The sequence below is a fragment of the Rheinheimera sp. KL1 genome (assembly GCF_001275035.1).
In the GTDB taxonomy this organism is placed as follows: domain Bacteria; phylum Pseudomonadota; class Gammaproteobacteria; order Enterobacterales; family Alteromonadaceae; genus Pararheinheimera; species Pararheinheimera tangshanensis.
In genome coordinates, this window is the sequence record NZ_LAMX01000026.1 from 1 (window position 1) to 229,183 (window position 229,183).

General features: G+C 46.9%; 225 protein-coding genes, 2 other RNA genes and 4 pseudogenes (1 of these 231 cut by a window edge). 134 read left to right on the plus strand and 97 right to left on the minus strand.

Annotated features, from left to right (window positions below; translation table 11 throughout):
* Positions 1–54 precede the first annotated feature (54 nt).
* The gene (locus tag WH43_RS20735) at positions 55–372 is read right to left on the minus strand and encodes a DUF3299 domain-containing protein (RefSeq protein ID WP_286049768.1); all 318 of its coding nucleotides are present in this window, start codon (positions 370–372) and stop codon (positions 55–57) included.
* Entirely contained in the window at positions 372–611 is a 240-nt protein-coding gene (locus tag WH43_RS20740) for a hypothetical protein (protein ID WP_286049769.1), read from the minus strand. Before WH43_RS20740 ends, WH43_RS20735 begins: the two co-directional genes overlap by 1 nt.
* 67 nt (positions 612–678) lie before the next feature.
* On the opposite strand from WH43_RS20740, the pseudogene WH43_RS14195 reads away from it, so the two are divergent.
* The 4 genes and pseudogenes from WH43_RS14195 to WH43_RS14205 form a co-directional block, all read left to right on the plus strand.
* Positions 679–1,148, plus strand: a pseudogene (locus tag WH43_RS14195) (ATP-binding cassette domain-containing protein); the annotation flags it as partial.
* The gene (locus tag WH43_RS21110) at positions 1,146–1,373 is read left to right on the plus strand and encodes an AAA family ATPase (protein WP_353504805.1); all 228 of its coding nucleotides are present in this window, start codon (positions 1,146–1,148) and stop codon (positions 1,371–1,373) included. The pseudogene WH43_RS14195 and the gene WH43_RS21110, both read left to right, overlap by 3 nt.
* Positions 1,367–2,626: an ABC transporter permease gene (locus tag WH43_RS14200; RefSeq protein WP_053425260.1), complete on the plus strand. Its 1,260-nt coding sequence runs from the start codon at positions 1,367–1,369 to the stop codon at positions 2,624–2,626. The genes WH43_RS21110 and WH43_RS14200 overlap by 7 nt, the downstream gene beginning before the upstream one ends.
* A gap of 158 nt (positions 2,627–2,784) precedes the next feature.
* Positions 2,785–4,440, plus strand: coding sequence for a diguanylate cyclase (locus WH43_RS14205; RefSeq protein WP_053425261.1), 1,656 nt, complete (start codon positions 2,785–2,787; stop codon positions 4,438–4,440).
* Positions 4,441–4,483: 43 nt separating this feature from the next.
* Here the strand turns inward: WH43_RS14205 and WH43_RS14210 are convergent, their stop codons facing one another.
* Complete coding sequence (locus WH43_RS14210) at positions 4,484–8,338, minus strand: PAS domain S-box protein (protein ID WP_053425262.1); 3,855 nt, start codon at positions 8,336–8,338, stop codon at positions 4,484–4,486.
* A gap of 253 nt (positions 8,339–8,591) precedes the next feature.
* Here WH43_RS14210 and WH43_RS14215 point away from each other — a divergent pair, with 253 nt between their 5' ends.
* Complete coding sequence (locus WH43_RS14215) at positions 8,592–9,488, plus strand: carboxylesterase family protein (RefSeq protein WP_286049771.1); 897 nt, start codon at positions 8,592–8,594, stop codon at positions 9,486–9,488.
* A gap of 64 nt (positions 9,489–9,552) precedes the next feature.
* Here WH43_RS14215 and vapC read toward each other — a convergent pair whose 3' ends face one another.
* The 5 genes from vapC to WH43_RS14240 all read right to left on the minus strand — a co-directional run bounded on the left by vapC (position 9,553) and on the right by WH43_RS14240 (position 13,028).
* The gene (gene vapC, locus WH43_RS14220; RefSeq protein ID WP_502694048.1) at positions 9,553–9,957 is read right to left on the minus strand and encodes a type II toxin-antitoxin system tRNA(fMet)-specific endonuclease VapC; all 405 of its coding nucleotides are present in this window, start codon (positions 9,955–9,957) and stop codon (positions 9,553–9,555) included.
* 2 nt (positions 9,958–9,959) lie between these two features.
* Positions 9,960–10,196 (minus strand): type II toxin-antitoxin system VapB family antitoxin, encoded by a 237-nt coding sequence (gene vapB / locus WH43_RS14225; RefSeq protein WP_286049772.1) that lies wholly within the window; start codon positions 10,194–10,196, stop codon positions 9,960–9,962.
* A 242-nt stretch (positions 10,197–10,438) separates the two neighbouring features.
* Positions 10,439–10,741, minus strand: coding sequence for a hypothetical protein (locus tag WH43_RS14230; protein WP_053425264.1), 303 nt, complete (start codon positions 10,739–10,741; stop codon positions 10,439–10,441).
* 37 nt (positions 10,742–10,778) lie between these two features.
* On the minus strand, positions 10,779–11,600 hold the full coding sequence (locus WH43_RS14235; protein WP_152342864.1) for an HNH endonuclease: 822 nt from the start codon (positions 11,598–11,600) through the stop codon (positions 10,779–10,781).
* Positions 11,601–12,380: 780 nt separating this feature from the next.
* Positions 12,381–13,028 (minus strand): helix-turn-helix domain-containing protein, encoded by a 648-nt coding sequence (locus tag WH43_RS14240; protein WP_152342865.1) that lies wholly within the window; start codon positions 13,026–13,028, stop codon positions 12,381–12,383.
* A 181-nt stretch (positions 13,029–13,209) separates the two neighbouring features.
* On the opposite strand from WH43_RS14240, the gene WH43_RS14245 reads away from it, so the two are divergent.
* The 43 genes and pseudogenes from WH43_RS14245 to WH43_RS14445 all read left to right on the plus strand — a co-directional run bounded on the left by WH43_RS14245 (position 13,210) and on the right by WH43_RS14445 (position 47,723).
* Positions 13,210–13,434, plus strand: coding sequence for a helix-turn-helix domain-containing protein (locus tag WH43_RS14245; RefSeq protein WP_053425266.1), 225 nt, complete (start codon positions 13,210–13,212; stop codon positions 13,432–13,434).
* Entirely contained in the window at positions 13,427–15,667 is a 2,241-nt protein-coding gene (locus WH43_RS14250; protein WP_053425267.1) for a DNA-binding protein, read from the plus strand. Before WH43_RS14245 ends, WH43_RS14250 begins: the two co-directional genes overlap by 8 nt.
* Positions 15,668–15,740: 73 nt before the next feature.
* Complete coding sequence (locus WH43_RS14255; protein WP_053425268.1) at positions 15,741–16,466, plus strand: AAA family ATPase; 726 nt, start codon at positions 15,741–15,743, stop codon at positions 16,464–16,466.
* Between the two features lie 15 nt (positions 16,467–16,481).
* Positions 16,482–17,063, plus strand: coding sequence for a hypothetical protein (locus WH43_RS14260; protein ID WP_152342866.1), 582 nt, complete (start codon positions 16,482–16,484; stop codon positions 17,061–17,063).
* Entirely contained in the window at positions 17,060–17,554 is a 495-nt protein-coding gene (locus WH43_RS20745; protein WP_053425270.1) for a hypothetical protein, read from the plus strand. Before WH43_RS14260 ends, WH43_RS20745 begins: the two co-directional genes overlap by 4 nt.
* A 7-nt stretch (positions 17,555–17,561) precedes the next feature.
* Entirely contained in the window at positions 17,562–17,834 is a 273-nt protein-coding gene (locus WH43_RS14270) for a Kil protein family (RefSeq protein ID WP_053425271.1), read from the plus strand.
* 34 nt (positions 17,835–17,868) lie between these two features.
* The gene (locus WH43_RS14275) at positions 17,869–18,516 is read left to right on the plus strand and encodes a DUF3164 family protein (RefSeq protein ID WP_053425272.1); all 648 of its coding nucleotides are present in this window, start codon (positions 17,869–17,871) and stop codon (positions 18,514–18,516) included.
* The gene (locus tag WH43_RS14280) at positions 18,513–18,704 is read left to right on the plus strand and encodes a hypothetical protein (protein ID WP_053425273.1); all 192 of its coding nucleotides are present in this window, start codon (positions 18,513–18,515) and stop codon (positions 18,702–18,704) included. Before WH43_RS14275 ends, WH43_RS14280 begins: the two co-directional genes overlap by 4 nt.
* Positions 18,701–18,964 (plus strand): hypothetical protein, encoded by a 264-nt coding sequence (locus WH43_RS14285; RefSeq protein ID WP_053425274.1) that lies wholly within the window; start codon positions 18,701–18,703, stop codon positions 18,962–18,964. The genes WH43_RS14280 and WH43_RS14285 overlap by 4 nt, the downstream gene beginning before the upstream one ends.
* Positions 18,963–19,030, plus strand: an RNA gene (locus tag WH43_RS19865) — hammerhead ribozyme type II. Before WH43_RS14285 ends, WH43_RS19865 begins: the two co-directional genes overlap by 2 nt.
* A 7-nt stretch (positions 19,031–19,037) precedes the next feature.
* Positions 19,038–19,622: a gp16 family protein gene (locus WH43_RS14290; RefSeq protein WP_053425275.1), complete on the plus strand. Its 585-nt coding sequence runs from the start codon at positions 19,038–19,040 to the stop codon at positions 19,620–19,622.
* Positions 19,619–19,939 carry an HI_1489 N-terminal domain-containing protein gene (locus tag WH43_RS14295; protein ID WP_053425276.1) on the plus strand — a complete coding sequence of 107 codons (321 nt, stop codon included), beginning with the start codon at positions 19,619–19,621 and terminating at the stop codon, positions 19,937–19,939. The genes WH43_RS14290 and WH43_RS14295 overlap by 4 nt, the downstream gene beginning before the upstream one ends.
* 157 nt (positions 19,940–20,096) lie before the next feature.
* A complete protein-coding gene (locus WH43_RS14300; protein WP_053425277.1) occupies positions 20,097–20,522 on the plus strand; it encodes a Mor transcription activator family protein in 426 nt (141 codons plus the stop codon).
* A gap of 71 nt (positions 20,523–20,593) precedes the next feature.
* The gene (locus WH43_RS14305) at positions 20,594–22,063 is read left to right on the plus strand and encodes a hypothetical protein (RefSeq protein ID WP_053425278.1); all 1,470 of its coding nucleotides are present in this window, start codon (positions 20,594–20,596) and stop codon (positions 22,061–22,063) included.
* A gap of 1 nt (position 22,064) precedes the next feature.
* Complete coding sequence (locus tag WH43_RS14310) at positions 22,065–22,919, plus strand: DNA adenine methylase (protein WP_053425279.1); 855 nt, start codon at positions 22,065–22,067, stop codon at positions 22,917–22,919.
* An 84-nt stretch (positions 22,920–23,003) separates the two neighbouring features.
* Positions 23,004–23,438 (plus strand): DUF5675 family protein, encoded by a 435-nt coding sequence (locus WH43_RS14315; RefSeq protein ID WP_053425280.1) that lies wholly within the window; start codon positions 23,004–23,006, stop codon positions 23,436–23,438.
* A 2-nt stretch (positions 23,439–23,440) separates the two neighbouring features.
* Positions 23,441–23,698 (plus strand): hypothetical protein, encoded by a 258-nt coding sequence (locus tag WH43_RS14320; RefSeq protein WP_053425281.1) that lies wholly within the window; start codon positions 23,441–23,443, stop codon positions 23,696–23,698.
* Positions 23,699–23,700: 2 nt separating this feature from the next.
* Complete coding sequence (locus WH43_RS14325) at positions 23,701–24,291, plus strand: hypothetical protein (RefSeq protein ID WP_053425282.1); 591 nt, start codon at positions 23,701–23,703, stop codon at positions 24,289–24,291.
* Positions 24,288–24,530 carry a TraR/DksA family transcriptional regulator gene (locus WH43_RS20075; RefSeq protein ID WP_053425283.1) on the plus strand — a complete coding sequence of 81 codons (243 nt, stop codon included), beginning with the start codon at positions 24,288–24,290 and terminating at the stop codon, positions 24,528–24,530. The genes WH43_RS14325 and WH43_RS20075 overlap by 4 nt, the downstream gene beginning before the upstream one ends.
* Positions 24,515–24,862, plus strand: coding sequence for a DUF2730 family protein (locus WH43_RS14335; RefSeq protein ID WP_152342867.1), 348 nt, complete (start codon positions 24,515–24,517; stop codon positions 24,860–24,862). Before WH43_RS20075 ends, WH43_RS14335 begins: the two co-directional genes overlap by 16 nt.
* Positions 24,852–25,142: a VpaChn25_0724 family phage protein gene (locus tag WH43_RS14340; RefSeq protein WP_053425285.1), complete on the plus strand. Its 291-nt coding sequence runs from the start codon at positions 24,852–24,854 to the stop codon at positions 25,140–25,142. The genes WH43_RS14335 and WH43_RS14340 overlap by 11 nt, the downstream gene beginning before the upstream one ends.
* 10 nt (positions 25,143–25,152) lie before the next feature.
* Positions 25,153–25,734 carry a DUF3486 family protein gene (locus WH43_RS14345; RefSeq protein WP_053425286.1) on the plus strand — a complete coding sequence of 194 codons (582 nt, stop codon included), beginning with the start codon at positions 25,153–25,155 and terminating at the stop codon, positions 25,732–25,734.
* Positions 25,731–27,353: a terminase large subunit domain-containing protein gene (locus WH43_RS14350; RefSeq protein ID WP_286049775.1), complete on the plus strand. Its 1,623-nt coding sequence runs from the start codon at positions 25,731–25,733 to the stop codon at positions 27,351–27,353. Before WH43_RS14345 ends, WH43_RS14350 begins: the two co-directional genes overlap by 4 nt.
* Complete coding sequence (locus WH43_RS14355) at positions 27,353–28,951, plus strand: DUF935 domain-containing protein (protein WP_053425287.1); 1,599 nt, start codon at positions 27,353–27,355, stop codon at positions 28,949–28,951. The genes WH43_RS14350 and WH43_RS14355 overlap by 1 nt, the downstream gene beginning before the upstream one ends.
* The gene (locus WH43_RS14360; RefSeq protein WP_053425288.1) at positions 28,951–30,372 is read left to right on the plus strand and encodes a phage minor head protein; all 1,422 of its coding nucleotides are present in this window, start codon (positions 28,951–28,953) and stop codon (positions 30,370–30,372) included. The genes WH43_RS14355 and WH43_RS14360 overlap by 1 nt, the downstream gene beginning before the upstream one ends.
* The gene (locus WH43_RS14365; protein WP_053425289.1) at positions 30,373–30,636 is read left to right on the plus strand and encodes a hypothetical protein; all 264 of its coding nucleotides are present in this window, start codon (positions 30,373–30,375) and stop codon (positions 30,634–30,636) included. It begins immediately after the preceding gene.
* Entirely contained in the window at positions 30,636–31,082 is a 447-nt protein-coding gene (locus WH43_RS14370) for a phage virion morphogenesis protein (RefSeq protein WP_053425290.1), read from the plus strand. Before WH43_RS14365 ends, WH43_RS14370 begins: the two co-directional genes overlap by 1 nt.
* A 126-nt stretch (positions 31,083–31,208) precedes the next feature.
* Positions 31,209–32,012, plus strand: coding sequence for a hypothetical protein (locus WH43_RS14375; RefSeq protein WP_053425291.1), 804 nt, complete (start codon positions 31,209–31,211; stop codon positions 32,010–32,012).
* A 169-nt stretch (positions 32,013–32,181) separates the two neighbouring features.
* Positions 32,182–33,231, plus strand: a complete 1,050-nt coding sequence (locus WH43_RS14380) for a phage protease (RefSeq protein WP_286049838.1) — start codon at positions 32,182–32,184, stop codon at positions 33,229–33,231.
* A pseudogene (locus WH43_RS14385) lies at positions 33,231–34,159 on the plus strand (Mu-like prophage major head subunit gpT family protein). The gene WH43_RS14380 and the pseudogene WH43_RS14385 overlap by 1 nt, the downstream one beginning before the upstream one ends.
* A gap of 44 nt (positions 34,160–34,203) precedes the next feature.
* Positions 34,204–34,644, plus strand: coding sequence for an HI1506-related protein (locus tag WH43_RS14390; RefSeq protein ID WP_053425293.1), 441 nt, complete (start codon positions 34,204–34,206; stop codon positions 34,642–34,644).
* Between the two features lie 15 nt (positions 34,645–34,659).
* A complete protein-coding gene (locus tag WH43_RS14395) occupies positions 34,660–35,079 on the plus strand; it encodes a gp436 family protein (RefSeq protein ID WP_053425294.1) in 420 nt (139 codons plus the stop codon).
* Complete coding sequence (locus WH43_RS14400; RefSeq protein ID WP_053425295.1) at positions 35,079–35,516, plus strand: phage tail terminator protein; 438 nt, start codon at positions 35,079–35,081, stop codon at positions 35,514–35,516. The genes WH43_RS14395 and WH43_RS14400 overlap by 1 nt, the downstream gene beginning before the upstream one ends.
* Positions 35,517–35,519: 3 nt before the next feature.
* On the plus strand, positions 35,520–35,669 hold the full coding sequence (locus WH43_RS20750; protein WP_286049776.1) for a hypothetical protein: 150 nt from the start codon (positions 35,520–35,522) through the stop codon (positions 35,667–35,669).
* On the plus strand, positions 35,669–36,619 hold the full coding sequence (locus WH43_RS14405) for a hypothetical protein (RefSeq protein WP_053425296.1): 951 nt from the start codon (positions 35,669–35,671) through the stop codon (positions 36,617–36,619). The genes WH43_RS20750 and WH43_RS14405 overlap by 1 nt, the downstream gene beginning before the upstream one ends.
* A 77-nt stretch (positions 36,620–36,696) precedes the next feature.
* Complete coding sequence (locus tag WH43_RS14410; protein ID WP_053425297.1) at positions 36,697–37,128, plus strand: hypothetical protein; 432 nt, start codon at positions 36,697–36,699, stop codon at positions 37,126–37,128.
* 89 nt (positions 37,129–37,217) lie between these two features.
* Positions 37,218–37,496 carry a DUF1799 domain-containing protein gene (locus tag WH43_RS14415; protein WP_053425298.1) on the plus strand — a complete coding sequence of 93 codons (279 nt, stop codon included), beginning with the start codon at positions 37,218–37,220 and terminating at the stop codon, positions 37,494–37,496.
* 104 nt (positions 37,497–37,600) lie between these two features.
* Positions 37,601–43,492 (plus strand): tape measure protein, encoded by a 5,892-nt coding sequence (locus tag WH43_RS14420; protein ID WP_053425299.1) that lies wholly within the window; start codon positions 37,601–37,603, stop codon positions 43,490–43,492.
* Positions 43,492–44,919, plus strand: a complete 1,428-nt coding sequence (locus tag WH43_RS14425; RefSeq protein WP_053425300.1) for a hypothetical protein — start codon at positions 43,492–43,494, stop codon at positions 44,917–44,919. The genes WH43_RS14420 and WH43_RS14425 overlap by 1 nt, the downstream gene beginning before the upstream one ends.
* The gene (locus WH43_RS14430; protein WP_053425301.1) at positions 44,916–45,479 is read left to right on the plus strand and encodes a hypothetical protein; all 564 of its coding nucleotides are present in this window, start codon (positions 44,916–44,918) and stop codon (positions 45,477–45,479) included. The genes WH43_RS14425 and WH43_RS14430 overlap by 4 nt, the downstream gene beginning before the upstream one ends.
* Before the next feature lie 274 nt (positions 45,480–45,753).
* Positions 45,754–47,079, plus strand: a complete 1,326-nt coding sequence (locus WH43_RS14435) for a hypothetical protein (RefSeq protein WP_053425302.1) — start codon at positions 45,754–45,756, stop codon at positions 47,077–47,079.
* A gap of 3 nt (positions 47,080–47,082) precedes the next feature.
* Positions 47,083–47,427, plus strand: coding sequence for a hypothetical protein (locus WH43_RS14440; RefSeq protein WP_053425303.1), 345 nt, complete (start codon positions 47,083–47,085; stop codon positions 47,425–47,427).
* Positions 47,428–47,429: 2 nt separating this feature from the next.
* Positions 47,430–47,723, plus strand: a complete 294-nt coding sequence (locus WH43_RS14445) for a hypothetical protein (protein ID WP_053425304.1) — start codon at positions 47,430–47,432, stop codon at positions 47,721–47,723.
* A 329-nt stretch (positions 47,724–48,052) separates the two neighbouring features.
* Here the strand turns inward: WH43_RS14445 and ssrA are convergent.
* Together ssrA and smpB are read right to left on the minus strand one after the other, a co-directional pair.
* Positions 48,053–48,411: a transfer-messenger RNA gene (gene ssrA / locus WH43_RS19870) on the minus strand.
* 155 nt (positions 48,412–48,566) lie between these two features.
* Positions 48,567–49,049 carry an SsrA-binding protein SmpB gene (gene smpB, locus WH43_RS14450; protein WP_053425305.1) on the minus strand — a complete coding sequence of 161 codons (483 nt, stop codon included), beginning with the start codon at positions 49,047–49,049 and terminating at the stop codon, positions 48,567–48,569.
* Between the two features lie 118 nt (positions 49,050–49,167).
* Here smpB and WH43_RS14455 point away from each other — a divergent pair, with 118 nt between their 5' ends.
* Both WH43_RS14455 and WH43_RS14460 read left to right on the plus strand, forming a co-directional pair.
* Positions 49,168–49,617 carry an SRPBCC family protein gene (locus WH43_RS14455; protein WP_053425306.1) on the plus strand — a complete coding sequence of 150 codons (450 nt, stop codon included), beginning with the start codon at positions 49,168–49,170 and terminating at the stop codon, positions 49,615–49,617.
* On the plus strand, positions 49,604–49,966 hold the full coding sequence (locus WH43_RS14460; RefSeq protein WP_053425307.1) for an RnfH family protein: 363 nt from the start codon (positions 49,604–49,606) through the stop codon (positions 49,964–49,966). Before WH43_RS14455 ends, WH43_RS14460 begins: the two co-directional genes overlap by 14 nt.
* Before the next feature lie 71 nt (positions 49,967–50,037).
* Here the strand turns inward: WH43_RS14460 and WH43_RS14465 are convergent, their stop codons facing one another.
* The 3 genes from WH43_RS14465 to nadK all read right to left on the minus strand — a co-directional run bounded on the left by WH43_RS14465 (position 50,038) and on the right by nadK (position 53,157).
* Positions 50,038–50,388: an outer membrane protein assembly factor BamE gene (locus tag WH43_RS14465; protein WP_053425308.1), complete on the minus strand. Its 351-nt coding sequence runs from the start codon at positions 50,386–50,388 to the stop codon at positions 50,038–50,040.
* 127 nt (positions 50,389–50,515) lie between these two features.
* Entirely contained in the window at positions 50,516–52,183 is a 1,668-nt protein-coding gene (gene recN / locus WH43_RS14470; protein ID WP_053425309.1) for a DNA repair protein RecN, read from the minus strand.
* An 80-nt stretch (positions 52,184–52,263) separates the two neighbouring features.
* Entirely contained in the window at positions 52,264–53,157 is an 894-nt protein-coding gene (nadK, locus tag WH43_RS14475; protein WP_053425310.1) for an NAD(+) kinase, read from the minus strand.
* Between the two features lie 191 nt (positions 53,158–53,348).
* Between nadK and hrcA the strand changes: the two genes are divergently transcribed.
* From hrcA to WH43_RS14500, 5 genes are all read left to right on the plus strand, one after another.
* The gene (gene hrcA, locus WH43_RS14480; protein ID WP_053425311.1) at positions 53,349–54,374 is read left to right on the plus strand and encodes a heat-inducible transcriptional repressor HrcA; all 1,026 of its coding nucleotides are present in this window, start codon (positions 53,349–53,351) and stop codon (positions 54,372–54,374) included.
* A gap of 29 nt (positions 54,375–54,403) precedes the next feature.
* Positions 54,404–54,973, plus strand: a complete 570-nt coding sequence (grpE, locus tag WH43_RS14485; protein ID WP_053425312.1) for a nucleotide exchange factor GrpE — start codon at positions 54,404–54,406, stop codon at positions 54,971–54,973.
* Between the two features lie 142 nt (positions 54,974–55,115).
* On the plus strand, positions 55,116–56,396 hold the full coding sequence (locus WH43_RS14490) for a PqiA/YebS family transporter subunit (RefSeq protein ID WP_082335804.1): 1,281 nt from the start codon (positions 55,116–55,118) through the stop codon (positions 56,394–56,396).
* Complete coding sequence (pqiB, locus tag WH43_RS14495) at positions 56,389–58,143, plus strand: intermembrane transport protein PqiB (protein ID WP_053425314.1); 1,755 nt, start codon at positions 56,389–56,391, stop codon at positions 58,141–58,143. The genes WH43_RS14490 and pqiB overlap by 8 nt, the downstream gene beginning before the upstream one ends.
* Positions 58,143–58,697: an ABC-type transport auxiliary lipoprotein family protein gene (locus WH43_RS14500; protein ID WP_053425315.1), complete on the plus strand. Its 555-nt coding sequence runs from the start codon at positions 58,143–58,145 to the stop codon at positions 58,695–58,697. Before pqiB ends, WH43_RS14500 begins: the two co-directional genes overlap by 1 nt.
* 15 nt (positions 58,698–58,712) lie before the next feature.
* On the opposite strand, the gene WH43_RS14505 is transcribed toward WH43_RS14500, so the two are convergent.
* Positions 58,713–59,822, minus strand: coding sequence for an anhydro-N-acetylmuramic acid kinase (locus WH43_RS14505; RefSeq protein ID WP_053425316.1), 1,110 nt, complete (start codon positions 59,820–59,822; stop codon positions 58,713–58,715).
* Positions 59,822–61,129 (minus strand): peptidoglycan DD-metalloendopeptidase family protein, encoded by a 1,308-nt coding sequence (locus WH43_RS14510; RefSeq protein WP_053425317.1) that lies wholly within the window; start codon positions 61,127–61,129, stop codon positions 59,822–59,824. Before WH43_RS14510 ends, WH43_RS14505 begins: the two co-directional genes overlap by 1 nt.
* A 162-nt stretch (positions 61,130–61,291) precedes the next feature.
* Here WH43_RS14510 and tyrS point away from each other — a divergent pair, with 162 nt between their 5' ends.
* Positions 61,292–62,494: a tyrosine--tRNA ligase gene (gene tyrS / locus WH43_RS14515; protein ID WP_053425318.1), complete on the plus strand. Its 1,203-nt coding sequence runs from the start codon at positions 61,292–61,294 to the stop codon at positions 62,492–62,494.
* Between the two features lie 53 nt (positions 62,495–62,547).
* Here tyrS and WH43_RS14520 read toward each other — a convergent pair whose 3' ends face one another.
* A complete protein-coding gene (locus WH43_RS14520; protein WP_082335820.1) occupies positions 62,548–63,096 on the minus strand; it encodes a MerR family transcriptional regulator in 549 nt (182 codons plus the stop codon).
* Between the two features lie 167 nt (positions 63,097–63,263).
* Here WH43_RS14520 and WH43_RS14525 point away from each other — a divergent pair, with 167 nt between their 5' ends.
* Together WH43_RS14525 and WH43_RS14530 are read left to right on the plus strand one after the other, a co-directional pair.
* Positions 63,264–64,115 carry an SPFH domain-containing protein gene (locus WH43_RS14525; protein ID WP_053425320.1) on the plus strand — a complete coding sequence of 284 codons (852 nt, stop codon included), beginning with the start codon at positions 63,264–63,266 and terminating at the stop codon, positions 64,113–64,115.
* 12 nt (positions 64,116–64,127) lie between these two features.
* Positions 64,128–64,310 (plus strand): type II toxin-antitoxin system antitoxin, encoded by a 183-nt coding sequence (locus WH43_RS14530; protein ID WP_053425321.1) that lies wholly within the window; start codon positions 64,128–64,130, stop codon positions 64,308–64,310.
* Here the strand turns inward: WH43_RS14530 and WH43_RS14535 are convergent.
* Positions 64,307–64,882: a TetR/AcrR family transcriptional regulator gene (locus tag WH43_RS14535; RefSeq protein WP_053425322.1), complete on the minus strand. Its 576-nt coding sequence runs from the start codon at positions 64,880–64,882 to the stop codon at positions 64,307–64,309. The genes WH43_RS14530 and WH43_RS14535 overlap by 4 nt on opposite strands.
* A gap of 104 nt (positions 64,883–64,986) precedes the next feature.
* Between WH43_RS14535 and WH43_RS14540 the strand changes: the two genes are divergently transcribed.
* Positions 64,987–65,487 carry an HPP family protein gene (locus WH43_RS14540; RefSeq protein ID WP_286049780.1) on the plus strand — a complete coding sequence of 167 codons (501 nt, stop codon included), beginning with the start codon at positions 64,987–64,989 and terminating at the stop codon, positions 65,485–65,487.
* Here WH43_RS14540 and WH43_RS14545 read toward each other — a convergent pair.
* Entirely contained in the window at positions 65,444–66,355 is a 912-nt protein-coding gene (locus WH43_RS14545) for an AEC family transporter (protein ID WP_053425323.1), read from the minus strand. The two genes, WH43_RS14540 and WH43_RS14545, sit on opposite strands and share 44 nt — an antisense overlap.
* Before the next feature lie 266 nt (positions 66,356–66,621).
* Positions 66,622–66,981: a GIY-YIG nuclease family protein gene (locus WH43_RS14550; RefSeq protein ID WP_286049781.1), complete on the minus strand. Its 360-nt coding sequence runs from the start codon at positions 66,979–66,981 to the stop codon at positions 66,622–66,624.
* A gap of 200 nt (positions 66,982–67,181) precedes the next feature.
* Here WH43_RS14550 and WH43_RS14555 point away from each other — a divergent pair, with 200 nt between their 5' ends.
* Positions 67,182–68,444 (plus strand): DEAD/DEAH box helicase, encoded by a 1,263-nt coding sequence (locus tag WH43_RS14555; RefSeq protein ID WP_053425324.1) that lies wholly within the window; start codon positions 67,182–67,184, stop codon positions 68,442–68,444.
* Between the two features lie 12 nt (positions 68,445–68,456).
* On the opposite strand, the gene WH43_RS14560 is transcribed toward WH43_RS14555, so the two are convergent.
* From WH43_RS14560 to WH43_RS14595, 7 genes are all read right to left on the minus strand, one after another.
* The gene (locus tag WH43_RS14560; protein WP_053425325.1) at positions 68,457–68,978 is read right to left on the minus strand and encodes a GNAT family N-acetyltransferase; all 522 of its coding nucleotides are present in this window, start codon (positions 68,976–68,978) and stop codon (positions 68,457–68,459) included.
* 24 nt (positions 68,979–69,002) lie between these two features.
* Positions 69,003–69,281: a peptidylprolyl isomerase gene (locus WH43_RS14565; RefSeq protein ID WP_053425326.1), complete on the minus strand. Its 279-nt coding sequence runs from the start codon at positions 69,279–69,281 to the stop codon at positions 69,003–69,005.
* A gap of 136 nt (positions 69,282–69,417) precedes the next feature.
* On the minus strand, positions 69,418–69,969 hold the full coding sequence (locus tag WH43_RS14570) for a serine protease external chaperone (protein ID WP_053425327.1): 552 nt from the start codon (positions 69,967–69,969) through the stop codon (positions 69,418–69,420).
* Between the two features lie 18 nt (positions 69,970–69,987).
* Complete coding sequence (locus tag WH43_RS14575; RefSeq protein ID WP_053425328.1) at positions 69,988–72,282, minus strand: S8 family serine peptidase; 2,295 nt, start codon at positions 72,280–72,282, stop codon at positions 69,988–69,990.
* A 260-nt stretch (positions 72,283–72,542) separates the two neighbouring features.
* Positions 72,543–73,649 carry an agmatine deiminase gene (gene aguA, locus WH43_RS14580; protein ID WP_053425329.1) on the minus strand — a complete coding sequence of 369 codons (1,107 nt, stop codon included), beginning with the start codon at positions 73,647–73,649 and terminating at the stop codon, positions 72,543–72,545.
* 1 nt (position 73,650) lies between these two features.
* Positions 73,651–74,541, minus strand: a complete 891-nt coding sequence (gene aguB / locus WH43_RS14585; protein ID WP_053425330.1) for an N-carbamoylputrescine amidase — start codon at positions 74,539–74,541, stop codon at positions 73,651–73,653.
* A gap of 263 nt (positions 74,542–74,804) precedes the next feature.
* Positions 74,805–75,446 carry a peroxiredoxin-like family protein gene (locus tag WH43_RS14595; RefSeq protein WP_053425332.1) on the minus strand — a complete coding sequence of 214 codons (642 nt, stop codon included), beginning with the start codon at positions 75,444–75,446 and terminating at the stop codon, positions 74,805–74,807.
* A gap of 154 nt (positions 75,447–75,600) precedes the next feature.
* Between WH43_RS14595 and WH43_RS14600 the strand changes: the two genes are divergently transcribed.
* On the plus strand, positions 75,601–76,761 hold the full coding sequence (locus WH43_RS14600) for an FAD-dependent oxidoreductase (protein WP_152342868.1): 1,161 nt from the start codon (positions 75,601–75,603) through the stop codon (positions 76,759–76,761).
* 1 nt (position 76,762) lies between these two features.
* Here WH43_RS14600 and WH43_RS14605 read toward each other — a convergent pair whose 3' ends face one another.
* The 3 genes from WH43_RS14605 to WH43_RS14615 are packed head-to-tail and all read right to left on the minus strand — an operon-like array spanning position 76,763 to position 81,500.
* Positions 76,763–79,090, minus strand: coding sequence for a beta-L-arabinofuranosidase domain-containing protein (locus WH43_RS14605; protein ID WP_053425333.1), 2,328 nt, complete (start codon positions 79,088–79,090; stop codon positions 76,763–76,765).
* 43 nt (positions 79,091–79,133) lie between these two features.
* A complete protein-coding gene (locus WH43_RS14610) occupies positions 79,134–80,081 on the minus strand; it encodes a glycoside hydrolase family 43 protein (RefSeq protein WP_053425334.1) in 948 nt (315 codons plus the stop codon).
* A 33-nt stretch (positions 80,082–80,114) separates the two neighbouring features.
* On the minus strand, positions 80,115–81,500 hold the full coding sequence (locus WH43_RS14615) for an MFS transporter (RefSeq protein ID WP_053425335.1): 1,386 nt from the start codon (positions 81,498–81,500) through the stop codon (positions 80,115–80,117).
* A 323-nt stretch (positions 81,501–81,823) separates the two neighbouring features.
* On the opposite strand from WH43_RS14615, the gene WH43_RS14620 reads away from it, so the two are divergent.
* From WH43_RS14620 to WH43_RS20085, 3 genes are all read left to right on the plus strand, one after another.
* Entirely contained in the window at positions 81,824–82,858 is a 1,035-nt protein-coding gene (locus WH43_RS14620) for an arabinan endo-1,5-alpha-L-arabinosidase (protein ID WP_053425336.1), read from the plus strand.
* A 117-nt stretch (positions 82,859–82,975) separates the two neighbouring features.
* The gene (locus tag WH43_RS20080; RefSeq protein ID WP_053425337.1) at positions 82,976–84,079 is read left to right on the plus strand and encodes a glycoside hydrolase family 43 protein; all 1,104 of its coding nucleotides are present in this window, start codon (positions 82,976–82,978) and stop codon (positions 84,077–84,079) included.
* Entirely contained in the window at positions 84,007–84,855 is an 849-nt protein-coding gene (locus WH43_RS20085; protein ID WP_152342869.1) for an RICIN domain-containing protein, read from the plus strand. The genes WH43_RS20080 and WH43_RS20085 overlap by 73 nt, the downstream gene beginning before the upstream one ends.
* A 61-nt stretch (positions 84,856–84,916) precedes the next feature.
* Here the strand turns inward: WH43_RS20085 and WH43_RS14635 are convergent, their stop codons facing one another.
* The 9 genes from WH43_RS14635 to WH43_RS14675 form a co-directional block, all read right to left on the minus strand.
* Positions 84,917–86,530, minus strand: a complete 1,614-nt coding sequence (locus tag WH43_RS14635) for a methyl-accepting chemotaxis protein (protein WP_053425339.1) — start codon at positions 86,528–86,530, stop codon at positions 84,917–84,919.
* A gap of 63 nt (positions 86,531–86,593) precedes the next feature.
* Positions 86,594–87,007 (minus strand): type 2 periplasmic-binding domain-containing protein, encoded by a 414-nt coding sequence (locus WH43_RS14640; protein WP_053425340.1) that lies wholly within the window; start codon positions 87,005–87,007, stop codon positions 86,594–86,596.
* Between the two features lie 11 nt (positions 87,008–87,018).
* Positions 87,019–88,155, minus strand: a complete 1,137-nt coding sequence (locus tag WH43_RS14645; RefSeq protein ID WP_053425341.1) for a hypothetical protein — start codon at positions 88,153–88,155, stop codon at positions 87,019–87,021.
* 340 nt (positions 88,156–88,495) lie between these two features.
* Positions 88,496–90,130, minus strand: a complete 1,635-nt coding sequence (gene cydC, locus WH43_RS14650; RefSeq protein ID WP_053425342.1) for a thiol reductant ABC exporter subunit CydC — start codon at positions 90,128–90,130, stop codon at positions 88,496–88,498.
* Positions 90,127–91,164 carry an ATP-binding cassette domain-containing protein gene (locus WH43_RS14655; protein ID WP_053425343.1) on the minus strand — a complete coding sequence of 346 codons (1,038 nt, stop codon included), beginning with the start codon at positions 91,162–91,164 and terminating at the stop codon, positions 90,127–90,129. Before WH43_RS14655 ends, cydC begins: the two co-directional genes overlap by 4 nt.
* A 32-nt stretch (positions 91,165–91,196) precedes the next feature.
* Complete coding sequence (locus WH43_RS14660; protein ID WP_053425344.1) at positions 91,197–91,844, minus strand: ABC transporter transmembrane domain-containing protein; 648 nt, start codon at positions 91,842–91,844, stop codon at positions 91,197–91,199.
* A 17-nt stretch (positions 91,845–91,861) separates the two neighbouring features.
* A complete protein-coding gene (gene cydX / locus WH43_RS14665; protein WP_053425345.1) occupies positions 91,862–91,978 on the minus strand; it encodes a cytochrome bd-I oxidase subunit CydX in 117 nt (38 codons plus the stop codon).
* Positions 91,979–91,988: 10 nt separating this feature from the next.
* Positions 91,989–93,125, minus strand: a complete 1,137-nt coding sequence (gene cydB, locus WH43_RS14670; RefSeq protein WP_053425346.1) for a cytochrome d ubiquinol oxidase subunit II — start codon at positions 93,123–93,125, stop codon at positions 91,989–91,991.
* A 1-nt stretch (position 93,126) separates the two neighbouring features.
* Positions 93,127–94,677 carry a cytochrome ubiquinol oxidase subunit I gene (locus WH43_RS14675; RefSeq protein WP_053425347.1) on the minus strand — a complete coding sequence of 517 codons (1,551 nt, stop codon included), beginning with the start codon at positions 94,675–94,677 and terminating at the stop codon, positions 93,127–93,129.
* A gap of 244 nt (positions 94,678–94,921) precedes the next feature.
* On the opposite strand from WH43_RS14675, the gene WH43_RS14680 reads away from it, so the two are divergent.
* Complete coding sequence (locus WH43_RS14680; RefSeq protein WP_053425348.1) at positions 94,922–95,731, plus strand: NAD-dependent epimerase/dehydratase family protein; 810 nt, start codon at positions 94,922–94,924, stop codon at positions 95,729–95,731.
* A gap of 8 nt (positions 95,732–95,739) precedes the next feature.
* Here the strand turns inward: WH43_RS14680 and WH43_RS14685 are convergent, their stop codons facing one another.
* Positions 95,740–95,940 carry a heavy-metal-associated domain-containing protein gene (locus tag WH43_RS14685; RefSeq protein ID WP_053425349.1) on the minus strand — a complete coding sequence of 67 codons (201 nt, stop codon included), beginning with the start codon at positions 95,938–95,940 and terminating at the stop codon, positions 95,740–95,742.
* 162 nt (positions 95,941–96,102) lie between these two features.
* Between WH43_RS14685 and WH43_RS14690 the strand changes: the two genes are divergently transcribed.
* Positions 96,103–98,280 (plus strand): heavy metal translocating P-type ATPase, encoded by a 2,178-nt coding sequence (locus tag WH43_RS14690; RefSeq protein WP_053425350.1) that lies wholly within the window; start codon positions 96,103–96,105, stop codon positions 98,278–98,280.
* A gap of 1 nt (position 98,281) precedes the next feature.
* Positions 98,282–98,683, plus strand: coding sequence for a Cu(I)-responsive transcriptional regulator (gene cueR / locus WH43_RS14695; RefSeq protein ID WP_286049785.1), 402 nt, complete (start codon positions 98,282–98,284; stop codon positions 98,681–98,683).
* Positions 98,684–98,748: 65 nt separating this feature from the next.
* Here cueR and WH43_RS20755 read toward each other — a convergent pair whose 3' ends face one another.
* From WH43_RS20755 to WH43_RS20090, 6 genes are all read right to left on the minus strand, one after another.
* Positions 98,749–99,537 carry a S8 family serine peptidase gene (locus WH43_RS20755; RefSeq protein ID WP_286049839.1) on the minus strand — a complete coding sequence of 263 codons (789 nt, stop codon included), beginning with the start codon at positions 99,535–99,537 and terminating at the stop codon, positions 98,749–98,751.
* Between the two features lie 38 nt (positions 99,538–99,575).
* Positions 99,576–100,523 carry a S8 family serine peptidase gene (locus WH43_RS20760; RefSeq protein ID WP_286049786.1) on the minus strand — a complete coding sequence of 316 codons (948 nt, stop codon included), beginning with the start codon at positions 100,521–100,523 and terminating at the stop codon, positions 99,576–99,578.
* Positions 100,524–100,916: 393 nt separating this feature from the next.
* A complete protein-coding gene (locus WH43_RS14705; RefSeq protein WP_053425351.1) occupies positions 100,917–102,302 on the minus strand; it encodes a multicopper oxidase family protein in 1,386 nt (461 codons plus the stop codon).
* A 12-nt stretch (positions 102,303–102,314) separates the two neighbouring features.
* Entirely contained in the window at positions 102,315–103,706 is a 1,392-nt protein-coding gene (locus WH43_RS14710) for a TolC family protein (RefSeq protein ID WP_053425352.1), read from the minus strand.
* Positions 103,690–104,052: a hypothetical protein gene (locus WH43_RS20765; protein ID WP_053425353.1), complete on the minus strand. Its 363-nt coding sequence runs from the start codon at positions 104,050–104,052 to the stop codon at positions 103,690–103,692. Before WH43_RS20765 ends, WH43_RS14710 begins: the two co-directional genes overlap by 17 nt.
* A 74-nt stretch (positions 104,053–104,126) precedes the next feature.
* Positions 104,127–104,555, minus strand: coding sequence for a hypothetical protein (locus WH43_RS20090; protein ID WP_152342871.1), 429 nt, complete (start codon positions 104,553–104,555; stop codon positions 104,127–104,129).
* A gap of 166 nt (positions 104,556–104,721) precedes the next feature.
* Here WH43_RS20090 and WH43_RS14725 point away from each other — a divergent pair, with 166 nt between their 5' ends.
* A complete protein-coding gene (locus WH43_RS14725; protein ID WP_053425355.1) occupies positions 104,722–105,081 on the plus strand; it encodes a DUF3703 domain-containing protein in 360 nt (119 codons plus the stop codon).
* A gap of 67 nt (positions 105,082–105,148) precedes the next feature.
* A complete protein-coding gene (locus WH43_RS14730) occupies positions 105,149–106,726 on the plus strand; it encodes an ATP-binding protein (protein WP_053425356.1) in 1,578 nt (525 codons plus the stop codon).
* On the opposite strand, the gene WH43_RS14735 is transcribed toward WH43_RS14730, so the two are convergent.
* On the minus strand, positions 106,723–107,025 hold the full coding sequence (locus WH43_RS14735) for a DUF1330 domain-containing protein (RefSeq protein ID WP_053425357.1): 303 nt from the start codon (positions 107,023–107,025) through the stop codon (positions 106,723–106,725). The two genes, WH43_RS14730 and WH43_RS14735, sit on opposite strands and share 4 nt — an antisense overlap.
* A gap of 76 nt (positions 107,026–107,101) precedes the next feature.
* Positions 107,102–107,425: a DUF4144 family protein gene (locus tag WH43_RS14740; protein ID WP_053425358.1), complete on the minus strand. Its 324-nt coding sequence runs from the start codon at positions 107,423–107,425 to the stop codon at positions 107,102–107,104.
* Positions 107,426–107,859: 434 nt separating this feature from the next.
* Here WH43_RS14740 and nhaR point away from each other — a divergent pair, with 434 nt between their 5' ends.
* Positions 107,860–108,771, plus strand: coding sequence for a transcriptional activator NhaR (gene nhaR / locus WH43_RS14745; RefSeq protein WP_053425359.1), 912 nt, complete (start codon positions 107,860–107,862; stop codon positions 108,769–108,771).
* Here the strand turns inward: nhaR and WH43_RS14750 are convergent.
* Positions 108,768–109,982, minus strand: coding sequence for a methyl-accepting chemotaxis protein (locus WH43_RS14750; protein WP_053425360.1), 1,215 nt, complete (start codon positions 109,980–109,982; stop codon positions 108,768–108,770). The genes nhaR and WH43_RS14750 overlap by 4 nt on opposite strands.
* Positions 109,983–110,157: 175 nt before the next feature.
* On the opposite strand from WH43_RS14750, the gene WH43_RS14755 reads away from it, so the two are divergent.
* From WH43_RS14755 to WH43_RS14770, 4 genes are all read left to right on the plus strand, one after another.
* Entirely contained in the window at positions 110,158–110,388 is a 231-nt protein-coding gene (locus WH43_RS14755) for a ParD-like family protein (protein WP_053425361.1), read from the plus strand.
* Entirely contained in the window at positions 110,357–111,151 is a 795-nt protein-coding gene (gene map, locus WH43_RS14760; RefSeq protein ID WP_053425362.1) for a type I methionyl aminopeptidase, read from the plus strand. Before WH43_RS14755 ends, map begins: the two co-directional genes overlap by 32 nt.
* A complete protein-coding gene (locus WH43_RS14765; protein WP_053425363.1) occupies positions 111,148–111,969 on the plus strand; it encodes an SDR family oxidoreductase in 822 nt (273 codons plus the stop codon). The genes map and WH43_RS14765 overlap by 4 nt, the downstream gene beginning before the upstream one ends.
* Before the next feature lie 138 nt (positions 111,970–112,107).
* The gene (locus WH43_RS14770; RefSeq protein WP_053425557.1) at positions 112,108–112,308 is read left to right on the plus strand and encodes a hypothetical protein; all 201 of its coding nucleotides are present in this window, start codon (positions 112,108–112,110) and stop codon (positions 112,306–112,308) included.
* Positions 112,309–112,362: 54 nt separating this feature from the next.
* On the opposite strand, the gene WH43_RS14775 is transcribed toward WH43_RS14770, so the two are convergent.
* From WH43_RS14775 to ppnP, 5 genes are all read right to left on the minus strand, one after another.
* Positions 112,363–113,691: a hemolysin family protein gene (locus tag WH43_RS14775; protein WP_053425364.1), complete on the minus strand. Its 1,329-nt coding sequence runs from the start codon at positions 113,689–113,691 to the stop codon at positions 112,363–112,365.
* Between the two features lie 158 nt (positions 113,692–113,849).
* Entirely contained in the window at positions 113,850–114,923 is a 1,074-nt protein-coding gene (locus WH43_RS14780; RefSeq protein WP_053425365.1) for a calcium/sodium antiporter, read from the minus strand.
* A 220-nt stretch (positions 114,924–115,143) separates the two neighbouring features.
* Complete coding sequence (locus WH43_RS14785) at positions 115,144–116,580, minus strand: DUF4397 domain-containing protein (protein WP_053425366.1); 1,437 nt, start codon at positions 116,578–116,580, stop codon at positions 115,144–115,146.
* A gap of 31 nt (positions 116,581–116,611) precedes the next feature.
* On the minus strand, positions 116,612–118,423 hold the full coding sequence (locus tag WH43_RS14790) for an ABCB family ABC transporter ATP-binding protein/permease (protein ID WP_053425367.1): 1,812 nt from the start codon (positions 118,421–118,423) through the stop codon (positions 116,612–116,614).
* 39 nt (positions 118,424–118,462) lie between these two features.
* Complete coding sequence (gene ppnP, locus WH43_RS14795) at positions 118,463–118,744, minus strand: pyrimidine/purine nucleoside phosphorylase (RefSeq protein ID WP_053425368.1); 282 nt, start codon at positions 118,742–118,744, stop codon at positions 118,463–118,465.
* A 214-nt stretch (positions 118,745–118,958) separates the two neighbouring features.
* Between ppnP and WH43_RS14800 the strand changes: the two genes are divergently transcribed.
* The 6 genes from WH43_RS14800 to WH43_RS14820 all read left to right on the plus strand — a co-directional run bounded on the left by WH43_RS14800 (position 118,959) and on the right by WH43_RS14820 (position 124,229).
* On the plus strand, positions 118,959–119,651 hold the full coding sequence (locus WH43_RS14800; RefSeq protein ID WP_053425369.1) for a TorF family putative porin: 693 nt from the start codon (positions 118,959–118,961) through the stop codon (positions 119,649–119,651).
* Positions 119,652–119,660: 9 nt separating this feature from the next.
* Positions 119,661–121,775 carry a methyl-accepting chemotaxis protein gene (locus tag WH43_RS14805; protein WP_053425370.1) on the plus strand — a complete coding sequence of 705 codons (2,115 nt, stop codon included), beginning with the start codon at positions 119,661–119,663 and terminating at the stop codon, positions 121,773–121,775.
* Positions 121,776–121,790: 15 nt separating this feature from the next.
* Complete coding sequence (locus WH43_RS14810; RefSeq protein ID WP_152342872.1) at positions 121,791–122,516, plus strand: substrate-binding periplasmic protein; 726 nt, start codon at positions 121,791–121,793, stop codon at positions 122,514–122,516.
* 235 nt (positions 122,517–122,751) lie between these two features.
* Positions 122,752–122,913 carry a hypothetical protein gene (locus WH43_RS20770; protein WP_286049789.1) on the plus strand — a complete coding sequence of 54 codons (162 nt, stop codon included), beginning with the start codon at positions 122,752–122,754 and terminating at the stop codon, positions 122,911–122,913.
* A gap of 20 nt (positions 122,914–122,933) precedes the next feature.
* Positions 122,934–123,176: a hypothetical protein gene (locus tag WH43_RS14815; RefSeq protein ID WP_053425372.1), complete on the plus strand. Its 243-nt coding sequence runs from the start codon at positions 122,934–122,936 to the stop codon at positions 123,174–123,176.
* A 219-nt stretch (positions 123,177–123,395) separates the two neighbouring features.
* Entirely contained in the window at positions 123,396–124,229 is an 834-nt protein-coding gene (locus tag WH43_RS14820) for a hypothetical protein (RefSeq protein WP_053425373.1), read from the plus strand.
* A gap of 96 nt (positions 124,230–124,325) precedes the next feature.
* Here the strand turns inward: WH43_RS14820 and WH43_RS14825 are convergent, their stop codons facing one another.
* Together WH43_RS14825 and WH43_RS14830 are read right to left on the minus strand one after the other, a co-directional pair.
* A complete protein-coding gene (locus WH43_RS14825) occupies positions 124,326–126,248 on the minus strand; it encodes an alpha-amylase family protein (RefSeq protein WP_053425374.1) in 1,923 nt (640 codons plus the stop codon).
* 105 nt (positions 126,249–126,353) lie between these two features.
* Positions 126,354–126,620 (minus strand): DUF3081 family protein, encoded by a 267-nt coding sequence (locus tag WH43_RS14830; RefSeq protein WP_053425375.1) that lies wholly within the window; start codon positions 126,618–126,620, stop codon positions 126,354–126,356.
* Between the two features lie 82 nt (positions 126,621–126,702).
* Between WH43_RS14830 and WH43_RS14835 the strand changes: the two genes are divergently transcribed.
* The 3 genes from WH43_RS14835 to WH43_RS14845 all read left to right on the plus strand — a co-directional run bounded on the left by WH43_RS14835 (position 126,703) and on the right by WH43_RS14845 (position 131,087).
* Positions 126,703–127,314, plus strand: a complete 612-nt coding sequence (locus WH43_RS14835; RefSeq protein ID WP_053425376.1) for a hypothetical protein — start codon at positions 126,703–126,705, stop codon at positions 127,312–127,314.
* A 255-nt stretch (positions 127,315–127,569) separates the two neighbouring features.
* Positions 127,570–129,273, plus strand: a complete 1,704-nt coding sequence (locus WH43_RS14840; RefSeq protein ID WP_053425377.1) for a M28 family metallopeptidase — start codon at positions 127,570–127,572, stop codon at positions 129,271–129,273.
* 185 nt (positions 129,274–129,458) lie between these two features.
* Positions 129,459–131,087 (plus strand): M28 family metallopeptidase, encoded by a 1,629-nt coding sequence (locus WH43_RS14845; RefSeq protein WP_053425378.1) that lies wholly within the window; start codon positions 129,459–129,461, stop codon positions 131,085–131,087.
* 54 nt (positions 131,088–131,141) lie between these two features.
* Here the strand turns inward: WH43_RS14845 and WH43_RS14850 are convergent, their stop codons facing one another.
* From WH43_RS14850 to WH43_RS14860, 3 genes are read right to left on the minus strand one after another with little or no spacing between them, the layout of a single operon-like run.
* Positions 131,142–131,414 (minus strand): RebB family R body protein, encoded by a 273-nt coding sequence (locus tag WH43_RS14850; protein WP_053425379.1) that lies wholly within the window; start codon positions 131,412–131,414, stop codon positions 131,142–131,144.
* A 56-nt stretch (positions 131,415–131,470) separates the two neighbouring features.
* The gene (locus WH43_RS14855) at positions 131,471–131,836 is read right to left on the minus strand and encodes a hypothetical protein (RefSeq protein ID WP_053425380.1); all 366 of its coding nucleotides are present in this window, start codon (positions 131,834–131,836) and stop codon (positions 131,471–131,473) included.
* Positions 131,837–131,851: 15 nt separating this feature from the next.
* A complete protein-coding gene (locus tag WH43_RS14860) occupies positions 131,852–132,064 on the minus strand; it encodes a RebB family R body protein (protein ID WP_053425381.1) in 213 nt (70 codons plus the stop codon).
* A gap of 329 nt (positions 132,065–132,393) precedes the next feature.
* On the opposite strand from WH43_RS14860, the gene WH43_RS14865 reads away from it, so the two are divergent.
* Positions 132,394–135,222 carry a TonB-dependent receptor gene (locus tag WH43_RS14865; RefSeq protein ID WP_053425382.1) on the plus strand — a complete coding sequence of 943 codons (2,829 nt, stop codon included), beginning with the start codon at positions 132,394–132,396 and terminating at the stop codon, positions 135,220–135,222.
* Positions 135,223–135,478: 256 nt separating this feature from the next.
* Positions 135,479–137,347: a putative bifunctional diguanylate cyclase/phosphodiesterase gene (locus tag WH43_RS14870; protein WP_053425383.1), complete on the plus strand. Its 1,869-nt coding sequence runs from the start codon at positions 135,479–135,481 to the stop codon at positions 137,345–137,347.
* Positions 137,348–137,416: 69 nt separating this feature from the next.
* Here WH43_RS14870 and WH43_RS14875 read toward each other — a convergent pair whose 3' ends face one another.
* The 3 genes from WH43_RS14875 to WH43_RS14885 form a co-directional block, all read right to left on the minus strand.
* Entirely contained in the window at positions 137,417–140,515 is a 3,099-nt protein-coding gene (locus tag WH43_RS14875) for an efflux RND transporter permease subunit (RefSeq protein ID WP_053425384.1), read from the minus strand.
* A gap of 41 nt (positions 140,516–140,556) precedes the next feature.
* Positions 140,557–141,621, minus strand: coding sequence for an efflux RND transporter periplasmic adaptor subunit (locus WH43_RS14880; protein WP_152342881.1), 1,065 nt, complete (start codon positions 141,619–141,621; stop codon positions 140,557–140,559).
* 518 nt (positions 141,622–142,139) lie between these two features.
* Entirely contained in the window at positions 142,140–144,980 is a 2,841-nt protein-coding gene (locus WH43_RS14885; protein WP_053425385.1) for a M16 family metallopeptidase, read from the minus strand.
* Positions 144,981–145,323: 343 nt separating this feature from the next.
* Between WH43_RS14885 and WH43_RS14890 the strand changes: the two genes are divergently transcribed.
* The 3 genes from WH43_RS14890 to WH43_RS14900 are packed head-to-tail and all read left to right on the plus strand — an operon-like array spanning position 145,324 to position 147,784.
* Positions 145,324–147,183 carry an intermembrane phospholipid transport YdbH family protein gene (locus WH43_RS14890; RefSeq protein ID WP_152342874.1) on the plus strand — a complete coding sequence of 620 codons (1,860 nt, stop codon included), beginning with the start codon at positions 145,324–145,326 and terminating at the stop codon, positions 147,181–147,183.
* 2 nt (positions 147,184–147,185) lie between these two features.
* The gene (locus WH43_RS14895; RefSeq protein WP_053425387.1) at positions 147,186–147,431 is read left to right on the plus strand and encodes a YnbE family lipoprotein; all 246 of its coding nucleotides are present in this window, start codon (positions 147,186–147,188) and stop codon (positions 147,429–147,431) included.
* 11 nt (positions 147,432–147,442) lie between these two features.
* Positions 147,443–147,784 carry a YdbL family probable chaperone protein gene (locus WH43_RS14900; protein WP_053425388.1) on the plus strand — a complete coding sequence of 114 codons (342 nt, stop codon included), beginning with the start codon at positions 147,443–147,445 and terminating at the stop codon, positions 147,782–147,784.
* A gap of 1 nt (position 147,785) precedes the next feature.
* Here WH43_RS14900 and WH43_RS14905 read toward each other — a convergent pair whose 3' ends face one another.
* Positions 147,786–148,082, minus strand: coding sequence for a YciI-like protein (locus tag WH43_RS14905; protein ID WP_053425389.1), 297 nt, complete (start codon positions 148,080–148,082; stop codon positions 147,786–147,788).
* A 186-nt stretch (positions 148,083–148,268) separates the two neighbouring features.
* On the opposite strand from WH43_RS14905, the gene WH43_RS14910 reads away from it, so the two are divergent.
* The 14 genes from WH43_RS14910 (at position 148,269) to WH43_RS14975 (ending at position 163,526) form a co-directional block, all read left to right on the plus strand.
* Positions 148,269–149,537 carry an efflux RND transporter periplasmic adaptor subunit gene (locus WH43_RS14910; RefSeq protein ID WP_053425390.1) on the plus strand — a complete coding sequence of 423 codons (1,269 nt, stop codon included), beginning with the start codon at positions 148,269–148,271 and terminating at the stop codon, positions 149,535–149,537.
* 44 nt (positions 149,538–149,581) lie between these two features.
* Positions 149,582–150,295 (plus strand): ABC transporter ATP-binding protein, encoded by a 714-nt coding sequence (locus WH43_RS14915; RefSeq protein ID WP_053425391.1) that lies wholly within the window; start codon positions 149,582–149,584, stop codon positions 150,293–150,295.
* A gap of 1 nt (position 150,296) precedes the next feature.
* Complete coding sequence (locus WH43_RS14920; protein WP_053425392.1) at positions 150,297–151,613, plus strand: ABC transporter permease; 1,317 nt, start codon at positions 150,297–150,299, stop codon at positions 151,611–151,613.
* A 10-nt stretch (positions 151,614–151,623) separates the two neighbouring features.
* Positions 151,624–152,805 (plus strand): FtsX-like permease family protein, encoded by a 1,182-nt coding sequence (locus tag WH43_RS14925; RefSeq protein WP_053425393.1) that lies wholly within the window; start codon positions 151,624–151,626, stop codon positions 152,803–152,805.
* Between the two features lie 13 nt (positions 152,806–152,818).
* A complete protein-coding gene (locus WH43_RS14930) occupies positions 152,819–154,153 on the plus strand; it encodes a sigma-54-dependent transcriptional regulator (RefSeq protein WP_053425394.1) in 1,335 nt (444 codons plus the stop codon).
* Positions 154,154–154,215: 62 nt separating this feature from the next.
* Entirely contained in the window at positions 154,216–155,460 is a 1,245-nt protein-coding gene (locus WH43_RS14935) for a sensor histidine kinase (RefSeq protein ID WP_286049791.1), read from the plus strand.
* Positions 155,461–155,486: 26 nt separating this feature from the next.
* Entirely contained in the window at positions 155,487–156,539 is a 1,053-nt protein-coding gene (locus tag WH43_RS14940; protein WP_053425559.1) for a LacI family DNA-binding transcriptional regulator, read from the plus strand.
* A gap of 41 nt (positions 156,540–156,580) precedes the next feature.
* The gene (locus WH43_RS14945) at positions 156,581–157,420 is read left to right on the plus strand and encodes an endonuclease/exonuclease/phosphatase family protein (protein ID WP_053425395.1); all 840 of its coding nucleotides are present in this window, start codon (positions 156,581–156,583) and stop codon (positions 157,418–157,420) included.
* A gap of 25 nt (positions 157,421–157,445) precedes the next feature.
* Positions 157,446–158,528, plus strand: coding sequence for an alpha/beta hydrolase family protein (locus tag WH43_RS14950; protein ID WP_053425396.1), 1,083 nt, complete (start codon positions 157,446–157,448; stop codon positions 158,526–158,528).
* Between the two features lie 85 nt (positions 158,529–158,613).
* A complete protein-coding gene (locus WH43_RS14955; RefSeq protein WP_053425397.1) occupies positions 158,614–159,429 on the plus strand; it encodes a c-type cytochrome in 816 nt (271 codons plus the stop codon).
* A 32-nt stretch (positions 159,430–159,461) separates the two neighbouring features.
* Positions 159,462–160,205, plus strand: coding sequence for a hypothetical protein (locus tag WH43_RS14960; protein WP_053425398.1), 744 nt, complete (start codon positions 159,462–159,464; stop codon positions 160,203–160,205).
* A 223-nt stretch (positions 160,206–160,428) separates the two neighbouring features.
* Positions 160,429–161,517 carry an alpha/beta hydrolase gene (locus WH43_RS14965; RefSeq protein ID WP_082335810.1) on the plus strand — a complete coding sequence of 363 codons (1,089 nt, stop codon included), beginning with the start codon at positions 160,429–160,431 and terminating at the stop codon, positions 161,515–161,517.
* 138 nt (positions 161,518–161,655) lie between these two features.
* Positions 161,656–162,537 carry a DMT family transporter gene (locus tag WH43_RS14970; RefSeq protein WP_053425399.1) on the plus strand — a complete coding sequence of 294 codons (882 nt, stop codon included), beginning with the start codon at positions 161,656–161,658 and terminating at the stop codon, positions 162,535–162,537.
* Between the two features lie 263 nt (positions 162,538–162,800).
* Positions 162,801–163,526 carry a 3-keto-alpha-glucoside-1,2-lyase-like domain-containing protein gene (locus WH43_RS14975; RefSeq protein WP_286049793.1) on the plus strand — a complete coding sequence of 242 codons (726 nt, stop codon included), beginning with the start codon at positions 162,801–162,803 and terminating at the stop codon, positions 163,524–163,526.
* 59 nt (positions 163,527–163,585) lie between these two features.
* Here the strand turns inward: WH43_RS14975 and WH43_RS14980 are convergent, their stop codons facing one another.
* Together WH43_RS14980 and WH43_RS14985 are read right to left on the minus strand one after the other, a co-directional pair.
* Entirely contained in the window at positions 163,586–163,813 is a 228-nt protein-coding gene (locus WH43_RS14980; RefSeq protein ID WP_053425400.1) for a helix-turn-helix domain-containing protein, read from the minus strand.
* Positions 163,814–163,826: 13 nt separating this feature from the next.
* Complete coding sequence (locus WH43_RS14985; RefSeq protein ID WP_053425401.1) at positions 163,827–164,348, minus strand: DUF2975 domain-containing protein; 522 nt, start codon at positions 164,346–164,348, stop codon at positions 163,827–163,829.
* 133 nt (positions 164,349–164,481) lie between these two features.
* Here WH43_RS14985 and WH43_RS14990 point away from each other — a divergent pair, with 133 nt between their 5' ends.
* Positions 164,482–165,306, plus strand: a complete 825-nt coding sequence (locus tag WH43_RS14990) for a MipA/OmpV family protein (RefSeq protein ID WP_053425402.1) — start codon at positions 164,482–164,484, stop codon at positions 165,304–165,306.
* Between the two features lie 53 nt (positions 165,307–165,359).
* Here WH43_RS14990 and WH43_RS14995 read toward each other — a convergent pair whose 3' ends face one another.
* Genes WH43_RS14995 through WH43_RS15005 form a run of 3 tightly spaced genes read right to left on the minus strand, consistent with a single transcriptional unit; the run spans position 165,360 to position 167,005 of the window.
* Positions 165,360–165,968, minus strand: a complete 609-nt coding sequence (locus WH43_RS14995; RefSeq protein ID WP_053425403.1) for an alpha/beta hydrolase family protein — start codon at positions 165,966–165,968, stop codon at positions 165,360–165,362.
* Positions 165,965–166,210 carry a putative antibiotic biosynthesis monooxygenase gene (locus tag WH43_RS15000; protein ID WP_053425404.1) on the minus strand — a complete coding sequence of 82 codons (246 nt, stop codon included), beginning with the start codon at positions 166,208–166,210 and terminating at the stop codon, positions 165,965–165,967. Before WH43_RS15000 ends, WH43_RS14995 begins: the two co-directional genes overlap by 4 nt.
* A gap of 3 nt (positions 166,211–166,213) precedes the next feature.
* On the minus strand, positions 166,214–167,005 hold the full coding sequence (locus tag WH43_RS15005) for a DODA-type extradiol aromatic ring-opening family dioxygenase (RefSeq protein WP_053425405.1): 792 nt from the start codon (positions 167,003–167,005) through the stop codon (positions 166,214–166,216).
* Between the two features lie 104 nt (positions 167,006–167,109).
* Here WH43_RS15005 and WH43_RS20775 point away from each other — a divergent pair, with 104 nt between their 5' ends.
* Both WH43_RS20775 and WH43_RS15010 read left to right on the plus strand, forming a co-directional pair.
* Positions 167,110–167,340 (plus strand): LysR family transcriptional regulator, encoded by a 231-nt coding sequence (locus WH43_RS20775; protein ID WP_286049795.1) that lies wholly within the window; start codon positions 167,110–167,112, stop codon positions 167,338–167,340.
* Positions 167,341–167,376: 36 nt separating this feature from the next.
* The gene (locus tag WH43_RS15010) at positions 167,377–167,997 is read left to right on the plus strand and encodes a substrate binding domain-containing protein (RefSeq protein WP_286049841.1); all 621 of its coding nucleotides are present in this window, start codon (positions 167,377–167,379) and stop codon (positions 167,995–167,997) included.
* Positions 167,998–168,048: 51 nt separating this feature from the next.
* Here WH43_RS15010 and WH43_RS15015 read toward each other — a convergent pair whose 3' ends face one another.
* From WH43_RS15015 to WH43_RS15030, 4 genes are all read right to left on the minus strand, one after another.
* The gene (locus tag WH43_RS15015) at positions 168,049–168,423 is read right to left on the minus strand and encodes a putative quinol monooxygenase (protein WP_053425406.1); all 375 of its coding nucleotides are present in this window, start codon (positions 168,421–168,423) and stop codon (positions 168,049–168,051) included.
* Positions 168,416–168,628 (minus strand): tautomerase family protein, encoded by a 213-nt coding sequence (locus WH43_RS15020; protein WP_053425407.1) that lies wholly within the window; start codon positions 168,626–168,628, stop codon positions 168,416–168,418. The genes WH43_RS15015 and WH43_RS15020 overlap by 8 nt, the downstream gene beginning before the upstream one ends.
* A 140-nt stretch (positions 168,629–168,768) precedes the next feature.
* Entirely contained in the window at positions 168,769–169,689 is a 921-nt protein-coding gene (locus tag WH43_RS15025) for a LysR family transcriptional regulator (RefSeq protein WP_053425408.1), read from the minus strand.
* A gap of 78 nt (positions 169,690–169,767) precedes the next feature.
* A complete protein-coding gene (locus WH43_RS15030) occupies positions 169,768–170,661 on the minus strand; it encodes a LysR family transcriptional regulator (protein WP_053425409.1) in 894 nt (297 codons plus the stop codon).
* A gap of 99 nt (positions 170,662–170,760) precedes the next feature.
* Here WH43_RS15030 and WH43_RS15035 point away from each other — a divergent pair, with 99 nt between their 5' ends.
* The 5 genes from WH43_RS15035 to WH43_RS20785 all read left to right on the plus strand — a co-directional run bounded on the left by WH43_RS15035 (position 170,761) and on the right by WH43_RS20785 (position 175,189).
* Positions 170,761–171,384: an NADPH-dependent F420 reductase gene (locus tag WH43_RS15035; protein WP_053425410.1), complete on the plus strand. Its 624-nt coding sequence runs from the start codon at positions 170,761–170,763 to the stop codon at positions 171,382–171,384.
* A 56-nt stretch (positions 171,385–171,440) separates the two neighbouring features.
* Positions 171,441–172,436 (plus strand): alpha/beta fold hydrolase, encoded by a 996-nt coding sequence (locus WH43_RS15040; RefSeq protein ID WP_053425411.1) that lies wholly within the window; start codon positions 171,441–171,443, stop codon positions 172,434–172,436.
* A 126-nt stretch (positions 172,437–172,562) separates the two neighbouring features.
* Positions 172,563–173,612 carry a PA0069 family radical SAM protein gene (locus tag WH43_RS15045; RefSeq protein ID WP_286049796.1) on the plus strand — a complete coding sequence of 350 codons (1,050 nt, stop codon included), beginning with the start codon at positions 172,563–172,565 and terminating at the stop codon, positions 173,610–173,612.
* 330 nt (positions 173,613–173,942) lie between these two features.
* Complete coding sequence (locus tag WH43_RS20780; RefSeq protein ID WP_286049797.1) at positions 173,943–174,398, plus strand: MFS transporter; 456 nt, start codon at positions 173,943–173,945, stop codon at positions 174,396–174,398.
* A complete protein-coding gene (locus tag WH43_RS20785) occupies positions 174,398–175,189 on the plus strand; it encodes an MFS transporter (protein ID WP_286049798.1) in 792 nt (263 codons plus the stop codon). Before WH43_RS20780 ends, WH43_RS20785 begins: the two co-directional genes overlap by 1 nt.
* A 56-nt stretch (positions 175,190–175,245) precedes the next feature.
* On the opposite strand, the pseudogene WH43_RS21115 reads toward WH43_RS20785, so the two are convergent.
* The 5 genes and pseudogenes from WH43_RS21115 to WH43_RS15075 all read right to left on the minus strand — a co-directional run bounded on the left by WH43_RS21115 (position 175,246) and on the right by WH43_RS15075 (position 183,082).
* Positions 175,246–176,756: pseudogene (locus WH43_RS21115) on the minus strand (tryptophan halogenase family protein).
* The gene (locus WH43_RS15060; protein WP_053425413.1) at positions 176,753–178,249 is read right to left on the minus strand and encodes a 2OG-Fe(II) oxygenase family protein; all 1,497 of its coding nucleotides are present in this window, start codon (positions 178,247–178,249) and stop codon (positions 176,753–176,755) included. The pseudogene WH43_RS21115 and the gene WH43_RS15060 overlap by 4 nt, the downstream one beginning before the upstream one ends.
* 104 nt (positions 178,250–178,353) lie before the next feature.
* Positions 178,354–180,840 (minus strand): TonB-dependent receptor domain-containing protein, encoded by a 2,487-nt coding sequence (locus WH43_RS15065; RefSeq protein ID WP_053425414.1) that lies wholly within the window; start codon positions 180,838–180,840, stop codon positions 178,354–178,356.
* 279 nt (positions 180,841–181,119) lie between these two features.
* Positions 181,120–182,037 carry a sugar phosphate isomerase/epimerase family protein gene (locus WH43_RS15070; RefSeq protein WP_053425415.1) on the minus strand — a complete coding sequence of 306 codons (918 nt, stop codon included), beginning with the start codon at positions 182,035–182,037 and terminating at the stop codon, positions 181,120–181,122.
* 31 nt (positions 182,038–182,068) lie between these two features.
* A complete protein-coding gene (locus WH43_RS15075) occupies positions 182,069–183,082 on the minus strand; it encodes a LacI family DNA-binding transcriptional regulator (RefSeq protein WP_053425416.1) in 1,014 nt (337 codons plus the stop codon).
* 354 nt (positions 183,083–183,436) lie between these two features.
* Here WH43_RS15075 and WH43_RS15080 point away from each other — a divergent pair, with 354 nt between their 5' ends.
* From WH43_RS15080 to WH43_RS15110, 7 genes and pseudogenes are all read left to right on the plus strand, one after another.
* The gene (locus tag WH43_RS15080; protein ID WP_053425417.1) at positions 183,437–184,603 is read left to right on the plus strand and encodes a Gfo/Idh/MocA family protein; all 1,167 of its coding nucleotides are present in this window, start codon (positions 183,437–183,439) and stop codon (positions 184,601–184,603) included.
* Positions 184,604–184,656: 53 nt separating this feature from the next.
* Positions 184,657–185,715 (plus strand): sugar phosphate isomerase/epimerase family protein, encoded by a 1,059-nt coding sequence (locus tag WH43_RS15085; RefSeq protein ID WP_053425418.1) that lies wholly within the window; start codon positions 184,657–184,659, stop codon positions 185,713–185,715.
* 137 nt (positions 185,716–185,852) lie between these two features.
* Positions 185,853–187,051 (plus strand): annotated as a pseudogene (locus tag WH43_RS15090) (nucleoside permease).
* Positions 187,048–187,950, plus strand: a complete 903-nt coding sequence (locus WH43_RS15095) for a hydroxypyruvate isomerase family protein (protein WP_053425419.1) — start codon at positions 187,048–187,050, stop codon at positions 187,948–187,950. The pseudogene WH43_RS15090 and the gene WH43_RS15095 overlap by 4 nt, the downstream one beginning before the upstream one ends.
* A gap of 110 nt (positions 187,951–188,060) precedes the next feature.
* The gene (locus tag WH43_RS15100; RefSeq protein WP_053425420.1) at positions 188,061–189,752 is read left to right on the plus strand and encodes a GMC oxidoreductase; all 1,692 of its coding nucleotides are present in this window, start codon (positions 188,061–188,063) and stop codon (positions 189,750–189,752) included.
* A 1-nt stretch (position 189,753) separates the two neighbouring features.
* Positions 189,754–190,356 (plus strand): gluconate 2-dehydrogenase subunit 3 family protein, encoded by a 603-nt coding sequence (locus WH43_RS15105; RefSeq protein ID WP_053425421.1) that lies wholly within the window; start codon positions 189,754–189,756, stop codon positions 190,354–190,356.
* A gap of 54 nt (positions 190,357–190,410) precedes the next feature.
* Positions 190,411–191,169, plus strand: coding sequence for a 3-keto-disaccharide hydrolase (locus tag WH43_RS15110; protein WP_053425422.1), 759 nt, complete (start codon positions 190,411–190,413; stop codon positions 191,167–191,169).
* A gap of 58 nt (positions 191,170–191,227) precedes the next feature.
* Here the strand turns inward: WH43_RS15110 and WH43_RS15115 are convergent, their stop codons facing one another.
* Both WH43_RS15115 and WH43_RS15120 read right to left on the minus strand, forming a co-directional pair.
* Positions 191,228–191,986, minus strand: a complete 759-nt coding sequence (locus tag WH43_RS15115; protein WP_286049843.1) for a sugar phosphate isomerase/epimerase family protein — start codon at positions 191,984–191,986, stop codon at positions 191,228–191,230.
* A 352-nt stretch (positions 191,987–192,338) separates the two neighbouring features.
* Positions 192,339–194,264 (minus strand): alpha-amylase family protein, encoded by a 1,926-nt coding sequence (locus WH43_RS15120; RefSeq protein WP_082335812.1) that lies wholly within the window; start codon positions 194,262–194,264, stop codon positions 192,339–192,341.
* A 194-nt stretch (positions 194,265–194,458) separates the two neighbouring features.
* Here WH43_RS15120 and WH43_RS15125 point away from each other — a divergent pair, with 194 nt between their 5' ends.
* Positions 194,459–195,409, plus strand: a complete 951-nt coding sequence (locus tag WH43_RS15125) for a carbohydrate kinase family protein (RefSeq protein WP_053425424.1) — start codon at positions 194,459–194,461, stop codon at positions 195,407–195,409.
* A 52-nt stretch (positions 195,410–195,461) separates the two neighbouring features.
* Here WH43_RS15125 and WH43_RS15130 read toward each other — a convergent pair whose 3' ends face one another.
* Together WH43_RS15130 and WH43_RS15135 are read right to left on the minus strand one after the other, a co-directional pair.
* On the minus strand, positions 195,462–195,662 hold the full coding sequence (locus tag WH43_RS15130; protein WP_053425425.1) for a hypothetical protein: 201 nt from the start codon (positions 195,660–195,662) through the stop codon (positions 195,462–195,464).
* Between the two features lie 202 nt (positions 195,663–195,864).
* Positions 195,865–196,506, minus strand: coding sequence for a DUF2726 domain-containing protein (locus WH43_RS15135; protein WP_053425426.1), 642 nt, complete (start codon positions 196,504–196,506; stop codon positions 195,865–195,867).
* 220 nt (positions 196,507–196,726) lie between these two features.
* On the opposite strand from WH43_RS15135, the gene aceB reads away from it, so the two are divergent.
* Positions 196,727–198,331: a malate synthase A gene (gene aceB, locus WH43_RS15140; RefSeq protein WP_053425427.1), complete on the plus strand. Its 1,605-nt coding sequence runs from the start codon at positions 196,727–196,729 to the stop codon at positions 198,329–198,331.
* Positions 198,332–198,376: 45 nt separating this feature from the next.
* Here aceB and WH43_RS15145 read toward each other — a convergent pair whose 3' ends face one another.
* Entirely contained in the window at positions 198,377–199,318 is a 942-nt protein-coding gene (locus WH43_RS15145) for a LysR family transcriptional regulator (RefSeq protein WP_053425428.1), read from the minus strand.
* Between the two features lie 181 nt (positions 199,319–199,499).
* Between WH43_RS15145 and WH43_RS15150 the strand changes: the two genes are divergently transcribed.
* On the plus strand, positions 199,500–201,098 hold the full coding sequence (locus WH43_RS15150; protein ID WP_053425429.1) for an isocitrate lyase: 1,599 nt from the start codon (positions 199,500–199,502) through the stop codon (positions 201,096–201,098).
* A 242-nt stretch (positions 201,099–201,340) separates the two neighbouring features.
* Entirely contained in the window at positions 201,341–201,613 is a 273-nt protein-coding gene (locus WH43_RS19880; RefSeq protein ID WP_286049800.1) for a hypothetical protein, read from the plus strand.
* Positions 201,614–201,854: 241 nt separating this feature from the next.
* Here the strand turns inward: WH43_RS19880 and WH43_RS15155 are convergent, their stop codons facing one another.
* The 4 genes from WH43_RS15155 to WH43_RS15170 all read right to left on the minus strand — a co-directional run bounded on the left by WH43_RS15155 (position 201,855) and on the right by WH43_RS15170 (position 205,243).
* Positions 201,855–202,235 (minus strand): DUF3718 domain-containing protein, encoded by a 381-nt coding sequence (locus WH43_RS15155; RefSeq protein WP_286049801.1) that lies wholly within the window; start codon positions 202,233–202,235, stop codon positions 201,855–201,857.
* A gap of 149 nt (positions 202,236–202,384) precedes the next feature.
* Complete coding sequence (locus WH43_RS15160; RefSeq protein ID WP_053425430.1) at positions 202,385–203,116, minus strand: LytR/AlgR family response regulator transcription factor; 732 nt, start codon at positions 203,114–203,116, stop codon at positions 202,385–202,387.
* The gene (locus WH43_RS15165) at positions 203,103–204,188 is read right to left on the minus strand and encodes a sensor histidine kinase (RefSeq protein ID WP_053425431.1); all 1,086 of its coding nucleotides are present in this window, start codon (positions 204,186–204,188) and stop codon (positions 203,103–203,105) included. Before WH43_RS15165 ends, WH43_RS15160 begins: the two co-directional genes overlap by 14 nt.
* The gene (locus tag WH43_RS15170) at positions 204,185–205,243 is read right to left on the minus strand and encodes a sensor histidine kinase (protein WP_053425432.1); all 1,059 of its coding nucleotides are present in this window, start codon (positions 205,241–205,243) and stop codon (positions 204,185–204,187) included. The genes WH43_RS15165 and WH43_RS15170 overlap by 4 nt, the downstream gene beginning before the upstream one ends.
* 345 nt (positions 205,244–205,588) lie before the next feature.
* On the opposite strand from WH43_RS15170, the gene WH43_RS15175 reads away from it, so the two are divergent.
* The gene (locus WH43_RS15175; protein WP_053425433.1) at positions 205,589–207,106 is read left to right on the plus strand and encodes an alanine/glycine:cation symporter family protein; all 1,518 of its coding nucleotides are present in this window, start codon (positions 205,589–205,591) and stop codon (positions 207,104–207,106) included.
* Between the two features lie 66 nt (positions 207,107–207,172).
* On the plus strand, positions 207,173–207,685 hold the full coding sequence (locus WH43_RS15180; protein WP_053425434.1) for a GNAT family N-acetyltransferase: 513 nt from the start codon (positions 207,173–207,175) through the stop codon (positions 207,683–207,685).
* A 12-nt stretch (positions 207,686–207,697) separates the two neighbouring features.
* Here the strand turns inward: WH43_RS15180 and WH43_RS15185 are convergent, their stop codons facing one another.
* Positions 207,698–207,919, minus strand: coding sequence for a hypothetical protein (locus tag WH43_RS15185; RefSeq protein ID WP_053425435.1), 222 nt, complete (start codon positions 207,917–207,919; stop codon positions 207,698–207,700).
* 172 nt (positions 207,920–208,091) lie between these two features.
* Here WH43_RS15185 and WH43_RS15190 point away from each other — a divergent pair, with 172 nt between their 5' ends.
* Together WH43_RS15190 and WH43_RS15195 are read left to right on the plus strand one after the other, a co-directional pair.
* Positions 208,092–209,105 (plus strand): DUF2817 domain-containing protein, encoded by a 1,014-nt coding sequence (locus WH43_RS15190; protein WP_053425436.1) that lies wholly within the window; start codon positions 208,092–208,094, stop codon positions 209,103–209,105.
* A complete protein-coding gene (locus tag WH43_RS15195) occupies positions 209,096–209,881 on the plus strand; it encodes an alpha/beta fold hydrolase (protein ID WP_053425437.1) in 786 nt (261 codons plus the stop codon). Before WH43_RS15190 ends, WH43_RS15195 begins: the two co-directional genes overlap by 10 nt.
* On the opposite strand, the gene WH43_RS15200 is transcribed toward WH43_RS15195, so the two are convergent.
* Both WH43_RS15200 and aceK read right to left on the minus strand, forming a co-directional pair.
* The gene (locus tag WH43_RS15200) at positions 209,832–210,509 is read right to left on the minus strand and encodes a tRNA-uridine aminocarboxypropyltransferase (RefSeq protein WP_286049804.1); all 678 of its coding nucleotides are present in this window, start codon (positions 210,507–210,509) and stop codon (positions 209,832–209,834) included. The genes WH43_RS15195 and WH43_RS15200 overlap by 50 nt on opposite strands.
* Positions 210,510–210,536: 27 nt before the next feature.
* Complete coding sequence (aceK, locus tag WH43_RS15205) at positions 210,537–212,318, minus strand: bifunctional isocitrate dehydrogenase kinase/phosphatase (protein WP_053425439.1); 1,782 nt, start codon at positions 212,316–212,318, stop codon at positions 210,537–210,539.
* Between the two features lie 189 nt (positions 212,319–212,507).
* Here aceK and WH43_RS20800 point away from each other — a divergent pair, with 189 nt between their 5' ends.
* Positions 212,508–214,565: a hypothetical protein gene (locus WH43_RS20800; RefSeq protein ID WP_286049805.1), complete on the plus strand. Its 2,058-nt coding sequence runs from the start codon at positions 212,508–212,510 to the stop codon at positions 214,563–214,565.
* Positions 214,562–215,056 carry a hypothetical protein gene (locus WH43_RS15215; RefSeq protein ID WP_053425440.1) on the plus strand — a complete coding sequence of 165 codons (495 nt, stop codon included), beginning with the start codon at positions 214,562–214,564 and terminating at the stop codon, positions 215,054–215,056. The genes WH43_RS20800 and WH43_RS15215 overlap by 4 nt, the downstream gene beginning before the upstream one ends.
* 233 nt (positions 215,057–215,289) lie before the next feature.
* Here WH43_RS15215 and WH43_RS15220 read toward each other — a convergent pair whose 3' ends face one another.
* From WH43_RS15220 to WH43_RS15225, 3 genes are all read right to left on the minus strand, one after another.
* The gene (locus WH43_RS15220) at positions 215,290–215,901 is read right to left on the minus strand and encodes an integrase core domain-containing protein (protein WP_286049807.1); all 612 of its coding nucleotides are present in this window, start codon (positions 215,899–215,901) and stop codon (positions 215,290–215,292) included.
* Between the two features lie 139 nt (positions 215,902–216,040).
* Positions 216,041–216,271: a hypothetical protein gene (locus WH43_RS20805; protein WP_286049808.1), complete on the minus strand. Its 231-nt coding sequence runs from the start codon at positions 216,269–216,271 to the stop codon at positions 216,041–216,043.
* Between the two features lie 76 nt (positions 216,272–216,347).
* Positions 216,348–217,049, minus strand: a complete 702-nt coding sequence (locus WH43_RS15225) for a DUF3800 domain-containing protein (RefSeq protein ID WP_082335813.1) — start codon at positions 217,047–217,049, stop codon at positions 216,348–216,350.
* 245 nt (positions 217,050–217,294) lie between these two features.
* Between WH43_RS15225 and WH43_RS15230 the strand changes: the two genes are divergently transcribed.
* Entirely contained in the window at positions 217,295–217,963 is a 669-nt protein-coding gene (locus tag WH43_RS15230) for a hypothetical protein (protein WP_053425442.1), read from the plus strand.
* Here WH43_RS15230 and WH43_RS20095 read toward each other — a convergent pair.
* Positions 217,887–218,246 (minus strand): hypothetical protein, encoded by a 360-nt coding sequence (locus WH43_RS20095; RefSeq protein WP_152342875.1) that lies wholly within the window; start codon positions 218,244–218,246, stop codon positions 217,887–217,889. The genes WH43_RS15230 and WH43_RS20095 overlap by 77 nt on opposite strands.
* Positions 218,247–218,359: 113 nt before the next feature.
* On the opposite strand from WH43_RS20095, the gene WH43_RS15235 reads away from it, so the two are divergent.
* Both WH43_RS15235 and WH43_RS20810 read left to right on the plus strand, forming a co-directional pair.
* Positions 218,360–218,689, plus strand: coding sequence for a hypothetical protein (locus WH43_RS15235; RefSeq protein ID WP_053425443.1), 330 nt, complete (start codon positions 218,360–218,362; stop codon positions 218,687–218,689).
* A gap of 775 nt (positions 218,690–219,464) precedes the next feature.
* Positions 219,465–219,614, plus strand: coding sequence for a hypothetical protein (locus WH43_RS20810; RefSeq protein WP_286049809.1), 150 nt, complete (start codon positions 219,465–219,467; stop codon positions 219,612–219,614).
* Positions 219,615–219,792: 178 nt separating this feature from the next.
* On the opposite strand, the gene WH43_RS15245 is transcribed toward WH43_RS20810, so the two are convergent.
* Complete coding sequence (locus tag WH43_RS15245; protein WP_053425444.1) at positions 219,793–220,809, minus strand: IS110 family RNA-guided transposase; 1,017 nt, start codon at positions 220,807–220,809, stop codon at positions 219,793–219,795.
* Positions 220,810–220,909: 100 nt separating this feature from the next.
* Here WH43_RS15245 and ltrA point away from each other — a divergent pair, with 100 nt between their 5' ends.
* The 3 genes from ltrA to WH43_RS15260 all read left to right on the plus strand — a co-directional run bounded on the left by ltrA (position 220,910) and on the right by WH43_RS15260 (position 223,796).
* A complete protein-coding gene (ltrA, locus tag WH43_RS15250) occupies positions 220,910–222,109 on the plus strand; it encodes a group II intron reverse transcriptase/maturase (RefSeq protein ID WP_053425445.1) in 1,200 nt (399 codons plus the stop codon).
* A 238-nt stretch (positions 222,110–222,347) separates the two neighbouring features.
* Entirely contained in the window at positions 222,348–223,286 is a 939-nt protein-coding gene (locus WH43_RS15255; protein ID WP_053425446.1) for an SPFH domain-containing protein, read from the plus strand.
* A gap of 9 nt (positions 223,287–223,295) precedes the next feature.
* A complete protein-coding gene (locus WH43_RS15260; RefSeq protein WP_053425447.1) occupies positions 223,296–223,796 on the plus strand; it encodes an NfeD family protein in 501 nt (166 codons plus the stop codon).
* Here the strand turns inward: WH43_RS15260 and WH43_RS15265 are convergent.
* Positions 223,783–226,326: an EAL domain-containing protein gene (locus WH43_RS15265; RefSeq protein WP_053425448.1), complete on the minus strand. Its 2,544-nt coding sequence runs from the start codon at positions 226,324–226,326 to the stop codon at positions 223,783–223,785. The genes WH43_RS15260 and WH43_RS15265 overlap by 14 nt on opposite strands.
* 404 nt (positions 226,327–226,730) lie before the next feature.
* On the opposite strand from WH43_RS15265, the gene WH43_RS15270 reads away from it, so the two are divergent.
* A complete protein-coding gene (locus tag WH43_RS15270) occupies positions 226,731–227,792 on the plus strand; it encodes an alpha/beta hydrolase family protein (protein ID WP_053425449.1) in 1,062 nt (353 codons plus the stop codon).
* Here WH43_RS15270 and WH43_RS15275 read toward each other — a convergent pair.
* The 3 genes from WH43_RS15275 to WH43_RS15285 form a co-directional block, all read right to left on the minus strand.
* Positions 227,789–228,478 (minus strand): cupin domain-containing protein, encoded by a 690-nt coding sequence (locus WH43_RS15275; protein ID WP_502694045.1) that lies wholly within the window; start codon positions 228,476–228,478, stop codon positions 227,789–227,791. The two genes, WH43_RS15270 and WH43_RS15275, sit on opposite strands and share 4 nt — an antisense overlap.
* Before the next feature lie 61 nt (positions 228,479–228,539).
* On the minus strand, positions 228,540–228,791 hold the full coding sequence (locus WH43_RS15280) for a TIGR03643 family protein (RefSeq protein ID WP_286049810.1): 252 nt from the start codon (positions 228,789–228,791) through the stop codon (positions 228,540–228,542).
* A gap of 68 nt (positions 228,792–228,859) precedes the next feature.
* Positions 228,860–229,183, minus strand: partial view of a DUF2804 domain-containing protein gene (locus tag WH43_RS15285; RefSeq protein ID WP_082335814.1) — the 3' portion only. It continues 717 nt past the right edge of the window; only the last 324 of its 1,041 coding nucleotides appear in the window; its start codon lies beyond the right edge, outside the window — the gene reads right to left on this strand; the stop codon is at positions 228,860–228,862.

Here is a 229,183-nt window from a genome sequence, read left to right on the forward strand (position 1 = left end):
TCACAAATCGAACCCGACCAACGACGACGCAGTGTTTAGGGGTAAGGACCAAACCTACTCGTAAGTATATTCTTCGATTTTATCAGCTTTCATTGAATAAGCTGATTTGGCTAAATCATGGCTCATCGTCTCTGTAGTCAAAGTACCACTGATCCAAAACGGTGAGTAAATCATGTCGCCTTTGATTTTTTGTTTGTTGGTGACAAAAATAATCTGGTTTGGTGGTGGTGGTGGAACGTGAATACAGGCTCCGAAATAAGGCACCAGAAAAAATGCGGTTACATTCTGATCAGCATCGTATTCCACTGGCACAATAAAACCCGGTACTTTCACTTTTTGGTTATTCAGTTCGGCTTTTACATTGGCGGACATCAATACTTCGTTCCATGCCGCTGCTGCGGGGTCCTGATTGCCAAAGGTTGATTTAAAGCACCACCGGCAGGAGCTTCACCTCCTTCGTGGCTGATTTCCGGCAATTGTTCCATCTTTTTCAAGTCTTCTTCAGGCAATAAATCTGTCCATTCCAATGCCTTATAGTCTTCCGCTTTGACTGGTAACGCAGTAAATGCGACCAAAGTCAGAATTAATGCCATGTATAACGATTTAACCATTGGAGCCTCAGCCTCTGCATATGTTATAAGGTCACAAAAGAAGCCGTATCATAACATGAGCCTTGTAATGTCAGAGCACACAGACCTGAAAATTCCGGCACTTGAACTCAAATCTTTAGTGTTCAGTTGGCCGGACCAAGCCCCTTTGTTCAACATTCCGCAACTGAAGTTAGCGCAGGGGCAGCATTTATTCATCTATGGTTCGTCCGGTTCAGGGAAAACCACCTTACTGAATTTACTCGCAGGTATTTACCCTTGCCAGCATGGCGATGTTGTCATTGCAGGCCAGTCGATGGCTGCCTTATCCGCCGCAAAAAGGGATCAATTGCGGGCGTCTTCTATAGGTGTCGTCTTTCAGCAGCTGAACTTAATACCGTATTTGACTGTGTTACAAAACGTTTGTTGGTCAGTGCCTTCGCCAAAAGAATTCCGCAGGCGCAGCAACGTGCCCGGTATTTATTGCAAAAACTAGGTTTAGACCAGCAGTTGTGGCAAGCACCTGCGAATCAGTTAAGTGTTGGCCAACAACAGCGGGTGGCGATAGCCCGTGCTTTATTAACGCAACCTGCTTTGCTGATTGCCGATGAACCTACTTCAGCTTTAGACCATAAACACAGAGACAGTTTTATGCAGTTGATGCTCAGTGAGGCTGAACTTTGTGGCACTACGGTGATTTTCGTCAGTCATGATCCAGCTTTACGCTCGTATTTTCACTTCGAGCTGGATATGGAGCAATTACATCAGGGAGTTCAGCCATGTTAATGCAGTTGGCCAGAGCCAGTTTATGGAACCGCAAAGGCACAGTACTGATGACGGTGATTTCACTGACCATCAGTATCGCTTTGTTATTAGGTATTGATCATATCCGCCACGAGGCGAAAAGCAGTTTTACCAGTACAGTGTCCGGTACGGATTTGATTGTAGGTGCCCGTTCCAGTCAGTTAAATTTATTATTGTATTCGGTATTTCGTATTGGTAACGCCACCAATAATATCAGCTGGCAAAATTATCAGACGGTCAAAACTCATCCACAAGTGGCCTGGAGTATTCCTATAGCGCTGGGCGATTCGCACCGTGGTTATAGAGTGATAGGGACCAACGAAGATTATTTTAAGTATTATCAGTATGGCGAAAAGCAGCCTTTGAAGCTGGCGCAGGGTGAAGTGTTCGCTGGAGTCTACCAGGCGGTGATTGGCTCAGTAGTAGCGCAAAAACTGGGTTATCAATTAGGCGAAAAGATCACCCTATCGCATGGTGTTGGCAGTGTCAGCTTTACTCAGCATAAAGATAAACCCTTTGAAGTGGTGGGCATTCTGGCGCCAACAGGGACTCCGGTGGATCAAAGTGTACATATTCCATTGCAGGGCATTGAAGCTATCCATTTGGGCTGGCAAAGCGGTGGTATGCCAGCACCAGGTAAAAGCATTAGTGTTGAACAAAGCCTGAGTATGGATTTAGAACCTAAAGTTATCACCGCTTATATGCTGGGTTTAAAAGCCAAAATGGCGACTTTTGCGGTACAGCGTCAGCTGAACGAATTTAAAGGGGAACCATTATCCGCCATTCTGCCTGGTGTGGCTTTAGCTGAGCTTTGGCAAATGCTCAGTATGGTGGAGAATATGCTGCTTCTGATCACAGCTTTAGTCATAGTGGCCACTTTGGTCGGGATAGTCACGACCTTACTGGCAGGATTAAAAGAACGGCAGCGTGAAATGGCAATTTTAAGAGCAGTGGGTGCACCGGCCTCTACTGTTTTTTTACTGATTGAGCTGGAGTTGCTACTGATGGCGTTGTTGTCTATCGCGGCAGCCGTGCTGGTTTTAGTGGCGGGGCTCTGGGGATTTCGTGAGTTACTGGCCAGTCAATATGGACTTTTTATCAGCATTAATCCCTGGCATGATCAGACGGTCTGGTTGCTCAGCGCTGTGCTCGGATTGACTTTGGTCTTAGGAGCTATTCCGGCCTTTTTAGCTTACCGCAGAGCATTGGCTTCAGGCTTGATGGTACGCCTTTAAGCAACCAATGGGCAAAGCCGTAATGGTCTTTGCCCAATTTCTGTTGTTTTTTTAAGCACATAGCGTGAAGTTTTTTCTGGCAAATTTGTATTTGTAGCTGGGATTTGTTTAATCCTTTGTTATAGTAGAACAGCATTTACAATCAATTATGACTGAGCATGACCGCAGATCAATCTAAATTAGAACAACAACTAGCCAAGCTTCATCAGCAATATATGGAGCGACTGCAAACCGATATTCCCGTACTCGCTGCTCAGGTGAGTTCCTTAGTAACCTTGTCGGGTCAGCCTGACTGGCGTTCAACGATTCTGCCGCTTAAGCATAAATTCCATACTTTGGCTGGCTCTGCTGGTACCTTTGGTTTACCTCAATTGGGTAAGCTGGCTAAAAATCTTGAGTTACAGCTCAAAGATTGGATGGCTGCAGATGTTGCACCTGATCTGACTGCCATCAATAACTTTATGAGTGTTTTTCAGCAGGTGCAATATGCGCATCAAAGCGGGCATCAGGTAATGAACCTTGCCTCAGCCAGGCTTGATGCGTTAAATGAACAAAAGGCTTTAATCTATGTGCTGGAAGATGATGAAGAAACCGCAAATCATCTGACTCTGACACTCGCCACTTTTGGTTATCAGGTTCAAAGTTACAGACGTCTGGTCGAACTTGATCAGGCCCTGAAAACAAAGTTACCTGATGCGCTGATCCTGGATATTTCCTTACCGGGTGAGGAACAAACCGGTTTGGAATATATCAATGCTTTTCAGCAGAGCTTGGCTGAAGCGCTGCCTGTGCTGGTGATCACCAGTCATAACAGTTTTGAGCATCACTTGCAGGCCGTTCGAATAGGGGCTCGCGGTTATTTTGTAAAACCTGTCAATACCACCGCACTTGAAGCGCGTTTACAGCGCTTGTTGGCCGTGCGTCAACGTGAAGCTTTTCGGGTTTTGATTGTCGATGATGATCAACTACTTGCTGAACATTATGCGCTGGTGCTGCAAGGTGCAGGATTACGGGCTGAGATTTTGTTAGAACCTTCGCAAATTTATGAGGGAATGAATCGCTTTCGCCCCGATGTCATATTACTGGATGTTCTGATGCCGGGCTGCTCAGGCCCTGAATTAGCACAATTAATCCGCCTACAGGATGAATGGCTAAGTGTACCTATTATTTATTTGTCCTCTGAAACAGACAGTGAGCGTCAGTTAGCGGCGCTGGTCAAAGGGGGGGACGACTTTCTGACTAAGCCTATTACAGACACTGCACTGATTGTAGCTGTGTTTGCCAGAGCACAGCGTGCCAGACAGCTGGCTGAGATGATGACTAAAGATAGCCTGACTGGCTTGTTGCAACATGCCAGAGTGAAAGAGCGATTAGATCATGAATTGCAGCGCAGTGGGCGCACAGGTGAGCCATTAAGTGTAGTGATGCTGGATATCGATCACTTCAAAAAGGTCAATGACAACTATGGCCATCTGATCGGCGATCAGGTGATCAGCAGTTTAGCCAATCTGTTAAAACAGCAACTTCGTAAGACCGACATCATAGGCCGTTACGGTGGTGAAGAGTTTTTGCTGATTTTACCCGATTGTAATCAGCAACAAGCTTTTGCTCTGGTGGAGCAGCTGCGTCAATCCTTTGCCAGTTTGCCTTTTAGTTTTGACTATTATAATTTCCACTGTACCTTCAGTGCTGGTATCAGTCAGGCCAAAGCAACAGATGACACCGATCAGTTGATAGACCAAGCTGATAAAGCCTTATACAGCTCGAAACATGCGGGCAGAAACCAAACTCAATTTTACCAACAACAGTCTTAGCAGCAGTACTGACTCAAGGCTCTGCATACGGAGCCTTGAGTGATCAAAGCCCTTGTGGTAGCAAGCTTTTTAGTTGCTCTAACAAAGTTGGTAAATCGATCCGGCTTTTAGCCAGTACCAGATCGACCTGGTGTTTTTGTTTTTGATTTAGTTCCTGAGCCGACCAAATCACTACGGGTGTGTGTGGCTGACGTAACGCTAGCTCAGGTAATAACTCCAGTCCTGAACCATCGGGCAAACCAATATCCAGAATGACTAAATCAAAACATTGACTGTTTAGCAGTTGCATAGCTGATTTGACGCTAGTGGCTTGTACAGAAGACGCGAAATCAGCCAGGTGTACAGCTAACACTTGCCCTAAATGCAGATCATCTTCGACATGAAGAATTCTGATACCCTGATTTTTCCTGGTTCTTAATAACAGATCCAGCTTTTCCAACAGAGATGAAGGGGATACAGGCTTATCCAGCCAATCCAGAGTATGGATCCCACCAAACAACTGAGTATGATTGTCTTTCGATTCTGAACTGATGATCAAAACCGGGGTGCTCAGATAGCGTTCACGATGTCGTAGTTCAGCAAACAGAGCTGAACCATGACCATCAGGTAAATTCAGATCCAAAGTCACGCCTTGATAGCTATCCAGGTCTAACGCAGCAACAGCATCAGCCAGAGTAGCCGCGTTGTGGCTTTGGTAGCCTTGAGTGTGCAACAGCTGCATGATAAATGCTGCAACCTGAGGATCATCCTCCACCACAAGTATTTTTGGTTGATTCAGGTTGGCTTGTTGCGCTTGAGGAAAGTTCAGATAAAAACAACTGCCCTTAGGGGACAGATTATAAAAACCTACCTGACCAGCCATGTGCTCGGTCAGTTCTTTCACTATCGACAGACCTAAGCCAGTACCTTCGCTTTGTCTGCTATCGGCGCCATCGGCCTGTGAAAATTTCTCAAAGATATGAGCTTTAAACTCAGTGGGTATGCCAGGTCCTTCGTCTTCTACTTCGATTCTGATCTGACCATCTTTTAACAAAGAACGTATTTTCACCACTGAACCTGCAGGCGAAAACTTGGCTGCGTTGGACAATAAATTAGCCATAATTTGCTGAAACCTCATGGCATCAGCCATCACCAAGGCTTCCTGTTGTTCCGTCAGTTGTAGCTGGACGCCGTACTTATCGGCATATGGCTGGTTACTTTGTACTGATTTTTTCAGCAGATCCGTGACCAGACACAAACTCAGATCAAAATGCATTTTGCCTGCAACCAGTTTATCTATATCCAACAGATCATTAATCAACTGACTCAGTCTGGTGCTGTTATCTTTGGCTATCTCCAGCATAGGGACCATAGCCGCAGGTACAGCTCCTAAAACTCCCCCCGTGATTAATGCCAAGGAGCCTGAAATAGACGTCAGTGGGGTACGTAGCTCATGACTTACCATAGAAACAAATTGATTTTTCATCTGTTCTATACGACGGCGTTCAGTAATGTCCTGAATAATGGACCAGATTTGTTGTTCGCCCTCGTGATTTTGAATCAATACCCCTGTTACTGACACGGGCACCAGATGACCATCCTGATGGCGAAGCTCCTGCTCCAGCGGACCGTAGCGGCCATTGTGTTGCAGTTGCACCATGGTATCCTGTGCCAGCATGGCGTAGTCACCTTCAAAAGACGCCTCAACACCAACAGGAGGGTGTTGATAACCCAACATGCAATAAAACTCAGGGTTAGCTTCGATAAAAGCACCATCAGTAAAACGGTTCAGCGCTATGGCAAGCGGTGCCATTTTGTAGAGTGAGGATAATTTTTGCTCGCTTGCAGTTAAAGCCAGCTGTGCTTCATGTTGCAGCGTCACGTCCCAGATAAAACCGTCTATGTATAACAACTCGCCTTTTTCGTCGTACACACCCTGACCTAACTCCTGCACCCAACGTAAGCTACCATCTTTGTGCCTCAGCCTGTATTCAACATTAAAGTGTTGGCGATTAGATAAAGCATGCTGCACTACGGTATTAGCATGCTGCATGTCCTCCGGGTGATTTAACTGTGCAAAGCTGATTTCCTTGCTGCGGATCAGTTGTTGCGCCTGATAACCGGTCAGCGCAAAAACCTCATCACTGATAAACAGCATGGTCCAGCATTCATCGTTACGGCATCGGTACACTACACCCGGCAAGTTATCCAACATAGAGCGATAACGCTGTTCACTCATCAGCAAGGCGTGATTTAAATGTTCCAGCTGAGTAATATCGATGGCAACGCCCAGAAAGCCGCGAATGGCGTTGTGTTCATCCCTCATTGCCGACACACTCAAACGAACTTGTTTACGATCGCCATTTTTGCAAATATAGGTCCATTGGCGGGTTTCGTTTTGACCTTGTCGGGCCTGATGCACAAAGGTGTCAAAGCCCTGGATCGGTTGACCGTACTTTTTGCTCAGTAGCTGCCCCTGAGACTTAACTTCTGACGGCTCATGAAATAAAGCGGGGCTATGCTGGCCGACCAGCTCGTCCGCGCTGTAGCCGAGCATGCGTTCTGCTCCGGTATTAAATAACCTGATGATGCCCTGAGGGTCGGTTGAGATCAAAGCGACCTCAGTGGAAGAATCGATCATAGCTTGCAGCCAGGAACGGGTTTCCAGGATCTCCGCTGCTTTCTCTACGGCTTCAGTCACGTCGGAATGAATACCAAACATCAATAAGGGCTGACCATCGGCGGTCCAGTTCATCACCTTACCTATGGCATGGATCCATACCCAGTGGCCGTTCTGATGCTTCATCCTGAATTTAGTATCGTAATAGGCGGTCGCTTTTGAGAAATGCTGCGCCAGTATGTGTTTTGATTGAATCAGATCATCCGGATGCAGCAGGCTGGCCCACAAATCGATCGAGGTGGTCGCTTGTTGCGACATCCCTAAAAGTTCAAACCAGCGTGCATTGTAGATGGTGGTACCTGTCTGTATGTTCCATTCCCAGGTGCCGAGGTTAGAGCCGTTAATAATGGCGTCCATCCGATCATGTTCTTGTTTTAATTGTATTTGTTGTTGGTGAACTTCGGTGACATTTGCTGCAATAATGATGATACTTTCTACCTTACCCTGACGATTTTTTTGAGGCACGAAGTTCACATCGAAGATTTGACCGTTGGCAGGTTTGGCCTGAAAAGTGACAGTCTCTCCTGTCAGGCAGAGTTCTAAAGAGGGTTTGGCATTGAGAAAAGCTTCTTCACCAAAAACTTCGACAATAGTTTTACCTACGGCTACTTGAGATGCTATGCCAAACCACTCTGCATACTTGTGGTTACAAAAGATATAACGAAAATGAGTGTCGATTTGTCCTAACAACACAGGTGCATGATTGATCACGGTTTCTAACGTGCGTTGTTGCTTGTAATGCTGTTCTGCTTTTTGCCGAGCTTCCAATAATTGCACCGCCTGCAACCCCAACAAGGCCAGACTTTGTTGTTGCTCTGCGGTCAGTTCTCGCACTTTGCTGTCCACTACACATAATGTGCCCAGCACAACACCATTGCTTAAGGTCAGGGGGGCACCGGCATACATCCGTATACCATCTGGTTTAGTGACATCAGGGTTGTCTGAAAAACGTGGATCCTGCGTAGCATCCGGCACATAAGTGAGTGTATTAGGCTGCAAAATACTATGGGCACAAAAGGAGATATCGCGGTGTGTTTGATGGTGATCAAAGCCGATTTTTGTTTTAAACCATTGCCTGTCTTTGTCTATCAGCGTCAGCACAGCGCAAGGAGTCTGGCATATATAACTAGCCAGTTGTACCAGCGCGTCAAAAGCTGCTTCAGGCGCAGTATCGAGGATATTCAACGCATGCAATGTCGCTAAACGTTCTGTTTCATTGGGAGGTAAAGCTGCCCGCATAACACATTCCAGACAATGACTGTGGATAGAGTGTAACTGTTAATTTAAAAGCTTTTAAAGAAAAAGCCGAAACAAAGCAGGTATTTAATGTTTTCAGGTGGATTGGGCGGACGTAAGTGAACTATCAAAAACTCTGACCAGAACTACTGTCTGAGCTGCCGATTCATTTTAGTAGTTGGTGAAAGTATGGGTGACAAAGGAGTTAAAGTCGGCGAGCATAAGATTTGAGTTATTGGATCAGACAGGAGTGATTATGTTATTCAGAATTCTATGTGTGTGTGCAGCCTTATTTATCGCAGCTGCAACCGCTTCAGAAGCGCAGCTACTCAGAGCGGATTATCAAAGCTCTGTCGACGGTTTAAAACGGCAGTATTTTATCTATTTGCCGCAAGGTTATGACCAAAAAGCAGCACAAAAATGGCCGGTTCTGCTGTTTTTGCATGGCAATGGTGAGCGGGGTAATGGCCTGGACGAGCTGGATTACACTCTAATCCACGGTCCTTTATACGAAGCCTGGATACAAAAACGCGACCTGCCTTTTATTATGATAGTGCCGCAATTGCATATGTTTGATATGGGTAAGCTGCCTTATATAGCCAACCGCAGCAAAGCGGATATTCCAAAACGCTTAGCGGATGGGGTACCGCCACGGCCTGTGATGTTTCCGTCGGATAAAGCCATAGCGCCAGCCAAGGCTGTAGCAGATATGTCGCAAGTGCCCGTGTTATTGCCAAATGGCTGGGAGAAGGCTGAACAGGACTTGCTGGCCATGCTGGCGGCGGTAGATAAAAACTACAATACGGATACCAAAAGACGTTATATCTCGGGCATCAGTTACGGTGGTTTTGGCACCTGGTATATGGCCAGCAAACACCCGGAGTTCTTCGCTGCCGCCGCCCCTGTAGTGGCTTGGGGTCATCCGGATCTGATGCCAGCTATAGCTGCAGCTAAATTACCTTTATGGGTTATTGCTGCAGGCCGGGATTCAGCGATCAATAAAGATAATATCTACCCAGGCATAGAGAAGCTGCGCCAGTTAGGCCACACCAATGTGCGCTTTAGTATGCTGGAACAAGCCGAACACGACGCCTGGCGCCAAGTGTACGAAGGCTGGGATATTTATGGCTGGCTGCTGGGGCAGGGGAAGTAGGGGGTTGAGCGTTTTGGTTACTGGGTGAAGCAGAAGGCCATCGATAGGTGGCCGAATTTTAGTATCAAGATCCAGTCAGCCAGTTTTCAGTTCTTAAACCTGCAACCCGTTCAAATTCTTTGAGATTATTAGTCACCATGACTAAACCTTCGCTTCTGGCATGAGCTGCAATATGCAAATCGTTGACGCCTATAGTCTTACCTTGTCGCTCAAGTGTTGCTCTGATGTCACCATAATGGGCAGCAGCTTTATCTCCATAAGAGAGAATTTCCAATCGCGAGACAAAATCCTCAACCTGACGACGGTTATGCTCAGGTAACGTGCTTTTTTCCACGCCATGACACAGCTCTGCAAAAGTCACTGAACTGATGCATAGAGTTCCTGCGAACTTATTAAAAGTGTCCAGCACTTCCATCGGTCGACGTTTAATTACATAAATACAAATATTGGTATCCAGCATGTATTTCAGCATTAAAACGCTTCCCGCTCTGGTTGTTCCTGAGTGGCACGTTCTGTCATAAAGTCATCTGAGACCGTCTGGGCTTGCATAAAGAATGAGTCCCAGCTGTTGCTTACCGGGGTCAGGATCCGGTCTTGCCCAACTACACGTACTATGACTTTTTTTACTGTTTCAGGAAAACGAGCTTCAACGGGTAAGCGTACAGCCTGAGTGCTGTTATTTTTAAATACAGTACCTGTTTCCATCATTCTTCCTCCATTCGTTAATAGATAAAGCATATACTTAAGTGAGTAGATACTCAAGGTATCTACCTATTTGTGGGGCGGGGGGAGGTTAAGCCGATCTGCCTAGGAGGCCTTTGTACACCGTAAATGAATGCTGTTAGCGGTTCAAGAGTCTCCAAATAAAGGTTTCAGATAGTACAAATTTATAAAGTTACACAGCTCCCGGATTGGGAGTTGGTATCATTTACCTGAACCACAGAGCGCGTTTAATCTTCCCACGAAACAAAGTGTGCATCTACTTGTTGGCCGTTTCGTTCAAGGTGCATTTCAATTTTGTTCATATCCGGCAGCATTTGGAATGGGCCAGATTGATCATACGATCTCAAAGTGCCTTTTATACTTTCTCCCAAATTATTTACTAAGGTGTATTGGTATCGAATCGTAAATGTGGAACCTATGTCAGTTTCAATACAACCGAGTGCTTTAGCTGCATTTCGAAAGTAACTGATGTCCATCATGTCAGCTGCAGAATTCATTTCTTGTTTAATTTGATTAAATAAATTTTCCATATGCTGCCCTGCGAGTTAATGTAGTTGTGAAATGTTACTACTTTGAATTTGAAAGAATTGCCTTTAATTCAGGAATTGACAGTGGAGGGATCTGCCTGTGAACAATAGAGTGGCAGTTAGCGCAAAGCGGAATTAAATCTCTAATTGGATCAATCTTGTACTCTCCGCCTTGTTCAGATATTGGCACAATATGATGAACATGGATAAATCCATTCCCGATTTTCTCGTAGACAGATTCGAAATTAAAGCCGCAAGCATTGCAAGAGTAACCATAGTGTTTCAAACACGCTTCCCTAGCCAGCCCGCTGCGTTCATATTTAGTTAACGTGATTTCTGACTGTTCACCTTCAAACAGGTTTAGCTCTGTTGAAGCGCTTTGGATGTTGTAATAACCAGATTCATAAAATGAAAAATTTCCGTCTGTCGAGCGTGATTCAACACGCCAGGCACCATACTCGCCCATCATTAATATCGATTTTGGTGGGCCGGAGTCTAACTGCCGTGTTGTGTAAGTACCCTCACCGGCATAGCTCATCATTTGTACACTTTGTTTTTGTTCGTGCAAGTAACACACAGGCCACTCGCCAATCTGCGTAGCCCATGATTCCCCTAAGACATAGAATTTTTTTGCTATTTCTAATGCTTGTAATTTCGTCGGTATTTTTATGTCAATATGGAAAGGAGGTTTGCCAAGTTCAGAGGGCGGTTTAAGGTATGCGTAATTCTTTGACTTTTTAAAAAGTGTCCAACCGCGTCTTGGCAAGAGAACGCTTAATGTCATCGGAGCGGAAAATCGGTAAACGCCTTCGCCATAGTGTTTAGGTGCTTTGCCTGAAGGTCTAATTGTAAGCCTTACCAATGGTCATTCTTTATCGCTGAAATCCAATGTTACCCTCGACTGTCTTTTTAAATCAGCCAAACAATATGCTTAGACAAACATGTTTCGGCCAAATTTACAATCATACGGCTCCTTAGAATAAGGTGCCTTAAAAATCCCTCGCACACCTAAAAGATCGGGATTCGTGCAAAACGGTGACATGTCTTGTCCTTTGCCCCTGTTTTTGTACTTGGTTTGTAGTGGTGGTAACTCAATGTCTTGCTGTGACTGAAGGCAAAGGCCAGCTTGCGGTGGCTAGGTCGTTGGGGGGATTTATTCGCGGCTTTGCCGCTCACCTCTCGTTTGGCAACGAGAGGCCGCCCTTTGGGCGTTGTTGTAACCAACCACTAAGTATGAGAAAAAGACCAAAAAAGTGGGATTGGCTGAAATTAAACGGGAATAGCTGGGAAAACTCAGTATTGGTAAGGGTTTAAACGGCGTTAAAGGAAATTAAAAAGGGCTTTAAACAAAATTAGAATCGGATCCGCCATTTCACCAGATTGATAAAAAGCTACGCTTAGAAAGCCTGCCTGCCTCACTAACTTTGATAAATACTAAAAACATTGAAAAGTCTACGAAAGCCTCGAAAATACAGCGAATTCACTTAATAAGGCGTTAGGGGTGATGGCGAATCAGATCCGATTGATGCAGATCCGATTCGGGGTAAATCGGATCACATGATCCGATTCGTTGAATGCCCTTATTTGACGGGGCTTGATAGACATATAAACGAAATAGAAAAAATCTGAATCGGATCCGACTTTAATCCCCAATATCCTTAGAAATATTCACAACCTGGCCAACGATCTCAAAGTTTGATTGCTCTTCATGTTTGATTTCGATAGGCGGATAAAGCGCATTATCACTAATAAGAACCCAGCTATTAGCTCTGATTTGTACCCGCTTCACCCATAAAGACTCTTCAAACCGGATAACAAAAATCTGACCATCTAACGGCTTCTTTCTGCTGGTATTGATCACCAAAGTATCGTTGTTGTGAATCGTTGGTTCCATGCTGTCGCCTTTGGCCCATACGATAACCAGGTCTTTTTCACCAAACCCTCTGTACTTCAACCACTTCTTTCGATAAGCCAAAAAGCGCGATGGTTCCATTCCTTCCATAGCTGTTGAACCATGCCCGGCTGACACCTGCACTGAGTAACCAGGGATCAACACGAACTCATTCATAAACTGGTTTATTTCTGAATTATCTGCTGTGTACTTCAACTGGGGTTCTTCTGTTCCATGAAAAAACGGAACCAGATACTCAACACCTGGACCGCGAACACCTTCATGTTTCCTGCTAGGCCAGTTTTCCTTCTTGGCCTTTTTATGCACGCCCTGTATGGAAGTAGGCATGCCCTGCAGCTTAGTGATCTCTTTTGGCGTCAGCCAATTGTCGTTACTCACACAAAACCTCTGAATAATAAACTGGTTTACGAAAAATATTTCTTTATAAAACAGTGGTTTGAGTGATTTCTCAACTTATTTATAAATAAACCAATTGATAAACTGGTGTTTATATATAAACTAATAATCAACTCTGTTTAACAGAACTATTAAAGATTAATAGAAATCACGGGGAATTGGAATGGAAAGAGAAGACTGGCATAGGGCAGATGTGATCGCCGGGCTGAAAAAGCGCGGTTGGTCAATGGCATCTCTGTCCAGAAAGCATGGATTGCAGAGTGGAACTCTCTATAACGCCTTGGTTGCTCCATGGCCAAAAGGTGAACGGCTTATTGCTGAGGCTATTGGTGTGAAACCAGAAGATATTTGGCCAAGTCGTTACAAAGAGGACGTTCAGCATGGCTAAGGTGTGGTACTCAGCAGTTGAGTTAGCTGGCTTGCCTGGCATGCCAAAAACAGAACGTGCTGTATTACTGCGCGGTCGTAAGCTGGACTGGACTAATCAGCCCAAAACAAAAGGCAAAGGTATTGAATTCAATATCAATTCATTGCCTGCCGAAACTATTCAGCACCTTATTGGAGCGTCAATTGAAAGCAACACAGCCATTGAAAATGTTGCTGCGCAAATCATCGCTCAAACAGTAAGAGACGAAACAAGAGAAGCTAAAAAGAAACTGCTGAAGTCTGAGGAAATTCTGTCTCAGTTAAGCAGTCTGGACGAGCAAAAACGTAACCTGGTACAAGCCAAGGTCAAAGTTATTGCGGCTAAAAACTTGTTTATAGCGCCATTCGTCAAAGAGCGTAAAGCGACTATCGGTGAAAAAGCCTTTAGCGAGAAGTACAACGCTGGCGAACTTCCTATTGAAAGCTGGATTAAAGCCTTGATCCCATCTGTGAGCCCAATGTCTATACGTCGCTGGCAGGATGCTATTGAGAATGAAGGGGCTGCAGCCTTGGCTGGCCGCTACAAGGCCAAGCAAACCAACAAAATTGAAGCTGAGCCAGAGCTTAAAGAATTTGTCACAGCGATTATTACGGCCAAACCTCACTTTGCGGATAAACCAAAAGAAGTGGCCAACCTGATCGAAGTGAAAAAGGCCGATGGCTTTGATCACTGGCCTTCAGTATCGCCTAGTTCTGTCGCTCGATTTTTGAAAAAGATTAAAGCACAACTGGTTACAGAATTAGCCTACGCAACAAATCCCCGAGTATTCAACAACTCACATCGGCCCCTATTTTCAGGCATGTACCCTTGGTTAACAGGTCCGAATCAGGTGTGGGAACTTGATTCAACACCCACAGATGTGCAGCTTAACGTCGATGGTAAAGCAAGACGTTACAGCATTATTGGTTCTATCGACGTTTACACCCGTCGTTTGATGTTAGTGCTTATGCCTACATCAAGCAGTGAAGGTATTTGTTTGTTGATGCGCAAATGCTTGCTTACCTGGGGTATTCCTGAACCAGACAGCCTTATCCGTACCGATAACGGCAGTGATTACGTCAGCAAAAAAACTGCTGGTCTATTTGAAATGCTGCAACTGAATCAAAGCAAAGCTACAGCATTCAGTGGGTGGGAAAAGCCATTTATTGAACGAGCTTTTAAAACTATCAGCCACGGCTTAATGGAAAAACTACCTGCTTATGTTGGTCATAACGTGGCGGATAAAAAGCGCCTGCAGGATATGCAAAGTTTTGCCGAAAGCATCGGTGCAGAGCGTAAGAGTCGTGATGCCAAACTATTAGAACTGTCTTTAACTCCTGCTGAGTTGCAAGAGATTTTAGACGATTACCTTACTTTTGATTATCACCACAAAGCTCATGAGGGTTTAAACGGTAAGACACCGTTTCAGGTGTATGCCGAGTCCGGTTACCGCCCACGATTACCGGAAAATCCACACAGCTTGGACTTGCTCCTGAACTTTGCAGGCAACGCCACAGTTGTGCGCGGCAGCGTGTCAGTAATGGGTATTAAGTTCACTGCACCAGAGCTAATGGAAGCTGCCTGGAATCGCAAAGAGGTTCGCGTATTTCTTGATCCTACTGATGTTGGCAGAGCGACCTTATACCCAGCCACGGATTGGGGAGCTGGCTATGTTGAAGCTGTGAATATGGATCTGGTTGGTCGTGATATTGACCCCGCTGCTTTCCGCGAAAAGCGCAAGGAGGCCATGAAAGGTCTGCGCGAATTCAAACGCACCGCAGAAAATCTACAGGAAAAGTTCGGCATAAACGAGCTTGCCGCTGTGGAGTTAGCGCAGAAGAAATTAGCTAACCAAGCCCTGACCGGATTCAACCCAACTGAAATTGATACCCATAACGCTGCGCTTAGTGCCTTAAGCCGCAGTGCTACCAGCCTGTTCGCCAGCAAAGGTGAAAGTCATTACTCAGAGCAAGAGTTAGCGGCAATTACGGCAAGGCGAGAAGAATTAGAACGCAGGCGTGAAACGCTGCAGGAACAATCCAGCAAAGTACTGCGCACTGAGCATGATCAGGCTGAATGGTTAACAAGGGAAAGCTTGCATAGAGCACTGACAGAACGAGAAGCAGATTGGTTGAAGCAATTCCGCCTCACTCATGTGATGACCAAAAAGCGTTTAGACAAAATTTTAGAAGAGGGGAAACGCGCCAACGGTTAACAAAAGGTGCGTTCCCCAAGCAATCGGCCGCGCTGTACCAGAGCAAGGCCACTTACAACACGGAGTATAACTGATGAAACATAAAACGGTAGAAGTAAAAAACGTATTACGAACTCAAGAAATGTTCGAAAACCTGCAGTCCAGAAGCATGATCACTCCTGGTATTGGGCTTATTCACGGCCCATCAGGTTTCGGTAAAACCACAACAGTTACCTACATGTTTAATGAGCTGACATTAGCCGGACACCAACCTTTATACGTGCGCTGCTATGCCACGGATACAGCCAGTAGCCTGCTTGCCCGCATCATGAACGAAATGGGTGCAGACCCAATGTTTCCGCTGCGTCGCATGGTGGATCACATCATCCGCAATATGAATGAAAAGGGCTTAGCCCTGTTTGTTGACGAAGCCGATCACATTGTTGGTCAGGCTAAAACAATGGAAACCATCCGTGACCTTTATGACAGTACTGAGCAGCCTGTAGTGCTGATCGGTATGGAAGAAATTGCCCGTCGTATTTCGCACCGCAAACAACTGTTTAACCGCATCAGTGAATGGGTTGAATTCAAGGCTGCAGACATTGAAGACGTTTACCTATTCGCTACAGAACTGTTGGATGAGCGTGTACGTGTAGGTGAGGACTTGCTTGAGTTTATCCGATCCAAATCAGCTGGTGAGGTGCGCCGCATCCTTATCGCACTTGAAAAAATTGAAAGAGCAGCACTGGCTAGCGACGAAAGCTTTATCGACCTTGCCAGTTGGGGTGATCGTCCACTGTTCCTGAGTCATCGTCGTTAAGTCGGAGCCATCCATATGAACAAACACGAATTGGCATGGAACTACATGAAGCAAAAGGAAAGCTTTGAAGTGACAGAAGTTGCTAATGCAGTGGATATGGATATCGAAACGTTCCGTAAGTCGGTTAAGCGGCTTGAGGCAAAAGGCTTTGTAACTGTTGTCAGCGGCCCAGGTGTGGCTGGGCGTCCTTTCATCTACAAGGTAAACGCTAGCAACGATGCCGAGCCACAGTTTGGCAAAGGGGGCACAAAAGGAAGCAGACGCATTGAGCGCAAAGGCAAAACCGGACAGCAGCTGATCTGGAACAGTTTACGGATTAACCGAGTAGCCACCATCAGCATGATCGTAGCTGTAACTCAAGTATCCGCCAGAACTGTGCAGCGTTATCTGCACTCTTTGGAGAAAGCAGCCTATGTAACCTGCCGCCGTCCAGAGCGAAAAAACAGAAGTAATGAAGATCGGGTAGGTGACGAAGGTGCATGGGTGCTTAAGCGTGAAACTGGCCCTAAAGCTCCAATTCTTAGAAGAGGAGAGGGGTTTTGGGATCAGAACCAGCAAAAGCTTTATCCATTTATTGAAGCGGACGGTAACAAATGAAGTGGCTGAATGTGTTACGCCAGCAGGTAGAACTAAACGGTCAACGTCCTGTTGCTGAAAAACTGGGTGTCAGTAATGCCGTTGTAAGCCAGGTGGTTAACGAAAAATATCCTGGTGACATGAACCGCATTCAAGCATTGGTTGAAAGCGTCTATATGAGCAAAACAGTGCTTTGTCCTGTGCTTGGCGAAATAGCCTGGCACGCCTGCCATCAGCATCAAAAAAACGAGTTCACCAGCAACCCACAGAAGCTGCGGATTTACAGAGCTTGCCGCAGTGGTTGCGACAATTCAGACCTGCCAGTTACACAAAATGTGCAGCTTGATGCGTTAGCGAATCGCGGCAATACCAGCGCGAAATATGACGCCAGTGCCGTTATCAATCGCCTTAGCCGTCAGGCGGAAAACGAAGGTGGTCGGCATCGTTTGATTGATTTACTGCAAGACGAGTTACACAGCCTTGCAGCCCGTTTCAACAAGTTAGTGAAGTGAGGCAAATATGAAAACAACAAATGAAGTTAAAGCCGCTTTATATGGCGCTACAGCCGCTGTCGATGCACTTGCTGCCATCGGATGCAACGTCACTGACGTGTGTTTAGGCAACAAGCATCCAGTGATCACTATCGAGACACCATCGGAAGAAATAACCCCGAAAGGTGCTGAAGTGATCAGCGTGCGCAGCCAAGGTTGTGATCCTGTGCGTATTCAGGCCGCCCGCTTTAAAGGCTGTCTGGTTACTTGGAAAGCTGCCCCTGCAGCGTTAACTAATTAATCCCCCCAACTATCATCGCTAGAGGAACCCCCACATGAATTTACCCAAACAGCCACAGCAAATTGATTCATTGATCCCAGCTGGCTACTGGAAAGATGCGAAAGGTGCACTGATACCTGAAAGCAAAGTCAAAGAAATCGACAAGGCTCGCGATCAGTTAGTGAAAGAACTGATTGAGAAATCAATCAAGCTTAGTGCTCAAATGGCAGAGTTTAAACGTCAATCCTTTGCGGATATTGCCGCTTTTGTGGAGTTATCTGCTGAGCAATACGGTGCCAACCTTGGCGGTAAGAAAGGTAATTTATCGCTGTATTCCTATGATGGCCGTTTCAAAATTGTCCGCGCTATCTCAGACAGCATAGTTTTTGATGAGCGCATCCAAGCGGCTAAAGCTCTCATTGATGCTTGTGTCAAAGACTGGATTAAAAACGCCTCAGACGAAATTAAAGCCATTGTGGATAACGCCTTTGCTACCGACAAGCAAGGCAATATCAATACAGGCCGAGTTCTGCAGTTACGACGCTTAGAGATCAAAGACGAACGCTGGTTAAAGGCTATGGACGCTATCAGTGATTCATTGCAAGTAGTAGGTAGTAAGTCCTATATCCGTGTCTATGAACGCATAGGCGACACCGACCAGTACAAACCTATCCCTCTGGACTTAGCTGCGGTGCACTTATGAAGCGCCCTGATGATGAACTGATCCAGCAAGAAATTGCTGTAGAGCTAAGCCTGAAAGAACAGTTCGGTACTAACCAACCTCATCGCACTTATGAAGATGGCGTCATTGACGCCCTTCTGTGGGTGTTGGGTAACCAACAGCGCCCACAGAGTGCTGACATGGTTTTGATGAAGGCTCTTAACCAATGAGACCACATGACTTAGCTGCCGATACTCGTGCGCTTGTCTCAGCGTTACAGGACAGTCAGTACGAAAACGATTTGCTGAATCGTATAGCCAGCGAATCACCAACCTTCGTAGCTCTAGTGTTGGATTCTATGAAATCAATGGAAGAGTTTGGTGATGACCACGTGGCGACCTGGTTAGGTAGTTTTACTGATGGTCGGCCAAAAACACAGGTTCAGCTTGTTGTTACCCATAACCATGATTTCACGATTGACGAGGATTAAGCGAAACGCCCTACAGTTTAGGGCGTCTGCCAGTGGTGGTTCACTGGCACTGATGAGCAGCCAAGAGGTAGCAATGAATCAAGCAAACAAGATGAATGGCCAGTACAGCAAGCAATCGCTGATACGCCTAATTCATGTTGCCAAAACCAAGCTAAACATGGACGAAGAAAGCTACAGAGCGCATCTGGCGTTTTATGGCAACAACAAAAGCAGTAGTGCTCAAATGAGTATTCCAGAGTTAATTGCTGTGTATGAAGCCTTTAAAAAGTTGGGTTTTAAACCTGTTTTAAAAGCCGATAAAACAGCAGATAAAAAGCGTTTAAGCCCAAGCTCAGAGGATGGCCCGAAGGATGAACGCAGCGCTATCCGTGCTATTTGGATTTTTATGGCCAAACATGGATTTATCCAGGATGGCACTGAAACAGCGTTGAATATGTGGGTGCAACGTATGACGGCCCAGCATAATGGTGGCGAAGGTATTGCAGAGGTGCAATGGGTTCGCAATGAAGATGCAGTCAAGCTGCTCAACAGCATCAAGTTTTGGTGCCGTCGCTGCATGTTTCTGGCTCTGGAAAAGCAAGGGCACAGCATACATCGCCAGGCCAGCTATACGCAGGTACTGGAACGGTTTGAAAAGCACCTGGGGAAAACAGCATGAGGTTAGGCCGTTGCCCCGTATGCCATAGCCATATTCACCTAGAACAATTGGTTCAGGATGAAGCAGGCCGCCAGCTGTTGGGGTTAGTGTCAAAGCTGGGCTATCAATTGGGGCCAGCTTTGGTGGCTTACCTTGGCCTGTTTCGTCCTGAAAAGCGTGATTTAACCAATGACAGAGCACTTAGCCTGGCACAAGAAACTTTAGCACTTACTGCTAACCAACCTTTATTGGCTGAGTCATTGAGGGAAACCGTTACCGGCATTCAAAACAACCGGATCCGTGGCGACAAAAAAGCCTGGCCAATCACAACTACTTAAAACGAGTGATGGAAGCCAAAGCTGGAGCTGAGCCAGTAAAACCTGTGAAATCATCTATTGAGCTAAAGCAGGACACCCAAATTAGTGCCGAGGAGAACAACAGGTTATTTCAAGAACGAATGAAGCAGTTAGGCGGCAGAGATATAAGAGGTGCCACATGAATACTGAACAACAACTGGATGCCTTTGCATCCGATGCAGATTTGCAACATCTGCTGCAGGAGCTGGAGAACCTACCACCAGAGCAGCGTTGTGATGTAGTGAAGCGCGTTCCTGCCATGCTGCAAAGCATGATTGCTCTGTTTGAAGCCGAGTTAAAATGCCGGAATGTGAAGAATCCAGAGGATGTTGCTCAGCGCTTGATTGTGGCGCTGGCTCATTACTTTGGTGGTTTGCAAACCTACATCCCGCGCAACGAGAAACTGGCGAAAGAGCTGCGAAATATCCGCATATTCAAAGCTCATAAAGGCTCGAACATCGACCAACTTGCGCGGGAGTTTGGACTTACCCCAATGCAAATTTACAGCATTGTCGCTGAACAGTTGGCCGCGGAAAAAGCGCGTCGCCAATACAGATTGTTTTGAATTGTCTCTTCTATTGAGACGCTAACATCTTTTAGACTATAGTGTTGAAAAAGTTAAAAAGGATGTTAGTGATGATCAAACACGATTCTGTGCAGCTTGAAAAAATACTGATTAATACTGAAAACCCTAGATTTCCTGAACCTCAGGATGGTGAAAGATCAGCAATCAATAAAATGATTGAGTTACAAGGTGACAGGATCGTGCAACTTGCCCGTGATATATGTGAGTATGGTTTAGATCCAACCGAAAAAATCATAGTGATCCCTCATATTTCTGAGAAGGAGCACTTTACCGTGCTCGAAGGTAACCGCAGAATTACGGTTTTGAAGACGCTAAAAGAACCGAATCTAATAAACGATGATTTAGGTAAATTCAAAGATGTTTTTGCCAAACTTAGCAAGACTATTAATTCAATACCTAGTGCTCTTGAAGTTGTAATTGTTGATGAGCTGTCAGAGGCTGAACATTGGATTCGTCTAAAGCATACTGGACAAAATCAGGGAAGAAGCAGAGTTCAGTGGGAAACAATGGAACAAGACAGATTTCTCAATTCTCAAGGAGAGCAGTCGTTTTTAAGCCAGTTCTTGAAGTACTTGGAGAATGAACCACTATATAGTAGTTCTGTCGCATCAATTAAAGCTTCACTCAAAGCTACTAACTTAACTCGATTACTATCTGATCCCTCGGTAAGAGCTGCACTAAACCTTGAGGTCATTGACCGAAATTTATACTGCAATGTGACACCAAATGAATTCTTTCAGAAAAGTTCAGTTTTGCTTAGAGAAATCGAAGGAAAAGGTCAGTATCCGAACTTCACTGTAGAAAATATTTACTATAAAACAGACCGTTTAGATTTTTTAGCACGTGTTGGAATTTTAAAGACTATTCAGATACTGGATAAACCTTGGCAGTTAATGAAACCAAGCTCTTATACCCCTGTGTTTAAATCTAGCGAGGACTTGAATCATAAGCCGTCTAGTCATAACGAAAACCAGACTGATAAGGAGGGAGCTGCTAGCCAGAACAAAGGGCAAGCTGCAACTGAATTCAACACTAACGATGCAGCGACAAAAACTATCAAGCCACCACCATCACCTGAACGTGATAGGCTTATCCCCTCTGACGCAAAGTTAAATATCACAAACCAAAAGTGCAACGAGATTTTCAAGGAAATGAAAACAAAGATGCACCCAACCAATAACTATAAATACAGTTTAAGTGTTATGCTTCGCGTGTTCATTGAGATGAGCCTGTTAGAGTATATCGAAAACAAAATGCCTGCAGGCACAAAAAACCAAATGGAGCAGAACAATAAAGACGGTTTACATGACAAAGTTGTTGCGGTAAGTAACCATTTAAAGTTGTCTGGTGCATTATCGAGTTCTTTAGCTCAAGCGATTCAGACCTACTCTGGTTCAGAGTTCAAATCAAAAGGTCAATTACAACAATTTATCCACAATCCTAACATGCATCCAGAAAAACATAAGCTCAACGTTATGTGGGACTCATGCTACCCATTGATACATGCAATTTGGAAATAAGATGAAGTTTCATACACCGCTTCGATATCCCGGAGGAAAAGGGAAGCTTTCGTATTTTATTAAAGCTCTGTTAGAAAAAAATAGCTTAGTTGACGGGCATTACGTGGAGCCGTTTGCTGGTGGTGCGGGTATTGCGTTAGAACTTCTGCAACAGGAATATGTGAGCCACATACACATCAACGACATAGACAAAGCTGTTTTCTCATTTTGGTTTTCTATTCTTAATTATACAGAGGAATTTTGCAGATTGATTTATGACACGGACGTGAACATGGATGAATGGCACAAGCAAAGACAAATTTTGAAAAATGGTCAGGAGCCACTGGAACTTGGATTTGCAGCTTTTTTTCTCAATAGAACTAATAGGTCTGGAATCTTAAACGCCGGAGTTATAGGTGGATTAGCACAAGCAGGGAAATGGAAATTAGATGCTCGTTTTAACAAAATCGACCTGATTAAACGTATTGAAACTATAGCACTAAGAAGTGAACGAATTCATATCCATAACGAAGATGCTATCAGTTTTTTGTCTTCAATAAGAAAACGACTGCCTAAACGTTCACTGGTTTATCTAGATCCTCCCTATTATGTAAAGGGACAGGGCTTGTATAGAAATTTTTATGAGCATAAAGACCATGAGAATATTAGGGATTTTGTATCTCAAATGGACGAGATTCCTTGGTTGGTGTCCTATGATAATTGTGAACAGATAAAATCAATTTATTCGTCCTTTGAAACCTTTGAATACTCGTTGCAGTACACTGCTCAAGATAAAAAAGTCGGTTCTGAGTTGATGGTGCTTTCAAAACGTTTACTTATGCCAGATGTTCAACTAGGTAAATCAGTTGCAGCTTAGGTTAATTAGCAAAACCCTTTAATCCGTACCTAAATCAAATGCTCGCTAATCTGTGGTTAACCAACGTTAACCCGGATTGGCGAGATGTCAGAAGCCCTTTGTCTATACCTTAAAACCCATAGTTTTTCCCACGGCACCTTTGGTGAGTTGTTCAACGCAACCACTGGGGAACGTATTTGCGTCACTGTCGAATGCCCTTGGCTAAACAACGTGCCAGGCAAAAGCTGCTTACCTGCTGGTGACTACATTGTCGAAGCCCACGTCAGCCCTCGCTTTGGCCCGTGCTTAATCATCACAGCCCCAACTCTTGGCGTTACCAAAGAAGGCCCGTCTCTTCGCACTCATTGCCTATTTCATTCAGCCAATCTGCCCAGCCAATTACAAGGCTGTGTTGCGCCAGGCAAAGCCTTTGGTGTGGTCAGTGGTGAATGGGCAGTACTGGATTCAAAAGGTGCTCTGCAAAAGCTGCTAGTTCTGGTCGGTAGCGACAAAGTACCACTGCGTATAGAGCGCAACTAGCTATGGGTAAAAACTGGGAATGGAGCAGCCAGCAAGGCAAAGAAAAGCGCCTTGAGGCTGAGAAGCTATCGCATGAAAGCGGTGCACCAGTTCCGGCAAAACCACCTCTGCATAGCCGTGACGGAACCATGCAGGACTTATTCGAAAAAGGCTGGTTCGGCGTGACTCCTGTCGAAATCCAGCGCCATATCAAACCACCCGCACCACTTGGTTCTGTACTTACAGAGAATAAGCGGCTGCGGGAATTATTAGGAATCTAGCCATGTCCATTGCCATTGCTACAGGCATTGCCTCGTTAGCCGTTGAATACGGCCCCAGTGTGATCCGCAGTATCAGCAGCTTGTTTGGTGGCAATAAAACCGCTGACAAGGTAGCCGACATTGTAGAAAGCGTGGGCCAGTTGACGTTAAAACCACAAGATAAAGTCGCCGCCGTGGCACAGCAAATTGCTGCGTTACCACCCGCAGAGTTTGTGGAGCTGGAGCGTATTAAGCTTGAGCTGGAGAAAGAACAAACCCGCCGCCAGGAGTTGGAGAACCAACGCTATAGCGCTCAACTGACTGACCAGCAAGCCAGTCACGCCGAAACCCAAGCCACTATCCGTGCTGGTGATGGTGCCACTGATGAATACGTCCGCCGCACCCGCCCTTTGATGGCCCGCCAGTCCTTTTATGCAGGCACAGCTTATGTGCTCTTGATGGCCATGCTGGAGGCTTTTGGTAAAGGCTCAGGCCCAGATTGGTACATCGCCATGACGGTCTACACCCCAGCGTTGGGTTACCTGGGGCTGCGCACTATTGACGGCTTTGCGCCATTCGGAAAATCAAGCAAGGACAAGCCGACAAAACCATGAGCGACTTATTAGACAGAGCCAGCGAACTGGAGCAGCAACAACGCGACCAGGCATTAAAAGCGGCCTTAACCAAACCCAAAGAAGCGCAGGACATCGACGCCGAAGGCAACCACTACTGCGTGGACTGCGGCGAACAAATCCCGGCACAACGCCTTGTCGCTTTACCCCATGCGGTCTGCTGCATCGACTGCCAGAGCGTCCGTGAACATGAAAGGAAAAAGCTGTGTTCGAAGATATGAATTACTCCGGCGCCAAGTTCTGGCTAGACGCTGGCCAGCTTTTATTCACAACCATCATTGGCCTGTACGTCTGGCTTAGCAAGGGCCCGAAAGAAAACAAAAAGGATTTGGACGCCTTAAAAGTTCAGGTGGATGAGCAGCAAACCCAGATAGAAAAGATTGAGCTGAAGCTGGAGTACATCCCAACCAAAGACGAATTCCACGCCCTGGACAATAAGGTCACGGGACTGGTTGGTCAGGTGGATAGCGTGCATGGCCGTATGCGTTCTATTGAGGGCAAGCTGGATTTGCTGATTGAAAACGAATTAAGGGGAAACACCAATGCTCGGTAATTTAATGAAAGAACATCAGCGCTTAGTGGTGCTGCGGCTACTAGCCGAAGATACGGGCTATGACCTGAACGAGTCGATTTTGCATGACGGTATTAATGCTGTTGGCCTGAGTATCAGCCGTGATGGTTTGCGTGTCGAATTGGCCTGGTTAGAAGAGCAAGGCTTAATTGAGTTGAGCAAAGTGGGCTCTATTCAAATTGCCAAACTGACCCAGCGCGGTTTAGATGCTGCGGAAGGTCGCGTCAAAATTCCAGGCATCAAGCGCCCAAGCCCAAACTAAAAGGTGTGCCATGACGGATAAAGTAACCCGTGGCCGCCGCAGTAAAGTAGACCTGCTTCCTGAAGCAATTCGCCAGGAACTAGATTCAAAACTGCGTGATGGCCGTCTTACCCAACAAGACGTTCTCGATTATATCAACGACCTGATAGACCAAAGCCAGCTACCACCTGAAGACAAAGAAGAGTTAAAGCTGTCCCGCTCCGGGCTTAATCGCTATGCCAGCCACTTAGAAACCATAGGCAAAGACTTGCGTGAAATTCGTGAGGTCAGCAATGCGTTGGTGGCTCAGTTAGGCGATAAGCCAACGGGGGACGTCAGCCGAATGATTTTAGAGATAGGCCGCACTCAGTTGTTCAAAGCCATGATGACCAATTCCAGCAAAGAGGAAATGGACATCGGCATGATTAAAGACGCCATGCTGGCCGCTCAGCGCTTGGAGGCCGCCGCTATGCACAGCCACAAGCGCGAAAAAGAGATCCGCCAGTTGTTCGCTGCTGAAGTTGCTGCGGCCACTGAAAAAGTCGCTAAGTCTGCAGGCTTAACAGCGGATGGTGTTGCACTTCTGAAACGTGAAATTTTGGGGATCGCATGAAGTTAAAGCAGGTGGCTCAGGCAGCGGTTGCAGCCGCAACTATTGCGATGACGCCGGTGGCACAGGCTATCCATGATTCTGTTCAGCACCATGTCAGTACCCTGATTCAGTTCAACCCGTCTGAGGTGCTGCTGGGTTACCAGAAGCGCTGGATAGCCGATGAAAGCCCGTTAAAAATTGCTGAGAAAAGCCGTCGTACCGGCTTAACCTGGGCAGAAGCCGCAGATGCTGTTTTATGCGCTTCTACAGCTCGCAGCCACGGTGGCTGCAACCACTTCTATGTTGGCTCCAACAAAGAAATGGCGCGGGAGTTTATCGAAGCGGCGGCTATGTGGGCCAAAGCCTTTGATAAGGCGGCAGGCGAAGTATCCGAAGAAGTTTTCGTGGACGAGGGGCAAGAAGGTAAAGAAATTCTAACCTTCGTTGTGCACTTCGCCAGTGGCTTTAAAATTCAGGCTCTAAGCTCTAACCCGTCCAATCTGCGCGGTATGCAAGGCAATGTGACTATTGACGAAGCCGCATTCCATGACCGCTTAGCTGAAGTCCTAAAAGCCGCCTTGGCGCTTACCATGTGGGGCAGCAAGGTACGTTTAATCAGCACCCACAATGGCACCGACAACCTGTTTAATCAGTTGATCCAAGACAGTCGGGCTGGCAAAAAACGTTACTCCGTCCATACCATCACCCTGGATGATGCGTGCCGTGAGGGCTTGTATCAGCGGATTTGTCAGATCCGCAAACAGCCCTGGTCCATAGATAAAGAAGAAGAATGGAAAAATGGCTTACTCAAAGACACGGCCACTGAAGAGGACGCGTTAGAAGAATACTTCTGCGTGCCTAAAGCGGGCTCTGGTGTGTATGTAAAACGGATTCTGATTGAGCGCGCAATGGTCAAAGACCATAGCATTCCGATAGTGCGCTTTACCGCACCCAAGGATTTTGAGCTTCAGACAGACACAGAACGCCAACGCATCGTCACTGAATGGCTGGAGAACAATCTTCAGTTCTTACTTGAACAGTTGCCTAAAGATTGCCGCCATGTGTTTGGCGAAGACTTTGCCCGCAAAGGCGACTTATCAGTTTTTGTGCCTCTCACTATCAAGCCGGACTTAACTAAACGAGTGCCTTTTGTGGTGGAGCTATCAAACGCCACCTATGAAGCGCAGCGCCAAATCCTAATGTTTATCCTGGATAGATTACCGCGCTTTACCGCCGCAGCATTTGATAGCACCGGCAACGGTGGCTATTTAGCTGAAACAGCACGTCTCAAGTTCGGCACAGAAATGGTGGACTGCGTGATGCTGAGCCAAGCCTGGTATCGCGAGTGGATGCCAAAACTTAAAGCAGAGTTTGACGACGGCTTTATCGAAATACCGCGCCACCAGGACATCATCGACGACCTTTGCAAAATCCAAATGAAAAATGGTGTGCCGCAAATTGAGAAAGGATCCGGCAAGGGAGCCGATGGCCAACAGCGTCACGGCGACTTTGCTGTCGCTCTGGCAATGGCTATTCGTGCAAGTTGGATGGAAGGCGGCGCTATCGACTTTACCCCAGTTACAGCACTTCACCAGGGCGATGACCCCTCTGAAATTTCCTACTCATCAGGATGTTATTAATGCACCAGGATAAAAATGGCACTCTGTACCGAGTGCGCGAAAAAGAACTAGCCACAAAGCAAACCGATAACAGCCCGCGCATTATTCAACTGCGCCGGGAGTTTGCAGAGCACCCAAGCCGTGGCTTAAACCCTGCCACCTTGGCGGTAATTCTAACGGATGCAGAACAAGGCAACCTGTTAGGGCAGTGTTATCTGGCGGAAGACATTGAAGAAAAAGACGGCCATATCCATGCCGAACTCTTTAAACGACGCATGGCATTAACCAGCGTACCTTTTAGTATAGAGCCGCCTCGCAATGCTTCTGCACAGGAAAAGAAAGACGCTGCCAATTACGCTGACATATTTGCCGACATCCCGGATTTTGAAGATGTGATCTTCAATATGTCGGATGCCATTTTGAAGGGCTTTAGCAATATCGAATACTGTTGGGAAAGTTATAACAACTTTCGGATCCCGTCCGCCTTCGAGCATCGCTTAGCCACATGGTTTCAGTTGTCACAGCACGATCAAAACAAATTGGTGCTGCGTAATGGCTCCGCCGAAGGCGAAGAGCTGCAGTCGTTTAACTGGATCCAGCACCGTCATGCCAGTAGGAGTGGCTATGTAGCCCGAACTGGTTTAGTTCGTCAGTTAGCCTGGCCTTTTATCTTTAAAAACTATTCGGTGCGTGATCTGGCTGAATTTTTAGAGATTTACGGTATTCCAATTCGTATTGGTAAATATCCATCTGGCGCAACACAGGACGAGAAAAACAAGCTGTTACAGGCGGTATGGAGCGTAGGCCACAACAGCGCTGGCATTATGCCAAAAGGCATGGAAATGGAGTTTATTGAAGCAGCCAAAGGCGGCGGTGAGCCCTTCATGACTATGATGAATTGGTGTGAGCGGATCCAATCTAAAGTTATCCTGGGGCAGACATTAACAGCGCAGGTGGACAGCTCCGGCAGTCAGGCGCTGGGTAATGTCCATAATGAAGTCCGGTTAGATATTCGTGATCATGATTTACGCCAAATCGCCAGTACCTTAAACAGCCATGTGTTATGGCCAATGCATATGCTCAATGGCAAGTCATACAACGGTGATCCTCGTCGCATGCCACGCCTGGTATTTGATACTCAGACACCAGAAGATATTAAAACCTTCTCAGAAGCCTTGCCGAAGCTGGTTGGCGTGGGTATGAAAATTCCTGAAAGTTGGGCGCATACCAAGTTAATGATCCCACAGGCTGAGAACAATGAACCAGTATTAGGTGTTCCAACGGCAGCACCTATCCACTCAGTGACACCTGAAACCAAAGACAAAACTGCCTCTTTGCGCCTGGCATTGGCCTCACTTAAAGCCACCAATTCAGTCGAAGAGCCTGATACCGCTGATTTACTGGCTAAGCAGCTTAGGAGTAAAGCCGCTCCGGTGATGGCCAAGCTAATGAAACCTATTGAAGAACTGGTGCAAAACGCTTCCAGCCTGGAAGAGCTGATGCAGCAACTGCTGGATTTGGAAGGGAAGCTGAATGACACAGAATTGCAGGAACTGCTGCAGTTAGCCTTAGCTGCTGCTGAGCTGGCTGGCCGTTACGACGTTGAGCAAGGTGACTGATGGCCATCGGCAAAACTCAGTATGGTTCGCTGCCATTTAAAGAGGCCATCGCGTTTTTCAGGGCCAAGCTTAATTTGCCCGGTGAACGCTGGACCGATGTATGGAAGGAACAGCACGACACAGCATTCACTGTAGCAGGAGCTATGACCACCAGTTTACTGGCGGATTTACGCAAAGCCGTGGACTCTGCGATAGCCGAAGGCAAGAGTTTAAAGTGGTTTAAACGCGAGTTTAAAAACATCGTTAAACGCACTGGCTGGGAGCATACCGGTGATGCAGCTTGGCGCGCAGGTATCATTTACGACACCAACATGCGTCAAAATTATAATGGTGGTCGTTACAAGCAACTGCAAAACTTTGAGTTCTGGCGCTACGTGCATGGCGATAGCCGCTCACCACGACCTGCACATTTGGCTAATCATAATAAAATACTACCCCGCACCAGTCCATGGTGGGATGTCTGGTTTCCTCAAAATGGTTGGGGCTGTAAGTGCCGTGTGGTTGGTGAAACCAAGCAAAGTCTGGCTCGGAAGAAACTGCAGGTATCTCCAGAGCCAGTAATTGAAATGCGGGAGTGGACAGATAAAAAAACTGGCGAAGTGCACTGGGTAGCCAAAGGCATTGATCCGGGTTTCGATTACGCACCAGGGAAAGTAAGCAGCAGTGAAATAGCTAAGCAGCAAGTGGCAGAGCAACCGCCTTTATCAGAGCGTTTACCAGAGCGCCTGGTGCCGTCAGCATTTAGCACAGTGCCTGGTGTGAACGTGCACCGGCTGAATGAAAAGCTGCAAGAGTTAATGCAGACAAGTGCAGCACCAGAAGTAACCCAGCTCAGTGCTTTCATTAAAAAACATGATGTGAAAACACTGTTTATCAAGCAGGCCGAAATGAACCCTAAAGCGGTTGCAGCAACAAAGATAGTGGCTGATGTACAGAGTTATGTAGGTAAGCAGCCTGGTTATCATCCTATGTCGCTAATGACCACCAAAGGCTATTTAAACGCTGATGGTTTTACATCCAGAGTCTTTAACCATGTGGTGATCAAAACAAACACCGACATGGTTTTAAGCCGCGCTGTGATTAATGAAATGCGCCGTAGCGTGGATGCAGTTGTTCTTTTAAAACAAAGCGGCCAGCCTGCATTTACTCTGTCAGACTTTATCAAACGCTTTAATACGAATGGGCAAGATGCCGCTATTCTGACAAACTGGCTGCATGAAATCGGCCATCAGGTGCACTACAAAGCGGGATTGCCTTATAGCCGGTTATACGACTGGCTTACCACCTACGGCCAAACCAATAGTAAAGAATGGCATGCAGAGTTGTTTGTGATGTGGGTTTTAAATCGCAAAGCGTTAGAGTCTTGGAACAAAGACATTGCGCTATACTTCGATAACTTAATGAAACAGGTACTGCAGTAAATGGATATTTTAGACAAAGTTCAGCAGATGCTGGCCGATGGCACGTACCCTAAGCCGGAGCCAACGCCTTACAGTGATCAAGCATTTGATGTGCTAAAGGCTGATTTGCCCTTTGAGGAAAAGCTTAACCAAATTCGTGAGCTACAGAAGTTGGCTAATGCCGCAGGTGGTGAAGACGCCAACCGCTTCGGCTGGGTCTTCGAGTCTGTTTATGCTGATGCCACTGAAGAACAAATCAAATTGATGTACCAGGACGCCGAGTAATGGCTGGCGCATTTATCCAGGTAAAGCTAAAAGGTCATACCGAGCTGGTGACCACGTTAAACCAGCTAATAAAAAACGGTGCCGACCTAACACCGGCGCTATCCCAAATTGGTGAATACCTGCTGGAATCACACCATGCCCGCTTTCAACTGGAAGTTGCACCAGATGGCACTCCTTGGGAACCGTTGGCCCCTGAAACGTTAAAGCGTAAAAAAGGAGAAGATAGGATCCTGCAGGACAAAGGTTATCTGCGTGATCTGCTAAGTTATGAAGCGTCAATCAACCAATTGCTGTTTGGCTCTAATCTGGAATATGCCGCCACTCACCAGTTTGGCCGTGAAGAGGACGGCATAGTGCAACGCGAGTTCTTGGGTTTAACCTCTGGCCCTTGGAACGATGGCGACGAAATACTGGCGATTCTGCAAGACCACCTTCAGGTGAGTTAAGGCTTCTAAAACGCATTTTAAGCGCTTGAGCGGGTTTTACTGCGATGGGTGTATGGGGTAATCTGCTTTAAACGCTTCTGAGACGATTTAAACGGGTATTTAACGAATGAGAAAGGATGCTTAACCATGATTGAGACCTGTGCAGACTTTTTTTATGCTTTTTTTGCATTGATAGATATATCCGAAATCTTTTTTAAATTGATCATTCCGCTTTTTGCAGCATACTTCGGTGCTTTTCTAGCCTACAGAAATATAGAAAAGAAACATGCTTTTGATGATGAGGTACAAAAGCTTAAAGAGACAAATAAACTAATCTTATTGATTTCCCGATGTTTTATAACTTTGGCTAAAAGAAGAGAACTATACACAACAAAGCTGGAAGGAAAGGACGGTGCCGATAGAGGGTTTTATATCGAGCCAGCGAAATTATCCTTCGAAAAAATTGATTTCGATTTGGCGAATGTTTCTTTTTTGATTCGGACCGAAAAGAAACTTAAGAAGAGGGAAGCAGAGTCGTTTTTCAATATAAACTTATTGGACACCTCTATCGAGAATTATAATGGCCTTTTGGAATTGTGGAGAACAAGAGACGAATGGATGATCGATTTAAAGACTCAGTTGGCTTTGTCTAAATCGGGAGAGGACTCTTTAGAAAGTATTATCAAATGCTATGGGCGTGAAAAAGCGCATAAGTTACTAGTTAACACAGAATCTTTAATACAGCTTAATGAGTCTGTGCTGGCCAATTTTGTACCGTTTATAGATTCCATTAAAATGGTTGCGAAAAGCAGAATAAATATGAAGTTGCTTGAAAAAAAAGGGTATTACCTGCTGGGGATCGGGACTGAGCAAGAAAGATATCTTTCCGACAATGAGCATAGTTTTATCAGCACTTACTCTAAAAGTGACTTGGCGGCTCTGTTTGAATGAGATAATTATTAGCAAAACCCTTTAATCCACAAGTCTAAGTCCCATCCCCCAAAATCAGCCCAGTGAGTTTTTAACCCTGGGCTTTTATGTTTTCTAAATCTGCTGTTGCCATTGCTGTTTAAGTGCCACTACCGCTGGCGAGTTAGGCTTTGCTGTTTTAACTGGCGAGCTGAAAGGCTCTGACGGTTGGGCGCAATTACTACCTGATGACGAGTTCAGCGCTATTGATGGCCGTCCACATGATGTACCTGGTGGCAAATGGAAAATGAACGCAGAGATAGCGGCCAGAGTAATTGCCAAAGCTAAGTTGCGCAAAACCGATTTTGTCATTGACTACGAACACCAAACCTTGAGTACAAAAGAGGGCATCAAAGCCCCCGCCAGCGGCTGGTGGAAAGGTATGGATATGGAGTATCGCCCAGGGCAAGGTTTGTTTATCCGTCCAAGTTGGACCGCTACTGCTCAGGCACATATTGACGCCAAAGAATACCGCTATTTATCCGCCGTGTTTCCTTATGACAAAGCTACAGGCGAAGTCATGGAAATCAATATGGCGGCCCTTACGAATTATCCAGGCGCTGACGGAATGGAGGCGCTGGCCTCTTTAGCTGCTCGGCATTACTCAACCACCAACCAAACCAACCAGGGAGTAACCCCTATGTCCGAAGCAATGAAAAAGCTGCTTGGGCTGCTTGGCATTACCGTCGCAGATGGCAGTGAACCCAGTGCAGAACAAACAGCCGCTGCCACCGCAGCACTCACGGCCTTACTAACCAAAGCCGCCAGTGCAGATGGTCTTCAGCAAGAGGTCGCCGCATTAAAAGCCGACACAGGCAATGTCGATTTAAGCAAGTTTGTGCCTGCCTCTAACTACAACCAGGTATTAGCCGAGCTGGCAGCCTTAAAGGCAAGCAACGAGCAAATGACTGTTGGGCAACTTATCGAAAAGGCTGAGCAGGACGGCAAGATGATCATTGCCAGCGAAAAAGACTATCTGACCTCGTTAGGCAACCAAAGTATGGCTGCTTTAAAAGCAGTGTTAGACAGCCGTCCAGTGGTTGCAGCCTTAAAGGGCAAACAAACGACCACAACCATTAAATCACCGGATGCCGACGACAAGACAGCAGTTGCTGCTCTGACGGCTGATCAGAAAAAAATAGCCGACCAGATGGGCATGAGCCACGACGAGCTGGCTAAAGAACTGGGAGTAAAAGCGTAATGGCAATTATCAATTCGGCAACGCTAAATGCGCTGCGTGTGACATTCAATAAGGCATTCCAGGATGGCAAGGCAAGAGCACAACCGCAATACAAGCAAGTTGCTACTGTGGTCCCTTCCAGTTCAAAAAGTAATACCTATGGCTGGTTAGGCCAATGGCCTGGTTTTCGTGAGTGGATTGGTGATCGTGTCCTGAAATCAATGAAGGAATACGCATACAACGTATTAAACAAGCCTTTTGAAAGCACAGTTGCTATTGACCGTGAAGAGATCGAAGACGACACAGTCGGAACGTATGGCGCGTTATTCGATGAAATGGGTTACGCATCTGAAGTATTCCCTGATGAGTTGATCTTCCCAATGCTGAAGGCTGGTTTTACAAGCCTCTGCTATGACGGCCAGTACTTCTTTGATACTGATCATCCCGTGAATCTACAAGTCGATGGTTCCGGTGCTGATGTATCTGTATCTAACGTGATTATTGATGGCGCTTATACAGGTCAGCCCTGGTTCCTGCTGGATGTGAGCCGCTCCTTAAAACCTCTGATTTATCAGGAGCGCAAAAACCGCAGTTTGTGGCGATGGATAATCCGAATGATGAACAGGTGTTCACAGCCAAAAAGTTTCGTTACGGCGTAGACCTTCGTGCGAATGGTGGCTATGGCCTGTGGCAGATGGCCATCGGTGTGAAGAAGACGTTGGCATATCAAACTGTCTGGGATGCCATCGGCATGATGAAGGACTTTAAAGCTGACGGGGGCCGTCCACTGGGTCTGGGTAAAACCAAACTACTGCTAGTTGTACCTTCTAGCATGGAGCAATTAGCTCTGCAACTGAAAGAGCGTGAATTCATTAACGACGGCACTGGCGCGACAGTCAGCAATGAGCTGCGCAACAAGTTCGACGTTCTGGTCGCCGACTTCCTGTAACCCTTAACCGCCAGGCAAATGTTTTGCCTGGCGAGGAGAACCCCATGACACAAGTTTTAAAAGTCTTACTGGTGACAGCGGTGGCGGAAAGTTTTCGTCGCGCTGGATTTGGATTTACCAACAAAGGCACCGCCCTGCTGCGCCAACAGTTTACTGATGAACAGTACAAACAAATCATCAATGAGCCACGTTTGTCCATACGTGAAATTACTGAGGACCAGATACCTGCAGGCGCTCACATTGCGTACTCGGCTGCACTGGCAGCCTCGAAACAGGCGCAAGGTGATGGCCAGCAAGGCGAAGACTGCCTGACCGTAGGCACCTTGGCTGAAGCTTTTGCACTGTTGGACCCGAGTAACGCCGACCATTTCACTTCTGGTGGCAAACCTCAGTTGGAGCCACTGAGCAAACTAGTCGGTCGTCCTGTCAGCGGTGCGGAGCGTGATGCTGCGTTCGCTGAGTTCAAAGCTCAAGCCTCTCAATAAACGGAGCTTACAGTAATGAGCTATTGCGACCTGGCACAACTTAAAACGCGCTTTGGTGCTGACGAAATCAATCAACTGATTGACCCCGATGGTATTGGCGCGAATGAGTCGATTGCTCTGGCAGAACTGGATTCAGCCAGTGCATTGATAGACAGCTATCTGGCAGGTCGCTACCCGTTACCTCTGGCTATCGTGCCTGTGGTGCTGAATGGGGTTTGTGCCGACATTACCCGTTACAACCTTTATCGCAATGCGGTTCCTGAGCTGGTGAAGGATAAACACCAGGCAGCACTCAAGTACTTGCGTGACGTGGCGGACGGTAAGGCAACGCTGGGACTGAGTAGTGAACAGCAAGCCCCTGATACGGAAGCTGCTATCGAAATTAAAAGTGGCGGCAACGTTTGGCATCGCGATGCCAGCAAAGGATTTATCTGATGCTGTTGCCCATTGAGCAGTTGTTAAAGGCATATCAGGAAGAGGGTAAAGCAGCGTTTCCAGTCGTTGGCAGTGCCTTCAGTGTCGCTCTGGCCATGAAAGACGGTTTAAGCAAACCGCGCCAGGCATACGTGGTGCCTTTACCATCCAGCTTTCAGCCGGGCACCAAAGATTTGGGGCCTTTACTGCAAACAGGCCAGTTTGAGTTTGGTGTAGTGGTTGGAGCCAAGTTGATAGACGACCCCAGAGGTGAAAAAGGTAACAAGGTCATGGACGAGCTGAGTAAATCAGTTATTTCCGCGCTGATGGGCAAGCAACCTTCAGAGTATGCAGAACGCATAGAACTGAGCCGGATTGACCCGATTGGTATCAAGGAAAACGCGATTTGGATTTTATACCGCTTTAAAACAATGGTGCGCGTGCACCAGGGAGCTTAAGCAATGAGTACAAAAAAACATACGGGTGGCAGCAGTTTCGTGATTGATGGCAAAGAAGTCACCAAAGATGAATACCTGGCAGCGAAAGCGAAGGCCAAAGCAGCGAAGCCTGCGGCAAAAACACCTGCCCCAGAAAAAGGGAGTAATGGCTAATGTCATTATCAGATAAAGAAGAGTTTATTTTATTCCAGCTCAATCCTGGTGCTTATGGCTCAGCGCATGCTTTAACCGCTGTGCATGCTATTCCGGCAGCTGACTTAAATTACTCGCCAGAATTACAAACTGAGCAAACCAACGAATCCAAAGGTTTTGATGGTGCATCAGTGTCTAAAATCGTCGGCGGCTATCAGCAAATCACCTTTAAGTGTTATCTGCGTGGTTCACCGGATGGTGAGCCTGATACGCCGCCAGTGTATGGACCTCTGTTAAGAGCGGCAGGCCATCGGGAAGACATCACCTTGACTGAAGTGACGTACTCACCAGTCAGTGAAAACTTAGAGCATGCCACCTTATGGTACTACGTGGGCGGTGCCAATGGTGTGCTGCACAAACTGACCGGTGTTCGTATGTCCTGCAAGTTTGTTGCTAAGGTTGGCGCTTTGGCCTATTGGGAATTCACTGCAATGGGCCTGGACAACGAACCAGTGCCTGCAGGTGCTTACCCCGAAGTGGATTGGTCCGGTTTAACTATTCCTCTGCACACTGCCGCAAACAATGTGGAAACCATGACCCTATTCGGTGCGCCTGTTGGTATGTCCACAATGACTATTACGCCGGGTTTTACTGTTGGCCACATGCATGTGACCAATCAGGAAGAAATCGTTAAAACCGACGTGGTTGGTAGCGTGGATATTTCAATAGTGGAACCAGATCCAACGACGATCAACTACTGGAGCAAAGCCAAAAAAGGCGATCAAGGCCCACTTGCGTTCCAGCAGGGCAAGCCTGGTTCAGTGGGTGAGATTTTCTCAGTCAATATTCCAAACCTGCAACTGGCCACGGCACCAAGTCGCCAAAAACGGGATGGTCGTTTATATCTCGATTTAAAGCTGGACATTGTCCCTTTGACCAAAAACAGTGGCCACACCTTTGTGACCAAGTAAGACGTTTATCTGAATAACCGGACACGGACGTCCACCCCTTTAAAAGACTTTTAAACCCATTTTAAACAGAGGTAACTATGAGTATTCAAATTAAGGTATCTGCATTAAAAGACCGCCGTTTCAAGGCTCCTGTCACTGTCTTATTCGCAAGTGATGAGGTTAAGGCTGATGGTTCATTAAAGAGAGACGAACTGAAGTTCGTCGGTTTATTCCGTAGTGTGCCAGAACAGGAAATTCACGCCCATATCGCGAAGATTGAATCCCTGCGTAAAAACCCAAATACCACAGCAGAGATGGTGATGAATGAAAGTCGCGAACATATCAAAAGTTACTTTGTTGGTGTCGAGAAACTCCCATCCTGTGATTATCCGTTTTTAGGTGATGATGGCCAACCAAAAGAGAGTTCGCCTGAACTGATCCACGATCTGCTGTCCATCAAAGAAATTCGTGATGCGGTAGAGAGCACCTACAAAAATGCCCGTGACAGCGATGTATTAGCAAAAAACTAGAAGACGTAGCCACCTGGTGGGCTGGGGGCTGCGTTAGCAAAACTGAGCTTGTGGTTGAACGCTTGAAGAGCCACAACGTTCCCCAGCACATGATAGACAAAATAGCCGGACAAAAAAGTGATGCACCTGACATACAGCCGGGTAATGAAATCACAGTACGGCTTTTTTTCTCGGTGGCTACGCAATGGCTTTGGGTGAATTCAGGCTTTAGCAGTACCAGAGTCGGTCTCAATTATCCGGCGGTGGACGTCAGAGCCAAGACAAAACCAGATTACCTGGCATTACAACCAGAGCAGCAGGAATGGGTGTGGGATGGAATACAGCGCATGGAAGCTGCAGCGCTGAAAGTGTGGAACAGCAAGGACTAACGTTTAAACAGCCATACCAGGAAGGCGGCCACACACAACGCAATCACTACACCCACTGCAATTAACAAATTCATATCAGTACCATAATCGGGATTTTTTCCAGTATGAACGACCTGACTTTAGCGATCAAGTTAACAACCGAAGGCGGCCAGGTGGTCGTCAAAGACTTATCGACTATTGTTCAAAGCAGCAACAAAGCGGCTGATGCTCTTGGCGGCATAGGCACCGCAGGCACTGCTGCAGGGCGTGGTTTGGAGAACACTTCAGACAGCAGCGAAGTACTGGAAAAGAACCTGAAAGACCAGAACCAGGCACTGCAAAAAGTATTGGCTGATTTGCAACGTACCGCTGCAGCCAGTCTTGGTGCTGGCCGTGGCTTTGATACCGCCGCACTTGGCAGCAAATCCTTATCTAACTCCCTTAAACAGAACGATGCTGATTTAAGTCATGTCAGAAACAATATGCTGACCCTAGTTGGCGTGAGTGCGGCTTTATATGCGGGCATGGCGGCCTTTAGCCAGGTGCGTGGTTTAGCTCAGCAAGCAGATGACTTTAACGTCCTGCAACAACGTATCAAAACCGCAACGAAAGATACCGGCGATTACAACCTGGTCAGCGCTGAAATGTATGCTATTGCCCAGGAGAACGGCGCGGCCTTGGCTCCAACGGTTGAACTGTTTCAGCGCTTAAGCTCCAGTCGTAAAGATTTAAAAGCCACCAATGAGCAAATGCTGGACTTTACCGATACCGTACAAAAGTTAGGTGTCATTGGTGGCTCAAGCACTCAGGCGATGGAAAACGGCCTGATGCAATTGAGTCAGGGTTTATCTGGCGGTGTGTTACGCGCCGAAGAGTTTAACTCCATCTTAGAAAATATCCCGGAGCTGGCAGTTCGTATTGGTAAAGGGATGGATGATATTGGCAAATCAGACAACGAGCTGGGCCTTGGCGACCTTCGAAAATTAGTGCTTGAAGGCAAGCTACTTTCTGACGATGTGTTGAAATCCATCCTGTCTCAGTTGCCTGAAATAGCCAAAGAATTTGCAGATATGCCAGTCAGTATGGGGCGTGCCAGTGTGATGGTAGATAATGCTATTTCAGCCGCTTTGGCGAGACTGGATCAAGCATCGGGAATTACCACAGTTTGGGCTGGCACATTGGTCAGCATCAGCGAAACATTAGATAGCATGAACGCCACGGAATTAAATGATTCTGTAGCAGCGTTACTGGCAATCGCTGGTGGTGGTGCCGCCCTGATGATCCTGAGCAAATACGGTGTAGGTTTAGCGAGTGTCGGTGCCGGTTATAAAGCCTTAACTGGCTGGGTGAGTAGTTACCGAACCGTGCAAATCGCAACGACAGCAACAGTCTATAACGCGGCTACCATGACCAACTTAACCGTGGCATCCAATATGGCTGCTGCACGGTCTTTCAACATCATGGCTGCCAGTGCCGGTGCTGCTCGCGGTGCATTGGCTTTAATTGGTGGCCCTGTTGGTTTAGCCGCTCTGGCCGCCTGGGGAATTTACGAGTTTGCCAACAGTTCTACAGAGGCAGAAGAGAAAGCGGCATTAATGGCCAAAGCCTTGGGGGATGTAGGCACTGGTTTTGATGAAGTAAGTAAAAAGAATGCAGCCGCAAAAATCACAGAGAATCTGGCTCAACTATCTACCGTAAACTCAGACCTGTCTAACTTAGAAAATAAGTTGGCTGCAGCTAAACGCCAGATGGATGCTTTAGGTACTCCGCGCTCTGAGACTCAGTGGCGTCAATATGATTTAGCTGTTCAAAAGCTTAGTACTTTAGAGAGTAAAATTAAGGCTACTCAGCAGCAGCAAAAAATACTGATAGATGCCAACAACCAGTTAGAGCTGGTTGTAAATCCGATCACTCCAAATGGTGACGATGGAAAGGCAAAAGCTGACGCTCTAAATGAATCGCTGCTAAAACTCTACAACACGCAGATGCTGAACGCTCAGGCCATTGATGCCCAGGGCCGTGCCTTAAACGGTGTTGATTTAGAGCTGTTTAAAGCCAAATTTACTGAGGCTACAAAGCTACCAGCAGACGCAGAGGCGTCAATTCGTTCCTGGATGAAATCTGCCGAAGCTGCGGCTCAACTTGCTACGAATGACAAATACTTAATTGGCCTGAATGAAGAAGTCCGTCTGCAGCAAATTCGCCTGCAGCTGGGTGAACAAGAGTACGAGCTTGCCAAAGCCATATCCAGCCAAAAAATTACCGATCCAAAACAGTTGGCCACTTTAAAACAGCAGTTGGCACTGCAACAACAAATTAGCCAGGTGAAAACTGAGGACGATGCCTTAAAGGCTTTGGAGCAAGAAAACGACTTGTTGCAAATTCGCCTGGATAAAGGTGAAGCAGAATACGAACTACAGAAAATGGTCCGCCAGTTAAAAGTCACGGATCCGGCGATGATTGCCCTGCTGGATTTGGAAATAGACCGCCAGCGCCAATTAAACGAGCAGCTGGATGTGCGCAAGTATTTAACCGATGGCACTTATGATGATGTACTGGATGGCCTGACTAAAATCGGTGATGTGGGCGGCGCGGCAGGCAATGCCCTGGTAGATGCGTTTGGCTCGGTGGCAGACCAGTTCGCCAATATGGCTGAGCAGCAGGACGAATTTACCAAGAAGTTTTTAACCCTAAATGAAGCCCGGAAAAAAGCAGAAAAAGAAACTAATCCAGCACTGCGCACAAAAGCCCTGGAAAAAGCAGACGCCGTAGAACGTTCGCTAATGGAAGACCAATTGCGGATGCAGATAGGTGGTTATGCAACCTTAACCGGCGCAGCCAGCAAAATGTTTAGCGAAAACAGCAAAGGCCGTCAGGTGTTGCACCGGATGGAAACCACCTTTGCTGCTATCGAAACAGCCCTTGCCCTCAAAAAAGCTGCCGCGAATGCGTTAACCGCTATTACCAATCAGGGCGGAGGTGATCCTTATTCTGCATTTGGCCGGATTGCAGCGATGGCAGCCTTAATGGCCGGTCTTGGCGTATTCAGTGGCAGTGCTTCAAGTGGTACAAGTGCTACAAGTCGCCAGGAATCCCAAGGTACAGGCACTGTACTTGGCGACAGCTCAGCTAAATCAAACTCTATTGCCAACAGCCTGGAACGTATTGAATCTCTTGAACTGGATCAATACTCAGAGTTACGTTCAATCAATGCCTCCATCCGGTCTTTAAATGCCGGTATTGCCAAGCTTGCCGTAAATCTTGTGGCTAGTTATGGCCGCTTTGATGAAGGTAATTATCAGGGCGAACTGGGTAAAGATTACAAAGTGCAGTTGGGGAGTACTGCCGGTGCTTTGGTGTTGGGCGGTGTAATTGGCGCTGCTGTTGATAACATGCTGGGCGGCTTGCTTTCCGGCATCACGAATAAAGTACTTGGCGGCTTATTCGGCTCCACCAAAAAAGAGCTAGTGGACAGCGGCATTAGTTTTGCAGCTCAGGAACTGGGTGACATCTTAGCTACTGGTCTTGTTGATGCGACCCTTTACGATGTTATTAAAACGACCAAAAAGAAAGCCTTTGGTTTATCCAAATCCACCCGTGAAAACACGGAATACCGCACCCTTGATGAAGAAATCCGTTCCGAGTTTGGCCGTGTGTTTAGCTACATCGGCAACTCAGTCACTGATGCAGTAAAACTGCTGGGACTGACCACCACTAAAGACTTAGAAGACTTTGTGATCAAACTGCCCAAAGTCAGCTTTAAAGATTTATCCGGCGATGAAATAGAAAAAGAGCTACAGGCCATATTCAGTCAGCAAGGCGACTTGATGGCCAAGTACTTAGTACCAGGCATTGCTGAATTCCAAAAAATGGGTGAAGGCTTATACGACACTCTGATCCGTGTGGCGCAGGAGCAAGCCGTGTTTAATGCTGGTCTTGCAAGCTTAGGGTTAGAGTTAAGCCGTTTCGGTAACGTCAGTAAGCAGGCTCAAATCGAAATTGCCCAATCACTCATTGAACTCATGGGCGGCATTGAGGAGTTTAGCTCTGCCACCAGCGACTATTTTGCCGCCTTTTACTCTGAATCAGAGCAGATGGCTTACATGCAAAAAGTCATTAACGAGCAGTTTAAATCCTTGGGCATCACCGTGCCAAAAAGCCGAGACGGCTTTAAAGATTTGGTGGATGGCTTAGACTTGACCACTGAAGCGGGCCAAGCCATGTTCGCCGCGCTAATGAAGTTGGTTCCGATGATGGACGAATTTTATGACGCTGCAGAAGATGCCGCCGACGCTGCTAAAAAAGCAGCGGATGAAGAGAAGAAACTGGCTGCAGAGCGTTCAAAATATAACGCATCAGTGCGCAGTGATATTGACCGTATGGGCATGAGCCCGCTGCAAATCGCATTGGACGACATTAATAAGTGGTATACCGAGGCGACTGCTGAGGCAAAAGCCCTGGGCGCAGATACCAGCCTATTAACCACGCTCTACAATAAAAAACGCGAAGCGCTGGCCACCGAATACGTCTCTAAGTCGATTGAATCCGCCGAAGCAGCGATGACTGCTCTGGTTGCTGATTACCAGCGCTCAGTCGAGCAACTGGGTCAAACGCTGGCATCCGTTCTGGACAGCATTGCAGGCATGGCAGACACGATACGTGGCGACATCCTGAATATCCGCAAAACGCTGCCTGAGTTTGACTCAGTTGCCTATTACAGTGGCGAAGTTGATAGCCTGTCAGCTCAACTGGGCACTGGCACTGCAACCGCCCAGCTCGACATTATTGGCAAGCTAAAAGCCGCCATGCTGGAGCGTTACAATGCCGAGCTGGCGGCCATTGGCACCAATATGTCTGCGCTGCAGGCTGAGCAGGACGCAAAACAAGACCTTTACGAAACCCAACTGGAACAGTTTGAGTCCTTAAAAGAAGCTGCGCTTAGCCTTAAAAACGCAGCTGCTTCACTGCTTTATAGTGACCTGTCCACGCTGACAGCGGGCGAGCGCCTACAACAGTTGCAGAGCCAATACAACTCAGCAGTCACTAAGGCCCGTAGCGGCGATGCCGAAGCTTATGCTCAAGTGCAGAGCCTGGGCGAGCAGTTGCTGCAAATGAGCAAAGATTACAACCCTGCAGCATACAACGGCGTATTTGATAATGTTTTGGCTGTATTCAATGAGCTGGGCAACAAAACATTTGCAGCGCCAACAGCACCGGCACCACACCCAGCCGTAGCAGCCTTTGAAGCTGAAAAAACAGCATTAGCCCGTAAAACTATTGAGCAGTTAGAGGAACTTACACGCAAAACTGTTGCATTAAACGATGTGGCTAATACCGAGTACACAGCAGCTGTGAATGCGTTGAAGACTCAGTTCGGTGTTGATGCGAATAAAATCACAATGACATTACAAAGCGAGCTGGCCGCAGTTCGGGCTGTCATGCCCAAAGAGACGGATCGTGTAGTCAAAAAGCTGCAGGACCAAATCGACGCCATTTATAACATGAGGGACGGGATTGTTGGTGCCATTAAGGTTATACCGGCCCCGGTAGTACCAAAGCCAGCTCCGATTGACTTGACGCCGATTGTCGAACCTATTCGTCAGATACCACCAAAATTGGATCGTATTTGGGAGCCGCTACCAATCTTGCCACCATACTTACGTGACATTCAAACCAGTGTCCGAGATGTATCTCGTGATCAGATTTTCTCGCTTCAAAAGCTAGAGGACAAACTACATCTTAACAACGCTAGTCTTGCAACTATTGCAAAAGCAGATTTTGTTGCTAAGCCACTGATTATCCCCCCAGCTCAAGTTGCGGTTAACGTAGACATGGTATCAGTGGTAGCTGAGCTGCGATTGATACAACGCCAGCAGCAAAATCAGCTCGACCAACAGGCCGTTATTGCTCAGCAAACAAGCCAGAAGCTAACCGACGTTGTGGACTCAAATAAAAGGCTACAGACAGAACTGTCTGAGTTCTCCAGTCAGGCCATTAACCTGGCGAGGGTTAGTTGATGGATTACTTTCAGCGCTGGTTATCACGCCAGGGAAACTTCAGGTGCATTTTAGTAGAGCTAGACTATAAAGAAGCTGGGGTGACTAAGACCTTGCACTTTAGCAATGCTGCGTTTGTCTCAACAGGTACTGATTCACCGGCACATACGCCGTACTACCCGTTTATTATTGGTGAAGTTCAGTTCGAGCGCTCTTTAAACGAGGTTTTTACGGGCCTTAGCGTGAGTAAAACCTCAGACATAGATTTAATTTTACGTCCCGTTACAGAGTCATTGTTAACGAAAGCCATTTATGGTCAGCCCATCAGGATTTACATGGGTGACAAGAGCTGGCCAAAGGCAGACTTTAAGCAAATCATCGCTGGCCTGTGCGACGGCGTGATGCCTGAGCAAACAAAAATCCGTCTTAAATTCCGTGATGCAGCTGACGTATTGAAAACTCCATTACTCACGGCACGCTATGCCAGTGGCACCGCTGCTGAGCAATTAAAGCCTCTGTGCCTGGGCCGTTGCTTTAATATCCAGCCCGTGTTGATTGATGCTGCAATTCACAAATATCAATTCAGCAGTGGCACAAGCCAGGCTGTTACTGCTGTTCGCTTTAATGGCTCAGTTGTCCCAAGCAGCTACTACACAGTAAATCTAACCGACAGCACCATCACATTTACTACCTTTCCAAATGGCGATGTAACTATGGATGTGGACGGCATAAAAGTTGGCGGTATCTGGTTGCAAACTGCAGCTGACTTTATCGGCCACATTGCATCAATGCGTGGACTCACAGTTGTCTGCAGCGGCTTACCTGCTCATATGCTCGGTTTATATCTGACAACGGATATTTCAACAGACCAGGTGATGGATGAAATCTGTTCCAGTATCGGTGGTTATTGGTTTTTTGACCGTTTAGGTCAGTTTAAGGTTATGGCATTTAATGGAGTGCCGGAAGTCGCGGACGTACAGCTGACAAAGGACCAAACAGTGTATGGCACAAAGAAAATCAGACGTGTGATAAATCCTCTGCACAGCCTGACGCTAGGCTATAAACGCAACTGGAGTCCCTTAAATAACATTGCTGCAGTGGTGCATGAAACTACGCCAGCTGTTGCCGCAGAACTCGCCGCTGAAGGTAAAACAGTAACGCGCGCACAGCCTTCTGTCCTGGATAACTATCCGCAAGCGGAAACGATTAAAAGCGATTCATTGCTGGTCTCTGAAGCTGCTGCAATTACGGAAGTAAATCGTCGTTTGTCTTTGTCAGCAATTCCGCGTTTTGTGTACGAGCTGCAGCAGTTAGCCGCCCCTTTTATTTGGCAAATTGGAGCTGGTGCACAGCTTGAGTCTGTCGGCATTAATGGTGACCGTGCAGTCATTACAAAACTAATAGAAAGTCCGAAAAATGGAACCTGCACAGTGGAGTACTGGCAATGACAAATAACATCAGAATGTTAGTTGTAAATGATTTTGATGACGCTACTGTCTCGTTGGCCAGCGGTACTGAAATCCCCACATTACCCGCAACAAACTTACAAAAGTACGGCAACAGTGAGATTTTACGTGTAGCAAGTACAGAGTTCGCAATTGAAGGCAATTTTGTCGATATACGTCTAGTATCAGCTTTGGTGCTCTGGCGGCATAACCTGACCGCTGCTGCAACATTTCGCCTGGAGCTATTTGCCAATGCCGATCAAGATGGCGCTGTCATTTACGACACCGGCATTTTAAACGCGATGCCACAAATCACTTTTGGCGACTGGGACTGGCGCATTCAGCCTGTTGTATCTTCAGCGCTGGATAGTTGGGCCACTAAATACACTCAGCATTGGTTTACGCCACAATTCGCCAGGTCATACCGCATCACTGTATCTGATGAGCTGAACGAGGCAGGCCATTTAGATTTAACCCGTGTTACATGGGGCGGCATTACACCCCAAGCGTCAACTTTAGCTATAACAGCCAGTTCTCGTTTGGCTCCAATGGTACACAAATAAGGACTGATGATGGCGGGTTGTTTGGACCTGCCAGTGCAACCTGGCGAAAGGTTCAGTTTGCACTTGATCATCTAAACGAATCAGACCGACCAGGCTTTATAGCTGCAGTTCGGCACGTCGATATAAGCCGCGACTGGTTTGTATCACTTTATCCAGATACGGGCGGACAAAAAGAAATAGAGCACTCTTTCGCGTGCATGTTTACTCAGTGTCCACCAGTTTCATCCCCTTCTTATAACCGTTATTCAGCACCGATCCAGCTGGAGGAATGCTAATGCCAGAAAAACTACCAGTACCACCTCTGGAATCAATACAGCTACTAACGCAAGACGTTGGCAGCATATTCCAGGGCAAAATGAATTCAGTTGTTGTTGCCCTGCGCAACGCGCTTATTGCGTTTAATGCGCAGATTGATGCAGCTGAAACAGCAAGCCAACAAGTGGAGCCAGCGCCGGAGGACGTAGCGTTAGAGGGCATCAACAACACGTACAAAATGACGCCACTGCGCTCAGCTCAGCTGATTGAAAAGCTGCTGACAGATGCAACAGCAGACGAAGCAGAAGCACTGGCCGGAACAAGTGACAAGCTTATAACCGCATTGCTTTTAGATTTGGTCTTAGAGTGGCGCTTAGGCACAGCGGGTAACTTAGGAACTGCAGCCCAGCGCAACGTCATGACATCGCCGACAGATGCGACAACGCCAGATGCTTTAATGCCAAGAGGGGCTTTTGGGGTTGGTACGCTATTCAAATCAGTGCAATTAGCAGCAGCTTCAGACCACCAACGTTTTGTAATTGGCCTAGTAGATGTAACTAATGATCCTATAGGCGTTTATTCCCAGTTTTTAGGTTCAATATTCATAGGCAGGTCTAATGGTGTCGAGCCGCCAGTGGTTTTAGATGTTCTGATACAAAAAAAATACAACGAGGCAACAGGGACATTCGTAGTCACTTTCAAAGACAGTGTTTCTGGTTTACAAGATGTTAGCGGTATTAGAGCCGTACATTTTACCTACAACGGTAGACGATATGCTGGAATAGACTGTTACTTATCTGCTTCAGGTAAAGACTTAATTTTTGTAGAGGGTTCGTTTAATGGTCGAGTCCAACCATTTATGGTCCCTATTTATAGGGAGGACATTGGACAAATATTAAATGCTGAGATCTGGAACTCTAGAGTATTAGAAGATAATCGAGTTGGTCGAGCCTATAACCAATGGAACATATTGGGGGCAGTGACATTCGGTTACAATAGACCTACTGGTGCGGTTATAGAAAGCGGTTCAAATCCTAATGGATTGTACATGAAGCTTGCTAATGGTTGGCTTATACAAGAGATACCTGAGAGGTTTTGGTCAGCTATTGGGGGTGGATCCCCTACCGTACCATTTACAGCTGAGGACAGGCTTTATTTCCCAATACCATTTGTTGGAAGCTTCCCAAGAGTAACTGTAAATTTCGTGGGTAGATCAAACAGCGACAATTTTAGATGCTTCTGTAGCGCTACAAATCTTGAGTATTGCAATGTTTCTTTAGTGTTAAATAGCTCAATATCAGGTCCCGCATTTTCTGTCATTGCTATCGGTAGATGGAGAAATTAAGCCATGTCTATAAAAATAATTCTTTCGCTCAAAATACAAGAATCTGATGATGAACCGCCATTGATAAATGGTGAGTGCATTACTTTCAGAGGGGTGACATATGACCTATCTCCGTTAGCTGAAGCTGCCGAGCTAGATATCGGAAAACCTTTTCGCGGACCGATAAAAAGAGAGTTAGGCCAAATTATTTGCACTTTGGAGTATGGTTATTCAACTCAAACAGCCGAGTTTGAGCAAAACCTAACTTGGGAAGACTGCACCTTCGTCGTCGATAGCGGAGTATGTCCATGCCCTGTAATAAGAAAGCCAGTACCTGCTATCAGCGAACTAAACGAGTTGGAGGTCTAAAAATGCTTGCTGAAATTGATTGGTCCAAAATGGTGACCGCAGAGCAGAAGGCCACCCAAGCCAAAGCAGTTAAAGAGTATTCAGTAAAAGCCGAAGCCACACGCCGGATAGAATCCCGCTGGGACAACGCTGGCCAAAACAACGTGGCTTTAGGTTTGCACACTGAATCAGAGCGCCTGGACTGCATTAACTGGATTAATGCTCACCGCACTGCATGCCAAGCTATCATAGCCAGGCCCGACCTATTAGACCTCGACATAACAGACAACGCCTTGTGGCCAACCACAGATAGTTAAGGAAGATGTATTTAGTCACTCAACTTATAGCGACATTAAAATGTAAGCCGACTAAATCAGCAAACTAATCTACAAAATTAAACGCCCGAGACAGCTATGTTTGAGGGCTTTTTTATTTAGTATTTAAAGGGTGTTAAAACAGAGTTTAGCGCGTCACTTAAAATGATAAATTTCACAAACTAGGTGAACCGGTTTTCACAAACTAGGTGGCGCGCTACAGTTGTCTACGCTTGCTGCGCAAGCTCCGGCTGAACCTCAAACGGCGCTTCGCGTCCGCCGCGAAACCACAATAAAGCAAAAGGCCACCTTGCGGTGGCCTTTTGCTTTATTGGTGGAGCGGGGGGATTTGAACCCCCGTCCGAAAAACCTAGATCGTCGGTACTACATGCTTATCCAGTTATTTAGTTAACCCTATGAGCGCCAGCTGGCAGGCTATCGTCGGGCGAGTCTGATTGGTTTTAGCATCTTGGCTCCAGACAAAGCCGCCATGCGATCCTATTAGGGGTGATCTTCCAGAGTCTCAGCTTATAGGCATGCGTGAGGGGAAGAGCGCTCTACTGCTTATTAGGCAGCGAGTGCGTAAGTTTCGTCGTTTGCGACTACTAGTTTGCGGCTTTTTTACGAGGCCTACCGCACCTCGGCATGCACCTAAGAGTTCGTGAATCCCGTCGAATCCAGTATCGGCCCCGAATTCTTTAGTACTTCTGAACACTTCTGTGTTGAGCGCATTCTACGCTCTGCAGTGCAAGGCAGCAAGGTGAAGACTGGTGTTTTCTTGCTGCATTTCACTGTTATTTACTTATATGGTGATGAATTGAACAATCTCAAGGCCAAAGGCAAAAGTTATCTTTTGCTGTGCTTCATCATTCGTTCTTTTTCACGTGACCAGTCTCTGTCTTTGATGTCATCGCGTTTATCAAAGTGTTTTTTACCTTTGGCCAGATGGAATTCCAGTTTTACCCAACAGGCTTTCCAGTACATGGAGGTGGCTATTAAGGTGTAGCCGTCCTGTTCTTTTTTACCGACCAGTTTGTTCAGTTCACGTTTGTTCAGCAACAGCTTGCGCGAGCGCTCTGGATCACAAACTACATGGGATGACGCGCTGTGCAGCGCCTGAATTTGTGCACCAATTAAAAAAGCCTCGCCATCTTTTATAATGACATAGGAGTCAGATAAATTGACTTTACCTTCACGAATACTCTTTATTTCCCAGCCTTGCAGGCACATACCTGCTTCGAAACGCTCTTCGAGGAAATAGTCGTGTCGTGCTTTTCTATTTTGGGCTATGGTGCCGCCCTGATTTTTGCTGCTTTGTTTTTTGCTCATCTTTGCGAACGAATAACTCTTAAAAGCCAAGGAATTTAATGGCAAAAGGCTTGCGCCTGGGACATTGAGGCTACGGCTAATTCTGTTACAATCGCCGCCTGCATTAAGGGGAGAGAGTATGCCACAAATTGAGCGCAGCGCACTGGTTTTTTACAGCGCGCGCCAGATGTTTGAGCTGGTGAACGACGTGCCACGTTATCCGGAATTTTTACCCGGTTGTGCCAAAGCACAAATTTTGCAGCAATCTGCTGACCAGATGCTGGCTAAGTTACAGGTAAAAAAAGCCGGTATCAGTCAGGAGTTCACCACCCGAAATACGCTAGTGACCAATTCACAAATTCAAATGCAACTGGAGTCCGGCCCTTTTAAAGCTTTGTCCGGTGGCTGGACCTTTGTACCCTTGAGTGATGAGGCGTGTAAGGTGGTGTTGTCGTTGGATTTTGAGTTTTCTAATAAAATAGTCGAGTTTGCTTTTGGTAAAATTTTTAATGAGTTAACGGCCGCTATGGTAGGTGCCTTTACGCAAAGAGCAAAACAAGTGTACGGAGAACAACATGGCGGAAACTAAAGCTGTCGAGCTGGCTTATGCCACGCCGGCGAAACAAAGTTTGTTGAGTTTAACTGTGGATGCTGCATCTACTGTAGAGCAGATCATTCAGCAGTCAGGCATTTTATCCAGTCATGCAGAAATTGATTTAAGTCAGAATAAAGTGGGGATCTGGAGCCGGACCTGCAAACTGAATGAAGTGCCTAAAGCGGGTGATCGCATTGAGATTTACCGGCCTTTAATTGCTGATCCAAAAGATATGCGTCGTCGCCGTGCTGAAAAAGCCAAAGACGAAGGCAGAGCAAACAAAACAACGGGTGGCAGGGCGCAGGTGCAGAATCATGATTCTGAGCCACAGTCTGACAGTTGATGGATAGGTAGAAGGTTACACCGAAGTCATGATGAAGGGGTCAGAGTGGAAACTTTGACCCAGCCAAAAAGTTATTTATCCAGCGGTGTATTGAAGCTTTCTGGCTTTTTGAAATCACCAGTGATATCAACTAATTTGTCGTCTTTAAATTGAGCGACCATCTGTTTTTCAAAGTTTTCACCACGACCACCTTTTAACGCATAAAAATAATGCCAGATGTCGTCGTCAAATGCGTTTTCAGCAACAGGATTACCCAATACAAAACGCACTTGTTCTTTGGTCATTTGTACCCGTAGTTTGTCGATATCTTTTTGTTCCAGAAAGTTGCCTTGTGGCACGTCAATCCGGTAAATCCAACTGCTACAAGCTCCCAGAGTCAATGCTGTGGCCAACACAAGGGCCGTTTTCACTACTGCTTTCATCTGTCTCTTCATCTGAATAAGTCTGACGGCATCATACCGCAAGCATGGGCTGAAATTAAAGCCTTAATCAGACCTAAGTGTGCTGGCTAAGTTCGTACCTGTTAAAAATAATTGCTACAAATCAGTTTTAAGGCGCACATAACAACTCACGTGCATTGGCAATTGCATTGGCGCTGACATTTTCACCCGCCAGTAAACGTGCTATTTCCTGTACCCGCTCTTCGTCTGCCAACTCACGAATACGGGTTTCGGTGGCTATACCGTCAGTGTATTTTTCAACAAACAATTGGTGATGTCCCTGGCTGGCGACTTGTGGCAAGTGAGTGACACAAATCACTTGAGTGGATTCTCCCAATTGACGTAATAATCGACCTACACCCGCAGCCACAGGGCCGCTGATGCCTACATCTACCTCATCGAAAATTAATGTAGGAGTGGTTACTTTACCAGCCAGAATGACCTGAATGGCCAGACTGATACGGGATAGTTCGCCACCAGACGCGACTTTGTGCAACGCCTGTAAAGGTTGGCCCGGGTTGGTGCTGACCAGAAAATCGACCTGATCCCAGCCGGATGCGTTGGCTTTTTCTATCCCGACACTTTCTACGGCGATAAAAAATTTGCCGTTAGCCATGCTGAGTTCTGCCATGCTGCGGGCAATTTTGTCGGACAGCTCCAAAGCAGCTGATTTACGCAATTCAGAGACTATTTCTGCGGCCTTACAATACAGCTGTTGGGCCTGCTGAATTTCAAGCTGGAGTTCAACGATACGCTCATCATCGCCTGCCAGTTCTGACAACTGCTGGGACAATTGCTGGTGGAACAAGGCCAGCTGGTCGTTTGGAATTTGATGTTTACGGCTTAAACTGAGCCATAGGCCCAGACGCTGATCAATTTCTGCTAAACGCTCAGGGTCTATATCTACTTTTTCGCTGTAACGGCGTAATTCGCGGCCAGCTTCTTCAATTTGTACTAAAGCTTCACTTAGCATCTGATGAATAGGGGCTAAAGCCGGATCGACATCGACATAGTCGTCCAGTTGCTGGCAGGCATGGCTTAATAAGCGATAGCTGTTGGCTTCTTCATCCTCATAGGCCAATTGTAACGCCTGTTGGCTGGCCTGAATTAGACTGTGACTATTACTTAAACGCTGATGTTCAGTTTCCAACTCGGCAAATTCATCCGCGCCCGGCGCAAATTGATCCAGCTCAGCCACCTGGTATTCCAATAACTGACGCTGTGCTTCACGTTGCTGCTGACTGCTTTGTAGTTCGCCATATTCCTGTTTCAACTGTTGCCAGGCTTTCCAGTAGTGACGACAGTCAGCTAAAGCGGATTGAGTATTGGCATAAGCGTCCAGTAACTGGCGCTGATGATCCGATTTTAATAACAGTTGATGTGCATGCTGGCCATGAATGCTCAGCAGGTGATGTCCCAGCGCTTTGAGTTGCTGCGCAGGTACCTGCACGCCATTGATATAACCACGGGAGCGGCCTTCGCTGCCCACCACACGGCGCACTATACATTCGTTACCCATGGCGAGATCTTGTTCAGCCAGCCAGTGCTGAGCGGCAGCTAACTGACTGATATCAAACGTAGCCACTATATCGGCTTTATCACAACCGGGGCGAACCACTAAACCATCGGCACGGTCGCCTAAACACAAGGACAAGGCATCCAAAGCTATAGATTTACCTGCGCCTGTTTCGCCGGTAATAGTGGTCATGCCGCCACGCCAGTCGAGTTCCAGCGCGCGTACTATGGCAAAGTTGCTGATATGCAGATGGTTGAGCATGGTCCAACTCCCTTATACTGAATAACTGTTAATTTATACAGTAATTTTGTATTTAGCAAGGGAGTGAGCCATAGAATTTTTTAGTAGAGTTTACTGCCCCAACCGAGCTTGTTGCGCAGCACGTTAAAGTAGCTGTAACCCGGTGGATGCACCAGTTTCAGCGGTTTCGGGTGTTTGCGAATACGGATTTCATCACCCGGCATCACGGCTAAAATGACATGACTGTCGCAGCTAACCTGTAAGTGCGCGTCATTGCTGGGGGACACTTTAAGTACTATTTCACTGGTACCAGATACCACCAGAGGCCGGCTGCTTAAGGTATGAGGGAACATAGGCACTAAACTCATCGCATCCAGTTCTGGCGTCAAAATTGGGCCGCCTCCAGACAATGAATAGGCGGTGGAGCCTGTCGGCGTGCTGACAATTAAACCATCAGAGCGCTGACTAAAGACAAATTCACCATTGATATGAGCTTCAAACTCAATCATATGCGCTACTTTATCGGCGTGTAATACCGCTTCGTTTACTGCACTGTTACTGCTTTTAACGCAGTCATTGCGATAGACTTCGACTTCCAGCAGATTGCGTTTTTCGGTGACAAAATTACCTGCCAGCACTGCGGCTAAAGGCGTTTCAAAATCTTCCGGTGACAAATCAGTTAAAAAACCTAAGTTACCGCGGTTTACGCCCAGGACTGCGACACCAAAACGCGCTAATACGCGCGCAGCTCCGAGCATATTGCCATCACCACCGACTACTATGGCCAGATCGCAGTTTTTACCCAGCTCCACTAAATCCATCACCTTTACATCCGGCAAGGCCAGGGATTCTGCTACTTTTTCTTCCACGTATACCTGTAACTTTTGTGCCGTTAAAAACTGATACAGGCTGATAAGAGTAGTATTGGCGCCGGGATGATTCGGTTTGCCAATAAGGCCAATGGTCTGAAATGCGCTGCCTGGATTTTGACTCATGAGTGTTCCTTTCAAAGTGCAAATGCAGTATACCCATAGTTTTTCGCAGCGAACAGCTTTGCAGGCGCAGAGCTGTGCACAAAGGCAAGGCTTGAATTTTTAAATAAAGACCCCACAATACATAGCAGTATAAGTAGAGCGTATTTATTTTTAGTCGTTGGGTCGTCTTTTTAACCGGAGTAACAGCTGTAGTGGTTCAGTTAAGCAGACCAGAACTGATATTAAAACTCATCGTCGAGCATTATTTGACGGATGGTATGCCGGTGTCTTCTAAACTGCTGTGTGAGCAGTCAGAGCTTGGTGTCAGTTCGGCTACTGTACGCAATACCATGATGTTACTGGAGCAGCAGGGTTTTATCCGCTCTCCTCATACCTCGGCTGGCCGGGTTCCAACCACTTCGGGTATTCGCTTATTTATCGATAAAATGTTACAGCTTGAGCCTTTAAGCGGGCGTTGGCTGGACGCTATTCAGGTGAACTTACCACCACAATTGCCTGTCTCTCTGCTTTGTCAGCAAGCCGGACAGTTGCTCGCTAACTTAACGGGTATGGTCAGTATTGTCAGTGCGCCTAAAGGTCAGGGCAGGGTGATACGTCAGGTTGATTTGGTGCGTCTGGCTACACAGCGCTTACTGCTGGTGGTGATAGACGAAGACGGTGATATTTTACATCGTGTGCTGTTTAACGACGATTTAATAGATAACCAGACCTTAAGCCGGGTTTTGTGTTTACTCAATGCGGCTTTATGTGGACAGGACTGGCTGGATGGTATTTCCCGTTTAGCTTTAATTGCAAAACAAGAATCTGGTGCAGTTCAGACTTTAGTGCAAACCGCTATGGCACAGCTGAGTCTGGATGAGATGCAGCAGCATCAGCCTCTGATTTATGGTCAGCATCAATTGATGCAGGCAAGTGACTACCACCGGGATCCGGAATTACAGCAAGTGATTGAGTTGCTGGATAATCCGTCCTGTCTGGTGAAGTTATTAGCGCCTGTCACTCAGGATGCTCAACCAAAATTAATACTCGGACGTGAGTCTGGTATTGAACCTTTAGCCAAGGTGAGTTTGATTTGTGCACGCTACCGTGCAGAGCCCCATGGCTTTATTGCCTTGCTTGGGCCACGCCGGATGAACTATGGTCGTTTTGTGCCTTTAGTTGAAGCTGTAGCACAACAAATGTTTTTTAACTTGAATCATCTTAATCAATCCCCATAATAAGCCAACCTATGGTGGAGTAGTAACTAATGAGCGAGCAAGATAAAGTGCAAACTGAACAACAACAGGCTGCGGAAGCAGCGGCAGAGCAACAAGTGGTAGAACTGACGCCGGAGCAGGAACTTATTGCAAAGCTGGATGCAGAATTACAGCAGGCAAAAGCCCAGTTGGCAGAGCAGCATGATTTAATGCTTAGAATTAAAGCTGAAGCTGACAACAGCCGTCGTCGTTCAGCCATGGATGTTGAAAAAGCCCATAAATTTGCGCTGGAGCGTTTCGCTGGTGATTTATTGCCTGTGGTCGATAACCTCGAGCGTGCTTTAACTTTCTTAAATCGCGAAGACGACAGCCAGAAAGCTCTGGGTGAAGGCGTGGATTTAACCTTAAAAGGTTTACTGGATACCCTGGCGAAAAACGGTGTGCAGCAAATTGACCCGCAAGGTCAGCCGTTTAACCCTGAATTCCATCAGGCCATGTCGATTCAGCCTAGTGCTGATGTGGCGCCAAACACTGTGACTTTTGTCATGCAGAAAGGTTACGAGCTGAACGGTCGTTTAGTACGTCCTGCTATGGTGGGTGTATCTAAAGCTGTTGAATAACAAGCAACTGCATAAAAGCAGGGGGAAGAGACATGGGATGCCAGCATCTGATGTCTCTGCCCCCTTATTTTTTACTGGGCTTTATCCTTGCGGGCTTTTACAATAGCTTAATCGCAGTGTAGGCATTTGCAAAGGAATCTTTTTGTCTGATCTGGAGTCTGGTGTAACGCAGCCCGCGCAACCTGTTACTGAACTGGTGCTTTGTCGCCACTGCGATCTATTGCAGCAATTGCCCTTATTGGCTATTGGTCAGGAAGCGGCTTGCAGCCGCTGTGGTTATTTACTGGATATGCGCCAGAAAGATCCGGTGTTGCGCCCTGTACTTTATGCGGCCAGCTCTTTGTTTATGTTGGTACTGGCAAATCTTTTTCCTTTTATCGGTATGGATGTGGCGGGTAACGTCCATATCATGAGTTTCTTTGATACCTCCTCCGTCTTGTTTAACGAACACCAGCAATGGCTGGCTGTATTGGTTTGGTTATTTATTCAGGCGATCCCGGCTTTTTGTATGTTGGCGGTGATTTATATCAAGCTTGGCATGGTGCGCCGAGTCCGTGGTTTAGTCTGGACTGCCCGTGTGCTTTATATGCTTAAACCCTGGAGCATGGTGGATATTTTCCTGATTGGTATTCTGGTCGCTTTTGTCAAACTGGTGGTCTATGCCGATATTTCTGTCGGAATGAGTTTCTGGGCTTTTTGCCTGTTTTGTTTGTTGCATTTGCGCACTTTCCAGGTGATAGACCGTCATGCCTTGTGGGAGTCGATAGCTGCTGCGCCTCAACCTGTTTCCGCTGATTTTGCCGGTCGCACCGGTATGTCGCTGAATTTAGCCAGTTGCAGCTGCTGTACTGCCATAGTGCCGCTGGAGCAAAAACACTGCGGTCGCTGCGGCACCAAAGTCACGGCGCGCATTCCGGCCAGCCTGCAAAAAACTTTGGCTTGGTTGATTACTGCTACCTTGTTGTATATCCCAGCTAACTTGCTGCCTATTATGGAGACTGTGTCTTTGGGCAGTAGCATTCAGTCTACAATCATCAGCGGTATTATATTGATGTGGCAGGACGGTGCTTACCCTGTCGCTATTGTGATTTTATTGGCCAGCGTTGTGGTACCAGTGGTGAAAATCGCTGTGATGTTTTGGCTCTGTTATCTTGCCAGTCACAGTGGACATAAGCGGCAGTTGCTATCGACTAGGGTGTATTTACTGGTCGACTGGATTGGCCGTTGGTCCATGGTGGATGTTTTAGTGGTTGCTATTCTGGCGGCATTGGTTCGATTTGATTTATTGATGGGCGTGTACCCTGGTATGGGGGCGATAATTTTTGCGACTGTGGTGATCACCACCATGCTCGCCGCTATGAGTTTTGACCCACGTTTATTGTGGGACCAACGGAATAAAAAAGAGGAGAAGCAGCGTGGCTAAGACGCAGGGCCGGGTGGCCGCGGTGAAAAAGATCCGACAATTATCTCCGATCTGGATAGTGCCAGTGATAGCTGTGGCTATTGGTATTTGGATGCTTTATTACACTCAGAAGAATCAGGGGCCCGTGATCACCTTAGTCACACTCAATGCTGAGGGCATAGTGGCAGGTAAAACCCAGATCAAAAGTCGTAGTGTGGATATAGGCCGGGTCGAATCCGTGCAGCTATCAGAAGATTTAAGCAAAGTGTTAATCAAAGCCCGGATGGATCCCGGTATTGAGCCTTTACTCAATGAAGACTCCCAGTTATGGGTCGTTAAACCTACGGTAGGGCGTGGTGGTGTCAGTGGTTTAAATACTTTGTTATCAGGTGCTTATATTGAATTACAGCCAGGTAAAGCCAATGTACAGAAGTATTATTATGAGCTGCTCGACAGTCCACCTATAGCACCGGCTGATGCGCCTGGCGTTCGTGTCACGTTGTTAAGTGATGATGCGACAGCTTTAGCTGTAGGCGATCCTGTGCTTTACCATGGTTATGCAGTAGGTACGGTAGAAACCAGTCATTTTGTGGCTGAGCAAGGTCATATGACCTATCAGTTGTTTGTGCGTGCACCTTATGATGCTCTGGTCACTGAAAACGTGCGCTTCTGGCAAGCCAGCGGTATGGCGCTGGATGTATCAGCTCAAGGGGTGCGAGTGGAGTTAGCCTCTATCGCCACGCTACTGAGTGGCGGCGTGCATTTTGACGTGCTGGATGGTTGGCCCGCTGGGGATAAAGTGGTTAGCAACAGCGAGTTTCAGTTATTTAAAAATCAAAAAGCGATCAAAGAAGGTTTATATACCGAATACAACGAATACCTGCTGTTTTTTGATGAGTCTATTCGTGGTTTAACTGCTGGGGCTCCTTTGGAATACAAAGGTATACGCATTGGTACTGTGGCTATGGCGCCGTACTTTTTTAACATGGATAATCCATTGGATGTGGCCTTTAAAAAAGGTATTCCTGTATTGGTGCGGGTTGAAGCGGGTCGTTTGGCTGGTGAGATGAGTTTGAAAAAACTGGCGCAGGAATTAGAAACAGCAGTACAACATGGCTTAAGAGCCGTACTAAAAACTGGTAGTTTGTTGACGGGCGCTTTGTATATTGAACTGGTGCAAACTGATGCACAAATTGAAACACCTAAAGTTAAAGTAGATATGCCAGCTTTGGCTGATGCTGAACAGTCTGAGAAAGTTCAAGTCACTACAGCGCAACCGCCAGAATTTTCCAGCGAAGGTTTTGTGCCTGCGCCTTTTGCCCTGGCCGATCACGCTGGTCTGAAAATTATGCCAACAGCCCCAAGCGGTTTAGCCAACATAGAACAAAAAGTGCTGCAGGTGCTGGATAAGGTGAATCGTCTGCCTGTAGAAGATGTGTTAGCGCAAAGTTCCGCTACCTTGGCACAAAGCGAAAAAATGCTGAAAAACGCTGAACAGCTGATCCAGTCACTGGACTTGCTGGTGAAAAATAACGCAGTGCAGCAATTACCTGCAGACTTACAACAAAGCCTGGCAGAGCTGCGCAAAACTCTGGCAGGTTTTTCGCCGGGTTCACCGGCTTATGAGCGCTTAAATGGAAATTTACAGTCGATGGATCAGTTATTACGTGATTTACAGCCTGTGATTAAAACCATGAACAGTCAAAGTAACTCTCTGATTTTTAATGCTGATCTGCCAAAAGATCCTGAACCTGAGAAGGGCAACTAATGCGTTATTTAGCTTGTGTAGTCTTAAGCCTGGCGTTGGCCGGTTGTGGCAGTTCTCCGTCTGAACTGCAGTATTACCGTTTACCAGCAGTTGCGGCCAAAGCACCAGTGGTAGATAGCAGCAAAGTGTTGGTGGTAGAGCCAGTGATGGTGGCCAGTTACCTGAACAGCAATGCGCTGGTGTATCAGAACAATGAGGTCAACCTTCAGCTGACCCGCACTCATCAATGGGCCGAAGCTCTGGATCAGCAACTGACCCGTAATTTGCAGGCGCATTTATCCGGCGCTTTAACGGACTGGCGGGTTACTCAACAGGTAAGCGGGGCGGGAGACAGTCGTCTGACGGTGCAGGTGACGCAGTTCCATACCACAGCAGATGGTGTGGTGCTGATCAGTGGTCAGGCACATTTACTCACAGGCGCTACCGTGAAGCAACTGCCTTTTGAGCTGCAATTAGCTATTGCTGATGATGGTTATGACGAAGTGGTCAAAACCTTAGGGCAAGGCTGGGGACAGGTTGCTACACAAATAGCAAAGGTCGTGGAACAACAATAAGTAGTAGTGTGGAATTTAGTAGGTGAATTCCGCACCTAATACCACGGCTTTTCGTGCGCCTGTGACTTCAGGAATATTACCTGGGATCTTGTGGTCATAGGCATAAGCCAGCCAGGCAAAAGCCATAGCCTCCACATCATCAGCTTTTATCCCTAAACTTGCAGTTTGCTGCAGCCGTACTGCAGGCAATAGCTGCTGCAAATCGCTGAAAAGTACTTTGTTATAAGCGCCACCCCCACAGACAAATAACTCCTCTATGGCTTCATTGACCAGTGCGATTTTAATGCTCTCCGCAGTAAAGCGTGTCAACGTGCGCTGCACATCGGCCGCGGCATAGGTATTCGCAAGTAGCTTATGGGCCAGCCACTGTGGATTGAAATACTCTCTACCTGTGCTTTTGGGGCCTTGTAACTGAAAGTATGGATCTGACAGAAGGTTGGCTAATAAATCTTGCTGTACCACGCCTGAGGCCGCATAAAGGCCATCTTTGTCATACAAACCTAAACCTTGTTGTTGGATCCAGTTATCCATCAGGCCATTGCCAGGGCCAGTATCAAAACCACGCACTGGCATATTAGGTTGCAACAAGGTGACATTGGCGATACCACCAATATTTAAAATGGCGCGATAGCTGTCTGGCTTTGCAAAAATAGCTTTGTGAAAAGCTGGTACCAAAGGGGCACCTTGCCCGCCATAGGCCATATCTTTACGACGAAAATCGGCAATCACCCGGATTTGCGTTTGTGCAGCAAGTCGGAACATATCACCAATCTGATAGGTAAAAGGAAACTGCGCATAAGGGCGGTGACGAATGGTTTGGCCATGACAGCCAATAGCGCTTATTTGTTCAGCTGCTACTTTGGCCTTAGCTAATAATTGTTTGACCGCATCTGCATAAGCTAATGCCAGTTGCTGCTCCACCAGACCCATCAATTCCAGCTCGTTGGGGCCGGATTGGGCCAATTGGCTTAATTGCTGACGTAATAGTTCAGGAAAAGGACAAAGCAGAGAGTCGAGTAATTCAGGTTGGAGTTTATCTTCAGGTCGCTGCCCAAAACGAACCAGCACCAGGTCGATTCCATCGAGACTGGTGCCGGACATTATACCTATGTACAAACTGGACATTACTCAGCAGCGGCTACTGTGATCCGCTCGTGGTTCTGCATTTGTGCAATCAGCTGTTTTGCTTGATTCACAAAAGCAACACGTTCGCTGGTAGACAGTGCATCTGCCTGAGGTAATTTCACAGTACGTGGATTACGGTGCACACCGCCGACCACAAATTCGTAGTGCAGGTGAGCGCCAGTCACACGGCCAGTGGCGCCTAAGCGACCTATGACCTGACCTTGTTTCACGTTTTCACCTTGCTTCACATCACGTTTGGATAAGTGCAGGTATTTGGTCACTATGTTGTTTTTATGCTTAATAAACACATAGTTACCATTCACGCCGTTACGGGTTGATGCAATCACTTTACCATCACCAGCCGCCATAATAGGAGTACCTACAGCAGCTACGTAATCAACACCATTATGTGGTTTAACTTTCTTTAACACTGGGTGTAAACGGCGAGGGTTAAAATTGGAGCTGACATACTGGAAGCTAACCGGGGCTCGTAAGAAGGCTTGTTTTGTGCCTTTACCGTCCGGCTTGTAAAAAGCGCCGTCCTTGTGACGAACTGCCTGATACACCTGGCCTTCGTTTTTAAACTGTGCAGCGAGAATATTACCGTTACCAACAAATTGACCGTCGGCATAACGGGTTTCGAAAATCACGCTGAAGCTGTCACCTGCTTTGATATCTAAACCAAAGTCGATGTCGTAGCTGAAAATATTGTTTGCCAGTGTCAGCATCTGAGCTTCGGTTAAACCCGCTTCCAGACCTGCGTTCCAGAATGAACCGTTCACTACACCACTGACCACTTCAGTGCGGGTTTCAACTTCTTTTAATAACTCTTCGGCTGCAAACTTGCCATTGGCAGTGCGCTGAACCCGCAAGGTTTTCAGGTTGTTGATTGGATAACGGATTTCCTGCAGCTTGCCCTGATTATCTAAACCAAACTCAATTTGCTCGCCTGGAAAAATGCGGGTTAAAGTTTTGACTGGTTTACCCAGCTCTAGCACTTCCTGCATTGCGGCTTGATCTAATTTAGCTTTGCGGAAAATAGCCGACAGAATATCGCCTTTTTTCACATCGACGGTCACCCACTCCAGTGAGTTATCTTCGTGTGGAAGAGTTGCCAGCTGTTCAGCCGCAATTTTCTCTTCCACCAAAGGAATATCAATACTGTATCTTTTTCCAACTTCCAACTCAGAAGTTTCTGTAGTTCTGGAGGCTGAAGCTTGTTCTGACGGGATCAACAGCATAACGGCAACAATGCCGCTTAAAGCGCCGATTAATAACCGATGTTTGATAGGCAAAGAAGAAATCATAGAAAGCGCATCTCTTATTATTATCAGACAAACCAATAAAAAAATGAGCATATAACGATTTTTTACCTGATGCCACACTTTTGTTGGTTTGATCTAAAGAAATGTTTCGTTAGAATGCAGGCTTGGAATTTTGCCAAATACAAAGATATTTAGGAGTAGACCATGGCTCACTGGGAGCAGGCGCTGGCTGAGATAAAACGCGGCTGCGAAGAGATTTTGTTAGAAGAAGAACTTATTGCCAAGTTAAAGGAAGGAAAACCTTTAAAAATCAAAGCAGGTTTCGATCCAACTGCGCCAGATTTGCACTTGGGCCATACGGTTCTGATCAACAAATTACGTACCTTTCAACAGTTGGGTCATGAGGTTATTTTCCTGATAGGCGACTTCACCGGCATGATTGGCGATCCAACAGGTAAAAACGTCACACGTAAGCCTTTAACCCGCGAAGATGTGCTGGCCAATGCGCAGACTTATAAAGAGCAGGTGTTTAAAATTCTTGATCCGGCAAAAACCCGCGTGGCTTTTAACTCCGAATGGATGGAAAAGTTAGGTGCGGCTGGCATGATCAAACTGGCAGCACGTCAAACAGTAGCCCGTATGCTGGAGCGTGATGACTTTAAAAAGCGTTATGCTAATAACCAGTCTATTGCTATCCACGAGTTTTTATACCCACTGGTGCAAGGATGGGACTCTGTTGCTTTAGAAGCCGATATCGAAATGGGCGGCACCGATCAGCGCTTTAACCTGCTGATGGGTCGTGAGCTGCAAAAAGACGAAGGTCAGCGGCCGCAAACTATTATTATGGTGCCATTGCTGGAAGGCCTGGACGGTGTGCAGAAAATGTCCAAGTCTTTGGGCAACTATATTGGTATCACAGACACGCCGGGTGAAATGTTTGGCAAAGTGATGTCCATCAGCGATGAGCTGATGTGGCGTTATTACGATTTGCTGAGTTTCCGTCCTATCGCTGATATTACGGCACTGAAGCAACAAGCGGCTGAAGGTCGTAACCCACGTGATATCAAAATTGAGTTGGCTAAAGAAATTATTGCCCGTTTCCATGACGAGGCGGCAGCGGATGCTGCTGAGCAGGATTTTATCCAGCGTTTTCAGAAAAACGCCTTGCCGGATGATATTCCTGAACTGACCTTGACCTTAACATCAGACAGTATCCAGATTGCCAACTTATTAAAAGAAGCAGGTCTGGTTGAAAGCACTTCAGAGGCTTTGCGTATGATTAAGCAAGGTGCGGTCAAGCTCGATGGTGAAACTAAGGTGGAAGACAGCAAAATGGAATTTGCCAAAGGCAGCCATCACATCTTCCAGGTCGGTAAACGTAAGTTTGCTAAAGTCAGTCTGGTCTAAGCTCTGATTTATTCTAACAAAACCGGCTTTGATGCCGGTTTTTTATGTTGTGATTAGCTGGCTTGTTGTAAACGGGCAAATAGCAGCTTTTGTAATTCCGCCTTAAATTGTGACGGGTCAAATGGCAGGTGCAGCCAAATAATATCCGTACTCAGCTTTGGCTCTGAGTCTTCAGCACAGAGCAGAGCAAGTTTCACCTGATGTTGATTAAGCTCGTTGAGCAGCATGGGTAAATCTATTCCTGGCTGGTCAGCCATCATCATGACGAGTTCAGTTTTATGTTCACCCATCATCAATAAAGCTTCTACAGCGTTACGCGCATATTTTAATTCAATTGGAAAATGCCACTGCTTACACAAGGCCTGAATTAATTTGAAAAGATTTGTATCCAGATCTACGCATAACAGACGTGTCAGCGGCGGGGACTTTTGTCTTTTATGTAACAAACCCAGCAGAGACTCCTGCACTATACGTCTGTGCCCCCCTGGTGTTTTCCATGCACTCAATAAGCCTTGTTCAACCCAAAGCTGGATAGTGCGCACTGAAACTCCAAGCAGGGTAGCTGCCTGACGAGTAGAAAGAAGTTGATGTTGCTCTGACATAGTATGCTTTCTGATTTGATTAATTTTATCATATTTATCAAATGGGGTGATGTCAATGAAGTCTGAAGCTTTTGTGACTGATAGCATGTTTTTTATACATATTACCTTGCGCTTTTTTTAAATGACGCTAATTTGATATTAAATTGATATCAAATTAAGGAGCTGAAATGAAAGAGTATCTGGCAACAAGCCGCAGTGGTTTAATGATGTTAGCTGTGCTTCCGGCAGTCTTTGTTTTATCTGGTTTTGGTCTGCTGGTCTTAGGTGGGCCACTAAAACTGGTAGCGATACTGGCGCTAATTTTTGTGGGAATTGGTTTTTTTGGCTTCTACATGGTGCAGCCCAACCAATGTGCCGTACTGCAGCTGTTTGGCCGTTACGTCGGCTCTGACCTACAAACAGGCTTACGTTGGGCAAATCCTTTTTACAGTAAACAAAAAGTGTCACTGCGGGTTCGTAACTTTGAAAGCGGCAAATTAAAGGTGAACGATCACAGTGGCAACCCGGTGGAAATTGCGGCCGTTGTGGTGTGGAAAGTGGTAGACAGTGCTGAAGCTGTGTTTGAAGTGGAAGATTACGAAAACTTTGTCAGTATCCAAAGTGAAGCAGCACTGCGGTTTTTGGCGTCCAGTTATCCCTATGAAGCGGCAGACGACATCGATATCAGCCTGCGCAGCAATGGCCCTGAAGTGACCGATTTGCTCAAAGGTGAAATTCAAGCTCGATTGGATAAAGCCGGTGTTGAAGTGCTGGAAGCACGGATCAGCCATTTGGCTTATGCGCCTGAGATTGCCAGCGCTATGTTGCAACGTCAGCAAGCGCGTGCTGTGGTGATGGCTCGTCAGCAATTGGTTGAGGGGGCTGTAGGTATGGTTGAACTGGCATTGGCGCGTTTATCTGAAAAAAACATGGTGCAACTGGACGAAGAGCGCAAAGCCGCTATGGTCAGTAACTTGCTCGTCGTGCTTTGTGGTGATCATCAGGTGCAACCTGTGATCAACACTGGCACTTTGTATTAAGCGGAGAGCAGTGTGTCAAAAAAAGCTTTTGCGTTACGTATTGATGAAACAGTGCTGCATGCTTTGCAGCATTGGGCTGACGATGAGTTTCGCAGTGTGAACGGTCAGATAGAATATTTGTTACGAGAGGCACTTATTCAGTCCGGACGGCTAAAGAAAAAACCTCCGGCAGAATCAGTTGCAGAGCCAGATTAACGCAAGGCCTGCATCAGCAGTCTGGCTTGTTGTTTGGCATGCTGAGCCACTGTGGCATCGGCGTGCACTAAAGCCATACTGATGGCGCCTTCTTTTAGCAACATCAAACCATCCAGTAATAAAGACTGAGTTTCCTCTGATAGCTGACAACTCTGCAGTTGAGTGTTCACTAAGTCTCTCACCTTGCGTTTATGCTGGGCGCAAAGCTGCAATACGGTGTTGTCTGGGCCATGGTATTCTGCTGCGCAATTTTGAAAATAGCAGCCAAAAAAAGGTCCTAAAGGCTTCGCCTTGCCTTCAAACCAAAAACCCAAGGCATCAAAGAGTTGATCTACCGGGCTTATGTTTTCACTAGTATTAAACTGATGCTCCAGCCACTGATAAAAGCGCTGGTGCCGAAGTTCCAGTGTTGCCAATAACAGCTCGTCTTTGCTGACGAAATGGTGATACAGCGTTTTTTTAGCCACAGCAGACTGTTCTAAAATCTGATTAATGCCTACAGCATGCACACCGTGACGATAAAACAAGCTTAAAGCTGTTTCAACAAGTTGTTGTTTTTTATCCGGTTCCATACATGTCCTCACCATAGTAGAGACTTAGCTTGACACAGGTAGACCAGTCTGTCTACAATACAATTCGTTGGTAGACAAACTGGTCTACTTTAAGAGGTGATACTGTGACTGAACATAAAGTCTGGGTGCAAGCTGTGTTAGCGGGTTCTGGTGCAGCATTAGTGATGGCATTGTTGGCTTTGCTGCAACAATGGCAGCAGTTATGGCTGGTGGCACCTTTTGGCGCTACCGCAGTGATTTTGTTTGCCTTGCCCGGTAGTCCGCTTGGTAAAGCAAAAAATGTAATAGCGGGGCATCTTTTAGCCGCGTTGATTGGCCTGACTTTTGTGCATAGTTTTGGTTTAACTGTATGGAGTCTTTCTATTGCTGTCGGGTTAGCTATAGGTTTGATGGTACTGCTGAAAATTACTCATCCGCCTGCAGGTGCTACTACTTTACTGATTATGCTGACAGCGCCGGACTGGTGGTTTTTGTTGAATCCTGTGCTGACAGGTTCTGTGCTGATGGTGGTGGTGGCTCATTATTATCATCAAAGTCACAGGAAAGGCCATCAACATTTGGTTAAACGTAAAGCTGCAGTAGTAAATACCAAAGCGGAAGACTGATAAAACTAAGCAGTAAACCCAAACCTACCAAAGCTGGCACTAAACGCAGTGCCAGCCCTGCACCAATAGCGATAGCACCGGCAGATACCATAGGCGGCATGGCGGCTTCAAATACTACGACCTGCAGCAACAAGGGCTCTGGCTGGAAAAAGCTTAAAAAAGTTAAGGCTAATACAGGCATCAGAAGTAGTTTAACTCCTAAGGCAAAAATTAAAGGTTTGGTGTCTTTGTTATCCAGTTGCAATCTGAACTGAAAACCTACGGCTATCATTATCACCGGCACTAAAGTTGCGGCCAGACTATCTAGCAGCTGGCTAAAAAACTGCGGATAAGGCCAGGATTTAAGGGCTAAGGCTACAGCCAAAGCGACAAAAGATGGGAAAGTGATTACACGCATCAGCATTTGCAAGGCGCTGGGGGTTGTTGCATTCGGGTTATACCAAGCCGCCAGCAAGGTGGAATAAGTCGCCAAAGCGACAAAAGAGCCCGCCTGATCGTAAATCATCGCAAAGGGCAGGGCTTTTTCACCAAAAAATGCTTCTACCATAGGAAAACCTAAAAAAGAGGTATTGCCCAAGGGGAGTACCACCAGCAAGGCCCCTACTGTGGTTTTCTCCCAGTGCCACACTTTACCGGCGAGGATCACTAAGCCAGCCACTATGATCAGTAGCACCCAGGGCGTGATAGCGGGCAACCAAAGCTGACTGGAAAATTCTAACAAAGGAATTTTTTGCAGTACCAGAGCAGGTAAAGCAACAAAAAGCACATACTGATTCAGCACTAAACCTGTATCTTGAGGAAATTGCGGCAGTCTGCGTAGCAGGGCACCAATAACCAGATAAATCAAAACTAAGGCAAAACTTTCCATCATCACTCCTTTATATACCCAAGTGACCTCAAGATGCGAGTTTCAGAGCCGCTGGGCGCTTGCAATGCAAGGCAGCATGGCGAAGCAATGTCGTCTACCTTGTGAGACAGGCTAACACCGCAGTGCAATCGCCCAGCGACTCCCGGAGGGCGGGTCTAAAAGACCTTTATGCGGCGTTAACTGTTGTCGCTTTAGAACCACTAGAGCTTCCAACAGCTGCCTTGCCTAAAGGACTTTTATCTCCCGCTGAATTCTGCATCTTGAAGTTACTTGGGTATACAAAGCAAAGTGTAATCTGAAGCTGCTTCTGTGCCTATGCGACTTTCGCCTGATAGCTGCTCTAGCAGGTTTAGCTGTCTAATCTCTTGCCTTAGCAACAACTCTTTGTCTTTTTTTGTCCATCGTTTCAGCTGATACTCCAATTTGCTGGCGGAAGAGCGACACGGCATAGGGTGAGTAAAAACTAACTCTAAAGGACCTTTGCCTTTAAGTGCTTTAGCCCCACCCGTTAATTCCCCTTTATGTTGACGTAAACGCCGTTCTGGGTCTGTGCTGATGCCTGTATACAAAGTGTCTGCTGTGGTGCGCACCATATAAACAAACCATGGGGATGATACTGCTGTCATGCCTTGTCCTGTTAGTTCTGCTACACTAGCGACGATTTCTACCCGTCGAACTTGAAGCTGCCAGCTTTGTTGGCTTTGTGCTGTCGTCCCATTCACATAGGTGAACTATGCTGCTTGGGTCTGACGCGCTTGCCGTCTCGCGGCAACTTCAATTGCCTTGGGTATAGATGTTTCAAAGCCGATACTTTAAAGGAAATTGCATGTCATTTGCCACGCTTGGTTTAGATCCCCGTATTCTTTCTGCTGTGACCAATCAGGGGTATCACACGCCAACCCCTATTCAGCAGCAAACCATACCCGTGATCTTGGAAGGCAAAGACGTATTAGCTGGCGCTCAGACGGGTACTGGAAAAACAGCTGCTTTTACCTTACCCGTATTACAGTTGCTCAGTAAAAATACCAGCAAAGTGAATAATCTGCAGGTGCGTTGTTTAGTACTGACGCCAACCCGTGAACTGGCGCAGCAGGTCGCTGACAGTGTCAAAGCTTATGGTGCGGACTTGCCACTGAAATACGCGGTTTTTTATGGCGGTGTGTCAATAAACCCACAATATGATCAGGCAAGCAGAGGTTTAGATATTCTGGTCGCCACACCAGGGCGTTTGCTTGATCATTTGCATCAGGGCACTGTCAGTTTGTCTGAGCTGCAAATTCTGGTGCTGGATGAAGCCGACCGTATGCTGGATATGGGTTTTATTCACGACATTAAACGTATTATGGCGCGCCTGCCCAAAGAGCGACAGACACTGTTTTTCTCTGCGACTTTTGCTAAAGAAATCAAAGAGCTGGCTGATACCTTATTAAAATCTCCTGCGCTGATTGAAGTCGCCAAACCCAACAGTACCGCAGAGAAAATAGAGCAATTGGCCTATCGTGTGGATTCGCAGCGCAAGCGTGAAATGTTGTCTTATCTGATTGGCTCACGGCAGTGGAAACAGGTGCTGATTTTCAGCCGTACTAAACATGGTGCTGACCGTCTGGCGAAACAATTACGTTTAGATGGGATTGAGGCAGGTGCTATCCATGGTGATAAAAGTCAGGGCGCCCGCACTAAAGCGCTGGATGACTTTAAGAACAATAGATTAAGTGTGTTAGTGGCGACTGACATCGCGGCTCGCGGTTTAGATATTGAAGAGCTACCTATAGTAGTGAACTACGATTTACCACAGGTGGCGGAAGATTATGTACACCGCATTGGCCGGACAGGCCGGGCCGGAAACTCGGGTTTAGCCATAAGTTTAGTCACGCCTGATGATCTGGTGATGTTACAAGCTATTGAGAAACTGACCAAACAAGTGATCACGCAACAGGTATTACCTGGGTATGAGCATGATCCGAAAATGAATCACAGCAGCAAAAAAGCCGATGCCGAAGAAGAACGGGTGCAAAAAGTCGCCAGCCGCAATAAACAGCTGGCTAAAGAAAAGGCTAAATTACGCTCACAGTTGCTAGGTAAAAAATAACCACCAGGCCGGTCAGCCGTCTACAGGCTCGACTGGCGTATTTAAGGTCAGCTGATAAAAGGCTAAATCTAACCAGCGGCCAAATTTGAAACCCGCCTGAGTGATAGTGCCACTGTGTCTGAAGCCATGTTTGGTATGTAACGCAATACTGGCTTCATTAGCCGCATCAATACCTCCAATCAACAGATGATAATTTTCCAGTTGCGCCTGCTGAATAATTTGCTGCAACATCAGTGCTCCATAGCCTTTCCCTTGCTGATCCGGTGCTACATAGACTGAGTGTTCGACTGAATATTTAAAAGCCGGAAAGGCTCTGAAGGTGCCATAACTGCCAAAAGCCACCAGTTGGCCCTGCTCATTCAGCAGTCCTAACACCGGGAAATTGCCTGCCGTTTTGTTAGCAAACCATTGCTGCATCGTGGTCATAGTACGTGGCTTGTATTCATACAAAGCTGTGGTATGCAAAATAGCGTGGTTAAAAATAGCCAGAATAGCTTCGGCATGTTCTTCATAATTACAGAGCACAAAACGCATCTGGTTCTCCAGTGATTGCTGCTGTTAGCTTCGATACAAAGTTTTAATCAGGTGGTAACCAAACTGGGTTTTCACCGGGCCATGCACTTCCAGAACCGCCTTTTTAAACACTACCTCGTCAAAAGCTCTGACCATCTGACCTGGTTTAAACTCTCCTAAATCCCCGCCTTTTTTGCCGGAAGGGCACAACGAATGTTTTTTAGCTAAGTCATGAAAACTGGCACCTTTGGCCAGTAGTTGTTTTAACTTCTCTGCTTCAGCTGCAGTTTTAACCAGAATATGGCAGGCACAGGCTTTGGCCATGCAGATTGCTCCTTCAAAACGAAAACTTATTGTATAACGTCAAGGTGCGCAGGAGCAAAACTAGATTGGAATTTGCTATGGTGAATTTTGCAGAATAAAAAACCGCCAGAGGCGGGTTTTTTATCGAAGGTTTTATTTAGTTTGGTTTATATAATTTCTCAACTACATCCAAACGAGCTTCCTTCACCAATCCTGATTTACGGACTGATTCAATTAACTCAGTAAGATTAGCACCAGCTGGAGCTTGCATAATGGCAACTTTATTGCCTATGGTCTTCACTGATTTTAAGCCAAACTCTTGTTGTAAACGTTGCAGTGCAGCAGCATCATTCGCCAATATAGACAAACGACCAGTGACAACTCCAAGTTCACCTGTCAGTAAATTTCTTACCACAGCGTCAGTTTTCACCACACCATCCGAATTCACTGTTGTTTGTTGTACTAAAGCGCGGCCAGACAAAGTACCTTCAGCGCTACCAGCAGCCAGACTGGCCGGAGCCAATGCTAAATCCGGTAACAACTTATAAACGCCAAAATCGGCATTTTCAACTTTTTTGACTGTTTTGCTTGTTACAGCTTCAGTTTTCGCCGGAGTCAGCTTTCTTAACTCTGGTGAAATTTCGGTAGCCTGTACTGAAGCCATAGTTCCGATAGTGGCCAGAGCAACTAAGGTTAATTTGAATTTCATAACTCTCTACTTCCTCTATTAATGGCCAAATACACGAATAGCTACGCCTTCTACAACTGAAGGTTCAGCGTTGTTGGCGTAACCGTCGACTCCTAAGTAACCGCCTGTAGCGGCATAATCAGAGCCGTTTGCATCCAGAACTTTAATGGTCCAGGTACCCTGAGCGTTTTCGCCATAAAAAGCGTTCGTCAGGAACACGGTATCATTCAGTATATAGCCTGGTTGGAAGAAGAAATCTTCTGTCAAAGCAGGGATGGTCAGAGCCTGTTTAGAAGATAACAAGACACTCTTAGTTCCTGCAGGTGAAGTGACTTCGATAGCTAAATCAATACCAGCTGTAGTTTGGAAGTAACCATCCACAGTGCTGAAACCATACTCCATATCTGGGTTAGAGACAGAAAACTTCAGCTGAGCCCCCTCAAGTACCATCTTGTCAGTGACCTCAAGCGTGACAGTAGCTCCAGTCACACTGTTATCCGGAACAGGTAACGCCAGAGAGGTTGGAGTTTCTGTAGCAGCATAAGACCCTACACCAATCCAATCAGAGCTGACTGCTTCACCTAAGTTCACTGTATAGTTTTTAGCCATAGCAACAGCTGCACCAGCGTTGACCCGACCAAAACCATATAAGTTATTGAAGTTAAAACCTGCTGCGTTTTCTACCCAGCCTTGGTGCGCTACGAATTCACCATTGGCTAATGCTAAGGATACTGGTTCATTGTCTGCATCAACCATAGTGCTGGTCGATACCAGAATGTGACGAATATCGCGGTAACTCAGCTCTGGGTTAGCAGAGGCGATCAGCGCTACTACACCTGAAGCATTTGGAGCCGCAGATGAAGTACCATTGAAGGTTGATGTGTAGTTACAGCTGGCGTTTTCCGGGTGACCTGGGTTGTTAAACGGATAGAATCCTGCAAAGAAGCCAGGGAAATAGCTGTTATCGAACCGATCGGCTCTGGTAAAGCTACTATAACCACGTAAACAAGTCATTTGGTCAGTAGTCACCATCGCAGGCTCAAAATCACCATACTCACCCGCAGGGGCAGATACCAATACGTTGGCACCAGCAGTGGAGTAGCTGGTATGTTTGCCATCGCTATTCACTGCACCAATACTGAAGTAGTACGGAGTTGCTTGTGAAGGTTCAAAGTTACCGTTGTAACAGGTTAAACCTAAGTCATTGGCACCGTTTACGTCACATAAATCGTTGTCAAAGTCTACACTGCCGTCAAGGAAGCTATTGCCACTGGATTTCATATTGGCAGCGCCTTTGCCTGAACGTAATTCGGTCGCACTGAATTCCTGTACTGCTTCTTCAAATTCTGAGTAAGCAATAGCTGCAGGTATGGTCAGACCGTAGCTGCGGTTAAATACTGCAACTGGTTCAGAAGTACTAATACCGCTGCCTGGTGCACCATGACTTAACAGAAAAGCTACGTTGCTCTGTTCTTCCAGGTAGTTCATACCAATCAGTTGCGCATTAGGCGCCACACCACGACCGCCCAAACCATTCCAGCCTTCAGCCGCAATCAAACCTGCAACGCTGGTACCATGGTCACCTGTAGTGCTGGTACTGGTTGGGTTAGTTGGATCTGTGACTCCCGGAATAAAGTTCAGTGAGCGATTTGGTATTACGTTGTTTCTCAGATCTTCATGAGCAATCTCCAGACCTGAGTCAACCACAACAGCGATAGTGTTGTTACCCGTTACGCCTGCAGCATAAGCCGCAGTCACGTTCATATCTTCGCCTTCTACCAAGATCTCTGGATTCTTACGCGATTCAACGATAGCAACTGCATCTTCCTCTTCCAGACCAAATACATCTGTCAACAGGGTTAAATATGTCTCGTATACTGAGTCGCTCATTGAAAAGGCTTTTTGGCCAGTGTTTTTTAAATGCCACTGTTGGTACGCCAATGGATCTGTCTCTGCCCCAGCAATAGTCACTGTCGCAGTAGCAGATTCGTTACCATCCGATACAGTATAGGAAAATACTTGCTCACCTGGAGCTGTTGGTGTGAATACGAAATTCAAACCAGTCACTGCTAGACTGCCTTTACTTAAGCTATATACACCGCCGGTAGGCGTCACTACGGTATTATTTTCAGTGATAGCTGTCAGGGTTAATGCGTCCTGATTTGCATCAGTGCCTGCAAATGCACCTGATACAGGGACCCACTCTTTGACTTCAATATTTGTCAGTGAGACGTTTGTTGCTTGTGGAGCAATGTTTTTATTTCCATCACCACCACAGGCTGCAAGAGCAACCAGCACAGCAACGGATAAAGCAGAATATTTTAGCTTAGACATTGTGTTGTTCTCTGTTCCGTGATTTCAAGTTTTTGTTATGAGCTTGTTGGTTGTTATGAGCGCACATAGACAACTAACTGCCGTTTCATCCTATCATGTTAATAAATTGAAACTCTAGTGATTTGTTTGTGTTTTTTTCAAGAGGGAATTGCGTTGATTTGTATGGTTTTTTGTTCTTGTTTGTTCTTGTTTGTTATTTTTGGATGTTTTTTGGCCAAAAAAAACGGAGCTTCAAGCTCCGTTTCGCGGGGAATTATAAATTAAGCAGGCTGTTGCTGAGTAATACAGTGCACGTTACCGCCACCTAATAAAATCTCCCGACCAGGTACAGTAACCACCTGATGTTTTGGAAAGACTTTAGTTAAGATGTCTACCGCGACTTTATCGTTGGCATCATCAAATACCGGTAACACCAAACCGCCATTGCATAAATAGAAGTTGATGTAAGAGCCTGCTAAACGGGCTTCAGATTCACGAGGTACAGCTGCGCCTGTTAAATCCACAGTGGCATATTCGTCTGCTTTGGCCAGCATAGGAGCAGGCACAGGCAGCTTGTGCACTGTGAACTTGCGGCCTTTGGCATCAGTGCTGTTTTCCAGCACTTCTAAAGCAGCACGCGAACGTTCGTACTGTGGATCGTTTTTATCGTCAGTCCAGGCCAGTAAAACTTCAGCAGGGCCAACAAAACAGCACATATTGTCGACGTGACCATCGGTTTCGTCGTTAAAAATGCCTTCTTTGAGCCAAATCACTTTATCGATACTTAAATAGTCCGACAGCATCTGCTCGATTTGTTCGCGGGATAAATCCGGGTTGCGGTTTTTATTTAGCAAACATTCTTCAGTGGTCAGCAAGGTGCCTTCGCCATCGACATGAATAGCACCACCTTCCAGCACAAAACCTTCAGTGCGGTAACGTGGCGTGCTTTCAATGTTGGCAATCTTTTGTGCGACCTGGTCATCTTTGTGCCATGGGAAGTACAAACCACCGTTTAAACCACCCCAGGCGTTAAAAGTCCAGTCAACAGCGCGCACTTCTTTGCCATTGGTGACAAAAGTAGGGCCAGTGTCACGGCACCAGGCGTCGTCTGTGGAGGTTTCAACTACCCGAATTGGGTGAGTGGTTGGCTCTAAGCTCAACTGCGCCTGAGCATTAGCAAACTGAGCGGCAGAAGCCAATACTGTGACCGGCTCAAAACGGGCAATAGCACGAATGACTGCACAAAAGGCTTGCTGTGCTGGCTTGGCGCCTAAACGCCAGTTATCGGTGCGTTCTGGCCATACCATCCAGGTTTGTTTATGCTCGGCCCATTCGGCTGGCATAAAAAAACCATCGGCACGAGGCGTACTCTTTAAGGTAACAGCCATCTTAGTTGTTACCTTCAGTTGGTATGGTTTTGCCATCTTTGGTTAAGATCGCGCCGTATAAGTCGATACGACGGTCACGGTACACGCCCCAGTTACGACGATTTTTCGCGGTTTCGTCTAAATCGAAGGTGTGAACTAACACAGCTTCGCTGACTTCGTCGGCTTCTTCTACTTTGGCGCCAAACTCGTTGGCAATAAACGAACTACCGTAGAAGGTAATAGCAAAGTCGTCTTCGGTTTCACGACCAATACGGTTCGATGCAATCAGTGGCACTAAGTTAGCAGCGGCATGACCTTGCTGAGTACGTTGCCAGTGTTCACGTGAATTCACTGTTTCATCATGAGGTTCAGTGCCGATAGCTGTTGGGTAGAACAGCAGTTCTGCACCCATTAACGCCATGCTGCGAGCACATTCAGGAAACCATTGATCCCAGCAAATACCTATACCAATTTTGGCATAAGCGGTATCCCAGACTTTAAAGCCTGTGTCACCTGGGGTGAAATAGAACTTCTCGCTGTAACCTGGGCCATCAGGAATATGGCTCTTGCGGTATAAACCTAAGTTACTGCCGTCGGCGTCAATCACGGCTACAGTGTTGTAAAAGCAGTTGCCGGCCTTTTCATAAAAGCTGATAGGCAGAACGACCTTCAACTTTTTGGCAATTTTGCTGAAATGTTTAATAGCCGCGTTGTCTTCGACACTAGTCGCGAACTCTAAATATTCATACTTTTGTTTCTGGCAGAAGTAGTTACGCTCAAACAGTTCCTGCAGCAGGATGATCTGGGCGCCCTGTTCAGCGGCTTCACGGACTAAGCGCTCACCACGGGCAATATTTTCTTCTACATTCCAGCCACCAATCATTTGGGTGGCGGCCACAGTTACCTTACGCATGCAAAGTCTCCTCAAGCCAGAGCTATTATTCAAAGTAGAATTCAAAACAGAATTCGGATCTAAAGATGCAGCTACTCTAGTCAGTTTTATGCTGGAGGGCAATCAAAAGCCAGGGCTGCAAGGGCGCGCAAAATGCCGTATTTTTGGGCTGTCGTCAATGAGTTTTACGTTGTTAGGGCAGAGTTTCAGGGCAGTTCGGGCTGCCCTGAATTAACTATGGGTGGATATGCATAAATATTGGGTTTTTAGTGAATGTCGCTAAGCTATTTGCTTTCCTTGGCCAAACGAGCCGCCAGCAACAACAGCTCAGGCTGTAAGCGGACTTTGTAATTAATATGCTGATAGCTGTACTGCACTAAACCCTCTTTGTTCAGGATATATACTGCAGGCACGGGCAGCACTACTTTGCCGCTGCTTGCTTCCTTATTTAGATTCAGTTTGTAGGTATTTAAATAGGTCGCGCTGGTTTTTTCATCCAGATAATAAGCCACACCAAAAGCAGAGCTTAAATTGAACTGACTGTCGGATAACAGGGTATAAGTAATGGCAGCGCCTTTGGTATCTCTTAAACTGGCCTGAATAGCAGCAGGGCTGTCTGGTGTCACTGCAATCAGCTGATAACCTAAAGCTTCAAGTTTAGGTTCAATCTCACGTAAAGCCGCCAGTTGCAGGTTGCAATAAGGACACCAGCCGCCGCGGTAAAACACCAGCACTGTGTCTTGTTGTCTTAGTACTGAATTAAGATCTACTGCTTTGCCTGTTGCATCCTGCAGACTGACCATAGGGGCCGACATGCCGTTTAATAAGGGTTTAATATCCTCAGGGCTTTGGGCAATGCGGGGTGCTGCCAACAGGCTAAAACTGAACAGGCTGAGGCTAAGTAACAGAATATGCTGAATTTTCATTTTGGTTTTTCCTTAAGTGATATGAGCTTATATACCGGAGTTGTCTGAAGAATCTTTCAGCGGCTGCTGAATAAATGACGAATAATTGCTGATATAGCGCAAAGTAAAAACCCAAAAGCAGGGTAGAATGTGTTGAAGTGAGCAGGAGGTTGTTGTGCTGGATATATTAATTGTAGGTGGTGGTATGGTGGGCGCTTCAGTGGCGCTGAAGTTAAGCCGTGCTGGTATGCAAGTGGGCTTAATTGAAAAGCAGCCCGTCGCGGCTTTTGACCCACAAAGCAGCATCGACTTGCGTGTATCCGCTATCAACAGACGAAGTGAGCAGTGGCTGACGGACTTAGGCGTCTGGTCTTTATTGCAGCAATGGCGTTTATGTCCTTATAAACGATTACAGGCTTTTGAAGGCGAACAGGCAGGTTTAACTTTTCATGCCGATGAAGTGGCGCTGAGCCATTTGGGCCATATCATCGAAAACAACCTGATCCAGCAGGCGCTTTGGGCTAATTTTCCAGCCAGCTTGCAACTGTTTTGCCCAGCCACTGTGACTGGTTTTGAGCAGCACGCTGACTATGCCAGTGTCAGCACCGCAGAATTTGGTGAGTTGAAGGCTAAACTGGTGATAGCAGCTGATGGTGGCCAGTCGCAGCTGCGCCAGTTAGCACAAATTGGCGTGTCGGGTTGGCAGTATCAACAAAGCTGTTTAGTGCTCAAAGTCAACACAGAGTACGAACAGCAAGATATTACCTGGCAGCAATTTAACGAGTCAGGCCCACGGGCATTTTTACCTCTGCCGGGTAAGCAGGGTTCTTTAGTTTGGTACGACCATCATCATAAAATCAAACAGTTAGCTGCATTATCTAAAACCGCTTTGACGGAACAAATTCAGCAAGCTTTTCCCGCCAAGCTTGGCAAAATTACAGTGGAGCAAGTGGCAAGTTTTCCTTTGGCCCGGGTGCATGCCAAGGACTATGTCAAAGGACGGCTGGTGCTGGTGGGCGATGCGGCTCATAGTATTAACCCGCTGGCAGGTCAGGGCGTCAATTTAGGTTTTGCCGATGCGATGTTGTTGTCTGAACTGCTGGAAAAGGCTTTTGCCCAACGCATGGATGTAGCCGAGCCTGAGTTGTTAAAGCAGTACCAAAGCACACGTCAGCGTGAAAATGCGTTGATGATGTCGGCTATGGATCTGTTTTATCAAAGCTTTAGCAGTAGCTTGCCGCCTGTGCGTTTTTTACGTCAGTTGGGCTTAGCCGCAGCAGAAAAGGCTGGCCCTTTAAAGCATTGGGTCAGCCGTTATGCGGTGGGTATCAGTTGAGCTACAACTTCAGTAAACGCACCTGATAAAGTCCACCTGCAATACTGCCCGGCTTGGCGACAAATTTGACGCGGAAATGATCGGCATTTTTTGGCAGCAGATCGTTGGGGATAGGGTAATCGACCTGATACCAGTTTGGTCCTCGGCTATCTTTCAACTCTACATCGGTCAGTTTTTTATCATCCAGCCAGATCTCAAAGGCTCGTCCGGTATCCAGACCAAAATACTCCAGCCGCAAGGTCAGATTCTGCTGGCCCTTGTGGCTTAACAGATAACTAAACCAGCTTTTACTGTGCCGCCAATGTCGGCCCAAATTGATACCTGCCTCACTTTGTTCACCCTGATAAAAATGATCCGACTCAGGTTGCTGTTCACCCGGATAGACTTTATCCAGCGTTTGTTGGTCCAGTAAAGCCGCGGCTTTGTCTTGCTGCTGTTGCTGCTCTTTTTGTTGTTGCCAGAGTTCAAGGCTGGTGTGCTGAAAGTAAATTTGGTATCTGCTGTCGTGTAGCCGGAAAAAGGGGATAAGCTCTGGCTGACCTTGTAAAAAGCCCTGGCCTGTACTGAAGCTCAGAGGTTGATTGGGCAGACGCTTTAAGCTGTTGAGGAAGTTTTTGCTATCACCAATATAAAGTGGTGCAGCGGAGACAGGGCAGGTTGGGCCCGACGCTATATGGCCCATACGGCTGTCGTCAGCAACAAAGCTCAAGCTTTCGTTTTTAAAAGGCGTACTACGACTGGCCAGCACTATAGGGCCGTACAATACCGCATGATAATCGGGCTTGGCTGGCATAGGCTCCAGACTTAACTGCATCGACAGCTCTAGTTTTACTTTGTCGCCTTGTTGCCAGGGGCCTGCCAGCAGAATATGTTCACCTGCTTTGGCTGTGACTTCAATTGCCTTACCGTTACGCCAGACGTTGACGGCACCAGCCCAGGATGGATAACGCAGCTGCAGGTTCAGTGTGCTTGCTGCGTCAAATACCAGTTCAGTGCTGTTTTGATCCGGGAATAGGGTCTGCTGGTGCAGTTTTATTTGTGGAGTGTTCATGCTGGAGGCTATCCACAAATTCACTTGCAAAGCGTTTTTATCAAAACTGTAAATAAATTCGCCATGTTTGCTATGGCTTTCTATGCCTGATCCCACACAACACCACATGCCTTGATCTACTTTGGAATAAACCCGGTAATGTTGCGGTCGCATAGAGGTAAAATACACAAAGCCGCCGTGCTCTGGATGTTGGCTGGCCAGAATATGGTTCCATAAGCCCCGCTCATAATAATCCAGGTATTTGCTCTGGCCGGTCTGGCGGTACAGCAGCATAGAGAGTTTCAGCATATTGTAGGTATTGCAGGTTTCAGGCCCTTCTATTTCATTCAGCATAGGGTTGAAGTCGTCTTTGGGGTGAAAATGCTCCCGCACGCTATTACCACCGATGGCGACAGTGCGCTGCTCGACCACTAAAGACCAGAAGTATTCAGCCGCTTTTAACCAGTTTTTATCGCCTGTTAATTCGGCAATACGGGCTATACCCACTACTTTAGGAATTTGGGTGTTGGCATGCAGGCCGGTTAGCTGGTCTTCGCCTTTTAGTAACGGCTCAAGAATACGTAATTCGGTAAAATCTTTGGCCAATTCCATATAGCTATTGTCAGCAAAAATAACAGCCATATCAGCCAGTACTTCGTTCATGCCACCATGTTCGGTCAGCAGCATTTGCTGAATTTGTTGCGCTGATAAATTCTTCACCAGATTTTTCAGCCAGTTGCCATAATTCAGCAGCAGGGTTTTGGCGCGTTGAACGCCTGTTTGCAGGTAGATATCCCGCAGGCCAGCAAAGGTTTTATGAATATTGTAAAAAGGCACCCAGTGTTGATTCAGGCTAAATAAATCGGCTTCAATCTGGCCTTGCTGTATTTGTTGCCACAAGGCTTTACTGCCGGGCACGCCGCCTAAATAACCTTGCTGAGCCTGCTGGATTGTCTCAAGTTCAGTCAGCAGATAATCCAGTCTGGCTTTGATCTGTTTATTGGCTGTAGCGCTCGCCATAAAGGCCAGAGCACTCAGGTAATGCCCCAGCATATGACCGTCTAAGCCGGTATTTTCCCAGTTGCCATAGGATTCTGTCTTTTGCTCAATACCCGCTTCACGGCGCAGTGGTGCCAGCAGTTTGTCCGCATCCAGCGCCAGTAAGTACTGCAGATTGGTTTGCTCTGAATATGAAAATGGGCCGTCGGTTAAGCGCACTTCTTTGAGTGGCACAGTCGTTAACGCAGCAGCTTGCAGGCAGAAACTGGTGACCAACAACAGGGAAAATAATAGTCGCATTGATGACACCTCTTAGGTCAGAGCCCAGGCTCTGACCCGCTAATTACTCCTGTAAAGAAGGGCGGCCAAATAGCGGCATCCCCTGATCATCCCAGCGCAGCGCTTTGACATAGGTATGGCGGTTTGGATCCCAGAGTGGATCGCCGACTATTTCAGTGTAGGTGCGGGCGTGATACACCAGTAAGTCCGTGCGGCCATCGGCGGATACCGTAAAGCTGTTATGGCCAGGGCCATAGACTTTATGTTCAAAGCAGCTTTGTAGCACTGGCTGTTTTAACTTATGCCAGCTTTGTGGGTCCATCAGGTTGGCATTTTCATCGGCCCACAATAGCCCCATGGCATAGTTTTCATCTGTGGCACTGGCAGAGTAGCTGATAAAAACTTTGCCGTGACGAATAAGCACGCTCGGGCCTTCATTGACCCAAAAACCACGGATTTCCCAGTCAAATTCAGGTTTACTCAAAAGTACGGGCTGGCTGCTGATTTTGTCTGGTGTATCCATAGTGGCTATGTATAAATTGCTGTTGCCTTCAATCTGATTGTCTTTTTGCGCCCATAGATAATACAGCTGGCCCTGATGTTCAAAAGTGGTGGCGTCCAGGCAAAAAGTATCTATGCCGGTATCAATCTGGCCTAAAAACTGCCATTGGCCCGAGGTAGGATCTGCGTCTTTGCAGCAAATCACATACATACGGTGCTGAAACAGTTTGTTTTTAATCTCGCGACTGGGCGCTGCGGCAAAGTAGATATACCAGGCACCCTGACGAAAATGAATTTCCGGCGCCCATATAAGCTCTGAATAAGGTCCGGTATCGGGTTTTAACCAGGCCGTGATGGGGGATGATTGCGTCAGTTCTTCAATGGTGCGAGCACGACGCAACTCGACTCTGTCATAGGCTGGCACAGAGGCGGTGAAATAATAATAACCATCGCTATGGCGATAAATGCAGGGGTCAGCCCGCTGCTCAATTAAAGGCGTTAACAATCGCATAAAAACTCCAGTGCGTTAGTCGTCTACAAAAATTTATTTAGCATTCACCAGCTGAACTTTAGCTGTTGCCTGCTCAGGCTTTGGGGGCTCAATTTGGCCTGCCACCATGTCCTGATAAAAGTTGTCGGTGATTTTGTATTTGTACATCAGAAGGCCCATCAACAAATGGAAGAAGCCCGGGATCACCGATAACATCAGTGCTATACCCAATAAACTGAAATCGCTTTGCATTTGATCGGGTTGATAATCAAAGAAGGCTAATAAGCTGCCAACGACAAAACCCGCTATGCCCATGCCTGCTTTCTGGCAAAAGGAAATACCACCAAAAGCTAAACCTGATACACGCTGACCGGTTTTGTGTTCGCCATAATCCACGGCTTCGGCAATAGCCGACCAGAACACAGGCGCGTGCAAATCCACAACAAAAGAGAGTAAAAAATACAACAAAAAAGCCAGCCAGAGATCACCGGGTTTGACCAGTACAAACAGCAGCACACTTAATACCGCCACCACAATCTGGCTGTGCCGAAATAGTTTTACTTTGCAATGATGTTTAGTGATCCAAGTCGATGCCACCATGGCCAGAATAGCGGCGACCACGCCAGTAGATAAAAAGGCGGACAGCAGAGCGGCGTCTCCACCCAGATAATACTTGGCGTAATAGGCCGCCACTGAGCCGCGAATGACATAACCAATAGTACCTGTGACACAAACAGCACACAAAATCAGCCACTGATCATTTTTTAATAACAGCTTTAACTGACTGAAAAAAGGTTTGGTTTCCACCTGATGCTGCAAACGCTCAGTGGTATTAAAAAAGCAGAATAAAAACAATAAACTGGCCATAGCACCCATCAAACCCATAGCGGCCTGATAACCAGCAGCCAGTTGGCCTTCGCCCCATTGAGCTGCGAGCACTGGCACAATAATAGTGACTAAAAAAGCAGCTATTTTGGCGAAAAACAAACGGTAGCCATTGGCGGATAAACGCTCTTTCGGGCAATCGGTCAAGACACCGATAATGGAAATATAGGGGATAGTGACAGCAGTAAACATCAGGGTGACAAAGATGTAGGTGGCATAGGCCCACACCAGTTTACCGTTGTAGTCCAGATCCGGTGTTGAGAAGGTTAAAAACACCGAGATGCCAAAAGGGATCGCCATAAAGAGGAAATAATGCCGGTAGCGGCCCCAGCGGGTGGTAAATTTATCGGTCAGCATGCCCATCAAAGGGTCGGTAACTGCATCAATCAGCCGCACCACCAGAAATAAAATGGCAACGTCTGCGGCTTTTAAGCCAAAGATATCGGTGTAAAAAAACGTGATGATAAGCATCATGGAAGAAATGACTACATTGACTGCCATATCGCCGGCGCCAAAGCCAATTTTCTCCATAATAGATAGTTTATAACCTGCCATTCGACTCCCCTGTGATTTACATCAGCTTTATGCTCAGTTTTTCTCATCCGCCATTAAAACGCGGCTGGGTCCTGATGCTAAAGCCTGTTTTATATCGTTTATGATCTTATAGTATTACTAATAAGTTGGGCTGGCAAGTCAGCAAAAGCTTGGTTTTTACAGCCATTAATTAGTGTTTATCTATTTGTTTTATATGGTTATTTATTGATTTTTTTTGCTGGGTTCAGCGCAATAGTGGGCAGTAGTGCTTCTGCATTTTATTGCTTGCTAAGTTGAACTTATGCTATTTGTAATACAAATTCAACTAAAACAGGATTCACTGTATGGGCAAGCCTAAATCTTCTATTGCTTTGCTTGGGTTGTCACTTTTTAGCGGCTGTCTGCTTTATGTCAACTCGTTGCAAGCTGAACAGGTTAGCATTCATGATCCGGTGCTGGCGAAAGAAAAGGGCCAGTATTTTTTATACAGCACAGGGCCGGGCATCACCTTTTATCAATCCAGTGATTTAACAAACTGGCGTTTAGGTGGTCGGGTGTTTGCAGCTGAACCGACCTGGGCCAAATCTGTATCCCCAAGCTTTGATGGTCATATTTGGGCACCTGATATTTTTCAGCATCAGGGCAAGTTTTATTTGTATTACTCCATCTCGGCTTTTGGTAAAAACACCTCGGCTATTGGGGTCACAGTGAACACTACTTTGGATCCTAACGATCCAGCCTATCAATGGGTGGATCAGGGCATAGTGTTACAGTCTGTGCCACAGCGGGATTTATGGAATGCGATAGACCCAGCAGTGATTTTGGATGAACAAGGCCAGGCCTGGATGAGTTTTGGCTCCTTTTGGGAAGGCCTGAAACTAGTGAAACTGGACCCCACTTTAACCCGTATAGCGCAACCTGAACAGTGGCATACGCTGGCCAAAGCAGAGCGGCCTGCATTTTTAGATGACGCTGAACCTGGCCCTGCTGAGCTAGAAGCGCCTTTTATCTACAAAAAAGGCCAGTTTTATTATCTCTTTGTTTCCTATGGCAAATGTTGTCGCGGTAAAGACAGCACTTACTATATGGTGGTCGGTCGTTCTCAAACCTTAACCGGACCTTATCTGGATAAAAACGGTAAGGATTTAGCCGCAGGTGGCGGTTCTGTTTTATTGAAAGGTAACAAAGACTGGCCGGGTTTAGGCCATAACTCTGTGTATGCTATGGATGGCAAAGATTATCTGGTGTTTCATGCCTATGAAATGGCAGACAAGGGTCTGCAAAAGTTGAAGATCACTGCATTGGAGTGGGATAACCATGGCTGGCCTTTGGTGAATGAAAAAGACTGGTTGGGCTATCAGAGTGTGCTGGTTCGCTAAATTCTGACTTAGGCGAAGGATCGCCGCCGCTGTTGTTTTCTTTTGTTTTTCGTTTTAGACTCATAAAGTCTTATTGTAATACAAATATAAGATTCAACAGATCAGACAGGGGTAGCTATGAATTTCAGTACAAAGCCTTTGCCCGGCTTCAAAGGGTATCGTCTGCCATTGGCTATCAGCTTACTTAGTGTGTTGGCCGCTTGCTCGCCTGAACCAAAAAGCAGGGAAGCAGTTTTAGTAGCTGCGCCACCAGTGACAGCAGCTGCCGCTGCTATTGAAGATCAAAGTTTTACCAATCCACTATTTGCCAATGGTGCTGATCCCTGGCTGGAGTATTGGCAAGGCAATTATTACCTGACCACAACCACCTGGACTTCTCAGTTGGTGATGCGTAAATCGCCGACTCTGGCCGGTTTAGCCAATGCCACTCCGGTCAATATCTGGTCTGAAACCAATCCAAAAAGTTGCTGTAACTTCTGGGCTTTTGAATTTCATCGTTTGCAGGGGCCTGACGGTCCTCGTTGGTACATGATCTATACCTCGGGCAAGCAGGAAAACTTAGATGGTCAGCATTTATCTGTGCTGGAAAGTGCAGGGGACGATCCTATGGGGCCTTATCAGTACAAAGGCTCGCCTATGCCTGATAGCTGGAACATCGACGGTAACTACCTAGAACATAATGGAAAATTGTATCTGTTATGGTCAGAGTGGGTAGGGGATGAGCAACTGAACTGGATAAGTCAAATGTCTAACCCCTGGACTTTAACAGGCGAGCGCATGGTGTTATCCCGACCGTCCCTTCCTTGGGAACAGTCAGGTCGTAAGGTGAATGAAGGCCCTGAAGTGCTAAAACATCAAGGCCGTACCTTTGTGATTTACTCCGCCAGTTTTTGTGACACAGCGGATTATAAATTAGGGCTGTTGGAGTTAACAGGTGCCAATCCGATGGACGCCAAATCCTGGACTAAAGCAGAGCAACCTGTGTTTGAACGCGGTAATGGCGTCTTTGGTCCAGGTCACAATGGTTTTTTCACCTCACCTGACGGCAGCGAAAACTGGCTGGTGTATCACGGCAATAATAAAGAAACTGAGGGTTGCAGCGCGACCCGCTCAGTGCGTGCTCAGCCATTTACATTCAAGCAAGATGCATGCCGGATTTTGGTACTCCAGTACCTGAAGGTCAGACGGTTGCAGCTCCATCAGGTGAAAATGGTCCTTTAGTTGTGGTGCCTGAAGGGGTGAAATGGCAGGTTGTGAATCGCGCCACTCAGCTTTGTCTGGCGTCCTCTGCACAAGGGCTAACAGAGCAGGCTTGTGATAAACAAGGGCAGTGGATTATCGACCTCACTACCAAAGGACGTTACCGCCTGGCCGATAGTGAGGGACGCTATCTTGGTGCAAACCGCGATTTATCGGCCTGGATCAATCAGCCAAGTCAGCAGTGGCAGCTAAAAGCTGGTCCAGATGGTTATCACCAGGTGCTTAACGCTGCAGATCAAAAGCCACTCGCTGTCGTAGACTGCAAAGCAGAAGATGCAGCTTTATGTCAGGACTGGTTGTTGCTGCCAATGGGTAAGACGGTAGTGAGCAGCCGACAAAGTGGTAAGGTGCTGAGTACAGAAGATTGTACTGCCGGGAACAATACTTTGGTCACACAGCAAAGCTGGACTCAACAAGGCTGTCAGCAATGGAACTGGAAAGTAGGGCAGGCGGGTTATGTTCAGCTGCACAACAGCCTGAACCCGGAACTTTGTCTGATAGTGAAAGACGATGCATTGGCACCTGGTGCTGATTTGGTATTAGGCAATTGTGCAGCAAAATCCAGTCAGTGGGCTTTGCAATTACTCACCAATGGTGCTGTGTCTTTGTTATCTCAACATACAAAGCAGGTGGTTGATCTGCCCAGTTGCAGTTTGTTCGACGGGGTTGGGTTGAAACAGGCTTCAGAACAGTCTGATGCAATTTGTCAGCAATTTCAGCTCAGAACTACAGACTAAAAGAATTCGGGCCAGAGTAAAATGCAGGGTATGACTTCATTTTACTCTGGCCCGGATTCAGTTATTCCCTGAATTTAGACGAGACGGTATTCAGCTCCTGAGCCAGACCGCGTAGTTGGTCTGAAATATCAGCTACTGTGCTTTGCACCTGAATAGTACGGCTAAATGAGTCGGCCATTTGGTGGGTATTATCCAGCACCAAACTTGCTACCATGGTTTGCTCTTCTGTGGCAGTCGCTATTTGGGCATTGACCATATTAATTTTGTCAATTTCCTGATTAATCAGCTCAATAGAGCTGCCTGCTTCGGCCGTCAACACTGCGCTGTTATTGGCTTTGGTGACAGCCTGGTCCATGAGTCGGACTGCACTATCAACGTTTTGTGTTAGCTTGCCTAACAAATCACGAATAGTAGTCACAGATGAGGCGGTGCGGGATGACAATAAACGCACTTCATCCGCAACTACGGCAAAACCACGACCTTGTTCACCAGCACGTGCGGCTTCGATAGCTGCGTTGAGTGCCAGTAAGTTGGTTTGATCGGCAATATCATTGATGCTTTTTAAAATACCGCCAACTTCCTGAGTTTGTTTGGCAAGGTCGGTAATCACACTGCTGGTTTGAGCAATTTCTCCGGCCAAATCTTTGGAAGCCTGCACGGACGAGGTGGTTTTTTCATAACCTAGTTTGGCAAGGCGGCTGGCATCATTCGCGCTGCCAGAGGCGGCATTGGCCGACTGGCTGATATCTTTGACGCTGCTTTGCATCTCTTCCATTGAGTGAGAGACGGTATCTGCATCATTTTTCTGTTGGCTTGTCATGCTATCTAACTCACGCATGCCTCTGGACAACTCGTCCGCCGTGCGGCTTACAGGGTCGACTAAATGAGCTATGGCCACAAAAGAGCTTTGTAGCAAAGCGATAAATTCGTTGAAGTTGCGGGCTACAGCACCAAATTCATCTTCAGAGTCTATCGCAAGACGGCTGGATAAAGAGCCTTTTCCCGACGCTAAAACCTGCAGCGAACTGGCCAGATCATTGGCTGTCTTACTGATGTTGCGGCCTATCACATGACCGACAACAGCCATAATAATCAATAGGATAGTTCCACATAACACAATGATAAGCACTGAACGCTCTGATGAGGCAGACATATCTACCAGTATTTGTTGGAAGTTATCATCTGTTTGTTTTTGGTAGGATACAAAACCAGTTTTAGCTGTTTCGTACAAAGCCGTTTTATTTTGAATAATGCTTTGTGCTGCACTCATATCCAAAGTGCCATCAATCATCGACTGCGCTATCTCTGCTGCAGCTGTGGCATAGGCGTTAAAATTCTTTTCCAGTGTTTCCAGTTGTTTCAGATTAGCGGTATCAAGTTTTTTAAGCTGAGCCAGATTAGTGACCACCCGATCTTCAGTGGCTTTGGCTGTACTGAGGATGTCTGGATCAGACAAAGAAACCGACTGAGTAAAAAACTCTTCAACGGCATTAAACTCCACCACTATTTGAGAGGCGAGTTTAGAACTGTCATACATTTTATCTTTAAGCAGCACAATGCTGTCGGCATTGCGGGCGGTAAAGTAAATGGACGACGTCAAAACTATCAAGAAAGCCAGAATTGCGATGGCAATAATAAGCCAGATTTTTTTTAATAAACTCAGGTATTTCAGCATAAGTAGTATCCAGAGTATGGCTTACAACAAAGGCAGGTGATGTGATCACCTGCCTGCCAGGCTTTAATTCAGTGTTAAAGCTACTTTGACATTACCAGTAACAGCGCCCGCACTGACATAGCCAATAGCTGCAGGGTTTTTTGCTACTGTATCCAGCACTTCCTGTTCTGATGCCAGTTCTTTTGGTGGTGTTCCTTTACCTGTGAATACCAGCTTAGACCAATAAGCTTTCATCTGGCTCGAAGAACGCCCCAGCGCTTTTTGATCAAAATCGGCACGAGCTGCAACTGTCTCTGTCAGATTTACTGGCTCAGCTGCTTTGCCATCAGTAAAGGTTTTAGCACGGCCGGTAAAAATTTTATTGATATCATCCTGCGACAAGGCTGCCGCATTGGATGGGTGAACTATCACTGCCACATTGGCAACTGCCATAAAGCTAAGAGCCAGAGCAGGAATTAAGATTAATTTTTTTAACATGATTGGATTCCTTAAAACACCAGATCTACGCCAACAACCAAGACGCTGTCTTTACGATCAGCAGTTTTATTGTCTGCACTGGTGTATTGAGCTTTAAATGCAGCTGATGGGTGGAAGTCATAACGCACACCAAGGTTAATACTGTCGCGTTCAAGTTGCTGACGATTTACCACGCTTGAGACTGCACCATAAATTGGTGACGCCGTTGGTATAGCTGCGTACAGTTCAGTTTTTGCTGTGTTATCTTCTTTTTCAAACGACACATAGGGAGTGATGGTATCAAAACGATGTCCGACAGAAATATAATAAGATTTCTGATCGGTAATAAACGAATCATCAACTGTCGCTTTCGTAATTTCTGATACCACTACCCAGTCATTTTTATCGATATTAAAGCCAACACCGGCGAAAGAGCTGGATTCATCCACTATATCTAAATCTTTAGCTAAAGCGCCTAAGCCAAAAGCGGTTAGTTGCGCGTACAAGCCAGACACTGGAGTATCCAGTTGGTTGATAGAGAACGTCGATTTACCGATCAGATAAGCCATACGGAATGAATAACCATCCTGACCTACTTCCCAGGCTACACCTGTCACGTTGTCAATTTGCGCTTCAGCCGTTGTACCACCTATTTCTTCTTCACCATCGTAACTGCCGATAATCAGCTGTAAAGTGGAATCAAAATTACCTAATGTGGTGGTATGGTACAAGGATGCACCTTCAATGGTATCAAAACCTAAACCGTACACGCTTTGCGGTACCCGCGACCAATCATAGGCGTAACCTACATCACGGAAGTCTGAGTATTTGTAAAACGGAGTCCTTAAACGACCTGCGTTCACACGCAGAGTATCGGTTAAATCGTAACTTAAAAAAGCCCATTCAAATTTAACATCCCAGTCGTCAGCGCCGCGGCCTAATAACTGAGCCGTCACTGAGAGTTTGTCGCCTAAGTCTGATTTCACTTGCAGTGCAGCCAAACTTTCGTTTTTAAAGCTGAAATCATCGTCGTAGCCATAGAGCTCGTCATCGTTGCTCAATGCCATACCGCCTTTGATTGAAGCAAAACCGTTAATGTCTACTGCGGCCTGACTCGCGCCGCAAAAAGACGCAGCTATAGTGGCTGCCAGTAATGTACGTTTTAACATAGGGTATCCTCATCAATGTTATATGTAGTGCGTGTTTTAAAGGCTAAGCAGCCTTAGCTTTTGAGAGATTTACTAGTCAACCTTGACTAAGTTTTTGTTTTCTATAAGGTGTAAAACCTCACATCTGGTCTGATGTCTATGTCCGAGTCGACTGCGTCAATTTTGTACCTTTTTATATTTGCATTAACTTTTGTCGTTTGAATTGTACAACCTGACGAATTGAATTACTAGTTTTTTCAAATTTATCATATTTTCGTTTGTGTCTGAGATGGAAAAAACCTGTGTCTCTGCCTTTTAAACATAGCTAAGAGCACAGGTTTTGTAGAGATTTTTGTTTGATTTACAACAGCTTTAGCTGAAGTTGTTGGCAGTTTTGCAGAGCAGGCAGAGACTGATGACTGGCGACGATAAGAATTTGCTGCGAACAGCGGCGACTCAAGATTTGAAACAGTTGATCCGCTGTGGCTGGATCCAGCCCAACGAAAGGCTCATCAAGTAAAAGGATCTGGTGGGGTTGTAACAGCAAACGCGCCAAGGCGATACGTCTGGCTTGGCCGCCAGAGACTGCAACCCCATATTCACCCAATTCAGTATCAAGCCCCAGAGGTAAACGGGTCAGCCATTGTTCTAACTGAGCATCGGCCAAAACCTGTCGCAGCTCTTCATCACTGGCCTGCGGTTTTGCCAGGCGCAGATTCGCAGCGAGCGACATATTAAATAAGCTGACCTGTTGCGATAGTAAACCTATGTGGTGCCGCAGTGTTGAGTCCTGATACAGCTGTAGCTCCTGACCATTGAGCAGAATGCGGCCTGACGCAGGCTTCAGCCAGCCTGCCAGAGTACAGAGAAAAGTAGATTTTCCCACGCCTGATGGGCCTTGTAACCATAACATCTCACCGGATTTTAACTGATAATTCACAGCAGATGTCTGCTGTACAGCGTCGGGATAAGCCACACTCACTTGCTGTAGTTCAAGGGTTAAAGGCCCGCTAAGATGATGTAAAGAACCTTTTGGTGTCTCAGCTTGTATCTGATCCAGCCGTTGTTTTGCCATCAGACTGTCGGCCAGGTGGCGGTACAAAGTTGCTAAGGGTAACCAGAGCTCTGTTAAAGCTAAAGTCGACATCAACATAGCCACTAAAGCGGCAATACTGATCTGTTGCTGCTGCAGTAAAGGTAAAGCTGTCCACAACAGATGAAAAGCCATCAGTGCCAAAATACTCAAGAGTAAAAACTGACAACACAGATCCAATACGCTCTGGCGCCATACCAACTTCTGATACTGCTGCTCTGTCTGTTGCCATTGCTGCTCTGCTGCAGTCCAGCCCTGATGCAGTTGTAACATGGTCAGGGCGGATAAAGGTTCCAGTAATTCCTGCCTGCGTTGGGACGCCATTTCGACTAAAGTACAAGCCCGGCTATACCCTAAAAGTACAGCGAACACAGGCACTAGTAGCAAGCCAAGCAGATAACAGAAAGCAATTTGAGCCAGGTCGTTTTGCCAAAACCATAATAGAGTTAACCAGCCTGCGCTTATCAGACAAGCCCAGAATACCGGAGCTATTACGCGCAAAGGCCATTGATCCAGCCGGTCTATGTCGGTGATCAAGCGCTGCAACAGATCGGCTGATTTGGCATCAGGTGTATGGCTGCTGGCTAAAAACCGTCGCATAAACCACAGCCTTAGTTGTTGTAGCAACAGCAAGATGGCGTTGTGCGAGCTTAAGCGCTCAAAGTAGCGGCCCGCAGTGCGGCTGATGGCAAAAAAGCGAATAAGAGCGGCAGGGCCAAAGTAGTTAAAACTACCAGCACTTGCCAGTTGCAAACCAGCCAAAGCAGAGGCGGTAATAAACCAACCGGAGACAGTGAATAACCCCATAATACTGGCCAGGGTTAAAGCCCCTAAGGTCAGACTAAGTAACCACCAGTGCCAGTGTGGACGCATCAAAGCGGAGAGTTTCAGTTGATCTTTCATTGGCTTTCCTGCGCATAACTGGCCTGATAGAGCGGATGAGCCTGAATTTCTGTCACTGTGCCTTTGGCGACAATCTGTCCCTGTACAATAAGCCATACCTGATCCAGCCAGTCCAACTGCTGCAACTGATGAGTGGCCAGCAACAGAGTTTTGCCGCGGCTTAACTGTTCAAGCTGCTGAAAATAATGCTGTTGTTGCTCTTTTGGTAGCATGGAGGCTGGCTCATCCAACAACCAACACCAACTTTGTTTCAATAAAGCTCTGGCCAGCGCTAGGCGTTGTAATTGCCCCCCCGACAAGCCAATACCACTCTCGGCAAGTACAGTGTCCAGTCCCGCAGGTAAGGCAAAAACAAAGTCTGCACATAAAGCTTGTTGTAGTACCAGTTTAAGCTCATCTTCTGTGGCGCTTGGTTTAGCCACTAATAAATTGCTGCGCAAGCTGCCACTTAGCCACTGACTTTGTTGAGATAAATACAACAGTTGTTGTCGCCATTGAGCTAGATTCAGATCCGTCAACTTCTGATCGCCAATCTTGATCTGTCCTTGCGCCGGTTGCTGAAAGCCCAATAAAGACTCAAGCACACTGGTTTTTCCCGCACCACTTGGCCCAGTTAAAGCTATACGTTGCGCCGGTAATACCTTGGCCTGAATATCTGTCAATAATGCAGCCCTGTGCTCTGAGCCTTGCAGGCTAAACTGCTGAAATTCAATGCAGACAGCTTCTGTCGGGGCAGGAGAGTCGCCGCCTCTGCAAAGAGGTACAGTCCAGATCGGTGCCAGACTGGCAAAAGCGGCTTCGGCTTGAGCTTTGGCATGATAGTCTGAACCTAGCTGGCGCAGAGGTGCATAAAACTCTGGTGCCATTAATAAAATAAACAGGGCGGGTTGGTAAGAGACAGGGATCTCTGCTTTGGCCCATGGCAACTCGCCTAATAACCCCAAGCCCAGATACAAAGCCACTAAAGCTATGGCTAAAGAGGCAAATAATTCCAGCACAGCGCCGGATAAAAAGGCTTTGCTTAACACAGACATAGTGCGGGTTCTGTAGTCTTCACTGGCGTTATTTAGCGATTTAATACCAAAGGTTCAGCTTGTAATTGGCGGATAAGTGCAGCGCCTCGTAAAAACTCCAGAAAACGTCCGCCCAACAGACCTAAAGCCTGAACTTGCTGCTGACTGGCCTGTGCAGCTCTTTTACCCAGTAAAATCATAAAAATAGGGATAAGAGGGGCAGTGGCCAATAACAGTAGCGCTGCCAACAGACTTTGAGTGGCTACAGCAACAGAGATAAATAAAGGGCAAAGCACAACCAGAAAAAGCTGTGGATAATACCGACTGATATAAGGGTCAAGCGCATCCACTTGTTCCAGCAAACGGGTGGATAAATCGCCGTCAGAGGCGATACGTTGACGCAGTGGCCCGGCTTGACTAATAAGTTGAAGTAATTGGTGCCGAACAGATGTACGTATGTTCTGGCTGGCAGAGAGGCCAAGCAGATCTTTAGCCGCTAACAACAGAGGGCGTAGCAGCCACAGTACTAAAATATGCAACAGCAAAGAGCTTGGAATTGGTTGCTGATGTAAAGCCAAATCACATAAAGTCGCCAGCAACCAGCACTGCCAAATCATCAGTAATGAAGCCGTTGCTCCCAGCGCTATGGCCAGGTGCAAACGGCTTTTTTCTGACTGGACTATTTGCCTTAAAGACAACACAAGCGTCAAATCCTTATTTACTCTGATGGCTCGTTTTCTTCGCCAGGGTAGCCATTAAATTCCAGCCACATCGCATTAATAATGCCAAAAGAGCAGGCCAGTAACACGCCTAAAATCCAGGTGAAATACCACATAAACTGCTCCTTAATACAATGAATGAGTGTTGCTGCTGATCGTATTGCGATTCAGGCGGCCCCACATTTTCCAGTAACACCAGGCTGTGTAGCCCAGAATGATAGGTACAAAGATACAAGCGACCACAAACATGATTTTTAAGGTCAGTTCGCTGGAAGTTGCATCCCACATCGTCAGGCTATGGTTTGGCATGCTGCTGGATGGCATAATAAAAGGAAACATTGACACGCCGCAGGTCATAATCACGCCTACAATGGCTAGCGAAGAAGCGACAAAAGCCTGCCAGCCCTTAGCCATTTTGCTGCAAAGCGCACTGACCAGGAATGCAGCTACACCTAGCAAAGGAAAAATCCATAGCAGCGAGTAGCTTTCATAATTGCTTAGCCAGGCACCGCTACTGACTTCCACTGTTTTCGTTACCGCACTATTAATAGCATTGCTGTCTATGACGCTGGTCACTTTATAGCCCATACCAGCGGAAGCCAGCCAAACTCCGGCAGCGATAAACAGCACCGCAGCTAGGCTCGCACTGATCAAGGACACAGCCTCAGCTCTTTGACGCAGTGGCGCTTCGGTTTTCATTTGCAGATAGCAGGCGCCCTGGTTGATAAACATCAGCAGGCTAAACACACCAACCAACAAAGCAAAGGGGTTTAACAAAGCCCAGAATGAGCCTGTGTAGTAAATCCGCAGCAGTTCGTCAAAGTGAAAAGGAACACCTAGCAGCAGGTTGCCAAAGGCTACACCAAAGATAATGGGGGGGATGGCAGAACCCGCTGTTAAAGCCCAGTCCCAGTTGCTACGCCATTTAGCATTATCCAGCTTAGAGCGGTAATCAAAACCAATAGGACGCAGGAATAAAGCGGCCAGCGTCAGCATCATCGCCAGATAAAAACCACTGAAGGCTGTGGCATAAACCGGAGGCCAGGCAGCAAATAAAGCACCACCAGCGGTAATGAGCCAGACCTGATTACCATCCCAGTGTGGCGCAACTGCATTGATCAGTATGCGGCGTTCTGTATCGTCGCGGCCTATCACTTTTAACAGAGCACCGACACCCATATCAAAACCATCTGTAATGGTAAAACCAATCAGCAAGACGCCAACCAATAACCACCAGATAAAGCGTAAAAATTCATAATCCATATTAAACCTCCCGGGCCTGTTCGCCGTGATACTTGCCGGTATGGATAGACGCAGGGCCTTTGCGGGCGAAATGCTGCATCAACCAGACTTCGATGATCAGAAACACTGTATAAAGCGCGGTGATAGCCAATAAGCTGATCCAAATTTCTGTGGCGCTTAACTGAGAGGCTGCTAAATGAGTCGGCAGAATTTCACCTACAGCCCATGGCTGACGGCCATATTCAGCGACAAACCAACCGACCTCACAGGCAATCCATGGCAGTGGTAAAGAAAACAGCGCAGCTTTAAGCAGCCAACGTGGTTTTTCTGGCGTACGCTTGGCACTGTGATAAAAAGACAGGGCAAACACCAGCAGCATAATAAAGCCAGCAGCGACCATCACACGGAAGGACCAGAACAAGGGGGCTACTTTAGGTATGCTGTTTTGCACAGCTTGTTCCACCTGCTCTGCAGTGGCATTGACCGGGTCGTCTGTGTAGGCCATCAGCAATAAGCCATAACCTAAATCATTTTTTACCGCATCAAAAGCTGCAATATTTTCAGCTGTTTTTTCACCCGCGCGCAGTTTTTTCAACAAGCCATAAGCAGTTTGCCCATTGATAATGCGTTGACGATGAATTTCTTTCAGCTCTGCAAGCCCCATCACTTCTTTGTCCAAAGATCGGGTGGCTATCAGGCCCATAGCGCCCGGAATTTTCAGCGCATAGTCTGTGGTTTGAGTTTCTTCGTTTGGAATACCGAATAGGGTGAAATCTGCTGGTGCTTCGTGGGTTTTCCACTCAGCTTCTACTGCAGCCAATTTCACTTTTTGTACATCACCTAACTCATAACCAGATTCGTCACCTAACACAATGACAGACAAAGCGCTGGCTAAACCAAAAGCTGAAGCGATGGCAAAACTACGGCGGGCAAAAGCTAAGTCGCGACCTTTGAGCATATACCAGGCCGAAATGGCCAGTACAAACATGGCGCCTGTGACATAACCTGCTGAGACAGTATGAACAAACTTCACCTGTGCGACAGGGTTAAACACTACTTCACTGAAGCTGACCATCTCCATACGCATGGTCTCGAAATTAAATTCTGCGCCGACCGGATGTTGCATCCAGCCATTGGCGATTAAAATCCACAGCGCTGATAAGTTCGAGGCTAAGGCGACCAACCAGGTGACGGCTAAGTGTTGGACTTTGCTCAGCCTGTCCCAACCAAAAAAGAACAAGCCGACTAAGGTAGACTCAAGGAAAAATGCCATCAAGCCTTCAATAGCCAGAGGTGCACCAAAAATGTCACCGACATAATGCGAATAATAGGACCAGTTGGTGCCAAACTGGAATTCCATCGCTATACCAGTGGTCACACCTAAAGCGAAGTTAATGGCAAACAGCTTGCCCCAGAATTTAGTCATGTCGCGGTAAATTTCTTTACCCGTCATCACATAGACTGACTCCATGATAGCCAGCAAGAAGGTCATACCCAAAGTTAAGGGTACAAATAAGAAGTGGTACATTGCCGTAGCGGCAAACTGTAACCTTGAGAGTTCTACAACATCCATTCGGATTGCTCCTCCATATGGAACTGTGGGTCTGGGCCGTTGTTTTGCTTAAAGCTCCAGTCAGTAGCTAAAACTCATACATCAGAATGAGTGAAGGCCAAATTACGCCTTTTGTTGCTGGCTGGTGTTGATGCCGATCAAGAAAAATCGATGCTTCAGTTCAAATCCTGGAAAATTTGATAAAAATCGCATCAGTTATTCTGTTACCATCAAATTCCATATCAGGGGAGTGAAGGCATTAAAGATGAAAATTTTAGTGATTGGTGCGGGCTGGTTAGGGACTCAACTGGCAACTCAGTTAAAAACAGATGGCCACGAGTTATGGCTTAGCAGTCGCAGTGCAAGCAAATCTTCTGTGGTGACAGAACAGTTTGGTCATTTTGTGCTGGATTTAGCACAATCTGTGCGGCCTACTGCTGAGTTGGGGTCTTTATTCAAAGATGCTCTGATCCTTTGTACTGTGCCTGCCAGCCGCTCTGATGGTGAGGGTTATATAAGAGCGCTGACTCAGTTAGCGACTTTGATGAAACAGTTAGGTGCTGCAGCTTGTATTCATTTAAGCAGCACTGGTATTTATGAAGGTTTGACAGGCAATGTGGATGAGAAAAGTCAGCTACAACTCGCTGATCCGCGTATTGCATTGCTGGAAGCTGGTGAAAAATTACTAGCAGCGGCAGTGCCTTGCTGTACGTTACGTTTGGCTGGTTTAATTGGTCCTGGCCGTCATCCGGCCCGATTTTTATCCGGCAAGCAAGCAGGCGCGGCTGACGTGGCTGTGAATATGGTGCATAGCAGCGATATCTGCAGCGCTGTTTCTGCGATAGTTCAGCAGCAGTTATGGCCAGAGCTGTTTAACTTATCCTGTCCTGAGTTTTGCTCAAAAGCGGAGTTTTACTTAACGGCTTGTGAACTGGCCTCCTTGCCAGCTCCGCAGTTTGAGTCGAGCAGCACAGCGACACCAAGCCGCAGAGTACTCAGCACTAAATCTCAGACTATCACTGGTTTTCACTATCAATTTGAGTCAGCCTTGGCGGCTTTACCTTTTTGCAGCTGAGCTAAACTCTAAACTTCTGTAGCCGGGTAACCGGCTTCATCCAGCGCTGCAATAATCTCCTCTGCCGTTACTATGCTCTCCACACTGACCTGTTGCTGTGCTAAGTCTACTGTCACTTTGGCATCGGTCTGTAGCGCTGCGATCGCTTTATTGACCATACTGATGCAGTGATTGCAAGTCATACCTGTAACGTTCAATTGAACTTTCATTTTATCTTTCCTCTTTAGCGAATGGGGGGCCCACCATGATCTAAGTTTGACCTGTGGTAAGGTCAACTACTATTTTTTATTTTTTTGGTTGACCTTACCCTGATGGCAAGCTTTAGCCTTATTGCTATCGGGTCATCGCACCTTTTTATCTGGAGTCATAGTATGTCTGAACAGATCCAACTGAATATCAATGGAATGAGCTGTGCTTCCTGTGTGGGGCGTATTGAAAAAGCTTTAGCCAAAGTGACAGGTGTTGAACAAGTGAGTGTCAATCTGGCCAGTGAAACGGCCACAGTCAGCGGCTTGTCTGTGTCAACTGACTTACTGCTAGCGGCGGTGGAGAAAGCTGGTTATCAGGCCAGTCTGCCAGAAAAAAAGATCCAGGCTGAACAGAAGCAGACTGCTTTTTATCAGCAGGAATGGTGGCCTGTGCTCGCAAGCATGGTACTGACCTTACCTTTAGTACTGCCTATGGTTGGTTTACTTTTTGGTCAGGACTGGATGCTGGCTGCGTTTTGGCAATGGCTGCTGGCTACACCAGTACAGTTTTATTTTGGTGCACGTTTTTATAAAGCGGGCTGGGCAGCAGTGAAAGCTGGCAGTGGCAATATGGATTTATTGGTGGCTATAGGCACCAGTGCAGCATATGGCTTGTCCTTGTATTTGTGGTGGAGTTTTACTGCGCTGCATGGACAACACGGCGCGCCTCATTTGTATTTTGAAAGCAGCAGCGCGGTTTTAAGTCTGGTGCTTTTAGGTAAATATCTGGAACATAAAGCGAAAAAACGCACCACTGATGCACTAAGAGCACTGGAAAACTTAAAACCTGCAGTAGCCACTGTGTTTCAACAGGGACTCTGGGTGGACGTTAAAGCAGAGACTGTGCAACAAGGCGATTTGGTGTTGGTCAAACCTGGCGAGCGCGTTCCGGTGGATGCGGTGGTGGAGCAAGGCCAAAGCCATGTCGATGAGGCCTTGATTAGCGGCGAGTCTGTACCTGTCAGTAAAATGCCGACCGATAAAGTGACAGGAGGCTCTGTTAATCTGGATGGTGTACTACAAATCCGTGCTACTGCAGTGGGTGCTGAATCGACTCTGTCCCGCATTATTCAACTGGTAGAGCAGGCGCAGGGAGCCAAGGCTCCAGTGCAGGCCTTAGTCGATAAAATCAGCGCTATTTTTGTGCCTGTGGTTTTACTGATAGCCCTGGCGACCCTGGTCGGTTGGGGTCTGCTGACAGACAACTGGGTGACGGGTATTTTAAATGCAGTTGCTGTATTGGTCATTGCTTGTCCTTGCGCACTGGGATTAGCAACACCAGCAGCTATCATGGCGGGCACAGGTTCAGCCGCGCGTTCAGGTATTTTGATCAAGGATGCGATAGCGCTGGAGCACGCGAAGGCTGTGACTTTGGTCGTATTTGACAAAACCGGCACCTTAACTCAGGGCAAAGCTGTGTTGCAGCAAGTCAGCAATCTGGCTGATGAACCTGATGCATTACTATGGGCTGCCTCATTGCAGCAACACAGCGAACATCCGCTGGCTAAAGCTGTAGTGAGTTACGCCACAGCGCATCAGGTGGCCGCTTTGGAGGTGACTGAGTTTCAGGTGATCGCAGGCAAAGGGGTGCAAGGCAAAGTACAAGGGCACAACCTGGTCCTTGGCAGTAGTCACTGGATGCAGCAGTTGGGCATAGAGTTGCCAGTGGATCAGATTAAAACCAGTGGCGCTTCCGTGTCCTGGTTAGCTGAGCAACAAGCTAACGACAGCTATAAGTTAGTCGCACTGTTTTGTTTTACCGACGAATTAAAGCCTGATGCAGTGCAAGCTGTGAATTTGTTAAAGCAACAAGCTATTGCTGTCGCCATGCTGACAGGTGACAGTAAACAAAGTGCGGCACTCATAGCGCAGCAGCTGGATTTAACTGACTGGAAGGCAGAGGTGTTACCGGCAGACAAAGCTGCGGTCATTCAGAGCTGGCAGCAGCAGGGTTATCGGGTGGCTATGGTTGGCGATGGTATTAATGATGCCCCAGCTTTGGCCCAGGCGGATTTAGGTATAGCGATGGCGAGTGGCACTGAAGTGGCCGTCAGTGCTTCGGCTATGACCCTAATGCGCAGTAAGCCCTCTCTGGTGAGTGCAGCGTTGCAGATAGCGCGGCTGAGCTACCGTAAAATTCAGCAGAATTTGTTTTGGGCTTTTATTTTTAATGTGATCGGTATTCCTTTGGCCGCTTTGGGTTATTTAAATCCGGTTATTGCTGGAGCCGCTATGGCGTGCAGCAGTTTATTTGTCATTAGCAATGCCTTGTTGTTACAGCGTTGGAGAGCTGAGGAGTAAAATGATGGCAACTTTAGTGACCATAGGCCAGGCGGCTAAACAAACCGGACTTTCTGCCAAAATGATCCGGCATTATGAAGAAGCGGGTTTGCTTAAAAAAGCCAACAGGACAGATGCCGGGTACCGCTTGTACAGCAGTCAACAGCTGCAACAACTGAGTTTTATTAAACAAGCCCGAACTTTGGGTTTTTCTATAGCTCAGGTCAGTTCTTTACTGGATTTATGGCGAAATCCACAGCGTAGCAGTAAAGAGGTCAAACAATTGGCTGAACAGCATCTGGATGAAATTAAACAAAAAGTCGCCGAGCTGCAGCAGATGCAAAAGGTATTACAGCAATTGGCGGATAGCTGTTGTGGGGATGATCAACCCCAGTGTGCAATTCTGGATGGCTTACAAAAATAAAAGTTCGAGCTTTTTAAAAAAAAGATCCCGACTTTTGTCGGGATCTTCAGCTAAAAGCCCAGGGATTAAGGCTGATAAGAAGTTGTTAAAGTGATACCTGATGCCGCTGTGTAACCACGAATACCAATATGGTAAGTGGCTGCTACAGGGTTATTAAAGGTACAGCTTTCTGTATTGCCATTGAGGTATGGACGGCAATCATAGGTTGACGTCGTCGGTTGTGAACCACGACGGACATATAGATCCGCATCACCTGTACCGCCAGAGGTATTGACAGTCAGTACTCTCATACCCGCTGGTACTACGACTGTGTAGTATTTCCAGCTATTTGCACCGACACTGATGTTGTTGATGGCCGAGGTTGCTCCTGTACCACCGCCGCCGCCAGTGCCTGATGCAGCAGCTACAGCAGCTGCTGCATCAACAATACCAGTACCACAACTGGTACAAGTCGCAGGGAAAGAACGGGTAGTGGTTTTCAGGATGTTTTCAATTTCATCTGGTGTTGCCGCTGGTTTTTTCTGGGCAATTAATGCCGCTACACCAGCCACATGAGGTGCAGCCATGGATGTACCTTGGCTGTAACCGTAGCTGTCTGAACCCGGTGTAGTAGTTCCAGTGTTGTAAGTCGACAGAATACCATTTGGATCATTAGCCGAGTTCATCGCGCCACCAGGTGCAGCGACATCAATAGAGGTACCGTAGTTTGAGTAGTAAGCACGACCACCGCTGCGATTGGTGGAGGCTACGTTGACCACACCAGCGCAGTTACCTGGGTTGAAGTTGTTGGCGTTACCGTTGTCGTTACCTGATGCAATGACAACCACAGTGCCACGTGAGCGGGCTGAATTAATAGCAGCCTGGGTGGTAGAGTCACATGCGCCTGAACCACCTAACTCATGTTGATGACTTTTGCGGGGTTAGCGTTCGCCGGAACACCGGACACTGTGCCACCTGAAGCCCAGATAATACCGTCTGCGATATCTGAAGTATAACCACCACATTTGCCCAGTACACGCACTGGTACTACTTTAGCTCCATAGGCAACACCAGCTACACCTGAACCGTTATTGGTCACTGCAGCGACTGTACCAGCGACGTGCGTACCATGCCATGAAGAATCTTGTGCTGGGTTTGAGCCGCCGCATTCATTGGCCAACACCCAGTCACCCGGATCCCTCGCATCAGAGTCACGAGCATTGCCATCGTTACCGACAAAACTGTCAGAAATCATGTCGTAGCCAGGCAGGATATTGGCATTTAAATCAGCGTGCGGACGGTAACCTGTGTCTAACACAGCCACTACCACACCAGCTCCTGTGGCATTATCCCATGCAGTGTTTGCACGTAAACCGCCTGTAGACTCGTAGTAATGCCATTGACTGGTGTACTGGGTATCGTTTGGTATTGCTGCGATTTGTAACATGCGGTCTTCTTCAACCGATTCTACCATTGGATCCTGAGCAAGCAGTTCGATCGTACGAGCTGTTTCAGCTTTTGACAGACGGCGCTCCGCTTTGACTACATGGCGGTTGGCTACCGCTAAAGAACGCACAAAGCGCATAGGCTCACCAGCTCGGCTGGATAATTCAGAAGCGGCATGAGCTTTTAACTGACTAACTGAGTTTGTAGCAGCACCGGTTAAACCCTGAGCAGATAAAGTCGCTGCACTTTTGTATTTCACGATAAAACGGGTTGGTGGCTCGATAGCTTTGGTTTCGTTGATCTCTACAGTGATACCAGATTTTTGGGGGGCAGCCTGCACAGCAGTCGCCACCAAGGACAGCGCGGACAAAGTAAGCAATGAGACTTTGGATAAGTTAAATGTTTTATGTTGCATTTTGTTCTCTCGGATTATTGTTATGTGAATTGCCTCATCCATGGAAACCCTGTCCCTTATTTAGTTAATGTACTGGGCAGGCAATAGGATGATTGGTCAATAATTTGTTAATGTAAATAGGTTTATATTTATCAAATTTAATCTTTTGTTTTCATTTTTTCGGTTTTATCAGAGTTTTATGCGATAAGTTGCTTGTGTGGAGCGGCGAAAATGCTGGGTTTGATTACAATTTGTAACAAGTGTATGTTTATTGAAAAAAGTTATTAGATATATATAAAAGGTATAACTAGTGGTGTTTTATTGGTCAGTTGTCTGTTTTTTGTTGGTCTTTGCCACTACCGGCAGAGTAACTGGCAGTAAAAAAGCCCTGAGATCAGGGCTTTTTCATTCTGTTTAATGGTGGGAGTGTGAATTCGGTTTTCTTACCTTCAGTGTATCTGTACTTTCTGTGGTATCCGCTTTTGCGGATGTCACTTCTGGTACTTCTCCTGTCCATTCCTGAGCTATAGTACCGGCTGGATGTGGATACCAGCCCGGATCTTTGTAATCGCCAGGTGCCTGATCTTTCCGGACTTTAAACACGCTGAACATACCGCCCATTTCCACGGAGCCAAAAGGTCCATCACCTGACATCATTGGTAAGGTATTAGCCGGTAGCGGCATCTTCATTTCAGTCATATCTGCCATACCACGTTCACCCATGACCATATAATCCGGCACCAGTTTATTGATTTTTTGCATCAAACCACTGTGATCCACCCCAATCAGCGTCGGTACGTCATGGCCCATCGCATTCATCGTATGATGCGATTTGTGGCAATGGAAAGCCCAGTCACCTTCTTCGTCCGCCAGTAATTCAATTTGTCGCATCTGACCTACAGCCACATCTGTGGTGACTTCAGGCCAGCGGGCAGAAGGCGGTACAGGACCACCGTCTGTACCTGTGACCGTAAATTCATGACCGTGAATATGAATAGGGTGATTGGTCATGGTCAGATTACCCACCCGGATCCGGACTTTATCGTTTTTACGCACCACCAAAGGATCGATGCCGGGGAAGACGCGACTATTCCAGGTCCAGAGATTAAAGTCGGTCATGGTCATGATTTTAGGCGTGGCACTGCCAGGCTCTATATCGTAAGCATTCAGCAGAAAACAGAAATCGCGATCCACCTCGTCTATATGCGGATGGGCCTCTTTTGGGTGAGTGATCCACATACCCATCATACCCATCGCCATTTGTACCATTTCGTCGGCATGAGGGTGATACATAAAAGTACCAGGGCGGCGGGCGATGAACTCATACATAAAGGTTTTACCGGGCTTGATGGCGCGCTGATTTAAGCCGGCGACTCCATCCATACCATTAGGTAAACGCTGGCCATGCCAGTGGATAGAGGTATGTTCGGGTAACTTGTTGGTAACAAAAATCCGCACTCTGTCGCCTTCCACCACTTCAATAGTAGGGCCTGGCGACTGGCCGTTATAACCCCATAAATGCGCTTTCATCCCTGGTGCCAGTTCACGCACTACAGGCTCTGCCACTAGATGAAATTCTTTTACGCCATTATTCATCCGCCACGGCAAAGTCCAGCCGTTTAGCGTGACAACAGGGTTATAAGGTCGGCCAGTGTTGGGTATTAAGGGATCCATAGTGTCAGCGGATTGCTGGATCACAGGTTCAGGCAAGGTGGCCATTGAGCTTTTGCTGACTGCGGCTACACCTACAGCAGCTGTAATAGCACCGACTTTTTTTAATAAATCACGACGGGTGAGCATCACATTCTCCTGTTAATGACCAGCTGCAGTAGCTGAAGTGTTGATAATTTCCGTTGCTGTTGGCAGCTGCAGTGTTGGGCTGCCCCACAGCGCTTGTTGTAAAGCCAGTTGTGAGAGATAAAAATCGCGTTGTGCTGTCATTTGTCCTGTCACAGTGCTGACCTGTGCCTGAGTGTCGGCAATCAGTTCAAATACACCAATCAGCATGCCGTTATACCGCAGTACATTTTGCTGATTGATTTTCTGCGCCAGTGGCACTAGCTGGTCCTGATAATGCCGGGCAACCTGATAAGAATGCTGCTGCAGGCTGTAAGCCTGACGTACTTCAGACAACGCTTTTTGTTCCAGAGCTTTGGCTTGCCACCAGGCTTGCAGGTATTGCGCCTGAGCTTTGTTGATACGCTGTGCGCCAGAGTCAAACAAGGGTAATTCAATGCCTAAAGCCACTTCACGTTCTGCACTGTGTTGCACTGATCCTGCAATTTCACCAGATAAACCGCGGACAAAACGGCTGTTCTCATTTTGCTCAAGTTGTAACTGTAGTTGCTTTAATCTGACTTTAGCTTGTTGCAGATCCAATCGTTGTTCCAGCGCTTGTTGTTCTAACTGATGTTGTGGTTGCATTTCAGTCGGAATCGCAGGCAGGTAAGCGGGTAATTGCAAGGAAACTGCAGCGTCAGACAGACCAAGCGCAAGAAGAAGGCGCTCGCGACTTTGTTGTTGCTGTTGTTGTGCTGTCGCCAGTTGCAGACGAATTTCTGCGGCAAACTTTTGTTGGCGTGCGTGCTGCAGTTCACTGTAGTTGCCGACCTGATACATGCGACTGGCCAGTTCAGCCGAGGCTTCTATTGCTTCCTGTACTGTCTGCAAATAGCTAAAACGCTGTTGTGCCACCACGGCTTCAATAAAAGCGCTGCGACTTTGGCTTAACAATTCCTGCAACTGAAGAGCCACCTGCTGTTGCTGTTGCACAGCCTGTTGTTCTGCTATGGCCTGATTGGATTTGAAAAACAGAAAGCCAAATAAGTCAAAAGAGAAATCAAGTTCTGTGTTATAGCTTTCTTCTTCGCGGCTGCGGATCACTCTCAGGCCCGGATTAGGTAACAAACCGGCCTGAGCCAACTCAGCTCGGCTAATGTCCAAAGATGACAAACTCGCCAGAAACTCAGGGTTGTTTAATACCGCGATACGACTGACGTTTTGCAATGACAAAGGCCCGGCTAATAGTCGTTCCACTTCCTGTTCAGTCTCTGCTCTTAACGCGGGGTCTACCGGAGCCAGAGTCAGCTGTTGCCGTTCGGCTTGTTGTATCAGCGCATTATTTTGTTGCAGCTGAGAGGTCCCGGCACAAGCGCTCAGTAAAACCAGCGCGGCCAAAGGCGATAATTTAGTGATGATGCTCATGCTGATCTCCTGCTGCTGGTTTTGGTACTGTCTGCTTGGAAGTTGCATGGCCCGAATGCTGCGAGTGATCCATGTCGGGCTCAGCCTTATGTCCGTTGTGGCCCGAATGCTGCGAGTGGTCCATGGCAGCATGACCACCTGCTTCCTGAATATAAAATTGCCAGCCACCCAGTTCCGCCACCTTTTTATTGGCCTGGATCCAGTCAGATGCTTTTTCTTCAGAGCTGGTGAACAGCGGGGGCAATTGTTGTAACACTGATACCTCTGGTGAAGCGAAAGAGATACCCGAATGAGTCATCAATAAACCGCAGGCACAACGAAGTGCTTTGTTTTTGACAGAGTGCATAAGAAAACCTGTTTTACACTGAAAAACTATTGAGAAAGGCTGGATGCAGAGCCTTCACCTACTAAAAAGTATGATCAGCTGTATAAACGAGGCGGACGTTCCAGACCAGAACTGGTTAAAGGGAATAAAAAGGAAGTTGAACTGAAGATCCGCTCAGTTTGATTTTTTTCGGGCGGTATCCCGCAGGGATCCATCATCAAGACAGCAGAAGCACAACTGATAGCGCAGCCTGAGCAGGAGCTTTTATGTCCGGCATTGGAGAGGTCTGCGTCCTGATCTTGCTGTTCCATCATCTCTGCATGCTGTTCGGTGCTGTGAGCCCTATGATCAGACATCTGATGTGCTGTAGTACCCGAATTCTGGTGATGAGAAGAGGAGGTTGAATGAGAGCCGTGATCTGGCCCACAACACAACATAGCGGCAGCTGCTACTCCTTTAAACAAGAGTAAGCTAATAAGCACCATTAACCTGAGCCAGGGCGTTTGTCCCTGATTTCTGTTCATGTTTTTCTGCTTGCTTGTGCCATAGGATAAAACTGACGTCACCCTAATACAAAACAGCTTGAAACTCAAGAGCCACAAGACTCAGAGCCGGGCAAGCTAAGTATTGACGGAATACAAAAGCGGCGTCATTGTAAACAAAACACTAAGGAAACAACTCGAGCTTGCTATGTATTCAGATACAATCCGTGCTTTTCATGCAGAAATAAAACAAGCAATGACAGCCCGCCGTCGACAGCAGTGGCAACAGGCCTGGTTTCATCTTGAGCGAGCCCATATTTTAGGCCAACAAGATTTTATTCTGCATATGCATACTCACTGGCAGATGTTAAAGCTGGCCGCCGATCAAATAAACTGGCTGGAAGTTCGTGGTCAGTTGTTGCGTCTGATTCTGACTCCCGTCGGCCATTTAACAGGGCGTTTGCCTTTGGGTAACCCAGGTTCCAGCCGTTACTCTGTATTGGAATCTGTGCCAGTGCCTGATGATTTACAAGCTTTATTAGAAAAGTCTGAGCAAGACCAGCGGTAAGGTGTAGTGTTTCTTTTTGTGGTATGGTTTGAGGTAGATTTTTTGTTGTCAGCCAAGGAGCGAAAGCATGCAGGTTGCCCAAATTCCGCTTAATGAGCAGGAAAGATTAAAAGCACTGCTGAAGTTACAAATCCTGGATACTGAACCTGATGCCACTTTTGATGCCATTACCTCTTTGGCTACTACTTTGTTTCAGGTTCCGATAGCCCTGGTGTCTTTGATTGATGAGCAACGACAGTGGTTTAAAAGTAAACAAGGGCTGGAGGTCTGTCAGACTGATCGCAAACTAGCGTTTTGCGCTCATGCTATTTTGCAGCCAGATATTTTTATCGTCGAGGATGCATCTAAAGACGAACGTTTTGCCGATAATCCGCTGGTGTGCACTATCCCCAATATCAGATTTTATGCCGGATGTCCGTTAATTGATGAAGCAGGCTTTGCACTGGGCACTTTATGCGTGATTGATGGAAAACCACGCACTATGTCTGAGCAGGACAAAGCTGTGTTGCGAAAACTGGCGGTATTGGTGATGGACAGATTGAAGGAGCACAAACAAAAACTTCAGACTGAACATAAATTGCAACTGCTGGACTTACTGCTGGATTCTATTCCTGATGCCTTAGTGGCTTGTGACAGTGAGGGGCATCTGGAGCAATTTAATAAAGTTGCCCGCGACTGGCATGGGGTGGATGTTCGCAAGTGTGAAGCACAGCTGTGGAGTCATCACTATAACTTGTATGAAGAGAATGGCCATACAGTGCTGCCCGTGGAACGAATACCTTTGCTCCGGGCTTTTCATGGCGAGACTGTGGTTGGACAGGATATTTGTATTAAGAGTAAGGGGCAGCCTCCACGTTGGGTGAGTTGCCGAGGAGAGCAGCTAAAAACACGCTCAGGTCAGCTGTTAGGGGCTTTAGTTTTGATGCATGACATCAGTGAGCAAAAGCAACTGGAACAGATGAAAACTGATTTTATTTCTACCGTCAGTCATGAATTACGTACCCCTATTACTGCCATTAGTGGTGGTTTGGATTTAGTGATCAATCAGGTTTTAGGGCCTGTTCCTGAAAAAGCTTTAGCTATGCTGAAGGTGGCCGGCCAAAATAGTAAAAGACTGCAGTTACTGGTAAATGACTTACTGGATATGGAGAAACTCAGCGCAGGGAAAATGGATTTCTGTCTGCAGCCTTGCGATTTGGCTGTCGAATGTCAGCAAGCTATCGCACAAAATCAACCTTATGCCGATAAGTTTGGTGTTCACTTGCGGATACTCAATACAGAATCTGTTCAGATGCAGCTGGATAACCACAGGCTGCAGCAGGTATTGAGTAACTTATTATCCAACGCTATTAAATACTCAAAAGCTGGTGCTGAAGTCACACTGAGTTACGCTCAGCAGGGTAACAAGACGCGTATTCAGGTCGAAGACAAAGGTGAAGGCATACCGCTACATTTTCAGGAGAAAGTCTTCCAGCGTTTTGCTCAGGCGGATGGCTCTGATTCCAAAGCCAAATCTGGCACAGGTTTGGGACTTGCGATCAGTAAAGCCATTATTGAGTCTATGGGAGGCAGCATAGGTTTTCATTCAGTGCCTGGACAGGGCACAGTATTTTTTTGTGATTTTCCCTGCTCAACACAAACTTAATCTGCTGTTTGATAGCTTGCCAGTATATGAGTCTCCAGCACTGCAGGTTCAAAATACTGTTGCCGTATCACCAGGTAGTCAGGATGGCTGAAAAAGCTGTCCATCAGCTGTTGGCTGGCAAATGAAATAGTGAAGACTCTGTTGATGGCGGAATCTGCAGGTCGAAGGCTTTTTTGTACTATAAAATCACAGCCAAAGTCTCCTTGATGCTGGTGCAACAAAGGTGTCATTAAACGGCGATATTCAGCATAAAGTTCAGCATTTTTTACCTGAAGTCCAACCAATACTTCAACTCGCATCGTTTTGTCCCAGTTCGATAAGAGCTGTTACTTTAAGCGGCATCAGGCGGTAAAACAAGTCAGGATTGTCTTATTGTCAGTCCCCATCATCCGCTAACAACTTAAATAATTCCGGAATAGAAGTAGCCTGAATTTTTATCGCGCAAGTTTGAGCCAGGGCAAAAAAATGAGCCTGAACTAAGGCTGTCAGCTCTGGTTGCGTAAATTGTTTGCACGGGGCAGGTAAGTGGTTATGTTGAACTTGATGCAACAGATAAGCTTGTCCTGTTGCGTCAACCACCAGATCCTCAGGAGTTAAATAGGCCTGTTGCAACTGATACTGCTTAATAAAACTGCTCTGCGTCGCTATATAGAGCAGCTCGTCCTGATTTGCTAACTTAAAAATAACGGGGTAGTTCATTGTCAATAACTCTTATCCGGATTCCGCCCATTGGACTTGCAACACGTAGTTGCCATTTACATGGAGGCAGGGAAGAGATAAAGCAAGTGAGGTTGCAGCTAGGCGACAAGGGAATGAGTCCCCATGAACATAGTTCACGCTATGATTGGGGCGAAGCTCTTTTTAAAAAGCCAGGGCAGTCAACAAAGCTGTAGCTTCAAGGGCGAGGGCTAAATCGTCGCAACAACGTTCCCGACAGTTGCGACATACCGCCCATCCCTGGACATAAAAAAGCCCCTTGCAAGCAAGGGGCAAAAGGCGCGGATGAGCCTATGGGTTAAACTATGTCTGTGACATTCTGCAGGAACCTCACAACAGTTACTGTTATACGCCCTTTACTTTGTCAGTAAAAATCGAATATAACTTCCAATATGTTCGTAAATAATTGAGTTAATATGACCCCCGTTAATTACAACCAGCTGTATTATTTTTATCTGGTCGCTGAGCACGGCAGTATTGCCCGGGTCAGTGAGTTGTTGCATATCACGCCGCAAACCATCAGTGGACAAATCAGTGCCTTTGAACATGGTATTGGTACTGCGCTGTTTTCCCGACAGGGTAAGCGACTGATCCCAACTGAGTTAGGCGTTGTAGTGCAACGTTATGCCGCTGATATCTTTCAATTGGGGGATGAGCTTAAAGCTGTACTGACCCGTCAGCACAGCAGTTGGCAAAATTTTAGTGTCGGTATCACAGACGTTTTGCCTAAGGCTTTTGTTTATGAAATGCTCAGACCTGTTTTGCAGTTGCCAATTAAGCTGATTTGCCGTGAAGGTGAGCAAGCCGGATTGTTGTCTGAACTTGCGATCAATAAACTGGATATGGTGTTGTCGGATCAACCTATTCAGCCTGGCAGCCATGTCAAAGCCTACAGTCATTTAGTCACCGAATCTCCAATGGCCGTTTATGCCTGTGAAGCTTTAGCTGAACAACTCAGCGCAGATTTCCCGCGTTCCCTGCACGATCAACCTTTTCTGTTACAAGGTAAAAAATCCATAATCCGCCAGCAGTTAATGGGCTGGTTTAATGAAGTGGAGGTGCAGCCGGATGTCGTAGCTGAATTTGATGACAGTGCCTTGATGCAGGCTTTTGCCCAGCAGGGCTTGGGTGCTTTTGCTGCTCCCTTATTGCTGGAAACTCAACTGCTGAACAACTATCGTCTGTTAAAAGTCGGAGTGATCCACAGAGTTACAGAACGTTTTTATGCGATATCGCCTGAGCGTAAACTGACTCACCCGGCCGTATTGCAACTGGTCAAAGCATTGCAACAGGATGGCCGGGCTGATGTTGAAAAAACTAAAAGTTAAGCCGCAGAAAAAGGCTGCAGTTGTTGTTGGGTGCGTTTAGTTCCGGATAACAGCTGCTCTGTGGCCTGATCTATAGCGGCCATCTGTTGATACGCCAGATTGGTGCCTTGTTCAATTTCTGTCAGGTGATGATGGTTTTGTTCTGAGCTATGCGCCAGTTGCTGCACATGCTGCTGAATATGATTCAGTTGCTGCTGGGCATTTTTAAGTTGTTGCTCCAGTTGACTAAAATCACCACTGGTTTGCTGGATCTGTTGCTGGGCTGCGCCAGCTTGTTGTTGCAGTTGCTCGGATTCGTTCTTTGTATCGCGAACCAATACATCCATTTCATTCAGGAAACCAGAGATTTGGCCTGTAGCGCTGTTGACTTTAGCTGCCAGAGTGCGCACTTCGTCAGCGACCACGGCAAAACCACGACCCGCTTCGCCCGCCCGTGCGGCTTCAATAGCTGCATTAAGTGCCAACAGGTTGGTTTGATCGGAGAAGTTCTCCACCATCAACAAAATCTGCCGCACGTTTTCGGCGTTTTTCTGCAAACCTGTCACAGTGCCACCAAAGTTAGCTAGTAGCTGCTCGATTTTATGCAGTTGGCTGGTGAGCTGATCCAGTTGAGTACTGGCGGTTCTGGCGTTATGGACTGTGCTACTGGCAACTTGTATCACCTGATCGTTGCTTTGCACTATTTCGGCTAAACGTTGCAAGGACTGATCACTTTGTTGGCGGATTTGCTGACTGTTTTGCTCAGCTCCCTGCAATTGATGTCTGGTACTGTGCACAGCTTCTGCCACTTGCTGGTTGACTGCAAAGTTGCTGGACGCTTGCTGATGAATACCTCGTAACATCGCGGATAATTGCTCAACAAATAAATTGTATTGCTCAGACAAAGTACGAAATTCATCAAAAGTAAAAGCAGGTAAACGGGTTTTTAGATCGCTGCCTGCCTGGTTGGCGTGCTGCAGAGCGTCGACCAGAGCTTTGACCGGACGCACAATGAGATGCATCAGATAGCCGATAGTGAATACAAAAGCGCCGGTACCAAGCACCAAAATCCACCACCAGCTTTGTCCTGCGCTCCCTTCATCCGGGTAAGCTGCAAACATCGCCAGCCAGAAAATCAACGTTAAAAAGCCAATATTACCGACAATTTTTAATGTCAGGCTGTAGAAAAACTGCCGCTCAACTGCATTGTAAATATCGTTAAATAAGCTCATGTCCTGACTCTCAGTCTTAGTTCCAAACCCAATTGCTGATGTTGAACTTTAACCTCTTGTGACAGAGGCTTTATTGTCCTATGTCATACCATACCCAGTTTTTAGCTATTTTTTAAGTGCATTCGAAGGATTGTTTTTATACAATTAGTGTATGAAATGTATATGAAGCGTAGTTATGGGTATAGTAAAAATATCGGACGACCTGCATGATGATTTGCGGGAAGCCAGCAGGGTGATGGCGCGTTCCATTAACGCTCAGGCTGAATTCTGGATCCGGGTCGGCATGTTGGCTGAGCTGAACCCTCAGCTTAGTTACCAGGAATTGTGTCGTAAATTATTAAAAAACAAATCTACAACTTTGCAGGACTTACTGAATGAACTCGATCCATCTGAAAACCCCGGCTGAACTGGACCTCCAACACAAAGCCGGACAGTTGCTGGCTCAGGTCTTTCTGATGCTGGATGAGCTGGTGCAGCCTGGCATCAGTACCATGCAAATTAACGATGCAGTGGAGGATTTTATCCGCGGGCCTTTAGCGTCAAGACCTGCCAGCAAAGGTCAGTATGACTATCAGTATGTACTCAATAGCTCTATCAATGAGGTGGTCTGCCATGGCGTGCCCAAACCTGCTGATATTTTAAAAGAAGGCGATATTGTCAATCTGGACATTACATTGGAAAAGGATGGTTTTATCGCCGACTCCAGCAAAATGTATTGCGTAGGTAAGGTCAGTCCTGTAGCACAGGCTTTAGTGGATGTAACTTATCAGGCGCTGTGGCAGGGCATTTATCAGATGAAACCCGGCGCCCGTTTAGGTGACATAGCGGCTGCCGTACAGCACCATGCTGAGCGGCATGGTTATTCTGTCGTGCGTGAATACTGTGGTCATGGCATAGGGCGTGAGATGCACGAAGAGCCACAAATTTTGCACTACGGTAAAGCAGGCACAGGTCTTACTCTAAAGCCTGGCATGGTATTTACCATTGAACCTATGATCAATCAGGGCGACAGAAGAGTAAAACAAAAATCTGACGGCTGGACTGTGGTGACCAAGGATAAGAAGTTATCAGCCCAGTGGGAGCATACAGTGGCTGTGACTGACACCGGTTTTCTGGTGTTAACACTAAGACCAGATGAACAACACTTAGTGCAGGCAGGCCAGCGATGAGCAAAACTATACTGATCACCGGCTGCTCCAGCGGTATAGGCAAAGCTTTGGCGTTAGAGGCTAAACAACAAGGCTATAGAGTTTTTGCCACAGCACGAAAAGAGACTGATCTGCAGCAACTAAAGCAGATGGGTCTGGAAACTATAGCACTGGAAATGACCAACCCAGATTCTGTGAAACAAGCTGTGGTGCAGTTGCAGCGACAAGCAGGGCGTTTGGATATTCTGGTGAATAATGCTGGTTTTGGTGTTATGGGGCCAGTGCTGGACGCCGGGGCTGAAGGCTTACGTCAGCAGTTTGAAGTCAACGTATTTGCGGTGATGGATTTAACTCAGGCTTGTTTGCCTTTGCTGTTACAAAGCAAAGGCCTTGTCGTCAATATTGGCAGTGTATCTGGGATAATAACCACACCTTTTGCTGGCGTTTATTGTGCCTCTAAAGCGGCGCTACATAGCTTGTCTGATGCACTGCGAATGGAACTAGCGCCTTTAGGTGTGCGGGTATTGACTGTGCAGCCTGGAGCTATTGCTACTGGTTTTGCCCAAAGAGCAAAACTTGAAGCTGAGCAGTTGTTAAAAGCGGATTCACTCTGGTGGCCTATGCGTGATGGTGTGATGCTGCGCGCTAATGCCAGTCAAAACCAACCTACATCAGCAGAACGTTTTGCCAAACGTTTAGTACGAGAGCTGAATAAAGCCGATTGCAGCGGTGCTGTGGGTATAGGGCATGGTGCTTTCACTTTACCTCTGTTAGCCAGACTACTACCACGAAAACTACTTGATAAAATATTGAGTCGCAAATTTAAGCTGGTGAGCTAAGCATTAGAGAAGATCTTTCTGTGGATCAACAGCTTAGGATTTGTTCGAAAAATTGTGCAAATTTTCATCGAAAACTGCTTGCCTGCTGCTGAATATTTCACCACTATGACTGTCGCTTTTCTGCAGGGAGTGACTTATATGACATCTAACTTTATGCGAACTGTGCACTTGAAAACTGCACAACAATTCAAAGAACAAGGCCATGATGTGCAATATGTGGTGAAGCATTTCCACAAAGTGGGTATCCCGGAAGATGAGATACCGGAACTCTTGCCGCTACTGGGTTTTAGCTTTGAAGTCGACCCCTTGGCACTGCCAAACAAGGGCCGTAAAGATTAATTATTCAACCAACAACGCCACTTTTCAGTGCGTTGTTGGTATGTTGCACCAGTGCTAGTCGTGCATCTCATCTGCGGCAGACTGCATATCCGCCATTTGTTTCGGCGTTAGTTCAATAGCTAATACTTTGTCTACCCGTTTGCCATCCATATCAACAATTTCCAATTGCCAGTTATGCAGCAGCACTTTATCTGCAGTCTGTGGAATTTTGCCCATTAACAGCATCAATAAGCCATTTAAGGTCTGATAGTTACGCTGGTTTTCTTCAGGTAACTGATGTAAACCTAAACAGTCTTTTAGATCGATAATAGGTAGCAAGCCGTCCAGCAAGTACGAACCATCATCACGCTGCACCACCATTAAATCTTCGCCGTCATCCGGGTTCAGTTCACCTGTTAAGGCTTCCATTAAATCCTGCAGCGTCACCATGCCTTTTAAGTCGCCATATTCATCGACAACAAAAACAACCTGACGTGCTGTTGTACGGAAATGCTCCAATAATTCCATGCCAGTTAAACTGTCAGGCACATAATGACAAGGTTGGACCAATGACGACAAATCCGTAAGCTGACCTGCGACAGATTGTGCCAGCAATTGTTTGGCGGAGACTATCCCAATCAACTCATCTGCGCTCTGTTTGCAGACCGGAAAGCGGGAGTGTGGCGATTGCATCACGCGATGTAAGTTATCTTCCATACTGATGGCAGTGTCTAAAAAGATAATGTCAGAACGGGGTACCATCAAGGATGAAATCGAACGTTCATCCAGACGGAATACGTTCTTCACCATCGCATGTTCATTGTGTTCAATAGCACCTGAACTGGAGCCTTCCAGTAACATGGCCTGAATGTCTTCATGGGTCACATTGGATTCAGTGCTGTGAGCAAAACCAAAGAGCCGCATCAGACCGTGAGTTGAGCCGGATAATAACCAGACAAAAGGTTTTGTCACGATAGCCAGTAACAGCATAGGTTTGGCCATTAAGCAGGCGATAGATTCGGCACTGATTTGACCCACACGTTTAGGTACTAACTCACCCACAACGATAGACACATAAGTCACCACTATAACCACTAAAGCTGTGGCAAAAATGCTGCTGAATTCTGGAGCCATACCCAGACTTTGCAGCCACAGAGCAAAAGGTTCGGCAAGAATAGATTCACCGAAGATACCGTTTAAGATACCTATAGACGTAATACCAATCTGGACTGTCGATAAAAATTGAGTAGGGTCTTCAGCCAATTTCAGCGCTATGGCGGCGGAGGATTTGCCTTTTTGTGCCAGAGCTGTTAAACGCGATTTTTTGGCGGTGACGATAGCAATTTCAGACATGGCAAAAATGCCATTTAATACGATAAGTCCAACAAGTATAAAGATTTCCATGGGGTCTCATTGAGGTTATGAACTGCGACGGATTATATAAACAAAAGCAGGGGTTGGATAGTGCTCAAATCGGGCAGCAGATACAGATCATCTAAATGTCATACTGGATACAAATAAAAACAGGCCCTACTGGGCCTGTTGTGACGTTTTTGGCTAACTCATTGATGTATTTGTTTGTTTTTTATGCGGTCATGGATAAATGAGGCGACCACGTAAAGTACAACCACAGGCAACAAACCGTACAAAATACCTTGTTGTAAGTCTGGCAGATAAGCCTCCTTTAACGCCATAGCCACCAGATACCAAGTGTAGGCGATGTAGAGCAGCATAAAGAGTAAACCTTCGATGCGGTTCAGCACTGAGCCGATAAAAAACAGCGGTACACAAAGCACTGCCACACCTACCATCACCGGAATATCGACCATGGCCATTTGCTCACCAGCCAGCAGGGGGAGAGGAGACACCAGACCTGAGATACCCAGTACACACAGGATATTGAATATATTGCTGCCTACGACGTTGCCGACAGCTATATCACGCTCACCACGAATAGTTGCCACTATAGAGGTGACCACTTCAGGTAAAGAGGTGCCAGCCGCCACTATGGTTAAACCTATAACAGCTTCATTGATACCCCAGGCCCGAGCAATTTCCACTGCACTTTCGACCAGCCAGCGTGCGCCTAATACCAGCAATATCAAACCACCTACGACCAGCAAAACATTTTGCCATGCCGGTGTATTGGACTTGAGCATAGCTTCCACTTCTTCATCAACAGTGTCAGCGCCTTTGGCTTTGCCCTGACGGAATAAAAACCAGGTGTAAGCTAAAAGGCCAGCAAATAAAATCGCTGCTTCCAGTTTGCTGACACTGCCATCTAAAGTCATCAAAAGCGCTATGACAGACACCAGAACCATAATAGGCACATCCTGGCGGATCAACTGACGTGAAATAATCAGAGGCGAAATCATCGCCGCAGCGCCTAAAATAAACAGCACATTAAAGATGTTACTGCCGACCGCATTGGCAATCGCCAATTCTGCCTGACCAGAATATGCAGCTTTTACACTGACAGCTAATTCAGGTGCACTGGTACCAAATGCGACCACTGTTAAACCTATCACTAAAGCCGGGATTCCAAAAGATCCTGCTAAACGTGCAGCCCCTTTGACTAATAAATCAGCACCAACGACCAGTAATACCAGGCCAACCAGCAAAAAAATCCAGGTCATGCGTTACTCCATCTGATGATTTTAATTGGCCGCTAATGTAGAGGAAAAACATGGATGTTGGAAGAGCGAAGCCGGATAAAGTCTTGCCAATAGTTTGGCAAGACCCGGCTGAGCGCCAACGGCTCTGACCGTTGGCCAGGTTGTGTTCGAATAGTGCGCAAAGGACTGCAAAAAAAGGCCCGCTGTTCAGACGGGCCTTTGTTACAAAACCAGCTGCGGCTTAGTACTGCAAACTGATTTTATAACCTGTTTCAGTATCAGGATCTTTTTCTGCGACCAGCAGGTAAGAACTGCCCTGAATAAATTCAATTTCATCAGTTTGCGCCAGCAGGGTTTTGTTGTTATTTAAATCCTTGCGCACCAGTAACACCCTATAGCTGTCTAGCGGCAGAGTAATGCTCGCGCTGGTGGCATCGTTGATGCTGCTGATGTAGTACAAGGTGGTTTCCATGGTTTTGCCTGGTGGCACAAAATAGATGCTGACGTTTTCAAAGTCAGGTATCACGTTCACCACATTAAAAACAAAGTCGTATACTTGAGGAGTCGCGCTGTCAGTGACCGACATCACTGTTGGCTGGTCATTTTCGTCACGGTAAAAGATCAGACTTTTGCTTTGACCCTGATTTAAGGTTAACAAACCGTTTGGAATTTGGCTGGACCCTTCGTTTGCTGTTAACGTCACTCTGTAATCACCATGTGGTATTTCAACATAAGAGGTCAGAGTATCCGCTGCTACATCAGCAAAAACCGGCGTACCATTGGTGCTGCCAGCATAAATTTGAGCCGGATCTAAATCGTTCAGACTGTTGTATACCCGGAATTGAGCGTTGCTGTTTACGTCTTCCAGTGGATAAACAGTAGTGGTATTGCCTATCACATCTAAAGCAATTTTACGTTTAAGCGGGCCTGCGTTGTCACGCAAAGCCAGAATATATTCTGTTTCGTAGCTAAAGGAGTACACCGGGCTTTGTAATACAACTTCTTTGCTGCCTGAGTCTGTCAGGTACAAAATGTAGCTGCCAATATCAAAAGTAACTGCTTCACTAAAGGCGTTTTGTCCTACGGTTGCAACAAAATCGGCGTCATCAAAATCTTCAGTGGAGCTGCTGATGTATAGATCCATGGTTTTATTTTCCGCCAGTAAATTGGCAAAGTAGACTTTAAACTGATCATCCAGCCCATCATCCCGCAAAAAGCTTAAATTCAGCAGTTTTGGCGCTTCGTAGTTATCTACCATAAAAAGCACAGTTTTTTGACTGGTTTTCATGCTGACCTGATCTTCCAGCACAGTCTGCACATCGCCACTGTTATCGGTGTAAGTGAAAGCTAAATCATAAGTTTCAGTATCTACAGTAGTTAAAGCTGTGGCGTCACCAAAAGCGGCACTGCCTAAAGTACTTTCCACTTCATCACTGTCTGTTAAGGTCAGTGTGGTGGTCGCGCTGTTGGATGAGCCGTTATAAAACTGCAGATAACTGCTTGGGTAGGTATCGTTGCCTTCTGATGAGCTACCGCCACCGCAGGCACTGAGTACAAAAAGGCTGGTAATTGGAATGATGAGCTGACGTAACAACATAGTGGTTTTCTTATCCTGTGAGAAATAAATACCGTCATCAGAACAAAAAAAATATGCCGGGTTCAGCTCTTTACCCGGCATTTACTTTGCTTAACCTAACTTAATATCAGCTTTACTCAGCTTTGGGTTTAGCCTCTTGCTGTTTGGCCCACAACTGTGCATAAAGCCCTTGTTGGGCAAGCAATTGCTGGTGGGTGCCAGCTTCAGCCACTTCGCCTTGTTGCAGCACTAATATCTTGTCCGCGTCGGTAATAGTCGACAACCGGTGCGCTATCACCACTGAAGTATGGTGTTTCGCCAGTTCACGCAAGGCTTTTAAAATAGCGGTTTCTGAGTGTGAATCCAAAGCTGAGGTGGCCTCATCAAAAATCAGAATGGGGGAGCCTTTTAACAATACTCTGGCTATGGCAATACGTTGTTTTTCTCCACCTGATACTTTTAAACCACGCTCACCGACTAAAGTTTGGTCGCCTTGAGGCAAACTTTGAATAAAGCTGTCCAGATGGGCCAACTTGATCACCTGATCCACTTCAGCCTCGCTGGCTTCAGGTTTACCGTAACGAATGTTTTCTCTGATGCTGGTGTTAAACAACACTGTATCCTGCGGCACTATGGCGATGCTTTGGCGTAATGAGCTTTGAGTCACATCACGTAAATCCTGCCCATCAATGCATATACTGCCGCTTTGGATGTCGTAAAAGCGGTACAACAATCTGGCTATGGTACTTTTACCTGCACCCGAAGCACCAACAATCGCCAGTTTCTGCCCAGGCTCTACCACAAAACTTAAGCCATTCAGAATAGGGCGGCCCGGCTGATAACTAAAATGTACTTGATTAAACTCAATACGACCTTGCTGCAACTGCAGCTCTGGTGCATTGGTTTTGTCTTTGATTTTCGCCTCTTTTTTCAAAAGGCCAAGCATATTTTCCAGATCGGTTAATGAGCGGCGGATTTCCCGATAGACAAAACCTAAAAAATTCAGCGGGATAAAAAGTTGTAGCATGTAGGCATTGACCATGGCCAAATCACCTAGCGTCAGCTCTTTGTTAAGCACTCCTTGCGCCGCCATCCACATCATTAAGGTAATGGCCAGCGCTATAATCAGCGCCTGACCAGAGTTTAACGCCAGCAGCGACATACGGTTTTTTAGCTTGGCAGTTTCCCAGTTGGCTAAAAACTGATCATAAGTGCGTTCTTCATAAGCTTCGTTATTGAAGTATTTGACGGTCTCATAGTTCAGCAAGCTATCAACAGCCCTGCTGTTGGTGGCTGAATCGGCCTGGTTAGCCTCACGGATATATTTATTGCGCCATTCGGTGACATAAAAAGTGAAAGCCACATACAAAGCTACAGCGACAAAAGTTAACACGGCATACCAGTAGGAAAACAGCAGTGCAAAAATCACCGCCACCAGCAGAATTTCCAGCAGGGTAGGCACAATGTTAAACATTAAAAACCGCATCAAAAAACTGATGCCGTTGGTGCCTCGCTCTATATCACGACTGATGCCACCGGTCTGACGGTCCAAATGAAAACTTAGTTCTAACTGGTGCAGATGATTAAATACCCGCAGACCAACTTTACGCATCGCATGTTCAGTCACTCTGCTAAACAATGCGTCACGTACTTCACCAAAAAACACTGAGCCGAAACGTAAAGCGCCATAAAACAACAGAAAGGCCAGTGGTAAAGTGATGACTGAGTTTAGGCTGGGATCTAAATCATCAATGATAAGTTTTAAAGCGTAAGGCAGATATAAAGTGGCTGCTTTGGCGGCAAGTAAAGCCGCTAAAGCCAATAATACCCTGCCTTTAAAGGCCCAGATATAGGGCCACATATACTCTACAGTTTGCTTCAGATTAAGAGCTTCGCTCTGCTTTAGTGCATCTGCTCTTTTCGCCACTGTTCCCATACCACGCATAAATCAGTTTTTCCTGAATAGGCGTGCCGGATACACACCTTATTGATAAGTACAAAGATAAGCTGTATCAGCTGCAACTTTTAATTGAAACTTCACCTGAGCAGGCACTTCAAATGAAGTTCCGCGCGCGAAGGTTTGCCACTGGGTCTGACCAGGTAATAATACGGTTAAAGCGCCGCTAATCACAGTTAAAACTTCATGCTGACTAGTACCGAATTCATACTCGCCCGGCGCCATTACACCCACTGTTGCTGGGAGTTCTTCGCCTTGAAAAGCTATGGATGTCACCTTGCCGTCAAAATAACTATTTACCTTAAACATCTGTTTTATTCCCCTGAAAAAATACTGCAACCAGTTAACCCGATTTCGCTTTTGAAATAAAGAGATTTCTGGGTGTTTAGATGTCTATTTCTGTATTGGGGAATTCAGTTTTGGTTCGGGCTTTTTTTAACAACTGTTGCTATACCTAAATAGCGATATCACAGAATGGAGTCTAAGTATCTGAATTTAATTCTCAATCAGCATTGGAGTCTGTATGCAGATCACAAAATTTCTTGTACCGGCTTGCCTGATATTGGGTTTCAACCCATCGGCTCAGGCCAATTTGAGTTCCACTGTTACTCTGACTTCTAACTATTTATTTAATGGTATTACGCTGACTCAGGATGATCCGGCTTTACAACCCAGTCTTGACTGGGTGTCCGATTCCGGTTGGTATCTTGGTACCTGGGGATCCAACGTCAGTTTTGCCGAAAATACCGACCGGGAAGTTGATTTTTATACAGGCTATTACACCGATTTAGGCAACAACTGGGCAATGGATCTTGGCATAGCGCATTACACTTATTATGGCAGCAGCGATAGCAGCGCTTTCGATTATCCGGAGGCTTACATCAAAGTATCTTACAGAGACACTAAACTCAGTTATTGGTATGCCAAAGATTATTTTGGTGCTGGTGGCGGGCATTACATAGTGATGTTGACGCAAAATGTGCAATTAACACAGGACTTGACCTTACAGCTGTCGGCTGATCGTTCCACTTCAACAGATACCAGCAAATTTTTACGTGATAATGACGGCACCTACTATCATTGGCGTCTTGCATTACTGGGTGAATGGTTCGGGGCAAAATGGACAGCTGCTTTTGATGATACCGATTTGGAGCTGGATGATTTAGGTGAACCTACCTTTTCGTTGTCAGTGGCAAAAACATTTAATTGGTTCTAGGTGGCGATGATGCAGTTAAATTCCTTACGTTTTAAACTCACTTTTGGTGTCGCACTGTTACTTTCTATCAGTATAGGCAGCATGGCTTTTATTGGTTGGTATTCAATGACCAGCAGCAATAAATCAGCCGTGACTAAACTCACGCAGTCGGTACGCACCTTAGCCGAACAAATTCTGACCGAAGCAGCACAGCGCACAGCCCTAGAGACCAGTAGTGTACTGGATCGCAACTTTGATACGGCGAAGAACTTTGCGGCTTTATTATCTGGTACAGCACTGGGTAGTGGGCAGACCCCCTACAGTCGCGAGCAAGTGAAGGCAATGGCGGGTCACATCCTCGCCAGCAACACAGGTATTTCATCTTTATACAGTCAGTTTGAACCCAATGGCTATGATGGGGCTGACAGCCAATTCTCAATTGCCAATGATCACAGCTCGAAAACCGGCACTATGGAAATTTACTGGGTACGTGAACAAAATCAGCTGAAGTTTGTGCAAACACCAGATCCTGCAGTGAAATACAAAGAGACTAAAAACGAATTTGGTGTGCGGGAAGCCGAATGGTACCTGTGTAGCCGTGACAGTAAAAAAGCTTGTCTGATGGAGCCTTATTTATGGGAAATAGCGCCGGGTAATCAGGTGTTGTTAACTTCTTTGGTCTACCCCGTAGTGACTCAGGATCAGTTTCGTGGCGTTTCTGGTGTCGATTTAAACCTGCCTGTACTACAACAATTACTGCAAGCTCAGGCTGATTTATTATACGGCGGCAAAGCGCAACTTTATTTACTGAGTAAATATGGCTCAGTAGTGGCCAGTAATAGATTTCCCGACAAACTGGGGCAATCTATTAAAAGCCTGGATGCTGAATTAACTGCTCATCTGGAAAAACAGCAGGCTGGTGTGAGTTTATACAACGGCTCGATGCTGGTAACTCAGCCCATTAAACTCGACAGTACACAATCTGGCTGGACTGTCGTTGTGGCTGTGCCTGAAGTCACAGCCTTAGCGATGGCAACTCAACTGGCAGAGCAACTGAATGCAGATTCTGCTCAAACTACACAAAGTATGATTGGTTTGGGAGTGATCCTGTTATTGGCTTTTGTGCTGTTAATGGCTTTAGGCTTAAAAACGGCGACTGCGCCTATATTGCAAATGAGCATGCTGATGAAAGAGCTGGCGGGGTCGGAGGGCGATTTAACCCGGCAGTTAACTCAAAGCCAGCATCAGGAACTGAATGATATGGCCGATGGCTTTAATCTATTTACGGCTAAATTACGCTCCATGATCAACAACTTAAAAGAATCCTCCAAGCTGATGCAGTATCAATCCGAGCAAATGGTCAAAACCACGGATCAAACCAATAGTTCGGTCAGTATTCAAGCCAGCGAAATTCAGAATGTGGCTTCTGCCATGCATGAAATGTCAGCCACAGCCCATGAAGTGGCTAATCTGGCCGGAAGCACAGCCCAAGGCGCTCAGGAATCACTGGAGGCGTTAACGTCGGCCAATCAGTTGTTTCAGAATACAGTTGAGGCTTTCAAAGCTGTGTCTGTTGAATTTAATCACACCAGTCAAGGTGTTAATGAGGTTGCGCAAAGTAGTCAGAAAATTAACGGCATCATTGATGTGATCCAGGCCATAGCGGAGCAAACGAATTTACTGGCATTAAATGCTGCTATTGAAGCGGCACGGGCAGGGGAGCAAGGCCGGGGTTTTGCTGTGGTTGCTGACGAGGTTCGTTCACTGGCTGCCCGCACTCACAGCTCTACCGACGAAATTAAAAACCTGATCCATGCTTTGCAGCAGCAAGTTTCAGCTGCAGTACAGCAAATTCATACTAATACCGCTAAGGTGATCAGCACTTTGCAAGAAGCTGAAAGTTCGTATGAAAAACTGTCACTGGCCACAGCTGGTATTTCTACCATAGCGGATAACGCGTTTCAGGTAGCGTCAGCGGCTGAGGAACAAAATCAGGTCAGTGAAGAAATTAACCGGAATATTACCGCCATAGATGACGCAACTAAGGCATTGAATCAACTGGCTAAACAAAACCTGCTGATCAGCAAAGAGATTGACAGCATTACCGGAGCCATGGATGCTCAACTGGCGCAATTGCGTTGCTAAGTTGAGGCAAAACGAGTGAAGAAGTGGTTGTTTTTGCTATGGAGTGTATCTGCATCTGTGCAGGCCGTCGTAGCTGAGCCTGTGCGGCTGGCCAGTTTAGACTGGCCACCCTACACAGGACATCAGCTTGAACAGCAAGGTGAAACTTCAATACTGCTGCGGCAAGTCTTTGCGGCTATGCAACTGGAGTTACAGACAGAGTTTTTACCCTGGTCCAGAGCCATTCGCGCCAGTGAAAGCTCAGGCGCTTCATACGCAGGCTATTTTCCAGAGTATCAAACTCATAACCCCAGCTTTATTTTGTCGGATAGTTTAGGCAGCAGCGAGCTGGGGTTTGTTGAATCAAAAGCAAAACCTCTGGGGCCACTCACTGCTGTGTTGCTGCCAAATTTTCAGTTAGGTGTGGTGCAAGACTATGTCAATTTAACAGTGGTTGATCAAATGATTGCCAGAGGCCAACTGACACCCCAACTGGCGTTTTCTGATCGGCAAAACATTCTTAAAGTCGCTTTAGGTCGGCTGGATTTGGCGGTGATAGACCGCAGGGTTTTACTTTATTTGCTTGAGCATGATGCAGAAGTTAAACGTTTGGCGACAGATAAGGTGCAATTTAACGCCAGTTTAACTGAACTAAAAACCTTACATCTGGCATTGCGAAACGAACCAGAACATAAGCTATTGATAGAGAAATTTAATCAATATTTACAAAAGGTTAAAGCTGATTCTGCAGTAACGAATTAAGCTTGGTGGTTTCTGGAATAACTATAGTTTGGCTTTACATCTATTGGTTGAACCTTATATTTTGGATACTTAGTGATGCTATTTTTAGTGGCCAAGGCTTGCTACCAAAGTTAAGGAAAGGAATTCAACCATGAGTAAAACATCAGGCTGTTTAGGTCTGGAAGTTCCTGGCCATGATTTTCCGTTTTATAAGGCTATTCCTGTGGGTTTAACACCAGGCCAATAGGAGCTGTTGATGCTTGCCGTGGCTGCAGGTTTTGCCGCTCTTATTGGTGTAGCTCATCTACTTCAAGGCGATCTCGCCGCTTTTATGCCTGCCATACTTTTTGTTTACATTCCGTTGGGTACTTTGTATGTGCTTAGTGGCACCAGCTTCAAGCTTTATTTTATAAAGTAGGATGGCGGGAACTGCGGCTCATGTTGGGTTTTGCTTTGCTAAATCTGCTGGTCACTTTTTCTGTCGCTCTTATTGTAGAAAATTTCTGGATTACAGAATCCAATCCAGCCTTTGCAAAGCTCAAAGAGGCCTCTAATGATCAACTGGTATTGTTTTATCTGTACACTTTTATCCAGCTGATTGGTGAAGAGCTGTTTATTATTTTGCCTTTTTTGGCGTTGCTCTGGTTTTTGACTAGCTGTCTGCATTGGTCCAGAGGCTAAGCTATTTGTGCTGCCTGGATACTGACGGCGATTTTAACTGTTTAGTAAGTAGTCTGACAGCTATAGGTTAAGATTCTGAACCCTCAGCCATATCGTTAAATATCAGGTGAGAGCAAAGGGCAAGATCTGGTCTTTATAGGGCTAATGTGATCGTAGTTTCTTGACATCCTTTTATTTATCAAATGATAATTAATTTCATTTGAAACATTGGAGGTGGTTTTGCGTAACATTATTGCATCATTTATTTTGGTTTTGGTCCCACTACTTAATGCTGCTGCGGCAGAGATCGTTGCTACCGAAGTTTGCACTGGTTGTGATGTAAATCAAATTAAGCAAAATGCACACAACTATTCGTACCCTCAGCTAGCCAAAATGCAATTAGGTGATCAGATACTTTATCATTCACTGGATTTGAACACCTATACAACTACGTCTGTTCGATTGACTGTTCATGAGATGCCTTTTTTACAAACGACTAAAAAAATCTTTATGCAAGAAGTCGTAGCTACAACTCCAGCTTTAACACAGCGTATGCAAAATCTTAAAGCTGCCGTGGCTGAAGCTACCGATGCAAGCAACAGTATTACTATTCCAGCATCACTTATTTCACACCCTTGGGAATGGGTAAATTGCGCTTATTGCGAAAATGATGTGAACGACTTTTTAAAATCCAGAACTAATATGAATCAGGCTTTGTACAATATCGAAGAAATAGCGAAGGCAATAGGATTATTGAAAAGCAACTTACCTAACACTTATCAAATCGCAATGGAAAACGGAGGTTTTGTCAGAATTAAGTTAAGCGTCGATGCAAATGGCAAACTCTATATCAAAATTTGGCAAGTGGTAGACAAAAATAATAATACGGTACCTCTGATGGCAGTTGGTCTGGCAGGAATGAGGATTAAAGTGGATGGTGATGCCGCGCTAATTAACTACTGGATTAACGCTTTTAGTCTGGGTGTATATGATATTCCAAGGGGAACGGTAACGATAACTGACTGTAAGTCATTACCGAGTTGTGGCAAACCAGGTACCAGTAAAGACGACTGATATTAAAACCTTTATTTAGTGACAACTGGCGGAAGTAGAGGTTACTTCCGCCTGAATCCAAAAAACAAAGTATCAATCAATATCCAACTCAACCCATCAAAACTTCAGCACCACAGACTCCTGCGGAGCCAGTTCGATTTGCACTGAAGCTGCATCGCCTGTCACTTTTAAAGAAGCTTTACGTTCAGATAACAGATCTTTTAGCTCATAATCGCCTTTACCCAGCTGCCATTGTTGCAACAAATCAGCAGGCAATTTCAGCGCAAAACTTGTGGCCGTCGTGGCGAAGTTACTGGCCACTATCACTTTGGTTTTCTCGTTAAAACGAGTGAAAGCATAGGTTTTATCGCCATAACCTGGAGTTGCTTTGTTGATGTTATGCAGCTCCCGGTAAGCGCCGTTAAATACTGCTTCTGTTGCCGATAAGGTCAGTAATCTGGCATAAAACTCACGTAGCTGTTTTTGTTCGGCCGTCAGTTTGCCACCATCAAATTTGCCGTCATTAAGCCAATTCTGATGAGCAGGTACGCCAGCGTAGTCAAAAATAGTGGTGCGGCTTGGGTCGCCAAAACCTGAATCTAAAGCACCGGCTTCCCCTACTTCCTGGCCAAAATACAACATAGTTGGAGAGCTGCTGATTAACGCCGATACCACCATAGCGGGCTTGGCTTTGTTGGCATCACCGGCAAACTCAGGCGCGGCAATACGCTGCTCGTCGTGGTTTTCTAAAAAGTGCAGCATATGGTGTTCAATATCCGCCATACCTTGTTGCACCTGAGCTATGGCATCTGTGCTGCCTTTACCTTGCATCACCAGCTTTAAGCTATCGTACATTTCTACTTTGTCGTACAGATAATCCATTTTGCCGAGGTGAATATAGTCGCGGTACAAGGCCGGGTTATAGACTTCAGCCAATAAAAAAGCGTCCGGGTTCTTGGTTTTAATGCTGGAGTTTAAAAAGCTCCAGAATTCGACCGGCACCATTTCGGCCATATCAAAACGGAAACCATCGACACCTTTATCCAACCAGTAGAAGGCGATATCACGGAATTTCAGCCAAGAGTTAGGCAGGTCTTTACCTTGCCAGAAGGCCGCGTGTTCCTGCACTGATTTATCGGCGTAGTCGGCCGGTAGGCGATCAAAATCGTAGCTGCCATCTGGTTTAACACCGTAGTTTACTTTGACGGTTTCGTACCAGTCGTTAAAGTCAGGCTGAGCTAAACGCGAGCCATTGCCTGTCCATTTCGCCGGATTTTCATCAAATTTGCCGTCAGACAGTGGATGTGCTTCGCCGCCCAAAGGCTGATAGCCATTTAGTGGCTTTGGCACCTGGAACGGCTGGCCAACCACGTAGTAGAAGTTATTGTCTCGTTTGTATTCAACACTGATGTCATCATTGGCACCAAAATCTTCAATGCCGGCAGGTTTATCCAAAGATTTGTAATGCCGTGCCACATGGTTAGGCACTATATCAATAATAACTTTTAAACCCTCTGCATGGGTTCGTTCTATTAGTGCTTCGAATTCCTGCACTCGTTTGGCCGGGTCTACTGCTAAATCCGGATTGACACTGTAATAGTCTTTCACTGCATAAGGAGAGCCGGCACGGCCTTTGACTACATCCGGGTCGTCCAAACTTATGCCATAAGCGCTGTAATCTCTAATCACGGCATGGTGCAAAATGCCGGTATACCAGACATAAGTTGCACCCAGCTCTTTGATGCCTTTGAGTGCAGCTTGGTTAATATCGTTAAATTTACCGACACCGTTTTGTTCTATGGTGCCCCAGGGCTGATTGGTGCTGTTGCTATTGCCAAATAAGCGGGTAAACATCTGATACACCACTACTTTGCCTGCTGGCGCTGCGACAGGCTCACTGGCTGGAACTGGCTTTTCTACAGCTACTTGTTTAGTGGCGGTTTGAGGTTCCACTGGTACTTTACCGCAAGAGGCCACTGCAGCAAGAGCCAGAGCACTGAGCAGCAGGGTGTTGCTTTTGGAGTAAATAGATAGACGCATCTTTGTCTGGTTCCATGTCGTTTTTCCTTATGCTAACACAGCCACTCTGTCAGACTTTTTTCCTGCATACGTTTTCATAAGCTGAGCCTGTAAAGCGCTAATAGCTTATTTCGCCTCTATCCGCTTTAAACGTTGGATAAAGCGCTCTATATGTTCTTCGTCTTTGGCATCTATATGATATTTCTGGTGAAAACCCAAAGTGACAGTGACTTGGTCTGCGACAAAATATAAATCGTAGCCATCAAAACCACTGGCTATGGTCATGCCGTCCAGCTCAAAACCTCTGCCAAATGGCGTATCCACATCAGTGCCTTGTTGTTCCACTTTGCTAAATACTTTCATTAGTAATTTAGCATCTATTAAATTTTGCATTTCCTTTCCTCTGGTTGCCCGGCTTTTGCGTTAAGGCATTTAATAAAGGTATAGTGCGGTTACGAAAAAAAGGAGTCCACGGATGCAAATAACTAAAAAAACATTATTTATCAACGCCTTTTCCTTAACGTCCGCTGTCACAATCAGTCTTGCTTCATGGTCTGTTTCTGCTGCACCAAGCCAGGCGCAACTGCAGTTTTTTGACCAGTTAAAAGCGCTGTGTGGCAAAGCTTTTGCTGGCAAAACCACTCTGGATAATCAGCCAAGCGCTGCGTTTAGTGGCGATATGGTGATGCATGTGCGCGATTGCAGCGACACACAAATTCAGGTGCCTTTTGTCGTTGGTGAAAACCGCTCCCGCACCTGGATTATTAGCAAAACCGACACTGGCCTTAAGCTACAGCACCAACATAAGCATGAAGATGGTACAGATGATCAGTCTACTCTGTACGGTGGCCATACTTCTACAGCTGGTTGGGCTGAAGCTCAGAGTTTTCCGGCAGATGACTACTCAAAAGATTTATTTATCAAAACCAAAACACCACAGTCCGTCGGCAATACCTGGCATATGTACTTATACCCGAACGAGAGTTTCAGCTATCGCTTAACCCGCGAAGGCCGTGAATTTCGAGTTGATTTTGATTTAAGCAAAGCTGTTGCTTTACCAAAAGCCAACTGGGGCGCTGGAAAATAAATCAATTGACGGCGAAATCACCGCTAACGGGGCAAAAGCTGCGATAACTGCTCTGGTCAGTCGCAGTTCGCTTGGTTAGTATCAGAGAGTATTTACACCTAAGAACTCAACCCAAAGTAATTGGAGTTGCAGTGCGGCGACAAGAGCGTGAGGCCCCAGGAGCATAGTTAACCTATGTGACTGGGGCGAGAGCGCGCAGTCAACAAAGCTGCAGCTTCAAGTACGAAGGGTTTAAAATAATAAATCGGGAGTGTTATGAAGCCACAATTTTGGTTTTCAGCCACAACTCTGACCGTGATGGCTGCTTTAACCTTAACAGCGTGTTCTAAACCCGCTGAACAGGAACAAACCGCCAGCACTGCAGCAGTTGAATCTGCCAAAGCCGCCACAGCTTTGGTTGGAACTGAGTTTAACTCAGCCTACAAAGACTACTTAAAAACTCTGGCTTCTGATGAATTTCAGGGCCGTATGCCTGCAACGCCGGGCGAAGAAAAAACCATTAACTACATTTCAGAGCAATTTAAACGTATTGGTCTCAAAGGTATTAATGGCGACAGCTACCTGCAGCCTGTGTCTTTAGTGCGTATTGATCCTAAAGAAGTGTCTGGCCTGAAACTCTCTGGCGATAAGCTTAATGCAGAGCTGAAATACAAAGAGCAAATGATGGCCTGGACCACGCAAGTGACAGAACAGGTTGAAGTCAAAGACAGCGAGCTGGTGTTTGTGGGTTACGGCATAGTAGCGCCGGAATACGACTGGAACGACTATGAAGGTCTGGACGTCAAAGGCAAAACCGTCGTGATGTTTGTTAACGATCCGGGTTTTGCCACAAAAGATCCAAACCTCTTTACCGGCAATGCCATGACTTATTACGGTCGCTGGACCTATAAGTTTGAAGAAGCGGCTCGCCAGGGGGCTGCAATGGCCTTGATTATCCACGAAACTGAACCTGCATCTTACGGCTGGCAGGTGATAGCGGGTGGCTCGCCTACTAAGTTTGACCTGATTAATCCTAATAAAAATATGGATAGATCCAAAGTAGAAGGCTGGCTGACCACTGAGTCGGCGCAGCAGTTGTTTGCTGCTATGGGCACTGACATTGAAACCATGCGCCAAAAAGCACTGAGCAAAGACTTTGCCCCTGTGCCTATGGGCGTAACAGCTTCGGTTTCAGTGAAAAACAATATCAGTGAACTGACGTCAAACAACGTGATGGGGTATATCGAAGGTTCAGAAAAACCGGACGAAGTGGTGCTGTATATGGGCCACTGGGATCACTTGGGTGTGGATTTTTCTAATCCAAAAGACAAAGTCTTTAACGGTGCACAAGACAACGCCAGCGGTACTGCTGCTGTGATAGCTCTGGCCGAACATTTTGCCAAACAGCCGAAGCCAAAACGTTCAGTGGCTTTCCTTGCGGTCACCGCTGAGGAACGTGGTTTATTAGGTTCAGCCTGGTACGCCGCTCATCCTGTGTTCCCACTGAACAAAACTGTTGCCGGTATTAATATGGACGTGATGAATGTCTATGGTCCGATGAAAGATATGGTAGTGGTGGGGCATAACAACTCAGAGCTGGAAAATCTGCTGACGAAATACACCGAACAACAAGGCCGTTATGTCGCGCCTGAGCCAAGTCCTGAGCACGGTTCATTCTACCGCTCAGACCACTTCAATCTGGCCAAAGTTGGTGTGCCAATGCTGTACGCTAAAGGTGGTATCGACAGTTTTGAGCATGGTAAAGAGTGGGGCGCAGCCCAGAAGAAAGACTACAACGTCTGCTGTTACCACAAAGCCGCTGACGAATTTAATGACAGCTGGGACTTACGTGGTGTGCAGCAAGACATGAATCTGTTCTATCAGGTAGGTAGTGAACTAGCCAACTCAGATCAGTGGCCAAACTGGTTTGAAGGCCGTGAGTTCCGTGCTATACGGGATGCATCTCTAGCCGCCAAATAAGTTATCCCCGTCGTTCTTGAAGCCGCAGCTTTGTTGCCGGCGCTCACAGCCCCAGTCACATAGACAGCTATGTTCCTGGGTCTTGCTCGCTTGTCGTCGCGCTGCAACTCCAATGACTTAGGGGATATTCCGGTTAACCGAGCGCAGTGTCAGAGCCAAGGCTCTGACACTGCAAAAGGGGATCTATGAATAAGTTAGCAACCACTTTGGCTTTGGGTCTGGTTTTTAGCGCCAGTGCCGCAGAACCGGCATTAGTTCAAACCGACTTTAACGCTAATTTCGCCCGCTATTTTGAAAAAGTAGCGTCGGATGAAATGCAAGGCCGGGCTCCGGCCACAGAAGGTGAAAAACGCACTGTCGCCTATCTTGAATCCGAATTTAAACGTTTAGGTTTAACGGCTTACAAAGACGGTAGTTACCGTCAGGCTGTACCTGTGGTGCAAATTGACCCTGTGTCCGTCTCCAGCATGACCTTGACTGGCGATAAAACCGCAGCTTCGCTGGTGTACAAAACCGATATGATGGCCTGGTCGACCCGCATGGTGCCAGAGATTAACGTTGAAAACAGCGAAATGGTGTTTGCCGGTTACGGCATAGTGGCGCCTGAATACAACTGGAACGATTACAAAGATTTAGATGTAAAAGGTAAAACAGTGGTCGTTCTGGTGAACGACCCGGGTTTTGCCACTCAGGATCCTGAACTTTTTACCGGTAATGCCATGACCTATTACGGCCGTTGGACATACAAATACGAAGAAGCGGCTCGTCAGGGCGCAGCCATGCTGTTGATCGTACACGAAACTGAAGCGGCCAGTTATGGCTGGAATGTAGTGGCTGGCACCAGCCCGATTCGTTTTGAACTGGCAGATGCCAATAAAAATATGCACAAAGCTCAGGTCGAAGGTTGGTTATCTTTGGACGCGGCCGAACGTTTATTTGCCGCCAATGGCAGCAGCTTAAAACAGATGAAAGCCAAAGCCCTAAAGCCCGATTTTAAAGCCATACCACTGAATGCCAAAGCCAGTATCCGCATTAAAAACAACTTACGTGAAATTGATTCCAACAACGTCATAGGTTTTATTCCTGGCAGTAAAAAGCCGGATGAAGCCGTGATTTATATGGCGCATTGGGACCACTTTGGTCTGGATTTCAGCCGCAGCGATGACAAAATTTTTAACGGTGCTCAGGATAACGCCGGCGGTATAGCAGGATTATTAGCACTGGCTGAGAAGTTTAAACAAGGCCCGGCACCAGAGCGCTCCATTGCTTTTGTGGCTGTCACCGCAGAAGAGCGGGGGTTGTTAGGTTCGCGCTGGTATGCCGAACATCCCCTGTTTCCGGTGAATAAAACTGTGGCCGGTATCAATATGGACATTATGAATGTCTACGGCCCAATGCGTGATGTGATGGTATTTGGTTATGGCAGTTCAGAGCTGGAGCCTATTCTGGGCAAATACGCCAAAGCGCAAAACCGCTACATAGCGCCTGAACCTACACCACAGGATGGGTTTTATTACCGCTCAGACCACTTTAATCTGGCGAAAAAAGGCGTGCCTATGTTGTATGCCCGTGGTGGTATCGACAGTGTAGAGCACGGCAAAGACTGGGGTCTTGCACAACGCAAAAACTACGTGTCTGATTACTACCACAAGGTGAACGACGAGTTTGACCCCAATTGGGATTTACGCGGCTCACAGCAGGATCTATTCCTGTTTTATCAGGTGGGTTTAGAAGTGGCCAACAGCCAAAGCTGGCCTAATTGGTTGCCAGGAAAAGAGTTTAAAGCGATACGGGATCAATCACTGCAGCACTGACTGCTCAGATGAAATTTTCAGGCCACAATTCACTGTGGCCTGAGTTTTACTGGATCAGCTTTTAGAGGCATCCTGCATTGTGGTGACAGCCAGTGCATCAGCCATAGTATCTACGCTATAAATCTGCATAACGCCTTGAGTGGTTGCGGCCTGCGCCAGAATATCCTGTTGCCGCTGATTACTGACCGCGTTCTCAAACAAAATCCCGGTGGAATGAGCCATACTCTGGTACAAAGTTCCCATCGCCATGGCTGGACTTTCAGGCACAACTTTGACATTGCTTTGAGTTACGGCATCTGTGATTTGTTCATTGACTGAAGTAGCCATTTTTATTCTCCTTTATTGAGTTTATTCTTACTACTGTTATTACCATGAGTGTCTAGTTAACCCGTTGTTTTATTATCAAAAGCTGTTGCGACAGCGCTGGCCGCAGCCGTCAGCTCCCGCGCAAAACCTGTTAAACCTTGTAGTGCGTCTGTGACAGCACTTAATGCTGCTTTGCCTTGCTCTGTGGTTGTTTCCTCTGTGGCCAAATGGGCCGCTTTTGCCAAGGCCACGAATAGAAGTTGTTCGCTACCCTGCAAAAAACAGCGCATATCCTCCAGCATCAAAGCCGCGGTCTGGTTGGCCATAAGTCGGCTTGCTGCTGAGGCAAGTTGTGGATTGGTCTGAAGCAATTGCTGGCATACAGCCTCAAAGGGTTCGATACTTCCGGCTGGCTCTGAATGAGGATCTGTTGTGGTTGTCATCTGATGTGGTCCCGTTTAGCTTTTCAGCAGTTGAATAGCCTGAGCCACAATAGCCGGATTGAGCTGATTGAGATTCTGCTGGTTACTAACGGCGTTATGCATCGCAAGCCCTAACGCATGGGCGCTGAGTTGATACAAAGTAGCTATCGCCTGACTCGGTGCATTGCACAGCACTGTCGTATTGGTTTGGGTGACCGCGTCGGTAATTTGTGGATTCACAGTACTCATGGTTTCTCCAGTAGGTGGTGCGGACTGATAAAAGCTGCTTTGTGCCGCTTTTGATCTATGGCTCAAGACCTTGTCACTAAAAGGCGGTCACAGCCGGGCCGTTAAGACTATAGATTGTAGTTGATATAGGTGCAAATCTGCCGTTAAAACTAACAGTTTACCTTCAATCGGAATTTATCTTTCGAGATGAATATTTCTTTGTTTCTGAGTTGACAGTCTATTAATCATACAATAGCATGATTTAAGAAATGATAAAAAAATGCCTCGAAGGTCTGCTGTGTTTTGACTGGGAAGGTGTACTAAAACCACGACAAGGGGAGAAGAAGCTCATGTTTAAGCGATCCGTCTTAAGCAGTGCAGTGTCTATGGCTATTGTATTAGTAAGTCAGCCAGTGCATGCAGCGCAAGAAAATAACAAAGCAGCAGAAGTTGAAATTATTGAAGTCAAAGGTATTCGGGGTAGTCTGAATAAAGCGCTGGGTGTAAAGCGTCACAATGAACAAATTGTGGATGCGATAGTCGCAGAAGATATTGGTAAGTTCCCCGACAATAACGTAGTGGAGTCTTTGCAACGCGTGACAGGTGTGCAGGTGACAAACCGCGCTTCAGGCGAAATTTCGGCTGTCTCCATTCGTGGTTTAAGTGATATTACCACCACAGTGAATGGCAGAAATATTTTCACCGCCTCAGGCACAGCCGTTGCTCTGCAGGATATTCCTGCCAGTTTATTAAAACAGGTGGATGTGTATAAAACCCGTTCCGCCAGTCAAATTGAAAGTGGTATTGCCGGTTCTATTGACGTCAAAACACATCGGCCTTTTGATTTTGACGGTGCTAAGTTTATTGCCAATGCCCGCGGTATTTATACCGAACAAAATGAAGAAATTAATCCAACCTTTAGCGCTTTAGCCAGTAATAACTGGGAGTTGGACTCTGGTCAGTTTGGCGCTTTGGTGAATATCTCCTATTCCAGAATGCGTTACCGCGATCAAAGCGTGACTGCTGGCGCTATGCTGCCCTTTATGACAGAAAATCCGACAGCGCCTTTTACCCCTTACGAGCGTATTTTTCTGGATAAGCCAGGGGTTGCTGAAAATCCTATCTGGCAACCGGGTTTATTAGCGGGTTTACCATCAAACCAGGGCGCTACGTTGGATATCAATGGTGTGGCAACCCCTTATTTACTCAGTCGTGATGCGATATTCCAAAGTGATTTCAGCGGTGAGCGCGAACGTCCTGCCGCCAATATTTCCTTGCAGTTCGCTCCCAATGAAAAGTCTGAGTATGTATTCGAATCCTTTTATAACGGCTTTCGTAATGAAGGTTTTAACAGCCTGCTATTCTCCTTTGCTGATGGTTGGGGTGGTTATGCAGGCATGACACCAGCGCAGGCTGCCGCTGCGGCTAATGTGCAGTTGCATCCTGGCACTAATATTGTCAAATCCCGTTCAGTTAACGACCCTTGGGTTTTTACCAGTGGTGACTTGTCCACAGGCAAAACCGACAGTTACCTGCATGCTTTAGGTGGTAAATGGGAGCTGTCTGACTACATGACGTTAAAATCTGAACTGGTGGTTCAGGACAGTGAATACAACAGTGATTTTTTTGCCATGCGTTTTGTGCGGCCGGGTAACAACTACAAACTGAATGTCGATTTTAATGAAAACGGTGGTATTCCGGGTTTTAACTTTGAAGACAATCCGGCGACTACAGCTGTGGATGAGTCTAGTATGGCGGATGCTTCGGCTTATCGAATCGATGGCATGTACGACAATGCCAATAAAGACGAAGGCGATGCGGTGACTTTTACTTCTGACTTGTCCTATCGTCTTGATGGTTTTTTTACCACAGTAGAAACAGGTGTGCGTTATGACAAGCGTGGCGCGACCACATCATTCAGCCGTCAGGATCGTTGCTGCGGCGGTGAGGTTAATGTAGGCACTATAGACGGGCTGGCATCGATCAATTCAGGATTTATGGACGGTGAAGCCAATGTGCCAACCAGCTGGGCTGTGGCTAATGGCTATTATATCCGTAATAACGCTGACGAGTTCCGCGCTCTGTATGGCATGAACAAACTGGATTTACAGCGCTCCTTTGATATTGACGCCACCACTTTGTCCTTGTATTTGCAGAGCAAGTTTGAAACCGAAGTGGCAGGTCGTGCATTAAACGGTGAAATTGGTGCGCGTTACACGGGCATAGACACAGACTCCACTTTCTATCAGGAAAGCGCGCCTGGAACAGTGCAAAATACTACTGCTGGCGAGAGTAAAACCCGCAAAATTTTGCCTAGTCTGACGGCTCGTTATCAGCTGACGGATGATGTGCAGGCCCGGCTTGCTTACACCGAAACTTTACGTTATCCAGCCTTTGGTGATTTAAATCCACTGATCATCTACAACGAGGATGTCACAGGCATAGGCTATGGCACGGCTGGCGGCGGCAATCCGGATTTGAAACCGACAGAGTCGAAAAACTACGATCTGTCGCTGGAGTGGTATTTTGCTGAAGCCAGTTCTTTGTACGGTACTTTATTCAGACGTGATATTGATGGTTTTGTGGTGGGCTTCCGCCGCTCTGTTACAGCGCCAAAATCAGCAACCGACTCAACCCCTTATAAGTTTGTACTGACGCAGCCTTATAACGCCTCTAATGGCGAGTTGTCTGGGGCTGAAATTGGTCTGGTCTGGTTCCCTGACTATTTACCTGAAGCTTTAGATGGCTTTGGGGTACAAGCCAGTTATACCCGTTTGTCATCTCAACAAACCACACCAGATACGAACAGTGAAGGTGAAATTACCGGCTACAGAGACACCGATCTGTTTGGTGTGTCAGACTCGTCTTACAGTGTGGTGCTGGCATACGATAAAAACGACTTGGGGATGAGATTATCCTACTCCTGGCGCGAGGGATTCCTGTCCAACTATGAAGCGGCTTTATTTGCTAACCCGCTGGAGATGCGTCGTAAATCCGAAGCCAGTATGGATTTCCAGTTAAGTTACAAACTGACAGAGCAGTTTGAAATTACTCTGGATGGCACTAACCTGACCAATGAGCTTTATCAGAGTTACTATGGTAATGACGCGACCACAGGCAATTTCGGCACTGCGTTATACAGCCGTACTTTCGCCTTAGGGGTGCGCTACAGTATGTAAGTGAAGCCCTTGCATCCACCATCAAAACACCGGACTTGTGCCGGTGTTTTTTTACGCACGTCACAGCTTGGCGTCAATACTGTCCTCGAAGTAGTGCAGCATGACAAAGTGCAGAAACTTAGATCCGGCAAATTCTGCTCCTCCCCACTGTGTTTATTTTTCAGTAGTCTGGTATTCTGAGCAAAGAATTTGTTATTGCAGCTTTTATCGTTTTCATCAGCGGTACATTGTGGTTCATTCAGGCATAAGGCAGGATATGAAACAGCGGACTTTTTTTGATTTATCAGCCAGCACTGATGTGATTGTTTTAACTGCTCATCAACTTAAGCGATTAAAGCAAATTGTCTGGATTTGTCTGACTGCAGTGATCTGTGGTGTCTTGCCGTCAGGTCCTAAATCCTCAGCCATTTTATTGGCCACAGCCGTTGGCTTAGTGTGCATTCTGATTTTGCTTTACCGGGCTAAAGTCCGTTTTGCTACCGATGCTTTGTTGTGGTTGTTAACCCTGATGATCTGTAGTCTGATCAGTATTAATTTGGGTATTTTCGACCTGATGTTGCTGGGTTACCCATTGGTATTGGCTTATGCCGCTATGTACAGCGGGAAGCGTTTTTATTGGTTGCTATTCGGTTTTATTTTGCTGTTTTGTTCTGCTCTGGCTTTAGCTACTTTGTATGGCTGGATTGAGTTTCGCCAGCCTCTGCCGACAGTTAACTCTTTTGTTACTTTAAATATTCTGCTGATTGTCAGTGGCTTAAGCATGAGGTTGATTGCCCGGGATACCAAAGACGCTCTGCTGCAGTTAAAGCAGGAAAACGAAAGAGTCGTCAGCTCTCAGTTGGAAATTCAGCGTTTGGCTCAGCACGATCCACTGACTGGCTTAGTGAACCGCGCTCAATGTGAACTTGCCTTTCAACGAGCCGTGGCGGCCAAACCTGAAGCAGAAGTCGCTTTACTATTTATTGATTTAGACAACTTTAAGCCTATTAACGATGCGCTGGGGCATCAGGCTGGAGACGAGGTTTTAAAGCAATTAGCGGTCAATTTGCAGCGAGCCTTGTCGGAGCAGGACCTGTTAAGCCGTTTTGGTGGTGATGAATTTGTTGTGCTGTTAACCCAATGGCAACAGCGGCAAGAACTTGAACTTTTAGTGCAAAACTTATTGCAACATTGCCAACAGGAAGTTCTGGTGCAGCAACATAAAGTGCAGCTATCGGCTTCTGTTGGGGTGGCATTGTCGCCACAGGACGGTACTGACTTTCACCTGCTGTGTAAAAAAGCTGATACCGCTATGTATCAGGCGAAGAAGATGGGGCGTAACAGATTTTGCTGGTATCAGAGCGAGATGGAACAGCAGCAACTGGACAAATTTAATCTGATGATGCGCTTACGTTTGGCCGTCAAACAGCAACTATTCTCTGTGCTGTATCAACCTGTCTATGACATCAAAACGAATACAGTATTTGGAGCAGAAGCTTTATTGCGCTGGACTGATTCTGAATTGGGTGTGATTGCGCCGTCCGTCTTTATTCCTCTGGCTGAGGAAATGGGCTTGATTCAAGAGTTAGGGCTTTTTGTGTTGCAACAGGCTTGTGCTCAGGCCGTCGCATGGCAAAACTCAGGGTATGCGCTTCGTATTGCCGTCAATATCTCTGTCATGCAATGCAAACAGGGCGATTTACCTGCTCTGATCCGGCAAGTTCTGCAGGAGACTGGCTTGGCCGCACATTCACTGGAGTTGGAGCTAACCGAGTCTGTACTGATTGATGATACCGCTTTGGTAAAACAACAAATACAACAGTTATCGGCTTTGGGTGTGCATTTTGCAATCGATGATTTTGGTACCGGCTATTCTAATTTAGGCTATTTAAGCCAGTTTCAGCTCAGCAGTTTAAAAATAGATCGATCTTTTGTTAGCCGTATCTCACATGACGGCAAAGATTTGGCTCTGGTCAAAGGTATTATTCAACTGGCAAGCAGCTTAGGTTTGCATACTGTGGCTGAGGGCGTGGAAGATCAGCAGAGTCTGGAGTTATTACAGCAAGCAGGTTGTCACTATGCTCAAGGTTATTTATGGTCTAAAGCTGTGTCGCCAAAGGAATTTGAATCACTACTAACTCAGTAACAAGGGGGGACAGATGATACTAGCTATGTGTAACTAATATTATCTGGCCCCAGCTTCATGTTTGGGTTTTTAGACTGGTTTCACCTGATGCTCTTCTTCGTCATCCTCTTCGTCCACTACCTTGTCATGGCTGTGATCTTTGGCGATCAGCATATAGACAGAAGGTAACACAAAGAGTGTCATCAAGGTTCCGATCGTCATCCCCAGTACCAGGACTATACCTATAGAGTTACGTGCAGCGGCACCTGCGCCTTCAGCGAAAATCAGTGGCGTGTGACCGGCGATAGTCGCAATGCTGGTCATCATTACAGGACGCAACCGCAGCACTGAAGCTTCACGAATAGCTTCCAATTTAGACTTACCTTGTTCCTGCAGCTTGTTGGCAAATTCCACCACCAGAATACCGTTACGGGCTATTAAACCTATCAGGGTGACTAAACCCACCTGCGAGTAGATGTTCAGTGTGCTGGTAAAGCCGTCGGTGAAAAATGGCATAGGCGCTGGTATTTTCAGGAAGGTAAAGACCAGGGCACCAAACAGAGCCAGCGGTACTGAACCTAACAAGATGACGATAGGGTCACGGAAGCTGTTGTACTGAGCCGCGAGCACCAGGAAAATCATAGTCACTGCCAGAGTAAAGGCTGGCAGGAAGGTATTGCCCTCCCGTTTTAACTGGCGGGATTCACCTGTGTAATCTATTGAATAACCGCTAGGCAGTAACTTCTTCGCTTCGGTCTCCAGGAAGGTTAGGGTCTCATCCAGAGGTTTAATAGTCACACCACTGATTTTCACAGCATTTAACTGCTGCATACGGTTGATGCTGCGTGGCACAGTGCTGTGAGTCAGGCTGGCGATTTGATCAACCCGAATCATTTGGTCTTGTGGGCCTTTGATATAGAGATTGGTTAAATCATCAGGAGTTAAGCGTTCTATCCTTTTTACCTGCGGTACCACTTTGTAACTTTGTCCTGACATGTTAAAGCGATTGACGTAACCACCACCTAACAAAGTGCCTAAGTCCTGCACTACATCACGCATATTCAGGCCTAGATCCGCCACTTTATCGCGGTCGATATTCAACTGATACTCAGGCTGATCCACCTTCATATCTATCACCTGGAACGGGAACATACCACTTTCACGCATCACTTTTTCCAGTTTCAGCGCATAGTCGTAAATCTCTTTTGACTCAGCCGTAGAGGCAATGACAAATTCAACAGGGAATTGGCCACCACCAGGTAAAGCAGGTGGAGTGATAGGTAAAATTCTAACCCCTGATATTTCTGCCAGTTTTTGCTGTACTTCCGGCATCATCTCAAAGACTGTACGCTCACGTTCAGCCCAGGGTTTAGTCACCATGCCGCCAAAACCACCAGTAGGGAAGGTGATTTGGAAGGTAAAGTCAGTTTCAGGCACGGACATAAAAGCTTCGTTCACGTACTTACCGTAATAAGAGGACTGATCCACTGTTGAGTTAGCGGGAGAGTCGACTATGCCGAAAATAACGCCCTGATCCTCTACTGGTGCCAGCTCTTTGGGTGACATGCTGTATAAAGGTACACACAGCAGCATAATACCAACCCAGAATACATAGACGCCCGATCTGTTATTTAAACTACTTTCGAGCTTACGGCTGTAAAAGTGTTGGAAACGGCTAAAAATAGCATCCAGTGGTGCTTTATTGCTGGTATGAGGTTTTAACATCCGCGATGCCATCATGGGTGACAACGTAATAGCGACAATGGCAGAAATAGCCACAGCACCTGCCAGTGTAATGGCAAATTCACGGAATAAGGTCCCTGTTAAACCACCTTGTAGACCTATAGGCACATAGACAGAAATCAAAGTCACTGTCATCGCAATAATAGGGCCACCCAGTTCGCGGGCCGCGACTAAGGCTGCTTTGAAAGGTTTCAGGCCATTTTGAATATGGCGCTCTATGTTTTCCACCATAACAATGGCGTCATCCACCACCAGACCCACTGACAAAACGATCGATAGCAAGGTCAGCAGGTTTAATGAGAAGCCAAACAGCTTCATAATAAACATGGCGCCAATCAATGACAGCGGTATAGCCACTATAGGAATAAGCACTGAGCGGCTGAACCCTAAAAACAGGAAGATGACTATGACGATAATCAGTAAAGTTTCGCCCAGTGTTTTTACGACATCATCAATAGCAGCTTCAATGTATTTGGTGGCGTCGTAAGACACTTCACCTGTTAAACCACTGGGCAGCTCAGCTTTAATTTGCTCCATCTCTTTGGTCACTGCTTTAATCACATCCAGCGAGTTGGCATTTGGCGCAACAAAAACGCCCATAAAGACAGCGGTTTCGCCTGAGTAGTTAACGTCCGTGTTGTAATCGTCAGCACCTAACACCACATCTGCTACATCAGACAAACGCACTATACCGTCGCTATTCTGACGTAAAATCATACGCTTAAATTCATCAACACTTTTCATGTCGGTGTTGGCGCGCAAATTCACCTGGGTGTAAGCGCCCCGGGTCTGACCTATGGTGGCCTGAATATTATTGTCAGTCAGGGCAGTGCGCACATCAGAAGCGGTAATACCTAAAGCCGCCATACGCTCTGGTTTGAGCCAGACCCGCATTGCAAAAGTGCGGCCACCCAGGATATCTGCTTTTTGTACACCACTGATGGCAATTAAACGCGGTTGTACAGAACGGCTTAAAAACTCAGTAATTTGGTTTTGCTCCAGAATGTCTGAGCTGAAGCTTAAATAAGCCGCAGCAAATTGGCTGTCGGCGGCTTCAATAGCAATAGCAGGCACTTCGGCTTCTGGCGGTAAATCTCCCCTTACCTGATTGACCTTAGCACTGATTTCCGTCATGGCTTTGAGCGGGTCATAGTTCAGGTGTAAATGCGCTGTGACTGTCGACACGCCCATAGTGCTTTGCGATTCGATATAGTCGATACCACCAGCTGAGGCGATAGCACGCTCTATAGGGGTGGTAATAAAACCACGAACCAAATCAGCGTTGGCACCTATGTAAGCCGTAGTAATTTTGATCACAGCTATGTCTGAACGTGGGTACTGCCGTACCGTCATATTGCTCATCGACTGGAAGCCAGCGAGCAATATCAGCAGGCTGACCACTATGGCCAGTACAGGCTTCTTAATAAAAATATCGGTAAAATTCATAATCTGCTCATTCTTAATGGCTGGTTATTAGCAAGTACAAATCAGGTATCAGCAGGTGTTGGTGTTGCTTTAAACTCTGGTGGTTGAGTTTTACTCAGCACCACAGCCTGGCCGTTAAATAATTTAAAGGCTCCAGCGCTTACCACTTGCTCACCGGCTTTTAAGCCATCAATCACTTCAACAAAATCACCACGGGCTTTACCGAGACGGACAAACTGTTGACGGGCTTTTAAGCCGCCTTTGTCATCTTTTTCTACTACAAATACGGTGTCACCAAAAGGCGCGTAAATAATGGCAGTGCTTGGTACCACCAGCAGTTGATGTGGTTCTGTTAAGGTTACAGTGGTAGAGACCGCCATACCTGGAATTAATACGTCAGAGCTGTTGTCCAGAATGGACTGTACTATTACGTTTCGGGTGCTGGTATTAATTTCTGCACCTATCGCACTGATCTCGCCTTTGACAATCACAGCTCCGTCACCGACAGACACTTCTACAGGTAAACCTTTAGTGATCTGGGTCAGCCAGTGTTGCGGCACAGGGAAGTTGACCCGCACTTTATTGGTGGCCTGCAATGACACTATCGGAGTTCCTGCTTGTAAATCTGTGCCTAAATCCACCTGACGAATACCAATACGGCCATCAAAAGGCGCGCGAATGACTTTTTTCTGCAAGGTGGCTTTTAAGTTATCGACCTGAGCTGCGGCGCTGTCCAGTTGCTGTTTGGCATTATCCAGTTCGCTTTGAGTGGCAATGTTAGTGCTACGTAACTGCACTAAACGGTCATAACTGGTTTTCGCCAGTTTTAAGCTGGCTTCAGCTGAACGCAACTGAGCCTGCTCATTGGTGACATCCTGTTCAATCAATACTGTGCCTGCAGTGACTTGCTGGCCATTACTGAAACTGATTTTTTTCACCCGACCCGGTACCTCAGCCGCGACAATAATACCTTCGTCCGCCAGCACCGTGCCTATCGCATTGTAGGTATTAGGCCAGCTTTGTTGCTCTACAATAAAGGTGCTGACATGTTCTGGTGGCGGCACAAAAGTTTCACCTGATTCGATCATGGCTGCAATCTGGCCACCTTTGACCCCTGCAAGCACCATAAACACACAGATCAGCCAAGTACGGCAAATAATATAGATTTAAATCTTTTCATAGCGGTAACCAGATTAAAAGTTAATAAAGACCCAAGAGTTTCAGCGCTGATACTACGAGCTGGCAGCACTCCCGGATTAGAGCCACTTATAGTGAAAAGCCCGGAATAATGGTTCTGAGCTTATACCTGACTTACAACATTCAGCGGGCTGACTAGTGTGCCACGTTTTCCTACAAATTGTGACGATTAGTCATAAATTAATAAAAATTTAAGAAAATGAGTGCTGGTTAGCTCTGAATGGCATTGGTCAGTGCCAGTAGTTTTGCGCTTTGCCTGGGGTTGGAACAGTAGCAAAGACGCAAAAAACCTTGTCATAGTGTAGCGAGCAAAAGCGCTTTCACCTATCGGAAAATAGATTAAATTTGTAACCAAATGACAGGAATGTTAAGCGTTATCACAAAGTCTGGCAGCGTTGTTGGAGGAAAATAAGGCCACCTTAGGGTGGCCATCTCTACATAAACTCGATCAGAGACTGATTTTTTCTACCGGGTAACCCAGTTTCTCCAGCTCTGGTGTTAAGCTTTTCGCATCCCCCACCACCAGAATAGCCATCTCTTTGGTGTTTAAATGTTTGGCAGCCAAAGCGTTAATTTGCTCTTTACTGATACCAGACACAATCTGATTACGTTCACGGACAAAATCAGGCGTTAAGTTAAATTCCAGAATTTGTGCCATAAAGCCTAACTTAGCATTGGGCGTTTCGTATTTTAGTGCATCCGACTGATTAATGGCCTGACGCATAAAAGACAGTTCATCATCGGCAATACCTTTTTGCTGGAAAGCATCCAGTTCATTGATAAATTGACGAATAGAATCAGCCGTGGCATCGGCACGCACAGCCGCAGAAGCAGTGTAAGTACCTGCAAACTTGTCGGCGATAAAGCTGGCGCGGGCGCCGTAGGTGTAGCCTTTGTCTTCACGCAGATTCAGGTTAATGCGGCTGTTAAAGGTACCGCCTAACACAAAGTTCATCAGGCTTGCCTGATAAAACTCGCCAGTAATGTCCTGGGTCAGTGAACGCTTACCAATACGAATTTCAGACTGGGGGGCGTTAGGTTTATCCAGCAAATAAATAGTGCCAGGCTTGGCTTTCATCTGGCCTGTATTGATCTGAACAGCCGGACCTTTACCTTGCCAGTCAGTCAACTGAGTTTTTAACTCTGCAGCGACTTTATCCTGAGCTAAATCCGATACCACAATCAGCTGACCACCGGCTGGCTTGAAGTAGGTTTGATACCAGTTTTTCATATCATCCAACGTCAGTTTGCTGACAGATTCCAGCGTGCCTTCATTAGGTAAAGCCGCGATACTGCCATCAAACATTAGTTTGTTGTAAGCCGTTGCCGCTATATAAGCCGGATTAGTGGCGCTGTGCTGAATACCCTGCAAGGTTTGCTGTTGCAGGCGACTGAAGTCTTCGGCTTTAAAGGCTGGATTACGTAACTTTTCCTCCAGCAGCCTTAAGGTTTGTGGCAGGTTTTTGCTGAGGCTGGAGACAAACACATCGATGTAACTATCGCCAGAACTGATGCTGATGCTACTACCCAGCTTTTCCAGCTCCAGGCTCATTTGCTCCGTGCTGTAGTTTTGTGTGCTTTCATTCAGAATGGCCGCCAGTAAAGCACTGATACCTGCTTTATCAGCCGTTTCGTAATAGCTGCCGACCGGGATTTTCAGCAATAACGAAGTGGTCGGTGTTTCTGTGCTTTGGCTGCCTAATACCTTGATGCCGTTACCTAAATCCATGCTCCAGGTGGCTGGCAATTCCACAGCTGGGTTCACGCCAGCCATAGGTTGTTTACTGCGGTCAAAAGTGTCCACTGCTTTACGTACTTGTAAATCTTCAGCTCTGGTTTTTGATGGGCCGCCAAAGTCGTGTTTTACCGGTGTGAAATTATCTGCTTTGGCGATCAGTTGCTTCTGGCCTTTTGGCACCACGCTCATCACCACAGAATGTTGATTTTTAATGTAGGTGTTGTACACCCGCATTACGTCTTCTTTGGTTACCGCATTGTAACGGGCTATATCGTCCGCAATGGTATCTGGTTTGCCCTGGAAGGTTTGGCTTGCCGCCAACTGACTGACTTTACCGGACACACTTTGCAGGCCAAAAATACTACTGGCTTCTATCTTGGCTTTTACTTTTAACAAATCGTCGTCTGTGACGCCACGCTGTTCAAATTCGGTCAGGCTGGCGCGGATCACTTGCTCTATATCGGCCAGAGTTTTGCCTGAGGCCGGATGAGGCAGGGCATATAAAGAAAATTCACAGGCCAGCTCACGACAGGGGTGCGATACAGCGGCCTGCACCGCCAGCTGATTTTTCACCAGATTTTTGTACAGCAGCGAGTTATTACCGCCGCCTAAAATTTCCGACAAAATATCCAATGCGGCTTCGTCTTTATGAGTGGCATAAGCTGTTGGATACGCAATGTAGACCAGCGGTAAATGCACATTGTCTTCCATCGAGATATAACGGGTTTCCGGTAGCTTCACGAACGTTTTAGCTGCATCCGTTACTTCAGGGCCACGTGGAATAGAGCCAAAATACTTTTGCACCAGAGGTAACATATCTTCAGCTTTTACCGCTCCACCTATGGTTAAAGTGGCATTATTGGGGCCATACCAGCGCAGGAAGAAGGCTTTGACGTCATTGACGTTAGCGCGGTTTAAATCGTCCATGTAACCAATCACTGGCCAGGAGTAGGGATGACCATCCGGATATAAAGCTTGAGAGACTCTCTCGTTTAAACGGCCATAGGGTTGGTTGTCTACCCTCTGACCCCGTTCGTTTTTCACGGTTTCACGTTGTACTTCAAACTTCTTTTCTGTCACAGCGTCCAGTAAAAAGCCCATCCGGTCTGCTTCTAACCAAAGCATTTTTTCTACTTGATTGACAGGTACTGTTTCAAAGTAATTGGTACGGTCTGAGTTAGTGGTACCGTTTAAAGTGCCGCCAGCTTCGGTAATGATTTTAAAATGTTGTTCGTCACCAACGTTTTCAGATCCCTGAAACATCATATGCTCGAAAAAGTGGGCAAAACCTGATTTACCTAACTCTTCGCGGGCCGACCCCACATGATAGGTCACATCTACATGCACCAGTGGGTCTGAGTTATCCTCATGCACTATCACAGTCAAACCATTGTCCAACTGATACTTTTTATAAGGAATATGAATGCCTTGCTGCGGTTTGGACTGATCAACTAATGTCACACCAGCAGGTAAATTTGTTTGAGTCTGAGTGCCGCAAGCGGCTAAGGTAAAGGCAAAAGCTATGGCTAGTGCCAGTTTAGATTTGTGCATAAGTCCCTCCGTGTAAGTGGCCCGATTAAAACACGTTTCGCAGGGGTTAAAAAGATACAACTATGTAACAAAGCTATACAATGAGGCGGTGCGGGGTTCGATAAAAGTACTTTTGCCGCTATTTATCTCCAACACAGGATACTGAATTCATTCATAATTCAGCCTGTCTGGCTTAAAGTTCTGACAAGCAAAGAGGATATCAAGTGGCGAAGCTGCTTCTGGCATAAAGAAATCGACCTCCTGGTTAAAATGGAACCTGCTGTTATTACTGCTGGCAGGCTGCGTATTTGCTTTCATTCAGTTGCAGTTCTGGTGGACTCAACTCAGTCCAAAGTGGCAAGGTTTGGAATGGTCATGGGGCTCGGCGCGTGTGGAGCAGTTGTCCTTGCAACTGCCGTTCTCTGGCCAGCAGCAGGTACAATTGGAACAATTAGAACTCGGTTGGACCGGCTGGCCCTGGCCTTTGGATGTGCTCAAAGCGAAATCGCTAAAAGCCCAATTGGATGTGCAACTGGCCGTATCCAGCGAAACAGAGCAAGAAGCTGCGCCTGCAGTACCCACATTACCGCTCTGGTTGCCGAAGGTGTTGTCCTTCGAGCAGATAGAAGTCTCGCTGCCTTGTGCCCGCTTAAATACTAAGCTCAGCAACAGCACTGAAAATAACGACTGCAAGCTCATTGGCGCTTTAACCTACAGCGAACAAAACCAGCAGATACAACTGCAACTGGCGAATCAACAGGCCATCTTTATTGAAGGTGTAGGCGATGCAAAGCTGGCCATTAAAGCTTTGATCACACCAAGTGCTGAACAACTGCAAATTCCACAGTTTGAACTGAGCCTTGCAAGCAGCAAGCTTAATTGGCAGCAGCATAAGCTCTCTGATCTGGATTTAAAGCTCAGCGGTCGAGCCGTCTGGCAAAACAACCTGCTGCAATTTGAAGCCACCGAACCTTTGCAGCTGACCACCAGTTATCAGCAACCTGACTTGCAAGTACAGCAGTTGATGCTGAATGCAACTTCCTTGCAGCTGGAATTGAATCCAACGCAGTTGGCCAATTCGCAGCTGAAAAGCGATCTGCAATTTGAAGTAAAGCAGCTGCAGCATCCACAACTCAACACACTGGACTGGAGTTGGGCCGGAACTCTGTTGTATCAACAGCAACAAGTTCAACTCGAAGGTCGGTTAGCGAATAGTTTATCTCTTGCGCTTGAGCATAAAATACAAATGGCAGAGCAAAAAGTCAGTGCCAGCTGGACTTTGCCAGAGCTGTTTTTTCTGGCCGGTAACCCGCTGCACGTCGGACCTTTTTGGCCTGAACTGCTGACGCTACAAAAAGGCAAAGCCTCAGGCAAAGGGCAGCTGGAGTTTGACCTAAGCAGCATGGCGCTGACCAAACAGCATACAGAACTGGAGCTGCGGGATTTAAGCGGCATTTATGACAGAACTGTATTTACAGGTTTAACCACCACACTGAAGTTGTTCAGCCAAGGTATGGTCTGGAAAGTAGAGACTGGGGATCTGAAGCTACAACAGCTTAACCACGGTCTGGTGATGGGGCCTTTGCAGCTGAATGCGCAGTACCAAACAACAGCGCCGGATTGGTTCAAAGGTCAGTTAGACCTGAAGCAGTTGCAATTGGCTTTATTTGGTGGTCAGGTAAAAGCTGCGCAGCAGCAAATTGATTTCAGTAAAGATGCTAAAGTATTGCTGCAAATGGATAAACTGCAATTAGCAGAGTTACTGAAGCAGCACCCCAGCGCCGATATGACAGGGCAAGGAACTCTATCTGGTACTTTGCCTCTGAGTATAGAACAAGGCAAGCTGACGGTGGCTCAAGGCTCTGTTGCCGCCTTAGAGCCTGGTGGAAAAATTGCCTATCAGTCGCAAAAAGCTCAGGCTATGGCCGCATCGAATCAGGGCATGAAGATTGTGATGCAGGCGCTGCAGAATTTTCATTTTTCAGTGCTGTCGGCCGGAGTCAGTTACAGCAAAGAAGGCCAGCTGTTATTGGCTTTGAAATTGGAAGGCAATAATCCGGATTTTGAAAAAGGCCGGGCTGTTAATTTCAGTATTAATTTAGAAGAGAATTTACCGGCCATGATTACCAGCCTACAGTTGAGCGGTCAGGTCAGCGAGTTAGTGAAAAAACGGGTTCAACAGCGTCTGGCAGCCCAAAAAGCCAAAGACGCCCGCAAGGAGTAACAATGCGATATGGGCAGGATAGACAATTTTCCCAGCCAAAGGCTGCTAGTCAAAAGCGGTTGGCGGCACAAGGCCTGAGCCTTGGTTTGGCCATCTTAATCACTGCAGCCTGTACCCCAACGGTGCAGGTGGCTATGCCAAATGAGCCAATCAATATCAATTTGAATGTCAAAATTCAGCATGAAATTTTGATTAAAGTGGACAAAGAACTGGACGAACTGATCAGTGATTCCAGTGGTTTATTCTAAGGAGCACCAAGATGAAAACTATACATAAATTCGTGCTGTCAGCTTTATTTGCGATCAGTTTGCCAGTGCTGGCGATGGATTTACAGCAAGCCATGTCGGCCTTAGGCTCTGCCAAAACTCAGGGTTTGGTTGGCGAACAACCCAATGGGTATTTAGGCGTGGTGAGCTCATCAGCGCAAGCCAAAGAAATTGCCGACTTAATTAACCAGGCCCGCAAAGCTGAATATCAGAAACTGGCCGCTAAAAACGGTATTCAGCTAGCTGACGTTGAAGCTATCGCAGGCAAAAAGGCCATAGAAAAGACCGAACCCGGCCAGTTTATCCAGCTAAACGGCCAGTGGCAGAAAAAATAGCTTAACGGATTGGTGTTGCTGCGTCATGGCCTACCACTGTATGCCATGGCAGAATACGGTAGCTACTGACTAAGCCATGAATGACATAAGGATCCGATTCGGCAAAGGCCTTCACCTTTGCTGGATCGGAGACATTAAACAGCAATAACGCGCTTTCGATCGGCTCGCCCACTGCACCACCTAATATCAATTCTCCCCGCTCCGCGGCCCACCAGGCCAGCTGTAAATGTTCTGCTCTGAATAAGCTGCGTTTTTCCAGATAATCTGCTGAGGTTTGATACTGCAGTAAATAATGCATTTTTACTCCTTGATGACGACATGTCCGTTGTCCGGCTGAAGTTTGCGGACACTTTTTCTGTCCGCGGACAGTTTTTAGTTAGTAAGTGCTTTATTGATATTTGTTTATAAAACAAAGGTTTACTTCTATTTTCTGTGCTGGCACGTTCCCTGCTATGTCTGGTTAATCAGATGACGGAGAAGCAAGATGATCCAGGGTACAGAAAATCAGGATATCCAAATCCAACCGACCAAAGCAAGGCAATGGCGTCGTCCTGTGTTGGCCACTTTGTTTATGGCTGGTGTTTGTTATATCAGTTATAGCCTGTTGGCCGCCAGCTCGGCTCAGGCTTCTTTAGTCTTGCCTAAAGATCAGGTGCAACTGGCCATAGTAGAGCGCGGCAGCTTTACCCGTGATTTATCAGTGCAGGGCAGAGTGGTTGCGGCTAATGCGCCTACTTTGTTTAGTCAGGAAGCAGGGCAGGTGCAGTATCTGAAGCAACCTGGCGAAGCTGTGCAATTAGGTGATTTATTGGCTGTGGTGTCCAGTCCGGCTTTGGATAATGAACTGGAGCAACAACGCGCTTTGCTGGCCAGTATGGAATCTGATTTTGAGCGTTCCACTTTATTAGCCCGTGAGCTGCAACTGGATATGGAACAAGTGCAAAACACAGCTCAGGTCAACTTAGTGGCGGCGAAGCGCGAGCTGGCACGTGCTGAACAATCCATCAAAGTAGGGGTGATTCGCCAACTGGATTATGACGTCGCCAAAGACAAGCTATTGCAGGCTGAACTGGAGTTTGATCACGCCAAACGTAAAGTGGCCCTGGCATCAGATAAGCTGAATTTTGAAAAAAAGTCGGGTCAGTCCGCCTTAGCTCGTCAGGCTTTAGTAGTGGCTGAACTGGACAGAAAACTGGCCGCTTTACAAATTAAAGCACCGGTCACAGGCCAGGTCGGTAACTGGCTGGTAGAGCAGCAAAGTCATGTACTGGCAGGCACAGGTTTACTGACCGTGATCGATTTAAGCCGCTATGAAGCCGAGCTTTCAGTACAGGAGAGTTATATCCGCGATTTAGCTGTGGGTATGCCGGTGGAAGTGAATTTAGGCAATCAGCAACTCAAAGGTGAGCTGAGCCATATAGCACCTGAAGTCAAAGACAATTTAGTTACAGCCCGAGTGCGTTTCTCGCAGAACGACAGCACCAGTTTACGCCAGAACCAACGTTTATCAGCCCGCGTCATTATTGAGCAAAAAGACAATGTCTTGCGCATTAAACGTGGTGACTTTGTTGGCTCAGGTGCCAGTCGTATCGCTTATCAGGTGACCAATAATCTGGCGGTGAAAACCCCTGTGGTATTGGGTGCATCCTCAGTGCAGTACGTCGAAATTTTACAAGGTGCCAAAGAGGGAGACCAATGGGTGATCTCTAATCTGGATGAATTTAAACAACAAGACAGAGTTCAATTGAACTAAGGCTTTCACAGGAATTGAGGGCTTGGGCCCTACAGGAGAAAACCATGATTAAAATTAATAACTTAAGCAAAATTTTCCGCACTGATTTAATTGAAACCCATGCGCTGCGGCAGATTAATCTGCAGGTGAATGAAGGCGAATTCGCTGCGTTAACGGGCCCTTCAGGTTCTGGTAAATCGACCTTGCTGAATGTGCTGGGTACGTTAGAAAGTTTTGATCAGGGCGATTATTTGCTGGATGGCCGCTCGGTCAAAGGTTTATCTGACCGGGAATTGTCAGCCCTTCGCAATGAAAAAATAGGTTTTATATTTCAGGGCTTTAACCTGATTAAAGATTTTAGCTTGTTTGACAATATCGAACTGCCGCTGCGCTATCGTGGTTTTAGTGCTGCTGAGCGTAAACGCCGGGTGGAGCAAGCGTTGGAAACTGTAGGTTTAGCTGCACGTCGTGATTATCATCCAAGCCAGCTGTCTGGTGGTCAGCAGCAGCGTGTCGCTATAGCCCGCGCTATTGCCGGTGAGCCACGTATTCTGCTGGCGGATGAACCAACAGGCAACCTGGATTCGTTAATGGCGCGTCAGGTGATGGAACTGCTGGAAAAAATCAATCAGCAAGGCTGCACCATTTTGATGGTGACACACGACCCGGATCAGGCCCGCCGTGCTAACCGCCATATTCAGATTGTCGATGGACAGCTCAATGACGCGACTTTATATGAACCACTGGGATACGTACCTTTAACAGCGGCAGGAGCTTAAGATGGAAGCCTTAGTACATAACCTGAAGCTGAGCTGGTTCAGCATTAAAAGAGCCCCTTTACCTTATGCCTTAACCCTGCTGATTTTAAGTTTAGGTTTAGGTACTTTTTTCAGTAACGCCACTTTGTATTACTGGATGAACCGCGACCCCATTCCTGAAAAAAGTGCCACCTTGTTTATGGCTCGTATCAACTCTACACCTGGCGATTGCACTGACTGTTTTGAGCCGCCTCGAGTGATGAGTTACATGGATATGCAGAAAATGAGTGGTAGCGGTATACCCTCAGCCGAAGCGGCGATGTTCTCCAGCGATGCTTATGCCAAAACAGTGGAGAATCAGCAAGCGACACCCAGCAAGGTGGAATTGCGGGTCACGCAGCGTGATTTTTTCAAGCTGTTTAATGTGCCCTTTTTACATGGCGAAGCCTGGCCAGACAATAAAGCGAGAATGGAAGTAGTGATCAGTAAAAACACTGCGTTGAAGTTTTTTAGTCGCACTGATGTAGTTGGGCAGGAGATGCTGATTGATGACAAGCTGTATAAAATTATTGGCGTGCTGAACGACTGGTCCATGTTGCCACGTTTGTATGACGTCAATGGTCGTCGTTCTGCTGAACCTGCTGAGGATATTTATCTGCCACTGGAAACAGCCTACGATTTAGCCTTTCAGTCTAATACTCAAAATCGCTATTTTAATGTGGAGTGGGACGGCAATATGGCCACCTACCCGCAAATGGCCAGAACCAACTTTGTAAATCAGCTGCAGTTTTGGGTGCAATTAGATAGCCCTGAAAAAGTAGAGCAGTATCAACAGTATTTGAAAAATCTGGTGGCTGATGAAAAAGCTGCAGGCCGTCATACCCGCCCCGAAGGCAATAAGCTGGATAATATTCTGGACGTACAAAAAGCTATGCAGGCAACTAATGAGCAACTGGATGCATTTGCTTTAGTGGCTTCATTGTTTTTGCTGGTTTGTGTAGTGAACGCTAGTCATTTATCACTGAACCGTTATATGGCGAACCAGTATGAATTCAGTTTACGCCGTGCTTTAGGCGCCAGCCGCTGGCAGTTACAAGGCCAAATTCTGGCAGACGTGTTATTAAGTTCTGCTTTAGCTTTTGCTGTGGCGCTGCTGTTCGCGCAGTTGGGGTTATGGACTATCAATTCGTTATTACCAGGTACCCGGGCCTTGGCTAATTGGGATTGGCAAATGCTGAGTGTGATGGCGCTTGTCGTGTTGCTGATTAGTTATCTGGTGACCTTGTATCCTGCTTTAAAAACCTCATTCAGCCCGCTGAATCAACAGTTAAAACAATAAGGAGCGCTCTATGTCAGTTCATTTAATTATTAAATCCTTATTGCGTCGCAAAGTGGTGACAGCTCTGTTGTTACTGCAATTGGCTGTGACTTTGGGTTTGGTTGTCAACGCCTTGTTGCTGGCAAGCGCCGCAAAAGAGCTCGTGGAACAGCCTACAGGCTTGGCTTTAGAACAAATTCTCACGGTACGGGTAAAACCAACCAACACAGCGATGCGCGTTCAACCTGCTTTATCAGAAGTAGTGAGTAGGCAATTAGCCGCAATACGACAAATTCCGGGTGTTGCAGCAGCTGAATTTACTAACCAGATTCCTCTGCGACAGGGTGGGAGAAACTCTAATATTTTTGAAATAGAACGTGAAGACGAGAGCAATGTTAATTCAGTACCTTATTACAATAGTGGAGGACAGATTTTTCTGGTGTTGGGTGTTAATTTAGTTGTAGGTAGAGAACTCACAGATTTGGATATAGGTTCTGAAAATATTGTATTGACTGAAAAACTAGCTAAGCAATTGTTTTTAGAACAAAACCCTCTTGGGAGAGTCACCAATCAAGGTACGGTGGTCGGTGTTGTGTCTGACTTTTTTTCACAGCGTTACGCTAGCGATCCACTGTTTGCAGCGATCAACTTTGTTCCTTTAGAAGGCGTTGATAGGGGGTATCATTTGCTGGTTCGGGTTGAGGAGGGCCAGTCTGAAGCTGTGCGCGCTCAACTGACTGATGTGATCAGAAATGCTGAACCAGAAATAGATATTGGCACTGTACTGCGGATGGACGAAAACCGTGACGACGTATTTCGTTCTGAAATTGGCTTAGCCACCTTATTAGCGGTATTAAGTGGCTTGATGCTTTTAGTGGCCATGATTTCTGCCTACAGCCACGCCCACTTTCACGCGCTGCAAATGCAAAAAGAAGTGGGTATTAAACGAGCCTTAGGTGCCAGTAAAGCTCGTGTATTGCTGGATGTGTTAAGCGAGAGCTGGCTCACCACAGCCATAGGTGCAGGCTTTGGGGTTCTGGTCTGTTATGGCTTAAATATCAGCCTGGCTAAGGTGATTAGCATCCCGGCAGTACCGGTCTGGCTGCCACTTCTGACCACTGCGCTACTGATACTTTGTGTCACGCTGGCCACATGGTATCCTGCGAGAATAGCAACCAGAATTTCACCAGCGACAGCAACTAAGACTTTGTAAGTACTATAAAAAAATGAAAAAAATACTGGTCATCGATGATAACGAGGCGGTCTGTACCGCCCTGATGACCCTGTTTCAGTTGCAGGGTTATCAGGTGTTTATTGCGCAGCATCCGGCTCTGGCCAAAAGCATTTTGCAGCAGCAATCTATCGATTTGATTTTGCAGGATATGAACTTTGCTCAGGGCGAGATGAGTGGCGCCCAAGGCAAAGAGCTGTTTTATCAGTTGTGCTCCGACTATCCTGCTATTCCCGTAGTGCTGCTCACAGCCTGGACACATCTGGATATGGTGGTGGAACTGGTCAAAGCCGGTGCCACCGACTATATCGCCAAACCCTGGGATGATCAGCGTTTACTGACCACTGTGGCTAATGCGCTGAAAATTAAACAACTGACCGAACAAAACCTTAAAGCCGAGCGCAAGCAGCAGGAACGATTAGGCCTGTTTGCTGGTAAAGATTTATGTGGTTTGGTGTTTGCCAGCACCGCCATGGAGCAGTTACTACAAATGGCGTTGCAACTGGCACCGAGCAATGCAGCAGTTTTGATTACAGGTGAAAATGGCGCGGGTAAAGAAGGTATAGCCCAGGTGCTGCATGCCAATTCCAGCCGTAAACAGCAGCCGTTGATCAAAGTCAATATGGGTGCCTTGCCTGCCGATTTAATGGAAGCTGAGCTATTTGGTGCTGAAGCCGGAGCCTACAGCGGTGCCACTAAAACCCGGATAGGCCGCTTTGAGGCTGCAGATGGTGGCACTTTATTTCTGGATGAAATAGGTAACTTGTCGTTATCAGGCCAGATGAAGTTACTGCGGGTGTTACAAACCGGTGAATTCGAACGTTTAGGCTCAAGTCAGACCCGCAAAGTGGATGTGCGTATTATCAGCGCCACCAATGCCGATTTAACCAAAGCCATCAACGCAGGAATTTTCCGTCAGGATTTGTATTACCGCATCAACGTAGTGCAGCTGCATTTACCATCGCTGAAAGACAGAGTAGACGATATAGTGCCTTTGGCGCGGCATTTTTTAGCTGGGCAAAAAAGCTTGACCAAAGCCGCAGAGCAGGCACTGCAAAGTTATCACTGGCCAGGCAATGTGCGCGAACTGCAAAATTTATGTCAGCGCGCTTTATTACTCACGCTCTCGGATGAAATCGACGCTGCTGATTTGGCCTTGCCGCAGGAGCAAAGCTCAGCAAAAAAAGCTCTGGATGATTTAGATAAACAACAAATTGAACAAGCGCTGCAGCAGGCTCAGGGGGTCGTAGCGCGAGCTGCTAAACAATTGGGTATAAGCCGTCAGGCTTTGTACCGGCGAATGGAGTTTTATGGCATTGAACCTGCGTAATAGCTTATGCAACTGATCAGGCGTTTATATCTACTGGTGCTGGCTTTGCTTGTGCCGGTTTTTTGCTTTTATCTTCTCTGGACGCTGAGCCGCTATGGTACGGGATTTTTGTTGGCTTTGATCTGCTGGTGTTGCTGCTGCTCCATTTTGTCCTGACGCCTTTACTGCAAGAAATTGAAGCGCTGAATTTACATGCACAAAATTTGCAGGATGGCAGTTTTAATGTCGATGCTAACCGCCAGCTGTTACGAGAGTTAAAACCTTTAGCTGAAGTATTGCAGCAAATGTCGGCGCAATTAAGGCAAGAGCGCGCCACTTTGTATCAACGTGAATTACTGCTCGATACTGTGCTGCAATCCAGCCCAAGCGCTATGGTGTTAACGGATCAGACAGGTCGGGTGCTGATGACCAACCCGGCTGCCCGGGTTTTATTGCATCAGGGGCAGAAGTTTGAAGGACTGTTGTTTTCAGATTTAACGGCAAAACTACCTGAACTGTCCATGGCTATTCAAAGCGGACAACAAGGCTTACTGCATTTGGGCGAACCAGTGTCGATTTGGCATTTGTCGGTAAGTAGTTTTTCACTGAATCAAAAACCTCACCAGTTGTACTTACTTAAACCTATGACCCGCGAAATTCATCGCGAAGAAGTCAAAGCCTGGAAAAAACTGCTGCGGGTGATAGGGCATGAGCTGAATAATACGCTGGCACCTCTGTCCTCTTTGGCGTACTCAGGCCAGTTGGTAGCCACAGAGCTGCAGCATAAACAGCTGCAACAAATCTTCCAGACCATCAGTGAACGTCAGCAGCATTTAAATCAGTTTTTGCAATCCTATATTCAGTTTGCCAAATTACCCAAACCTGCCTTAGCTCCTGTGCCGTGGGCGCGGTTGATTAATCAGCTACAGGATCAATACGACTTTGAACTGCTAGGCGATTTGCCGCGCCGAGTCTGGCAGGCCGACTCGCTGCAGTTATCGCAGTTGCTATTAAACCTGTTAAAAAACGCCCACGAATCCGGCTCTGTACCGGAGCACATTCAGTTGAGTTTTACCGAATTGCCTGAGCACTTGCTTATTCGTTTGCAGGACGCTGGCGGTGGTATGAGTAGTGAAGCTTTAGCTCATGCTATGGTGCCTTTTTACACCAGCAAGGAAAATGGCTCTGGCATAGGTTTAACTTTATGCCGCGATATAGCCGAAGCGCATGGCGGCAGTTTAAGCCTGCAAAATCAGGGTGCCGGGCTTTTAGTCATCCTTACATTACCAGATGTAGATACTGGCAATTCCGTGGCTGAACAGGCATGATAAAGCCTGAACTAAAACAGGGTGTTATGGCTGTGTCGGCAACTGAAAAACCAAAAAAACTGAATTTAAAAACTGTCGCTTCCTACTTAGGGGTTTCAGTTGCTACCGTCTCCAATGCCTACAACAGACCCGATCAACTTTCCCCAGAATTACGCCAACGTATTTTGTTGCAATGCGCTGAATTGGGTTATGACGGCCCAAACGCAGCTGCTCGTAGTTTGCGTACTGGCCGCTCCGGCATAGTGGCGGTGTTATTGTCGGACACTTTAGAGTATTCAGTCAGCGATCCTGTTGCCAACCAGTTTATTAAAGGTGTAGCCGAAGTGCTGCAGGAACACGGCATGGATATGTTGTTGTTATCTGGCCGCCATAACACCAGCAGCAGCAGTGCTGAAGCTGTTCCGGATGCCTTTATCCTGTATGGTGCGCCCAGCAATCCTGAGCAGTTACAACGTATTATTAAAAGCGGTAAGCCGTTGATCACAGTGGATTGTAATCTGGATACTGTGATGTCGGTCAACGTCGATAACTACGCCGCAGCCCAGCGTATTGCTGAACATGCCTTTAAAAAAATGCCGGGCAAAGTGGCAGTGCTGGGCTTGCGTTTAATTGAATCGGATAGGGTTTGCCGTATTCAGCCGCATGAGCTGTACAGCACAGAACAAGCTATTTCCCGTCGCCGTTTAGATGGTTATTTAGCCGCGGCGCAGGAGCAAGGCCGCGAGCTGCCAGCCGATGCGGTCTGGCACATTCCGCTGAATACCCATCATTTTGCTTTAGTAGCCGCCCGGGAAGCTCTGACTCAATACCCAAGACCCAGCGTGCTGCTGTGTATGAGTGACCGTATTGCTCTGGCCGCCATGGCGGTAGCGCGTGAACTAGGGATCAACATACCAGACGATTTAGTCGTAGTTGGCTTCGACGGTATTGAAGAAGCCGAACGTTTTTACCCCAGCCTGACGACTATTGCCCAACATAGTGATGAAAAAGGCCGCACTGCAGCCCGTATTTTATTATCGGGCGATTTAGGCACTGATTTGGTGATGCCTTCCGAATTAATAATCCGGCAAAGTTGTTAAGTTAACCTCGTCGCTTCTTTTCAATCGAACAGGCTAAGTTTATGAAGTTTTTACTGATTATTTTGTCGTTGTTACTGTTGCCGCAACTGGCGTTTGCCGAATCACTCAAACTCATGAGCTATAACATTAGGTGTGGCTTCTGTGAAGCTGAAGGTACGCCGCAGTATTGGCCAGAGCGTAAGTTTTTGCTGGCGCATTTAATTCAAACCCAACAACCGGACTTGATTGGCTTACAAGAAGCCGAACTGTTTCAGGTGCATGATTTAGTGGCGATGTTGCCGCAGTATCAGTGGTTTGGTGAAGGCCGTGACGATGGTAAAACCAAAGGCGAAAGCACAGCCGTTTTGTATCGCAAAGACAAGCTGCAGCTGTTGTCCGCCAAAACCTTATGGCTGTCAGAAACTCCGGAAAAAATATCCAAAGGCTGGGATGCAAACCTGAACCGCACTTTTACCAAAACCCAGTTTAAAGCGCTGAAATCCGGCCAAAGCTTTTACTTTTTTAATACCCATTTTGACCATATGGGAAAGCAGGCTCAGCTGCAAAGTGCTGTGTTATTGGCTAAAGAGGTGGAACTATTACCCAAACAGAGCAAAGTGTTGCTGACCGGCGATTTTAATGTTGAGCCCAGCAGCGAGCCTTACAAGGCTTTGAGTAAAAGCTTAAACGACAGCGCCTTAGTGGCGGCACAGAAGCTTTCGCAAAACGCTGGTACTTTTAACGGCTTTGGCCGCGACCCCACTAGCCCAAGCCAAACCATAGATTTTATTTTTGTAAGTAAAAACTTGCAGGTCAGCAGTTATCAGGTAGATAACAGAAGATACAACGGCTTGTATCCTTCTGATCATGAAGCAGTAATAGCGGTGATCGCGCTCAAGTAAACCAAACCTAAACAAGGATGTTGCGATGAAATACACAGTATTATCTGTACTTTTAAGCCTTACTTTCAGTGGCGCTGTTGTTGCTAAAACGCCTTCGGCTCAAGCGCCGCTGAAGCAGGCGACAGCGACTGAAACTAAGCCAAAAGCTCAGGCTGAATTATTCAGCACTGCGGCCAGTCTGCAAAAAAGCCGCAGTTGCTTTAGCGGCCCTTTTCAAAGTTACGATAGCTTTATGGCGATGCGGATAAAAATGGGCAAAAACCAGCCACAATTTTCCGAAGCTAAACTCCGGGCCGAACTGCCGCAGGCTGATTTTGAACATTTCCTGCAGACTCTGGATTGTCAGGACTTTGTTTACAGAGTAGGCGACGTACCTGTTCGTGGTTTTATGATTAAGCCTAAACAAATCAATGGCAAAGCTGCTGTGGTTATTTATAACAGAGGTGGTAATGCAGATTACGGCCAATTGAACTTCAGTTTTGTGATGAAAAATCTGATGCCTGTGGCTGAGCAAGGTTTTGTTATTCTTGCCAGCAATTACAGAGGCCAACATAACTGGGGTAAAAACACTGGGGTAAATGCCGGATTTGATGAGTTCGGGGGCGCTGACTTAGAGGATGTCAAAGCCTTGTTGCCTATAGTTCAGGGTATGAAACAGGCCGATGTAAATCGTCTGGGCATGTGGGGTCATAGCAGAGGCGGCATGATGACCTATATGCTGGCCAAATCCATGCCAGAGCTGAAAACCATAGTAGTAGGAGCTGGCCCGACGGATTTTGCCAAAGAGCTGGAACTTCGCCCCGAAATGGATAATGTGTTTAAAGCAAGGATCCCTGACTACAGTAGCAATAAAACTATAGCTTTAGCTGAACGTTCAGTGCTGTTATGGCCTGAGCAATTACCTGCACAGTTACCTATTTTGATCCAACACGGTGACCAGGATAAACATGTGCCAGTGACCAGCTCTGAACAATTGTCGATGAAACTAAAAGCATTGCAACACCCACATAAACTGCTGATTTACCCTGGTGCTGATCATGGTTTCAGACCTGTGCAGGCCAAAGCGCAGCAGGATAGGATCAACTGGTTAAAGCAGTATTTAGGCTAAGCTGTTTATACCCACAAAACTTGAAGCTGCAGCTTCAGGTGTTTTGGGTATAGGTTCTGAGGTCACTGTAGGTAAAGGAGCACTAATGTTTAAAACTAGTATATTGATACTGTTTGGTTTTTTATCTTTTTGCTCCTTTGCTTTAACGGCGCAGCAGCTGCAAATTCAGCTGCCAGAGCAACAACAGCAATGGACGCTGGCGCAAATTAAACAACAAGTACCAGTGCAGCGCATCAAGCTATTTGACCCTGTCTATAACAGTGAAAAAAGCTTTGAAGGCGTGTCTTTACTGCAGCTGTTAAAAGCTGCGGGTTATAAACCCGGTCAGGCCGCCGATGAAGTGGTGCTGACCGCCTCTGATGGCTACGCCCCCAGTATGCCGCTTGAGTATTTACTGGATGATCAGGCAGTACTGGTGTTTGCCGAAAGTGGTAAAAAGGATTTTGACTTTGCGCCAGTGGAGCAGGGCAAAACCATGTTATCGCCCGCACCATTTTATCTGGTGTGGAAACAAGGCAAAGCAGTGGAGAAAACCAGACCCTGGCCTTATCAATTAGTGAAGCTGGAGCTGGTCAGTTTCCAGCAACGTTACGCCAAACTTTATCCAACCAATGCAGAGCAAAACTCAGCTGCTTATCAGGGCTTTTTGCTGTTTAAACAAAGCTGCATCAGCTGCCATTCGATTAACCTGCAAGGCGGCGAACTAGGCCCTGAGCTGAACGCGCCAAAAAACGTCACCGAGTACTGGACAGAAGCTCATTTAAAAGCCTTTATCCCCAATGCCTCCGGCTACAGATACAAAAGCAAAATGCCCGCTTTCCCGCAGTTGAGTAGCCAGGATATCGATCATCTGATCGCTTATTTAAAGCATATGAAGGAGTATAAAATTCAGGCGCCTTAGGGCGAGCCACAGAAGTTAAAGGACTAACCATAATGAAAATTCAACACCTGATAGCCTACATTGGCCTCATCTGTTTCATTAATGCTACCGCTCCACTGCAGGCGGCAGAACCTGCCAGGCATATGACGCTGCAGCAATTATGTCAGCCTTTGCCTGTGCAACCCACTTATGAACAATTTCAGGCTTATGAGCACTGCACAAAAGAGCAGGGGCCTGAACAAATAGCTCGCTATTTTGCGCAGATCTACCAAAAAAAACAGGGTAAAGCGATATTGACTTACCTGGATGGCAGCGAGCTTAGGCTGCAAGACGTTATTGTGGACGACGCAGAGCATTATCAGAATTTCTTTTTGTGGGGTTGTGATCACAGCAAAAGGTACTGCGTGATCTTTAAAGCGGGTTGGGAATGGTGGAGTTATCTACTCATTGATCGTAAAACAAAACTCACCACAGAGTTAACTGGTGCTCCGGTGTTTTCACCCGATAGTCAGTTGGTGTTTGAATATCTGGACAGTCGGAACTCAGACACTTTTGATCGTAATATAGTAAAACTCTACCGTTTAAAGGATGACAAGATCACATTGTTATTGGAGAGGAATGACTCAGATTTTGGGGTTCATAGTGCGAAGTGGCTCGGTCCTTCAACCTTTGAAGCCAGCTTGCAGCACTTTGCGCCAGAGGATTATTCCCGGTATGTCGAAGTTGGACGGATGAAGTTGGTTGTCAGTGGGGATGAAGTGAACCTGATTGTTGAAAAAAGAGCCGCGATGAAGTGAGGCCCGTTGAGGCTGGTTCGAAAAAATATCAAATAACAAAAATAGTTTATCGAATCTGTAACCTTTAAGTTTTGTCTTGTTTTCCTGCATTTTTGTCTAATAATGTAGCAACTTAATTGATTCATCTTTATGTTAAGCGGTGCAGTTTTGCTGTAACAGCGCACTCTATTGCCATCCAAGAGTGTCTGGGGTATGAGGTGTGAAATAATCAATAGGACATACTATGAATAAAAGTGGTTATTTAGCTCAGTACAAAAAAAAGCAGCAACCTTTTGTCTTTGGTCTGTGCTTTTTCTGTACCGGGTTCTTTGCTGTTCTGCCAGATCTCGCTTTTGCTCGTTTACAGAATGAAGCCGCATTAGAGTTGCTGCATCCTGATTACCGCAATCAGTTGACTGAAGTTTCGCAGCTCGTAGATAAAATTGGCTTTGCTGACATCACCGCTGAAAATTATAAAAAAGTGCGTATTGCTGAGGCTGCACAAATTAAAAAGCCAGCGCCAATTCCTGTTGTGAGTCAGAAAACTATCCCTGGTGCTGAAGGGGAACCTGATGTATCTATTCGCCTGATTAATTCCCTGGCTGGAGATGCTAAGCCCGTAATACTTTATATGCATGGCGGTGGTTTTGTCTTAGGTAGTGCGGCACTTTACCTGCCAAATATGCAGAAAATAGCAGAAAAGTATAACTGTACTGTTGTAATGGTCGAGTACCGTTTAGCTCCGGAAACTCCGTTTCCTGGTGCGCTCGAAGATAATTATGCAGCCCTCAAATACCTGTATAACAACGCAAGTGAGCTTGGGATTGATAAAGACCATATTGTACTGATGGGGCATAGTGCTGGAGGTGGTCATGCCGCTATGCTGGCTATTGCAGCCAGGGACAGAGCTGAAATCCCTGTAAAGCATCAAGTCCTGATCTTTCCTATGCTCGATGATCGGACCGGCAGTAGCAGGACAGTGCCTGCTCACATAGGTCAGTTGTTATGGACTCCGACTTCGAATGCGTTTGGATGGTCTGCTTTATTAGGACAAAAAGCGGGTATGTCAGAAGTTCCTTATGGTTCAGTGCCTGCTCGTGTTACTGATTTATCGAAGTTACCTCCGACAGATATAGTGGTGGGCGCTATCGATCTTTTTGTCGAAGAGGATATGGAATACGCGAAAAGATTAATACTATCTGGCGTACCGACTGAGATCCATGTTTTACCCGGTATGTTCCATGCCTCTGAGACTATTTATCCTGATGCTGCTATATCAAAGCGATTTAGTGCATTAGAGAGCGAAGCTATAGCAAGGGCTCTGCGGAAATAACGCACTGATTTGTTGTGACTCCGTCTGCATAAGTGCCTAAAAATCAGAGCCGAAAACCTGACAGCATAGCTAAGTGCTTTGTTGTTATTTATAGTGGGATGAAACACAAAGCTCAGCCTGAGAGTGGGACTTATAAAAATGACCATCAGTACTGTAGTATCCCGCTTCTCGACGCCCTGGTTTCTGCTGGCTGTAACAGCTTTGACTATGCTGGCTTTTGCCGCCAACTCCTTGTTAACCCGGATGGCATTGCAGGAAACCAGCATCGACCCCGCAAGTTTTAGCTCCATTAGGTTAATAGCGGGGGCTGTCACTTTAGCCTGTATTCTTGCAGTCAAAGGTATTAAACCTTCAGTGACTCCAACGGGTTTATTGTCTGCAGCATTACTTTTTACCTACGCTGTTGCCTTTTCTTTTGCTTATCGCGGTCTGGATACAGGTGCCGGCGCTTTGGTTTTATTTGCTTCCTCGCAGTTATTGATGATGAGCTTTGGTCTTGTTCGTGGTGAAAAAACCAGCCTGTGGGGAATAGTGCTGGCGCTCGGCGGACTGATTGTATTTCTCCTGCCTTCAGATACGTCGGCTCCACTTCGTTACTCTGCCATGATGTTGGTCGCGGGTATCGCCTGGGGAAGCTTTTCATTGCTTGGCCGCGCCGGTGGTTCTGCGCTTAATAGCACTGCAAGCAGTTTTATCCTGGCCGTGCCCTTGAGCCTTGCACTGTTGTGGTTTCAGTGTGATCAGTTAGAGATCAACCCTGTTGGAGCTTGTTACGCTCTGTTATCCGGCTCTGTGACATCGGCTTTGGGCTATGTGGTGTGGTATTGGGTGCGCACCCAAATGGCGGCTATCACTGCAGGTACAGTGCAGCTGTCAGTTCCGGTGTTAAGTGCCATACTTGGCGTGTTCCTGCTTGATGAGACATTATCTTTAAGAGATATTCTGGCTGCTGGCGTTGTGTTGCTGGGTGTTGCCTTAACCAGCTGGACCACTCGTAAGGCAGGTAGCGTAATTCATTAGCTCATAATCTCTAGAGAGATAAATTGGCAGGAGTTGTGTAGTTATCTCTATTTGAAAATTGGGATATTTATGAATAGAGAAAATCTGGGTTTGTAATAGTAGAGTAGTAATTGGCCATAAAACCTACTGCAGATGCAAACAATAATCTCCTACCCAATGAGGAATTAGAAACACAGTGTTTATAGTTCAGCGATAGTTCCCGGCTTTTTCTTCTTTGTCAGAAGGCTTAGCCTATGGCTGTTTTTTCCATAAAGGACAGCACTATGAAAAAATTACTGAGTCACCTGCTACTGAGCTTTACTCTAGCGACGCCTGCTTTTGCCCAAACTATTCAGTGGGAAGGCCGGGAGTTTGAATTGAACCACGTTACTGCTGCTGTGGTGCAGCTTGATGGGGAAGAAGTATTAAAGGTAGAGCGCGATCTGAAGACTTTGCCTTTTGACGTGAAACGTCTTGGCGATACAGTGGATGAAGCCACTTACGTTAAGCTGAAAGACTTTGAATTTTCCGATGCTATTTTTGAAGTGAAGGTCTTGGCTCGGGTGCAGCGGCCTACTCCTTTTGTTGCTTCGCAAGGTTTTATTGGGGTTCACTTCAGAACCAGTGCAGATAACTCAGCTTTTGAATCTATTTATTTGCGGCCAAATGTTGGACGATCTGATGTGCAGGCTTACAGAAACAAAGTGGTACAGTATTTTGCATACCCCGGTTATAAATTTGATCAACTGCGTAAAGAAGCGCCAGGTTTGTATGAAACCTATGCCGATATTGGCCTGGATGAATGGATCACCATGCGCATTCATGTGGCAGGAGAGAGAGCCGAACTTTATCTGAATAACGCCAAATATCCGTCTTTTATCGTCAATAAAATGAAAGGGACTTCAGCTTCAGGCGGCATTGGTCTTTACGTGGATATTGGCACTGAAGGCTACTTTAAAGATTTTAAAATTATCTCTTCTATTCATCCAAAGCTAAAAACCGGCGTTTAAGTGCAAAACAGCTAAACGGGCAGAGCTGCAATGTCTGCGGCTCTGCCAGCAACAGACTTTTAGTCTTCTAAGGGCTCATCCTCACCCGGCGTATATTCGAGAATATCGGCAGGCTGGCATTCAAGAACCTTGCATATAGCACTTAACGTGGAAAAACGGATCGCCCGTGCTTTACCTGTTTTCAGTACGGAAAGATTTTGCACGCTGATGCCAATAGCGTCGCCTAACTCGTTCAGGCGCATTTTTCGTTTCGCCAGCATCACATCAAGATTCACAACAATTGTCATAGCTCAGGCTCCATCAAATCGTATATTGTGCATCTTGATGCAATTTAATAGCCTGTGACATCACTAAACGTAGTGCCAAAATAACCATTCCTGAAGTAATAAGAGATAAATCAAGGCTATATTGTAACTTCCAATCACTGACGTCACCAAGCACGAATAAAACGTAGGATGTCAGATTAAGAAATATCAGCTGGAAAAATGGCCAAGCCAATAGCAGCACAGAGATCCTGACCATCGAATTTAACGTGGCTTCAACAAAGAGGCTGCCGCGGCTAAATTGCCTGATCAGGCTATGCATACAGCCCAGCAGGATCAGATAAAGCACTACATTTACGCCAATAAAAACTCCAGCCAGAATTTTCCCCTGCAGCGAAAAATCAATGATAGGAATGCCAGCACAGGCCCCGGCACCCGCATTAAAGTGGGTTGAAGTGACACCAAAATACACTCTTACTCCTATCAAAAATGGCAATGCTATCCAGACTGCCCAAAACGCTTTATCAAGAAATTTTAAAATACCCGCTTCTGATTTCATCTCACTCACCCTTGGTTGAATTTATAAAATTAATGTTTATCACGCTTTACATCATGATAAACATTAAATAATCTATGCTTTAAATGATTTGTATCTGTATACCATTCTCTGCTGCTGCTCACAAGGAAAAATCATGAAAAACAAGGTAAATTTACTTAGCCCAGCTCTGTTTGGGGTGTGTTGTCTGCTTCCTCTTAGTCAAGCTGGTGCCCAGCAATGGATTCAGCCTGTACCTGAAGTTGCCTCTACACATACCTCCGAACAGGCCAGTTCCTGGTACTATGTGGTGGGCGCTGGCGCTGGCTACATGCCGGTATACGAAGGATCAGATGAGTTTGAAGTGATCCCCGTGCCTGTATTAAGCGCTGAGTATAAAAACGGTTTGTTTTTTGCCAATGTGCGTCACGGCATCGGTAGTTACCCACTCAGAGGCGAAAACTACAAGTTGGGGCTGTCGATAGGTTATGGCTCGGGCCGGGACGAAAAGGATGATCGTACAAACTTACAGGGTATGGGGGATATTGATCCTTCAGCGACTGCTAACTTGTTAGCTGAATACGATTGGACCATGTTTACATTTTCGGCCAAGCTGTCCGCCGGATTATCTGAAGGCTACGGCACTACGGCTGAACTAAAAACTGAAGCTCGTTACCCACTATCGTCTTCTGTGATACTGATGGCGGCGGTTGCAGCGAATTGGGGTGATGAAGACTATATGAATAGTCGTTTTGGCGTTTCCGCAGAGCAGGTTGTTTTGTCTGGCTACAGTGCTTTTCAGGCTGACGCTGGAATCCGATCGGTCGGCTTGTCTTTAGGCTTTACTTATTTGCTGTCGAAGCAGTGGAACCTGACACTGCTGGCCAAAGCCGATAAATTAAATGGCGAACTGATGGATAGCCCGTTGGTGAAAGAAGATGTGCTTCCTGCAGTATTTTTGACCACCAGCTATAGGTTTTAAATCAGCGCTGAGGCCGGGTTGTAGCTCAACCCGGTTTGTCACTTTACTGTGTTTTACACCAAGGCGCTTATCCAATCCACCGCAGCCTGAGTGGGTAATTCATGCTGCATGCCGGCAAAAATTTGCGGCTCTATGTCCTGGCCAAACTGGGCTAAGCGTTGTTTCGCCTGCAGTACCAGTTCTGGCGAAAACAGCGGATCACGCTGACCATGTAACCAGCCCAGGCTTTTTACCGACAAGGCCTGATCCGGTAAGCTGGCAAAACGAGTAGCACAGACTAAGAGATGGCAATCGCTGAGTTCTATGGTTTTGGCAGCTTCCAGCAGCATAATTCCGCCTTGAGAAAAACCAAATAACACGGGCTCAATAGCTGCTGCTCTGGCTTGTTGCAGCCAAGGCGCTAAGCACTGAAAAAAAGCAGCTAAGGCTTGTGTTACCCGTTCAGGCCGGTTTTGTTCTGTCACTCCTGCGACAGAAAACCATTGCGATAAACCACGTTCATCAACAAAAGGCGCAGCCAAAGCCACAATCAAAGCCTGTGGATTGGCTACGGCAATAGCTTGTCCCAGCGGCTTTAAATGAGCTGGGTAAGAGCCCACCCCATGCAGCAACAACACTAATTGCTTAACGTCTTTCGGCGCCTGAATAATTAAGTCTGTCATAACTTATCCTGTGTTGGTTTTGGAGCTATTTTATGCAGCCATTTGGTAAAAATACGGGTTAAAAGTGGCATCCAGACAAAGCTTAATGCCAAGGTGCCGATGCCTGAGGTGATCAGCACCCTCAGTGGTAAAGGCAGTACTTCTAATTGCTGCTGAAGCACTGCATACACCAGCAATAAGGTTGGATAAAGCGCCGTCCAGCGCAGCAACCAGAGTTTCCATGTTGGAATTTGTTTCGCCATGCGTTATGCCCCCAGGCCTGAGCGCTCAAAGGCATAGGCATCCATACTCAATACACTGTGGCGGATTTCTCTGACCAGTGGCTGCACTGTGCTGTATTGTCCAGCTATGCCCAACACAAAACTCAAAGGTAGAAAATGCTCGTCTGTTGGGTGAGCTCTTTTGGCATGAGGGGCCAGCTCCAGCGCATCGACCACTTGTAAAGCCTGGTTCTGACTCAGACGGTTGGCTATCCAATCGCTGAACTCAGCAGCATAAGCCGCAGCTGGTTCATCGGCATAAGCACGGAATTCGTACAGATTGTGCGTCAGACTGCCTGAGCCTACGAACAGGATCTGCTCCGGTGCAAAATCAGCTAACGCCTGACCTAACTGGTACAGCTGACGGCTGGACCAGCGCACCGGCAGCGATAATTGGACTACAGGCACATCAGCCTGCGGAAACAGATAACGCAGTGGTACCCAGGCGCCATGATCCAAACCCCGGTTCGGGTTGAGCCCGGCGCTGAAGCCTTGTTGCTGCAAATGCTGTTGCAACTGAGCTGCAATGTCTGGGGCTCCGGCAACAGGGTACTGCAGCTGGTAAAGCGCAGAAGGGAAACCGGAGAAATCATGGATGGTCTCAGGCTTGCTGCTACTGCTTAAGTACAAGCCCTGACTTTGCCAATGCGGAGATAACACCACAATAGCTGCAGGTTTGGGCAGAGTGTTGCCAAAGCGGGTCAAAGCGGGGCCTGCACTACCAGGCTCCAGCGCAAAGCTTGGGGCGCCATGAGAAATAAAAACAACGGGTAGCATGTACTGCACTCCTTAATCAACAAAGTCTATGCGAGCACTATAATTAGCTATCATCTGATGATAAATTGGCTTAATTAACATTAACTATCCCGAAAGGTGGGATAATGTCGCAGATAAACGAAATGAAAGCCTTTTTGGCTGTGACTGAAACTGGTAGCTTTGTCGCCGCCGCAGAGAAATCTGGCGTGTCGACCACCGCCTTGTCCAGATGGGTGATGCAGCTGGAGCAGCGTTTAGGCGTCAGATTACTGCACAGGACCACCAGAAGGCTCAGCCTTACGGTGGAGGGGGAACGTTTTGCTGAACGTTGCAGCGATATATTGCAGCAATTATAAGAAGCTGAAGCAGAGCTTAGTGCGCAGGCCAGTCAAATCAGCGGACGGCTGCGTGTCAATGTACCGGTAAGTTATGGCATTCGGTATTTAGCGCCACTGTGGGCCGGTTTTAAGCAGAAAAACCCGGCTATTGAACTGGACCTGGTATTAACTGATCGCTTAACAGATATGGTGGAAGAGGGCTTTGATCTGGCAGTGCGGATTGGCCGGCCTGCCAGTTCCAGCCTGATCAGCAGGCCTTTACATCAGCTAAAAATGCAGCTTTGTGCATCCCCAGACTATGTTCAAAAGGCGGGTTTACCTGCAGATCCTACAGAGCTGTCACATCACCAGATCATTGCTTACAGTTATTGGGGCAGTGGTAATGACTGGAGTTTTCAAGGGCCTGAGGGCGAGTTGACGATTCGGACCAAGGCATGGATGTATTGCAACAACGGTGAAACTTGTGTGGCTGCGGCGGAAAGCGGCGGTGGCGTGATTTATCAGCCTGATTTTTTAGTACAGCAGGCGTTGCAGCAAGGCCGACTTATTCAGCTTTGTCCTGACTATCAGGGTTTAACTTTACCTGTTTGTGCTGTGTATCCGTCAAGGCGCTTTGTTTCGGCCAAGGTCAGAGCACTGGTAGCGTTTTTACAGGAGCAGCTGGCTGCAGAATAATCCGGCCGCCCTGCACGCTGCCGGATTTGCTTTGGGTATACCAGGTTTTTATCAGCGAAAAAAACCAGCAAAAGGCTGCATATACACAGCACCAAAGCTATTTAGTCTGCTTTGGGCCTGCTGATCAGGGGCGCCATACACTGTTAAGGCTGTCACCTCGACGCAGGATAAAAACTCAGCGGCGAAGGGGCCAAAGGTGGTGTCGACATGGCTGACCAGCGCTGCTGAATCCTGATAACTTTCAATGATATGAGCTCCGCTGTTATCTGCGTTCAGGCTGTAGCTGTATAACAAAGTACCGGGTTCCTGCGCTGTGGCTGCAACTACCTTTTGCACCAAAGCCTGAAAAGCGGCCAGCATGGCAGGTTTTAATGTCAGCTCAAATACGCAAATGATCGCCGAGTTTTTGCTTGACGCTTCACTCATCTGCTTTGCCTGCAGCGGCTTTGAGAGTTTCTGCAAAAATTTCGCCGGAAATAGCCCAGTCTTTGGTTTGTACATCGTTAAAAATGACATACACATACTGCGGATCGACATTGGCGTGTTTAGCGATAGCTGCCGTCACTTCTTTGGCTATGGCCTGTTTAGCATGATCACGGCCGTCAAACATCTGAATATTTACTACTGGCATAAGGCACCTCTGTGGTTGATTTTAGCGGTTGATTAACTTCAGCTGCAGCCAGCATGCTGGCGACAGAAAAGATCATAACAACAGAGAAAAAGTGGATAAACGCCGTCAGATGTAACTTACTGTAGATTTAAATTCTACAATCAGCTAAAAGTTCCGGCATCAGATAACTGCACCAGTTCATCCACTATAAAACGTACTGCAGGCATCAATTGCTTAGTGCGGGGCCAGATGATGTTCAATTCAGTAGGTGATGGCGTCAGTTCGGGCAGTATTTGCAGCAGGGTTCCATTGTCGAGATAAGGCCGCAGCAGCGATTGCGGAAACTGAATAATACCGGCACCGGCGACACAAGCCGCGACCATAGCATCGCCATCACTGATTTGGTGAAAGGCTTTAGGTTGAAAGCGATGCTCCTGACCTGCTGCATTTTTTAAGCGCCAGCTTAGTGAACTGCCCCCGCGCCAGGCCACAATACATTGATGTGTGGATAGATCCTCAAGCGCTTTTGGCGTGCCAAAAGTGTGTAAATAAAGCGGTGATGCAGCCAGCACCAAAGTTTGCGGTGTCAGGGCTTTGGCAACCAGGTCTGTACTGTCTTTCAAAGGACCAAAACGAATGGCTAAGTCAAAGCCTGCATCCATTGGGTCGATCACTTTGTCGTTAAAGGTCAGCGTAAGCTGCAGTTGCGTGTAGCGCTGCGCCATACCGAGCAGTACCGGCATCATGACTGAGCGGCCAAAAGCGGCGGGCATATCGATACGCACTCTGCCGGATGGCTGGCTTAATTTAGATTGCAGCAGTAGTTCAGCCGCTTGCAAAGTGTCTATCGCCAGCTGGCAACTAGCCAGATAAGCCTCGCCTGCTGTGGTCAGGCTGAGTTTTCGGGTGGTACGGTGGAATAAACTGGTGTTTAACTGGCTTTCCAGTTTGGCAATACTTTTACCAAGAGCGGACTTCGAGATCCCAAGCTGTTCTGCAGCCGCTGTAAAGCTTTGTGCTCTGGCTGCTGTAGTGAAATACACGATACCCCGAAATGGATCTGAAACTGTCTGTGTTGTCATCGTCAGAATTCCGCTGTGAGAAACTAAGTGAGTGATCAGGCGTGAAGCCTGAGTGAATCAATACAAAAACTGGTTTATCTAGGGCGCTTCAGGGCCAAAGTGTGCCAGCACAAAGCTGATAAAGCTACGCAGTTTGGGCGTCATGCGTCTGTCTGGCGCGTACAGCAGATGCATGGGGCGACAGGGAACAGGGAAATCCGGTAGTAGCTGGATTAGATGGCCACTGGCTATGGCTTTTTCTACCAGCTCGGCAGGTTGCCGCATAATGCCCTGATGCTGCAATGCCGCAGCCAGTAAGGCTTCACCGCTATCTGACATAAACTGACCTGATACTGGCACCGTGACTTCACCTTGCGGGCTATTAAAGGTCCAGTGTGTGCGTAACTCAGTGTGCAAAAATCCCAGACATTGGTGATGCTGCAAGTCCCTCGGATGACTCAGAGGCTGGTGTTTTGCCAAATACAAAGGCGAGGCACAAAGCAGCAGCTGGTATGGTTTAAGGTTTCTGGCAATCAGGCCACTGTCGGACAAAGTGCCCACTCGGAATACCGCATCAAACCCTTCGTCTATTAAATCTACTTTTCGGTTGGTGATTGACAACTCTACAGCCACTTCAGGGTATTGCGCCATATAAGCACTTAGTTTCGCCGACAGTGCATGGATACCAAAGGAGACTGGTGCACTGATCCTGAGTTTGCCGACAGGAGTTGCTCTTACTTCTTCCGCCAGGCTCTGAGCAGCCTCTACTTCTGCCAGAATATTTTTTGCTCTTTCATAATAAGCACTGCCAATTTCAGTTAAATGCTGCCGCCTGGTAGTACGGTTCAACAACTGCACACCCAGCAGTTGTTCTAACAGCCGGACATGTTTACCCACTAGCTGAGAAGACATTTGCATGGCATCCGCGGCGGCGGACAAGGATCCCATTTCCACCGTTTTGACAAAGACTTCCATACTCAGCAGTCGGTCCATTAGAAACGCCTCGTTTTAAGTGAATAGCTAATGTGCGCATTTATTACAGCATATTTCCAGTAGTAGTCTACACGCAAGCTACAACCACGAGGTGAATCGATGAAGATTGCAATTTTAGGCACTGGAAATATGGGCGCAGCTTTTGCTGCAGAACTTGCCGTTACACATGAAGTGAGCATTGGCAGCAGAGATCCGGCCAAAGCTGCAGCGCTGGCTGACACTATTGGCGCTGGTGTTGTGGGTGGTGGTATTGCCGCTGCAGTAAAATTGTCAGATGTTGTCATTCTGGCTTTGCCTTTTGCTGCCGTGTCTGATGCGCTGAAACAGGCTGGAGATCTAAGTGGTAAGGTATTGATTGATATCACTAATCCTGTCACTGCTGATTTTCAGGGATTAACTATAGGGCATCTGACATCAGCTGCTGAAGAAATTCAGGCATGGGCACCGGCTGCTAAAGTGGTGAAAGGGTTTAACACCATTTTTGCTCAGTTAGTGGCTGCAGAAAACCGCAATACTCAGCCATTACAGGTGTTTGTGGCGGCAGATGATGAAACTGCAAAACAAACTGCTATGGCGCTGGCCAGCTCGATAAGCTTTAAAGCTGTCGATGCCGGGCCACTGAAAAATGCCCGTTTTCTGGAGCCTGTTGGTGCGATGAATATTCAGTTTGGTTTCTTTTTAGGCAAGGGCCCTATGGTTGCTCCAGTTTGGCTTGGGCTTTAACTAATAACAGGCAGTGAAAACACTGCCTGTTTCACCTTTTTACGGACGCGAAAGAAATGCACAAAAAATTGAATATCTGGCTTGGACTTTATCTGCTAGTACAGACTGTGCTGACGACAGCAAATGCTGATCCAGCTGTAGAAGTACTGAAACAAGACTTTGAATTTCCAAATAAAATAGTCGGTTTTCCTGCGAAGTTGTCTGATATTAAAGGATTGGAAATCAATTACTTCACCACTAACGATGGAGTGAAGTTGGCGTACTGGCAAGCTGGTAAAGGCAAGCCAGTGATCTTTGTGCCGGGCTGGTCGGCCAATGGTGCAGACTTTATTGATGTGATCTATCTGCTGAGCAGTGGCTACAAGGTGATAGTGCTTGATCCGCGTAATCAGGGCTTATCTGAGCAAGTGCGGCAAGGGCAACGAATTTCGCGTTACTCGATGGATTTAAAACAACTGACTGAACATCTGGCGATCAAAAAAGCGGACTTTGTCGGCTGGTCCATGGGCGCTGCAGTACTCTGGGGATACATCGACCTGTTTGGTACGGATAGTATTAACAAACTAGTGTGGATTGATGAGCCTATTTCTATCTACACCCGCGAGGATTGGTCTGAGCAGGAAAGACGTAATGCCGGTGGCATGACGACCTCAGCAGAGCGAATGATAGCAGCCTTTGCCGGAGCCCCGACCAATAATCAGGTGGTGGATATGAAAGTGATGGAGCGTTTTATGGCGCAGGACTCGTTGCATTTTCAGAACTCTCAGGCCTTTGCCAGGGCCGTTATTAAAAATAACCCAGAGTATATGGCTCAGGTGTTGTTTGATCATATTACCAACGACTGGCGTGATGTGGTGCAGTATAAACTGGATATGCCAGTGGCTATTTTTAGCGGTGAGTTGAGTCATAATCTGCCAAGCCAGCAATGGGCACAGTCTGTGATCCCTGGATCAAAACTTTATGTGTATACCGCAGCAGAGCAGGGCGATCATTTTCTGGCGGCAAAAAATCCAGTTAAATTCGTCGCGGATTTAAAGTCATTTTTACAATAGCAATAAAAAGCATCTGCCCTATGTGGTATCAGCACGATGGGTAGAGCTAAAGTTGGAAAAGGAAAGATGATGCAATGTTGTTGTGGTCAATGCGCAGACTGTCAGGTCAGGTCATCTGCTTTACCCTTGCTTAAAAAACGCGGTAGTCAGGACAGAAGAGTTGGCCGTTTTGGCCAACTGATAGCCCTGCAACAGCAGGCTCTGAATGCTGAAGCCTGCGTGACTGTGCTGCAAACTCAAACCCGGGTGGTACAGGCTAAATCTATTCTGAATAGCAATAGCTCACCCGATATTCCCTGGTCGAAAACCATCAATCCTTATCAGGGGTGCGAGCATGGCTGCAGTTATTGTTATGCCAGGCCTTCCCATGCTTACCACAATTTATCGCCCGGCCTGGATTTTGAAACTCAGCTATTTGCCAAAAGTAATGCGGCTGACTTGCTGCGGCAGGAGTTTATGAAAGCGGGTTACAAGCCGACGACTATTGCTATAGGCACCAACACAGATGCTTACCAGCCGATCGAACGCACTTATGGTATTACACGGCAACTGCTGCAGTTGATGCTGCAGTTCCGTCATCCGGTGTCTGTGTTGACCAAAAGTAACCTGATCACCAGAGATATTGATTTACTGTCGGAACTGGCTGCTTTGCAACTGGTGGAAGTACATTTTAGTGTCACCAGTTTAAATAGTTCTCTGGCAAAAAAACTTGAACCCAGAGCCGCATTGCCTGCTGCCCGGCTTGAAGCGATCAGAGTCTTGTCGCAGGCGGGAATTCCTGTCAAAGCCATGTTCGCTCCTCTGATCCCCGGGCTCAATGATACCGAAATGGCAGACCTGATGTTGGCAGCAAAACAAGCTGGGGCACAGAGTATGGGTTATATATTGTTGCGGCTGCCTTATGAAGTGCAGGGTATTTTTACCGACTGGCTGGCGCAGCATTATCCGTCAGAGCAAAGCAGGATCCTGTCGATGATTCGGCAAAGCCGGGGTGATATGAGAAACGCTCAGGCATTTAGTAGCCGGATGACAGGGCAGGGGCTCGCTGCACAGCAGTTAAAACACAACTTTGAGCGCTGTTTTACCGAACTGGGTTTTAAGTCAATGAGCCCGGATGATTTAACGACCAGCTTATTCACTAAAGTTTCTGCGACTTCACAATTATCTTTGTTTTAGATAAAGATCAAATCCTGCTGGGGATAATACTCTTTTGTCATTTAAGGCTACCTTTTCAATAAAACTGCTTTAATTTGATGCGCTTCTCACTGATGAGATAAATTTAGCTGATAGTTTCATTTTTTTGTTGCCACTTAAACGATTAAGTTGTAGCTTTAAAGCATAATCAGATGCAAATAATCTGACCAACCGGATGCGTTGTTAGTGCCCTGGGGAGGGTGAACGCGCCGGATTTTATGGAGCTTGCTGCACAAACCGCTAAGGTAAGTGAAGATACCGCTCCTGATAAAACCAGCGCAGCCAAAAAGCGCACCTTGACAGGGTAGAACCATGCAACAAATTCACTCTATAAATAGCAGTGCACCTGCCTCATCTGCAGCGCCACTGTCGTCCAGTGCTTTTACTCAGGTGAAGTGGATGACTTGCCTGATGTTTTTTGTCTTTGCTATGACCACAGACGCTGTGGGCGTGATTATTCCGCAAGTTGTAGCGCAGTTTCAGCTCAGCCTGACCGAAGCTGCCGCTTTTCACTACGTGCCAATGTTGTTTATTGGTTTATCCGGTTTGTTTTTGGGCCGTTATGCCGATAAGTTTGGCCGTAAAAAGGTGATACTGGCGGGTTTGGCTCTGTACGCCATAGCTTGTGTGGCTTTTATTTTTGGTGAAAGTTTTATCTTTTATCTGCTGCTGTTAGGTGTCAGTGGTTTAAGCATTGGTTTATTCAAAACCGGCGCTTTGGCTTTAGTGGGCGATGTCAGCCTGATGCTGACAGCCACACCAGACTGATGAACAGAGTTGAAGGTTTTTTTGGTCTGGGCGCTATTTTTGGCCCGGCTTTAGTAGGTTTATTAATTGCTGCGTCGATCAACTGGACTCAGTTGTATTTATTAGCCGGGCTGATTTGCGCTGTGCTGTTGATTATGGCATCCCGACTGGATTACCCGGCTTATCAGCCACAACAACACACATCGGTCTGGCAAAGTTTGGCGCTGGTAAAAGATAAGCATGCACTGGGGTTTTCGCTGGCCATCGCCTGTTATGTGGCCACCGAAGTCGCGATTTTTGTTTGGTTGCCTACCTTACTGCAAAGTTACGATGGCAACTTCACTGTACTGGCCGCCCACGCTATTACAGTGTTTTTTATTCTGCGCACCGCAGGCCGCTTTTTAGCCGAGTGGTTACTGCTGCGTTTTAATTGGACTGCGTTATTGGCCTGGTTTGGCAGCGCTATTTTTATCTGTTTTGCGCTGAGTATGTATTTTGGTGTCGCGGCAGCTTTATGGCTGATGCCGCTGTCAGGCCTTTTTATGTCGATGATGTACCCCACGTTAAATTCCAAAGGCATCAGCTGTTTTCCACGTCAGCAGCATGGCGCAGCGGCTGGTCTAATTTTAGCTTTTACCGCCTTAGCAGCTGCTTTAGGGCCTTTACTGATGGGCCTGGTTGGTGATGCGATGGGAGATGTGCGTTATGGTTTTTATCTGGCGACAGGTTTTGCTTTGCTGTTAATGCTGGGGCTGTGGTGGAATCATTTTGTCCAACCTGCGGCCAGACGACTGGCGCTTGGGCATGATTAAGTTGTAAGACGTTTACAGAAAACAAAGGCAGCCCAGGCTGCCTTTGTTGTTTTAGTCTAGAGCGGCTCAGCTTTACAGTACTGGTCTATATACTGTTGATGAGTAGGCAAAGATAAAGCTGCAGCCTGCAGTGCCTGACTGAGTTTAGCCAAGCGCTCTGCGCCTTCAACGCTGCGATAAGCCAGCACAGCGTCGGTTTTTTGTGGCGTATTCAACTGGCCTATATGCACGGCTAGCCAACTGGTGTTGCCAAATAAATCCATTTCGCCCGGTATTAAGCGGCCCTGACGTTTAAATTGTTCTATCCGGTAAGTCAGTGGATCTGGTACTGGCATGGCGGCGCAGTAACGCCACATTTCGCTGTCATCCCGCTCTGTCAGTTTGTAGTGCAGAATAATAAAGTCGCGGATATTTTCTATTTCGCGAATGGCGACTCTGTTGTATTCCTCTGTCAGCAAAGGGTCAAAATCTCTATCCGGAAACAGCGCTAACAGCTTGGCTATACCGGCCTGAATTAAATGAATACTGGTAGATTCCAGCGGTTCTAAAAAGCCACTGGCAAGGCCTATAGCCACCACGTTTTTATTCCAGAATAAGTTTCGTCGCCCTGTGACAAACTGCAACATACGGGGTTCTGCCAAAGCTTTGGCTCCGAGGTTTTGTAGCAGAACATCCTGCGCTTGTTGCTCGCTGATAAAGTGGTTACTGAAGACATGGCCATTGCCGGTGCGATGTTGCAGGGGGATGCGCCATTGCCAGCCTGCCTGATGAGCTGTGGATTTGGTGTATGGAGTAAACTCACCGCGTTCACTGGGCACAGCCCAGGCTCTGTTGCAGGGCAGCCAGTGTGACCAGTCCTGATAGCCGGTTTTAATGTGTCTTCAATCAACAAACCGCGAAAGCCGGAGCAATCGATAAAAAGCTCGCCTTCCAGCAACTGACCATTATCCAGCTGCACAGCTTCAATAAAACCTGAAATAGAGTGTTGTTTTACCGCGCTGATTTTCCCTTCGATACGCAGCACGCCTTTGGCTTCGGAGTACTGGCGCAGATAGCTGGCATAAAGGCCAGCGTCAAAATGGTAGGCATAATCATGAGTCGATAATACATGGCGAGGATCTGTGACTGGTGGCGCAAAACGGCCTTGCTGTGCCGCTACCCAGGCCATGCAGTAGCTATCTAACGAGTCGGCTTTGCCTTGCGCTTTTGCGGCTAGCCAGTGATGGTGCAAGCTCACCAGGTCAAACTGACGGCCATAGCTGCCAAAAGGGTGAAAATAACTGTGGTTTTGCCGTCCCCAGTTGATGAATTCAATGCCCAGTTTAAAAGATCCCTGAGTGGCGCGGATAAAGTCGTTTTCGTTGATGCCAAGGCTTTGGTTAAACAAGCGGATCGGCGGTATAGTGGCTTCGCCCACTCCAACTGTGCCAATTTGCTCCGATTCAATCAGTGTAATATGACAGCCTTGTTGTAAGGCGTTGCTTAAGGCTGCAGCTGTCATCCAGCCTGCTGTGCCACCACCCACTATCACTATCTTTTTGATGCTATTGTTTGCTGCATAGCTCATCCAGGCTCTCCGCTAATAAAAGGCTGAGGTTCAATATCAAAGGCCAGAGTTAAACGTTCACCCGACTCAAAAGGCACAGTGTTGTGCCATAAAGTGGATGGAAATAACACCAGGGTACCAGCCTGGGGTTGATGCTGAAGTTGAGGATCTAATGGCAGCTGAAGCTCAGCCGGTGGCGCGCCAAACTGCAGCCAGCCGGCGGGTGCTCGCCCCAATTGTTCTGCCGCTGGGATCTCAAGGTGCAAAGCTGCGCTGAGCCAACCTGATGGATGGGTATGGCTGACATTAAAACCCTGAGTTTTCAGTAAAGTAGACCAACTACCGCTAAAACGACAGCGGCCTTGCAAAGCCCGCTCCCGTGTTCGCCCTAATAAGGGGTGCGCCGCGACTGCAGCTGGTAGTTGCTCGACATAACTTTTTACTGCAGTTTTTAATTTGTGTTTTAACTGCTGCAGCGGCTTTTCATGACGCAGCAGAATATGTTGATCGGTTTGAGTGCCTCCCCGCACCGATTGTTGAGCAAAAGGTGCTTTGGCTGTATGTAAAGAGCGTATCACAGCGCATAACAGATTTAATTCGTTGCTACTTAAATGCAAATCAAAGGCTTTTACCTGCATAGATTCTGTGTCCAGCCACTTGGCTCTGCGATCCCCCAGCAGACGCCAAATTAAACAAAGATAAGGCCAAAACACTGTGGCTGATGTAGTCTGAAGCCAGGGCAGGGCACTTTGCTCCGCCGCTTTTATATCGCCATGGCGCAGCTGAAACCGGGTGAGTGCCATAGCCCGCACCGGATCTTGTACCCTGGTTGTCTCTGTAAATAACAAGGCCGCTTTTGCATGGTCGCCTGATTCTGCAGCCACAAAAAGCCTGGCTAAGGTCAGTTGCAATTGTTGACCACAGTGCTGTTCGGCTAACGCTAAAATGCGTTCACAGTGTGACCATTGTTTTAACTGAGCGTGGCAGCGAAACCAGTCCAGCCACAGCTTGAGATTTGTCGGTTGTTGTGCGCATGCCTGTTGATAGTTATCGGAAAAGTGGCTGCTATCCCCTGATGTAAAACGCATGCTGCTTAATAACTTGTGGCCGTCCAGCCACAGCGGATGAGCTGCCAGATTCTGCACTAATAGCTGCTCAGCCAGGCTGTATTCACCGTCAGCGGCTAAAGCTAAAGCTAAACCACGGTAGGCATTCAAATCGTCAGGAGTCAAAGTGGTGAGTTGATAAAACTGATCGACAGCAGAGTAACCTGCCAAAAAGCGGCTTTGCGCCAGTGCCATCAGGGTTGAAGCGTCGGACGGTTGTAGAGCACAAGCCTGACTAAAGGCATGCACAGCTTCTGTTTCATATTGTTCTTCATGCCAGGCAAAACCTGCTAGCTTCCAGGCCATTACATCCTGCGGTACCTGTTCAAGCTGCTGACGCAGCAGCGGTATCGCCAAATCGGCCCGGCCTTGTTGCAGATGCTGTTGTGCCAGTTGAACTCTGGTCATGCAGTGTCCTTGAAGCAATTACACCAATACGCATTAAACGGAAAAAGCTGGTAAAGCAGAGTGCACTTTACCAGCCTGTTTTTTCGCTATGCCTGAATGACAGTTTAGAACGTCACTGTCACTGAAGCTGTTGCTGTGCGGCCAATCACAGGATTTCCTGAAATTACGGTCGGCGTGACTGTGGCGTCTGCTAAACCACCGCTGCCACGGATATCAAATTCATCCGTCAGGTTATACACCTGAAAGCCAAATTCCAGATTATCAGTTGGGCTGTATCTCAGGCTACCACCTAAGGTGTAGTTATCCGGATATTCATTGCCTGCACCGTCAATCGCTGAAGTTTGGCCGGTAATATTTAAGCCTGTTACCCATTGATCATTAATATGATAGTTGGATGACAGGGTGTAAATTAAATCCGGAATACCATCAGCGCGGGTCCAGTTGGTGGCTCCAGCTGATAGTTTTTCTGCATCTGAATAGGTAGCGTTACCCACCAGCGAGAAGTCGCCTATCCGCACTGTACCGAGAATTTCAGCACCCTGAGATTTGTATTCAGCGTCAATCACACAGCCACCAGCCACCCCACCACAACGGGTTGCTGATAACTCATAGGTGCTTTGTTTGAAGTCACCTTTGAGTAAGGTCAGTTCAAAAGTATAAAAACCATCCAGCACTTCACCACGGCGTTTCACACCCAGCTCGTACTGATTAACAAAGTCGACCGCTGAAGTTAAGCCTTGCTGGTTTAACGAACCATCGGCATTGATTTTACCGCTGACGGTTTGACGATCACCGTTAAAACGGCCGCCTTTGGATGCCCGGGTAAAGAGGCTGGTGTCTTCGTTGAGTTTATACAAACCACCGACAGTCCAGGAGGTGTAGCTGACAGAGTAGTTCAGGTTTTCGCGCGCACCATTAGGGATCAGCGTTGGAATAGCTACGCCATCCACTACAGTGTTAAAGACTTCACCACCAGCTGCAGTCCAGCCTGACGCATCGACCGTATCACGACGTACACTGGCGTCCAGCGTAAACAGATCAGTATCAAAATCCAGCGCCAGGTAAGGGGCTGTATCTGTGTAGGCTAAATCATAATCACGGGCGTTACCTGCACCCCAGTTGTCATTAAAACCTGCAATACCGTTTGCAGTTAACTGGTTGCCTGCGTCATCAAATAAATCCAGCATAGCCGGGTTATCGCCGCTGAGTTCAGAATAGGTTCTGTTGGTATGCCAGTCCGCTGCCACATTCTGGTTCATGTAAAAATAACCAGCGCGAGCGGTAAAAGTGTTGTCGTCTATAGCAAATTCTTTCGATACAGCTAAGTCGTTTACAAAGCTGCCAACGTCACGAATATTAGTATTCACGTTGGTGTTGTTATTCAGATAGGCAGAATCGTATAACTCACCGGCCTGAGGGCCATTGGCATAACGAATACTGTTTACTACAGCACCATTGACTGTTGAACCCAATACGCTGGCTGTGGTGGCTGCATTGAAGAAAGGCGAAGTAAAGCCGCCGCTCATATCAGTCCAGCGCATTTTATTATCCAGAACTATGTCGTTTTTGAATTCGTAATGCAGCTCGTTACCTAAAGAAAATGCTTCAGTGGTAATGCCTGACATCTCAACCCGCTCTGTTACACCTTCGCGGTTGACGATCAGAAACTCCTGATTATGGATAGAGTAGTTGGACTGATTACGGCCATCAAAACCAGGGTAAGGACGTAAATCGCTGAAGCTGTTACCGTCGTAGTTGGCAAGTGCAGGCGCACCTGTGTAGTTCGGCTCCTGAGTATCCGCTACTTTGACCAGGACGCGGAAATAACTGACATCGTCTGCAAGGAACTTGGTGACGTTGGCTTTTACCTGCGCGCTTTCGCTGACATTAAACGCGGCATCTAACGGGCCTTTACCTTGTTTAACATAACCACCGACATGGAAATTCACACTGTCGCTGGCCGAACCACCATAACGGAAATCAACTTTTTTCTCGTCATGACCAACACCAGTGTTCAGACGAAGTAAACCACCTTCAACTTCACCGTAGTTGCTGATGTAGTTGATAATAGCGCCAGGGGATTGAGAAGAGAAAGTTCCTGCTGTACCACCGCGAACACCTTCTACTCTGTCCACGCTTGAATCAAAACGGGTCCAGTAGTCGTTGTTACCAAACTGCAGATCACCAAATAATACCGTAGGTAAACCGTCTTCCTGAATTTGTACAAAAGGCGAGCCGCCAGTTGCCACAGGTAAACCCCTGACTGCAATATTGGAGTTACCGCCAGGACCTGCAGTACCTGCCACCTGAATGCCAGGTATCATACGAAACACCTCAGCTTCGGAGCTAGGCTGGAAATCTTTGATCATCTCTGCATCTACGCTGGTAACCGCAATAGCAGATTCAATCTGGGTACGGCCTGGCACACTGCCTGTAACCACTATAGTTTCAAAGGCTTCAGTTTCAGCTTTTTCTGTACTTGCTGCTTCTGTAGATGCTGTGCTTTGCGCCCAGACAGGACCAGTTGCGATCAATGTGGATGCGAATAAAACCTGCCGTACTGCGATTGAAACTTTCTGTTGCTTGAACATTGTATTTGCCCCCTGTCGGGTAGTTACTTAATCGATTAAGTTATTTTTTTATAAAAAAGCAACTGCCAGCTTTCTGCCATAGAGTCGCTTTATTGAATCATTGGATGAAGTTATTTAATTCATCTCTTAATCGTTTTACTTCTGAATTTAACCGCTGTCAAGTCTGTCCAGAAAATAATCAATCTAAATGATGCTATCGCTGTGTAAATTTTAATCACTGAAAAAAATAAGCCGGGCTAAAAAGTCCGGCTTATTTTTAAATGAATGATAGAGAAATCATTAGCTTAATAAACGACTTAATGCACTAAAACCCTGACGTATGGTTTCAACTCTGTTGTCGGTCTGATCGCGTTCAACAAAAGCATGATGTAAACCTGCGGCCTCTGCTTTGGCGAATATAGGTTTGAAATCTATCACCCCTTTGCCAACATCAGCAAAACCACCTGCTTTGTCCATGTCTTTCACGTGCCACAGCGGGAAACGACCTGGTTGGCGCGCGAATAATTCCAGCGGGCTCAAGCCTGCTTTGACCACCCAGTACAAGTCCAGCTCCATTTGCACCAGTTTGGCGTCCGTTTCATTCAACAGCACATCGTAAGGCACCTGGCCTGATAGCTTCACAAACTCAAAGTCGTGGTTGTGATAGGCCAATTGCATGCCTGCAGAGCGAATTTTTTCGCCGGCTTTATTTAAAAACTCTGCCAGGGCTTTGTATTGATCAATAGTTTTACGGTCTGTGTCCATCAGATAGGGCAACACCAGGTATTTGTGGCCCACCACTACAGCTTGTTCAATGACTTTATCCAGATCCTTTTGCATCACATCCAGAGGGATATGGGCAGATGGAGCGCTCAGACCTTCGCTGTCCATAATGTTCTTTAACGCGGCCGGACTTTGATCGTAGTAACCGGCAAATTCAAGCTGGGTATAACCTACACCAGCTACCAGTTTTAGGGTGTCGGCCACACTTTGTGCCATCAGATCGCGTAGGGTATAGAGCTGTAAACCTGGTACCACTTTGGCTGTAGTGACCACAGTTTTGGTATCTGCAGATAATGGCAGAGATGCCATACCTAAACCTGCAACACCTAAACTCACTGCACCACCAAGACCGAGGGCACTGAGTTTTAGAAATTGTCGACGTTGTTGATCCAGCAACTCCGGCTTTTGTTTCTTGGTCGAATGCTCGTATGGCATGGTTTGCTCCTGCTATGGCTCGGTGATGAAGTCAGCCTAACCCTGCCGGAGCAGGACCTGTGCTGGCACGTTGAATAAGGTCAAAAGGTAAAATGACTTTAGGTGCTTTACCCAGACGACCTTCGATTAAATCTATGAGTAAGCTGACCGCTGTGCTGCCAAATTCTTCCGCAGGCTGAGCTATAGTGGTCAGCGGCGGATCAGCAAAAGCGGCAAAAGAAATATCATCAAAACCAGCCACAGAAATATCTCTTGGTACAGACCGACCCGCTTGTTTAATCCCCTGAATAGCACCTATGGCCATTTCGTCATTTTCGCAAAAGATGGCGGTAGGTGGATTGGGCAAAGCCAATAATTCGGTGGCGGCCTTGTGGCCAGACTGCAAGGTAAAATCACCCGGCAACAATAAACTTTCATCAAAAGCCACACCTGCTGCATTTAACGCATCTCTATAGCCCGCCACCCTGTCCCGGGTTAACGGGCTGCGTGCAGGGCCCTTGATCATCGCTATACGTCTATGACCCAGTTCCAGTAAATGTTCTGTCATAGCGCAGGCCGCTGCTCTGTTATCTAAAAGCACAGTAGGGCAGGCGATCCGGTCTAACACCTCACAGGCATTGACCATCGGCAGCATAGAGTCTGATTTCATATCCAGCTGAGCAAAAGGATTGTGAGCGCGCAACTGGATTAAGCCATCGGCTTGAGAGGTATGCACCATACGGGCATAACTTTGTTCCATTTCCTCATCGGCCAGTGTGTTGCACAGTAGCAATGAATAGCCTTTATCATGCGCCGCTTGTTGCATACCACTGATCACCCGGGCAAAAAATACGTTGGCGACAGTAGGCACCAGTACCACCAGATTTCGGGTTTTACCTGAGCGAAATTTGACCGCCATTAAGTTTGGCTTGTAGCCAAGCTGTTTGACGGCAGTCAGTACTTTAGTTCGGGTCTTCAGTGACACCAAATCAGGTTGCTGCAAAGCGCGCGAGACTGTGGCTACTGAGACTCCAGCCAGCTGTGCTACATCACGAATAGTGGACATGGGCTTGTTTCACTTTGAGAGTTTGCTCCGGATTTTATCTGGATATTCAATGCTATGCATCTGTTTAGTCCGGTATAAGCCCGCTAAACGCTATAGATGTAACCGATATCATTTATAAAGCACTTTTTTATAAATGGGAAGCGAGTTGTTTCGAAAGTCTTAGGCTTAATTAGTGCAAATGCTCTTATTTGGTGCGGCTTTTTTTCATCTTTGTGCATTTAAAGTGCGTGATTTGCGACAAACAACGGATTTTCTATTGACGACACAAAATGTAATCCGTTACATTTTTTACAGTTTCAAAATTTGATCTACAGTCATGTTGCGTTTGTGTCTGTAAACCACAGGGAAAAAACCATGCAAGTCCCAGCTAAACAAAAAATTCGTATGGGTATGATAGGTGGCGGCGAAGGTGCTTTTATCGGCGCTGTACATCGTCATGCTGCAGCTTTAGATGGTCAGATTGAATTAGTCTGTGGCGCTTTTAGCCGCGATACTGGTAACAACCAGCGCACAGGGCAAGACTTGTGTCTTGAGCCAACCCGTCTGTACAGCAGTTGGCAGGAATTACTGCAAAAAGAAGCGGCGTTACCAGAAGACAAACGCATGCAGCTGTTAGTTATAGTCACACCTAATCAGTTGCATGTGCCTATCAGCCGCGCTGCCATCGCTGCAGGTTTTCATGTGTTTTGTGAAAAACCTGCTGGTGTCACGCTCGCTGAAACTCAGCAATTGGCTGTGGATTTGAAAGCCAGTAATAGCCTCTATGGCCTGGCTCACACTTATCTTGGTTACCCTATGGTATGGCAAGCCAAGGAGCTGGTGCAAAACGGTACTTTGGGTACTATCCGTAAAATCTTTGTTGAATACCCACAAGGCTGGCTGACTGAAGATTTAGAAAGCAGTCAAAACAAACAAGCCAGCTGGCGTACTGATCCCGCTCAGGCCGGTGCCAGTGGTTGTATGGCCGATATTGGTACTCATGCTTTTGGTATGGCTGAATTTATCAGCGGCCAGCATATCACCGAACTTTGTGCCGAACTGAAAAGCCATGTCGCGGGCCGTCGTCTTGATGATGATGGTGCAGCTTTATTCCGCACCAACGGCGGTGCCAGCGGTGTGCTGATGGCAAGCCAGATTTGTGCCGGTGAAGAAAACGCGCTGAAAATCCGTATTTATGGCGATAAGGCGGGTCTGGAATGGCATCAGATGGAACCGAACACGCTATTAGTGAAACCTCACGGCGCTCCGGTGCAAGTCTTACGGGCCGGTGCTGGTCAGGCTGGTTTAGGCGCTGAAGCCTCCCGTCGTTGTCGTTTGCCTGCAGGCCACCCAGAAGGTTATCTGGAAGCTATGGGGAATTTATACCGCGATTTTGCTGCGGCGATCCGCAAAGGCGAAAAAGGTACTCCTACTGGTGTACCAGGCATTAAAGCCGGGATGCGGGGTATGGCATTTATTGAAACTGTCAGCAGCAGTCAGCATAGCAATGAAAAATGGTTGGCTGTGCCTGCTGTTGAATAAAGCTGCGGCATTGAATTTTTTGATTAGCCAGAACGCTGGCTCAAGGATCACAGATGAGTAAAATCAAAGGGCCAGCCATATTTCTGGCTCAGTTTATGGGCGACGAAGCACCTTTTAACCACGTGGTCAGTATGGCCAAATGGGCGGCTGATTTAGGTTACAAAGGCATTCAGGTGCCCACCAACAATCCGGCTTTTTTTGATCTGGAATTGGCAGCAACCAGTCAGGCTTATTGTGATGACATACAGGCTAAATGCCGCGCTGCAGGTGTTGAAATCACCGAGCTGTCGACTCACTTGCAAGGCCAGCTTGTCGCTGTGCATCCAGCTTATGATGAGCTGTTTGATAACTTCGCTCCGGAGGCTTTACGGGGTAAACCAGCAGAGCGCACCGAATGGGCTATCAAGCAGTTAAAACTGGCGGCTAAGGCCAGTCAGAATTTGGGTTTAACAGCTCATGTGACTTTTTCCGGCGCTTTGCTGTGGCATTTAGTCTATCCGTGGCCACAACGCCCGGCAGGTTTAGTGGAGCAGGGCTTTGCTGAATTAGCTAAACGCTGGTTGCCAATTCTTGATGCCTTTGACGAAGCGGGAGTGGATTTGTGTTACGAAATCCATCCGGGCGAAGATTTACATGACGGCGCTACCTTTGAGCTGTTTTTAGAGGCTACCAATCACCATCCGCGCGCCAATATCCTGTTTGATCCAAGTCACTTTGTGCTGCAACAGCTGGATTATTTAGATTTTATTGACCGCTACCACAGCAGGATCAAAATGTTTCATGTCAAAGATGCTGAGTTCCGGCCAAACGGTCGCAGTGGTGTCTATGGCGGTTATCAGAATTGGGTCCAAAGGCCAGGGCGTTTCCGTTCTTTAGGCGATGGTCAGGTTGATTTTAAAGGTATTTTCAGCAAATTAACTCAGTACGATTTCGACGGCTGGGCTGTGCTGGAGTGGGAATGTTGTTTAAAAGATTCAAGCCAGGGCGCACGCGAGGGAGCTCCATTTATCGCGTCTCACCTGATTGAAAAAGCGGGCAGAGCCTTTGATGACTTTGCCGGAGCAAAAACAGACGAAGCGCGTAACCGCCGGATTTTGGGGTTAAAACCTTAGTCGCATAAAAATAATAGTTCAATTACCCACAATCACTGATGATGCAGGCAAGAACTGAGCAGCTTTAAGGATGAAGGGTAAAATCAACGGGGAATACGAATAGAATGAACAGCATAAAAATACGCTTATGCAGCATGATGTTTTTGCAGTTTTTTATCTGGGGTGGCTGGTTTGTCACTTTGGGGACTTTTTTAAGCCAGAACCTGCAGGCCACTGGCCCACAAACAGGCATGGCGTTTTCAACTCAATCCTGGGGCGCCATCATTGCGCCATTTATCGTCGCTTAATAGCCGACCGTTTTTTTAATGCTGAACGTTTATTGGGTCTTTTGCATTTAGTGGGCGCTGTGCTGATGTACTTTATGTATCAGGCCACTGATTTTACTACCTTTTATCCGCTGGTTTTAGGCTACATGCTGGCTTATATGCCAACGCTGGCGCTGGTGAACTCTGTGTCTTTTGGTCAACTGAAACAACCAGAACTGGAGTTCGGACAAATCCGAGTTTGGGGCACTATCGGCTGGATAGCTGCAGGTTTAGTCATCAGTTATGCCTTCGGTTGGGATGCGCAGCAGGCCATCGCAGATGGCGCGTTGAAAAATACTTTCCTGATGTGTGCTGTGGCCTCTCTGGCTTTAGGTGTATACAGCTTTACCTTACCTGCTACTCCTCCGGCTGGTCGTGGTCAGCAATTAAAATTAGGTGAGTTGCTGGGGCTGGACGCTTTAGCACTTTTGAAAGATCGTAACTTCGCTCTATTCTTTTTAGCTTCAGTACTGATCTGTATTCCACTGGCTTTTTATTACCAGAATGCCAACCCTTTCCTGACCGGTATAGGTGTTGAAAATGCCACGGGAAAAATGACCTTAGGCCAGGTGTCCGAAGTGTTATTTATGTTGGCATTACCGCTGTTTCTGAATCGTTTTGGTATTCGTTGGACCTTGTTATTAGGTATGGCAGCCTGGGTGTTACGTTATGTTCTGTTTGCCTACGGCGATGCAGGTCAGGGTTTGTGGTTACTTGTGATTGGTATAGCGCTGCACGGTATTTGTTATGACTTCTTCTTCGTGTCAGGTCAGATTTACACCAATAGCAAAGCTGGTGTGAAAATCCGCAGCGCTGCTCAGGGGCTGATCACGCTGGCCACTTACGGTATAGGTATGCTGATTGGCTTTAGCGTAGCAGGCCAAATCACTCAGGCTTACAGCACAGCTGAAGCGACAGACTGGACATCGATCTGGTTATTCCCTGCAGTATTTGCTGGTGTTGTGCTGGTGCTGTTTGCCGTTATCTTTAAAAACGAGCCACTGCAACAAGCCGAGGATAAGCAGCCATGAGACAACAACTGCCCCGTCGTGAATTATTAAAGCAACTGGCTGCTGGCGCTATCGGTGCCTCGGTCTTAGGTTCAGGTTTATTGCTGTCAGGTGCGGCGTCTGCGGCACCATCAACTACTGGTGCACTCAAAGGTAATATCCGCCATTCGGTCAGTCGCTGGACTTATGGTGATTTATCCATGGAAGAGCTGTGCCTGTTGGTCAAATCATTAGGTTTCAGTGCCATCGACTTAGTGGGTCCTGAAGACTGGCCTGTACTGAAAAAGCATGGCGTGGATAGCTCTATGTGCAATGGCGCAGAACTGAATCTGACGGATGGCTGGTCTGATCCTAAGTTCCATCCAGAGCTGATAAAACGCTACTTACATCACATAGATTTAGTGGCAGAGGCTGGTTATAAAAACCTGATCTGTTTTAGCGGCAATGCCCGTGGTATGGACAGAGAAATAGCACTGCAAAATGCGGTCACTGGTTTGAAACAGATTTTGCCTCATGCCGAAAAACGAGGAGTGGTGCTGCAGATGGAGCTGTTTAACAGCAAAGTCGATCACCCGGATTATCTGGCCGATGGCTCTGCCTGGGCTATTGAGCTATGCAAGCGACTAAACTCGCAGAACTTTAAACTGTTATACGACATCTACCATATGCAGATTATGGAAGGTGACATTATCCGTACTATCAAAGACAACCATCAGTATTTTGGCCACTATCACACTGCAGGCGTGCCGGGCCGCCATGAAATTGATGACTCGCAGGAGCTGAACTACGCCGCTATAGCTAAAGCTATTCGAGATATAGGTTTTACCGGCTATCTGGCGCAGGAATTTGTACCAACACCCAAAACCAAAGAAGGCAGAGCGCAGTCGTTGGCTCAGGCTATTCGTATTTGTGACGTTTAAACCGGGACAAAGCGGCCAGACTGCTTTGCCATACATAATGAAAACAGGGCATGTAGCCAAAGTCATCCCGATATGACTGGTACAAAACCCGCCCAACAGGGGACAACAAGATGACAGTTGCGCAGAATCATTACGACGCCATAGTGGTGGGGTCTGGCATCAGCGGTGGCTGGGCTGCTAAAGAGCTGACCGAAAAAGGCCTGAAAGTGCTGATGTTGGAACGAGGTCGGCCTATCGAACACATTAAAGATTATCCGAATGCTTTTAAAGAAGCCTGGGATTATCCACACCGCGACAAGCCAACCAATCAGATGAAAAAAGATTATCCGGTGTTGTCGCGTGATTATCCGTTAAATGAAAGCACTTTTGGTATGTGGGCCAATGAACAAGAGTCGCCTTACACCGAAGTCAAACGTTATGACTGGTTCCGTGGTTACCACTTAGGCGGGCGTTCCTTATTATGGGGACGTCAGAGCTACCGTTTTAACGAGCTGGATTTTGAAGCTAACCTCAAAGATGGTATTGCGGTCGATTGGCCTATCCGTTACAAGGATTTAGCCCCCTGGTACGATTATGCTGAGAGTTTTGCTGGTATTGCTGGTGTTCGCGATGGTCTGGATGTATTACCTGATGGCCAGTATTTACCTCCGGTACCGTTGAATATTGTCGAGCAAAGTGTGGCGGCCCGGCTGAAAAAGGCCTTTGGTGGCAGTCGACACATGATCCATGGCCGTTGCGCCAATATCACACAACCTAAACCGGAGCAAAACCGGGTGGGTTGTCAGTACCGCAATAAGTGCTGGTTGGGCTGCCCTTTTGGTGGTTATTTCAGCACCCAGTCAGCCACCTTACCTGTGGCGATGAAAACCGGCAACTTAACGGTGCGGCCTTTTTCTATTGTTACCCAAGTGTTGTACGACAAAAACACTAAAAAAGCTCGTGGTGTCGAAGTACTGGATAGCGAAACCAACATGACCTATGAGTTCACAAGTAACATTGTGTTCCTCAACGCGTCGTCCTTTAACTCCACCTGGATTTTGATGAACTCCGCCACCGATATCTGGCAAGGCGGCTTAGGCAGCAGCAGCGGTGAACTTGGTCACAACGTGATGGACCACCACTTAGGCGTTGGCGCTTTTGGTGAAGTGGAAGGCTTTGATGACAAATACTATTTTGGCCGTCGTCCTTCTGGTTTCTATATTCCGCGTTTCCGTAACTGGGCTGGGGATAAGCGCGATTATCTGCGTGGTTTTGGTTACCAGGGGTCGGCAAGTCGTCAGGGCTGGAGCCGCAATGTGGCAGAACTGAGCATTGGAGCCGACTTTAAAGATGCCTTAACTCAGCCTGGTCCATGGAGTATAGGTATGGGCGGCTTTGGTGAAATTCTGCCTGATCACAGCAACCGTATTTTCCTCGACAAAAACCGCAAAGATAAATGGGGTTTGCCTGTGCTGGCGATGGATGTCGAGCTCAAAGCCAATGAACTGAAAATGCGTGAAGACATGAAGCAGGACGCTATTGATATTCTGCAAGCCGCAGGCGTGAAAAATGTGCAGGGTTATGCCGGAGACTATGGTCCGGGTATGGGCATTCATGAAATGGGCACAGCCCGGATGGGGCGTGATCCGAAAACCTCAGTTCTGAACGGGAATAATCAGGTGTGGGATGCACCTAATGTGTTTGTGACCGATGGTGCTTGTATGACCTCCGCATCCTGCGTCAATCCGTCACTGACCTATATGGCACTAACAGCACGGGCCGCCAATTTCGCGGTTGAGCAGCTGAAAAAAGGGGAGCTGTAAGATGAACAGACGTGACCTGTTAAAGATGATTGCTGCGGCCACAGGGATGGCCATGGTGGGCGGAGAACTCTGGGCGGCAGGCATGAAGTCACCGGATGCCGGTAAAACCCTGTATACCGCTGACGACGTGGCGATGCTGGATGAAATTGCCGACACCATTCTGCCGCAAACCAGCAGCCCTGGTGCGAAAGCGGCAGGTTGTGGTGCTGTGATGGCCGTGCTGGTCAATGACTGCTATAGCTTGGAACATCAGACCTTATTTTTTGCCGGTTTAAAGCACATCAAAAGCTTAAGTAAACAGCAGTTTAAGCAAGATTTTATGGCGCTTAAACCTGAACAGAGGCTAGCGCTGTTGAGTCAGCTGGACCAGGAAGCCAAAAAAGGCGGCACCAGTGGTCTGGAAGGTAGCAGTTCTCTGGCCAGCTCCAAGTCGTCTGATCGTAAGGGCGAATTGCATTACTTCACTTTATTAAAACAGCTGAGTTTATTCACTTTTTTCACCTCACAGGTGGGGGGCACTGAAGCACTGCGTTACGTAGCGGTGCCGGGTAAATACGACGGCGATCTTCCTTATAAAAAAGGTGATAAGGCCTGGGCCACCTAAGCTGGCTATTTTCATTAACAGGCGGCTCAGTCCGCCTTTTTTAAGGTATTTATAATGAACTATGTATGGATTGGCGTTGCGCTGTCATTCAGCGCTGCAGCTCTGGCCGCTACTGATATCAGCACATTAACCGACGCAGAGCGTCATGCCTTAGCAGCTAAGACTGAGGTCTGGACTCCGGTACCGCCAGTGGTAACTGCAGTCAAAGGACAGGCGCCTTCAGATGCGATACAGCTATTGGATCACAATCTGTCTCAGTGGACGTCGGTGAATACGGGCGCCGAAGCGCAGTGGACTATGAAAGATGGTGTACTGACGGTCAAACCTGGCACGGGCGATATCCGCAGTAAAGAGTCGTTTTGCGACATTCAGCTGCATCTGGAATGGCGTGTTGGTAAAGATCGGATGGATAAAGAAGGCCAGTTGCGTAACAACAGCGGCATCTTTTTACAGGAAATGTACGAAATCCAGATTTTAGATTCGTACCAAAATAAGACCTATCCAAATGGTCAGGCAGGTTCAGTTTATAAACAAACTATTCCGCTGGCGAACGCAACCCGTCCGACAGGGGAGTGGCAAGAATACGACATCATCTACAAAGCGCCACGTTTTGACGGTGAAAAGCGCTTGTCGCCAGGTTATGTCACTGTGCTGCATAATGGTGTGTTGTTGCAAAACCATACTGAAATTGCTGGCACTACGGAATGGATAGGTGCACCTCAAGTGAAAGCGCACGGCTGCCTACCACTGAAATTACAGGATCACGGCGACAGCGTCAGTTTCCGCAATATATGGGTGCGTAAGCTGGATTAATACTGTCTCTAGTGCAAAAAGGCTGGTGTGGATACCAGCCTTTTTGTTATCTGTTGTTTTACTTCATCTCGGCGATAATAGCCTGTAAGCCTTTGAGCGAGGCTTCCACACTTTGCATCGGGGTCATACCGGCAGGGTAAGATTCCTGTTCTACCACTAACCATTGGGTGCCGCCTATGGTTTTATTGGCGCTGATCAAGGCTTTCCAGTCGGTGGTGTCTTTACCAAGAATAGGATTTTCAGTATTGCCAGGCTCTGGCGCCGACGCTTTGTAGTGCGTGGTAATAGTGCGGCCCGGATAAGCTCTAACAAAATCGACCGGATCTTTGCCCGCCACTTCAGTCCAGCCGACATCTTGCTGCAATATCACTTTGCTGTTGGTATTTTTACCTATCACATCCCATGGGGTTTTGCCCATTTCGCCCAGCATTTCTGGTTTGTGGTTGTGATAACCGACCTGCATACCTAAAGGGGTCAGTTTTTCTTGTACTGCGGCTAAATCAGCGGCTACGGCTTTTGCACCTTCAACGGTAAAAGCACGCTGATCCATTGGAATAATTAAATAATGGCAGTCTATCGCTTTATAAAAAGCGACAGTCGCTTCAAGTTGCTCTGGGCTAAGTTTCTCAAAAGGCACATGAGCACCTGAAGCTTTTAAACCAAGTTTATCTAAAAATGCTTTTAAACCAGCAGGGTCATTGGCGTAGTTGCCAAAAAATCCGGCAAACTCAACTCCATCAAAACCCATAGCGGCAAGTTTAGTGAGCGTGCCTTCAAAGTCGGCCTGCATCGCGTCTTTGACTGACCACAACTGCACACTCAATTGAGGTGTTGTCCCTGCAACTGCTGTTGTATCGGCATAGCTGAAACCAGCAGCAGTGCTGGCTAAAACCAGACTCAGTATTTGCGCAGTTTTTGTTAGTTTTTTCTTTAAAAAAGCATAACCCTGTCCTTTTTAATGGTATTGAAAGCGATTTCAGGGTGCTTTATTTTGGCTTACAGATCAATGCTAAATGCGTTAGTTGGCGGATTCTTGATGGATAAAGTAAGGTCAATACAGTGTCGGACTGCTACGCTTGTCTATTCTTTAAAAAATAGCCCCTTTGCAGGGGCTTCTAAAGTCAAACACCAGGGCTATCCACCACCTGGTGTTATCAGGGAAGAGGCTATCAAAGTGCCGGAGTTAACCACAGCACCTGATAAGGTAAAAGTTGTAAGGGTCCAGATGGCAGTTTCTGAGCTGTCAGTTCGTCGAACCATAATTGGCCTGATAAAGAATCACAGTGCTGTGGATGTTCAGAGAAGTTCACTACAGCCACCAGACGTTTGCCGTCCAGTTGGCGTTGGTATAAAAACAAATGTGGATTGTTATCCTGCAAAATCTCTGTCGTGCCTGAACCTAAGACAGGCAATAAGGCTCTGGTTTGGATCAACTGCTGCAATTGCTGATAAATCTGGCCAGATAAGGTATCGGTGTTAGTCGCCTGCGCTAATTGTTTATCTGTCACTGCCACTCGGTTGACCCAGCGGCTGTCGTCTTTTTTCGCAGGGTCCAGCACATAGCTGTAATCATTTTTTAAACCCAGCTCGTCACCCATATAGAGCAGCGGCAAACCGCCAATACTTAATATGACAGCATTGAGTAGATAAATCCGCTGTAGTGCGTGCTGCAGATGTGTTGGATTTTTGTCGATTTCGGCTTTTTCTACCCCAGCCAAAGACGCCAACATACCCGCTACACGGCAATCGCCTGTCACAGGGTTTTGCTGAAAGGGCACGCCAGAGGCAAAACTGCCTTCAAACTGCCCGGTATAAAACTGATTTAAGAACTGACGGTGATGGTCCGGATTCATGCCCAGTTGCCAGGCAATGTTGTCATCAAAAGTCCAACCAATATCGTCATGGCAACGGATGTAATTGACCCAGCTGCAGTGGGGGTTGATGGCAAAACGCTTACGCAAGGACTCGGTCAATAAACTGGTTTTACGGGTGGCTAAACTTTCCCACAGTAATGCCATCAACAGCGGGTTATAGGATAACTGGCATTCTTCCGGCGCTATGTATTTCACCACTTCATCCGGGTGCACTATAGCTTCTGATTTAAACTGCAAAGCCGGAGCCGCGATGCGGGCTACCGCATTAAAGGCTTTGATTAAAGTGTGCGCCTTGGGCAGGTTTTCGCAGTTGGTTCCTGCTTGTTTCCAGACGAAAGCTAAAGCATCTAAACGCAGCACCGAAGCGCCCTGATTGGCCAAAAACAACATTTCTTCTGCCATGGCATTAAAGACAGCCGGATTGGCATAATTTAAGTCCCACTGGAAGCTGTTAAAGGTGGTCCAGATCCATAAACCTGAAGTGTTGTCCTGAGTAAAACAGCCACGACGAATTTCTGGGAAAATCTCGCGCAGGCTGGGCGCAAACTGGTCACGCTCTTGTTCAGTCAGAAAAAAATAGAAATCACGGTATTCGGCATCACCTGCTTTGGCTTTTTCCGCCCAGCGGTGTTCGTCGGAGGTGTGGTTAAACACAAAATCCAGCACCGGCTTAATACCTTGTTGATGCAACTGCTGCATTAAATCGGCAAGCTGTTGCATGGAGCCTAGTTGCGGCATTGTGCTGCGATAATCAGAGACGGCATAACCACCATCGCTGTTCGGCTCTGGTGCTTTAAACAATGGCATCAGGTGCAGATAATTAATACCACTTTGTTTTAAGTAGGGAATGCGCTGTGCCAGGCCCTGAAAGTCTTTGGCAAACAGGTCGACATAACAGGCTGCTCCCAAAGCATCGGGAGTTTTGTGCCAGTCTTGTGGCTTATCATCTTGCTGACGTAAATAAGCTGGGCGCTGAGCAGAACTTTTTGCCAGTATTTTTAGCAACTGTTCCAAATGGTAATAGCAGTCATAATGATCGCCATACAAACTCAAATACAGCTCAAGCAGAACGGGTAACTGTTGCTCCAGCCTTAGCTGCAGCTCGTTCCAACTGTCTTTTGCTGTAGTTTTTAAAGATGAACTTAATCGTTTAAGTGTTTTTTGGCTTTCTACGCCTAACAGTTCTAGATTTTCCAGTAACTGTGTTGTGGTTTTCTGCATCTGCCCCGATCCGTGCCTGCACTATACTGTGCTTAATAGAACTTCATTTTCTCTATTTTGGCAAGGCTTTTAATGATGAAATGTTTAAATAATACGCTGAATATTTACAGCTGGCCTTCAATTCGCTAAAGTGAATCTGAAACGTTTTAGTTCTGGTGCTGGTTTTAGCATCTCACTTCAGGAGAATACAATAAATGAATCCGACTCCGGTCTGCTGTTTTGGTGAGGTGTTGATTGATTTTCTGCAGGACAAAACACAGCCTGGGCTGTTTCAGCGTTTTGCCGGTGGTGCTCCTGCCAATGTGGCCGTGGCTGTTGCCCGTTTAGGTGGACAGAGCAAGTTTATTGGCATGTTGGGTAAAGACATGTTTGGTGATTTTTTACTGCAGGAATTAAAAAGTTACGGTGTTGATTGCAGCGCAGTACGTCAAACGCTGGATGCGAAAACCGCTCTTGCTTTTGTCGCGCTGAATGAAGAGGGCGACCGCAGTTTCTCTTTTTACCGGCCACCTGCTGCTGATCTGCTGTATAAAGCGGAGCATTGTCCGACTGAGCTTTGGCAACAAAAAGGTATTTTGCACTTATGTTCCAATAGCTTAACTGAGCCTGAGATAGCTCAAACCAGTTTTGCTTTAGTAAGGCTTGCGCAGCAACAGGGCTGGTTAGTGTCAGTGGATGCTAATTTACGTCATAACTTATGGAGTGAAGGCAAAGCCAGCAGAGAGTTAGTGATCCAGTTACTGGAAATGGCCGATTTGGTCAAACTCAGTGAAGACGAGCTGGATTATCTTGCAGATGGTCAAAGCTCAGCAAGTTGGTTGCAGCATATTCTTGCTTTCAGACCCGCCTGGCTGGTGGTCACAGCTGGTGCAGCACAAGTACAAAGTTATAGCAAAGCGGACTCGTTTTCTGTACCAGTGACCTCTGTATCTGTCGTGGATACTACAGCGGCAGGTGATGCTTTTGTTGGAGCCTGGTTACATCAGATAGCACAGCAGTTAACCCAAGGGACGAGCTTTGCTGAGTTGTTGTCTGATCGAAGCGCCCAGCAGCAAATGATTGAAAAAGCTACAAAGGCGGGGTCGTTAACCTGTCAGAAATTTGGTGCTTTTGCAGCTTTACCCACAGCACAAGAGTGGGACTAATCATGTGTCCTTCGAAAATAAAAAGGGCTAACTTGTGTTAGCCCTTTTTTACTTATACCGAGATGTCAATATTCTGACCCAGGTTGCCGACAGGAACCGGACTTGGCGACTGCAATGCCGAAGACGAATTTACAGCGCTTTCCAGCAACTGCAAGGTTTGTCTCCCTTCCTGTTTTTGCTGGGTTTTTGCCAGACTGGCACCCAACAGTTCATAGCTCTGGCTAACTGCAGCTGAGCCTACGGATTGTGTCATAGTCACTCCCATGCCATATTTCCAACCATCATATCGGCAAAAGGATCGCGGACTTTAGAATTATTTTCAGGATCTGGAAAAAAGTGAAGCCGCTCGTTGCAGCGAGCGGCTTCGGTCTTTAGGCGTGCGGAGTGACTTATGTTCCAAATGCCTGAAGTTGTTGAACTATTTTCTAATAGTTCATAAATAAGTAGCAGATCTGCTAATGAATCATAGCCGTGGACTGAGAACGAATGCTGCGTTCCGGAATGATGCTGGGTAAAGCATTGGTCTGAACCGCTGGTTCCAGTGGGCGTATCGGCCGGGTAGGGCTTTTCTTCACTGTACCTTTTAACAAAGGCTCTGGCTTTAACGTATGTTGCCCAATTTTAGCAGCTAAACCTTGTTGAATGTCAGCGATAGTATAGCCAGTTTTGATTTTCATCCGTACATAAGGAATGCCTGCGGCTTCAAAAGCACCACTGACAAACCAGTCCGGTACAGCTTTATGGCCGTCTTTACTTGTGTTGTTGACCAGATCAACCACAGCAACAATGCTCATATCCGTCGGATCGCACAGAACAAAATCCAGATACTTGGCATTGAGTTTAACCGACGCTGCGATTCGTGATTTGGCATCTACATTGCTTTTTAATTCAAGAATGTCAGCCATTTTCACTCTGTTCATCACTTTGTACTTTCCTTTGACTGCCTGCTCCAGCATGTTCAGGTAAGAACGCTCGACCTGAGTAAAAAGACTGCTTTTCTTACTAAATGGAAAAGGATTGCCATGGCTCATAAAACGGCTGGCTAAAAAAGCTGCCACCACAACCAACACGGCTAATACTAAAATTAAAACTTCCATTAATGACCTCCGACAAACTTTTGACTCCGCAGCTCAAATAAGTTGGCTGCGCAGGGTATAAAGCATAAGGCGTGCCAATAAATTAGAATTAATGCTCTAATTTGTATAAGTTTGCTGAATGTCTGGCATATAGCCTATTGATAGCTGAAATGGTGGGGATCGGGCTGGGTTCGGCTTATAGTGAGGGGAACTCCTATTGCTACAGACAAGGATCACCAGAATGACAAGCAGCAACATTGCAGGATTAGAGATCAAAGGCCGCCTGCCGGCTGAATTTCAAAGCATATTAACGCCAGAGGCTTGCCGTCTGGTTGTTGAACTTACCCGCGAGTTTCGCGCGCCTTTAAAGCTATTACTGCAGCAACGCACTGTTGAACAGGCGCGTTATGACGCTGGCGCTTTGCCGGATTTTCGGGCTGAAACTGCGGATATTCGCTCTGGCGACTGGAAAATAGCAGCTATTCCGGCTGATTTGCAGGACAGAAGAGTAGAAATTACGGGTCCAGTCGATCGAAAAATGATCATTAACGCCTTAAATGCTGATGTAAAAGTCTTTATGGCCGACTTTGAAGACTCGCAAGCGCCGAGCTGGGATGGCGTGATAGAAGGTCAGATCAACTTACGTGATGCCAATTTAGGCAGCATCAGCTACAGCGATCCCCAGTCCGGTAAACAATATGCGCTGCGCGACAAACAGGCCTTGTTAATAGCCCGGGTGCGGGGTTTACATCTGTGGGAGAAACATTTAGAAGTGGATGGCGAGGCAGTTCCTGGTTCACTGGTGGACTTTGCCTTGTACTTTTTCCATAACTACCAAACTCGTTTAGCCAAGGGCTCAGGTGTGTATTATTACTTGCCCAAACTACAAAGTTACAAAGAAGCCGCCTGGTGGGACTCAGTGTTCCGCTTTACCCAAACTAAGTTTAATCAGCCAGTGGGCGCCATTCGCGCTACTGTATTGATTGAAACCTTGCCAGCAGTGTTTGAGATGGAAGAAATTCTGCATGCACTGCGTGAGCATATAGTGGCGCTGAACTGTGGCCGTTGGGACTATATTTTCAGCTATATCAAAACCTTAAAGAACCATGCTGACCGTGTTTTACCAGACCGTCAGGTGGTGACTATGGATCAGCCGTTTTTGTCGGCTTACTCAAAGTTACTGATCAAAACCTGCCATCAACGTGGCGCTTTGGCGATGGGCGGCATGGCGGCTTTTATCCCAGCCAAAGATCCTGTCGCCAATGAAGCGATCTTAACTAAAGTTACGGCGGATAAAGAACGTGAAGCCAGCAATGGCCATGACGGTACCTGGGTAGCACATCCTGGTTTAGCCGCGACGGCCAATAGGGTATTTAACAACTACCTGAAAGATGGCAGAACTAATCAGCTGCATATCAGCCGCTCTGAAGATGCGCCTGTCACTGCCGCCGATTTATTGGCGCCAAGCGCTGGTGAGCGCACCGAAGCAGGCATGCGCATCAATATCCGCGTGGCTTTGCAATACATAGCGGCCTGGATCAGTGGCAAGGGCTGTGTGCCTATTTATGGTCTGATGGAAGATGCGGCCACAGCAGAAATCTGTCGTACCTCGATTTGGCAGTGGATTAAACACGGCAAGACTTTGAATAACGGCCAGTTGGTCACCAAAGAGCTATTTGCGCAGATGTTGCAGCAGGAAGCTGCTGTAGTGCGCGAAGAAGTAGGCGAAGAGTTGTGGCAACAGCAACAGTTTGAGCGTGCTCAGGCTCTGCTGTTGCAAATTACCACAGCGGATCAATTGGTCGATTTCCTGACCTTACCTGCTTATGAATTGCTAACTGCTTGATCACTATGGGTCAGAGCCAGTGGCTTTGACCCATAGTTTCCTGAGTTACAAATGCAGCTCGTCTGCTACTTCTGTGATTAACCGCCGTAACCAGATATGACTGGCATCCTGATGCAATAACGGACTCCAGATCATTTTCAGCTCAATGGATGGAATAGGAAAAGGCGGATCAAGCACTTTCATCGTCGCGTCATTCTGATACAAAAGCGCAGCCCGCAAAGGTAAAGTTGCAATCAAATCGGTTTCCACCGCCAAATGCATAGCCACATGATAGTTTCGGGTAAATACACTGATATTACGCTGTTTGCCAAACTTGGCTAAAGCTTCATCCACCCAACCGAGTTTTTGCACATCAGCCGGATCCATACCTACACCGACACCAAAACCAGTTTTACTGACCCAGATATGTTGGGCCTTTAAGTAAGAGTCTAAGTTAAAATTACCAAGAATTGGGTTTAAGCTATTGACCAGACAGGCAAAACTGTCGCGCCAAATGGTTTTTTGATGAAATGACTGGGGTAATTGATCAAAGCGGTTAATCGCCATATCCACTTTGCCATTTTCAACATCATGAAAGGTCACGTCGGACGGCGTCATAATATCCAGCGATGTAGCTGGCGCCTGGGCCCGTAGTTTTTTCAGCAGCGCCGGAATAAGAGTGGAGGCCGCATAATCACTGGCCATAATACGAAATACTCTGTGGCTGTGCTCTGGTTCAAAATCTTTATTCGGTTGTAAGGTTTCTTCCAGGGTAAGCAAAATTCCCCGTACCACAGGTGCCAATTCCTTGGCGCGTTCGGTAGGCACCATACCGTCTGAGGTACGCACCAGAATAGGGTCGTTCAGCAAATCCCTCAATCGTTTTAGGCCATTACTCATGGCAGGCTGCGTGATATTCAGCCGATTGGCTGCACGGGTGACATTTTTTTCCCGCAGCAATACATCCAGATACACCAACAAATTCAGGTCAATTTTACTGATATTCATCTGCTTTCACTTCTTTATGGTTATTTGCTGTCAATTTGATGCTTTGTATATTCACACAATGAATGACGGGAATCAAAAAAATCAGCTACATGAATTCGAATATTGAAACCTATAGTGGATGTCAACAGCGGCAACTACTAAATGCCGGTCAAACAAAAGACAACACCACAGAGGATGCACCATGTCAGCTTATCAACAGACGATTCAACAACTGGAACAAAGCTGCAAAGCACAAGGAACAGGCTGGGCCGCTATCAATGCCGAGTCTGCAGCCCGGATGCAGCTGCAAAACCGTTTTAAAACAGGTTTAGACATAGCGCAGTACACCGCCGACATTATGCGCGCAGATATGGCAGCTTATGATGCAGACAGCAGCCAGTACACTCAGTCTTTAGGCTGCTGGCATGGCTTTATCGGTCAACAAAAACTGATCGCTATCAAGAAACATTTCGGCACGACCAAAGGTAAATACCTGTATTTATCAGGCTGGATGATTGCCGCGCTGCGCTCTGAGTTTGGTCCTCAGCCTGATCAATCTATGCACGAAAAAACCGCTGTGCCTGCGTTAATCGAAGAGTTGTATACCTTCTTAAAGCAAGCCGATGCCCGCGAGTTGGGTGGTTTATTCCGTGAGTTGGATGACGCCCGTGCTAAAGATGATCAAGCCAAAGCGGCCGAAGTACTGGCAAAAATCGATAACTTCGAAACTCATGTCGTGCCTATTATTGCCGACATAGATGCGGGTTTTGGTAATGCCGAAGCTACTTATTTACTGGCAAAAAAAATGATCGAAGCCGGTGCCTGCGCCATTCAGATTGAAAATCAGGTGTCGGATGAAAAACAATGTGGTCACCAGGACGGTAAAGTCACAGTGCCCCACGCCGATTTCCTGGCCAAAATTAATGCGGTGCGTTACGCCTTTTTAGAACTAGGCATCGAAAACGGCATTATTGTCGCCCGCACAGATTCCTTAGGAGCTGGTTTAACCAAGCAAATTGCAGTGACCAACGAGCCTGGTGATCTGGGCGATTTATACAACAGCTTTTTAGACGGGGATTACATTCAAAGCGCCTCTGATATCCAAAACGGCGATGTGGTGGTGAAAGCCAATGGCAAGCTGTTAAAACCAAAACGTCTGCAAAGTGGTTTGTTCCAGTTTAAAGCAGGTAGCGGAGTGGATCGTGTGGTACTGGACTGCATTACCTCTTTGCAACACGGTGCTGATTTATTGTGGATTGAAACCGAGAAACCTCATGTCGGCCAAATCGCTGAAATGGTCAATCGTATTCGTGAAGTCGTACCTAATGCCAAGCTGGTGTACAACAACAGCCCATCCTTTAACTGGACACTGAACTTCCGTCAGCAAGTGTTTGATGCATGGAAAACAGCAGGTAAAGATGTCTCTGCGTATGACAGAGCCAAGCTGATGAGTGCCGATTACGACACGACAGAGCTGGCGCAGGAAGCTGACAACCGTATTCAGACCTTCCAGGCGGATGCGGCACGTGAAGCAGGTATTTTCCATCACCTGATCACTTTACCGACTTACCACACAGCGGCCTTGTCGACTGACAATCTGGCGAAAGAGTACTTCGGTGCTGCAGGTATGTTGGGTTATGTGGCTGGCGTACAACGCAAAGAAATTCGTCAGGGCATCGCCTGTGTTAAGCACCAGAATATGTCTGGATCTGACATTGGTGATGATCACAAAGAGTATTTCTCTGGAGAAGCTGCGCTGAAGGCTTCAGGGAAAGACAACACCATGAATCAGTTCTCCTAACCTCTGGTTTATGGCTAAGTAATTGCTGAAAGACGGGAAGCTACTCAAAGTAATTGATGTTGCAGTCAACAACGCTGCAACTTCAAGTACGAAGAGAAATTTGATTTACGTGGTCGGGTTACACTGACATTGGCAGCCGCGAGGCTGCCTTTTTTATTGCGCTTTTCTATTGTAATTACGTTGTTTTAACAATAATGTTTCATAAAACGTATTCAGTTGAAGCCTGACGGTGAAATGCGTGTGTGTCTGAACTACTTGTTGTTGCCTGTGATCAGTGGCTTAACCCTTATCAGCGGTTGTATGGTGATACCGAAAAAGCCCCAACTTATGTTAATAAGTGTGAGATCTCCTGTGACCGGAAAACTCTAAAAGTAATAGACGCCAGCAAGGATACGAATAGCTACTACTCTGTCAGCGGCTTGATCCTCTTTCCGGTTTCCGGAATAGTTTCAGGGGCTTATGTTGCAATCAACAATATTTACCATTTGGGTGAGGAAACAATAGTCTGTGGCTAAATGAGCTTTGTTAAAACAGACTATGAAGGTGATACGCACAGTACAAAACTCCAAATATAACGGCTTAGAAGCAAATTACATTTTCTCTGCATCACAATAGTGTTACCCCATGGTTTGATAAAGCCGGATGGGGGAGAAGGCCATAGTCAAATTGGTCAGTCCGTTCAGTCTATAACTGAACGGACTGACCAAGGCAGCGCCGCGTGTCACCATTCAAAGCATGAGTCCTTCTATGTATTGATTAGGGGGCAACGATATCAGAAATAGAGACTTTGCCTTTTGAGCGTTGTTCGTAGGGTTCCAGCATGGTGACCACTTTTTTTGCGTTTGCGCTTCGGGCGAAGTTGACTAAGGTTTTGCCATCACAGACGACTTTATCTACAGCGTTTTGTTTAGATAAGCGATTGGCATTGAGCGTTTTATTCAGGCTGAGGCGGTCGTTATTCTGAGCATGGGTGCAGGTTTCAATCAAGATATTCTTGATCTGCAGATCCATAGAATTCTGAGCACTGGCTGTGGTGGATAAAGTTAACGTTGCTATAGCAAAGATGAGTTTGGTGTTCATTTGATAGCCCTCTGTAGTGATATATGGCTTTTGCCACCCCTGTATTTTGGCGTCCAACGCTTTATTTCTCCTGCTGTATGTGACAAGAGGTGCAGCAAAAGTGACCAGAAGACAGGGCTTACTTTAGGGTGGTTTTTGCGTAAAAAAGATACAAAAAAAGCCCGGCAGTTTTTCACTTTTCCGGGCTTTCTGCCATCAGAAACAGGCTACTTTGTTGGTAGTAGTTGAGATGACCAATCGGCTTTAAAACGTCTGGACGCTGCCACCGTCTGGCCATTGGAAAGTAATAACTGATAGTCGTTATTATGAGGCTGCACTTTGTGTACATGGTGCAAATTCACTATGGTGGAGCGATGCACCTGAGCAAATTGCGCCGGCAGGCGCTGCATCAGCTCTTTTATCGTCTCGCGGATAATCAGGTTTTCACCTAAGGTGTAGACACACATATAGTTGCCCGCTGCTTCAATCATCAGAATATCAATATCATCGAGCAGTAATGTTGAAGCGCCGGTTTTAAAAGTGAGTTTGCTTTGGGCTGCGGGAACAGGCAGGTCCTGTTGTTTGTCCAGAGCTGTTTTGGCGTCCAGCAGGGTTTGAGCCAGGCGTTGGCGTGATACAGGTTTGAGCAGGTAATCAAACGCAAAGTGCTCGTAGGCTGAAAAAGCATAATTGTCATAGGCGGTCACCAGAATAATCAACGGCGCTGCCATGGCTGAGGATTTATTCAGCTGCTTTAGCACCTCAATACCTTTAATTCCCGGCATCTGAATATCCAAAAACACCAGATCGACAGTGTTGTGCTGTAAATAAGCCAGAACCTCGTCACCGTTATCAAAACAAGCCTCGATCTGAATATTCGGATAAGTTGCCAGCTTGGCTTTTAAATTACTGATGGCTAACGGCTCATCGTCGGCTATGACAGTTTTAATCTGCTGCATGCAGTAACTCCAAAGGTAAAGAAATTTGTCCGGTAAATTTATGCTGTTCCTGGTGGAAACTTAAGCTGGCTTTGCCATGAAACAGTAAGCTCAGGCGTTCAGCCAGATTATGCAGACTGCCAAAACTTGCCTGTTGTGGCCAACCTGCAGCGAGCTGAGTTCCGGGGCCATTGTCTGACAGTTTTAACACTAAAGCCGATGCCTGTTGGCTAACCTCTATATCTATACTGGCATGGCCTTTTAGCTCAGATACGGCATATTTAATAGCGTTCTCAGCCAAAGGTTGCAGTAGTAAAGGTGGCACTTTTTGCTGCAAGGCTTGCTCATCTAATTGCCAGTTAATCTCCAAACGCTCACCAAAACGAACTTGTTGAATGGCCAGATAAGCAGCCAAAGCGTCCAGCTCTTCTTTTAACGGTATTAAATGCTCCGTATGATTTTTTAGCGAATGGCGCAGAAAGCTGGACAGTTGCAGGATCAGATTTTCAGCGTCCAGACCTTTGTGTTGCACTATCAAAGAGTTCAGAGCATTTAGTGTATTAAACATAAAATGAGGGTTCAGCTGATACCTTAGTACTTTTAAGCGTGCAATGCGGGCCTGGCGAGCCAGCTCCTGCTGCTGCCGGAATTCCGCTCTGTTAAACAGGTTGGCTTTGTAGACTAAAAACAGTGCAAACCAGCCTGCGATGGGCAATAACACCAGATTAAAAGCCAAAGCGTACTGCAATATCGAATCAGTTTCAGAGGGCATCAGGGCATAATTCATCATCAGATACTGGCGCACAGGAGTTAACAGCAGCCAGAGTGGAATAAGCCAACGCGCCAGCCGCACGGCTTGCTGTTTACTACTGATATTCCTCGCCAGCTCTTTTTGCCCTAGGTAACCTGTGACGATAAAGTTCACTGTGCTGATCAGGAAGTAAATCACCAGATAAGGGAAAACGTCTCTGTCATCCAGTGGAACCAACACCGCCAGATGGATAAATTTGATCAGCAGATAGCTTAACCAGAATACTAAATGCCAGTACCAGAACCTTTCTTTATTCACCTCAAAATTGACAGTCGCATTCATGTCGCCACTCCTTGCAGAGGCAGTTGAATGGACACCAGAAATCCCTGTTGTCTGGCCTGCACCACCAGACTTGCTGCCGTGCCAAAGTGTTGACTTAAACGGTTCTGAATATTGGTTAAACCCACGCCTGAACTTTGCCCCAGTTGTTTAACAGCCCGCTCACCGGGGCCATCATCTTCTACTTGCAGACAAAGTTGGCCATCCTGTTGCTGTCCGGCAATGGTAATAGTGGCCCCTTGTTGCTGGGTGGCGACGGCATATTTAATAGCGTTTTCAACCAGCGGTTGCAGTAGCAGGGCGGGGATCAGATGTTGACGCACATTCTGATCAATCCTCCAGTCGACTTTGAGTTTGTTGCCGAAGCGAGTTTTTTGTAAGGCCAGATAGGCTTCTATAGCGGCAAGCTCGTCGGCCAGTTTTACCAGACTATCGGGTGAGCTGCTTAAGGAATAGCGTAAAAAGGATGCCAGTTGTTCTGACATCAGCTCAGCGTCATCAAATCGTTCGGCTTCAATCAGCGCACAGACCGAGTTTAAGGCGTTAAAAGTAAAGTGTGGATTGAGTTGATGGCGCAAGGCCTGCAATTCAAGTTGTTGTATTTTCTGACTTAAACGTGCGGATTCTGCAAGGCGGAAATGACGTTGCTGGTTCAGAATATAAGCCAGATAAAGTGCGGTCCAGACAAAAAATGCCAGTGTATTGCTGTCGAGGTTACTTAATAAAAAACGCGGATCAAATTTGTCTTCTTTCATCGGGATCAGCCAAAAAGCATTTTCCGCAGGTACGTAGATACAAGTTAATAACAAAGCAGCCAGAACTAAGTGCCAGACCGCAAAATTATGCTGATTAATTTTGTACTGAGACCAGATCAGCAAAGCCCCTGTCACCAGCATAGCTGCAGCGTCACTGACAAAACTGATGGCTAAATACTGCAACGCTTCAGCTTTGTCCCACAGCAGATAATCCAGACACCAGCTCAACACACTTAGGGTGAAAATAATGCTCCAGAACAGGCAGTGGTAGCGCAGTAAAGGCTTGAGTTCAGAATTAAACACCGGGTTATTCCTGTCAGGGTTGATGTAGCCAGTATAACCAAAGACTTACCGAAATCGACCAGTGCAATGGTTCACTGGACGCAAAGGTGTGACCAACGGGTTTTGAGCTGAATTACTTTTTAATCTCTGGTTTTGTTGTCAGTGACGAGTGAAAAAATAACAATAGTAGTCCTTTGATAGCTGCGTTATGGTAGCCGCGTGCACTAAGTGCCGGATCTTGCTGTCATGACGCGACTTAACGCAGAAGTCAGGCAAATTATCCGGCTGCGTAGCTATTCTGCTTTTGATATGGCAAATTAGCGACGTTTGAAAAAATTAAGTTCAGAATAATTATAAGGAAGGGAAATGGAAGGCTTTATTAGTACGCTAAACAGCATAGTCTGGAGCCCGGCGCTGATTTACCTCTGTCTTGGTGCAGGGTTGTTTTACTCTCTACTCACCCGTTTTGCTCAGGTGCGTCATTTCAAAGAAATGTGCAAACTGATGCTCAATAACAGTGAATCCGAAAAAGGTATCTCGTCATTTCAGGCTTTGGCTGTGTCTTTATCCGGCCGGGTTGGGGTAGGTAACATCGCTGGTGTTGCCGCTGCTATAGGTTTTGGCGGACCAGGTGCTGTGTTTTGGATGTGGGTAGTGGCCTTTTTAGGTGCCAGCACCGCTTATGTTGAATCGACCTTAGGCCAAATTTATAAAGTCGAAGAAAATGGTCAATACCGCGGTGGTCCAGCTTATTATTTTGAGCGTTGTCTGGGCTGGCGCTGGTTAGGTATTCTGTTTGCTATTTCTGCCATTGTTGGCTGCGGTATCTTTTTACCCGGCGTGCAAGCCAATGCCGTTGGTAATGCGATCACCCAGGTTTTTGGTGAAGGCACAGCTGTGGTGACCAGCTTTGGTGAAGTGGGTAGTAACAAACTGATTGGCCTGGCTTTTATTCTGATTATTTTGGCCTTCATCATTTTTGGCGGTATTAAACGTATCGCAAACTTTACCCAAATCGTGGTGCCGTTTATGGCTTTGGGTTACATCATTCTTGCTTTGATCGTTGTGTTTTTAAATCTTGATAAAGTACCAGCTATTTTCAGCCTGATTTTCACTGATGCTTTTACGGCTCAGGCTGGTTTTGGTGCAGCTATAGGCTGGGGGGTGAAGCGTGGTATTTATTCCAATGAAGCAGGCCAGGGCACAGGTCCGCATGCGGCGGCCGCTGCAGAAGTTGAACACCCGGCTCAGCAAGGTTTAGTGCAGGCTTTTTCTGTGTATGTAGACACTTTATTTGTCTGTACCGCAACAGCTTTAATGATCCTGATCACCCAGCAATACAACGTGCAAACCGAAGACTTTAATGCTGTTGCTGGCACAGGCACTATGATAGTGCAGAATATTGATGCAGCGACCGAGGTTGCCTCTCCAGCCTTTACTCAGTTAGCTTTATTAAGTGTGTTTGGTCAGTTTGGTCAGGTGTTTGCCGGGCTTGCGATCTTCTTCTTCGCTTTTACTACAATTCTGGCCTATTACTACATCACTGAAACTAACGTCGCCTACTTAAATCGTATATTTAACAACAAGTTGCCAAGTCTTGTTTTCAAACTGTTATTAATGTTTATGGTCGCCTACGGCACAGTGAACAGCGCAGGTTATATCTGGAACATTGGTGATTTGGGAGTCGGCATCATGGCCTGGGTGAACGTTCTGGGTATTTTGCTGATTTTCTTTATGTACAAGCCAACCATGCGCTGCCTGCGTGATTACGAAGAGCAGAAAAAGAATGGTGGCCCTGTGACTTTTGACCCTGTGAAGTTAGGCATTAAAAACGCCACTTTCTGGGAAAAACGTTTGGAAAAACAGCAGCAAGAGAACAAGTAACTCTTGGATTATTCTGCAAAAGGAGCTGATAACCAGCTCCTTTTTTTATCAACACAGGAGTCTGGGGTGATTGCTAAAACCAACCGCTTAACTTTACGGGAACTTCAGCTTGCCGATGCTGCTTTTGCTTTGCGTTTATATAACGAGCCCAGCTTTTTACAGCACATAGGTGACAAAGGGGTTCGTACTCTGGCTGATGCCGAAAAGAACCTGCAGCAAGGCGCTATCGCCAGTTATGCACAGCATGGTTATGGTATGTGGCTGGTAGAAAATCAGCAGGGCCAGGCTATAGGATTATGTGGCCTGATAAAACGTGATTTTTTAACCGAAACTGACTTAGGTTATGCCTATCTGCCACAATATTTTGGTTTAGGCTATGCGTATGAAGCTGCCAGCGCAGTATTGGCTTATGCCGCAGAGCACACAGAGCTTAAAACACTGGCGGCCATAGTGTCACCGGCCAATCTGGCGTCTAAGGCTTTATTGCAGAAATTGGGATTTGCACAGCATGGTCAGGTATTGGTGCCGGATAAAAATGAAATGGTTGATTTTTATCGTGTTCAGCTCGACAAAAACTAACTGAGCCTGAACTCAATTGCTGTCCTGCTGCCTGTCCTTTTGTTGTTTCAGATAATCTTCATAGCTGCCATTTTGCCGCTCCAGACATTGAGCTTTTACCTGAGGTGGAAGCTGATTGCACTGGGCTCTGTGGTCACGCTGCATTCTGTTGAACCACCATTCATCTGAGCCGACTTTGCTATAAGCACAGGCACTTTGTAGTAATACCAGCAGCAGTACTAGGGCGCAACGCATATTTGTCTCCTTCTGTGGCTTACTAAAAGTATGCTCTGCAACAGTTTGTATTACCAGACTTTTATCCGGGTTTGTTCAGGCCTTAGTTGTCACTAAAAGTTCATCAAAAAAAATCAAACAAGCAGTGCCTAAACTTTTATGCTGTTGAAAACTCAATTCACCGGCTGAGACTGTGCAAAGCAAACGATCCCGCCTGCTGTTACCTGAACTGATCCGCCTGGAAGCACTGATAGAGACTTTCCCCACCAGGGTAAAAGCGACGGAGCTGGCCCGTTTTCAGTCTGGAACACATGCTTATCCCAGTTATTTAATTGAGCTGGCAGAGTTTGATCCAGCTAAACCATCACTGCTGTTAACCGGAGGTGTGCATGGTCTGGAGCGTATTGGTTCAGCGGTGCTGATCGCGTTTTTAGAAAGTGTGCTGCAACGGCTGGAGTGGGATCATGGTTTACAGCACCAGTTAAGTCAGCTCAATCTTTTAGTTTTACCCATGGTAAACCCCGTCGGTATGGCCAATCACAGCAGAAGTAATGGCAATGGCGTAGATTTAATGCGTAATGCCCCTGTCAATTGCGAAGAGAAAGCCGCATTTTTAGTGGGGGGGCAAGGTTATTCACCGCGTTTACCCTGGTTCAGAGGCAACCCACAACAACCCGAAGCTGAAAGTCAGGTGCTGTTCGAACTGGTGCGGCAAAAGCTGTTTCAAAGCCCATTTAGTCTGGTGCTGGACTGCCATTCAGGGTTTGGGCAGGTCGACCGGATCTGGTTTCCTTATGCCAAAAGCCGCAAACCTGTGCCACATCTGGCCGAGCTATACCGGCTGCGCCAGTTGTTATTTGACTGTTATCCGCATCAGGCTTACGCCTTTGAACCTCAATCCTTGCATTATTTATGTCATGGTGATGTCTGGGATTATCTGTATGACGAGTCGTTGCAAAGCAGTACGCTGTTTTTACCCCTGACTTTGGAGATGGGATCCTGGAACTGGGTGCGGAAAAATCCGTTTCAGTTGTTATCCAGTTTAGGTTTATTCCATCCGGTGAAACCTCACAGAGTCAAAAGGGTATTGCGCACTCATTTAACCCTGTTTCATTTTCTGATTGCAGCTACTGCCTCGCATCAGGAGTGGCGACGTGCACTTTACCCCCGAATGCTCAGGCAGGAGGCGATGGAGTTATGGTATTGAAACCGGAGCAAAAACCTGTGCTGTTATTGCGTGGTTTATTGCGTGAAAGCCGGCATTGGCACGACTTTCCGTCTTTACTCAGTGCGAAGTTACAACGTCCTGTATTGACTTTGGATTTACCAGGCTGTGGTGCCTTGTATCAACAGTCATCAGCCAGCTCCATTCCGGCGTTGCGCTCGCAATTGCAACAACAATGGGCTGAACGTTACCCTGAGGAGCAAGGCAAAGCCTTCGATCTGGTCGCTATTTCTATGGGGGGAATGCTGGCGCTGGATTGGGCGCTGAATGCACCAGAGCAAGTGAATTCTGTGACCTTAATCAATAGCAGCAGTGCAGGGTTAAGCCCGTTTTGGCAGCGATTACACCCCCGTAACTATCTGAAAATATTACTCTGTGTCGTAGCAGGGCCATTAAAACGCGAAGAGCTGATCTGGCAAATGACAGTGAATTCGCCACTCCAATCTGATGTTTTAGAGTTGTGGCAGCACTGGGCCATCCAACACCCGGTCAGCAGGAGCAACGCGTTGCGCCAGCTTTGGGCCGCCAGCCGTTTTCAACTGACAGCGCGGCCTGCTTGTCCTGTCTTTGTGGTCTCTGGTTTGGCCGATCAACTGGTATCGCCGCTTTGCAGTCAGGCGCTGGCACATAAGCTAAATGCTGCTTTACTGACCCATGCAGAGGCAGGGCATGATCTACCGCTGGAAGCCGGGCCCTGGCTGGCCGATGTTATAGATCAAAACTTAAATGAGGTTTACCGGCAATATAGTTGCGTCTGAAGGTGGTGAAATAAGTGGCTAAATCAGCACTTGCCTGATGATCTCCGGCCAGTTCCAGCACAGCTATACCCACTTCTGCAGTACAAAGCTGATGATCATGCGCAGCTTCACGCAGTTGATACAAAGAGCTCTTCTCCGGTTGAATTCCCAGCACAGGAAAGTCATCTAAATAGGGGCTTTTACTGAACATCTTTTTCGCTTCACGCCAGGTGCCATCGAGCATGACAAACAGCGGGATTTTATCGCCTGTTTTTACTTCGTTGATACAACGTTCAGCTGCCGCGTATTGCTGCGGAAACACCACTATAGGGGCGTATTTGGGGTTTTTCAGTAAGGCCAAAAGTTCTGGATCAGGCATTGTTCTGTCCCAGACAAAAGCAAAGTTTTCCGGCGCCACATCGGCAATTAACCGGCCGGTATTGGTCGGTTTATAGGCTTCACCTTTATACATAACAAAACAAAAAGCGCTGCGGCTTGAGGCTTTAGGTTTAGCAGCACAAATACAGTCAGGCACAGGCAATAAACACAAAGGGCAGCGAATAACACGGCTACCGCGGGCATTAAAGACCCGGACTGTTTTTTGCAGCTCGCGCTCACGCAGCGCCATCACCGAATTGATATGAGACACAAGACTAATCCTTGATTGCCGCAAACACTATGTCTGCTCAGGCGGCGGCATTGTACTTAAGCCATCCGCTTTTGCATACTCTGCCGGATACAATGTGTGGAAGCGTTGGCTTTGTGGATAAGGAAACACATCTTCTACTATGCCATCACGAATGCGTTGCTGTTTTTGCTGCCAATACCCGGCGTCCATCAGTTCAGGATGGCTCTGAATAAGCATCTGGCGAATGTCGTTTTGTGCTGTGACATAAGTGGTAATTTGTTCCGGGAATACATCGCCGGGGCCGACTGAATACCAGGGCTCGTTACTTAACATATCGTCGTAGTTGTCGGTTTTTGGAATAAAGCGGAAATTCACATCTAAAAGGTACTGTACTTCGTCATAGTCATAAAAAATCACCCGGCCGTGGCGGGTTACACCAAAGTTTTTCAGCAGCATATCGCCGGGAAAAATATTGGCGGCAATCATATCTTTTAGCGCCTGACCATAATCGGCCATCATTTTTACTTTTTGCTCATAGCTTGCCTGCTCCAGATACAAGTTCAGCGGCAGCATGCGGCGCTCTATATACAAATGCTTGATAATCACCCTGTCATCTTCAATCTGCATCGAACCCGCTATGCTTTGTTGCAGCTCCTGCAGCAATTCGGGGCTGAACCTGTCAAGCGGCAAGGCAACATCTGAATACTCCATGGTATCTGCCATACGGCCCACCCTGTCATGTTTTTTCACCAACAGATAACGGGCTTTGACGGTATCGCGGCCAAATTCTTTGGTAGGGGCAAACTTATCGCGAATGACCTTAAACACATAAGGAAAAGAGGGCAGAGTAAACACCATCATCACCATGCCGCGAATACCTGGTGCTGCGACAAACTGATCGCTGGATTTATCCAGATGAATGAGTAGCTCACGGTAAAACTCGGTTTTGCCTTGTTTGTGCAGGCCCACAGAGGAATACAGCTCGGCTAGCGTTTTATGCGGTAGCAACTCTTTTAGAAAATGCACCAAAGCCGAAGGTACTGTCATTTCCACCATAAAATAAGCGCGGGAAAAACCAAAAATAATGGTCATTTGTTGTGGGTCAGTGATCAGCGTATCGACATAAATGCCTTGCTCCTCATCATGCAGCAGCGGAATAATAAAAGGCTGCTGGCCGTCTGGCGTGACCACTCGCCCTACGATATAAGCCGCTTTGTTGCGGAAAAACAGCGATTTTAAAATATCAAAGCGCACCAGATGCACAGGAAAATGACCATGGCTGGATTGGCCGATAAAAGTGCGGACCAACAAGCGAATATCCCGCTCTAAATCGACAAAGGGCGCCTGCAGCTGAAAACTGGCGACAATGGCTCTGATACTTTGTTTTAAACCATACTGGGCAGGGAAATAGCTTTCATACACCGAAGCCACAGGCGCAGGTAAACGTTGTTTGCTTAAGGTGGACTCGACAAAAATATTCTGATTATGAAAATACTTACGCTCGTATAAACGGCAAAACACAGAATTATAAAAGGTTTCAGCCAGCTCAGCCTGAGGGTGAAATAACAGATACTGCTGGTATTGCTGCTTCACCTGTTGCCACAGGCACTCATTTAATTCTGCCCCTGTCAGCTTTTGTTGCAGCAAGGCCAGAGTTTCATTCACCCGCAAGTCGTAATAAGAAATCCGCTCCGAGCTGATGCGTTGCAATTCCAGCCAGTTTCTCTGCGCAAACCCCTGTTGTGCTAATGCGGTGATTTTTTGAAATAAAGCAAAATGGCGGCGAAAGCCTTTTAAAATCAGATCAGCTATTTCTGTAGCTTGCAGCATAACCACATACCCATGAAGAACCCTGTAGTTCAGAAATAACTGAAATCCGACCAGATATCAATTGTTGGGTGGGGGAAGGGGGGGATTGCCCCTTACTTTGCTTTTTGAGGTGTAGATTTGTTCGATGTTTTTATGGTCTATTCTGTTGTTTTTCCTTTAAACTCATTGAAATTGAATCAATAAATTGGATTGGGGCAAGGTGCAAGACCTGACCCCATAGGTTATACCCAGATTGATGGTGCTGTGATTGCCAATCAGGATGCAGCAGGCAATGACTTGGGCAATCTGACGCTGGATACCGGCACTTTGGGCTTTAGTGACATCAAAGACCACGATAAGGAAGATAGCTACTACCTGAATGTGGGCTTTAACGCTGGTGATAATACAGGCACTAACCAGCCTGAAAGCGGAACTACCTATACCGCCAGCGGCAGCGTATCGAGCCACGATAAAGAACAAATCAACAGAGCCACAATCGGGGATGGCACTCTTACAGTGCGGGACAACCCGGAGCAAGACCTGTCGGGCTTAAACCGCGATACTGCACTGGCACAGCAAGTCACCAAAGACGAGTCCAGCAGCACAGAGCTGTATGCCAGTTCCACTTCTGTGGAAAGCGTCGGAAATTTAATCAGCAACCCTGGTACGCAGCTGGAGCAGTGGCAAACCAATGTTGAAAGCATCGGAGACACCAAAGCCTGGGGCATAGTGGCCGAAAATGGGACTGACGCACTGGAAGATACGTACAACGCCGCATCTAAAGCCGTGTCAGAAAAAGACCTGAAAGCAGGCAATTTCTGGGAAGCGCTGGACAGCACTCACAAAATCACGCAGCTGAAAAATGACTTAACCCGAACCCCTGAAGGTTTGGCGCTGCTTGAAAAACTAAAAAGCGACGACCCGGATGAGCGATTGGCAGCTCAGGCTGAGCTTGGGCAATGGGCGCAAGATAAGTTTGGTATCGATCCAAGTGAAATTCGTTTTTACGATGGCAGCGAAACGACCAGCGATTCCCTAAGAGACACGGTACTGGCTGATGTGAAAGGCGGCACAGTACTGGAAGAGGGCAATAGCGAGTTCGGCAATATTTTTATCAACGTGGACAAAGCCACGGATGGTAAAGACATGACCAACACTCTGGGTCATGAAGTGTATGAGACTGTGACATTGCAAACACAGGGCACGAATGATGCTGCACAAGAAGTCATCGCAGGCATGGTAGGCGAGCAATTGGCCAACCGCATCGACCAGGCGATGGGGGGAGCTCTGGCCACGGTGAGCACGGGCGGTCTGGGTAGTACTGCTACAGTACAACAGGGCACGCAGCATGCGAATGCGGTAGGAAATGCTCGGGTGGATTACTATTTGACGAAAAAGACGGTAGATGAAGTGAAAAGCTGTTTAGCTGGACAAACATGCTCAAGCGCCGAGCAAAAAGCAGCGGTCTTGGGCCGTGCAGAAGCATTAAGTAAGGTATTAGATAATGAGTTGAATCAGGTATGTAAAAACAGCCCTGAAAGTGACGCTTGTAGAACTGCTGTAAATTCAGCAACGCAATATATTGCGATGGTCGATGCATGGAAGGTACTAAATGACGATACAAGCAGGTCGTCACAAAACACCTTTGATTATGTATACAACAGTGACGGTGCAGATGGACGATTTGCTTTGTATTACAACACTATCGATAATCGTGCCGACTTTTTTGGTGCCAGCAATCAGTATGAACAAAACCTTGGGTTAGGAGTAAAATGGTACGGAGGCGCAGAGTTTGTGAGCCGCGCACCTTTAACAGGATTAGGGGCTGATGGTAATGCTTCATGGGCGACATTTGGTGCTGGTGCGATCTTTTTCCCTTCAACTTACAATCCGTTCAGTGAATCAGAATTGTATGAGTGGCGTAATGAGGCAGGTAATACATTGATCAATGCAGGTTTTGACAATTTCAAGAATCTTTACAACCAGACAGTCACAGATCCTGTAGCGTGGGATATTAACCAACTAAGAAGTGAACAGCAGGCGTTGCAGCCTGTGCATGAAAAGTATTTGGGGGATAGATCGTGGTTTGTTGACTTTTCTAAAGTTGTTACTGATACCAACATAAATCCATTCTTTTATAGTCCACTGTTTTCTATGGATGAGCGGCAGGGGATGCCGGGAGGTATTGATATCCTTGATTATAAATCCCGTGTGACGTTTGGTTGTAAATTGCTAGGGCGTCCAGAAGTCGAGGGCTGTAAACCATGAACCAACCTTATCCATCTTTGAAAGTGTTTCTGGGGTTTGCAATCTGCCCATTTTTAGCTGGGAGCTTTTTATTCCTAATATCAGACTTTTATAGTTTTTTCTCTAGTGGTAATCCAACATTGATTCATAAGTCAGGTATTGGAGGGGTATTCATTTATTTAGCTTTTGGGTTATATGGGATTTTATTCTGGGGGATCCCCGCGTTCGTGCTGGCTGGACTATATGTGCACTTGAAATTACTTGCTTCTTATAGAGTCTATTTCATGGTGTTTCTATTAGGTGGTTGTTTGGCTCATTTTTGGACGTATTTGCTGGCTTTGGTTATTTTCAAAAGAGAATTCGCTTCAGAAACAATCTTTGAGCTCTCTAGCTACAAGCATTTTATGTTCTTTGCCCTAGGCTCTTGTTCATCGGTGTTGATGGCATATGTTGTATTACCCAAAGAAACTATTGTTAAAAAAGAGGCGCAGACGGAGGAGGAGCCACGCTAATAAAGTTCGCTGTCCCGTTCATACCGTTCACATGATTTGGGCTCTTAAATTCAACAGGTTTTTGTTTAAAACTTAGCCATCAACCTGTTGTAACTGCTAAAAAATCTGGCCACTTTGCCGGATTTTTTTATGCCTGTAGCTTTAGATTTTCAGCTTTTCTTTGTTTCAGGCAGTACAAAGCCACATTCGGTGCGAACGCTGTTTCTTCTTTGCTGAAAAAAACTACCTGCCAGCTATTCCGGAAAATAATACCCGCATAACACCCCATGCCATGCGCTCACCCAAAGCGCTTTTTCTGCGTTTTTGTTTTGCCTGCCACGCAAGGCTTCGGTAGGAGTTAAGCCGCCGAGATTAGAATGCGTTCGCACGCTGTTATACCAGGCCCGATAAATATCCAACTCGGTTTGCAAGTCACAGCCGGAGAAATCCAGTTGCCTGAATTTCTCTTTAAAAGTACCAAAAAATCGCTCTATACGACCGTTTTGCCAGGGGCTAGCAACGGCAGTTGTTTGCTTTTTTATCCCCAATAATTTCAGGCAGCTCTTCAGCCACCAGGAATTAAAACAACTTTCGTTGTCTGATCGGATAAATTTTGGAAATCCAAACTGCCGGATTGCCTGCACCACTTCCAGTATGATGGCTGTTGAATGCTTTGACTGAAGTTGCTGAAGTTTCAGACTTAGCCTTGAGCCGTGATCCACAATTCCCAGAACCAGCTTCTGCTGTTTATTTAGAGTGACCGTTGTTAAATCCATGCCCCAGGTTTGATTAACCGCTACTGTTCTGGGGGGAGTATTTTTCATATTCCGCCGCAACACCTTGATTTGATACTGCTGATTTTTCATCTGGTAGTACACAAAGGTTTTGCTGACGCTATCGCCGTTGTGGTTGTAGCGCTGGTTAAATAATTCAGCCACTTTGCCAGCGCCATAGCCGGATAGGGCAGCGAGATACAGCACTTTATCAATCACCCACTGCGGCTTTTTACGGTTTCTGCAAGAAGACGGAGCGGGTAAAGCTGCTTTGAGGGGGCTGGCGTAAAAGTTTGGTTTGAGTGGTTTTGTGGTTAAAAGCAATCGAAACAAAAGCAAGAGCAAAGCCCGCAACGGAAATTGCAACAACAGCAAAAAATACAGCATAAATCCCTGAAATCGTCTGGCGTGGTGTGTCGATTTGATGGTGTAAAGGATAAATGATGGGAACGGTGGACTGCACGGCCCTGATGATCGTCAGTCCGGCCGGGGCATCCAGGTCAAATCAGCGACAGCAGCCGGAGTGACGCGCAGAGTGGTTATTCTTTGACGTATAGGCCGTGGGTGACTCCACCTTCAGCATCAAAGCACTGCTTAATAATGTCGAACCAGCGCGGGTCGTTATGCTCGAAATTGCGGAAAATGGCGTAAGCCACAATGTCTGCCAGTTGGATCAGGCGTGATGCCTTTGAATCCAGAAATACAGGGACTTCGGCGTAGTTTTTGGTTTGGCCCCATGTATGGCCGGAGTATTTAAACTCGCGTGCTAAGTTCTGGATCCGCATTTCAGTTGAGGATTTATCCAGAATCATCAGGCCACGTTGTGGATCATCATATTTTTGATAAACCCGCTTGAGAAATAAATCAAAACGACTGACTAACTGTTCAAAAGCATGCTCAACAGGATCGACACCAACCAAGGCTGATTTTTTAACTACTGCACCAAATAACCGCAAAGAACGCCCATGGTGGGCCACTACAGCGTCCTGTAGCACTTTATCAAGCGCACTGAGCCGGTCTTGCAGTGCGTGAGCTTTCCAGCCTCTACGGCCTGAACGCATGGGGGAACCGTGTAGTTCAACAGACCAGGGATCTTGCGCATTAAAAGACTCAGCGACAGTATTCAGCGTTTGCTCAACCCAGTGTGTTTTAGTTTCAAAGATAGACACTCCGGCTAACACAAAGTATTGCTGGTTAGGATCGGCTACAGAGCCTGATTCGTCGATGTAGAGTAGATGCATAGCAAGTTCCGGATGTAAAAAAGGCCGCGATATCGCAGCCTTTTATGCATTAGGTAAGCCAGGCGAAGAAGTTCTTCATTGCACCGCATAATGGTCAGCGCAGACCCGACTTGGAGATAAGGTTACTCCAACCTTGCACCTGATGCAACCCAGGCAATATATCCATGATTTGATCCATGTAATGAGTAACAGACACCTTCAGCCAAAGCAGTGAAACCACTCAGGGCTCGGCAGAAGTGAACCTGATGGTGACGCATCAGGCGGCAGAGGTGGCCAATGCTGCCAAAGCCGCAGAAGCAGCGGCGGAGCAACTGGAAGAGACCCGCCGTAACTACAAAGCCTGGCAGCAACAGCAAGACAGCTTAACGGCTCAGATAACAAAACTCGAAAGTGAGCTGGCCCAGGGCAAACCCGGTGTGACTCAGGCTGATATTGACGAGGTGCGCACCCGGCTGGATATCCTGAAAACCGATGAAGCCTGGCACCTGACCAATATCGCGGTCGCCAGCAATAATGCAGCAACAGCATCTATTGCCTTGTATCAGCAAGGCGTAGCAACCGCAAACAGCACCACAACGCTGGGCTTTAACGCAGGCCTTGAGCTGAACGTCAGTGCCACCAAGACCAAAACCCAGGTGCAGGACAGCTATTCAGTAGGGTCGGTGTTATCAGGCAGCGGCGTGTACCTCAACACCGGAAATGACGGCCAATTGCTGGTTAAAGGCTCTGCCATTGACAGCAGTGGCGCTATGGCGCTGAACGTTGGCAGCCTGGTGATGCAGGCGGGAGTCAATACGCACGACAGCAGCACCCAAACCCAACAAGGCAACCTGAATATCAGCCAAAGGCTTGTTGCTCTTCACTGCGTACATGTGCAAAACGCATCGTCGGGCGCTGAGCCGCTTCGCAAATAGCTTCGGCATCGTTGAAGTCGTTTTTGTTCGACTTTACAAAAGGCTTTACGAAATTAGCCGGGATCATGTCAGCGCGATGGCCAAGGCTTCTGGCTTTACGGCACCAATGATGTGCTCCACCGCAGGCCTCAAAAAACACGGCACACGGCGGTAAATTTGCCAGATATTCTGCAAACTTACTGATTAGTATTTTGCGCTTTTCTACTACTTTTCCGTGCTGATCTTGCCCGATTACATGACAACTGAGCTTGCCAAGATCAACGCCTAATGTTTTGATAAGCATGATGATTCGCCTCTTTCGGTTTGTTCACCTCATCCTAAGTCAGGATGGGAGGCGAGTCATCACATTAGACCTGACCCCAAAGGTTGCAAACCAAAATCTGGAGATGGCGAATAATGAGCAGGTCTTACTATGTTTTAGGTGTTGGGTATAAAGAATCTGATCCAGAACAGAAACATCCTTATGAAGTATGGATTGATGTTAATAACGAAGATGCTCCGTTTGTAATATTAGAGGGAAGAGGTATGGGGGGCGTTGGTGGTAGATTTAAACCAACCGATATATTAGAAAAACATTGGCAGGAACATCTTTCTTTAACTGGTACATTGTGGCTGATACCCTTATGTAAGGATGCCGTCCAAAATGGCGGTATGCTTGATCATAGATTGGTATTGGAAACTTTTAGTTATCTTCACGACCGCTCTCCAGTTCAAGTATTTAAATAATGTGTTGTATCGTTCAGACGATCTGGAAAAATAGGGGCAGGTTGTCCCGTTCATACCGTTCACACGATCTGGGCTAATAAATACAACAGGTTTTTGCTTAAAACTTAGCCACCAACCTGTTGTAACTACTAAAAAATCTGGCCACTTCGCCGGATTTTTTTATGCCTGTAACTTGTTGTTCGCCGCTTTTCTGTATTTCAGGCAGAGCAAAGCTGCATTCGGTGTGAACGCTGTTTTTGCCTTGCCGAAAAAACTACCTGCCAGCTATTCCGGAACATAATACCCACACAAAACCCCATGCCATGCGCTCACCCACTGCGCTTTTTCTGCGTTTTTGTTTTGTCTGCCACGCCAGGCTTCGGCTGGCGTTAGCTCTGTGCGCCCAGCATGGGCGCATTCTTGCAGGTGAAAGTCCTGCCGTAAGCTGGCTACAGTGAACGAAGTGAAGCGCAACTGCAGAACGGTGACGGACTGTGGGAAGGAAGCGTGGAGCGAAACTGCGAGCCGATGAACAAAAATCGGATACGAGGCGTGACATTGCAGGGCGAGCAGGCAGAGAACTGCGAAGCTCTTGTAGCCAAAGCGGTGTGGCGTAAATCCGGCGGTTGTGCAGTGAAGGAATGCGTTCTTACCTGGGGAGATCTCGCCTGATGCCTGAAAGGGCGACGCAGCGATGCGGAGCGAGAAGTCAGCAGAGGCCGTAGTAGCATAAATGCGAAGGGCCAAACGGGAAGGAGCGGACTACGCGTTGTCGATGAGTGAAGTCAGGTATCAGATGTCCGATATAACGGAGCGAAATACCAACAAACAAGGTGAAACCTTGCCAGAAGGTGTCCGTGATGAAACAACACCCCCGCGACAACAGTTCAAAGCCGCAGGGCAATGTATGACCCGCCTCCTGATTGCAAGCACTGATAACAAATAAGTCTGCGTCAATGTATCCGGAGTCTGTTTGCACTTTATTGTTGTGCACGCCCGCTATGTTGTTCGCCCATCATCGCCCTTATAAGACCTTCAGCATCATTGTGCTTTTGCCCTGGACAGGTTTCCGATCATGGTTGTTGCCTTATTGCCATCGTGTTGCAAACTCGGTGTGACCCGGTTTATGCAGCGACTGCTGCGTAATTCTGCTCTTTGGTTAATACGGCCCAGATAATGCGGGCCAGTTTATTGGCCATGGCGACCACAGCTACTGTTTTTTTCTTGCTGCATAACAGCTTTTTAATCCATGGACTCCAGGCATGATTTTCTTCGAGCTTCCATTGGATAACAGAGCGAGCGCCGTGGATCAGGTATTTACGTAATGTATTGTTACCGCGTTTGCTAATCCCAAGCAGGTTACTTACCCCGCCTGTTGAATGCTGTTTCGGCACTAATCCTGCCCATGCAGCAAAGTCTCTGGCACTTTTAAACTGTGTACAACTGCCTGCCCAGGATTCAATAAAACTGGATGTAATTAAACCCACGCCGGGAATGCTTTGCAAACGCTTGCAGTTCTCGTTCTGGCTGTTGATAGCCGTGATATCACGTTCCAACTCACTGATTTCTTTATCAACCGCTTTATAACGCTCAACCAGACGGTACAGTGCCAGGCGCAAGGCTTCCGGTAAATTAATTTCTGCATCTTCGGTCATGTCCGCGACAGTGCTGATAAAAGCACGACCTTTTTTCTGTTGAATGCCAAATTCCAACAGAAACGCATGCGCCTGATTACTGACCGCTGTGCGCTCTTCCACCAATTGCTCACGCAATTTCAGTAAACAGCCAAAGGCTTGTTGCTCTTCACTGCGTACATGCGCAAAGCGCATCGTCGGACGCTGAGCCGCTTCGCAAATAGCTTCGGCATCGTTGAAATCGTTTTTGTTCGACTTTACAAAAGGCTTTACGAAATTAGCCGGGATCATGTCAGCGCGATGGCCAAGGCTTCTGGCTTTACGGCACCAATGATGTGCTCCACCGCAGGCCTCAAAAAACACGGCACACGGCGGTAAATTTGCCAGATATTCTGCAAACTTACTGATTAGTATTTTGCGCTTTTCTACTACTTTTCCGTGCTGATCTTGCCCGATTACATGACAACTGAGCTTGCCAAGATCAACGCCTAATGTTTTGATAAGCATGATGATTCGCCTCTTTTGGTTTGGTCACCTCATCCTAAGTCAGGATGGGAGGCGAGTCATCACATTAGACTTGCTTGTGCAAGTCCTTGCAAAAGAGAATATGCAACGTGCATGGCAGCGGGTAAAAGCCAACAAAGGCAGTGCTGGGGTGGATGGTTTGAGTATCATCCAAACGGCAGAGCTTTTGAAAACAAAGTGGCCAGAGCTTCGCACACAACTGCAAACGGGGCTTTACCGCCCCCAACCCGTCAGACGCGTGACCATCCCTAAACCGGATGGCAGCGAACGTGAACTGGGTATTCCAACAGTGACAGACCGTCTTATCCAACAAGCGTTACTTCAGATTCTGCAAAAGATAATTGATCCGACGTTCAGCGAACATAGCTACGGCTTTCGGCCCGCGCGGTGCGCGCAGGATGCGGTATTGGCAGCACAGCGGTATGCACAAGCTGGTTATCAGGTCGTGGTTGACGTCGACCTGTCGAAGTTCTTCGACAGAGTGAATCACGACATCCTGATGGACCGGCTGGGCAAACGTATTGTAGATAAGGACATACTGGGGTTAATCCGCAGCTACCTGAACGCAGGTGTGATGGATGGCGGCGTGGTGTTAGCAAGGCAGGACGGCACACCGCAAGGTGGACCGCTCTCGCCATTGCTGGCGAATGTGCTGTTGGACGAGGTAGATAAAGCTCTGGAGCAACGGGGTTACCGCTTCGCGCGCTATGCTGATGACTGCAATGTGTATGTGCGTAGTCAGCGAGCTGGCGAGCGTGTGATGGCGTGGCTGCGGCAGTTGTACGCTAAGTTGCATTTACAAATCAACGAAGGCAAAAGTGCGGTCGGCAGCGTGTTTGGCCGCAAGTTCCTTGGATACTGCCTATGGAGTAACCAAAGAGGCGAGGTCAAACGGGCAGTCGCAGACAAAGCGTTGCTGAAGTTCAAACAACGTGTGAGGCAACAAACGCGTCGTACAGTCGGTAGCAGTATGGCAGAGGTGATAAGTGCGCTTCGCAGTTACCTGTTAGGATGGAAAGGCTACTTCAGATACTCACAAACGCCATCGGTCTGGCGAAAGCTGGATGAATGGATAAGGCATCGTCTGAGGGCCATTCAGCTGAAGCAATGGAAAGGCGGACGACGAGCTTATGTGGCACTGCGAAAACTTGGTGCGTCAGAACTAGTCGCCAAACGCGTAGCAGGGAACTGCAAACGCTGGTGGCGAAACAGTCAGTATCTGTTAAACACAGTGCTGACCATCAACTACTTCGACAAACTGGGATTACCGAGGCTCTCATGACCTCAACTTCCCGAACCGCCCTGTGCGGACCCGCATGCAGGGTGGTGTGGCAGGGGTCGATCAACAATGTTGATCGCCCCTATGCCGATTCTAAATTCTGGTACGTACGGATGTGGTTGCAGGGCAAGGCTGTAACTTGAGTGCTAAATTGTTAATGGATTGAATATTGTTTTTAAATTAAAAGGAATATCCGTTAAGCTAAGCGGCAATTTAAATAGTAACTTCTTAAGGATAAGTGATGGTAGAAACGAATTTAATAGTCACTGCGGCATTGGTGTTGGCTGTGCTGATCCTGATTGGCAAAACCGTAGTGATAGTGCCACAGAATATGACCTACATAGTGGAGCGACTGGGCAAATACTACAACACCCAAACCGCGGGTTTGCAATTTGTGATCCCTTTTATTGACCGTATCGCCTACCGCGTGTCATTGAAAGAGAGCGCTATTGATATTCCCAGTCAGTCGGCTATTACCAAAGACAACATCAGCCTGACGATAGACGGTGTGTTGTATATCAAAGTGATGGAACCTTACAAAGCTTCTTATGGCATTGATAACTATGTGTATGCCGTGATCCAGCTGGCGCAAACCTCGATGCGCTCTGAAATTGGTAAGCTGGATTTAGATAAAACCTTTGAAGAACGTGACAGCCTGAATATAAAAATTATTCATGCCATTAATCAGGCCTCTGCCGCCTGGGGTGTGCAGGTGATGCGTTATGAAATTAAAGACATTAACCCGCCGGCTTCGGTGTTAGATGCGATGGAAAAACAGATGCGTGCCGAGCGGGAAAAACGCGCTTCTATTTTAGATTCCGAAGGTAAGCGTCAGGCTGCTATCAACATAGCCGAAGGTGATAAACAAGCTACTGTATTAGCGGCCGAAGCTGAGCGTGAGCAGCAGGTGCTGAAAGCTGAAGGTGAAGCCCGTTCTATTGAACTGGTGGCTGAAGCTAAGGCGAAGGCATTAACTATGATAGGTCAGGCGGCTGCTACCTCTGAAGGTCAGGCTGCTGTGTTACTGGACCTGGCGACTGAAGCTATAGCGGCGAAAAAAGCCATAGCCCGCGAGTCGACTGTGGTACTGATGGATAACGACAAATCCTCAGCGGGTAATACGGTAGCTGAAGCTTTGGGTGTAGTGGCGGCAATTCAAAAGTCAGGAACTTTATCCTAAGGAGTGTTGATGGAGCTGAATCTGCTATCAGGCTTGTTGTTATTGGCTTTGTTATGTCTGGCTATGCTGCCTTTTGCTATTCCTGGTGTATTGGAAGTGCTACTGGCTCTGGCTATAGGAGCTTTTGTTACTGCTGCTTTGATTTGGTTTGGCTGGTTGCCGGAGGACACCAGTCTGGTGCTGCTTAGCCTGGCGATGTTAACGGCCTTGTCGGCACTGCTGTTGTGGAAACCTTTACGTAAGCTGCAAAAAACCGGGATCCGTTTACAGGAAGACAGCGCTATTTCTGATTTCGTTGGTACTGAGCTGATATTGACTGAGCTGGCCAGCAAAGACAGTGATAGTCATATTCAGTTTTGTGGTCTGGAATGGCGGGTACGTTTAGATCCGACAGAAATGGCGACTACGATAGAGGCAGGGCAGGCTGTGCTGATAAGCTCTGCCAGCGTCGGTTTTTACTGGTCAAACGTAAAAGCTTCTGAGGGCTGCAGGGTTTTTAGCTTAATCTGAAACCCTGTTGCTCAAAATCAGTCAGCCACTGGCTAAACCTGGCAAAAGGCATAGGTTTAGCCAATAGATATCCCTGCACCGCATCTGCGCCTAAACGCCGGACAAATTCCAGTTCTTTAACGGTTTCCACTCCTTCAATCACTGTATAGAGTTGCAGGGATCTGCCGAGCATCACCGCATAACGTAGCACTGTGTCGTCATTCAGTCGTATCGCCTGACACAGCAAATCCCGGTCTATTTTAAGTTCGCCCAAAGGTAAACCTTGCAGGCGGGCTAAAGAGGACTGGCCTACCCCAAAATCGTCCAGCGAAATACGGATATTGGAGCGTTCCAGTAGTTTGAGGGCTTGTTCTGAGTCTTTCACCAGGTCCACAAAAGCAGTTTCTGTCAGCTCCAGTTGCAGCGGCACTGTCGACTGACTGGTGCTTTTTACCGCTTCGATCACGCGGGATATTAAGGCGGTATTACGTAAATCCAGTGGCGATATATTCATAGACAAACGCAAATGAGCTCCGGTGTCAGCCAGTTGTTTTTGCAGTAGCAGCGTTTTATTCAGCACCCATTCTGTCACCTGGCTGATCATGCCGGTTTGTTCAGCCAGAGGAATAAAATCTGTTGGTGAAATTTGGCCCATTTTGGGGTGATACCAGCGGATCAACAGCTCAGCTGCATGAATTTTTTGCTGCTTCATATCCAATATGGGCTGGACATAAAGCTCCAGTAAATCGTCCTGTAGCGCTATATTCAGTTCAGACAATAAGTGAATATGCTCGAGGTTCTGCTCCAGATATAAAGGCTCGTAAGGCAAATAGTCTCCGGCTCTGTCGGCATGTTCTATCGCCGCTAAGGCTAAGTCCAGTGTGTCAGTCGCTTTGGCACAGTCCACCGGATAATGCACTGAGCTGTACACTGTGCCTAAATCCAGCTGTAAATTGTCGACCATCAGTAAAGCATCAAGCTGATAACGCAATTGCTCAAACTGGGAGCGGAAATCTGTCGGTGCGATCAGCACGGCATAACTGTCGCGCTCCAGGGCAAATAAGCTGGGGTATTGCGCTTCTGTCTGGCGCTGTTGTTCGCCCCAGCGTTTGAGTAATTTGCTGCAACCTGTGATGGTGTGGTTGGCTTCTTCAACCCCTAAAGCGCGTTCGATCTGGCGAAAGCGTTGATGGACAATCATGACCAGATAAAAATTGCTGTCCCGCTGTTCATCCAATTGCTCAAGACGATTGAGCAAGGCTCTTTTATTGGGTAAACCCGAAATATGCTCGGTCAGCGCTTGTTGTAATGCTTTGTGCTGCATGCTTTGAATATGCTGTTGTTGATCAAGAATTTGCTGCTGAAAAGCGATTTTTTTGTTCTTTTCCAGATGCAGGTTTTGCAACATCGCAAAGACAAAAAATAAGGCCGATAAAGCATTGCCTATTTCCATCGCTGAATTAGTCAGCATCACAGCGGGGAGATAGCCTTTGCTGCGTAAAATCATCACCGCTATACCTGTCAACATAGTGAGCAGAGCCAGAGCAAAAAATACCGCATTGGCGTGGCGTTTATGCAGCAGCCAAAAGCTGGCTAACAGCATCAGGCAACCTGTCAGTGCTGTCAGTTCAACCCCGGACTTTTTCAGCCAGTAAGCGCCAAGCCAGGGGCTCGCCAGCATTAAGAGCACAGCAAAAGCTGCTATCAGCTGGAAAGGCCACATCAGCCATTTCGGAGTATCGGCGCCACGGAAAAATGACAACATAAAACCTGAAGCAAACAAGGAACCAAAAACAGCACCGTATTCAATCACTACATTGTAATCCGGTGATTGTGGCCAGACGTAAGCAAATAGTAAGCCGTTGATCTCGAGCTGAATTAACACCAGTGTTAAAAACATGCCCGAGAAGGCTAAAAAATAACTATGGCGGTAAATCAGATAAAAACCGGCAGAAAGGGCAATCAGGCATAAAAAAATACCACTGAACAAACTATGGATAAACACAGCCAGATGCTCCTGTTGCTCCATTTCCAGTGTGCTGCTGCGCTGCAGCGGCAGCATATTGGCACCCTGATTACTGACTTTGGCATAGAGCCATAGGTCTTCTGAGCTGGCAGGTAACAGAATGACGAAATTCAGTGTCGGTAAAGGCCGCAGGCTGTACAACTGCTGGTCGCCCAACTGATGACTTTGTAAAACCTGCAGTTGATTATCCAGTACATAGAGCTCGAGCCTGTCAATAAAGGGGGCTAATACAGACAAAGCTGTTGCTGTGCTGCTGGCACTCAGGCGGGTTTTATACCAAAAATCGCTTTGCTGATAACCCAGGCTGGAGGTTGTATCTGGTAACAGTTGCCACTGATCGGCGGGTTGGAACAGCAGTTGCTGCAAAGTTGAAGTTTGTTCAGTCGCAGGAAAATAGTACAGCTCATTGATGGGTTTAAGCGCTTGCTGCGGCACCAGATGAAACAGTACCAGAGCGCCCAGTACCAGAGCACATAAAGTTGAAACAATTAAAGTTTTGAACAAAGGGCTTTGCTGGAAGGTCATAACGGCTCAGGAAAAAGGCACCTGTTTTAACCTTAGCTGGCAGGCTCTCAGATGCAATGCGTAAATTGATAAATTCATTCGTTTTTTGATATGGATTAGGTTTTAGCCAGCAGATGTGCAGTGCTCGCCTCAGGTTGGATTGCTTTGTTCGAAATTATTGAACAGCCTTATCAGTTTTTATTGCTTTTTATTTAATCTGAACCCGGGATAATAGGGGTAGAACACTTTATGTATTAACTAAGTAAATCAAATAGATAAGTTGTTTTTTCAGATTTCAGAGTTTTTACCGACCGAATGCGCAGAGACTTGCACTACTGCCAGACGAGCACAACCAGAGTCTTGTTCATTTTTTCTGTATGAAGAGAAAACCAGGCTGCGTTGATTTTTAATGAAGGAATAGCGTTATGCGAACCAGTACCACCATCAAAACTTTAGCTGCAGGCAGCCTTATCGGCCTTTTGCTGGTCTCTTTAACTGGTTGTTCGCAAAAGCAGGCGTTAAATTCTGTGGTTTGGCAGCAGCAGCTGAATTTACCTTCAGTACAACATTCGGCAGAAGTTGCTCAGAGTCTGACATCGAATATTGAAGAGATCAGCTTTGATTGGTTTGATGAGGCAAGGCAGCGGGTGGTACCGGCTTTGTTGTTTAAACCTGCACATCAGCAAAAAGCCAAGGCGTTAATTGTGTTTTCTCATGGTTTAGGTGGCTCAAAAGAACGCTACGCTTATCTGGGGCAATATTGGGCCAGTCAGGGCTATGCCAGTTTGCATGTGCAGCATGACGGCAGCGATCGTAAAGTGTGGCGCGGCAGCAGACTATTGTTACCATTTCGTTTGATGGATGCGGCAGATGAAACTGAGGCTTTGGCCAGAGTACAGGATGTGAAGTTTGCGCTGGACCGGATCTTAGCTTCAGAATATGCCGCCAACTTTGATCCTCATCATATTCTGATGGCTGGCCATTCCTACGGCGCTAATACTTCTATGTTGTTAAGTGGCGCGCAGGTAGAGCAGGACGGTAAGTTGGTTAGCCTGAAAGATGAGCGAATAAAAGCCGCCATTCTAATTTCTGCACCACCTTTTTATAACGATCAGCCTTTGGATCAGGTGTTAGCTGGCGTCACTATTCCCACTTTGCATATTACGACCACTGAAGATGAAATTAAGGTGCCGGGTTATTACTCTGCTCCGGCTGACAGATTTGAGCTGTATTATGCGATGGCCAGCAGCTACAAAGTGTTGGCGGTGTTTAGCGCCGGCAGCCATAACATTTTTTCTGGCTGGCGGCGTGATTCAGATTCGGCACCACAGCAGCAGGTGATTAAGGCGGCCACTCAGGCATTATCCAGTGCTTTTATCGAGCAAGTGACCACAGGTGATGGTCGCGCTATGAGCCTGTGGGCGCAACAACATCAACCTGTGTTATCGGATTTTATTCGCTCAGATTTAGTAGCGGTGTTGAACTAGAGGTTTTGGCTGCTGAGTTGGTCTCCTAGCAATTCAGCCCCCAAATGTCCTACTTTGACATAAATCAGTGCACCCTCAACACCGGTAAAAGGCTGGTGTTTGCTCCAGCGAGGGCTGCGTAACCAACTGCCTTTGGGGTAACTGCCAAACTCGTCCTGAAACAGCCCTTCGAGTACATAAATTTCTTCTCCTCCTGCATGCACATGAGGTTGGAATCTGGTGTTTGGAGCCCAGCGCACTAAAGCCGTATTGATGCCATCAAACTGATGCAAAGGCAACACCTGCAAACCCGGCACCAAACCAGGTTGCCAGTGCTGCTGTTCTGGCCGGATACAAAGCTGTTCTGTATCGCCTTCACTGAATTGCCACAGCTTGACCAGTAATAAACACCCCTCTTTGGAAAAAGGTGCGTGTGAAGTGCCGGGTGGGTTACGTAAGTAAGTACCCACTGGGTAGTCGCCGTGTTCGTCGGAAAAAGTGCCTTCGAGCACCAGAATTTCTTCGCCACCGCCATGTTGATGACTGGCAAACTGACTGCCGGGTAAATAGCGCACTATGCTGGTGGCCTTGGCGACTTCGGCGCCTGTTCTGTCCAAAGGTCTTCTGTGAATGTCGTTGGCAGGAGACTCATACCACAGCGCCTGTTCCGGCGTTTGCACTATGCGCTGGTTTAGATCGGTATTCATTTCGGCGCTCATCTGAGCCCAGGGTAATAAAGTCATGGTAGTGAATTATCTCTTGTACTGGCTATCTCTTATACTGGGTAGGGCAATAGCCACGGCTAATGTCAGGCGATCTTAACTTTAAATGCTTCGTCGTGCGGCCCGTTGTGCGTTTACGCCATAACTCAAAGCTGCTGCGTTTTAGCTCTTTACGCATCAACTCGATGAGTTGGTGCTGGTTCAGGCCATATAGATGTTCTATGGCTTCAAAAGGGGTTCTGTCTTCCCAGGCCATTTCAATAATGCGGGATAAGTCTTCGGGAGTATAAGTACTCAAGCTGATGTTACTTCTACTAATGGCAAGTGCCATTTTTACGTTACTTATAGCGAAGTGGACCAGAAAAATCACCACTTGGCATAATGATCTTCTGCCAGGCCTTTGACCGCATTGAGTTGCAGTTTAGTGCCATTTTGCAGCACCACAAAGCCCGTATAAAGCCCAACATACTGACGGAAGTTACTGGCTAGTAAGCCGATATTGACCTTTTCCTGACGGCAATACAAAGGTGTAAATTCAAGCTGAACTTCGCCACAAAGACTACTGACTTGCCATGCTTTGGTATCGTCTTTGCGATCAAAGACAAAACTGGCTGGGCTTAAATGCTGGATTTGGCCATTAAACCAGAGTGCATTTTCACAAAGCCCGGTTTCATTAACACCAGCAGCCAT

Excerpts from the sequence above, each read along its gene's own strand:
- WH43_RS20735 (WP_286049768.1), bottom strand. The coding sequence starts at position 372 with ATGTCCGCCAATGTAAAAGCCGAACTGAATAACCAAAAAGTGAAAGTA.
- WH43_RS20740 (WP_286049769.1), bottom strand. The coding sequence starts at position 611 with ATGGTTAAATCGTTATACATGGCATTAATTCTGACTTTGGTCGCATTT.
- WH43_RS14200 (WP_053425260.1), top strand. The coding sequence starts at position 1,367 with ATGTTAATGCAGTTGGCCAGAGCCAGTTTATGGAACCGCAAAGGCACA.
- WH43_RS14205 (WP_053425261.1), top strand. The coding sequence starts at position 2,785 with ATGACCGCAGATCAATCTAAATTAGAACAACAACTAGCCAAGCTTCAT.
- WH43_RS14210 (WP_053425262.1), bottom strand. The coding sequence starts at position 8,338 with ATGCGGGCAGCTTTACCTCCCAATGAAACAGAACGTTTAGCGACATTG.
- WH43_RS14215 (WP_286049771.1), top strand. The coding sequence starts at position 8,592 with ATGTTATTCAGAATTCTATGTGTGTGTGCAGCCTTATTTATCGCAGCT.
- vapB (WP_286049772.1), bottom strand. The coding sequence starts at position 10,196 with ATGATGGAAACAGGTACTGTATTTAAAAATAACAGCACTCAGGCTGTA.
- WH43_RS14230 (WP_053425264.1), bottom strand. The coding sequence starts at position 10,741 with ATGGAAAATTTATTTAATCAAATTAAACAAGAAATGAATTCTGCAGCT.
- WH43_RS14245 (WP_053425266.1), top strand. The coding sequence starts at position 13,210 with ATGGAAAGAGAAGACTGGCATAGGGCAGATGTGATCGCCGGGCTGAAA.
- WH43_RS14250 (WP_053425267.1), top strand. The coding sequence starts at position 13,427 with ATGGCTAAGGTGTGGTACTCAGCAGTTGAGTTAGCTGGCTTGCCTGGC.
- WH43_RS14255 (WP_053425268.1), top strand. The coding sequence starts at position 15,741 with ATGAAACATAAAACGGTAGAAGTAAAAAACGTATTACGAACTCAAGAA.
- WH43_RS14260 (WP_152342866.1), top strand. The coding sequence starts at position 16,482 with ATGAACAAACACGAATTGGCATGGAACTACATGAAGCAAAAGGAAAGC.
- WH43_RS20745 (WP_053425270.1), top strand. The coding sequence starts at position 17,060 with ATGAAGTGGCTGAATGTGTTACGCCAGCAGGTAGAACTAAACGGTCAA.
- WH43_RS14270 (WP_053425271.1), top strand. The coding sequence starts at position 17,562 with ATGAAAACAACAAATGAAGTTAAAGCCGCTTTATATGGCGCTACAGCC.
- WH43_RS14275 (WP_053425272.1), top strand. The coding sequence starts at position 17,869 with ATGAATTTACCCAAACAGCCACAGCAAATTGATTCATTGATCCCAGCT.
- WH43_RS14280 (WP_053425273.1), top strand. The coding sequence starts at position 18,513 with ATGAAGCGCCCTGATGATGAACTGATCCAGCAAGAAATTGCTGTAGAG.
- WH43_RS14285 (WP_053425274.1), top strand. The coding sequence starts at position 18,701 with ATGAGACCACATGACTTAGCTGCCGATACTCGTGCGCTTGTCTCAGCG.
- WH43_RS14290 (WP_053425275.1), top strand. The coding sequence starts at position 19,038 with ATGAATCAAGCAAACAAGATGAATGGCCAGTACAGCAAGCAATCGCTG.
- WH43_RS14295 (WP_053425276.1), top strand. The coding sequence starts at position 19,619 with ATGAGGTTAGGCCGTTGCCCCGTATGCCATAGCCATATTCACCTAGAA.
- WH43_RS14300 (WP_053425277.1), top strand. The coding sequence starts at position 20,097 with ATGAATACTGAACAACAACTGGATGCCTTTGCATCCGATGCAGATTTG.
- WH43_RS14305 (WP_053425278.1), top strand. The coding sequence starts at position 20,594 with ATGATCAAACACGATTCTGTGCAGCTTGAAAAAATACTGATTAATACT.
- WH43_RS14310 (WP_053425279.1), top strand. The coding sequence starts at position 22,065 with ATGAAGTTTCATACACCGCTTCGATATCCCGGAGGAAAAGGGAAGCTT.
- WH43_RS14315 (WP_053425280.1), top strand. The coding sequence starts at position 23,004 with ATGTCAGAAGCCCTTTGTCTATACCTTAAAACCCATAGTTTTTCCCAC.
- WH43_RS14320 (WP_053425281.1), top strand. The coding sequence starts at position 23,441 with ATGGGTAAAAACTGGGAATGGAGCAGCCAGCAAGGCAAAGAAAAGCGC.
- WH43_RS14325 (WP_053425282.1), top strand. The coding sequence starts at position 23,701 with ATGTCCATTGCCATTGCTACAGGCATTGCCTCGTTAGCCGTTGAATAC.
- WH43_RS20075 (WP_053425283.1), top strand. The coding sequence starts at position 24,288 with ATGAGCGACTTATTAGACAGAGCCAGCGAACTGGAGCAGCAACAACGC.
- WH43_RS14340 (WP_053425285.1), top strand. The coding sequence starts at position 24,852 with ATGCTCGGTAATTTAATGAAAGAACATCAGCGCTTAGTGGTGCTGCGG.
- WH43_RS14345 (WP_053425286.1), top strand. The coding sequence starts at position 25,153 with ATGACGGATAAAGTAACCCGTGGCCGCCGCAGTAAAGTAGACCTGCTT.
- WH43_RS14350 (WP_286049775.1), top strand. The coding sequence starts at position 25,731 with ATGAAGTTAAAGCAGGTGGCTCAGGCAGCGGTTGCAGCCGCAACTATT.
- WH43_RS14355 (WP_053425287.1), top strand. The coding sequence starts at position 27,353 with ATGCACCAGGATAAAAATGGCACTCTGTACCGAGTGCGCGAAAAAGAA.
- WH43_RS14360 (WP_053425288.1), top strand. The coding sequence starts at position 28,951 with ATGGCCATCGGCAAAACTCAGTATGGTTCGCTGCCATTTAAAGAGGCC.
- WH43_RS14365 (WP_053425289.1), top strand. The coding sequence starts at position 30,373 with ATGGATATTTTAGACAAAGTTCAGCAGATGCTGGCCGATGGCACGTAC.
- WH43_RS14370 (WP_053425290.1), top strand. The coding sequence starts at position 30,636 with ATGGCTGGCGCATTTATCCAGGTAAAGCTAAAAGGTCATACCGAGCTG.
- WH43_RS14375 (WP_053425291.1), top strand. The coding sequence starts at position 31,209 with ATGATTGAGACCTGTGCAGACTTTTTTTATGCTTTTTTTGCATTGATA.
- WH43_RS14390 (WP_053425293.1), top strand. The coding sequence starts at position 34,204 with ATGACACAAGTTTTAAAAGTCTTACTGGTGACAGCGGTGGCGGAAAGT.
- WH43_RS14395 (WP_053425294.1), top strand. The coding sequence starts at position 34,660 with ATGAGCTATTGCGACCTGGCACAACTTAAAACGCGCTTTGGTGCTGAC.
- WH43_RS14400 (WP_053425295.1), top strand. The coding sequence starts at position 35,079 with ATGCTGTTGCCCATTGAGCAGTTGTTAAAGGCATATCAGGAAGAGGGT.
- WH43_RS20750 (WP_286049776.1), top strand. The coding sequence starts at position 35,520 with ATGAGTACAAAAAAACATACGGGTGGCAGCAGTTTCGTGATTGATGGC.
- WH43_RS14405 (WP_053425296.1), top strand. The coding sequence starts at position 35,669 with ATGTCATTATCAGATAAAGAAGAGTTTATTTTATTCCAGCTCAATCCT.
- WH43_RS14410 (WP_053425297.1), top strand. The coding sequence starts at position 36,697 with ATGAGTATTCAAATTAAGGTATCTGCATTAAAAGACCGCCGTTTCAAG.
- WH43_RS14415 (WP_053425298.1), top strand. The coding sequence starts at position 37,218 with ATGATAGACAAAATAGCCGGACAAAAAAGTGATGCACCTGACATACAG.
- WH43_RS14420 (WP_053425299.1), top strand. The coding sequence starts at position 37,601 with ATGAACGACCTGACTTTAGCGATCAAGTTAACAACCGAAGGCGGCCAG.
- WH43_RS14425 (WP_053425300.1), top strand. The coding sequence starts at position 43,492 with ATGGATTACTTTCAGCGCTGGTTATCACGCCAGGGAAACTTCAGGTGC.
- WH43_RS14430 (WP_053425301.1), top strand. The coding sequence starts at position 44,916 with ATGACAAATAACATCAGAATGTTAGTTGTAAATGATTTTGATGACGCT.
- WH43_RS14435 (WP_053425302.1), top strand. The coding sequence starts at position 45,754 with ATGCCAGAAAAACTACCAGTACCACCTCTGGAATCAATACAGCTACTA.
- WH43_RS14440 (WP_053425303.1), top strand. The coding sequence starts at position 47,083 with ATGTCTATAAAAATAATTCTTTCGCTCAAAATACAAGAATCTGATGAT.
- WH43_RS14445 (WP_053425304.1), top strand. The coding sequence starts at position 47,430 with ATGCTTGCTGAAATTGATTGGTCCAAAATGGTGACCGCAGAGCAGAAG.
- smpB (WP_053425305.1), bottom strand. The coding sequence starts at position 49,049 with ATGAGCAAAAAACAAAGCAGCAAAAATCAGGGCGGCACCATAGCCCAA.
- WH43_RS14455 (WP_053425306.1), top strand. The coding sequence starts at position 49,168 with ATGCCACAAATTGAGCGCAGCGCACTGGTTTTTTACAGCGCGCGCCAG.
- WH43_RS14460 (WP_053425307.1), top strand. The coding sequence starts at position 49,604 with ATGGCGGAAACTAAAGCTGTCGAGCTGGCTTATGCCACGCCGGCGAAA.
- WH43_RS14465 (WP_053425308.1), bottom strand. The coding sequence starts at position 50,388 with ATGAAAGCAGTAGTGAAAACGGCCCTTGTGTTGGCCACAGCATTGACT.
- recN (WP_053425309.1), bottom strand. The coding sequence starts at position 52,183 with ATGCTCAACCATCTGCATATCAGCAACTTTGCCATAGTACGCGCGCTG.
- nadK (WP_053425310.1), bottom strand. The coding sequence starts at position 53,157 with ATGAGTCAAAATCCAGGCAGCGCATTTCAGACCATTGGCCTTATTGGC.
- grpE (WP_053425312.1), top strand. The coding sequence starts at position 54,404 with ATGAGCGAGCAAGATAAAGTGCAAACTGAACAACAACAGGCTGCGGAA.
- WH43_RS14500 (WP_053425315.1), top strand. The coding sequence starts at position 58,143 with ATGCGTTATTTAGCTTGTGTAGTCTTAAGCCTGGCGTTGGCCGGTTGT.
- WH43_RS14505 (WP_053425316.1), bottom strand. The coding sequence starts at position 59,822 with ATGTCCAGTTTGTACATAGGTATAATGTCCGGCACCAGTCTCGATGGA.
- WH43_RS14510 (WP_053425317.1), bottom strand. The coding sequence starts at position 61,129 with ATGATTTCTTCTTTGCCTATCAAACATCGGTTATTAATCGGCGCTTTA.
- tyrS (WP_053425318.1), top strand. The coding sequence starts at position 61,292 with ATGGCTCACTGGGAGCAGGCGCTGGCTGAGATAAAACGCGGCTGCGAA.
- WH43_RS14520 (WP_082335820.1), bottom strand. The coding sequence starts at position 63,096 with ATGTCAGAGCAACATCAACTTCTTTCTACTCGTCAGGCAGCTACCCTG.
- WH43_RS14525 (WP_053425320.1), top strand. The coding sequence starts at position 63,264 with ATGAAAGAGTATCTGGCAACAAGCCGCAGTGGTTTAATGATGTTAGCT.
- WH43_RS14535 (WP_053425322.1), bottom strand. The coding sequence starts at position 64,882 with ATGGAACCGGATAAAAAACAACAACTTGTTGAAACAGCTTTAAGCTTG.
- WH43_RS14545 (WP_053425323.1), bottom strand. The coding sequence starts at position 66,355 with ATGGAAAGTTTTGCCTTAGTTTTGATTTATCTGGTTATTGGTGCCCTG.
- WH43_RS14550 (WP_286049781.1), bottom strand. The coding sequence starts at position 66,981 with ATGACAGCAGTATCATCCCCATGGTTTGTTTATATGGTGCGCACCACA.
- WH43_RS14555 (WP_053425324.1), top strand. The coding sequence starts at position 67,182 with ATGTCATTTGCCACGCTTGGTTTAGATCCCCGTATTCTTTCTGCTGTG.
- WH43_RS14560 (WP_053425325.1), bottom strand. The coding sequence starts at position 68,978 with ATGCGTTTTGTGCTCTGTAATTATGAAGAACATGCCGAAGCTATTCTG.
- WH43_RS14565 (WP_053425326.1), bottom strand. The coding sequence starts at position 69,281 with ATGGCCAAAGCCTGTGCCTGCCATATTCTGGTTAAAACTGCAGCTGAA.
- WH43_RS14570 (WP_053425327.1), bottom strand. The coding sequence starts at position 69,969 with ATGAAATTCAAATTAACCTTAGTTGCTCTGGCCACTATCGGAACTATG.
- WH43_RS14575 (WP_053425328.1), bottom strand. The coding sequence starts at position 72,282 with ATGTCTAAGCTAAAATATTCTGCTTTATCCGTTGCTGTGCTGGTTGCT.
- aguA (WP_053425329.1), bottom strand. The coding sequence starts at position 73,649 with ATGGCTGTTACCTTAAAGAGTACGCCTCGTGCCGATGGTTTTTTTATG.
- aguB (WP_053425330.1), bottom strand. The coding sequence starts at position 74,541 with ATGCGTAAGGTAACTGTGGCCGCCACCCAAATGATTGGTGGCTGGAAT.
- WH43_RS14595 (WP_053425332.1), bottom strand. The coding sequence starts at position 75,446 with ATGAAAATTCAGCATATTCTGTTACTTAGCCTCAGCCTGTTCAGTTTT.
- WH43_RS14605 (WP_053425333.1), bottom strand. The coding sequence starts at position 79,090 with ATGCGACTATTATTTTCCCTGTTGTTGGTCACCAGTTTCTGCCTGCAA.
- WH43_RS14610 (WP_053425334.1), bottom strand. The coding sequence starts at position 80,081 with ATGCGATTGTTAACGCCTTTAATTGAGCAGCGGGCTGACCCCTGCATT.
- WH43_RS14615 (WP_053425335.1), bottom strand. The coding sequence starts at position 81,500 with ATGGCAGGTTATAAACTATCTATTATGGAGAAAATTGGCTTTGGCGCC.
- WH43_RS14620 (WP_053425336.1), top strand. The coding sequence starts at position 81,824 with ATGGGCAAGCCTAAATCTTCTATTGCTTTGCTTGGGTTGTCACTTTTT.
- WH43_RS20080 (WP_053425337.1), top strand. The coding sequence starts at position 82,976 with ATGAATTTCAGTACAAAGCCTTTGCCCGGCTTCAAAGGGTATCGTCTG.
- WH43_RS20085 (WP_152342869.1), top strand. The coding sequence starts at position 84,007 with ATGCCGGATTTTGGTACTCCAGTACCTGAAGGTCAGACGGTTGCAGCT.
- WH43_RS14635 (WP_053425339.1), bottom strand. The coding sequence starts at position 86,530 with ATGCTGAAATACCTGAGTTTATTAAAAAAAATCTGGCTTATTATTGCC.
- WH43_RS14640 (WP_053425340.1), bottom strand. The coding sequence starts at position 87,007 with ATGTTAAAAAAATTAATCTTAATTCCTGCTCTGGCTCTTAGCTTTATG.
- WH43_RS14645 (WP_053425341.1), bottom strand. The coding sequence starts at position 88,155 with ATGTTAAAACGTACATTACTGGCAGCCACTATAGCTGCGTCTTTTTGC.
- cydC (WP_053425342.1), bottom strand. The coding sequence starts at position 90,130 with ATGAAAGATCAACTGAAACTCTCCGCTTTGATGCGTCCACACTGGCAC.
- WH43_RS14655 (WP_053425343.1), bottom strand. The coding sequence starts at position 91,164 with ATGTCTGTGTTAAGCAAAGCCTTTTTATCCGGCGCTGTGCTGGAATTA.
- cydX (WP_053425345.1), bottom strand. The coding sequence starts at position 91,978 with ATGTGGTATTTCACCTGGATTTTAGGCGTGTTACTGGCCTGCTCTTTT.
- cydB (WP_053425346.1), bottom strand. The coding sequence starts at position 93,125 with ATGGATTATGAATTTTTACGCTTTATCTGGTGGTTATTGGTTGGCGTC.
- WH43_RS14675 (WP_053425347.1), bottom strand. The coding sequence starts at position 94,677 with ATGGATGTTGTAGAACTCTCAAGGTTACAGTTTGCCGCTACGGCAATG.
- WH43_RS14680 (WP_053425348.1), top strand. The coding sequence starts at position 94,922 with ATGAAAATTTTAGTGATTGGTGCGGGCTGGTTAGGGACTCAACTGGCA.
- WH43_RS14685 (WP_053425349.1), bottom strand. The coding sequence starts at position 95,940 with ATGAAAGTTCAATTGAACGTTACAGGTATGACTTGCAATCACTGCATC.
- WH43_RS14690 (WP_053425350.1), top strand. The coding sequence starts at position 96,103 with ATGTCTGAACAGATCCAACTGAATATCAATGGAATGAGCTGTGCTTCC.
- cueR (WP_286049785.1), top strand. The coding sequence starts at position 98,282 with ATGATGGCAACTTTAGTGACCATAGGCCAGGCGGCTAAACAAACCGGA.
- WH43_RS20760 (WP_286049786.1), bottom strand. The coding sequence starts at position 100,523 with ATGCAACATAAAACATTTAACTTATCCAAAGTCTCATTGCTTACTTTG.
- WH43_RS14705 (WP_053425351.1), bottom strand. The coding sequence starts at position 102,302 with ATGCTCACCCGTCGTGATTTATTAAAAAAAGTCGGTGCTATTACAGCT.
- WH43_RS14710 (WP_053425352.1), bottom strand. The coding sequence starts at position 103,706 with ATGAGCATCATCACTAAATTATCGCCTTTGGCCGCGCTGGTTTTACTG.
- WH43_RS20765 (WP_053425353.1), bottom strand. The coding sequence starts at position 104,052 with ATGCACTCTGTCAAAAACAAAGCACTTCGTTGTGCCTGCGGTTTATTG.
- WH43_RS20090 (WP_152342871.1), bottom strand. The coding sequence starts at position 104,555 with ATGAACAGAAATCAGGGACAAACGCCCTGGCTCAGGTTAATGGTGCTT.
- WH43_RS14725 (WP_053425355.1), top strand. The coding sequence starts at position 104,722 with ATGTATTCAGATACAATCCGTGCTTTTCATGCAGAAATAAAACAAGCA.
- WH43_RS14730 (WP_053425356.1), top strand. The coding sequence starts at position 105,149 with ATGCAGGTTGCCCAAATTCCGCTTAATGAGCAGGAAAGATTAAAAGCA.
- WH43_RS14735 (WP_053425357.1), bottom strand. The coding sequence starts at position 107,025 with ATGCGAGTTGAAGTATTGGTTGGACTTCAGGTAAAAAATGCTGAACTT.
- WH43_RS14740 (WP_053425358.1), bottom strand. The coding sequence starts at position 107,425 with ATGAACTACCCCGTTATTTTTAAGTTAGCAAATCAGGACGAGCTGCTC.
- nhaR (WP_053425359.1), top strand. The coding sequence starts at position 107,860 with ATGACCCCCGTTAATTACAACCAGCTGTATTATTTTTATCTGGTCGCT.
- WH43_RS14750 (WP_053425360.1), bottom strand. The coding sequence starts at position 109,982 with ATGAGCTTATTTAACGATATTTACAATGCAGTTGAGCGGCAGTTTTTC.
- WH43_RS14755 (WP_053425361.1), top strand. The coding sequence starts at position 110,158 with ATGGGTATAGTAAAAATATCGGACGACCTGCATGATGATTTGCGGGAA.
- map (WP_053425362.1), top strand. The coding sequence starts at position 110,357 with ATGAACTCGATCCATCTGAAAACCCCGGCTGAACTGGACCTCCAACAC.
- WH43_RS14765 (WP_053425363.1), top strand. The coding sequence starts at position 111,148 with ATGAGCAAAACTATACTGATCACCGGCTGCTCCAGCGGTATAGGCAAA.
- WH43_RS14770 (WP_053425557.1), top strand. The coding sequence starts at position 112,108 with ATGACATCTAACTTTATGCGAACTGTGCACTTGAAAACTGCACAACAA.
- WH43_RS14775 (WP_053425364.1), bottom strand. The coding sequence starts at position 113,691 with ATGGAAATCTTTATACTTGTTGGACTTATCGTATTAAATGGCATTTTT.
- WH43_RS14780 (WP_053425365.1), bottom strand. The coding sequence starts at position 114,923 with ATGACCTGGATTTTTTTGCTGGTTGGCCTGGTATTACTGGTCGTTGGT.
- WH43_RS14785 (WP_053425366.1), bottom strand. The coding sequence starts at position 116,580 with ATGCCGGGTAAAGAGCTGAACCCGGCATATTTTTTTTGTTCTGATGAC.
- WH43_RS14790 (WP_053425367.1), bottom strand. The coding sequence starts at position 118,423 with ATGCGTGGTATGGGAACAGTGGCGAAAAGAGCAGATGCACTAAAGCAG.
- ppnP (WP_053425368.1), bottom strand. The coding sequence starts at position 118,744 with ATGTTTAAGGTAAATAGTTATTTTGACGGCAAGGTGACATCCATAGCT.
- WH43_RS14800 (WP_053425369.1), top strand. The coding sequence starts at position 118,959 with ATGCAGATCACAAAATTTCTTGTACCGGCTTGCCTGATATTGGGTTTC.
- WH43_RS14805 (WP_053425370.1), top strand. The coding sequence starts at position 119,661 with ATGCAGTTAAATTCCTTACGTTTTAAACTCACTTTTGGTGTCGCACTG.
- WH43_RS20770 (WP_286049789.1), top strand. The coding sequence starts at position 122,752 with ATGCTTGCCGTGGCTGCAGGTTTTGCCGCTCTTATTGGTGTAGCTCAT.
- WH43_RS14815 (WP_053425372.1), top strand. The coding sequence starts at position 122,934 with ATGTTGGGTTTTGCTTTGCTAAATCTGCTGGTCACTTTTTCTGTCGCT.
- WH43_RS14825 (WP_053425374.1), bottom strand. The coding sequence starts at position 126,248 with ATGCGTCTATCTATTTACTCCAAAAGCAACACCCTGCTGCTCAGTGCT.
- WH43_RS14830 (WP_053425375.1), bottom strand. The coding sequence starts at position 126,620 with ATGCAAAATTTAATAGATGCTAAATTACTAATGAAAGTATTTAGCAAA.
- WH43_RS14835 (WP_053425376.1), top strand. The coding sequence starts at position 126,703 with ATGCAAATAACTAAAAAAACATTATTTATCAACGCCTTTTCCTTAACG.
- WH43_RS14840 (WP_053425377.1), top strand. The coding sequence starts at position 127,570 with ATGAAGCCACAATTTTGGTTTTCAGCCACAACTCTGACCGTGATGGCT.
- WH43_RS14845 (WP_053425378.1), top strand. The coding sequence starts at position 129,459 with ATGAATAAGTTAGCAACCACTTTGGCTTTGGGTCTGGTTTTTAGCGCC.
- WH43_RS14850 (WP_053425379.1), bottom strand. The coding sequence starts at position 131,414 with ATGGCTACTTCAGTCAATGAACAAATCACAGATGCCGTAACTCAAAGC.
- WH43_RS14855 (WP_053425380.1), bottom strand. The coding sequence starts at position 131,836 with ATGACAACCACAACAGATCCTCATTCAGAGCCAGCCGGAAGTATCGAA.
- WH43_RS14860 (WP_053425381.1), bottom strand. The coding sequence starts at position 132,064 with ATGAGTACTGTGAATCCACAAATTACCGACGCGGTCACCCAAACCAAT.
- WH43_RS14865 (WP_053425382.1), top strand. The coding sequence starts at position 132,394 with ATGTTTAAGCGATCCGTCTTAAGCAGTGCAGTGTCTATGGCTATTGTA.
- WH43_RS14870 (WP_053425383.1), top strand. The coding sequence starts at position 135,479 with ATGAAACAGCGGACTTTTTTTGATTTATCAGCCAGCACTGATGTGATT.
- WH43_RS14875 (WP_053425384.1), bottom strand. The coding sequence starts at position 140,515 with ATGAATTTTACCGATATTTTTATTAAGAAGCCTGTACTGGCCATAGTG.
- WH43_RS14880 (WP_152342881.1), bottom strand. The coding sequence starts at position 141,621 with ATGGTGCTTGCAGGGGTCAAAGGTGGCCAGATTGCAGCCATGATCGAA.
- WH43_RS14885 (WP_053425385.1), bottom strand. The coding sequence starts at position 144,980 with ATGCACAAATCTAAACTGGCACTAGCCATAGCTTTTGCCTTTACCTTA.
- WH43_RS14895 (WP_053425387.1), top strand. The coding sequence starts at position 147,186 with ATGCGATATGGGCAGGATAGACAATTTTCCCAGCCAAAGGCTGCTAGT.
- WH43_RS14900 (WP_053425388.1), top strand. The coding sequence starts at position 147,443 with ATGAAAACTATACATAAATTCGTGCTGTCAGCTTTATTTGCGATCAGT.
- WH43_RS14905 (WP_053425389.1), bottom strand. The coding sequence starts at position 148,082 with ATGCATTATTTACTGCAGTATCAAACCTCAGCAGATTATCTGGAAAAA.
- WH43_RS14910 (WP_053425390.1), top strand. The coding sequence starts at position 148,269 with ATGATCCAGGGTACAGAAAATCAGGATATCCAAATCCAACCGACCAAA.
- WH43_RS14915 (WP_053425391.1), top strand. The coding sequence starts at position 149,582 with ATGATTAAAATTAATAACTTAAGCAAAATTTTCCGCACTGATTTAATT.
- WH43_RS14920 (WP_053425392.1), top strand. The coding sequence starts at position 150,297 with ATGGAAGCCTTAGTACATAACCTGAAGCTGAGCTGGTTCAGCATTAAA.
- WH43_RS14925 (WP_053425393.1), top strand. The coding sequence starts at position 151,624 with ATGTCAGTTCATTTAATTATTAAATCCTTATTGCGTCGCAAAGTGGTG.
- WH43_RS14930 (WP_053425394.1), top strand. The coding sequence starts at position 152,819 with ATGAAAAAAATACTGGTCATCGATGATAACGAGGCGGTCTGTACCGCC.
- WH43_RS14940 (WP_053425559.1), top strand. The coding sequence starts at position 155,487 with ATGGCTGTGTCGGCAACTGAAAAACCAAAAAAACTGAATTTAAAAACT.
- WH43_RS14945 (WP_053425395.1), top strand. The coding sequence starts at position 156,581 with ATGAAGTTTTTACTGATTATTTTGTCGTTGTTACTGTTGCCGCAACTG.
- WH43_RS14950 (WP_053425396.1), top strand. The coding sequence starts at position 157,446 with ATGAAATACACAGTATTATCTGTACTTTTAAGCCTTACTTTCAGTGGC.
- WH43_RS14955 (WP_053425397.1), top strand. The coding sequence starts at position 158,614 with ATGTTTAAAACTAGTATATTGATACTGTTTGGTTTTTTATCTTTTTGC.
- WH43_RS14960 (WP_053425398.1), top strand. The coding sequence starts at position 159,462 with ATGAAAATTCAACACCTGATAGCCTACATTGGCCTCATCTGTTTCATT.
- WH43_RS14965 (WP_082335810.1), top strand. The coding sequence starts at position 160,429 with ATGAATAAAAGTGGTTATTTAGCTCAGTACAAAAAAAAGCAGCAACCT.
- WH43_RS14970 (WP_053425399.1), top strand. The coding sequence starts at position 161,656 with ATGACCATCAGTACTGTAGTATCCCGCTTCTCGACGCCCTGGTTTCTG.
- WH43_RS14975 (WP_286049793.1), top strand. The coding sequence starts at position 162,801 with ATGAAAAAATTACTGAGTCACCTGCTACTGAGCTTTACTCTAGCGACG.
- WH43_RS14980 (WP_053425400.1), bottom strand. The coding sequence starts at position 163,813 with ATGACAATTGTTGTGAATCTTGATGTGATGCTGGCGAAACGAAAAATG.
- WH43_RS14985 (WP_053425401.1), bottom strand. The coding sequence starts at position 164,348 with ATGAAATCAGAAGCGGGTATTTTAAAATTTCTTGATAAAGCGTTTTGG.
- WH43_RS14990 (WP_053425402.1), top strand. The coding sequence starts at position 164,482 with ATGAAAAACAAGGTAAATTTACTTAGCCCAGCTCTGTTTGGGGTGTGT.
- WH43_RS14995 (WP_053425403.1), bottom strand. The coding sequence starts at position 165,968 with ATGACAGACTTAATTATTCAGGCGCCGAAAGACGTTAAGCAATTAGTG.
- WH43_RS15000 (WP_053425404.1), bottom strand. The coding sequence starts at position 166,210 with ATGGCGAAACAAATTCCAACATGGAAACTCTGGTTGCTGCGCTGGACG.
- WH43_RS15005 (WP_053425405.1), bottom strand. The coding sequence starts at position 167,005 with ATGCTACCCGTTGTTTTTATTTCTCATGGCGCCCCAAGCTTTGCGCTG.
- WH43_RS20775 (WP_286049795.1), top strand. The coding sequence starts at position 167,110 with ATGTCGCAGATAAACGAAATGAAAGCCTTTTTGGCTGTGACTGAAACT.
- WH43_RS15015 (WP_053425406.1), bottom strand. The coding sequence starts at position 168,423 with ATGAGTGAAGCGTCAAGCAAAAACTCGGCGATCATTTGCGTATTTGAG.
- WH43_RS15020 (WP_053425407.1), bottom strand. The coding sequence starts at position 168,628 with ATGCCAGTAGTAAATATTCAGATGTTTGACGGCCGTGATCATGCTAAA.
- WH43_RS15025 (WP_053425408.1), bottom strand. The coding sequence starts at position 169,689 with ATGACAACACAGACAGTTTCAGATCCATTTCGGGGTATCGTGTATTTC.
- WH43_RS15030 (WP_053425409.1), bottom strand. The coding sequence starts at position 170,661 with ATGGACCGACTGCTGAGTATGGAAGTCTTTGTCAAAACGGTGGAAATG.
- WH43_RS15035 (WP_053425410.1), top strand. The coding sequence starts at position 170,761 with ATGAAGATTGCAATTTTAGGCACTGGAAATATGGGCGCAGCTTTTGCT.
- WH43_RS15040 (WP_053425411.1), top strand. The coding sequence starts at position 171,441 with ATGCACAAAAAATTGAATATCTGGCTTGGACTTTATCTGCTAGTACAG.
- WH43_RS20780 (WP_286049797.1), top strand. The coding sequence starts at position 173,943 with ATGCAACAAATTCACTCTATAAATAGCAGTGCACCTGCCTCATCTGCA.
- WH43_RS20785 (WP_286049798.1), top strand. The coding sequence starts at position 174,398 with ATGAACAGAGTTGAAGGTTTTTTTGGTCTGGGCGCTATTTTTGGCCCG.
- WH43_RS15060 (WP_053425413.1), bottom strand. The coding sequence starts at position 178,249 with ATGACCAGAGTTCAACTGGCACAACAGCATCTGCAACAAGGCCGGGCC.
- WH43_RS15065 (WP_053425414.1), bottom strand. The coding sequence starts at position 180,840 with ATGTTCAAGCAACAGAAAGTTTCAATCGCAGTACGGCAGGTTTTATTC.
- WH43_RS15070 (WP_053425415.1), bottom strand. The coding sequence starts at position 182,037 with ATGCCATACGAGCATTCGACCAAGAAACAAAAGCCGGAGTTGCTGGAT.
- WH43_RS15075 (WP_053425416.1), bottom strand. The coding sequence starts at position 183,082 with ATGTCCACTATTCGTGATGTAGCACAGCTGGCTGGAGTCTCAGTAGCC.
- WH43_RS15080 (WP_053425417.1), top strand. The coding sequence starts at position 183,437 with ATGCAAGTCCCAGCTAAACAAAAAATTCGTATGGGTATGATAGGTGGC.
- WH43_RS15085 (WP_053425418.1), top strand. The coding sequence starts at position 184,657 with ATGAGTAAAATCAAAGGGCCAGCCATATTTCTGGCTCAGTTTATGGGC.
- WH43_RS15095 (WP_053425419.1), top strand. The coding sequence starts at position 187,048 with ATGAGACAACAACTGCCCCGTCGTGAATTATTAAAGCAACTGGCTGCT.
- WH43_RS15100 (WP_053425420.1), top strand. The coding sequence starts at position 188,061 with ATGACAGTTGCGCAGAATCATTACGACGCCATAGTGGTGGGGTCTGGC.
- WH43_RS15105 (WP_053425421.1), top strand. The coding sequence starts at position 189,754 with ATGAACAGACGTGACCTGTTAAAGATGATTGCTGCGGCCACAGGGATG.
- WH43_RS15110 (WP_053425422.1), top strand. The coding sequence starts at position 190,411 with ATGAACTATGTATGGATTGGCGTTGCGCTGTCATTCAGCGCTGCAGCT.
- WH43_RS15120 (WP_082335812.1), bottom strand. The coding sequence starts at position 194,264 with ATGCAGAAAACCACAACACAGTTACTGGAAAATCTAGAACTGTTAGGC.
- WH43_RS15125 (WP_053425424.1), top strand. The coding sequence starts at position 194,459 with ATGAATCCGACTCCGGTCTGCTGTTTTGGTGAGGTGTTGATTGATTTT.
- WH43_RS15130 (WP_053425425.1), bottom strand. The coding sequence starts at position 195,662 with ATGACACAATCCGTAGGCTCAGCTGCAGTTAGCCAGAGCTATGAACTG.
- WH43_RS15135 (WP_053425426.1), bottom strand. The coding sequence starts at position 196,506 with ATGGAAGTTTTAATTTTAGTATTAGCCGTGTTGGTTGTGGTGGCAGCT.
- aceB (WP_053425427.1), top strand. The coding sequence starts at position 196,727 with ATGACAAGCAGCAACATTGCAGGATTAGAGATCAAAGGCCGCCTGCCG.
- WH43_RS15145 (WP_053425428.1), bottom strand. The coding sequence starts at position 199,318 with ATGAATATCAGTAAAATTGACCTGAATTTGTTGGTGTATCTGGATGTA.
- WH43_RS15150 (WP_053425429.1), top strand. The coding sequence starts at position 199,500 with ATGTCAGCTTATCAACAGACGATTCAACAACTGGAACAAAGCTGCAAA.
- WH43_RS15160 (WP_053425430.1), bottom strand. The coding sequence starts at position 203,116 with ATGCAGCAGATTAAAACTGTCATAGCCGACGATGAGCCGTTAGCCATC.
- WH43_RS15165 (WP_053425431.1), bottom strand. The coding sequence starts at position 204,188 with ATGAATGCGACTGTCAATTTTGAGGTGAATAAAGAAAGGTTCTGGTAC.
- WH43_RS15175 (WP_053425433.1), top strand. The coding sequence starts at position 205,589 with ATGGAAGGCTTTATTAGTACGCTAAACAGCATAGTCTGGAGCCCGGCG.
- WH43_RS15185 (WP_053425435.1), bottom strand. The coding sequence starts at position 207,919 with ATGCGTTGCGCCCTAGTACTGCTGCTGGTATTACTACAAAGTGCCTGT.
- WH43_RS15195 (WP_053425437.1), top strand. The coding sequence starts at position 209,096 with ATGGTATTGAAACCGGAGCAAAAACCTGTGCTGTTATTGCGTGGTTTA.
- aceK (WP_053425439.1), bottom strand. The coding sequence starts at position 212,318 with ATGCTGCAAGCTACAGAAATAGCTGATCTGATTTTAAAAGGCTTTCGC.
- WH43_RS15215 (WP_053425440.1), top strand. The coding sequence starts at position 214,562 with ATGAACCAACCTTATCCATCTTTGAAAGTGTTTCTGGGGTTTGCAATC.
- WH43_RS15220 (WP_286049807.1), bottom strand. The coding sequence starts at position 215,901 with ATGAAAAATCAGCAGTATCAAATCAAGGTGTTGCGGCGGAATATGAAA.
- WH43_RS15225 (WP_082335813.1), bottom strand. The coding sequence starts at position 217,049 with ATGCATCTACTCTACATCGACGAATCAGGCTCTGTAGCCGATCCTAAC.
- WH43_RS15230 (WP_053425442.1), top strand. The coding sequence starts at position 217,295 with ATGGTGACGCATCAGGCGGCAGAGGTGGCCAATGCTGCCAAAGCCGCA.
- WH43_RS20095 (WP_152342875.1), bottom strand. The coding sequence starts at position 218,246 with ATGCTTATCAAAACATTAGGCGTTGATCTTGGCAAGCTCAGTTGTCAT.
- WH43_RS15235 (WP_053425443.1), top strand. The coding sequence starts at position 218,360 with ATGAGCAGGTCTTACTATGTTTTAGGTGTTGGGTATAAAGAATCTGAT.
- WH43_RS20810 (WP_286049809.1), top strand. The coding sequence starts at position 219,465 with ATGTCCGATATAACGGAGCGAAATACCAACAAACAAGGTGAAACCTTG.
- WH43_RS15245 (WP_053425444.1), bottom strand. The coding sequence starts at position 220,809 with ATGCTTATCAAAACATTAGGCGTTGATCTTGGCAAGCTCAGTTGTCAT.
- ltrA (WP_053425445.1), top strand. The coding sequence starts at position 220,910 with ATGCAACGTGCATGGCAGCGGGTAAAAGCCAACAAAGGCAGTGCTGGG.
- WH43_RS15255 (WP_053425446.1), top strand. The coding sequence starts at position 222,348 with ATGGTAGAAACGAATTTAATAGTCACTGCGGCATTGGTGTTGGCTGTG.
- WH43_RS15260 (WP_053425447.1), top strand. The coding sequence starts at position 223,296 with ATGGAGCTGAATCTGCTATCAGGCTTGTTGTTATTGGCTTTGTTATGT.
- WH43_RS15265 (WP_053425448.1), bottom strand. The coding sequence starts at position 226,326 with ATGACCTTCCAGCAAAGCCCTTTGTTCAAAACTTTAATTGTTTCAACT.
- WH43_RS15270 (WP_053425449.1), top strand. The coding sequence starts at position 226,731 with ATGCGAACCAGTACCACCATCAAAACTTTAGCTGCAGGCAGCCTTATC.
- WH43_RS15275 (WP_502694045.1), bottom strand. The coding sequence starts at position 228,478 with ATGAATACCGATCTAAACCAGCGCATAGTGCAAACGCCGGAACAGGCG.